The sequence below is a fragment of the Akkermansia massiliensis genome (genome assembly GCF_023516715.1).
GTDB lineage: Bacteria > Verrucomicrobiota > Verrucomicrobiia > Verrucomicrobiales > Akkermansiaceae > Akkermansia > Akkermansia massiliensis.
The window spans coordinates 855,230-1,085,915 of the sequence record NZ_JAMGSI010000001.1 but is presented as its reverse complement, the minus strand read 5'-3'; the positions used below and the strand labels follow the sequence as shown (position 1 = coordinate 1,085,915).

The following is a 230,686-nucleotide window of genomic DNA, read 5'->3' as shown; positions in this document are numbered from 1 at the left end:
GAGCCGCAAACAGCAGGAAACAGGCCAGGATGGCCCAGTCCCCGAACAGGGCGTACAGGGTCATTTCCGTACAGCCCACGGGCAGCGTGGCGTTCATTACCCCCCTGGTGAACGGGGAACCGGAGGAATCCCTCAAATCCGCGATAACCGCGCCGTTGGGAGCCAGCGCCACGCTGACGCCGGTGTTGGCGGCCCGGACCATGGAACGGCGCAGCTCAATGCACCGGAACGCCGCGTTGCGCCAATGCTGTTCATTGGCGCAGGAGCGGTTGAACCACCCGTCATTGGTGACGTTCACCATCAACTGGGGTTCCTGCCGCACGAAGCGGCGCACCCAGCTTCCCACTACGTCCTCAAAGCAAACCAGCGGAATGACTCCTACCGTGGCGGAGCTCCCCGGGCGCATGGGCACGGGCACGGGGCTGGAGGAGGCTCCCGGCGTGTAGTTCATCCCCATTGCCGTTCCGGCGGAGGCTTCAAAGGCCTTTTCCAGGAACGGGAAGGTTTCCCGCATGGGGATGTATTCGCCGAAGGGGACCAGCATGGCCTTGGCGTGCGGCCTGGCCGTGGAGTAGTCCCCTTCAAAGACGGTGAGGCAGTTGTAGGCCCGCGCCACGCGGCCTTCATCGGACAGGTAAATGTCATCCGTGCCCGTCAGCAGGATGAAATTGCATATCCCGTTCCGGAGGGCCTGGACGTAGTCCTCCTCCACGCTCAGGAAGTTGACGTTGTCCTGGTTCGGAAAGCGTTCCCCCGTGGAATCGCGGTAAAACGTGGAAATGGGGAAGGAACTCTCCGGCCAGATTACCCAGGCCGGCATGTTCAGGGAGGCTTCCGTCCCGTTTTTGGCGGCCTGTTCCAGGACGCTGTTCTGGAGGTCCAGCATCCCCTGCTCCGTCGTGTCCAGCAGAGCCCGGTAAATGGCGCCCCGGTTGGCCGCGTCCCATTTCTCCTTCTGGCTCAGGTTAAGCTGCACGGTCATGACGGGAACGGTGAATTTGCCGTTCCCCGTGGCTGCGGCGGATTGCGGGGAGTAGCGCGCCGTCCAGAGCACGCCGGTGACGAACATGATTAAGAGAACCGCCACCAGCGTGAAAAAGTCCCACGGAACGGTGCGCCTGCCTTCACGGACCACCATGGTTCCGGCCCGGCGGCAGACGCGCCAGAGCCAGACGGAAAAGACGGCAGGGAGGAAGGCCAGGGCCGTTACCCCCGCATATTCCGCCCACTGGGCCAGCGGATTTCCGTAAAGGGCCACGCCCAGGTTGTTCCAGCCGAAGCCCGGTATGAGCCAGCCCCTCACCCATTCCAGGCACACCCACAGGGCCGCCCCCCCCAGCGCGGCGGAAGCGCTGGGCAGCATGTCCCCCACAGCCCAGGATTTCCACGCCGCCCTGCGTTCCTTCACCGTCTGCCGCGCCCCGGGCAGCGGCCGGGCGTCCGGACGGAAAAACACGCCCATGACCAGCGCCCAGATGCCGGGAAACAGGCCGCCGTAAAATATCATCAGGGGAATATAGCCCAGCGTGCTGACTTCATTGACCCACCAGAAGGAGATGCCGTAAAACACCACGCCGAACATCCAGCCGTACAGGGCATACGCCAGGATTCCCTTTTTCCCCTCCCGGCGGCGGCCGTACCACAGCGCCGTCAGCAACGGCAGAAAACCTATCCAGACACAGCCTCCCCAGTCCACGGGAATGAAGGCGCAGGCCATCAGAACGCCGGAAAACGCAGCCAGCAGCAGGCCCGCCCAGACGGGCAGGAGACGGGGAGTGGGAGGGGAAACGGGATTCATCGTAAAAAGCCTTTTATTCCAGGAACGGGAATGGCGGCATTGTTCCTCATGCTGACTCATTCCTGCAACAAAAAAGATTGCAAAATTTGCTCAAATGCGGAAATAGTGGGCGCAGTTCATACAACCCATATACATAATGGCAGACATCGACGAAAAAACACCTCTAAACGTCCCCGGCAAGTTTTACGTGGACAGCTCCTGCATTGATTGCGACCTTTGCCGCGAAACGGCTCCGGAAAACTTTGGACGGGATGACGACGAAGGCGTCTCCTACGTCAAGAAGCAGCCGGACAACGAAACCGAACAGGAAGCCTGCGTGGAAGCCATGGAAGGCTGCCCCGTGGAAGCTATCGGCGACGACGGCGAATAATATATTCTCCATATTATTTTTTAACCGCCCGGGGCTGTTGACATCCAACACTCCGGGCTTTTATTTTCCACTCATGGCTTCTCCCTGGTCTCCCTACATGCCGGACAGGGACCGTCCGGACCCCAACGCCTCCCCGCCCCGGTATGAATACCTTTCCCGTGACGAACAGGAGGTGAGGCAGGCGCTGGCGGACTGGTTCCAGGTTCCTCCCTCCACCAATGAAACACGGAATCTCCATACGGCGGAGTCCCTGCTGGGAGACATCCTGTCCAAGCTCCCCCTGGATGGAGAAGGCATGGACCCCGAGCTGCTCCGGGAAGGCTGGCTGAAAGCCGCGGGGCCATTCCTGGGCCAGCAATCCAACCTGCTTTCCATCGTCAAGGGAGTTGCCACCATCCAGGTGCTTCAGCCGGCCATGCGCTACCACCTCCAGCAGTGGCAGGGCGCCCTGCTGGGAAAATTGAAGGACCAGTTCGGCAAGGATGCCGTTCATTCCATCCGCATCCGGATAGGGTAATTCCGCGTGAAGCAAGGCTTTCTCTTGCTGCCAATCACCTGATTTTCATCGCACTAACAGGTATTGGAATACGTTTCAGGGATTTGCAATCCGCTGTCAACCGGTTTTTTCCCTCGCTTGATTCATGGTCAGGACCTTCCCGGGCACCGCCTCTTGTTTTTCCAGCGGGGAAATAGCGGGAAACAAAATGTTAGATATATTTATCATTCATTTATTGTCAGAATATTGCCCGTTTTTTACTGTTGCTGTTTCTTTAGCGGATTGCAAATTCTGTAGTTTCATGGCGAATAAAGCGGAATTCGCGCCAGTGCGGAGCGGCCTTTCCGCTTTCCAACAGAAATTACATACAAATGAAAACGTCCTTTTTCCTGGCATTACCCGCAGCGGCAGTTCTATCGGCACACGGAGCGGAGGCGTGGAGTTCCCTTGACGGAATTATTCCGGAGCTGAAGATGGGGAAAACCTCCATCACCCGCATCGATTATTCCTCCGGAGGCGCCCTGATCACGAACGGAGGGCCTTCCGCAAGCGCCGTTCAATCCGTCCTTGGCTCTCTGGATGCGGGATGGTATTCCGGCAATAAGAATAGAGATACCGGTACGCTTGCCTCCGTGACGGCGGATGGCGCTACCAATCTGATTTCCGCCAACGGCGCAGGAGGCGGATTTACGGCCGTCAAATTTCATGAATTGTCCTCCAACGCCATATCCGGATATGAAGCGCTGAGGATTTCCTTTGATACAGGCGGCCTTTTCGAAACCAACAGGACGGGCCAGCCTCAAAATTTCAGCCTGTGGTACAGTCTGGGAGGAGAGGGAGATTCTCTTCTCCAGGTTGGGTCTACGATTTCCGGTTCGGCGGGAGACGTCAGCAACAAATCCTATAGCTGGACAATTTCCAAAGACGATTACAGCAATTTGTTTGACCAGGGAGCCACTTTTTATCTGGTGATGAATACCGACGTTCTCGACAACAGCTACGCTTACAACGAGCTTGCCGTAAAAAATTTCCGCATGGAGGGCCTCACGGTTCCGGAGCCTTCCTCGGCTGCTGCCGCATTGCTCGGGCTGGGAAGCCTGTGCCTGAGGAGAAAGAGGAGATAATGCGGCAGAAACCGGAACATCCCTAAGTCCGGAATTTTGCTTCATTTTAAGTTTGATGAAAGACAGTTCCTCGTTTAAGTGTAGTAATATTATGCGATTATCCCCTTCCCTCCTTTTGCTGGTATCAGGCTTAATGCTCTGTTCCCCCTCTTCCTATGGAGACTGGACTTCCCCGCATCCACTCCAGCAGGAAGAAGCCGCTCCGGCAGCCCTCATTCCCTTCCCGGCCCATGTTGACTGGAAGACGGGGACATGCCCCAAAAAGGCTCCTGTTTCCGTGAAAAAGAACGCGGCTCTGGCCAAGACGCTGGGCAAGGAAGGCTACGAGCTCCAGGTCCGCCCCGGCGGCATCCTGATCAGGGCCGCCACGGACGCAGGCGTTTTTTATGCCCGCAGGACGCTGGACCAGCTGGGAGCCGGGGGGGATTATCCATGCTGCGACATCAAAGACAGCCCGGCGTTCGCCATCCGCTGCTTCATGCATGACGTAGGCCGCAATTTCCGGTCCATTGAGACGCTCAAGGCGGACATTGATGAAATGGCCCGGCTGAAGCTGAATGCCTTCCACTGGCACCTGACGGATTACCCCGCATGGCGCATCCAGTGCAAGAAGTACCCTGTGCTGAATGACCCTTCCAAGAGGATCAAGGGCCGGGACGTCAACGACACCTACACTTACGACCAGATCAGGGACCTGTTCCGCTACGCCAGGAAGCGCCACATCCAGATCATCCCGGAAATCGACATGCCGGGGCACAGCACCTATTTCAAGAACTGCTTCGGCTTCCCGATGCACGATCCCAGGGGCATCAAGATTCTGGAGGAACTGCTGGAAGAGTTCTGCCGGGAAATTCCGGTGGAGATGTCCCCCTACCTGCACATCGGCGCGGATGAAATCCGCATCCCCAACGGGAAGCAGTTTGCGGACCGGATGGCGGCCAAGGTCAAATCTCTGGGCCGCCAGCCCATCCAGTGGGCGGGCAACAATGACCTGCCCGTTTCCGGAGACAGCTACGCCCAGTTGTGGAATGACGAGAATTCCGTAGGACTGCCGGACCCCGCCAAGCAGAAGAATCCCTATTTTGATTCCACGGCAGGCTACATCAATTCCTTTGACCCCGGCATTCTGGTGCGCAGGAATTTCTTCCGCCAGCCCTGTGGAACGGCAAAGAGCGACGACCACTCCCTGGGCGTCATCCAGTGCCTGTGGCCGGATACCCGGGTGGAGGACAAGAAGAACATCCCCATCCAGAGCCCCCAGTGGCCCGCCATGTTCGCCATGGCTGAACGCAGCTGGAAGGGCCTTCCGGAGGATGGCTCCCGCTTTGCCGGCAAACTGCCGGAGAAGGATACGGAGGCCTACCAGGCTTTCTCCCTGTTTGAGAAACGCATGGAAGCCCTGGCCGGAAACAAGCCCTTCCCCTACTGGCGTGATTCCTTTGTGGAATGGACCGTGTTCGGCCCCGTTCAGAAGGACAGGCAGGAGGAAGTGAGGAACGGCCTGCTGGCGGGGAAATCCCCTGCGGGGCTGGAGCCGGTCCAGGCGCGCGGCGGCAATCTGTACTTCCGCTCCCGTGCGGGAGCGGAAGGCCTGTTCTCCAAAGCAAAGCCCGGTAACACCGCCTGGGCGGAGACGACTTTTTACGCGCCCAGGGCGGGCACCATGTACGCCATGGTGGGGTTCGACGCTCCGGCCCGCTCCACGCGGCGCTGTTCCGGAGTCCCGGCAGCCGGGGAATGGTCCCAGTGCGGCACCAGAATATGGGTGAACGGAAAGGAAGTGAAAAATCCCCAGACCTACAAGCTGGCAGGACAGCGGCGTTATGAAAAGCACACCTGGAATTCCCCCGCCAATGAAATACCCTTTGACAATGAGGAATTCTGGTGGGCACGTCCCCCCGTTCCCTTCCAGGTGAAGGCCGGAGAAAACAAAATCCTGATTGAACAGCCGTATACGGGCAGCTTCCAGTCCTGGGGCATCAGCTTTATTCCGGTGAAAAAATCGGGAGAACGCTGGATTGCCGATCCAGGCTATTCCGTCAAGACCGGGCCTGCAAAGTAAGATTCCATTTTTTGCTGAAATGAAAGAAAAACGCCTGCTTCCCCTGCTGGCCGTCCTTCTGGCAATTCCTTTCACCGCAGCCGCCCAGCGGCCCAACGTCATCCTGATCCTGATGGACGACATGGGCTGGGGGGATCTGCCTTCCTACCAGGACCAGCGCATGAAGGAGGGATTGCCCGCCATGGACAATCCCGGACTGAGAACACTGGCCAGCGAAGGAATGACGCTGACGCGCCATTATTCCTCCGCCCCGCTTTGCGCCCCGGCCCGCAGCTCCCTGTTCACGGGGGTGCACCAGGGGCATGCCAAGGTGATCCGGGACAGGTCCTTTGACCTGCCCATCGAACAGGCCCCAACGCTCGGCACCGTCATGCAGTCCGCCGGGTACAGGACGGCCCTCATCGGCAAATGGGGGATAGGCGGAGGAACGGAACACGCGGGCACTCCGCAGGAATCCACGGCCTACCCCACCAAACGCGGCTTTGACTACTACTTCGGCTACCTGGACCACGTCAGCGGCCACCACCATTATCCCAAGGAAGACCCCAATCCCATTTCCCCCACCAAGAGAAGCGGCATCTGGGACGGGGACAAGTGCGTCACGGCGGATTGCGACAAGGCGTACTCCGTGGACCTGCTGACGGCCCGCGCCAAAAAATGGATTATAGATACGCACCGCCAGAATCCCCGCCAGCCCTTCTTCCTGGCGCTGACCCACGTAGCCCCCCACTCCCAGCTCCAGATCCCCACCGGCCCCTATCCGGAAGGCCGCGGCGTAAAGGGCGGCGTGCAATGGATCGGGAAGCCCCACAAGCTGGTGAATACCGCGGAGGGCAAGATCAACTCCTACATCTATCCGCGGTATGCGGACAAGAAATGGCCCATGGCGCAGAAGAAGTACGCCACCATGATCGCGCGGCTGAGCGATTCCTTTGAAGACCTCATCCAGACTCTCAAGGACCTGAACATTGACAGGAACACCGTCATCATTATGACGTCGGACAACGGCCCGCATGACGAAGGCGGCCAGAATCCGCAGTTCTTCCGCAATTACGGGCCTTTTGACGGCATCAAACAGGACGCATGGGAAGGCGGCTTCCGCGTTCCCACCATCGTCCGCTGGCCCGGCCGCGTTCCGACCGGTTCCGTCAGCGACCATCCATCCCAGTTCCACGACTGGATGGCTACGCTGGCCGCCATCGGCGGCGTCAGGGCTCCCTTCCGGAGTGACGGCGTTTCCCTGCTCCCCACCCTGCTGAACAAGGGAACCCAGCCGGACAGCCGCCTGTACATGGAATACAGCGCCAAGATGTCCCGGAACAAGACGACGACGCCCGGCTACCAGGATTTTCTCCCGTCCAGGAGGAACGCCGTCCGGGGCGACCAGCAGATGGTCTACCTCGGCAAATACAAGGGGGTGCGTACCAACATCCAGTCCCATGCGGATCCGTTTGAAATTTACGATACCGCGAAGGACCCGGCGGAACGCCATGACCTAAAGGACACGCCGGAAGGGAAAAAGATGCAACCCATCATGCACGACAAGGTGCTGAGAATGAGGCGCGTTTACGATTATACCCACCCGGTGCGCGGCACCTTTGCCCAGCGGCCCTATGATGCAGAACCTGTTCCGGCCCTCCGGAAGGAGGAAATGCCCGGCAACCTGGTTCCCCTGACGGCGCAGTCCTCCCAGGGCGTCCGCCGGAAGGACGGCAGCATGAAAAGAGAGCTTTATCTGAACGTTCCGGAAACCGGGAAATACGTCTTCTTCATGAAAACCCCGGCGAAAAAGGGAGCTAAAGCGTTCGTCAGGCTGCACGACGCGCATCTGCTGGATGCGGAATACGGCTACAAGCCCGGCGCGGAGGTATCCTCCTCCATGGGGGAAGGAACGACGGAAGGAGATGCAGGAAAAACTGGGCTGAAGCCCATCCCGCTGGAAAAGGGCTGGCATCCCCTGCTGGTGGAAACGGAAGGCTTCCCCGGGCTTCCCGAACTATTCTGGCAGAGGGAAGGCGGCAGGAAAGAGGCCATTCCGGTCCAGGCCTTCCGCATGGCAGCTCCCTGAACGGATGGGGCGGAGACATCCGCGCCGCCGCCCCTACGTTCATTTTCCCCCGGTCACCAGGACGAGGACACGCGGGAAATACCGTTTGAGGAACAGGTAAACGCCCCGTGCCAGCATGTACACGACAGGCACCAGACACCACCAAACCCAGGGTGCCCACGGGGACGGGAAGCACGTTTCCACCCCTGTCAGGGCAATCAGCACGAAGATGTGGGAACAGTACACGAAAAAGCTGCCGGACGACCACCGCGCCAGCCGTTCCGACAGCGCGGGGCTGACGGCCCTGGCCACTATTCCGAAGCTCAGGAAGGCCAGAACAATCAGTCCGGAAAAAGCGACGTCCGGAACCAGGAAGGTATCCGCACAGCTTGCCCAGACAAGGGCCGCAGAGGCCAGAATAATGGACGCGTGCACGGCCAGGGGCATCTTCCCCCAGCGGTCCAGGCAACCCGGTGCGGAAGACGCCAGCATGATGCCGAGCACGAAGTCCCCGAACATATAGGGACTGGGCCACGCCAGGGTGTCATCCCACCGGTGCAGGAACAGGCAGAACAGGCCGAGCGCGTAAAGCGCGGGACGCCAGCGGTGCAGCAGGAACGCCGCCAGGGTAAAAATCATCAGGTCCCGCAGGAACCACATCGGGGTCAGCAGGGGACACGTTCCCGCCCCGAACACGGAAGCCAGCGAACCAGGGGAAAGGGACATGCCCGCTACCAGCCAGTAGGCCGCACACCAGAAGAGGTACGGCCACAGCAGGGACAGCAGGCGCCCGCCCGTCCATTTTCCAGCCCCGCTCCCCTCCAGGCGGGAGGCGGAAAAATATCCCGCCAGCAGGAAAAACGTCGCCAGCGCCGGACCGATCAGCCATTCGTTGGGAAGAAAGGGGCCGGAAGGCACATGCTGCATGACGACGACCAGCGTTGCCAGCAGCCGCGCAGTCTCCACCCAGGGCAAACGGGGGCGGACTTCTGCGCCGGATAAGGGGGAGATGGTCATGACGGTGCCCATTCTGGATGATCGCTCTGAAAAAGCACTATTTTTATTATGTGAATAACCGGCCTGTCGTTCGCAAGGCTTTCAAATGCTTTCACAACAGGCACGCATGAAACAGGCGTTTTCCCATACCTGCTTTCTTATGCCGAAGGGGAAGCTGGCGGCGTGTCAATTCAATCTCATGTACAAGAGCGGGTAAGGGTTTCCCTGCTCGTCATGGGCCGTTCTTTTATGGACTTGAAAGCCCATGTATTCATAAAAACCTCTGGCGAGCGGATTTTGCTCGTTCACGGCCAATTCATTGATGGAATAAGCTTCGATTCCATATTCCACCAACTTCTTACCGAGGCCATTCCCCCGTTCTTCGCTTGCAATGAACAGCATTTCAAGTTTCTGGCCGCCAATCCCCATCAGGCCGACAGGAAATTCGTTTTCGTTCTCCGCAACGATCAGATGAGGTATCTCTCTTAATGCTTGCGGAATGTATTCCTTAATATTTTCTATTTCGCTGTCCGGCAAAAACAGGTGCGTCTCCCTGACAGATTTTTCCCACAGTTCCATGAGCTGCCGTATCAGCAACGTAGTTCCTTCCTGGATTTCAATGATTCTCATATTCCACTAAAAGCTGTCTTCATTAATACCGGCCATACCTTGGCGTGCTTGCGCATTGGCAGCACTCCTACCTGACCGGACCTTTACAAAATCCCGTACTGCTCCGCAACTAGGCCCCTTATTTCATCAAAGGTTTTCACTGCGGGAGGATTGTCCGGGTGGGCTCCCAGATGTTTTTCCATCCACACCATATGGTACCAGCGGCCGAACTTGTACCCGCACTGATGAAACTTTCCTGCGAATTGATATCCCAAACGTTCGTGGAACTGCACGCTGTCCCGCCCAAGCCAGGGGTCTTCCGCCTCCGGACAGGCAATGCAGGCGTTTAGATTCAGGATATTCTGCAAGGAAAGAATCTTTTCCAGCGCTGCGTACAATTCCCGCCCTATGCCCATTTTTTTCCGGTCTTCCCGGACGTAAACCGTCGTTTCCACGGCCCAGCGGTACGCGGCACGGTTCTTGAAAACGCCGGCATAGGCATAACCGGCAATTTCCCCTTCCCTTTCGCAAATCAGGAAGGGGTATTTTTCCAGCACATGGCCGATTCTTTCCTCAAATTCCTGTACCTCCGGTACTTCATATTCAAACGTGACGGCTGTTTTTTCCACATACGGAGCATAAATTTCAAGCAGCTTTGCCGCGTCCCGCCTTGTCGCAATCCTGATGGTATGATGATTTTTCATCCTGCTCCCCGTCTTTTCCGATTGATCTCCCTGGGCCCAATGCCGCCATTCTAATTATTTCACAGGCAACTGTCAATGTTGGCGCCTCCGGCAGGGAAAACACGGCCCGGCGACAAGAAAGCCGGATAATGTGCCTCGCCAGCTTCCAGCCGCCGGTTCTTCCGTTATTCCTTCCTTTTAACGGCAAAAAAGATGTCCATGGAAGGATGGCTGCGAATACTTTTTTCCGTATGGAGTTCGTACTCCATGTTCAGGGTCCCGTATGGGCTCTGCGGGAGCCATTTTTGGTAAAAGTACCTTTTGGCGGCCCCAATGGCCGCGCCCCATAAAAATCCCAGCCGGGGCCTGACCGTCATTCCGGCATATTCCCCGGGGGGAAGAAACGCCTGCTCCAGCCCGTCTTTTTCAAGTGTGCCGCCCACAAATAGTTCAAAGGAACCATTCCGGCCATCATAGTTTCTGGACAGAACAAAGAAGGGAAGCACGCTTCCCCGCGGCACGGAAGCCAGGGAATGATAAGCCGCTGAAAGGGCATGGATATCCGCGGAGATCGTTTGATCGCCGGATTGCCTCCCTATTCCCCAGATGGCCTGTTCCCCCAGGTTCACTATTTCCACTGCCGGTTTTGACATGCCGTTTTTTCTCCTAATAAAGTTCCGTTTTTCCCTGCCCGCTTGAACCAGTGCGCCCAGTAATGAACATGCTGCCCTGCATCCATTGCGGCAACAGTATAAACCGGGTTTTTCACGGCCCTTCCCCTACGTTTCCCCGGTAGAACGAACGCCCGCAAAAAGGCCGGATTCCCCGCGGAACCCGGCCATTGGAAAGGATACGGCATCGTGCCGCTCCCCGGCTCAGGAATAAAACCCGATGTCCGGCTCACGTTCCTGCCGCCTGCGCTTGAAATACGGGTTGCGGTAGCGGTGGATGCACTTGCTGGGGGCGCCGGGAGTATAGTGGAGCGGGTCCGCCTCCTTGGCGGCTTCCCGGCCCAGTATCTCCACAAAGTCCTTCAGAGATATTTCCAGGTCTGCATCGTGGCATGCCAGGGCGGCGGACAGGCGCACCTTCCCGTTGTCATAGTCCACGTACATGGCAAACAGCGTGGTCTGGTACAGATGCCACGGTTCGCTTTCCAATTCTCCGGACTGGTGCTGGCTGATGGCCTCCAGCAGCCACGTCAGCGCGTGTTCCAGTTCCAGATTGTCCAGAACATCCCGGATGAGGGACGTTTCATGGCCGAAGACGGCCACGCTTTCCTGTTGTCTTGCCCTGTTGATTTTCATGTCTTGGTTCTCCTTTCCGGTTTCCCTTGTTGAGCGGGGACGGCGGATGGCTCTGCCGCTCCAACTAGCTTGGACACTTTTTTTCAACAGGTTGTTCAATATGAATTCGGGAATTTGTCAGCCCATGTCCACTTTCCCGATGTAGGGCAATTCCCGGTAACGCTCATCCAGGTCCATGCCGAAGCCTACAAGAAATTCATCTCCCTGCGTAAAACCTACGTAGTCAGCTTCAAAAGGCACTTTCCGGCAGCAGTGCTTGTCCACGGCCACGGCGGTGAGAACCTGCCGCACCCCCTGCCTTTTCAATTCCCGGCAAACTTCAGCCAGAGTAGCGCCCGTATCCAGCACGTCATCCACCACCAGAACGGGCACGTCAGGCCGGAACGGCCCGCAGTCCCCATCCCATGCCACGGAGCCGGAATGTTCCATTCCGGCGTAGCTGGTGATCTTGACGGTTTTCACCACGGGCCGGGATTTCAAATGCCCTTTCAGCATCGTGGCGAAAGGGAGGGCGCCGTTCAGCAGCAACAGCAGAATATAGGGCCTGCCTGCCATGGCCGCGTCAATGGAGGCGGCCAGTTCCTTGACGCGCGCGCGGATGGCTTCCTCTCCAATCAGGGGTGTGATGGTGTAAGTCATGGAAACGGAAGCATGATAGCGTTCTCCCACAAGGAAATCAATCCTTGAAGGAGAACGGTTGACGGCGGAAAATGCTTCCGGTATGTTGCGGCTGAGATGATCGGCATCCCGAACTACCGCATGTTTTCAGGGTTTCTCCTGGTGATTCTTCCGCTGCTGTGGCTGGGCGCATGCGCTTTTACATGGGTTTTCCTTTCCATTCCTCCCCAGCCGGAAGTTATGGGAGAGAGCATGAGAGCCGTTTTCTCCCTTTTCGCCCCGTTTTTAAGCGTGGGAATCCTGGCGGTTCTGCTGGACATCTGGTTCGGCAAGAGGATTTATGAAGCCAGGAACGGCTGGGTGCATGCGGAAAAAAGGCTGTTCGGCCTGCGCCGGGATGCTTTTGACTATGATCCGGAGCTTTTGTCGGAATGCTCCGTGCTTCATGTGGACGAGCATACACCGTTGAGCGGGGAAGAACTGGAACGGCTGAGGCATGCAGGCGCCACTATCTGCCGCAGGGGAAGAAGGGGGCAGCAATATCCGGCTCCCTGCTGGGTCTGCCGCCTCGTTTACGACGGCCAGGTTCTCTTCCTGCTGGCGGCGCCTTCACGGGAACCTGCCGACCGTCTAGCGGAGTTCATGGCAGCCGTGATACGGACACGCCGGGAAAGAGGCGCGTGATTTGCTCACAGACCGCTTCCGCCCCGGGAAGCGCGGGCCAGCCTTGCGGCTCCGGTTTTCCGTTTGGCGGGAACCGGTAGCGGAATACCAGATCTTCCGGCCCGGCTCGATGGGCAACAAGGCGGATTTTCCGCAGTTCCGCCCCGTTCCACTGCCGGAACAGGACGCCGTTGCCGTCCGCGGACGGCCCCAGGGACAACAGGCGCATATTCGTCAGGGCGTGCAGGACGGCGTTGGCCCGGCGCGTTTCCAAAACCGCGTTGATCAAAAGCATGCCGAGGAGGGCAATACCAAAAAAACAGCATATTCCCATGACCGCCAGCGCGCACATGACCTCACCCGTCCAGACCGGAGCGGACGCCGCTATGCAACATCCCCAGCCCCATGCCGCGGCAAAGAAAACCGAAAACAGCATTCCCTTCCATTCCTTCGCGGCCCTTCTCCACCATCCGCAGCGGGATTTTCCCTGCCACAGAATTTTTTCTCCCGGCAGCAGGCGTTCGGCCAGTCTGTCACGTTCCTCCCGTGTCAACAATTCCTGCATGTTTATCCTCTCCGTTTCCGCCTCTATACCAGACGGAAAGGCGGCTTGCACTCCTTTTGTTCCGGGAAATGCCGATCAGCAACGGCGTAGTATTGAAATGAGCGTCGGCAAACTTTTTCCTGAAATCCGTTACGTCCCTGCGGACGCGTGCCGTTCAATGGCCTCCAGGGGCTTGCGGCGCTTCATCCGGCAGAGGGCGCGGAGGCGCATTTAACGGTAGCCTACCGCTGGGCCGCATGGTAAAGTAGGGCAGAAATGACTGATTCCCCTTCCAAGCGCCTTTTTATTCTGGATGGAATGGCTCTGGCCTATAGAGCCCATTTTGCCTTTTTCTCCAACCCCATCCGTAATTCCAAGGGCGTCAACACGTCCGCCGTGTACGGCTTCGCCAATACGCTGCTGGGCATTCTGGAGCATGAACACCCCACGCACATCGCGGCCTGCTTTGATACTTCCGCCCCCACGGCGCGCCATGAGCTTTACCCTGCCTATAAGGCCAACAGGGAGTCCATGCCGGAAGATTTGAGCTACCAGATGCCTCTGATTTTCAGGCTTCTGGAGGCCATGAACATTCCCATCCTGCGCTATGAGGGGTATGAGGCGGACGATACGATAGGCACGCTGGCCCGCATCGCGGACGGCACGAAGGAGTTCCAGACCTACATGGTTTCCCAGGACAAGGACCTGGGCCAGCTCATTTCCCCCACCTGCTATTTGTGGAAACCCGGCAAGCGGGGCAACGACCACGAGGTGGTTGACCTGGAAAAGCTCAAGGAACAATGGGGCATTGAACGCGCGGACCAGGTGATCGACATCCTGGCCCTCATGGGCGATAGCTCGGACAATATTCCGGGGCTTCCCGGCGTGGGTGAAAAGACGGCCAAACTGCTAATCGGGGAGTTCGGCACCGTGGAGAACCTGCTGGCGAATGCGGACAAGCTGAAGGGAAAGCGCAGGCAGATCGTGGAGGAAAACGGAGCCATGGCGACCCTTTCCAAACAACTGGCCACCATTGACCGGGACGTTCCCCTGACCGTGACCCTGCCTGAACTGGTCAAAAGAGACCCCAGTCCGGAAGAGCTGCTGGCCCTCCTTCAGGAGCTTGAGTTCCGTTCCATGCAGGCCAAGCTGTTCGGGAAAAAAGCGCCGGAAGCCAGGAAGCCCCCCCTCCCTGCGGACGATTTGTTTGCTCCGGCCCAGGCGGAACAGCCCCCGGCGGAGGCTCCCGCCGCCCCGGCGGCGGACGCGCGGCAGAACGGTTCCGGCCAAATGGATTTGTTTGAGGAACGCCATCTGAAAACGGTGGATGATTTCAAGCACGAGTATATCATTGCGGATACGGAGGAAGCCCGTTCCGCCATGGTTGCCGAGCTGGAAAAGCATGATTCCTGGTGCTTCGACACGGAGACGACAGGCCTGAATCCCCTCACGGACAAGCTGCTGGGCGTCGCCTTCTGCGCGGAACCGCACAAGGCATGGTACATGCCTGTCTCCGGTCCGGCGGACCTGGAAGCGGTCAGGCCGCTTTTGGAAGGCCCTGCGGAGAAGACCGGGCACCATCTGAAGTTTGATCTGGAAGTTTTGCGCGCCAACGGCATACGGGTTAAAGGCCCCTTTTTTGACACGCTGCTGGCGCACGCCCTGATCGCCCCCGGCATGAAGCACGGCATGGACCTTCTGGCGGAGAACCTGCTGCAATATTCCACCATCAAGCTGAAGGACATTGCCGCGCCGGGAGCCAGGAAGCGCGAGCTGGATACCAGCGGCATTCCCGTGGAGGTCATGGGCAAATATTCGGCGGAGGATGCGGATATTACCCTCCAGCTTTCCGCCATCCTGAAAAAGCAGGTGAAGGAGAGCGGCATGGAGGAGCTGTTCCGCACGGTGGAACTGCCTCTTCTCCCCGTGCTGGCGGACATGGAGTTCACCGGCATCCGCGTGCTTCCGGAATCCCTGGAAGAGGCTTCCGTCAAGGTGGGAGCCATTATTGACGGCCTGCGGGAGAAGATTGAAGAGGCCGCCGGCCATCCCCTGAACCTGAATTCCCCCAAGCAGCTCGGCGATTTCCTGTTCGGGGAGCTGGAGCTGGTGAAGAAGCCCAAGAAGACGAAGACGGGCCAGTTCGTGACGGATGAAGATACCCTCTCCGCCCTGGCTCCCCAGCATCCCATTGTGGCGGATATCCTGGCCTACCGGGAGAACATGAAGCTGAAGAGCACGTACCTGGACGCGCTGCCCAGGTACATCTGCCCGCGGGACGGCCGCATCCACACCCAGTTCCACCAGATGCTGACCGCTACCGGGCGGCTGGCTTCCCAGGACCCCAATCTCCAGAATATTCCGGTAAGAACGGAACAGGGGCGCCTGATCCGCACGGCCTTCGTCCCCGCCTCCGGGGAGTACACCATGCTTTCCGCGGATTATTCCCAGATTGAGCTGCGCATCATGGCGGCGCTTTCCGGAGACCCCGCCATGTGCGAGGCCTTCCGGGAAGGCCGGGACATCCATACGGAGACGGCGGCCAGGGTGTACGGCATTCCCCGCGACCAGGTGGACGCCGTCATGCGCCGTGCGGCCAAGACGGTGAACTTCGGCATCATTTACGGCATTTCCGCCTTCGGCCTTTCCCAGCGGCTGGGCTGCCCCCGCAGTGAGGCCGCCACGCTGATTGAAAATTACTTCATCCAGTTCCCCGTGGTCAAGTCCTTCATGGAGGACCTGGTGCACAAGGCGGAACAGGCCGGTTACGCGGAAACGCTGCTGGGCCGCAGGAGAATGATTCCGGAGATCAATTCCGCCAACAAGACCATCAAGTCCGCCGCGGAGCGCACCGCCATCAATACCCCCATCCAGGGCACCGCGGCGGATATGATCAAGATAGCCATGATCCATGTGGACAAGCTACTGGAAGGCACCAGGTCCCGCCTTATCCTGCAAATTCACGACGAGCTGCTGGTGGACCTCCACAAGGACGAGACGGAGCTCATTCCAAAGATTGAGGAAGCCATGATCGGCGCCCTTCCCCTTCCCAACGGCGTTCCCATTCTGGTAGAAGCCAGAACGGGGAATAACTGGCTGGAAGCCCACTAGGATTTTGCGGCGGACCAGGGGCGCGGACCGCCCCTCCCGTCCCCCGTATTTTTGAATTGACGGATGCCTCCCGATTGCGGATTCTTCCGGATTATGCACTCATCATCCCTGCCAGCAATTGCCCTGGCTGCCTGTTCCTGCGTTTGCTTTCAGACAGCCGCTGCGTCCGTAACCTATCCGGGAACAACACCGGGAGCCCCCGCCGCCCACCGGGAAGGGGATGTTTATACGTTAAGCAACAATATTCTGAGCGCCTCATGGAAGGTGGACGGCAGCAGGCTGATTCCCCTGGGAATCGTGAACAAGGAGCGGGGTGCCAAGGACGAAAAGGCCGCCACCGGCGCCCAGGCTCCGGAATTGTTCCGCCTTTCCACGGAGAAGGACGCCTACAATCTCCCCTCCTCCCGGTTTGTGATGGAAGGAGTTCCCGCCATCAGCGCATTGAAAGGGCATTCCGCCGGCCTCCGCCTGGGGGAACGGCTGGAAGGGGCCGTTATTTCCGCCGTTTTCCGGGACAAAAACAGCGGGCTGACGGTTCACTGGAAGGCGGAATTGAGGGAGGGTTCCTCCTACGTCAAGGAAACCTACCGGATTGAAGCGTCCAAGGAGGTGGATTTGAAGAAAGTCCAGTTGATTGATTTGCAGGATCCCACCCTGGCCGTGAAGGGCACCGTACCGGGCAGCCCACTGGTCAGCGAGCGGGAAGGCACGTTTGCCGGCATTGAACTTCCCGTAGCCAGGGCCCAGGCCGCCGGAGGAACGGGAACCGTCGGGTTTGACTGCAACCTTCCCATGGGCAGCGGTAACGCCCAGACGTTCACCACGGTGCTGGGCGTATGGCCGGAGAACCAGCTTCGCCGCGGGTTCCTTTATTATCTGGAACGGGAACGGGCTGCGCCCTACCGTCAGTTTCTGCATTACAACGGCTGGTATGACGACGGCCTGGACCCCACGGAAAAGACGCTCGTCAAGACAGCCGGGGAATACAGGAAGGAACTGGGTTCCCGCCACGTCAGGCTGGACGGCTTCGTGCTGGATGACGGCTGGGACGACGTTAATGAAGACCTCTGGCAGCCCTCCACCAAAAAATTCCCGCACGGGTTTGAACCTGTAGTCAAGGCGGTCGGGAAGATTCCTTCCGGCTTCGGCATCTGGATTTCTCCGCTGGGAGGGTATTTCGGCCCGGAAAAGAGGGTTCAGCATGCCAAGGACAAAGGCATTCTCCCGGCTGACGCCGCGGGATTCGACCTTTCCTGCCCCCAGTATTACAAGTGGTTCAAAAAACGCTGCTCCGACTTGATGCAGAAGGACAAGGTGACCTATTTCAAGTGGGACAAGGCCGGAGACGGCATCAGCCCCCATTTCATGGCCCTTCTTTCCATCGCCAACGACCTTCGCCGGGAGAATCCCCGCCTGTTCATCAACACGACGGTAGGCACCTGGCCCTCCCCCTTCTGGCTCAACCATGTGGATTCCACCTGGCGCAGCGGTACGGCGGACGTAGGCTGGACGGGCAAGGGAGACGACCGCGAACAGTGGATCACGTTCCGCGACGGGGCCTGCTATAACGTCATCGTCAAGCCCGGCCCGCTTTATCCCCTGAACTCCATCATGCACCACGGCATGGTGCTGGGCACCAAGTTCCAGGCCGCGCGCGTCAGCAAGGGAGAGGACGGGAAGCAGGACAACAGGGACCTGAAGAACGACGCCCGCATTTATTTCGGTTCCGGAGCCAATCTCCAGGAACTTTATCTCACGCCGTCCATGATGGACAAAAAGGCGTGGGACGACGTGGCGGCCGGGGCCCGCTGGGCCCGGCGCTTCCAGGACGTCCTGGCCGACGTGCACTGGGTGGGCGGCAACCCGAACCAGCTGGAACCGTACGGCTATGCGGCATGGAGCCCGCGGGGCTGCACGCTGGCCCTCCGCAATCCGGACGACCGGCCGCGGACGATTGATCTGGATGCGTCAACCGTCTTTGAACCCGTCAAGGGAGTGCCCGCCGTTTTCCCCATGAAGGCCTCCTACCCGGACCAGCGCGTCAAAACGCTGAATTTGGAACAGGGCAAGCCGGTGAGCCTGGAACTTCAACCTTTTGAGGTGCTGGTGTTCGACATGAGAACGAACGGACACTGACCCATGGGCCGCCGGCCATTGAGCGCAACGCCATGCCTCCCCCTTCCGGGCGGCATGGTTTTTTTATGGCCTCTCCGGAGCCTGATTTCCGGAGCGCCTTTTGAAAGGGACAAGCCCTCGGAAAAAATAGGGGAAGAAGAAATCCGGAATATCAAAGAGCCAAAGCGTCCCCGTCCCGTAATTCCGGAACGGTTACCAGGGCTTTCCCGTCTTTCAACGCCACCACGCGCACCTTGCGCTCCTGCATCCCTTCCGCGGTTTTTACCTGAATGGAGCTTCCATCCCGGACGGCAGAGGCGGGAATCCACGCGGAGGCAGGGACCTGCACGCTGATGTTCACCTGAAGGGCCATGTTGACGGGGGCCACCTGCCATTCGGAAACATGGGAGGCGTTCGGCTCCAGGGAGGCTATCAGCACGGCGGAATTGCGCTCGGTATCCAGTGCGGCGTCCACCGCCGTAACGCGGCCCAGCCATTGCAGCCGTTTTCCATTGTTCAGCACGCAGGAGGCGGTCAGCGCCGTGCTTACCCTGCCCTGTTCATCCCTGGGCAATGCGGAAAATTCTTCCAGCGGCACGGGAACCCGTATCATCCGCTCCTGGAGGGGAATCACCTTCCCCACCGGCTGCCCGGCAACCACGCGGGCCCCGGCTCCCACGGAGCATTCCACCACCTGGCAGGTATAGGGAGCTTCCAGCACCGTGTCCCGGAGGGCCTGTTCCGCTTCCGCCACATACGCCTCCGCGGCGTTCAGCCGCGCGTTCACGGCCCGTCGCTGCGGCACCCGGAGCACCAGTTCCGACTCTTTTCCGCTTTTGGAGACGGAGCTGTACGTCTTCTTGATGGCTTTCAGGGCTTCCGCCTGTTCCGTGGATACATCCAGGCGAGCCTGTTCCAGCCCAGCCTGCGCGTTCGCCAGGCGTGCACGGTATTCAAATTTTTCCAGCTCCAGCAGGGGCGTTCCCTTCAGGACGATTTCCCCCGCGCTGAAGAGGGGGTGCACCTTGTCCACCTTCCCGGAAACGCCGGGGGAAAGCATCGTCAGGTGGGAGGCCTTCACGATGCCGGGCGCGGAAATGGCAAGAGTGTTCGTCTGCAAATGCAGCGGCTCCACCGTTCCTGCGGCCGCCTTGTCCTTTTCTCCGGCAGAGCCCGAGACGGACGGGTCCGTTAAAATGGCCGTTCCTATCAAAAGCGCCGCGATCCCCAGGCCAATGCCTATGGACCAGGATGTTCCCTTTTTTTGAGGGGCCTCGCTCATGAACAGCTCCGGGGGGAACGCGGCCCGTTATTTGGGATATTCCGTCTCCATGATGTGGGAGTAGGCTTCCGCCGTTTCCACAGCCACGGTTTCAATGTTCTTCATCAACTGGGCAAACTGGGCTTCCGTGAGGTCCATGCCTTCCAGAACGAAGGACTGGCGGTAGTAGACGTATCCGCTGTTGGGGTCCAGCTGGAAGGCGCCGGCCGTCTGGTCCGCATTCAGCTCACTGAGGATGATGCTGACTTCCACACGGCGGTTTTCAGGCACCTTGGCGGCAAAAAGCACGTCAATCACCAGCGTCTCCGGACGATCAATCATCGTGTACAGGAGGCTCACGGGCGTGAACGTATCACAGGGGACGAACGCGATGCCCGTTCTGAGGTTGTGGTTGTCCGCGGAAGTAATCCATTCCGTTTCTTCCCCTCTCTTTCTGAGAACGGTGTACACACGGTCCAAAAGGCTGAGCTGCTGGTTTTCCATATTGAAAATTGTTTAACAGGAGGGTTGCTTGCGAAGGCGCATGCAACGTACGCGCCCGTTTACTGGATTCAAGCTTACTGGCATCCTTCTGATTCGTCAAGCTCTCCTGACGTAAAGAAATTGAAAAAGCATGTACGCATCCGGCATAAAAACGGACGCCGCCCGGATGGACGGCGTCTGGGAAGTCTGGGAATAAAGTGCGTACCGGAGGGTACGGCGCCCTTACAGGATGTCTCCGGGCTGGTAGCCCGCGCCGTTCGGGAACCTGTCCGTCAGCTCCTGCACCATGGAGCGGAACGCTTCCACCTGGGCGTCCGCCATGCCCGTGGCGGAGGAGTTGGAGTCAAAGATGGCCTGGAGGTCCGCCCGGTCAATACCCAGGCGACCGTCTTCCGCCAGGCGGTCCAGCAGGTTGTTTTCCATGATTTTTCCGGCCCTCAGGTCGTTGGAGACGGCCACGGCGTGTTCCTTGATCACCTCATGGGCGGTTTCCCGGCCAATGCCGCGCTTGACGGCTTCCATCAGGATGGTGGTAGTCATCAGGAAAGGCAGGTAGCGGCGCAGTTCCGCGGCCACCACGGCTTCATACACCCCCATCTGGTTCAGGACGGTCAGGAAGGTTTCAAACAGGCCGTCCGCGGCATAGAAGGAATCCGGCATGACTACGCGGCGCACCACGGAGCAGGATACGTCCCCTTCGTTCCACTGGTCCCCGGCCAGTCCGGAGATCATCATCAGGAAGCCCTTCAGGATGACGTGGAAGCCGTTGACACGTTCGCAGGAGCGGGCGTTCATCTTGTGCGGCATGGCGCTGGAGCCGGTCTGCCCCTTGGCGAAGCCTTCCGTAGCCAGTTCATGGCCGGCCATCAGGCGCAGGGTCTTGGCGAAGGAGGAACAGCCGGAGGTGAGCTCCACCAGGCCGGAAACCACGGAAAAGTCCAGGGAACGGGGATACACCTGCCCCACGTTCATCCACTTGGAGGGAATGCCCAGGTGGGCGCACACGCGGTCTTCCAGCTCCAGCACGCGGCCCGCGTCCTGCCCGAAGAGGGAGAGCTGGTCAAGCTGGGTGCCCACGGCGCCTTTCAGCCCGCGCACGCTGTAGCGGTCCATCAGGGAAATCCAGGAACCCAGGCCGTGCACGATGTCTTCCCCGAACATGGCGACGCGCTTGCCCATGGTGGTGGTCTGCGCGGCTACATTGTGCGTGCGGCCGGCGATGGTCACGTGCTTCCATTGTCCGGCAAGGGCGCTCATGCGGTTCAGCACGGCCACGGCCTTGTCCCGGATGATCTGCATGGACTTCCAGATCTGGAGCTGTTCCACGTTTTCCGTCAGGTCGCGGGAGGTCATGCCCTTGTGGATGTGCTCGCAGCCGGCCAGCTCGCAGAACTCTTCAATGCGCGCCTTCACGTCGTGGCGCGTGACGCGTTCGCGGGCGTCAATGGCGGGAAGGTTCACCTGGTCCTTCACCCGTTCGTAAGCTTCAATCACGCCGTCCGGAATATCCAGCCCCAAATCCTTCTGGGCCTTCATCACGGCGATCCAGAATTCGCGTTCCAGGACGATGCGGCCCTCTGCGGACCAGATGGATTTCATGGCGGCGGAGGCGTACCTTTCAGCCAGGACATTGGGAATCACGCTCATATCAAAATGTGTGTATGCGGGGGTTATCAAAAACGGTGAGCCGCCATGATCATGACGGGAGGGAAAAAAGCAAGCACTTTCCCGCAGCTTCACGGATTAGGAATCCCACGGGATTCCACGGTCCGGAAAAGAGGTCCTTTCCAATGTTCAGGGATGGCTGACAGGCCCCCAATAGACGCCCGATTAACATTCCCGCCATTCCCTTTTCACAGCCGCACACCACGCTGGGAGCCAGAGCCTCCCTGCCCTGGCGGCTCGCGATGGTTTCACCCACGAAAGGCAGGAGCCTGCCGCTCCCAGGAGACGGAGCCGCAAAGCCGCCCTCCATCGCCGTTCCGCTAGTTTCCGGCGGGAGGTTCCAAACCGTACCGGGCGTAGCCGGAAACGATTTCCTGGAGAATGGCGGAAATTTTTTCCAGGGAACGGACAGGAACGTATTCATACCTTCCGTGGAAGTTGTGGCCTCCGGCGCACAGGTTGGGACACGGCAGCCCCATGAAGGAAAGACGGGCTCCATCCGTACCGCCGCGCACCGGGATGATTTCCGGCTCCACGCCCACGGCCGCCATCGCCCTGCGGGCATGTTCCACCAGGTGCATGTGCGGGAGGATTTTTTCCTTCATGTTGTAATAGGAGTCCTTTACCTCCACCTGCACGGTTCCTTCCCCGTACTTCCGGTTCAGCAGGGCGGCGCACTCCTGCATGAATTCCTTCTTGCGCTCAAATTCCGCCGTGTCGTGGTCCCTGATGAGGTACTCCCCGACCGCCCGTTCCACATCCCCCCGGAACGAGTCCAAATGGTAGAAGCCTTCGTATCCTTCCGTAAAGGCGGGATTCTGGAACGCGGGAAGCATTCCCTGGAATTCCATGAGGACCAGGCACGCGTTCAGCATCCTGCCCTTCGCGCTGCCGGGGTGAATGCCGGTGCCGCGCACCGTCGCCACGGCAGAGGCCGCATTGAAATTTTCATATTCGATTTCCCCCAGGGCTCCTCCGTCCACAGTATAGGCGAAGTCCGCGCCGAAGCGCTCCACGTCAAAGGCATCCGCCCCACGGCCTATTTCCTCGTCCGGCGTGAAGGCGATGCGTATCTCGCCGTGGGGCCGTTCGGGATGCAGCAGGAAGGAGGCGGCCATATCCATGATTTCCGCCACTCCGGCCTTGTCGTCCGCGCCAAGCAGGGTGGTTCCGTCCGTCACGACCAGGTCCTGGCCCGCATAGTCCGCCAGTTCGGGGAAAACGGCGGGGGAAAGCACGATGCCCTGTTCCCGGTTCAGGACGATGTCTCCGCCGTCGTAGGAGCGCACGATGCGGGGCTTCACGCCGCTGCCGGAGACGCCCGGGGCCGTGTCCACATGAGCCACCCAGCCGATGACGGGAACCTCCCTCTCCACGTTGGACGGGATGGAGGCGTACACGATGCCGGAGGCTTCATCCAGCTCCGCCTGGGCTCCCAGCGCCTTCAGCTCCCCGGCCAGCAGCCGGGCCAGTTCCGTCTGACCGGGAGTGGACGGAACGCTGCGGGAATCCGCATCAGACTGGGAACCCACGGAAACATACTTTAAAAAACGGTCTAAAACGGAGATATTCATCAGAAAAATCAAGGATTGAGGAGAGTCTAGCACCGGGCCCCGCGAACACAAGCACAAGACACGGTTTATCCTTGCGATTCAAGATGGTTTACAGTATGTAAACAAAGCTTCTCCCCATGATGACTCCTCTACCTCTTGGCATTGCCGTTGCCTTATCCCTGACCTGCGGCGCCCTGCCCCTTCTGGCCCAGGGCACCTATGTGCCGGGTCCCATGCCCGTTTCCGCCGGGACAAGGCAGGACCCCACGGACATGTACCTGGAAGCGTTAAAGCTGGTAACCAGGTCTGCCGAACTGGTGGAAAAACGCGACTACATAGGAGCCATCCGCCTGACGCAACAGGCGGAAGAAAAGTTGGGACGCCTGGTGAAGGCCTATCCGCAATGGCGGCCCAACCTTCTTCAAACACGCCGCCAGCTCAACAGGGAGAAGCTGGACCAGTGGCAGAAGCTGGCGCAGCAGCAGGCCGCCGCCGTTTCATCAGACCCCGGCCTGGAATTGGAACGTCCGGCCGCCGTGCCCAAGCGACCCAGGCCCAAGCCCAACATCGTCCTTCCTCCGGGCTACAAGGGAGTGGAGTTTCCTTCCCGCCCCGGAGAATCCCTCGTCAACACCATCCCGTCCCCGTCCGTTTCCCCCGGAGCGGCCCCGGAAGTGGTGGAAAGCAATTACGAGCGCATCCGCAGGCTGCTGGACAAAACCACCATTGAAAACAAGGCCCTGATCCAGGCGCTCAAGCGCACCCGCAAGGAACAGGAGGACATTCTGGCAAAACTGGCCATAGCGTCCGCCGGAGAATCCGTTTACCGGGACGAACTGCTCAAGGTCAAGAAGCAGATGGAGGATGAGAGAAAGACCAGCAACAAGCTCCTCCAGACCCTCACCAAGCGGGTGGAGGAGCTGGAACAGAAAGTCACCACGCTGGAACAGGAAAAAGTCCAGTATCTGGCGCAGATTGCCGATCTCCAAATTCAGCTCAAGGAGCACCAGGACAAGCTGGCCAAGGTCACGGATGAGAAAAACGCCCTCCAGAAAGACCGCGACCAGTTGGCCGCCCTGGTGGAACTCAACAGCCCGGACAAAACCAAAAACCTGCTGGACCGCAACCTGACGCTGGCGGCCCAGCTCAAGGACGCTCAGGATAAAATCGCCGCCCTGGAAACGGCCAAGTCCGACTCCGAAGAACAGCGGAAGGCCAACCTGAAAGCCCTGGAAGAGGCGCGGGAGGAATCCGCGGACCTGAAGCAGAAACTGATTGCCATCCGGGATGAAAACATCGGCTACCGCAAGCGCATTACGGAGCTGAATACCAAGCTCATCAATGCGGATGTGGAGCTGTCCAAGCTGGAAGCCAATCCGGAAAAAAGCCCTCTCCTGCTGGAGGAAAACCAGTTGCTGCGCTCCACAATCGCCAAGCAGCTCCGCATCCTTTCCGTGCAGGACCAGAGCCGTTCCCTGCTCATCAGCACTTACAAGCGCCTGCTCCAGGAAAACGCGGACACTTCGGAAATCGCCTCCCTGATGGACAATGAAGAAGCCATCAAGCTCACCCCGGCGGAAAAGCAGATTGTCAACGTCATCGCCAGAGACAACAAGATAAACATCCCCCTGACGGACCAGCAGAAGGAAAAGATCAACAAGCTGGCCCAGGCCCTTTCCGCGGAACGCGACAAGGCCGCCCAGCTTGCCAGGGAACTGGAACTGGCGCGCAGCCAGACGAAGACAAAAGCGGCCAAATCCGCCAGGAATGACAAGAGCCATGCGGAAGCCCTGGCCCGGACCCAGAAGGCCCTGGAACAGAAAAACCTTCAAGTGGAGGAGCTAACCCGGCAGATGGATGAACTGAAAGCCCGTTCCGCCGAACAGGCGCGCCTGGCCGCCATTTCCGCCGGAGCCATTACGCCGGAGCAGGAAAAAGCTCTGAACAGGAGTATGGAAGCCACGGTGCGCCGGAAGCTGGAAGCGGAAGCCCTGGGACAGGGAGCCGCGGAGGCCTTCGCCAAAAAACGCTACGCCGCTGCGGAACAATTGTACCGCACCCTGCTGGACTTCCAGCCGGCCCACGTTCCGGCCCTGGTCAACCTGGGCACCATCCTGCTCCAGCGCAACAAGGCGGAGGAAGCCATCGAATACCTGAAAAAGGCCACGGAACTGGATGCAGCCTCCTCCCCCGCATGGTTCATGATGGGCGTGGCCCAGTACCGCGCCGGGCAGGACCAGCACGCCATCGCCTCCCTGACGGAAACGGTCCGGCTGGACCCGGCCAACGCTCCGGCCCTGCTTTACCTGGGCAACCTGGAAACCAGCGCAGGCAACTATGAAAAAGCGGTGGGCCACTTTGAAAACGCCTTGAAAATCCAGCCGGAATCACCGGACGCCCACTTCAACCTGGCCTGGACCTATTCCCGGCTGGGCCGTACGGCGCAGGCACGCAAGAGTTATGACGCCGCCATCCGCAGCGGCGGCCTGCCGGATTCCGACCTGGAACTCGCCATCACCGGGACCACCACCCTTCCCCGCAAAAAACAGGCTCCGGACAAAGCTCCCTCGCCTGCCGCGAACGAGGATGAAATGCGCCTGGCCGCAGCAGTAAGCGATCCATCCGCCATTCCCCACGATGCCTATGAGGTGCCCGCCCATGTGGCGGAGGACCCCAATGCCCTGGAAAGGCCCTCTGCCGGGCCCAAGCAGGTCGTGGTCAGCCACCGTCCGGAAGCCGGGCCCGTCTCCCTGGCGGACCAGATGAGGGAAACGGCCTCCGCGGCGCCTGCCGCACAGCCTCCTGCGGAAACCGCCACCGCCGCAGCGGAACCGCCCAAGCCGGAAAAACAGGAAGCACCCCGCAGGAGAAGCCGCTTCCGCATCGGTTCCTGACGGATCCGCCCCTTCCTTTTTCTCCTGAAAAACGCCATGTATCAAGTCTCCATTTTAGGACTGGGCCTCATCGGCTCACGGATTGCACGCCACATGACCGGACTGGGTGACAAGGTCACCGTCTGGAACCGGACGCCCCGGGAAGACTTTCCGGAAGCCGTTCCCTCCCCGGCGGACGCGGCCCGCGCCTCCAAAATCATCCAGCTCTATCTGAAAGACAGGAATGCCTGTCTGGAAGTATTTGAACAGATGAGGGGCGCGCTGACCCCGGAACATGTCATCCTGAACCACTCCACGATTGACCTGGCCACCGTCGGCAAGCTCTCCCTGATGTGCTCCGCCATCGGCTGCACGTATGTGGACTGTCCGTTCACCGGATCCCGCCTGCCGGCGGAAAAAGGGGAGCTGGTCTATTATGCGGGAACGGACTCCTCCACCCTGGACCGCGTGCGGCCAGTACTGGAACACAGTTCCCGTGACATCCTGCACCTGGGGGGGATAGGGGCCGGAACCGTCGTCAAACTGGTCACCAACATGGTCTCCGCCACCATGGTGCAGAGCCTGAGCGAAGCCCTGGCCATCACCCAGGCATACGGCATTTCCCCTCAACTGCTGGGGCAGGCCATTTCCCGGAACGTCATCGCCTCCCCCCTGGCGTCCTTCAAGCTGCCCCTGATGGCGGAACGCGACTTTTCCACCCACTTCTCCCTGGACAATATGCGGAAAGACAGCATCTACGCCCAGGAACTGGCCGCTGAAAAGGGAATCCACCCGCCCGCTGCCGCGCTGGTCTCCTCCATCATGGGGAAACTGTGCCGTGAAGGGCACGCGGAAGAAGACTTCGGCTGTCTGGCGGAACAATTCGACTAAGCTTTTCCCATTGATGAAATTCAGAGGAACATGCGCCCTTCTGCTGGCCCTTCTCCTGCCCCCCTGCGTTCGGGCGCAGGAACAGAAGGAGGCAGGGAACGCCCCTTCCGCGGAAGCGCAGGCCGCTTCCCCCGTTCCCGTTCCGGACACCGCCCTGATCGATGACGCTTCTGACCGTCCGGTATTGCAGGGCAGCTCCAACGTGAGCGCCGTACCCCCCGCTCCCCAGCATCCGGCCGCGGCCCCTGCCGGAACGGAAGGACAGTCCGTCAAACGGCAGCCGTTCACCAGCGTTTCCGCTTCCAAGCAATTTCACGTTACAGGGATGGATTCCCTGTTGGCCGGGGCCATTGCCACGCGGGCGGACTCCATACGCACGGCCCTGGTGAAAATCCTCAAGCAGCCTGACGAATGGAAAAACAACATCATCATCCGTCTGGTAGGGGAGCCGGGAAGCCCGGTTCCGGCCAACCCCATCCGCATGCAGACCGTGATTGTGGGGAATACCCTCTCCTACAACATCTTCATTCACCTGGGACGCGGCATCAACCAGGACAGGCTGCGCCACGCCATCGTCTCCACCCTGCTTTATGAGATGATGCTGCGCACGGTGGACCCGGAAGGACTGCCGGACGAAGTAACGCTGCCCCCCTGGCTGATTGCCGGGCTGGAGCAGGCCGTCCTGTGGCACACCAATGAAGCGGACCGGGCCATGTACTCCACCCTGTTCCAGCAATCCGGCATCATGACCCCGGAAGAAATCCTGAACTGCCCGGAACCGGAAAAGGAACTGGACGCCACCTCCTACGCCGCCTATCAAACCTCCTGCGGCGCGCTGGTGCTCAGCCTGCTGAACCAGGAAAACGGTCCGGAAGGGATGAAACAGCTTCTGGACCAGGCCATTCTGGGCAATGACGATCCCAGGAATCTCATCAAGCGCCATTTTCCGCAGCTCAACCTGACCCCCTCCTCCCTTCATAAATGGTGGACGCTCCAGCTTTCCCGCATGGCGACTCCTCCCCTGACGGAAACCCTCACGATCACGGAAACGGAACGTCACCTGCAGGAAGCCCTCACCCTGGTCAAATACGATCCGGACACCCGGACGACCGTCACCTTCCCCCTGGACAATCTGGACCAGGCCAATTCCCTGACGGACCTGAACAGGCAGCTTTCCAACATATCCGGCAGCCTGCTCAACCTCAGCCGGCGCTCCTTCCCCGCCTACCGGCCCGTCATTGTGGAATACGCCAAGCTTGTGGCCCTGATGCAGACCGGAAAAATCAACGGCCGGGAAGCCGCCCCGAAAATCAGGCAGCTTCGGGAAATCAGGGAGCTATCCATGAAAACCGCCCGGCGCGTCCGGGACTACATGGACTGGTATGAAATCAATACGCGGTCCGGAACCGGCAAGACATTCGCCTCCTACGCGGCAGCCGTCAAACTGCTCCGTGAACAGGAACAGCCTGCCAATACCCCCATTTCCCGGTATCTGGACGATATTGAAAAACTATACACCCTCCCGGCGAAGGCTCCCGTTCCTTCCCTGCATGGAAAGAATTGAAGGAAACCCGTTCCGCTGCCTGGAACGGCCATTTCTTTCCAGATGAATCTCCGCCCTCCAGGGGCAATAGGCATTCACGCATTTCTATTAAAAGACGGGAGATTTCGCGGTATTTTGATCTATACCTGATTCAACCATGATTGCTTTATTTTTCATAAGTTAATCATGCATAACAGAATAATTCCGCCGCGGATTTACAATCCGGAAGTCAACTTTTTTTTTTGAGTTCAAAAAAGTAACGGCAAATATTCCCACATATAAAGTAGGAATAATAAACAACGCCTAATACGGAAACCTTATTTATTTATAAGAAGTTATTGAATTTGAAGCGGTCTTCCGGATTGTAAATCCGATACTGGCTCCATTCAGTAATTTTTTTAATAATTTCATGAAATCCTCTCTGTATCTTACGATGTTCCTGCTTTGCTCAGGGTTGGGAGCCCAGGCCGCCACATTGAAATATTTTTATGATTTCAACAAGCTTGACGGAAACCTGTCATCTTTAAATGATAATAACTTGGCCGGCCCAAATGCGGGCAGCGCCACGTTCAGCGGATCAGGCTGGATGAATTATACCGATGGCTATGAAGGCCGGGGCTATGACAGCCGCACGAACGGCGGACAATTGACGCTGGGCTCCTCCAGTACGGGACTGGGGCTGAATGCTACGGAAGGTTTCAGCCTTTCCATTGCCGTCAAGGACTACTCCCCCGGCAATACATCGTCCTCGGCTATATGGAAAAGCATTCTGACCTTCACATCCGGCAACAGCCAGAACATGTACCTCCAGAAGGATTCCGGCGACGCCTCCACCGCCGGGGCATGGGCGGCCTATTGCGGCGGAAACGTGGGCAACTGGGCCAACCTGACGATTTCCAGGGATTCCTTTTCCAACATCATCATCACCTTCCAGAACGGGGAATTGAACATTTATCTGGACGGGCAGAAGAAAATCACGGCCTCCGGAGTCAATTTCACCGGAGACGTGCAGTCACTCAAGCTGGCGTCCACCGCCAATACGACCATGGATGACCTCCAATTATATGCCGGTGTCCTGAATGACGGGGAAATAGCCGCGCTGGCGGCCAACCCCGCCCTTCCCGTTCCGGAACCCGCCACGGCCACACTGAGCCTGCTGGGGCTGGTTTCCCTATCGTGCATGCGCCGCCGCCGGGGTTAAGTCCCCTGATTTTTTTTAAGGGAAAACAAGTTCGTTCTTGTTTTCCCTTTTTTATTCACTATCACTCTATCTGTTAGAACCTACATGAAAATTACCGCACTGTTCTTCGGCGTGTTCGCCGGCTGTCTCTCCTGCATCCCGGCCCATGCGGCGGACTACCTCTGGAATGGAGGAAACGGCTCCTGGACGGATTCCGGAGCGTGGCGGCTGGATGATTCCTCCGCCGACTGGAGCAATGGAAATACGGCCCAATTCCAGACGGATTCCTCCATCACAGTAGGAAGCGGAATCTCTGCGTCCGGAATGCTTTACAACGGTGCGGCCATCACGCTGAACGGAGGTTCCCTTACCCTGACGGGCGCGGCTGCCGGGAACAACGGAGGTTCCGCCACTCTTTCCAATACCGGGCTGATTCTGGACGCCCCCAATGCGGAAGACTCCTATGAAGTCCGGGATACCAGCCTCACCGGCTCCGCCACGCTCGCCAAGACAGGCGCCGGAACGGTTACCCTGGATGGAGCGCATACGGCCAGCGGCGTCTGGAACATCAACGCGGGCACCCTGGTTTTCACCGGGGAAAGAAACATCACCGCCAGTGACAACAACCGGATTAACGGAAAAATCAACATTGCCTCCGGAGCCGTGCTGGATGCCAGCAATGGCCGCTTGTTTCATAACGGCGTTTATACAGCCAATTTCCAGTCCCCCACCATTACGCTGAACGGAGGAACGCTCAAACTGAACCAGTTCGGGTATGACTCCGCCTCCCTGGGCAAGCTGCACAACAATTTTTACGCCCTTAAATTCGCTTCCGGAACCTCCAGCCGCATCGTCATTTCCCAGGGCTATGAATCCGGAGGCACGGCCAGCCGCGGCATTTACATCGCCGGCTGGGGCACGACGGCCACCATTGAACTGGGAGCCAACCAGACCCTTACATGGACTTCCTCCAATGCGCAGAACCAGGATGCCATTGTCTGCGAAACCGGAGCCGGCAGTGCGCTGGCGCTCGCCATCGGAGAAAATTCCGTACTCTACTTCAACCAGGTCTTTGCCAATAAAAACACGTCCGGCGAATACGGAGACCCCACCACCGCCAACTTCTCCGGCCTGAGCCTCATTAAATCCGGCGCCGGAGAGCTGGTCATCCAGAGGGCCAATACGATTTCCTCCGGCCGCACGGTCCGCGTGGATGCGGGCAAGCTGACGCTGGAGGTGGACAACGCCTTCGGCGCCGGCAGCAATCTGGGCAATGTAAGCATCGCTTCCGGAGCCCTGTTCTCCATGAACGGCCACACTCTTGCCAATGTCATTGACGTCCAGGACGGAGCCACTCTGGACATGGGCGGCAGCTCCTATGCCAGCATGGTCAACTGGCATGAAGGCGGCATCCTCCTGAACACGGAAAACAACAAGGGCACGCTCAACATCATGACCCGCGCCGCCCTGGAACTGGGCTCCAAGGCCTGGGCGGGAAGCGTGCTGACGGATACGGATACCGTTTTTACGCTCACGGCGGACCAGAATCTGGGAGCCCTGGGAGCAAACGTCAACTGCTGGACAGGCGGCCGCGGGTATAACAACACCCTCCAGAGCATCACCTTCACGGGCGGCCACGGAATCAACATTGACAACTACGGAGCCAAGTGGGCCGTCATTCTCTCGGAAAACGTCACCTTCCAGGACATCGGCAGCCTGACCTTCTCCAATAATGCCGCCGACATGTCCAATACAGAGGCCCTTTACGGCGCGGGGGCCATTGCCGCCAATGATACGGTCGCCTTCAGCAACACCGGAGCCCTTACGTTCAGCAACAACAGCGTGAGCGCGGATTCCGGCGCTTCCGGCGGAGCCATTTACGCCTCCGGAGGAGCCTCCTTCACCAGCACGGGCGCCATCAGCTTCTCCGGCAACTCCGCCATGACCCACGGGGGCGCCATCCATACGGGAGGCACCACGGGCAGCCTCACCTTCTCCGACATCGCGGAAAACATCTCCTTCACCGGAAATACGGCCGGAGAAAACGGCGGCGCCATCAATAACGATTATGAAACCGTGGAATGGTCCAGCGTGGGCCACGTGGCCTTCTCCGGCAACCTGGCGGAGGCGGGCGCGGGAGGCGCCATCTGGTCCGGCGGGGACGTAACGGCCAATACCGCCGCCTCCTTCAGCATGACGGGCAACGAGGCCCGGGACGGCGGCGGGGGCGCCATCTATTCGGATGGAAACGTCACCTTCTCCGGAGTGGGGGCCCTGACCTTCTCCGACAACCACGCATCCACCTACGGGGGCGCCATCGGAGCCTACGGGGACATCACCATCTCCGATTCCGGCGCCGCCTCCTTCTCCGGCAACACAGCTTATGAAGGGGGAGCCCTGGACGCCTACAACGTTGCCATTTCCGGCAACACCGGGACGGTGCTGTTTGAAAACAACAGTGCGGAAAACGCCGGAGGCGCCATCAACCTGCAGGGAGGAGGCTCCATTTCCCTGACGGCGGACCAGGCGGACATCATCTTCCGCGGAAACACAGTCCAGGACGGAAGCGTTTACAACGCTATCCATTTCAACGACGGCGCCATGGCTTCCTTCAATGCGGCGAACAACCGCCGGATCCTCTTTGAAGACGGCCTCAGCTCCCAGGACGAATCCGTCGTGGACATCAGCGTCAATGACGCCGCCGGGGCCGGAGGCACGGTCGCCATGTCCGGCGCAAACAGCCAGTCCGGCATCCGGGCCAATACGACCGTGTACGGAGGCACCTTTTCCGTCAGCAGCGGGGCAACCTACGGCTACCATTCCGCAGACTGGAGCACGGAAGAAGCGCGAACCTCCTTCACCGTAAGCGGAGGAAGCCTCCACATTGGCGAACAGGCCGCCCTGAATGCGGCGGACGTGAGGCTGGAGGACGGAACGGAGCTGTCCGTCATGGGAACCGGCAGCCTGAATGCAGACACGCTGACGCTGGGAAACAACGTCTCCATCCTCGGAACGGGCGAAGGCAGCTTCTCCATCACTGCCAATGCCATTGATATTTCCAACGGAATCACGATTGACCTCTCCCGCGGCTCCATGATCAGCCTGGAACTGCATGCGGACACCCTGACGCTGGGAGGGACGCTGGCCCTGGGCGACGACCAAGTGGACTACACCTCCTCCATCTGGCAGAGGGACCAGTCCTACCTGGTCATGGATGCATCCGGCGTCACGAACATGGACGGGACTTTCTCTGAAATCCTCTCCTCCCTCTCCGACTCCGCTACCATCACGGTGGGGAATCTGGGGCTGGAAGGCTATGACCCCTCTCTGGAACTGGGGCGCTGGGAACTGCGCTGGGACGAAGGAAACGCCCTCCATCTGGACTGGATTTCCAATGGCCTGGTAGTCCCGGAACCCGCTACCTCCCTTCTGCTTCTCCTGGCGGCAGGCGGCCTGCTCGCCGTCAGGAAGCGCACTATCTAACAACCGCCATCTCTTAATAAAACATGAACAGTACCTTTAAAACCTGCATGTGCGCCCTGGCCCTGGGCCTGTCCGGCGCTGCCCCCCTGTACGCGGCTTCCGCCACAGCAGCCTGTGAACAAACGCACTCCATCCTTTATGCGGGCGCGGACAGCCAGGCCATCATGAAGATCAAGGTGACCGTTACGGAAACCAGCCAGATCCTGAAGGGAATGACCTTCTCCATGGCCGGAACCACCTCCGTCTCCGACATCGCGAAGGCCCGGATTTTCTACTCCGGCGCCACTCCCTACTTCTCCCCGAACGCGGAGCAGGCCAACCGGAGGGCCATCCCCGTCCTCAACACCATCTCCAAGGGGGCCAAAACCTTCCAATTCGAGGGAAGCCACGCGCTCTCCGCAGGAGACAACTACTTCTGGCTGTGCGTGGACCTCAACCCCCGCGCGCGAGGGTTGAACAAGGTGGACGCCTCCTGCACGGGCGTGGCCCTGCTGGAGGACTCCAATGTAGCGGTCGCCAATCCTTCCCCGGAAGGCTGCGCGGAGGTGTATCCCTACCAATTCCGCGTGGTGCCCTACTACCGCAACACCAACCTGATGCAGTGGAACCCCAACCACCTGACCGCCCAGCACTTCAAATCATTCACGGACCTCATTTACTTCAACGTGGGATGTGACACGGAAGGAAACCTGACGGGGCAGAACAACGCCCAGTTCCTGAATGGCCTGGACAAGCTTAAAAACCTTCGCGGAACGGCGGGCAGCAAGATCATTCTGGGCGTGGCCCACTGTGACGGAGGGTTGACGGCTTTCACGGGAAATGCGGAAAAAAGGCGGCAGTTCGCGTACCAGCTCGTTTCCTTCGCCAGGGAAAAGGGATTTGACGGAATAGACATTGACTGGGAATACCCGGACAACGGCACGGAGTGGTACAACTTCTGCCTGCTGCTGGGAGAAGTGCGCTCCGCCATGGGAGCCAGCGGCATGTCCCTGAGCGCGGCGATCAATCCGTACTACCTGGCGCCCACCAGTGAAATGATGGACCTGCTGGACTTCGTCAACGTCATGAGCTATGACCGCGCCGGACAGCACTCCACCTATCCGGACATGCTCATCGACATCCAAACCATCCGCAGGAAAAACATTCCGGACTGCAAAATCGTCGTCGGCCTGCCGTTCTACACCAACGAGACGCGCTCCAACCGCAACTGGGACGCCCAGAAAGGCTATTCCAACGTCGTCCAGCTCTACCCCAACATCGCCCCCGGCACGGACCTCTGCGCCATCGACGGCCAGCAGCACTACTTTAACGGCATCACCACGATTAAGAAAAAATGCCAGTACGTAAAAACCCAGAAGCTGGGCGGCGTGATGATCTGGTGTTATGATGGAGATTTGCTGCTGACGCACGCGAAATCCCTGGCAAAAGCCATGTATTCCATCATCAAGCAACAGGCTGTCCGCTAATGTTTTGAAGCATCTCTTGCTCCGGCGCGCATTCTTTTTTGGAGAACGCGCGTTTTTTTATGTGGTCTTTTTTGATTCAAAAGGATTCAGGGGTTGTCTTTCCCAAGATGATTTGTAATCATTTCCCCGAATTATTTTCATATCACTACACAATATGAACACGTCATTGAAACTCCACGGCCTGGTGGCCGCCGTACACACTCCGTTCAAGGCGGACGGTTCCCTGAATCCTTCCAGCGTTGACGCCCAGGCCAGGCTGCTTGCCTCCCAGGGCATCAAGCTGGCTTTCATTACCGGAAGCACTGGTGAATCCTCCTCCATGCAGCTTGAAGAACGAAAGGAAATCTACTCCGCCTGGAAGGAAGCTTCCGCCAAGTACGGCGTGGACGTCATCGCCCATACCGGTTCCAACAGCGTCTGGGACGCCCGCGAACTGGCCGCCTTTGCCCAGGAATGCGGATTCGTGGCGACCAGCTCCCTTGCCCCCTCCTACTACAAGCCAGGCACTGTCCAGCGTCTGGTGGAATGCTGCGCCTTCGCCGCTTCCGGCGCTCCCGACCTGCCCTATTACTACTACGACATTCCCGTGCTGACGGGCGTGCGTTTCAATCCGGTAGACTTCATCAAGCTGGCCAAGGAACAGATCCCGAACTTTGCGGGCATCAAATTCACCAATCCGGACCTGGCCCTGTACCAGACCACGTTGAACTACGACGAAAACGTGGACATCCCCTGGGGCGTGGACGAATGGTTCACGGGAGCCCTCTCCGTAGGCGCCAAGGGCGCTGTGGGAAGCTCCTTCAACTTTGCCCCGGCCCTGTACCAGAAACTCATGAAATCCTTTGCAGAAGGCGACGTGGAAACGGCGCGCGACTGCCAGTGGAAATCCGTGCAGATGATCAACATCCTGGCCTCCAAGGGCTACATGGGCTGCGCCAAGGCCCTGATGGGCTGGCTGGGCGTTGACCTGGGTCCCGCCCGCCTGCCGCAGGGCAACCCCACCGCGGAACAGCTCAAGGAACTCCGCTCCGAGCTGGAAGCCATCGGCTTCTTCCAGTGGTCCATGAACTAAACCGCTTTCCCTCTTATGGCTGCAACACTTGACCTGACCACCCTGGGCGCATTCTACCGCCGCCAGCTTCTGGAAGACGTTCTGCCGTTCTGGTTCCCGCGCGCTTACGACGAAAAGAACGGGGGCCTCTACCACTGCTTTGACGCGGACGGCACCCTGGTGGACACGGACAAATCCGTGTGGGCCCAGGGCCGCATGGCCTGGATGCTGCTGACCATGTACAACAGCATTGAGAAAAACCCGGACTGGCTCAAATGGGCGGAAAGCGCCCTGAACTTCCTGACGGCGAAATGCGTGGACCCTGCCGACGGCCGCATGTACTTCCATGTGGAGGCGGACGGCACCCCCATCCGCAAGCGCCGCTATGCGTACAGCGAATCCTTTGCCGCCATCGCCTTTGCCGCCCATGCGAAAGCTGCAGGAAATGAAGAATCCGCAAAAGCCGCGCGCCACTGGTTCGACGTCTTTACGGACATCTGCTTCACCCCCGGCAAGATGGTTCCCAAATTCACCGGGAACCGTCCCACGACGGGACTGGGAACACGCATGATTACGCTGGCGACCGCCCAGGAACTGCGCAAGTACCTGGGTGACGAGGACGGCTTCTACACCGGATGGATCGACCGCTGCATCAACGACCTCCGCACCCTGTTCATGAAGCCGGAGCTCAAGGCCGTGATGGAAGTGGTGAGCCCTGACGGCGCCATCATCGACCACTTTGACGAACGCACGCTCAATCCCGGCCATACCATTGAGGGGGGCTGGTTCGTGCTGGAGGAAGCCCGCTTCCGCGGCAATGATCCGGAACTCATCAAGGTGGGCTGCGACATGATCGACTGGGCTTTCGCGCGCGGGTGGGACAAGGAAAACGGCGGCCTGCTCTACTTTACGGACGTGTACGGCAAGCCCGTCCAGGAATACTGGCACAACATGAAATTCTGGTGGCCGCACGACGAGGCGCTCATTGCCATGACGCTCGCCTACAAGCTCACTGGAGAGGAACGCTACGCCATCTGCCACGACATGGTGCACAACTGGGCCTTCTCCCACTTCCAGGACGTGCAGCACGGCGACTGGTTCGGCTACCTGAACAAGGACGGCTCCAGGGCAAACACCCTCAAGGGCAGCCTCTGGAAGTCCTTCTTCCACCATCCCCGCGCCATGTGGTTCTGCGCCCACTACTGCGGCGCCATTTAAGGAAAAACAAAACATATTACTCTTACTAAAAGCCGTTTGCCAAATATGACAAACGGCTTTTACTTTTTATCTATCTTTAAAATGAAGATAATAGGAAATCTCTGCTGAAAAGGCATTCCAAAAAAATCCAGTCTGTTTTTATTTTCAGAGGATCAAAAACAATTGCTCCTCCTTCTGCGGTGTTTTATGATGCCGCTAACATGCTGGGAAAAGATCTGCACATCTTTTTTCATGAAATCATATATTTCAAGCGTGAACCCAACTTCTAATATCCATGAAAAGCACTCCTCATGCTAAATAAGCTCAATAGTGGATGAAGCAATAAAAGAGAAATATCATGACCGGTGAAAAATTCACGTTGATGCAATATTCCGTCAGCGCCGTCTTGGGGCTGATAGAAGCGGAAGATTTCGTTATACCAGAAATTCAGCGCCCCTTTGTCTGGAAACGAAGCCAAGTACGGGATTTAATTGATTCCTTATATAACGGCTACCCTACGGGCTATATCATTACTTGGAAGAATCCTGACGTGAAAACCAAGGATGGAGGAAAAGCCAACGGAAAAAAAGTACTTATCGACGGACAGCAACGTGTAACCGCCCTGATGGCCGCTATCGCCGGCAAAGAAGTCCTGGATGAAGATTTTAATAAAGACCGCGTCAAAATCGCCTTCAATCCTCTTGCTGATGATCCGAGCAAGCGTTTTGCGGTTCAAGACGCTTCTCATTTAAAAGACAAACGATGGATACCGGATATTTCCATCGTATTTGATGCCGATTTCGATGCGTTCGAGTTCTCCGTTGAATATTGTACCATCAATGAAGGAATCAAACCCAACATAATCAATAAATCCATTGCCTCTCTAAAAGGAATCGCCAACAGGCAAATTGGCGTGATTGAGCTGGATGCTACATTGGATATTGATGAAGTAACTGAAATTTTCATTCGTATCAATTCCAAAGGAACGTCTCTCAGCCAATCAGACTTTGTCATGTCCAAGATGGCCGCGGACATGGAACATGAAGGCAGTATGATGCGTAAAACAGTGGACTATTTCTGCCATCTGGCCGTGAAACCTGATTTTTACTCCTTATTGGTACGTGATGAGGAATTCCAGAATTCCAAGTATGCGGATAAAATCAAGTGGCTGGCTCATGATTATGATGACATTTACGATCCCGATTACGGCGATATGCTACGGGTATCATTCATGCACCAGTTCCGCAGAGGAAAACTTGCTGATTTGGTCAGCTTATTGTCCGGGAGGGATTTCGAAACCAAGGAATACCGGGATGATATCGTAGCGGAATCCTACCGGAAACTGGATGCCGGCATTGTACAATTTATCAACCAGCACAATTTTACACAATTTGTAATGGCCCTTAAGGGTGCGGGCTTTGTCTCCAGCAAACAGTTGAATTCACAAATGACGTTGGATTTTGCTTACACTTTGTATCTGATGCTGCGGAGTGATCCAACCATTCCAAACGAACAAATCAAACGGCATGTTCAAAAATGGTTCGTCCTCTCCACCCTAACTTCAAGATACATCGGATCTCCGGAGACGCAGATGGACCGTGATATGCGCAATATCGAAGAAAAAGGCTTCCTGAATTTCAAAACAGAAGTGGAGGCCTCTGCCCTATCGGAAACATTTTGGACGGTTACGCTGCCTCAGAACCTGGAAACGTCTTCTGTAAACAGTCCCGCCTTCAATACCTTCCTTGCTGCTCAAATTAACCTGAACTGCAATTCCCTGCTGATGAAAGGGACTAAAGTCTCCGATCTCATTACCATTTCAGGAGACGTGCACCATATTTTTCCGCGCAATTATCTGAAAAAGAACGGCATTGATAATAAGACAAAATATAATCAGGTAGCCAATTATATCTATCTTGATACGCAGGTAAATAAAGCCATTGGAGACGATCCTCCCTCTGTCTATTTTGCCAAAGTACAAGAGCAATGCGGGACTAAAGCCATTACACTCGGAAATATTTCCGACGAAGAAATGCTTTACCGCAATCTGGAGGAAAACAGTATCCCTCAAAATATTGTCAGCATGGATATAAGTGATTACGAATCATTCCTTCAAGAACGCCGCAAACTGATGGCGAAGCTGATGCAACGGTATTATCAGGAATTGTAGATCATGCTCCTGTAATATATAAATTTATAAAACCGGTTAAGGATAGACGATATCCTCCGTCCGCACCACCACGTCGCCGGGGTCCAGCATGGCGTTAATCAGGGAACAGAAGCGGAATTTTTTTATATCCTCCGCTTTGATGGAAAGCTCTTCAATGGCTCCGCATGCCAGCAGGAATGCGCGCTTGGTGCCGGGAAGCAGAAAAGTTTCCGGAGTCACCCAGGAGGAGCCGTCCCCGAACACGACGTTGCTGTACCGCGTATCCGTCACCTGCCCGTGCCGGAGGATCAGCACTTCTTCATCCTCTCCCAACCCCAGCCCTGCCGCCTGAAGCTCCGTCCGGTCCTCCCACTTGCAGAAGTAATCCAGCCGTGGAATTTCCACGCATGCCAACCTTTTCACCAGCCGGGGACGGTAAGGTTCAAAGACGGGACGGCACGCCTTTCCCTGCGTATCATACGTGATATGGCATTTGTAAATGCCGCGGCCTTCCGGCCCCGGACAGGCCGCCAGCACGGAGGCCAGATCGGGAACGGCGGAGCCTTCCGCTCCGTGAAGGTTCATGGCGGCTTCCACCCTCCGCTGATGCCAGGGGAGCAGGCAGGGAGCGCCATCCTCCCATTTGACGGTTTCAAAAATCAAACGGCACATAAACTTTGGCAATAGCTTCCCGGTATTCATCTTCCATGCGGCTCATGACGGTGATGCCGCCTCCGCTTTTGTACACCATTCCCTTTTCATCCTCTTCCATGAAGCGGATGGCGACGGCGGAATCCAAATCCCGCCCGTTGAAGAAACCGAAAATCCCGGTGTAAAACCCCCGCTCCATGTCCTCCGCCTCCGCAATGGCCCGGCAGGTGGCCTCCTTGGGCGCTCCGGTCACACTCCCGGCGGGCAGCAGCTTCAGCAGGATTTCCCCCAGGCGGGAACGCCAGTCTTCCGGCAGGCGGCCTGAAATCTCGGAACTGCATTGCAGGATGGTTCTTCCGCGCGTTTTTACCGGGCTGATGTAGCGGTAGCGCCTGACTTGCACATCTGCCGCCACCATGGAGAGATCATTGCGCATCAGGTCCACAATGGTGGCGGATTCCCGGTTTTCCTTTTCATCCGTCTCCAGCCAGTCGCGGGCTTCCGGCGTGGCGGCAGGAGCCGTTCCCTTCATCGGAAACGTGGAAATGGACCGCCCGCGTACCGTGACAAACGGTTCCGGAGAGAAGCAGACGCAGCTGCGGCCATGCACGCCGGGAACACGGGCGTCCGGCCCCAGCAGCATCCGGTAGGGAGCCCGTGCGAACCGGAACAGATGGCGCAGCGTCAGGTTGGTTTCCACGGGGGTCGCCACGCATAAATTCAGCAGGTAGGAGTCCCCCCTCATCAGATGGTTCCGGACGGAGGCGAAGGACGCCGCATACCGGGCCATGGAACAGGGGGAAGGGATGAACCGCAGCCGTTCCGGAAGCGGCGGCCAGTTGCCCTGCTCCCCCATGCCTCCCAGCGGCAGGGAAAAAGCCGCCATACGTTCGTGCCCCGTTTCCGGAAGCTCAAACAGGAGGTTGTGCTCCAGATCATGGGAGATCACAAAGAAGAACGGACGTTCCGCACGGCCCAGGGCATTCATGCGGAGGATGGTTTCTTCCCGTGTGTACATTGGCGGGAATTATTCTATCATGTGCGCGCCATGAGTCAACCGAACGTCTGGATCATCGACCACCGGGATTCCTTTACCTGGAATCTCGCGGAACTCGTCAGAGTGACGGGAATGGCCGTTCCGCGCGTGGTCTCCAACCTTTCGCCGGAACTGGAACAGGCGGTTCAGGCGGCAGAAAAACTCATCCTGTCCCCCGGGCCCGGAACGGTGGAGGACGAATGCCACCAGGCAACCTTCCGCCTTCTGGACCGCCTGCCCCCCTGCACTCCGGTGCTGGGCGTATGCCTGGGGCACCAGATCCTGGGCATACGCTTCGGGGCCCGGCTGGAACATCTCTCCCAGCCGCTTCACGGGGTCCGTGAACCCATACGCCGGACGGAGAGCTGCCCCCTTCTGGAGGGGCTGCCGGAGGAATTCCCCGCAGGCCTGTACCATTCCTGGCGTCTTGCCGCCACTCCCTGGCCGGAGGAACTGGTCGTCACCGCAAGGGATTCCGGGGGAAACATCCAGGCCATTCGCCACAGGTCCCGCCCCCTTTACGGCATCCAGTTTCATCCGGAATCCATCCTGACGCCGGACGGGAAGTCCCTGCTCCGGAATTTCCTGTCTCTTCCGGCAAATGCGGTTGAGGGGAGTCCTGCCTCAAACGAATCAATGATCCACAGCCAGCATCAGGGATGAACGGGAGGAGGCCGGAAAGTGTCTCATACCTGTATCATCCCGGCCCATATCCGGGCCGCTTCAGATATAACGCCTTTTATTCTCATGAACGCACAGGACGAACTCAAGATCAGGGACATGGAAATTCTGTTCCAGCCTTTTCATTCACGCAAGCTCGACACTCCCACCCGCATCGTTCTCCCGGCCATGACCCGGGGATTTTCTCCCAGCGGGGTTCCTACGGACCAGGTGGCCGCCTATTACAAGAGCCGGGCAAAACATGAAGTAGGGCTCATCATCACGGAGGGCACCTTTATTGACGAACCCAGCGCCTCCCCTTCCTCCAATTACCCCAATTTCTTCGGCGGGGCCTCCCTGCGGGGATGGAAAAAGGTGTTGGAAGCCGTTCATACCACGGATTGCAAAATAGCCCCCCAGCTTTGGCACGTGGGCATGGCCCGGCCCTTCAAGGGAGAGAACCTGCCCAATCCGGAACTGCCTCCCATCGGACCATCCGGAATTGACGTGAACACGCTGGAACAAACGGCGGAGCCCATGAGCATCGCCAAGATTGAAGAAGTCATCGACGCTTTCGCGCGCGCCGCGGCGGATGCCAAACGGCTGGGCTTTGACGGTGTGGAACTGCATGGAGCGCACGGCTACCTGATCGACCAGTTTTTCTGGAAGGAGACCAACAGGCGCACGGACGAATACGGCGGAGACCTGGTGGGCCGCACCCGTTTTGCCAGCAGCATTGTCCATGCCGTACGCAAGGCGGTCGGCAGCCAGTTCCCCATCATCTTCCGCTTCTCCCAATGGAAAACCGGCCATTACGATGCCAAGCTGGCGCACACCCCCGTGGAACTGGAAGATTTTCTGACACCCCTGACGGAAGCGGGCGTGGACATTTTTGACTGTTCCACGCGCCGGTTCTGGGAACCGGAGTTTGAAGGTTCCCGCCTCAACCTGGCCGGCTGGACCAAGAAGCTTACTGGAAAGCCCTCCATCTCCGTCGGTTCCGTGGGACTCAAGGGGGATTTTACGAATGCCTTTGACGGCGGCCCGGAAGCGGAGGCCGCCAGTGTGGAACCACTGGTGGAACGGCTGAAAGCCGGGGAGTTCGACCTCATTGCCGTAGGGCGCGCCCTGCTGGCGGATGCGGAATGGGCGGAAAAGATACGCCATGCCCGTGAAAAGGACATCCACCTGTTCACGAAGGAAGACCTGAAAACGCTGAAATAGGAACCGATGGGGCTCCGGATATGGGAAACGCTGTGCCCACGCCCTGCCTACTTTTCCCTGATGCGGACAGTCAGGTACAGCAGCCGCAGAATGGCCAGGGCCGGAAGCTGAAGCGTCAGCAGATACCACGGAGCGGGGCCGAAATATTCCAGCACGGTCCCGGCCGGAGCATACCGGGTAAAACCGTAATTCGTTCCGAGCCACACGTTCACCGGAATAATCAGAAGCAGGTAGGCGTCGCACAAGCCCAGCGTTTTCACGTCATCCCACGGACGCGCGCGCCATCCCAAGACGACGGGAAGATAAAGGGCGGAAATCAATAAAAGCCCGTGCCCCACAAAGAAGGCGAAGAACGCGGCGGAGGGAAAGCCGTCGTAAAGCATGGGGGTAATCAGCCCCTGGACGCTCGCCGTCAGCACGCCGAAATACGCCACGGCGCACGCCCAGGGCTTGCGAAACCACAGGGCGATAAAGCACACCAGCGTCATCAGGCTGCAAAAGTGCAGCGGAAGCCTGTCCTGCCAGGGCTCCCAGTGTTCCCTAACAATGCGCCCGAACGTTTCAATCAGGAAAGTCAGCAGGAAGACGGCGCCCAGCGCCTTCCCGATCAGCACGCGTTTTTCCATCCTGAGCCTCCGGCAGCCCCACAGGAGCCCCCCCGCGGCCAGAGCCACGACGCCCAAGGCCGCCCAGTGCGGCAGGCTCCAGCGGATAAACAGGGGTGCGATTTCTCCAGACATACAAAATCCGTCAACAGGCAGGAGGAGGTTCCGGACACGCATGAAGCTTGCCGCTGATGGATTCCACCCTGAGACGCAGAACATATACGGCACAGACCATGCCGGGGGTAAAAGCCGCCTCTCGCCCCGTCTGGTGCAGCATGATGCGGCTCAAGGCATGGATTTTTTCCTCATCTTCCCGCAGGAACTCGACGACGCCCCGGCCCATGACGCAGCCGTAGGCATAACTGTACCGGCACGGGGTATCCCCCTCCATCAGCACATGGTCCCCGTCCATCTCAAAAGAGACCTCCGGGCGGGTTTGCAGGATATCCAGCTTCCTCCCTTCCCGGGCGCAGTGGAAAAACAGATTCAGGGAACCATCCCGTTCTTCATAACCGAAATTGAGGGGCACTACGTACACCTCCCTGCCGTCCCACAATCCCAGGCGGCACACCTTGAACCGGGCGACCATATCCAGCAAATCCGCGTGACGGATTACTTCCCTGTCTTTTCTTCTCATAAGCCGGCAGCCTCCATCCATTCATTCATGCAAAGCGCGGCGCGCCCGGCCAGCAGGGTTCCGTTACGTACGGAAGCCGCCCGGAGCCCGCAAATATCCGTCCCGGCGGCCATCAATTCACAGGCATGCCCGGTCAGCCACTCCTCCATCCGGGAAACGTCCGCCTCCACATGAAACTGGAGAGCCAGCGCATGCTTCCCTGCGCAAAAGGCCTGATGCGGGGTAATCTCCGTAGACGCCAGCAGACGCGCTCCGGAAGGCACGTCAAACGTATCCCCATGCCAATGCAGAACGGGTGTTCCCTCCAAATGGCGGAGAGGAGACAGGCGCCCGGCCTCCGTCAGGGATATGCGCCCCCACCCTATTTCCCTGGCCGTACCGGGATAAACCCGGGCGCCGAGGGCATGGGCCATCATTTGAGCGCCAAGGCAGACGCCCAGCAAAGGCAGTTGACGCTCCAGACGCATGCGGACCAAATCCAGCTCCGTCTTCAGATAGGGATACCGTTCCACATCCCCCACCCCCACGGGACCGCCCAGCACTACGCAACAATCAGCCCCCAGCCACTCCTGAACGGAAGGATACGGAGCGCCTGCCTGGACGTACCGGATTTGAAAACCCCTGCTCCTGAAAAGGGGCTCCAGCGTGCCAAGATCTTCAAAAGCCACATGGCAAAGGGCCAGGCAGGTACGGGAGTGGGAACGGCTACTCATGGCAACGGAGGAATGGACCGCAACAGGAATATAGAAAAAAATCCTCCGGGAAAAGCTTTTTACCGCGTTCCGTCCGCATTTCCGGGACAATGGAAATCACAACGAGGAGGGAATCTCCGCCACATCAGCAAAAGAGCCCTCCGCCGCACGGCATAAATCCACAGGGCTCAATTCAATCTGGCATCCCAGGCGTCCGCCGCTCACCACCATCTCCGGCAGAGCCTCCGCGCTGGAATCAATCACGGCGGGATACTTCCTCTTCATTCCCAGAGCGGTGCAGCCTCCGCGCACGTACCCCGTTACGGTGGTAATATCCTTCACAGGAAGCATGGAAAGAGCCTTGGCTCCCACGGCACGCGCCGCCTTCTTCAAGGAAAGCTCCGCGCCGATGGGAATCACGAACACGTAATACTGCCGCGGCGCGCCCTCCGTCACCAGCGTCTTGTACATCTTTTCCGCCGGCAGCCCCAGAGCCTGCGCCGTATGCCACGCGTCCACAAACTCGCGGCACCCATAGGAATAATGCCTGTAAGGGACATGCAGCATATCCAGCAGGCGCATGGCGTTCGTCTTCGCCTCCTTCTCCTTCTTTTTGGACATAAGCTTGAACCGGAATCCCCCTGCAGCATAGATAAAACGGCTCCCTTTTACAAGACCGGTTCTCTTTCCTTCCCTGCTGGAAAGTACGGCGCAGCCATGAGGCCGTTCATCAGGCTATACCCACCTGCTTATGGCGGGCAACCTCAGGAACGGCAAACAACGGAGGAGGGGGAAAAGGAAAAAACCGCCTCATTCTCCCTGAACCCTTGACTTGACGCTGACAGAAAAGCTAACATCCGGTATCATGGCAGATCATCACGTCCGGAGAAGCATTGGAGAACACATCCTGCGCTGCTTCGTCCTGATCGTGGCGCTCTTCATCATGTCCCTGGGCATCGCCCTGTCCGCCAAGGCTAACCTGGGCGTCTCCCCCATCTCCTGCACGCCGTATGTGCTCAGCCTGGCGCTCCCGCTGACGATGGGAACCGTCACCATCCTGATGCATCTGAGCTTTGTCGCCGTGCAGGCGGCCCTGCTGAAAAGGCAATTCCGTCCGGCGCATCTGCTCCAGATTCCCGTCGTCTTTATCTTCGGCGCCTTGACGGACTTCTCCATGTGGCTGATGGCTCCCCTGGAACCGTCCGGATACCTCTGGTCCGTAATCCTCTGCCTGTTCAGCTGCGCCGTCATTGGATTCGGCGTCTTTCTGCAAGTCAAGGCGGATGCCGTTCTGCTAGCGGCGGAAGGCATGAGCCTGGCCTTCGTCAAACTCTTCAAATGGGAATTCGGAGCCGTTAAAACCAGTGTGGACTGCACGCTCGTCTGCATCGGCCTAGCCTGCTCCTTCATGTTCCTGCCCGGATTGACGGGCATACGGGAAGGAACCATGGTGGCCGCCGTTCTGGTGGGCATGATCGTCCGTTTTTTCAACAGGCACGTCTTCTGGCCGGACAGGCTGCTGGAACGGCTGGCACGCCCCGGAGCCGCAGGAGAAGTCCTTCCGCTGGCGCAAACAGCCGCTTACGCGCCGGACGCCCCCCTGGTCATCTCCATTGACCGGGAATACGGCTCCGGCGGCCATGCCATCGGCAAAATGATTGCGGAGCGGCTGGGCCTTCAATTCTACGACTCGGAACTGGTCTACCTGACCGCCTCCCAAAGCGGCCTTACTCCGGACTACATCCGCAAGCACGAACAGCAGCTTTCCAGCCGCTTCCTGCATGAACTCTATGCGCAGAACTACGCTTACACGGCGGAGGAACTGCCACCGGAAGACGCCACCTTCCTGGCCCAGAGCAAAGTTATCCGGGACATCACGGCCCGGCAGGCCTGCGTCATTGTGGGGCGCTGCGCCAATTTCATCCTGAAAGGGAGGCCCAACCTGTTCAGCGTATTCCTTCATGCGGACCGGGCCACGCGCATGCAGCGCGTCACTGAAAACTACGGGGTGAAGCCTGGCGGAGCAGCCAAAGCCATGGACCTCATGGATTCCCGCCGCCGTACCCACTGCCTGCACTATACCGGGCAGGAGCTGGGCAACGCCCGCCTCTACGACTTGTGCGTCAACACGTCCGACTACGGCCTGGAACGCACGGTGGAACTGATTCTGGAAGCCATCAACACCAGAACGGAGCAATCCCCCGCCTCGGAAACGGCCCCCGTCCGGGAACCCGCGCTCCCGGAACCGGAGGCCGAGGACATCCAGGGAGAAATCTCCCTGGCCTGACAAGACCTGCAACAGGGATGTGAAGCCTTGGGCATGCCCTCTCCTGCCATATATTTCCCGGGCCTTCCGGCAAGCGTAAGGCAGAAAGACAGTTTCCGCCGCTCCTTTTCCAACAGTTTTCCACTCTCCGGGCGGTCTTCCTCCGGGGAAAACAGGATAACTTGAGCAATTCACGGCCATGGAGCATGATACCGTTTTTTACCGTTAACGGCGCGGAATGGAAAAAGAAGATAGAAAGGCGCAAACCGGGACGCTCTTGTTTACACAAAACAAGTTGAAAGCTCCGTTTCCATGAAAAAACTCCTTCTCTGTTTGTTGTTTCTCCTGATTCCGGCTGTATCGGAAGCAGCGGAGTCCCTGCCGCCCACCCTGAAACCGGAAGCCTAGCACCGGGACCATGCTTACACCTGGGAAACGCGCCATGAAGCCGTTAAGGAACGCCACCGGAACATCAAGCCGGAATACGTCTTCATCGGAGACTCCATCACGGACAACTACCGTAAGGACAACCTTCCCTGCCAGGACTTTCTGCCCATCTGGAAAAAATACTATGCTCCCTACAATGCCTTCAATGCAGGCTTCAACGGCAATACGACGGATGACGTCCTGGCAAGAATCGGGGGCAAGGGAATCCTGGACCATGTCTCCCCCAAAGTGGTCCAGATCATGATCGGCACCAATGACACGGGACGCGGCAATACGGAGGAAGAAACTTTCAACGGCATCTGCCGCGTGGTGAACAAAGTCCATTCCAAACTCCCCCATGCCTCCATTCTCCTGGTCGGCATTCTGCCCAGCGACATTTACAACTGGCACGTAGCCGCGGCAGCCTACCCGGATAAAAAATTCAAAAGGGATATGGCCGTCAATGACAGGCTGGCACGCCTCTATGCCAAAAATCCGTTTGTTACATTTCTGGACATTCGCGACGTCTTTCTGGATGGAAACGGCAAGGTGCGGGAGGAATTATTCTGTGACCCGTCAGTCGTCGTCATCAACGGGAAAAAAGCCGGCCCCCTGCACCCCAACACGGAAGGGCAGCGCCTCATGGCGGAAGCCATTCAGCCAACCCTGGCACGGCTGATGAAAAAGCATTCCAAACAGGAATCACGGAGCATTTTCCCGTTCTCCCTTCCGGAATGAGGCATGAGCCAGTGATGCAGCTTGTTTGCCATAAAGCGTTTGTCTGCCCGTGGAACAAAGAAAATTTATCCTCTGCCGTCCGGAAAAACCTTCATGGACACGGAACCATTGACAGCCCAGGGATGACAAAACGTCTCCCTTGACCATAACAAAGAACAGGCATTTTCAGGAAGTTCAGGGTTCCGCGCATTTCTCAATAGCCATTGCCTGCAACTAAAGAATTCTGGAAAAATCTCTTGAACTGAAACGGCGGCTTTCTCACAGAACAGCCTGAAATCCATACCCTCCTCTGCAGCCTTTCGTGTGCTGCACAGGGAGAATCAACGTTGTGTGACCTTTCACAGTCCAAAAAACCATGAGACTTTGGTCACTCCACCCTTCCTATCTGGATGCCATCGGCCTGATTGCCCTGTGGAGGGAAGGCTTGCTCGCCCGGAAAGTCCTGCTGGGACAAACAAAAGGCTACACCCGCCATCCCCAGCTCATCCGTTTCCGGGAAACGGGAAATCCCCTACAAACCATGGACCTCTACCTGAAAGCCGTCCATGAAGAATCCATTCGCAGAGGCTACAGCTTTGATTTAAGCAAAATTTCTCCTTGTGCGTGCCAGCCCTCTTCCCGCCTCCTTCTCCCGGATAAACAGCTCGAATACGAATTCCATCATCTACTGAACAAACTCCGGAAAAGGTCCCCTCAGCAATATTCCCTGCTACAACAAACCACATCCATTCTCCCCCATCCCCTTTTTCAAGTGGTTCCGGGCGATATTTGTACTTGGGAAAAGTACACTTAACCCCAACATCACGATTAAAATATATCTTGATAAAATGGTTGGCCCAACAAGCAAATGATGATGCATCATTGTCCATGTCGCCCCACCCTAGCGGCATTTTTGCAACGTCATCATGTACGAGAGAACTGTTTCTGCCTCTAAGAGTGATGGAATCGTTTATTTCCATGACGTTATTCTTGCGATGCATCCATCTTTTGAAAAGTTCGCCGTTATTTTAAAAAAAGGAGAATGCCGTTCGAAACGGGTAAACTTGGACGAGACCTGAACAAAGATAAAGTCGTGGTGTCGACAGACAACATGGCAGAATCCGAAAAGCCAACTAATAAAAGAGTAGGAACAACATTACCGGAATCTGTAGGCTGAGCGTTCCCATGGCAGAATCAACCGCCTCCCATTCCTGGTCAACACTAACCAATTATCATGAGCAATCTGGATACATTTAAAACATACCTCACTAATAATCAAAATGATGAAGCTATCAACTTTCTGAACAATACCTATTTTCAAGGGGACAAAACCTACCAACTCAAAGTGAAAGATTTTGGAGGAGACCACGCGCATGCCAAAACGGGAGGAACGGAAAGCTCTCCCTGCATCACGTTCAAACCTGCATATTTGCGTCGTATACTGACAAGCCCTACTAACGAGGAGGAAGTTTTTGCCAAGTGCATTTCCACCCTGCGTCATGAAAGGATGCATGTAACACAATTAATCAAAGGGGAATTCAGAACAAAGACCCCGGATGAACTGGAATTCACGGCTTATTCGGAAGAATTGCTTCCAGATTCCGCTCTGCCTGCGTTATCTGATGCTATGTGGGAAGCGGCTTGGAAAAAAGCAGACGATCATTATGGCAAGCTAACAATTCCTTCGCAGGCATACCAAGACCGAAAGGCACTGATTGACCAGCTCCGCGCCAATAAGTAAAGGACAACAAAACAGAATCAACGTTTCAAACCTGTTTTTTATTTTCTTAATATCATACGTTCATACAAGAAATGGAACAAGATTGTCTCCTCAAACAACAAATGTTGAAATGATATCTTTTGTTCCACTTCTCTTCCTTCCACCAAACACTGACCGCCAGACTTTCAATGCGGTTGATAAAACGGAAAAGGCCTTAAAGCGTTCATGCTTTAAGGCCTTTATTTGGTGGAGCATAGCGGGTTCGAACCGCTGACCTCCTCAATGCCATTGAGGCGCTCTACCAACTGAGCTAATACCCCCTTGACTTTCGTCTTGGTGCGTCCCGTTGAGGACGGGGAAAAAGTATCATGACAGCAGCAGACACGCAAGCTTTTTCTGCAAAAAAGATGACCATGGACGATTTTTTCCGGGAAATACCGGACCGGGAAGAAGTTCCAAGCCGCGCATGCCCGGAAACAGGAACAGCCGGAACAAATGTGTTTGAATAAGGTTCACTCCTATTTTACCTTTTCATAAACGATGAAACGCCTCCTTTTTCAGCATCGCATGCTTTCCGCCGCCGCTCTGGCGGCTTTTTTCCTGGCCGGTTCCCTGCATGCCCAGGAGCCTCCCGCAAACACGGGGCAACCGGCCCAAACGGAAGACAGCGGCATTTCCACTCCCCGGAGGGTCGCCGGACTGGGCGTTCTGGCATTCCTGATCGGCTGGATGATCTGGAGAAGCGGTTCCCGCCGCCAGAAGGACGGCAGCCAGGAGCAGGAGAGCCCCCATGACACCGAACCCCGGGAATGACGCCGTTTTTGAAAGGTTGCCCCTATCCTGTCCGTAGTCGTTGCAGAGAGTATCCCTCTGCCCCATTCATCCATGAACGTTTTTTTACCCATCCTGAGCCTTCTGTGCGGCGCCTTGCTGACGGAAGCCGCTTCCGGCCCGTCCGATGCCGGGGAGCCTTCCCCGGGCGTAGCGCAGGAGTTATGGTTCGGTATTCCGGGAAGCTCAGTAAGAGATTTAACGCACGGGAAGGTTTTTGAAACAGCGGCATCAGCCGTTCACAGGATAAGCAGCCTGGATGTAACTAATCTGGGCGACCAGTACGGAGCCCGTTATTCCGCCCTGCTCCGGGTACCCGTCAGCGGCAAGTACCGTCTTTATCTGTCTTCCGACGATTCCGCGGAGCTGTGGCTTGGCAAGGACGCCACCCAGAAGGATATGGCCTGCATTGCTACGGTGAAGGGGTATTCAGATCCCCATAATTGGAGCAACCAGCCCAACCAGGCTTCCGAACCCGTTCAACTGGAAGCGGGCAGATTTTATTTTCTGGTGGTGATTCACAAGGAGGACGGAGGTCCGGACCATATGTCCGTTGCCTGGTCCGGTCCGGACATTCCCTCTCCGGTCATCATTCCGTCCACGGCACTGTTCGTGCCTCCCGGCGTTTTGCCGGAAGACAAGCCCCAGCCTCCGGCAGCGGCTGATTGAGAAGCCTGTCCATTTCCTCCCCTTCCTGCTCCTCTATATTTTTTCAAGGCACATGACCAATTTATCATTAGGAAAAGGAGTGTTTCCCATGAATTTCCATTGCCGGAAAAGGAAATAACTTCCCCTGGCATGATAAAAAACCGGACCTCCCCACGTCAGGGAAGTCCGGTTTTTCTCGTCGTATATCATGTAGTTAATTGGAGCGGCCTGACACCAAAAATGCCAAAACACCCACTGAAACCAATTTAGCGGATTTCTAATCCGTGGTCAAGTTCCTACCTTGAAGGGAAAGGATTTGAGAAAAAATTCCCGATGGTTCAAAGACATCCATCTGGGAACGGAAGCCTACCGGTTTCGTATGAAACGTAAAATCCCAAGGGAGAGGGAAAGGAACATTTTCCTTCTGTTAGCGTACTTTTCAAGGGCCGGGAGGCCCTTATTCCCAGGACTTTCCTCTTCTTTATATCCTGGGGGGATGGTAGCGCTCCCCGGAGAAGAAAGGCTTCTCTGCCGAAAAACCTTACAGGGCTTATGTGACCACGGATTAGAAATCCGTCTTCATTCCGGTTACTTAAACGCCTGCTTGCCGTGCGGCAATTTCTTGTGCTGCTCAATAAGATATGTAACGAAAAGGAATAATGGGGCCTTAGTGCTCGGCACGGGTAATTTCTCCGGCATTGAACCGGAAACGGCACCAGGCTTTTCTGCAAGCCTGGTCAAGATTTATCCAATTCATTTATTTTATGATTATTCCATAACTTTTTTACAGATATTCCATTTCATTTATACACCTGTTATTCACATTCTATTTACATTTCTTTTTTTTCTTTTGTCCAGAACTTGAACTTCTTTTCCACGGCGGCAAATCGTGAAATACGGAAAGGCTATCCGGGAAAGGAACAGCAGATTCTCACTCAAGACCCTCCCTCAACAACAGAATGAGAAAGGCAGGAAAACTGTTTTCCATCATCCCTCATTTCCTCTCATGGCCTAAGAAGGGAGAAATGCCAGGAAGCGTTTGTTTCCGGCGCCAATTCCTCCACTCCTGCCGCCACAGGCTAAAATTACGGAGTAAGCTTCCGGTCAGCAATCCACCATTCAATCGGTTTCCCTTTTCATTCCTTGTAGCCTTTTCCGCAGTGATTTTTCATCTCTCTCCCTACTCCAAAAAAACCGTTTTCTAAAGCATTGCCGGTGCCAGCTACGACCACATGCCCGCCCAAAAGAATATACCGTAACTGCCCCATTATTTACGGGAAGCCAGGAAAAAAATCTTTTCCGGGCACCGGATATATGGAATTTCCCGTCACCTCCTCTTTAGCGGAAGAAGGAAGCCAGCTACTCCCTGCAGCGTTTGTTTATTTACCACAGGCATGTCATCGGCCATCAGCTTCCTGTTCCCTTGAATACGGTTTTCCATTCATTTCCACGGCACAGAATGAGGGCCAATAAGGGGGATTTTAAATGTACATTCCAGGGAAGGCTTCTTCAGAGGATGTGTGACGCCAATTGTCCTTGTTCCAAACACGGACGAACGTTAGATTTTCCGCGCCGTATGACCAGAGCATCCAGAATAGAACGCCTTGATTATCTGAAAGACCAGTTGCGCAAGAGGGTCGTCATCCTGGATGGCGCCATGGGCACCAATATCCAGAAGTTCAGGCTGGAGGAGGAGGATTACCGTGGAGAACGTTTTGCGGATGCGGCCCGCTACCCCAACGACCTGAAGAATAATAACGATCTGCTGGTGCTGACCAGGCCGGAAATCATTCTGGATATTCACCGCCGCTTTCTGGATACGGGTCGCGCGGATATTCTGGAAACCTGCACTTTCGGCGCTACCAGCATCGGCCAGCATGATTACTTCTGGCACCGTCCGGAAGAAGGACGGCGCAAGGACCAGGAGTATTTCCAGGAGGTGGTGGATGCCCCTGAATTGAAGGCCCTGGTCAGGGATTTGAACATGGCAGCTTCCGCACTGGCCCGTCAGGCATGTGACGAAGCGGAAGCGTCAGACGGCAGGCCGCGCTTTGTGGCCGGCTCCATCGGTCCCATGCCCGTTACCTGCTCCCTGTCCCCGGACGTGAACGATCCCGGCTTCCGGGCCGTGAATTTCCGCCAGCTGAGGCAAGCCTACCGCGACCAGGTTCTGGCCCTGCTGGAAGGAGGAGTGGACATGCTGCTGGTGGAGACGATTTTCGACACGCTGAACGCCAAGGCGGCCCTGTTCGCCATTGAAGAGATTTTTGAGGAACAGCCGGAGGCCGCCGTTCCGGTCATGGTGTCCGTCACGCTGACGGACAAGGCCGGACGCACGCTGTCCGGCCAGACGATTGAAGCGTTCTGGAATTCCATTCGTCACGTCCGCCCTTTTTCCGTGGGCATCAATTGCGCCCTGGGGCCGGACCTGATGCGCTCCTTTGCGGAGGAGCTTTCCGGCCTGGCGGATTGCTACGTGTCCATTTACGCGAATGCCGGGCTTCCCAACCCTCTCAGCCCCACCGGCTACGACCTTCTTCCGGAGGACATGGCCCGGTTCATGAAGGAGTACGCGTCCCTGGGCCTGCTGAATATCGTGGGCGGCTGCTGCGGCACCACGCCGGAACATATCGGCGCCATTGCCGCTGCCGTGGAAGGCCTGGCTCCCCGCGTTCCAACCGCGCAGGAGCCCGTGCTGCGCCTGTCCGGTTATGAGGCGTACAATCATACGCGGGAGAAGAATACCCTTTTTGTGGGGGAACGCTGCAATGTGGCGGGTTCCCCCAAATTTGCGCGCCTGATTCGTGAAGGGAATTATGAGGAAGCGGTATCCATTGCCCGCCAGCAGGTGGAGAATGGAGCCGTGGTGCTGGATTTCTGTTTTGACGACGGCCTGATCGACGGCTCCGAGGCCATGGTCCGCTTTCTTAATCTCGTTTCCGCGGAGCCGGATATCGCCCGCGTCCCTTTCATGGTGGATTCCTCCAAGTGGGAAGTGCTGGAAGCGGGCCTGCAATGCATGCAGGGCAAGGGAATCGTGAATTCCATTTCCCTGAAGGAGGGTGAAGAGGAGTTCCTGAAGAAGGCGGCCCTGATTAAGAGGTACGGCGCGGCGGCCGTGGTGATGGCTTTTGACGAGCAGGGGCAGGCTTCCAATTACGACGACCGCGTCCGCATCTGCAAACGGGCTTATGACCTGCTGGTGAACCGCGTGCAGTTCCCGCCGGAGGATATTATTTTTGACCCGAACGTGCTGACCGTCGGCACCGGGATTCCGGAGCACGCCAATTACGCCCTGGATTTCTTCAAGGCCGCGGGCTGGATTTCCCAAAACCTGCCGCACACCCACATTTCCGGCGGCATTTCCAATGTGTCCTTTGCCTTCCGCGGGAACAACCCGGTGCGGGAGGCCATGCATTCCGCTTTCCTGTACCACGCCACCCGGCAGGGGCTGGATATGTGCATCGTGAATGCCGGCATGCTGGAGGTGTACGATAATATTCCCAAGGACAGGCTGAAGCTGATTGAAGATGTGCTGCTGAACCGGGATCCGGACGCCACGGAACGACTGACGGATTACGCGGAAAAGCTGGCTGCGGAGAAGACGGAGGCCGGAACGGAGAAGAAGCCCGTGCTGGAATGGCGGGAACAGGACGTCGCCAAACGCTTGGAGTATTCCCTTATCAAGGGCATTACCGAGTTTGTGGACGCGGATACGGCGGAGGCGTTCCAGGAGCTGGGTTCCCCGCTGAGCGTGATTGAAGGCCCGCTGATGGACGGCATGAAGGCCGTGGGCCAATTGTTCGGGGACGGCAAGATGTTCCTGCCGCAGGTGGTGAAGAGCGCCCGCGTGATGAAGCAGGCCGTGGCGTGGCTCACCCCGTATATTGAAGAGGACAGCAAGGGCTCCTCCAAGACGGGGAAGGCCGTAATCGCCACCGTGAAGGGGGACGTGCACGACATCGGCAAGAATATCGTGGGCGTGGTGCTGGGGTGCAACGGTTTTGAGATGATTGACCTGGGCGTGATGGTCCATTGTGATACCATTCTGGACCGGGCGGAGGCGGAACAGGCGGACCTGGTGATGCTTTCCGGCCTGATCACCCCTTCCCTGGAGGAGATGTCCCACGTGGCCGCGGAGATGGAACGCCGGGGGATGACCATTCCCCTGATGGTGGGTGGCGCCACTACGTCCGCCCTGCATACGGCCCTGAAAATCGCCCCCCATTACAAGGGCGCCGTGGTGCACACGGTAGACGCCTCCCAGGTGGTGCCCGCGGCCGCCTCCCTGGTGAGCGAGAAGAAGGATTCCTACATCGCCGCCGTGAAGGCCCGGCAGGAGGAGTTGCGCAACAGGCATGAAAACAAGCCCGTCCGCGACCTCCTGCCCCTGGAGGAAGCCCGTGAATTGCGCTGGAAGGGGGCGGCGGACGGCTACGTTCCCCCCGTGCCCGCACGGCTGGGGACGGTTTCCATCGGCAGTCTGCACAGCTCCGTGAGCTGCGGCTGCTGCAGTGACAATCCGCGCTATTACGTGACCGTGGAGGAGCTGATTGAGCGCATTGACTGGACCCCCTTTTTCCACGCCTGGGAATTGCACGGCTCCTGGAACCGCGCCGCCCAGGAATTCCGGACGAAGGATCCTTCCAAGGCGGAGGCGGCCGCGGCCCTGTACCAGGACGCCCGCGACCTGCTGGAACAGGCCGTAAAGGAGAACCGCTACCAGGCCCGCGGCGTCATCGGCATTTTCCCGGCCAATTCCACGGCCAGCCATGACGACATCACCGTCTGGACGGATGAATCCAGAAACGTTCCGCAGGCCATCCTGCTGACCCAGCGCCAGCAGTTGAACAAGCAGGGAAAGACCAGGCTGGCGCTGGCGGATTTCATCGCTCCCGAGAGGGTGAAGGATTATGTGGGGGCCATGGCCGTCAGCATTCACGGGTCCAGGCGCTGGGCGAAGGAATGGGAAGCCAGGAATGATTCCTACCGCGCCCTGCTGGTCAGCTCCCTGGCGGACCGCCTGGTGGAGGCTTTCGCTTCCATCGCCCATGGCAAGCTGCGCCTTTTGTGGAATATTCCGGAAGAGTCAGGGGTGCGCCCCGCCTGCGGCTACCCCAGCCAGCCGGACCACCGGGAGAAGGAAACCGTGTTCGGCCTGCTTCATGCCCGGGAGGAAGCGGGCATGAACCTGACGGAGACCTGGATGATGCAGCCCGTTTCCTCCGTCTGCGCCCTCGTGTTCTCCCACCCGGAAAGCACCTATTTTTCCGTGGGCGTCACCGGGGAGGACCAGCAGAAGGATTACGCCGCCAGAAGACAGGCCGCCCATTCCTGACTTTCCCGTTTTTATTCCGCCTTTCCCCTTTATGCAGCATACCGACCAAATACAGGCCCTTTCAGAGTTCCTGCTGGAGTACGCCACCACGCTTATGGGCGCAGGGGTGCACACCAACCGCGCCGTGCGCAATATTTCCCGCATTGCCGCCGCGTACGGGTACAGTGCGGATATGACCATTTTCCAGCGCAATATCACCATGAGCCTGATCTGCAAGGATGACGAGACGCTGCGCCGCACCTCCGTCCGGAAGCTGAAGCCCCTGGCGTTCAACTTGAACCTGATCCAGCAACTCAGCGAATTGAGCTGGCTCCCGGTGGACAACAACGTCAGCATTGCGGAGATGGAGCAGGCGTTCCGCTCCATCGTGCGCACCAAGAGGTTTTCCCGCTGGACGGACCTGCTTCTGGTCAGCGTGGGCAACGCCGCCTTCTGCCGCCTGTTCAACGGGGACCTGTGGGCCATGCTGACCGTGTTCGCCGCCACCCTGCTGGGCTTCCTGGTAAAACAGCAGCTTTCCCGGTTGAAGTACAATCCGCTGGGCGTCATTATCCTTTCCGCCTTCGCCGCTTCCATGGCGGCCGCGTGCGCCGTCATCTTCCAGCTCGGCTCCACGCCTCAGATCGCCCTGGCCACCAGCGTCCTGTTCCTGGTTCCCGGCGTTCAGATGATCAATTCCATCATGGACCTGATGCACGGCCACATCCTGATGGGCATCTCACGCGGCGTCCATTCCATCATGATGATTTCCTGCATCACCATCGGCCTTTCCGCAACCATGCTCATCGTGGGGGTAAACAGCTTATGAGTCCGGATTTTCTTTCCTCCATCCTCCTGGACGGCCTGATGGCCGCCATTGCCGCCACGGGGTTTGCCGTCATCTCCAATCCGCCCAAGCGCGCCATTGCCGTTTCCGCCCTGCTGGCGGCCATCGGCCACGCCTTCCGGTTTTACATGCTGCATTCCTGGTCCATTGACATTTCCAGCGCTACCTTTATCGCCGCCTTCACCATAGGCATGCTGGGCGTCATGACGGCCAAGCTGGTGAAGTGCCCGGCGGAGATTTTCGCCTTCCCCTCCCTGCTGCCGATGATTCCGGGCGTGTACGCCTACAAGACCATCCTGGCCCTGATGCAGTTCATGCAGGAGAACCAGGACACGGCCACCATGAACCGGCTGATTGTAGAGATTTGCAAGAACGGCATCACGGCGTTCTTCATCATCTTCTCCCTGGTGATCGGAGTAGCCATTCCCATGCTGATGTTCAAACGGTTGAGCTATACCCGCATCATCAAGCCGGAACATTGACCGCCAAACGCCGGAACCGGGACATTTTTCTCTTGCCAGACTACGCCCCGTATGGTTTACTACGCCCCGCAACGGCAGGAATGCCAGTGCAAGACAGCCCCATAGTGTAATTGGTAACACACCTGATTTTGGTTCAGTATTTCTAGGTTCGAGTCCTGGTGGGGCTGCCAATCCAACCCTCTCTTCAAGGAGGGTTTTTTGCTGCCTTTTTCCGGCGCCGTTTCCCTGCCCGATTTCGCCAGCAGTGAGATTTCCCCCGGCCCCAGTGAATTGCCGGCCTGCGGCACGGCGGTTGTCCTGGCGGAACCTTCGTGAACCTGCAGCGCACCAGGGATGCCACCGGGCGTAAGGAAGCCGTCCTTCCCGCATGTTCATTCACGGCCGTGCGCCGGGAATAAGGGTTCCGGCCCCTTTAGACTCCGGACGGCACAAAGAAAGAGAGAAATTCCCCGCCGCTGTGCTGCGGAAAATGTTTTAAATACGCTAGCCAGGAAACCAGACAAGCCTGGTGGACAGAAAGGATAGCTTGAAGCGCTCAGGAGGAACTAATCAAGCTTCCATTCCCAGGCAACGGCAGAATGAACATGGCGTCCCCCCCCCCACTCCATTTATTTCTGGAGAATACAGAAGGATTTCCCCCTTACAAAATTTGGAACAGAAAACGGAACGGGCACTTCCGGAGATTATCCGGAGGAGCCAGGGGAACGGAGTAACGGCCACCCTTTCCACTTTCCCCCGTTTCCACGCCCTCCGGACGAGGGTCACGTGGCATTTCCAGACGGTAAAAGCTCTTGCGTTACAGGGATTTTTTTGCATAATCCCCCGGCAGGAATGACGGAAAAACCTATACAACTTGGGCTTGCCGGGCTGGGAACGGTCGGTTCCGGCGTTTATGAAACGCTGTGCCGCAACCACTCCCTTCTGGAAGCCCGGAGCAAGATTCCTTTCAGAATCAAGCGCATCGCCGTGCGCAATCTGGAAAAACCCAGGGAAACCGCCGTTCCCCAGGAGCTGCTGACGGACGACTGGCAGGACCTGGTGAATGACCCGGAAATAGACATCGTCATCGAACTGATCGGCGGCACGCGCCAGGCTTACGAGCTGGTGACGCTGGCCCTCCGCGCCGGGAAACCCGTCGTCACGGGAAACAAGGCTCTTCTGGCGGAGTACGGCGCGGAGATTTTCAAGCTTTCCGCGGAAATGGGCACGCCCATTTATTTTGAAGCTTCCGCCGGAGGCGGCATCCCCATCATCCAGAGCCTGCAGAATTCCCTGATCTGCAACCATATCAATTCCATTGTCGGCATCATCAACGGAACGTCCAATTACATCCTCTCCGCCATGGGGGAACACGGGGCCGATTACGCGGACGCCCTGGTCCAGGCCCAGAAGCTGGGCTTTGCGGAAGAAGATCCCTCCCTGGACGTCAACGGCTGGGACGCCGCCCACAAGGCCCTCATCCTGGCGATGCTGGCGTACGGAACCACTATTTCCCCTGACAAGATTTACGTCAGCGGCATTGAGAACATCACCAGCCGGGATTTCGAGTTCGCCAGGAAGCTGGGGTATACCATCAAGCTCCTCGTCGTCATCCGCTACCATGAAGGGCAGGAAGACGCCCTGGAACTGCGCGTCCAGCCCTGTTTTGTCCATGACTGGCATATCCTGGCCTCCGTGAACGGCGTATTCAACGCCATTTCCGTCAACGGAGACATTGTAGGGGAAACGCTGTTTTACGGCCGCGGAGCGGGCAAAAATCCCACAGCCTCCGCCGTCATCAGCGACGTGATCACCGCCATGCGTGAAAGCCGCTATCCTGAATACCATACGGGGTTCAATCCGTATGCCAAGTCCTGCGGAATCATGCACATCAATGATACGGTCACCCCGTATTACGTCCGCTTCCAGGTGGCGGACCAGCCCGGCGTCATTGCGGAGATAGCCCGCATTCTGGCCACCTTCGGCATCGGCATTTCCGCCACCTCCTCCGCTCCCAGCCATATCGCTGAAGACGGAGCCCAGTGGAACGACCTCGTTTTCATCCTCCATTCCTGCCCGTGGGGCCAGCTTCAGAAGGCCCTGGAGGAAATTGCCCGCATTTCCTGCGTGGCGGCGGAACCCCGCGTACTCCGCATCGAACACCTTCTTCCTCAATCCTAACCTATATCATCATCCTGTTACATGGCTCTTATCGTTCAAAAATTCGGGGGCAGCTCCGTCGGCACCATTGACCGCATCCGCAATGTGGCGCGCCGCATCCATGACACCGCCAAAGACGGCAACCAGGTGGTCGCCGTCGTTTCCGCCATGAGCGGGGTGACGGACAAGCTGATCGGCCTGGCCAAAGAGTTGTCCGAATCCCCTTGCGAACGCGAACTTGACGTGCTGATGGCCACCGGAGAGCAGCAGTCTATCGCCCTGCTCTGCATGGCCCTGCACGAGCTGGGGGAAAAAGCCATGTCCTTCACGGGGGCGCAGGCGGGCATCACGACCTTCGGTAGCCATACGCGTGGCCGCATCCACAGCATCAACCCCACGCTGATGAACAAGTACCTGCTGGAAGGCAACATCCTCATCTGCGCCGGCTTCCAGGGAGCCACGGAAGAAGGAATGGTCCAGACGCTGGGCCGCGGGGGGTCCGACCTTTCCGCCATCGCCATCGCGGCCGCGCTGAAAGCGGACGTGTGCCAGATTTTTACAGATGTGGACGGCGTGTACACCTGTGATCCCCGCGTGGTGAAAGACGCCAAGAAGATACAAACCCTTTCATATGACGAGATGCTGGAGATGGCCTCCAACGGTTCCAAGGTGATGCAGTCGCGCTCCGTGGAATTCGCCAAAAAATTCGGCGTCGTCTTTGAAGTTCGCAACTCCATGAACACCAACCCCGGTACAATCGTGCAAGAAGAAACTCCCTCCATGGAAGCCGTCGTCATCCGCGGCATTTCCATTGACCGCAACCAGGCCCGCGTTACCATTACCGGCATTCCGGACCAGATTGGCTACACGGCCCAGATACTGGGCGCCCTGGCAGAAGCGGAAATTAACCTGGACATGATTCTGGCCAATACCGCTCATGACGGCTACGTCCGCCAGTCTTTCACCATGCCCTCCAACGAACTGGGCCGCGCCCAGGCTGCCCTCAAGCCGGTCATGGCCGCCCTGGGTTCCACCGTGAAGGTGGAAACGGAAGCGGGTCTTGCCAAGCTTTCCCTGGTAGGCATCGGCATGCGCTCCCACTCCGGCGTGGGAGCTACCGCGTTCAAGGCCCTGGCGGACGCCAACATCAAGACCGGCATGATTTCCACCTCGGAGATCAAGATTGCCGTGATGGTGGACGAGTCAGACATTGAGGAAGCGGCCCGGGTGGTGCACAGGGCGTTCAACCTGGGCGTCTAACACTTCCCCCTTTTTTCAGGCCCGGTTCACGGAAACGTGAACCGGTTTTTTCATGTATTTCCCCCCCTGTCCGGGACAGGGAGGGGAATGCTGAAATACAAAAAAAGGCCTGCTTCCTGAAAGGAACCGGACGGGGAGATGAAACATGCCCGGGCAACAAGGAAGGGCCTGCCGGAAAGAGGGAAAGAAAAAAGAGTAAGGCGTTACTTGCCGGAAGAGGGCCGGAAGCGGGCGGCCTCCGATTCTGCGGTGATCCTGGCGGGTTCGATATGAAGGAGTTTCCTTATAGCTCGGCCCCGATCACTCTCCGTCATCGGGAAGTAAATGACGTCGTCTCCCAGATCATAGGAATCCAGGCCCGGGATACTGTCCGCCGGAGCAAAAGATTCCGGCGTGTCCGGCAGTTTTTTTACCTCCTTGGAGGAGGCAAGGGTATAATACATATAATTACCGGAATACAGTTCCGTTTTAGGGGAGCTGCCCGGTTCCGGTTTGGAGAAGCTGACCGCAGAGTGTTTATGGGCAGCCCAGCTCCACTGGATCAAAGCCTCCACAGGAATGTCTCCCCGGAGAGATTGGACGACGCGGGCGTAGTACGTTATCTCCTGGTCCGTTTCTACCGTCTTATAAATAATAACCGCCAGGAGAATGTCGCTTCTCCGCAGGTACATGGCCGGGCTGTAAAGAGAAGCATCCGCGGCCACTTCAGCCTGCGTGGGAAAGGGGGGGGAAGATGGCGCTGCGCTGGCCGATACGGGTATCAGTCCGGAAAACAAACAACAAAAGAGTGGTGTTTTATCCATAGAAATGGGTAGATTACTTTCTTTCCCATTATGTTCAAAAACGGAGCGAATGCTTTTAAAGCATTCGCTCCGTAAAAAAGAAGTTGATGAATTATTCAGCGTCTTTCAATGTCGCCCGGTTGATTAACCAAATGGGGCCAGTCAGGAAACTGCCAATGGAGATGTTGTCTCCCGGACACATTCCTGCGTGACCCTTTCCGGCAAACACAATAATGTCGCCCGGCTGCGGGCTGCAATAGCCTGTATCCTGGCCGTCGGCATAGTCCGGGTCGCCCAGGAGCTTTTGCACATAAGCGGCCATGTCCCTTGCACGGATGATCACGTGGGTTTTACCTCCCAATGCGCCGGCATTCGCCTTGTCTCCGATGAGCTCCGCCCCTGCTTCGTTCTTCAAGTCCTTTCCGAAGGAACTCAGCGCGATACTCATGCGCAGGGCGCAGCTGTTATAATAGCTGCGCAATTGCTCAGGTACATTGTCCTCAATTTCCTTCAGGTGGGCCTGATAGAGCCACCCCCCGATGTAGGACCAAACCTGTCCGGGATTGGGCATGGTGACATAATCCACCACATTGTAGCATTTCAGCAGTTTTTGGGCATCCTCCGTCTTCCAAAGATTGACGGGGGCATCAATTTCCCAAAGTTCCAGGTCAGCCCCATCCATTTGAGGAACGAATTCTTCCGCATTGGGATAGGGGGCAATGGCATCCGGAACCTTCAGGTTCTCATGATGGAGCTTGACGTAATGGTAACCTTGCTTGAGTTCCTTCTTGCCCTCCGCCTTCTTGGATGAGTTGCCGTCCTTGAGTTCCACCACTTTCTGGTTGTCTATTTCCAGGTAGCCGTTGTCGTCCATCTGAATGGTAAAGGCATATTCCTTGTCAAAGGGGATACGGATGTATCCTTCCCAGTCATGGACGCCGGTTTCTTCCGTCTTGTGCCAGACGATTTTGGGAGCGTCTTTTTTCTTCACCTTGTAACGAGGATTATTTTCAGCGTCGAGCGGGTGAAATGGTATAGTTGATATAGCCATAGTGTTTATGTTTTCAATTCATTTATTGTTGAATGAACTGGTCATTCAGTCCATGGTCACCTTGAAAGATTTCCTTCTCCCCATCAACACGTTCAACGCGTATTCGGCAGACAGGGAAAGGGCCGAAACGGCGCAGGAATCAGGTGAAAATAAAGGGCATCAAAAATACAAGCATTGATGGCCAATAATTAAACATTCCAATCTCTCCGTCCCGGGAGGAAATAAATGCGCCTTCCGCCTGCACATTCCGGAATTTTGCCAAACCGTCTCCAATACGAAATATAAGAGGCGCCTCCAGAAGGAATATACCTCTCCGGACTATTGACGAGTGTTCATCTACAGGGAATTGGTCATTTTTCCCTGTAACCATGCAGAGGCCGCAAAGGAAATTCCTTTACTGCACCCGTATGGTCTGTTCAATCAGTTCGTTCAGGCGGGGGGCGGAAACGCCGCCGACCATTTCCTTCAGCTTCATGCCTTCCAGATACAGGACCGTTAGCGGAACGGCTTCCAGCCCGTACTTGCGGGCCACGTCCGGATAAGCGTCTGCGTCAATCAGCACGGCGAACGCCTTGCCGTCCTGCGCCGCGGCGTAGGACTTGACCGCCTGCACGTAGTCCGTGGCCGGGCGGCTCCAAGGGGCATAAAAGACAATCAGCACCTTGCGGCCGGAGAGTTCCGTGAGCTGCCGCATGTCCTCCCCCTTGTAGTCCATCCACACGGGGGCCTTCTTTTTAGGCTCCGCGGGGGGGAGAACTTTTTTGGGAGGGTCAAACGTTCTTTCCAGGGGGCGCGGAGCGGGCTTCTTCTCCGCGTAGCGGGCGCGCCGTTCGCTGGAATCGTCGCATCCGGTCAGGCCGGCCATCAGCAGGCCGCTGACCAATATGAACAAGCCCTGTTTCATTCCGCAGGCAAGTATGCCCGGGGAAGGCGAATTTGCAAGACTGAAACCCGTCCCGCTTTTCGCGTTGCCCCCGCCCCCCCTTCTCTGTTATGGTAGCCGTTGCATGAACGGCGTCCCTCCACTGGAATTTGCAGGGGTTTCCCACTGGGCGGCTTTGGCCGTTCTTCTGGCGGCGGGAGTTTGCATCATGGAACTGGGGCAGTCCTACAAGAAAACCGTCAGGAACCGCACCACGTTCTGGCTGGGAGTCGCCTGCCTGTTCAGCCTGGTTCCGGACCTGGCCGCCATGCTGGCGGATGAACCGGAAAAGAGCTGGACGTGGATGCTTCCCCTGCATTTCTGCTCCGTCATGCAGGTGCTCTGCGCCCTGAGCCTGTGGATTCCCTCCCGCCTGCTGCGCTCCGTGGTGTACTACTGCGTGCTGTGCGCCACCTTGCAGGGGCTGCTCACCCCATCCGTGGCCCACGATTTCCCGTCGTGGACGTACTTCGCCTTTTTCCTGTCCCACGGCGTAACGGTCATCACGGCCCTTTACCTGCCGCTGGCCCTGGAATGGAAGCCGGCGCGGTGGGATTTCCTGTGGGCCCTTCTGCTGGCGAACGTATATCTGGCCGCCGTCCACCCCGTCAACATGCTTCTGGAAACCAATTACGGGTTCACTGTGGCTACGCCTGCGGGCGGCTCCGTGCTGGACCTGTTCGGGCCGTGGCCCTGGTACCTGCTGTGGATGCAGATTCCGGCGCTCGTGCTGATGTACCTGCTCACGCTTCCCTTCCGCCATTATCCCAGAGGACGCACGGGCAGTTCCCTGTTCCATCATTGAGAAAGGCCCCACCATCCGCGCCAGGCTGTTCATGCCGGAACTACTGCGAAAGAGGAAAGGCGCGGACTCCCGATTCCGGACAAGAAGGGCCGGAACGAGCCTTTTATTGGACAATAGGCTTGAGGATGCCGATGTAGGTGTCCGACGTTCCGGTTCCGCGATAGATGGAATCTATCCTGATCTTGATGGTGTGCACAGGCTGCCTGTAGTACGGCGGCACGACGATCTGGGGCGTCCAGTCATCCCGCAGCGTGGCGTCAAAGGTGTAATTACCGTTCAGCGTTACCTGGATGACTTTGGGGCGGCTGAACATGGAATAGGCTATGTTCGGATGCCGCCGCGCTTCCGTATCCCTTTCCGGATTGGTCACCGGGGAAATGCCGGTTTCCAGCATGATGCCCAGCAGCCGTCCCGGATTCTTGAGCTTGATTTCCAGGGTTTCCCCCTGCCCGTCTCCGGAAACGCCTTCCGCCCAATAGCCGGTGCCGTTCTTCAGGTTATCCGGGGAGCACAGTGCGCCGTAGGGGTCCTTCTCCAGAGTAGAGCTGGCCGTCACATCATACTGGTCCGTCAGGGTTCCCTTTTCACCGCGGATGGTGACCTGGCCGTCCTTGTCCAGCACCCAGCCGGGGCCGGGCGTCAGCACCACGGAGGAAGCATAGGGCCTGCCGTCCGCTCCCAGCAGGGACCAGGTATAAACGCCTTTGGGCGTAGTCACAATGGATTTGGCATCTGCGGACGGGTCCAGCTTGACGGATTGGTTGGTCATCTCCGAGCTGTATACATTCACGACCGCCCTGGGGGTGCCTCCCGTCCAGGTCATCACCGGAGAGGCGAGCAGCGTCAGACGGGGTTCCCCCATGTTGACCTTCGGTTCCGGCGTAATGGCAATATCCTGCGTATAAGGCACGGAAAACTGGAAGGTAAGCACATGAGTACCCGCCTTGTTGGGAACCTGGGCCACCAGCCAGTGGGTGATTCCGGCAACGGGGGACATGGTGGGAGCGTCCGCCTGAAGATGCCGTCCTTCCACCAGGGAGGAATCACATTTCAAATCGTCCACGGACGTCACGACGTCCTGCACCGCCTTCGTAAAAGGCAGGTTGCGTATGGGCTCCGGCTTTGCGGCATTGGCCTGTTCATCCGGCGGATCATACTGGAACGGCACGCCCACGGAGATGGTCTTGCCCTTGACGCCTTTGGGGATGTCCAGCGCGCAGGTGTAAATCAGAAAGGCCTGGTGCTGTTTCAGGGACACGGTAACGTCCAGGGCGTTCAGCCGGATTCCGTCCGCCTGCGTCAAATCCATGGGGACCGGCAAGCCGGGCGCCGGAGCAATGCATTGAAGGGAGACGTTCCGCGACCGGGGCTGCGGGGCCTTTTCTGCGGCGCTCTGTTCCTTATGCTGAGGGTCTGCGGCCAGAACCGGCATGCAGCACACGGCGCCGGTCAACCAGATCAGGGTAGCCAATCTCATGGCCGTTAAAATAACGCCTTGCAGCACGTTCATCAAGGCTCATTTGAGGCAGATGGAAAAGCCTTTTCCTCCTCCTGCTTCCCGCCTTAAAAAACAAGGGAGAAGCCATTTTTTAATCCGTAAAATCCGTAGCCGGCAGGCATTCGTTTCAAGCCCAGGAATGTTGTCCCATGTTTTTTAAAAGGGCTTGTTGAGACTTTTCCGGAACGACTTTTTGCCGGATGGGTGAAGAGCGGCGCCCTTATGAAGGGGAGCAGAAGGAGGCCGCTCCCAACCGGATAGAAAACCGGCATGGACATCAGATGCTTTACCATGTTATTAATCAATAAAATTCATTCACTGGTAATAATCAACAGGAATTTTCACATAACAGGAAATACACGCTGCAATACCCATCCATCCGGCCCCTTAACGCCTTCTTATTGCCGGGGGTTTCCCATGGAAAAGCCCCCTCCGCGAGAGGCGAATAACGTTCTGCAGGAAGGCGCCCGTCAAGCAAAAAAAATGGAGTGTCAGGCAGACAAAAAAAATTCACGCAAGACAGGAGCAAAAGTTCTCGGAAACCGGGATAAAACACAACATGTGGGATACAGAAAAAAAGACTGTACAATATTTCCTTTTCATCGCGATTATTTTTCAGTAGATAATGCAAACGCTACGCGCCGCCCCAACCCCGCGACGGAGCGCTGCCTCACGGGATTTCTCCCAAACGCTTTCTACTTCGCAAGCCATGACTATAGACAACTCGCAAACCATACTCAAACTGCGTACAGGACAGGAAATCATCCTCCCCCAGAGGAAGGACCTTCTAGGCGGTCTGAAATTCACCAGAAGATTTTCCCACAACGAAGTCCATCCCTATGATGAAGTGGACTGGACCCGCCGCGACGTCCGCATCATGGATTGGAAGACCGGCAAGACCATTTACGAGCGCCTGGGCCTGGAAGCGCCCGCGCACTGGGATGACAACGCCGTCAAGATCACGGCGGACAAGTACCTTTTCGGCAGTGAACCGGGGTCCCTGGAATATGAAGACAGCTTCCGCAATATTTACGACCGCATTTCCAACACCTACACCGTATGGGGCTGGGAGGAAGGCTACTTCGCCACGCTGGAGGACGCGGAGATTTTCAACGAGGAAATCAAGGCCATGCTGGTGCAGCAGATTTGGGCTCCCAACTCTCCCGTATGGTTCAACATCGGCCACTGGGAACAGTGGCGCTGGGGCCGCCCGGACCTGCGGGAAAGCTATACCGGCCACGGCAACAAGGCCTACCACACCAAGGGCACCAAGAACAACCTGAAGACCTTCACGGTCCAGTCCACGTATGAATATCCCCAGTGCTCCGCCTGCTTCCTGACGGAAGTGGGGGACAGCATGGAGGACATCCTGGATCACCTGACCACGGAAGGCCGCATTTTCGCGTCCGGTTCCGGCGTGGGCATCAACCTTTCCACCCTCCGTTCCTCCAAGGAACCCATCAGCGGCAAGGGACGCTCCTCCGGCCCCATTTCCTTTGACCGCGGCTGGGATCGCATGGCCGGGGCCATCAAGTCCGGCGGCAAGACGCGCCGCGCCGCGCGCATGGTGCTGATGTTCAGCGACCACCCGGACATTTTCGAGTTCATCAGCACGAAGAACCGCCAGGAAGACATCGCCAAGGTGATCCTGCGCGAGCATAACGTGCACGTGGAGCTGAAGCAGATTGCGGAAACCAAGCTGGTGGCGGGAACCCCGGCGGAAAAAGCCGCCGCGCGCCTCATTCTTTCCCTGCCCCTGGCTACCCGGAACAGCTTTGACCCGCACATGGACGCCCTGCTGTACGGGGAAACGCTTTCCCACCAGAACGCGAACCATTCCGTCTCCCTGAAAGGCGACTTCTGGCAGGCCCTCGCCAACAACGGCAATACCTACACGCGCTGGGTCACGAACCCGGCCCACATTGAACAGACTTTCCGGGCCCAGGAACTGCTGGAAGCCATGGCGAAGTCCATCTGGGACAACGGGGAGCCCGGCGTGCACAACAATGACGTGATCAACCTCTGGAACCCCGTCAAGTCCATCGGCTCCATCACTACCTCCAACCCCTGCTCCGAGTACGTCTTCCTGAACAATACGAGCTGCAACCTTTCCTCCTTCAACGCCTACCGCTTCCTGACGAAGGATGAGGACGGCAAGCCCGTCTTCGACGCGGACGCCCTGACCCATGCCGCGCGCCTGGCGATGGTCTGCGCGGACCTGAACGTGGAACGCGGCGGCTTCCCGATTGAAGAAATCGCGGAAGGCACCTACAAGTACCGCACCACGGGCATCGGCTTCGCCAACGTGGGCGGCTCCCTGATGGCGCTGGGCGTTCCGTACGATTCCGACGAAGGCCGCTGGATTGCCTCCCAGCTTTGCAGCGCCCTGACGGCGGCCTGCTGGACGGCGTCCGCGGAGATGGGCGCGGAGCTGGGTTCCTACGTGGAATACCCCGCCAGCAAGAAGGACCTGCTGGCCGTGCTGCGCCTGCATAACGCGGCCCAGAAGCTGGCGACCGCCCTGCCCGCCCAGAAGGATTCCAAGACTTTGGACGACCTGATTGAGAACATCATCGCCAACGCCGGCGGAGTGCTGCCGGAAGCGCAGGGGCTGACCGCCTCCTACGCCCTGCACGCCTATCTCAAGAGCTTCAAGGCTCCAACCCTGATGAACAAGGAGCGCATCGCCCCCGCCGCCAAGCTGGCGGAAGCCGCCTCCGGGATGTGGGCCAAGGTCGCCAAGGCTACGGCGCACCGCAACGCCTTCGTTTCCGTGATGGCCCCCACGGGCACCATCTCCGCCCCGCTGGGCTGTTATGATGAAGGCACCACCTCCATTGAACCGGATTACACGCTGGTGAAATGGAAGCAACTTGCGGGCGGAGGCTCCCTGAAAATGTTCAACCGCCTGGCCCTGGAAGGCCTGCGCTCCCTGGGCTATGCGGAAGACTTCGTCAATGAAGCCGCCCTGGAAGTGGCCGGCCTGGACGGCCTGATTTCCGCGTTCCAGGGGAATATGGACGCCGTCGTGAACCAGCTCATCGTGGACCCCTGCAACGACCAGGCCGGACCCGTGCGCCTCGCGTGGCGCCGCCTGCTCTCCGGCACGGAATCCCGCAGCGAGATTCAGGAAAAGGTGGCCTATATCAGCAACCCGGCCAACATGTCCGTGCTGACGGCGGATGAACTGACCGTCATCAATGGCTCCGCCCACATTGAGTCCATCCCGTGGCTGGACAAGAAGGACCTTCCGGTCTTTGACTGCGCCGCCACCAACGGCAACGGCATCCGCGCCATCTCCCCCGCCGGCCACGTGCTGATGCTGGGCGCCCTCCAGCCCTTCATTTCCGGGGCGTGCTCCAAGACGGTGAATATGCCCGTCTCCGCCACCGTGCAGGAAGTCTACGATTCCCTCATCATGTCCCATGACCTGGGCGTGAAGTGCATCGCCATCTTCCGCGCCGGCTCCAAGGCGAACGCCGTTTACGTGGTAGACACGCCAGAAACCCGCATGTTCAAGGCCAACCATGTATGGGAACAGCTGGTGAACGCCGGAACGGAAGCCATTGACGAAATTATTGCGGAAGCGTCCAAGCCGCGCCAGCGCAAGCTGCCCGGCCGCCGCCTGGGCCAGACCGTGAAGTTCTCCGTGGGCGGCCAGCTGACGGGCTATCTGACGGTGGGCGTGTATGCGGACGGTACCTGCGGGGAAGTCTTCGGCCGCCTGGGCCAGGTGGGCTCCTTCGCCTCCGGCATGTTTGAAGCCTATTGCAAATTGCTCTCCACGGCCCTCCAGTTCGGCGTGCCGCTCAAGGAAGTGGTCAAGGGCTTCCGCAATTACTCCTTTGAGCCCTCCGGCTTCTGCCGCGTGGGGGACGATACGGAGGCGGACACCTGCACGGAAATCCGCTCCTGCGCCTCCGTGGTGGACCTGATCGCCAAGATTCTGGCGTGGCTCTTCCCGGAAAGCAACGGCTACCGCCTGCGGGACGTGTTCTCCATCCCGAGCGTCAGCCTGCCCGGCCAGGCTCCGGACACCACGGTGAGCGTGCTGCCCCCCCGCATCATCACCACTCCGGTTCACACCCAGACCCCGGCTCTTCCGGAGATTACCGCCGGCAAGGCGCCGGAAGGCACCATGCTCAACGGCGCTTCCCTGTGCCCGCAGTGCCATTCCCTGGCCTACGTGCAGGACGGGAAGTGCAAGTCCTGCCGTTCCTGCGGCTACAAGGACGGCGGCTGCGGGGAATAAACGGTAAACGGATTATTCCCGTACCCCCCTATTTCAAGGCGGAACCCGGACAACTTCCGGGTTCCGCCTTGCTGATGCTTTCCCCAGCTCCAATTAATCGGAAGTAATCAAATGGCTATGTGGAACCCATGGCGCGGATGCCACCGGTACAGCGCCGGGTGCAAATTCTGTTATATCCATCAGGCCGACAGACGGCGGGGAATGGATACGGACGAGATCGTGAAAACGGACAATTTTCATGCCCCCGTGCTGAAGAATAAAAAGGGAGATTACAGAATGAAACCCGGCCAGACCGTGTATCTGGGCTTCTCTACGGATTTTCTCATCCGGGAGGCGGACCCGTGGCGCGGCGAATGCTGGGACATGATCCGGGAGCGCCGGGACCTGAACTTTATTTTCCTGACCAAAAGAATAGAGCGGTTCATGGAATGCCTCCCCGGTGACTGGGGGGACGGCTATGACAACGTCACCGTAGGCTGCACGGTGGAAAACCAGGACAGGGCGGATTTCAGGCTCCCCATCTTCAACAGTCTGCCCATCAAGCATAAAAATATCATCTGCCAGCCGCTTCTTGAGCAGGTGGACCTGGCCCCGTATTTACAGCAGATCGAACTGGTTGTCGCAGGCGGGGAATCCAACAGCTGCGCCAGGCCCCTGAACTACGAATGGGTCTTATCCATCCGGGAACAATGCATCCGGAACAAGGTCCATTTTGAATTCAGGCAATGCGGGACCAACTTCATCAAAGACGGGAAAATGTACCGTCTGCACGTCAGGCAGCTATGCAGCCAGGCTAAGAAAGCCGGGATCAACTGCTGACCTCCCGCCCGGCGTGCGGCTAAAAAACAGCGCCGTCTTCACGCGTTCCGGCCACCGGCAAAAAACACCCGGAAGAAGGAATGATAGGCGTTTGCCTTGAAATCCGGCGTAATTTCATTCATAGTACAGCGTGAACGCCTGAGCCCGTTCCTCTATCTTTCCATGAAACCCTACTACACCCTGGCCGATCTTCTGGATGAAGAACATCCGTTTGATGCCGGAGAATCCGTTCCCGCCAGACTGGCCGTGATCGGCTTCCCCATCGCCCATTCCAAATCTCCCGCCATGCAGCAAGCCGCTCTGGATGCCGCGGGCATCCGTGCGCGCTACATCCGCATCCAGGCTTCTCCGGAAGAGTTTGCGGACGTGGTGCGCCTGCTCCGGGAAAAAGGATTCCTGGGAGCCAACGTCACGGTGCCCCACAAGCAGGCCGCCTGCTCCCTGTGCCATGATACGGACGCCCTCTCCCGCGCTACGGGTTCCGTCAATACGCTCGTCTTTCAAAAGGACGGCTCCGTTTCCGGCTTCAATACGGACGGTCCGGGCTTTGGACGCGCCATCCGGGAAGAATTTTCCGTGGACCTGCGCGATTTGAAGGTAGTGCTTCTGGGCGCCTGCGGCGGGGCCGGGCTGGCCCTGGCCTACACCTGCGCCATGCAGCACTGCGAGCGGCTGACGCTGGCAGGCAGGTCAGAAGAAAAGCTCCAGGCCCTTAAGGACAAACTGAGTTCCTTTTTCATTGACGAACACAGGCTGGAAGGACCATCCGACCGTCTGGCGGCCCACCTGAACAACACGCCGCGGTTCAATTCCGCCGTGGCGGAAGCGGACCTGATCGTCAACGCCACGTCCCTGGGACTGAAACCTACGGACCCGTCCCCCGTGCCGTCCGCCCTGCTTTCCGCCCACCACCTGGTGTATGATTTACAGACGCATGACGACGCTTTCCAGATGGAAGCCCGCTTCCAGGGAGCCAGGGTCTCCAACGGCCTCTCCATGCTGATTCACCAGGGGGCCCTTTCCTTTGAACGCTGGTTCGGCATCAAGCCGGACATTTCCGTCATGCGCCAAGCCCTTGAACAAAAGCATGCCTGACACCAAACCCGATTTTGACATCCGGGCTTTCCGGAACGCGCTGGTGGAGTGGTTCCGGCGGGAGGGGAAGGATTACCCGTGGCGCCGGACCACGGACCCATGGCACATCCTGGTTTCCGAGCTGATGCTGCAGCAGACCACCATTCCCACCGTTCTGGGAAGGTATGAACGGTGGATGCGCCAGTTCCCCACTCCCGGGCACCTGGCCTCCGTGGACGAACAGACGGCCCTGCGCTCCTGGGAGGGGCTGGGGTATTACCGCCGCGTGCGTTCCCTCCAGGCCATCGCCAGGGAGATTGTCCACGAATTCGGCGGAGAGTTCCCGGACAACCCGGAAGGGCTGAAACGCCTGCCGGGCATCGGCCCGTATACGTCTGGGGCCCTGCTTTCCTTCGCCTTCAACAAGGCCGCCCCCATCGTAGACGCCAATGTGGCGCGCGTGCTGGCCCGCATTGACAATTATTCCGTGCCTGTGGATTCCACGGAAGGGTTGAAGTACCTGTGGACCCGCGCGGAAAATCTGGTGGATCCGGAACATGCCCGCGAATTCAATTCAGCCATCATGGAATTGGGGCAGACCTACTGCAGGATCAGCGCGCCGGACTGCCTGCTCTGCCCCGTCCGCTCCTTCTGCTCCGCGGAGCAGCCGGAAATGCTGCCTGTCAAGAATCCCAAGCCGGAAATTACCCGGGTGGAACACCACGACGTTCTCTACCTCCGCGGTAAATCCATCCTGCTGGCAAGATGCCCGGAAGGGAAGCGCCACGCCGGCATGTACCGTTTCCCCCAGCGGGAGGACGACCATACCCTTTCCCTGCCCCATGTGCTGAAACAGACCTACAGCGTCACCCGCTACAAGGTGACCCGCTACATCCACCATGTGACGGAATCCCCGGCTTTTCTGGAGGGGGAGGAACTGGTTCCTCTGGATAAGGTGCACGAGCTGCCCATGGCCTCCCCGGACCGCAAGGCCCTGAATTCCCCCGTCCTCGGCAAACTGCTGGACCATATCAGATGAATCCCAGACTGACACCGGAACTGGTTCTTTCCGCCTACTGCCAGGGGTGTTTTCCCATGGCGGACCCGGAAACGGGAGAAATTTCCTTTTACGAACCGGATCCCCGCGCCCTGATTCCGCTGGACGAACGCTTCCACATCCCTCACGGTCTCAAGCGCGTCCTGAATAAAAAACCTTTTGAACTCCGGATGGATACCGCTTTTCCGGATGTGGTCCATGCCTGCGCCCGGACGGACGAACCGGAGGAACAATGGATAGACGGGCAGATTGAGGAAGTGTACGGCAGGCTTCACGAGATGGGATTTGCCCACAGCGTGGAGTGCTGGGATGAGGAAGGATTGCAGGGGGGCCTTTACGGGGTCTCCCTGGGGAAGGCGTTCTTCGGGGAGAGCATGTTTCACCGGAAAACGGATGCCAGCAAGATTGCCCTGGTAGCCCTGGTTCAGTACCTGCGGGCCCACCAGTTCCTTTTTCTGGATACGCAGTGGACTACGCCGCATTTGCTGAAGTTCGGCACGTACGAGGTTCCGGCGGGGGAATACCGGAAGCTGCTGAAGAGGGCGCTGGAGGGGTGAGGAGAAAATTTGGAGTTTATTTATTTTAATGGACAAAATGGGAATAAATGAACAGGATGAACTCCATGGACGGAATGTCTCATGGATTTATTCCCAAGCATGGAGGATACCGGAATCTGGTGGTATACCGGGTTGCGGAGATCATTTATGATTTCACGTTCCGGTTCTGCAATAAATACGTGAAAAATCAAGGCCGGACTTATGACCAGATGGTTCAGGCAGCCCATTCCGGCATGCAGAATATCGCGGAAGGGAGCGTGGATTCAGGAGTCAGCAAAGCGTCTGAATTGAAACTGACGGGAATTGCCAAGGGAAGCCTTCAGGAACTAAAGGAAGACTACCTTTCCTATCTGCGCCAGCGGGGATTGGAACAGTGGGAAAACAACAGTCTTTACGCGCAAGAGCTGATCAGGGCCAGGTTTTCTTCTGCACAGGAAGTTATCCGGTGGGTGGGCAAGCACAGGAATTTCCGCTCGGACCATTTTGGAGCAAATACAGCCGTTATCCTCATTAACGTAGCCCTTGGCCTGCTTGCTAAATTGATTCAAGCCCAGGAAAAGGATTTCATGCAGAACGGCGGCATCCGTGAACGCATGACCCGCGCACGGCTGGAACAGCGCAAACACAGAGGCAAATAATCTTCTTATTTAATATTTTGGTCCACTCCGTCCATCAAGTCCCTTTAGTCCATCCCTCCCCCGTCTCCACAAAAAAGCCCGTGGTTCCGGAGAACCACGGGCTGTCTATTAACCCTTAACAAAAAAGGCTTACGCCTGTTCCAAAGCTGCCTGGGCGGCGGCCAGACGGGCGGTCGGGACGCGGTAGGGGGAGCAGCTCACGTAGGTCAGGCCCAGCGTGTTGCAGAACTTGACGGAAGCAGGGTCGCCGCCGTGTTCGCCGCAGATGCCCAGCTTGATGTCCGGACGGGTGGAGCGGCCGAGTTCCACGGCAATCTTCATCAGCTTGCCGACGCCTTCCTGGTCGATGGAGGCGAAGACGTTTTTCTTGATGATTTCCAGTTCCTGGTACTGCGGCAGGAAGGAGCCGGAGTCGTCGCGGCTCATGCCCAGGCCCGTCTGGGTCAGGTCATTGGTGCCGAAGGAGAAGAACTGGGCGGTTTCCGCGATTTCGTCAGCCGTGACGGCGGCGCGCGGGATTTCAATCATGGTGCCGACGAGGTAGTCCACCTTGGCGCCCTTTTCTTCAAATACCTGCTTGGCCACCTTGTCAATGATGGCTTTCTGGATGTCCAGCTCCTTCTTGAAAGCCACCAGGGGAACCATGATTTCAGGCACCACGGCGAAGCCTTCTTCCTGGGAGACTTCCACAGCGGCTTCAAAGATGGCGCGGGCCTGCATTTCCGTGATTTCCGGATAGGCAATGCCGAGGCGGCAGCCGCGGTGGCCGAGCATCGGGTTGAACTCGTGGAGTTCAGCCACGCGGCGCATGATGACTTCCACGGGCATGCAGATTTTCTGAGCCAGGTCAAGCTGCTGTTCCTTCGTCTGGGGAAGGAATTCGTGCAGGGGCGGGTCCAGCAGGCGAATGGTGCCCGGCAGGCCCTTGAGCGCCTTGAAGATGCCCTTGAAGTCGCCCTTCTGGTAGGGAAGGAGCTTGGAAACGGCGGCCACGCGGTCGCTCTTCTTGGTGGAAAGGATCATTTCACGGACGAAGTCGATCCGATCCCCTTCAAAGAACATGTGCTCCGTGCGGCAGAGGCCGATACCGGTAGCGCCGAAGGCGATGGCGGTTTCCGTCTGCTTGGGGGAGTCCGCATTGGTGCGCACTTTCATCTTCGTGCAGTCGTCGCACCACTGCATGAGCCTGGCGAAGTTCTGGTAGGTGCGGCTGTCTTCCGGCTTCATGGTCTTGGAGATCAGCACCTGGATGATTTCAGAGGGGGAGGTTTCCACCTTGCCGGCGTACACCAGGCCGCTCGTTCCGTCGATGGACATGTAGTCGCCTTCATTGAAGGTCATGCCTCCAACGGTGACGGTGCGGTTGTTGTAGTCCACGATGACTTCATCAGCGCCGCAGACGCAGACCTTGCCCATCTGGCGGGCAACGAGGGCCGCGTGGGAGGAAACGCCGCCGCGGGCGGTCAGGATGCCTTCAGCAGCAATCATGCCGCGCAGGTCTTCCGGAGAGGTTTCCAGACGGACCAGGAGCACTTTTTCACCGTTGTCCGCAGCTTCCACGCAGCGTTCCGCATTCAGGTAGATGCGGCCGGTGGCGGCGCCGGGGCCGGCGGGAAGGCCGCGGGTGAGCATCTTGGCCTGCTTGATGGCTTCACGGTCAAAGATGGGGGTCAGCAGCTGGTCCACCTGGTCCGCGGGGATGCGGCGCACGGCGGTTTTCCAGTCGATCAGGCCCTGCTCCACCATTTCACAGGCGATGCGGAAAGCGGCCACGCCGGTGCGCTTGCCGTTGCGGGTCTGGAGCATGTACACGGTGCGGTCCTGAATGGTGAATTCAAAGTCCTGCATGTCGTGGAAGTGGTTTTCCAGCACTTCGCGGATGCGCATCAGTTCATTGAAGGCGGCGGGCATCACGTCGTGAAGGGCCGCTACGGGAGCAGGCGTACGCACGCCGGCCACCACGTCTTCACCCTGGGCATTCATCAGGAATTCACCGTAAAATTCGTTTTCCCCGGAGGCGGGGTTGCGGGTGAACGCCACGCCGGAACCGGATTCTTCACCCGTGTTGCCGAACACCATGGCCTGCACGTTGACGGCGGTGCCCCATTCGGACGGGATGCCGTATTTCTGGCGGTAAACGATGGCGCGGTCATTGTTCCAGGAACCGAACACGGCGCCGATGGCGCCCTGAAGCTGTTCCCAGGGGCATTCCGGGAATTCATGGCCGGTGCGTTCCAGCACCAGCGCCTTGAAGCGGGAGACCAGTTCCTTCAGGTCATCCGCGGAGAGCTTGGTGTCTTCCACGTCCGCGTTGCCGTAGCGTTCTTCCTTGATGGCGGCGATGGCGGCTTCAAAGGGTTCGTGGTCTTCATCCGGGTTCTTCTGCACGCCCAGCACCACGTCGCCGTACATCTGGACAAAGCGGCGGTAGCAGTCCCATGCGAAGCGGGGGTTGCCGGTGGCCTTTACCATGGCTTCCACGGATTTTTCATTCAGGCCGAGGTTTAGAATCGTGTCCATCATGCCGGGCATGGATTCGCGGGCGCCGGAACGTACGGCTACCAGCATGGGCATGGCTTCCGTATCGCCGAACTTGCGTCCCAGGATCTGTTCCATCCTGGCAATGCCTTCCTTGATCTGCGCGTCAAGCTGGGCGGGATAGGTGCAGCCGTGATCGTAGTAGTAAGTGCAGACCTCCGTGGTGATGGTGAATCCGGGAGGAACAGGAAGGCCAATGCGGGCCATTTCCGCAAGGTTGGCGCCCTTGCCGCCCAGAAGATTTTTCATGCTGCCATTGCCGTCGGCGGACCCTCCGCCGAAGGAATAGACGAATTTGTCAGTAGATGCGCTGCATGCGCAGGAATTGGTGGACATATCGATTGTTGTAGTCGAATTAATGATTCTGCCCAAACATCAACCACAGGAGCCAACAAAAGACCCGATAGCGAGTTAGGGTCGAGTAAGGATGCCCGCCGCCCCTCGCTTTGTCAACTCGAAATTGTACGGAAAACGGAAATGTTTTTTATGTTTTTTAGGGAAAAATATCTTCCGCTTTTTCTCCCCGTCTCCGTGCTCCCGGCTGCATTTTTCAAAGCGATTCCCGGAAGGAGGAATCCGGCTCGTAATAAAGGATATCTACGGGACATTCCACATAAATGGTGCCGCCCGTCCAACGGAGTAATGGAAGAATGATCCCCGGGATTCTATAGTTCCGGGTGCGGGCTACCGTCATTTTACCCTTGATCCGCACATTGGGAGGTTCCGAAATATAACAGATATCCTGAATTTGCTTCCTTGTCACCCGGTCGATGTCCAGGATTGCGCGGCCCGTAAAATGGTAGGATACATCCGTGGAAAAAACCAGAATATTGGAACTGAAGTTGCTGTACCCGGCCTTGCGGCATGCTTCCTCCCCCGCCCTCTGCAATTCTTGCGAGGCTGTGGAGGACAAAACGTTGGAAAGGCCTTTTATGTTCACAGGGCTTTCCTGGGTAATGGAGCAGGAGGAAAGAACCAGCAAGGAGCTTCCCGCCAGAAGAATAGGTTTCATGATTTTGAGAGAGAATATTAAATTAATCCGAGTTTTTCGGAACGTATAAGTCTCCGACTGAAGTTGGGGTTCTTCAAGACAGCTTTAAGGATTCACGAGGACGCCGGCAGCGGTGGCAGGCTTCACAGGGGCGTTTCCTTGTAAATAAAAAGCGGACGCTTATCAACCAGATAAGCGTCCGCCGGAAGGAATATGTTTTTTATTTTTACGCCTTGCAGAAGGTGTCTTCATCCGCGCAGGCGGCCTGGACCCACTTGACGGAGGAATCACTGGAGGCGATATGCACCAGGCAGTGGTACACGGCTTCCTGGTCCGCATCCAGCCGGGCAGCTACCTGGGCGGCGGTTTCCGGGGTGGAGCCAAGGGCCGCCCTTACTTTCCCCAGCAGGGCCAGGAAGGTCCCCGCGGCCTTTTTGCCGGCCTCCACGCCGGGTTGGTGGTAGGCGTTGATGTTCACGAGGGAGGCATAGAAGGAGACGGCGCGCTCAAACAGGGCGATCAGCATGCCGAGCGTTTTGGCGTTCACTTCCGGAATGGAGATGGTGATGGAGGAACGGCCGGATTCCGCCAGCGCCTGGCGGGTGCCGCGCAGGAAGCCCTGGAGGAAGTCTCCGCAGGTGGCGCCCGCTTCCACTTCCACCGCGTCCGCGGAACATTCCCGCACTTCGATAAAGGTGGCGAAGAAGTTGTTCACGCCGTCGCGGAGCTGCTGCACATAGGCGTGCTGGTCCGTGGAGCCCTTGTTGCCGTATACGGAGATGCCCTGGCAGACTTCGTTGCCATCCAGGTCCAGCCGTTTGCCGAGGGATTCCATAATGAGCTGCTGAAGGTATTTGGAGAAGAGCACCAGGGCATCCTTGTAGGGGAGAACCACCATGTCCTTTTCCCCTTTGCCGTTGGTGGCCTTGTACCAGGCCAGCGCCAGCTTCATGGCGGCGTTGCATTTCACGCAGTCCTGGCGGGTCTTTTCATCCATCAGGCGCGCGCCTTCCAGCAGTTCATCCACGTCCACGCCCTGAAGCACGGCGGGAACCAGGCCGACCACGGACATGACGGACGTGCGGCCGCCCACCCAGTCTTCCATCGGGAAGCGCTTGAGCCAGCCTTCCGCTTCAGCCGTTTTGTCCAGTTTGGAGCCCACCCCCGTGACGGCAACCGCCTGGGGCGCGAATTCCACACCGTTCTTTTTAAAGAAGTCCTGGGCCACCAGCATGCCGTTGCGGGTTTCCGGCGTGCCGCCGGATTTGGAGATGACGACGACGAGCGTTTCTTCCAGCGGCAGGGATTCCAGCACCTTGTACATGCCGTCCGGGTCCGTGTTATCCAGGAAGAACATGTCCAGCCCAGCGGCAGGGATGGCGTCCGCCACCAGTTCCGGGCCAAGGGCGGAACCGCCGATGCCGATGACGAGGGCGGCGGAGTATTGTTCCGCGCGGGGAGGCGTGATTTTGCCGTCCAGAACATCCCGGCCGAAGGCCTTGACGTCCGCCAGAGGTCCATCAATGGCGGCTTTCAGTTCCGGCGTGGGAGCCAGTGCGGAGTTGCGCAGCCAGTAGTGGCCCACCATGCGTTTTTCATCCGGGTTGGCAATGGCGCCGGATTCCAGCGCCTTCATGTCGGCGAACGCCCTGTCTATCCGCCCCTGCATGGAGGACAGGAAGGCGTCGTCCAGAGGAAGTTTGGAAAAGTCAAGGGAGATGCCCAGTTCAGGGTAGCGAACGAGTTGTTGTGCGTATAGGCTCATGATAGTAATGGATTGGAAAAAGAGTTACTGGAGTTTTTTCAGGATGCTTTTGGCCTGCACGTCATCCTGGTCCGCCGCCTTCTGGAACCATTCACGGGCTTTGGCAGGGTCCTTGGGCATGCCAAAACCGGTGTGGTACATGATGCCCATGTTGTATTGTTCCGAGGCATAGCCTTCCGCAGCCGCCCGCTGGCGCATATGGAGCTGTTCCCTGGCTGCCGTGGCGGAGAGGCCCAGGGCCCGCGCGGCATCCGGCCACGTGGCGCCAAATTTGGAGGCGGAGGCGGCATAGCCCGCAGCAGCGGCCTTGCGGTTCATTTCATCCGCTTTTTTCTTGTCCCGCTTCACGCCGTATTTGCCCAGCTCAGACAGGAACGCCATGCCCCAGTAGCCGCGGGGACTGCCCAGTTCCGCCGCCTGCTGGAAGCATTCAAAGGCGTCTTCATATTTTTTGGTGCCCATGGCGCGCACGGCATCGGAGATGTGGAGTTCCGCCTCCTTCAATCCGGGGAATTCCGGGATGGCGGCCCATTCCCTCTTCAGTTCCTCCCGGTCCCTTTTGGATTTGGGGGGCATGCCGGACGGCCCGGAAAAGCGGAAGAGGGGGAAATACCCTTCCATGGCTCCCATGTTGCCCAGGCCGGACATCAGGAAGACGCCGGGGGATACCCTCCACATGTGCATGTACTGGATGCGGCCTTCCTGAAGGGATTCCTTGGCCACCCATTCCGGCATGTTCGCCGGTTCCCCGAATTTTTCCGTCAGGCCCACCAGAAGAGCCTTGTAGGCGGATTTCAATTTGGTTTCATACTCGGAACCGCGGCATTTGCTCCGGGAGTAGAAGACAACGGCCCTCAAGCCGCCGGAGGGGTCATAGTCAAAGTTCAGGGAAAAGGTCTGGCCGCCGATGGACTGTTTGGTCTTAAATACGCCGTTGAGGCCGGTGCGTGAAAGGAGGGCGTCCGTGGGCGGCCCTTCAAGCTGCTTGCTCTGCCTCAGGGTTTTCAGCACCTGGTCCTTGTCCATTCCCACCTCCAGGTTTTCATAGAGGGCGGCAAGCAGAGGGGCGCACGTAAGCGCGAAGAGTCCCGCAACATAGGCTAGTTTTTTCATAGAAAAAGTAATTGGGCGGTTTCCTACCAGACCGGGAGGGCTTTCAAAAGGATAAAATGCGTCAGCGGAGGTGAGGAAAATTTTTCATAAAATATTCATTTCCAATCTATCCACAATCTTTTCAGATAATCCTCTCCGGTGAAGTCCGGAGGCATGGGATCATGGGTCAGCCGGAAGCCGGGAAGAGCCTCCGCCACCATCCTGCGGAAGTCCTCATGGCTCAGCTTGCGGCAGTTGCTGGTGCACAGCATCCAGCCGCCGGGTTCCAGGCATTCGCGCGCCTGGGCCACCAGTTCCCCGTAGTGGGATTCCACCCGGAACACCCTTCCCCGGTCATCCCGGGAGAACGTGGGGGGGTCCAGAATAATGCCGTGGAAGGAGCGGCCCTGCCTGGCGAACCGTTCCAGCCAGCGGCGGACGTCCCCCTTGCAGAAGTACTGGGTGGAGGGATCAATGCCGTTCAGGCTGAAGTTTTCCCTGGCCCAGTCCAGGCAGGGCTGCGCCAGGTCCAGCGTGGTCGTCTGAGCCCCTCCCAGGGCGGCATATACGGAAAAGGCCCCGGTATAGGCGAAGGTGTTCAGCACCCTCATGCCGGGTCTGCTCCGTTCCCTCACCTGGCGGCGGTGGTCGCGCTGGTCCAGAAAGATTCCCTGGGAATAACCGGTGGACATGTCTATTTTGAAACGCACGCCCTGCTCCGTGACCGTAAATTGCAGGGGGAGTTCCGGTCCGGCTATTTGCACGGGCGCTTCTTTCTGGTTCTGTTCCAGCTTTTTGTGGAATACGGGCATGCCCAGTTCACGAAGTTCGCGTTCCAAATCCGTGGGGATGGGGCAGTCCCGCGTGGAGACCAGAACGCGGTCCCCCATTTGGTCCACAAATACGCCCAGGCGCCCGTCCCCTTCCCCGTCAATCACGCGGAAGATGTCGGTCTCGGCAGGAATCAATCCTTTTTTGCAGTCCAGGCAATGGCGGTAGGTGCGGCTCACGGCGGGACGAGACTACGGAATTTGACCGCAAGGGGCAATGCAAAAGCAAGAAAAGGGGGGTTTTGGACCAGAGGGTTCTGTGGAGGCAGTGTTGTTCCATTGCCGCGGAAATGGACTTCATGGACTTCATGGACTTCATGGACTTCATGGACTTCATGGACTTCATGGACTTCATGGACTTCATGGACTTCATGGACTTCATGGACTTCATGGACAAAGTAAAGATTAAGTCCACTCTGTTCATCAGGTCCATTCACTGCCATTCCGGATGAAAGCTCCCTATGGAGAGAGTCCGGGGAGCTCACAAAAAAGGGAGCCGGATCCCGTGATCCGGCTCCCTGATGATTGATGCTGTTTTTCCAACGAGGGCCTTAGTCGGCGTACTGCTCGTTGAGGGCTTCCATGATTTCCTTGGAGGCTTCCGGGATGTTGGTGCCCGGGCCGAAGATGGCCACCGCACCGTGTTCCCTCAGGAAGTCATAGTCCTGGGCGGGGATGACGCCGCCGCAGAAGACCAGGATGTCCGGACGGCCCTGCTTGGCGAGTTCCTCCACCAGGGCGGGCAGCAGCACCTTGTGGCCGGCGGCCAGGGAGCTCATGCCGATCATGTGCACGTCGTTTTCAATCGCCATTTTGGCGGTTTCTTCCGGCGTCTGGAAGAGCGGGCCTACGTCCACGTCAAAGCCGAGGTCGGCATAGGCGGAGGAGACCACCTTGGCGCCGCGGTCGTGGCCGTCCTGGCCCATCTTGGCGACGAGGATGCGGGGACGGCGCCCCGTGCGTTCGGCGAAGTCGTCCGTCATTTTGCGGACTTCCTCCACCAGCGGATCTTGACCATAGGTTTGAGCGTACACGCCGGTAATGAGTTTGATTGGTGCTTTGTGGCGCCCGAAGTGTTTTTCCAGGGCGGAGGAGATTTCACCCAGGGAGGCGCGGGCCTTGGCCGCCTTGATGGCAAGGTCAAGGAGGTTGCCTTCCCCCGTGCGGGCGCATTCGGACAGGGCTTCCAGCGCAGCTTCGCACGCGGCGGAGTCACGTTCCGCGCGCAGCTTCTGCAGGCGGGCGATCTGGGCGTCCCGGACGGTGGTGTTGTCCACTTCCAGAATGTCCATCTTGGCTTCCTGTTCCAGACGGTATTTGTTGACGCCGATGATGGGCTCCTTGCCGGAGTCAATGGCGGCCTGGCGGCGCGCCGCGGCTTCTTCAATGCGCATCTTGGGCAGCCCGGTTTCAATGGCCTTGGCCATGCCGCCGAGTTTTTCCACTTCCTGAAGGTGGGCCCAGCCCTTGCGGATGAGCTCATTGGTCAGGTATTCCACGTAGTAGGAGCCGCCCCACGGGTCGATCACCTTGCAGATGGTGGTTTCATCCTGAAGATGGAGCTGGGTGTTGCGGGCGATGCGGGCGGAGAAGTCCGTCGGCAGGGCGATCGCTTCGTCCAGGGAGTTCGTGTGCAGGGACTGCGTGTGGCCGCAGGCGGCGGCCAGGGCTTCAATGCAGGTGCGGGTCACGTTGTTGAACGGGTCCTGCTCCGTGAGGGACCAGCCGGAAGTCTGGGAGTGCGTGCGCAGGGCCAGGGATTTCGGGTTCTTGGGGTTGAACTGCTTGATGAGCTTGGCCCACAGCACGCGGGCGGCGCGCATTTTGGCCACTTCCATGAAGTAGTTCTTGCCCTGGGCCCAGAAGAAGGAGAGGCGCGGGGCAAAGGCGTCAATGTCAATGCCGGCCTTGATCCCGGTGCGCACGTATTCCAGGCCGTCCGCAAGCGTGTACGCCATTTCCAGGTCCGCCGTAGCGCCGGCTTCCTGCATGTGGTAGCCGGAGATGGAAATGGAGTTGAATTTGGGCATGTACTTGGAGGTGAACTCAAAGATGTCCGCAATGATCTTCATGGAGGGATCAGGCGGATAGATGTAGGTGTTGCGCACCATGTATTCCTTGAGAATGTCGTTCTGGATCGTGCCGGAGAGCTGGTCCAGCGTGCAGCCCTGTTCCTGGGCGGCCACGATGTAGAAGGCCAGCACGGGCAGCACGGCGCCGTTCATGGTCATGGAAACGGACATTTTGTCCAGCGGAATGCCCTTGAAGAGGATTTCCATGTCCAGGATGGAGTCCACGGCCACGCCGGCCTTGCCCACGTCACCCACCACGCGGGGGTGGTCGGAGTCATAGCCGCGGTGCGTCGCCAGGTCAAAGGCGATGGAGAGGCCCTTCTGGCCCGCCGCCAGGTTGCGGCGATAGAAGGCGTTGGATTCCTCCGCCGTGGAGAAGCCGGCATACTGGCGCACGGTCCAGGGACGAGCCACGTACATGGTGGCATACGGTCCGCGGAGGTTGGGGGCCACACCGGCCGTGAAGTCCAAGTGCAGGCAGTCGTCGTACACGCTTTCCGAGTAGGTGGGCGGCACGGGAATCTGTTCATTGGTCATCCAGGTTTCCGTTCCGGAAGCCGTGGCCGGGGCGCCGGCCTTGATTTCAGGATAGGAGGCGGATGCAAAATCAGGAATATTGCTCATTGAATGAAATAGGTTGGTGGTTGTTAGAGGCCGATCTTGTTCTGGATAGCTTCAACGGTGTTGTAGCAGTTGGCCTTGACGTGGATGAAGATATCCACGCCGGCTTCCTTGAACGCTTCCACATGGTCGGCCGGATAACCGGCGAGGGCCACCATCATGTCCGGCTTGATTTCCTTGAGCGCCTTGCAGAAGGCGGGAACGATTTCCGGATAGGTGTCGTCCGTGGAGCAGATCACACACACGGCGCAGCCGCTTTCCGCAGCCGCCCTGGCCGCGTCTTCCGGGGTCTGGAAGCCGGACGGGTAAACCACGTCCAGGCCGCCGGCGCGCAGGAAGTCGCGGGAGAAGTCCGCACGGGCCTTGTGCTGGCGCAGCGGGCCCATGTTCGCGAAGAATACCATCGGGCGGGAGCCTTTTTCCTCCACCCAGGCATCGGCCTTGGCAAGCAGGGATTCAAAGCGTTCCGCCAGGCGGCGCTTCGGCAGGGCTTCCATTTCCAGCGGTTCGCCGCACTTGCAGTCGGCGCCGGCCACGAGAGCCTTGTTGATAAGGCAGGTGGAGAAGCCTTCACTGGCGGCCTTGCAGGCGGAGTCCACGCTCATTTCCACTTCCGGGAGCTGCACGTCCGCATTTTTGCAGCAGCCGTGTCCCTTGGGAGCGGCGCAGGCGGCGCCTTCCGGCGTTTCCAGCTTTTTCTCCGCCAGGTTGACGTACTGGTTGACGCCCACGATGGATTGGCGGCGCTGGTCGGCCAGCTGATAGCGCTTGGCGGCGGTAGCGTTCACGCTCTTTTGAATGGAACCGGCCTTGAGGGCCTTGATGATGCCGCCTTCCTTTTCAATGCCCTGGAAGACGTCCCAGATTTTCCGGGAGGCTTCGTCCGTCAGGTTTTCCAGGTACCAGGAACCGCCGGCGGGGTCCACTACCTTGTCCAGGTTGCATTCGCCCAGCAGAATCAGCGGGCAGTTGCGGGCGATGCGGCGGGAGAATTCGTCCGGCATGCGCACGGCCGCGTCAAAGGGCAGCACATCAATGCTGTCCACGCCGCCCATGATGGCGGAGAAGGCCTGGGCGGAGCCGCGCAGAAGGTTGACCCACGGGTCCACCTTAGAAAGGGTCCAGAAGGAGGTGCGGGCATGAAGCTTGATTTTGGCAGCTTCCTCACTGCCGCCGCATTCCTTCACGATGATGGCCCAGAGTTCGCGCAGGGCGCGGATTTTGGCGATTTCCAGGAACAGGTTGGCTCCAATGGAGACCGTAAAGCGCATGTGCGCGGCAGCTTCATTCACGGAGATGCCGCGTTCCTCCATGGCGCGCAGGTAGGCCACAGCGGTAGAGAGCATGGAGCCCACTTCTTCAAAGGAGGAAGCGCCGGAGTCCGCATAAGGCAGTCCGCTGACGCCGATGGTCTGGAAGGCGGGAGCGTTGGCGACGGCCCATTTGGTCATCACCGCCATCTGGTCATAGTAGGCGCAGATGCCCTTCCCCCCGCAGAGGGAGCCCTTCATCACGGCCTTGCCCACCGGGTCGTACAGAACGCCGCCCTTGAGGTCCGCCGTGTTGAATCCGGCCGCCTTGTACGTGTTCAGGAACATGGAGAAAGTGCCCAGGCCGCAGGAGCCGGGCGTGATGTACACGGGCAGCTTGTCAAGCTGCACACCCTTGAGAGCGGTATCCCAGTCGGCCTGCTTGCGCAGCTTCAAGCCGCACTTGCAGTTGAGCTGGACGTTCACGGCAGTGAGGCCGCGGTCCAGATCGTGCAGAAGCTTGCCGTTGAAATCTTCCGGAGTGGAGGCGGGAATGCTCTGGGCAATTTCGCAGGGCTTTTCCATATAGCCCAGGGCGCGCGTTCCGCGGCGGTACGGGAATTGCCCGGCAGGCGCCACCGGAGCGTGTTCATCCCATTTGTTATAGATGGGATGCAGAGTGATTCCCTCCACAAGCTTGGTAAAAAGCTTCTTGTCAAAGTCAGCCCCTTTCAAGGCAGCGACGGCTGCCTCACGCCATTCGGCGTATGTGGCTGGTGCGAATTCTCCGAAGTCAACCTCCGGAGCCGTTGTTTTGTTTCCCTGTTGCATGGCGAAGTCAATGGGTAAGGCCTAATATGTTGGTTTTTAGTCATGCGCAAACCAGGCCAGATTTAAAGCGCAGCGTTATTTTAGGAAATCAAACTATAAAGTCCAGCGAGAAAAACACTCCAAGCCCAATGAACGCGAATTTACCACATCACGCGCGGCGAGCTTGCAAAAACGATGTAAATAGCGTAAATACCGGGATTAAGCATGCCCCCTTCAACTACCGTCAAACTTCCTGCCCAGCTGGTCAGGCAGCTTCACTCCTTCCGCCGCCGCCTCAGAACGGTTAAGATGCTGGAAGCCGTATGCCTTGCAGGCATTGCCGTGATCCTTTCCTACGTTCTTCTGTACCTCTCCGACAGATTGTGGGAAACGCCCTCCGCCGTGGGCTGGATTCTTTTTTTCACCGCCATGGCCGGCCTGGCGGTGTTTATCCCGTGGTGGAGCTTCCGGTGGGTGTGGCAGAGGCGCACGGAGGCCCAATTGGCGCGCCTGATTTCCCGGACGGATGCGGCGCTGGGGGACCGGCTCCTGGGCGTCATCGAACTGGATTCCGAAAAGTACGGGCGCCAGTACAGTTCTGAAAAATTGAAAGCGGCCGCCATGGAACAGGTGGCCCGCGAAGTGTCCGCGCGGGATCTGACGGTGAATATCCCCAGGCCCAGCCACAAGAAATTGTTCGTCCTGCTGGCCATCCTGGCCTTATGCACGGCAGGCGTATGCCTGGTGAGCCCGGAAGCGGCGGGGAACGCCCTGGAACGCTGGCTCCAACCGTTCGATCCTCCGGAACGCTATACGTTCACCCAGCTGGACCCTACGCCGGATTCCCTGGTCATTCCCCTGGGGGAAAGCTACCTGTATGAGCTCAAACTGGCGAACGCCACCAAGTCCCGCCCGCAGACGGCAGAGTATTTCTTCCGCAACAGGGTGCGCCAGCAGGCCCCCCTGACGGACGGCGTGTATAAAATCCACATTCCTCCCATGCAGCAGGCGGACAGGCTGGAGTTTTTCGCGGGGGACGTCGTGCGGCGGCTGAAAATCATTCCGAAGGCCCGCCCCTCCCTGCTGGGCGCTACGGCCACCGTGGCCTACCCCGCCTATATGGCGCGCCCCGACGGGCAGGAGGCCATGCGCGCAGGCGTCATTTCCGCCCCGGAAGGCTCCACGCTGACGTTGAAGGTGACTGCCTCCCAGAACCTGGCATCCGCGGCGGACGCGCAGGGTAAGCCGCTCCGCGTGGAAGGGAGCAGCGTTGTCATTCCGGATATCCGCCTGGAAAAAGACCCCAGGGAAATAGAACTCACCTGGACGGACAGCGACGGCCTTGCGACCTCCCAGCCTGTGCGGATACGCCTGGAACCCATTGAGGACAAGCAGCCTTCCATTTACCTGAGAGGAGGGGAGAATGACCGCTACGTGCTGGAAGACACCAGCATTGAATTGGAGGTGGAGGCGGCGGACGATTTCGGCCTCCGGGAAATGGGGGTGGAATGGCAGGGGGAAAAATCTTTTTATGACGATGAGGAAGAGAACACCGCCGCTCCGGACCCGGCCAAGGCAGGCAAGCCCGTTCCCGGCCTGCGCGGGGAAAAGGTTCTGGCGGACGGCCATCCCACCCAGGCCAGCCTGAAAGAGACGTACCTGTTCCAGGCCAGGGCGCTGAAATTGTCCCCCCAGCGCGTCGTCGTGCGCGGGTTCACGCAGGATTACAAGCCCGGGGGAAAACGCGTTTATTCGGAACCCATGATCATCTTCGTCCTTTCCAAATCAGAGCATGCCCAGATGATCCGCAATGAACTGGAACGCATCACCAGCGAGCTGGAGGGGATGATCCGCCGCATGGACGCCATGACGGACGAGGCGAAGCGCCTGAAAGGAATGGAAGGCAGTGAATTGAAAAAGGCGGAGTCCCAGGAACGCCTGCACGCCCTGGCGGATGAAGAACAGACCAACAGGCGCGAATTGAGCGACCTGCTCAACCGCTCGGAGGACCTGTTCAAGGAGGCTTCCCGCAACCCCCAGATAGACCCCTCCGGCATGAAGGAGTTCATGAAGGGCATCTCCATGCTCAAGCCCATTCCCAACGGCCCCATGAAGAAGGCGCAGAAGCAGTTCCGGGATTCCGCCTCCGAGAACCGCTCCGAACAGGAGAGCCGGAAGGACCTGGACGACGGGGAGAGCTCCCATTCGGACGCCACCCAGGCGCTTAAAGACGCCATGAACCAGCTTTCCAAGTCCGCGCAGGACATGGAGGCCAGCACCTTCGTGGCGCGGCTCAAGCAGGCCGCCGCCAAGGAGGATTCCATCGCGAACGCGCTTGCTGGCCAGATCAATATCATTGTGGGCATGACCATGGATGAACTTGACCCCTCCACCAAACGGGAGATGGAAACCATCGCCACCCTTCAAAACGCCTCCACGCAGGACATCGGCTGGATTCTGGAAGACCTCAGCTATTACAAGTCCCGCACCGGGGAACGCATTTACAGCGACCTGTACAACCAGATGAGCGCCTTCTCCCTCCGCGAAAAGCTGGACCTGGTGCACGGCAACATCCTAAACGCGATTACGGCCCGCTCCATTGACGAATCCCGCCTGTATGCCTCCACCCTGCGCCACTGGGCCAAGCTGATAGACGATTACAAGAAGAGCCGCGGCGGCGGTGGCGGAAGCGGCGGTGGCGACCAGGCCTCCATTTCCGACGCCGAGTTCGAGTTCATGCTGAAAATCATCCGCATGATCCAGCAGGAACAGGACATCCGCATGCGCACCCGCGCCGCCGAGCAGGAACACCGCAAAACCCTTACTGCGCCAGCCCCATGAATACCGTGAACCTTTCCGCCCTGATTCTGGCAGTTTCCCTGCCCTGCGCCGCCGCTCCGGAGCCCGCTCCGGAATATTCCGCCAAGCACAAGGAAACGGCCTCCAAGCTGGCCGGACAACAGGACGAACTCCAGGCGGACACCTCCGACCTGATCCTGGGAGAAACCAATGAGAATGTGGTGGACCTGCTGAAAAAGTGCCGCCATGCCATGAATGACGCCGTGGACCTGCTGGAGGTTTACAATACGGGCGGCCAGACGCTGGCCGCCCAGTCGGACGTGATTGAGCTGATCTACCAGGCCGCCAAGGCCAAGATGACCGGAGCCGGCGGACAACCCAAGCCCGGAGGACAGGCCCTGATGGACATGCTGCGCCAGCTACTGGGCATGGACAACGATTCCCAGTCTGCGGAACAGCAGGACGGGGAGGGAGAAGGCGAAGGAGAAGGACAGAACGGCTCCCAGAAAGGCAAGGGAAACAATCCCGGACACGGAGCGGACGGAAAATCCAACATGGCCTCCACCCAGGAGAAGGGCGTTTCCAATCCGGACATGGCTACGGAAACGCGCTCCGTTCCCAAATCCACCGGCATGTCCGCGGACGACATGCCCTCCGAATTCCGCAAGGCGCTGGACGCCTACAACAAAACCCTTCAGAAGTAAACATGCACGCCCGCCGGGCGGCTCCCGCCCGTGAATGAACAATAACTCCCTTTCCCCCATGAAAAAGGCCCTCATCCTCCTTACCGTTCTTCTCTGCTGCATGGCGGCCGCGCCGCAGAACGCCGCTGCCCAATCCTCCATGAGAACGTCTTCCCCCGTGCCGCCCCAGGTAGAGCTGATGTACGTGAAGGGACTCCGTTACCTCCAGAACGCCCAGAAGACGGACGGCACCTATGATGGCACCTACGGGCAGGAGCCCGGCATCATCGGCTTCTGCCTCATGTCCGTGCTGGCCCACGGGGACGACCCGAACACGGGGCCGTACGCCACCATGGTGCGCCGCTGCGTGAATTACATCCTTTCCAAGCAGAACAGGGGATCCGGCTACATTGGGGATTCCATGTACAACCACGGTTTCGCCACGCTGGCGCTGGCGGAGGCCTACGGCATGGTGAGGGACGACCGCATAGGCCCCGCCCTCCGGAAGGCCGTGGCCCTGACGCTGACCGCCCAGAAGAAGAACAAGACGGGAGGCTGGCGCTATTCCCCGGAGTCCACGGATGCGGACAGCACGGTGACCGGCTGCCAGATCGTCTCCCTGTTCGCGGCGCGCAACGCGGGCATTCCCGTGCCGGACGAGGCCTTTGAACGCGGCCTCAAGTATATGGCTTCCTGCCGTGACAAGAAGGGCGCCTACGGCTATACCGGCCCGGCGGGCCCCCGCGTCACCCTCACCGCCATCGGCTCCCTGACGCTGTCCCTGGCACGCCTTAAGACGGACCCGTCCTTCAAGGATTCCCTGGCCTACCTGAAAAAGAACCTGAATTACCGGGATTCCTCCTACCCTTTCTATTTTGAGTATTACATGTCCCAGGCCCTGTTCCATGCGGACCAGGAGGTATGGAAGGAATGGAATTACAAGAACATGCGCTACCTGGGCGCCTCCCAGGCACCCAACGGTTCCTGGCTCTCAGACCATTCCGCAGCGTATTCCACCTCCGCGGCCCTGCTTTCCCTGGCGCTCAATTACAGATTTTTACCCATCTATGAACAATAGAATCCGCCTTTCCCTTCTGCTGGCTCCGGCCTGCCTGCTGACCGCCTGGGCCAATTCCGTTGTGGACGTGGTCACGGACAGCAATTACCGCCTCCGCGGGGAAATCGTCTCCTACGGCAAACAGGGCATCGTCATCAAGCACCCGGCCATGCGCCAGAACGCGGTCATCCTCCCGTCGGAAATCCGCGCGCTTTATTTCACAGGCACCTCCTCCCCGGACCTGCGAGCCAGGGACAAGATTTTCATGGCTACGGGACATCGGGACATCATCCCGTGCAACATCATCTCCATCACGCAGGACAAGGTGCAGTACCGGGACATGCTGGGCAACGAGCGTTCCATCCCCCGCGACCAGGTGGCCGGCTTCCGGCTGGATACGCTCCAGGAAAAGGGCTTCTGGCAGGAACCCCTGATTTTCGACAACAGCTGGGTTTATTCCGGCAACCGGGAGGACGATTACCGCACCCAGTCCGGAAGAAAACTGATGAACGCCCTGAAACCGAAAATCCAGGGAGACAAGTACCAGTACCGGCTGGGCAACAGCGACTACCCCACCTGGATTCCCCTGTACAAGAACATCGGCCTGGATCCTTCCTCCTTCACCTTCCGCACCACCATGACGATGGACGGCAACAACGATCGCGCCGGCATTGTCTTCTGCTTCGGAGGGAACGAGAACATTCCCTTCCGGTCCAATTCCGGCAGCAGCCTGAACAGGCTCATGCTCAGCATCGCTCCCGGCAAATGCATCCTTCTCCGGGAACAGAAGTCCGGCATCATCGTGCTGGGGGAAGTGGACATCCCCACCCCTACCCTGACGGAAGGCGTGGATATCAGGCTGACGGCCTCCCGGCAGGGAGAGAACGAGCAGGTTTACGAGCTGCTGGTGGGAGACCTGCCGCCCAAGCTGATGACGGACCCCAGCCCCCCGGAACAACCGTTGCAGGGGGACGCCTTCGGCCTCCAGATGGAAGGGCACGTCTCCCTGACCATCAGCAGGCTGGCCCTTTCCTCCATTACCCTGAGCGCCAAATCCGTGACCAAGAATGGAAATGCCGCAACGGACCTTGTCCTGACGAAGGAGGAGGACGCCATTCCCGGTTCCATCAGCAGCTACAACAGCAGGAATAAGACGCTGACTCTTTCCACGGACAAGGAATATCCGGGCATTCCCCGGGAGCTTTCCATCCCCGCCAAGTATCTGGATACCGTCTTTTTCGCGGAGCAGAACAAGAAGGACGATTCCCGCTCTGCGGCATGCCACAGCATTCTGATGAAGGACGGCTCCCGCCTGCACGGCAACATCCTGAGCATGGATTCCCTGAGAATCATCCTGCGGCATCCGCAGCTCGGGCAGATTTCCCTGCCCCTGAAAAACATCACCCGCGTGGAGTTTCTGAATTCCGCACAGCCATCCCGCTCCACCCCCTGATATATCCGCCATGAAACAAGCAATAACGCTTTTCCTGGGCGCCTGCGCCCTGCTGGCCGCCGTCCTTCCGCCCGGCTCACGGGCGGAAGGGGTCATTACGCTTAAATCCGGGGAAAAACTGCCGGGCAGCCTGGACACGCTGGACAGCCCGTACCTGAAAGTCCGCTCCAGCATTCTTTCCAAACCCGTGGATGTCAACCTAGAGGAGCTGGACGAGCTGGTTTCTTCCCGTCCGCTGGAGATACCGGAGCAGTTTTCCGTCATCAGGCTCGCCAACGGGGACGAGTTTTACGGCACCCTGAAGGCGCTGGATACGGAGAGCCTTCAACTGCAAACCGCGTGGGGCGGCCTGCTTCCCGTCAACAGGAAGTACGTGCGGCACATCGGGTTCGACTCCCAGAAAGCCTACCTGCGCAACGCGACGGAATCCCTCCAGGGCTGGAAGTCCTCCGCCAACAGCATGCTCCCGGAATGCCGCAACGGGTACTGGATCATGCGCGGCTCCAACAATACGGAACTGCAAACCTCCTTCCCCATGCCGTCCCGCCTCCATGTACAGTTTTCCCTTTACCATACCAATACGTTCCGGATCAATCTCTCCCTCTGGCAGGACTCCAACTCCGGAAGCAGCATTGACCTGGGCCTCTCCCTGGAAAAGGCGGAGCTCTCCAAGAATAGTTCTGGCCAGTACCGGACGCTGGGGAGGGTCAAAAGGAACACGGAGCGGAACTGGTATGCCGACAAGAGCGTCAAGCGTTCCGACGTTCATTTTTACGCCGACCCGGAAAAAGGCAATTACTACCTATACGTCAACGGAGAACAGGTTGGCCGGTGGGAGGAGGTCAAGGACATGGACAATATCTTTGAGAATGAAAGCGGGGACGATGAGGAAGAAGACGGGGAAGCCTCCAAAAAGCATGAATTCAAACCGGGCAATACTCTTGCCGTGAGCGGTTACGACGGCTTGAACATGGCCGTGTTCAACCTGAACGTGTTTGACTGGAACGGCGCCCTCCCCTACCTGGCGGAGGAACAGGACATCATTTCCAAGTACGACACGGACGCCTCCAGGGACAAGGCCCTGCTGGTGAACGGAGACGTGCTCCGGGGAGCCATTTCCCTCCAGGAAAACGGCTCCATCCGCATCAAGTCGGACCACTATGACGTGACCATCCCCACCGCCAAGGTGCGCGCCTTGGACCAGAAAAGCCAGGAGGAGAAGAAACTGCCGGAGGACGGCGCGGACACCCGCGTTTTCCTGACGGACCAGAGCATCCTTTCACTGAACCTGGAGACCCTCAGGAACGGCTTCATGGAAGGGCGTTCCGCAGCGCTGGGAAAAGTCAGAATCCCGCTGAAATCCATCCGGAAAGTCCAGTTCAACCTGCAAAGCCCGGAGCTCCGGAAGCAGAGGGAAACGCCGTTCCGGAACAGGTAAAGGCGCGCCGCACGCGTTTTAGCCAATCCGGTTCCCGGGAGCGTTTAAGAGCGCATGCGTCAATGCTCCTCCATTTCCTCCGCCCGCCGCACGGCGCTTTTCACCGCCTGAATCCAGGCATTGCGGAATCCGCATTCGTCCAACGCGTTCAGGGCGGCAATCGTGGTGCCTCCGGGGGAAGTCACCTCATCCCGGAGCGCCATGGGATGCTTCCCGGTCTGTTCCAGCATGAGGGCGGAGCCCCGCATGGTTTCCACGGCCATTTCCAGGGCGGTTTTCCTGGGCAGTCCCATGGCTACGCCGGCGTCCGAAAGAGCGTCCAGCACCGTAAACATGTAGGCGGGCCCGCTGCCGGAAATGGCGGAAACAGCGTTCATCCTGGCTTCCTCCACCTTGTAGACGGAGCCGCAGCCGGAGAGCAGCCGCCGGGCCGCCTCCTCATCTTCATCCGTCACGGCGGCTCCCGTGCTGTAGGCGATGACCCCGGCCAGCACCATGCACGGGGTATTGGGCATGGCGCGCACGATGCGCGTTCCGTCGCTGGCGCAGGCTTCCATGTCATCCAGGGAGATGGCGGCAGCGATGGAGATCAACAGCGGCAGCTCCTCCCCCCGTTCGGAAAGGGAGGAAATGAGGGAAAGTACGCCGTGCGGCTTAACGGCCAGAATCAGGGCCTCCACAGCGTCCGCCGCATCCGCCTCCGTGGCCGCTTCATGCACGCCGGGGTATTCCTGCTGAAGGGCCTGCACGTTTTCATGGTGGTGGTCGTACACCCAGACTTCCTCCGGGGACACCGCTCCGGCTTTCAGCATGCCGCGCAGGAGGGCGCCGCCCATTTTTCCCAGTCCAATGATACCTGTTTTCATGGTTGATGATTTTCTTGCGGTCAAAAATATAAACGGTTTATAGAAAATAAAGATATTAATTACAACCTGTGAAAGTGAAAGATAAACTTTTGCACCTGTTTCCTCCAGCTTTCAGTGGCAAATTATTCGTAAAAATTGTAAACGGTTACGCTCCAGTCTATTCCGCCTGATTTACTTTGCAGAAGCAGCCTTCCACATGGTCGTTCACAAAGCCGGCCGCCTGGAAAAAAGCGTAGCACATCGTTGAACCGAAGAATTTGAAGCCTCTCTTTTTCATGTCTTTGCTCATGGCGTCAGATTCGGGAGATGTGGCGGGGATTTGGCTTAGGGTCTTGAAATTGTTAACAACAGGCTGACGGCCGGGGAAGAATGAAAGGGCATACTGGTAGAAACTGCCGAATTCTTTCTGAACAACCATAAACAGTTTCGCGTTATTGACTGTGCTATTGATTTTCAAACGGTTTTTGACGATTCCATCAAATTGCATCAACCGGTCGATGTCTTCCGGCGTCATTTGCGCTACTTTCTCCACATCAAAGCCATGGAAGGCTTCCCGGTATCCTTCGCGTTTCCGGAGGATAGTAATCCAGGCTAAGCCTGCCTGGGCGCTTTCAAGCACCAGAAATTCAAACAAGGTTTTGTCGTCGGTAACGGGTTTGCCCCATTCTTCGTCATGGTATTTTATATATAGTTCGTCTGTTCCGGCCCAACCGCAACGTGCATTGATGATGTCTTCCATACTTTTCCAGGTTAAAATTCCTTTTTCCTGAACAGCCATGCGGCCAGCGTCATGTGAAAGACGAAGTACCCCAGCGTAATCAGGGCCAGACTGCCGAACAGGGAAAGGGGAATGGTCTGCCCGTTCAGGGCGGAATCCGTTACGGAATAAATCTGGAAATTCGGAAAGATGAGGGCAAACAGCCTGCTGCCCGCCATTTCCCACCAGGAGATGCCTCCCGTTCCGGAGCCCACCCACAGGGAGAGCGCCTGCGTCTGGAACAGCCCCGCCAGATAGACCATGAACGTCAGCAGCGCGCTGATGATGGTTCCGTTCGTCATGCAGGACATCAGCAGCGTGAGGGAGGAGAGGACCACGAATTCGCACATCATGACGCCCAGGCCCGTCTGCACGTTCCAGGTAGCGCCCTGGAGGCGGATTCTGTCCAGGTACGGCTGCATTTCCTCCACCGTATAGCGGCCTTTCAGGGAGGCGATCTGCTCCGCCACCACCGTATCCGTCCGCAGCCACAGCACCAGCGTCATCACGGCGTCCATCAGCAGCACGGCGATCAGGGTGAGGGCCAGCACCCCCAGCACCTTCCCCATCAGGTAGTCGATGCGAGGAACCGGCTTGCACAGGATGGTGTACAGGATGCGGTCTTCCGCGTCCTTGGGGATAATCAGAGCCGTGGCCGCCACGCAGAAAAAGAGGCCGAACACCCGCATGGCGCCGTAAGCGGAGTTTTTCAGCAGAACGAGTTCATTGATTCCCCCGGTTTCCGGCCCCAGCACCGCGCTCAGGCGGAAGGAGCTCAGGGCCAGCAGAGCCACGGCAAAGAGGCCCAGAAAGAGAAACACCTTCATCCGCACGAGCTGCGTGAAGGTGGTACCGGCGATTACGGCCATGCGCCTGGGCGAAGGTATATAACCGGAGGTAATCCATGCCATGCGGACCATCTTGCCGTATTCCGGAACAAATAAAAGAGCTTTTTATTTCATGTGCTGAACTCCTTCCGCCTTGAAGAAGCTTCCCTCCCGTGTTCTCATGGGGCGCGTATGAGTCTACGATCCCAGTTGGAAGAATTGCTTCCGGAACTTTTGCCTTCCGACCCGGCCCAGGCCATCAAGGGGACCGAACTCATCCGCCTGGTGCGCCTGAGGCTGGGTGAGGAGTATTCAGACGCCTCCCTGCGCTACCATTTCTCCTTCATGGCCTCCGAGCCGGACTCGGAAATCGCCAAGGTGGAGCGCGGCCAGGGCTATTACAGGCGCGTTCGGGACCGGGACGGCAAACCGGCGGCCAGGGGGCTGCTGCCCCTGTTTCTGGGGGAAAACGAACCGGACGCGCTGAACTGCCGCGCCAAGGCGCTGGCCCTGGCCGTGCGCCAGTATGATACCACGGGCCGCGGGGTTTTCGTGTTCAGCACCAGTGAAACGGGAACCTCATGGGTGAAGCCGGACCTGGCCGTCGTGGAATGGCCGGATGGGGAATGGGAGGGGAACGCGCTGGTCTTCGACCAAAGCGCGCTCCAGCGCCGCCGCATGATCGGAGCGCCCATGATGGGCATCCGCAGCGTCTGCGTGGCCCGCATGCCCGGAGGAGAAGACGGCAGGAGGGAGTTTTTCAGGACCCTGGCCACGTCCCGCTGGGCGCAGTGCGGGGAACTGGTCATCGTGGGGGAACTTCCGGATGATTCCGAATGCGCCGCCCTGCGCGGACTGGCCGCCGAATTCGGCGTAGGCGTCGTGTGCCTGGAAATTGCAGACGAACGCCTGTGCGAACTGCCGGGGGCGGAAGAGATTTTCAAGGCAGGGGACGAGGAATGCGCCGCCCTGCTGGCGGAGCTGACGCCCGTGCGCCTGGCTTCCAGCCGCCTGAAGGCGCTGGAGGCCGATACCGGGGAAACCCTGGGCGGGGAATTCGGCGCCCTGTTCGACTGGCTGGCCGCCTGCCTGGAACGCGGCAGCGTGGAGGAATACGAATTCCGGGTTTCCTGTTATTGAATACGGCAGAGAGATTCTTGACAGAACTTGCGTATTGAATTAAAGATTTTCCCGGCCCCAACCCGCCCTCCCCCCTGACATGGAACAAGAAACCCTGGTTTACCCGCTTGCGAACAATACCGTTCTGCAAGACAAGTATACGATATTGAATGTGCTGAACGCCGGAGGCTTCGGCATTACGTACCTGGCGCTGGACAATCCCCATTCCCGGTACGTCGTCATCAAGGAATGCATGCCGGACGCCTACGCCTTCCGGGACATGGAAACCGGCTTCGTCCACCCGCGGGACGAACAGGCCGCCGTCAACTTCGCCCAGAGCATTTCCAACTCCCGGCAGGAGGCTTCCGTCCTGGCCCAGCTCAACCACCCCGGCATCGTGCAGGTGTTCGACATGTTTGATGCCAACGGCACCTGCTATTACGTTATGGAAAACATCCAGGGGCAGACCCTGTTCGACCTGATGACCACCATGCACGCCACCGGACAGAGCATGGAGCCGGCACGGGCCACGGACCTTCTGTTCCGCCTGCTGGACATCCTGCACTACCTTCACGCCATGGGAGTTTACCATTGCGACATCAAGCCGGGAAACATCTTCATCCAGCCGGACGGCACGCCCAAGCTGATCGACTTCGGCGCCGTGCGCACCAAGACCCTCCAGCACCAGGGCCTCGTCCAGATCACTCCCGGCTACACGCCGCCGGAATTCTACCCCGGACGCCGGAGCGAAATCGGCCCCTGGTGCGACATGTACGAGCTGGGCGCCACGTTCTACGAATTGCTTACGGGCCAGGTTCCCCACCCGGCGGACCAGCGTTCCGTGGTGGACCGCAACCCGAAGGTGACCAGTTACGCGGCCCTGCGGAAGACATACCCCATGAACTTCCTTTCCGGGATTGACAAGGCCCTGTCTCCGGATGAACGCAGCCGCTTCCATTCCGCCAAAGCATGGAACGATTACATCAACGCCATGGCGGCCGCAGGAACCCTGCAAGCCGGAGGAGTGGCGCGGAAAGCCCTGCCCAAGGCCAGAAAGAAATCTTCCGCAGGCACCGCCTTCGTCATCATCCTTCTCATCGCGGCGGCGGCCGTCTGGATATGCTGGAAGCAGGGCCTGCTTCAATTTTAAATCCTATCCTGACTTTTTATTGTCAAAAACAATAAAAATCGCCTCTGTTATTACAGAAAAAGGGTGATTCCTTCGCCGGGGCAAATGTTATACATTCACTATTGATGAAATTTTATATTGATCAATGCATCATTTTTTCTTAGCCTTTGCCTTCTCATAATGACTATGTTTTCTCGTCCAATATGTTACACCAATAGTAATCGAATTACTATACAATATGTCTGCAAGATTCTCATTCTATTTGTTCTATGGTCGACAGCTGGGGCAGAAGATGCTGAAAACGAAGAAATAGAAGGTCTTAAAATTGTATCGAAGACGGAACTTCATTCCGCAAAATTCAATATGGGAATCAGCAAGGATTCCAAAGAAGATGACCTAAAACGCCAAACCATTGGAGTAGGAGAAACAATCACCATTAGTTTGGAAGCGAAACCAGCCTTGATGGGAGACCCTAAAAAACTGGAATGGATCGTCACGGATGAAGAAGGTGTATTGATTCTTCCTGAAAAAATGAAAGGAATCACATCTTTTGATGCTCAAGCTAAACCAACAGCAGAAAAAAACGGACAGGTTACGGTTACAGTAAAAACAGAAGGGGGATTAGTATCCAAACCATATTCTCTTAAGATTGTCATCCCTGAGGGAGCAAAGGTACAAAAACTCAAGGAAGGCCAGGATACTCCTCCTCAAATTCAGGAACAAATGCCGGGAGTTCCCTTTGCTTCAGCCTGGATGATTATCCAATTAACCATTCATCCTCTTGACGTAAATTTCTCAAAAATGAAAATCAAGGAAATAGACGAAGGATATGTCAATCCCCAGCATAATAAAAACAATCGTCCACCACATAACCCCAATCCCAAGCCCGTGGAAATTCAGCAGACTAACCAGTTTAAGGACGAAATAGCTCTTGATTTGCCGATCACCAAAGATCAATTAAACATTCTGGATAAGGAAAACCCGATGACATGGGGACACAAATGCTGGTTCAGGTTAGTGTCGGCACAATCAAACGGTAATGATCCAGAGTTATGTGCGGGCGTCGCACGTGGTATTATGAATTGCAGTATTTCCAAAACAAATAAGGATATTACAATAGAAATTGATAAATTCCACTCTGAGAAAAATCCGGTTAAGGTACAAAAAACAACCCCTATTCCGAATAATTTAAATAACTGATCATGAAAAGTATTTTTTTCATTTTGCTTGCTCTGGGTATGACCGAACCGATAAACGCCAATCTCGTCAAGATCAAGACCGTTCATCCTGTTCCCGTTAATCCAGAGCCTGCCAAGCTCAATCCTGTCAAGCTTGATCCATTCCTGAAGCCACCGTCATCCTTAAAAAATCTTCCTCCGCGCCCTGAAGAATTCAAAGAATTTGAAAAATTACTCAGCCAGGGCGATATGAAGAGTTTCTATAATACGGCTGAGAAATTATACAGAAAAATCGGTTGTATAAATGAGACTTCCGCCAGTAAAGAAATGATTTCATATCAATTATGGCTCTTCTACTATTTGGGAGCAGCTCCTATTGGTTATCAAGACCTGAGCCATCCTTCTAAGGAAAATATTTCTCCTTTCATCGGTTCCAAAAACGATATTCTACTAAAGCATTGGGTATTTGATTCTATGCTTTTCCTAGATCATTCAAAGATCGCATCAAAACTTGATATTCGAGAAAGGGAGATAAATCTTCTTACTGCATCCTATGCTTCAGCTTATATTAAGCAGTTCCGTTCCGTAGCCAATAACGGATTCAGCGATACATTCCCAACGGAAGACGAGATATTCGGGAAAGAATATATCCGAGGACAGTTTGAAGCACGCAGACGTTACAGTGACATGTATGTCACTGCCCAAAACCGCCAGTTAAGTGCAAAATCTAATCTGGAACGCATGGAAAAACTCTGGATGACAATTCTTATAAAGCATTTTTCCAACAGCAAAGCGGATATTCTTAAATTCATCCGCATGGCAGGGTACCGGGACGGGGAAATGGTAGATCTGTTTGACAGGACGGTGGGCCGCGGCCCAAAGACAGACTTCATCTACAAGGGATTCCGTAAAAACGACTTGCGCTAACACTTCTTTTATCAAAAAACGGAAAATATTTTTTAAATTATTTTTCTTTAGAAAAACAAGGCCGGACGCGTGGATCCGGCCTTGTTTTTTATTCCAGTAGATCGTGAGATTTTTTTACAGGCTTTCCCCGAAGTCCTGGCGGTACTTCGCGGCCAGTTTTTCAGGCCAGTCGCTCTTGGCGCGGAGCTTGCCCATGAAGAAGCGCAGCACGGGCGGTTCCTCCACGAATTCCAGGCCGCCGATCAGGTCGCGGTTGTCGTAGAGCCATTTCATGCGGTCCGCCACGTATTTGACCTGGGACAGCGTGAAGACGCGGCGCGGGAAGGCCAGGCGGAGCAGTTCCACATCCGCCAGAATGTCGTCGCCGTTTTCGTCGCGGACGCTGGAGAGCGTGCCGCGTTCCATCCCGCGCACGCCGGAGGCGATGAAGAAGGCCGCCGCCAGGGCCCCGGCAGGATAGTCCTCCTGCGGAATATGGGGCAGGAAGCGCCCGGCGTCAATATGGGCGCCCAGGCCGCCCGCGGGGGTCACGCAGGGAATGCCCATGTCCACCATCTGGCCGATGAAGTATTCAATGAAGGAGGGGCTCTGGGAAATCACGGTCAGGTCCGTGGTTTCATACAGGCCCACGGCCATGGCTTCAATTTCACGCACGGAGATGCCGCCGTAGGTCAGGAAGCCTTCAAACAGGGGAACCAGGTGCTCCATTTTCTTGGCGATGGAGCGGTCGTTCGTGCAGATGCCGCCGCCGCGGGAGGAGGAAACCTTGCGGGCGGAGAAGTATACCAGGTCCGCCAGGCCGCACATGGTTTTCAGGATGTCAGCGCAGGAGGAGTCCTTGAACTCGTCTTCACGCATCTTGATGAAGTAGGCGTTTTCCCCGATCAGGGAGGCGTCCAGCACCAGCATGATGCCGAATTCGTCGCAAATGCCGCGGATTTCACGCATGTTGGCAATGGAGAAAGGCTGGCCGCCGATTAAATTGGTGGAGGCTTCCATGCGCACGAAGGGAATTTTGTCCGCCCCATGGCGGGCGATGCAGCCGCGCAGCTTGGCGGGGTCCAGGTTGCCCTTGAAGGGGTTGGTGCTGACCGGGTTGACGGCGTCATCCGCCACCAGTTCCTCAATCTTGCCGCCGTTCAGGTCAATGTGGGCGTGCGTGGTGGTGAAATGGTAGTTCATGGGAACCACGTCCCCGGGCTTCACGAAGGTGCGGGCGATGATGTTTTCACAGGCGCGGCCCTGGTGGGCGGGAAGCAGGTATTCCTTGCCGAAGACGTCCCATACGGCCTGCTTCAGGCGGTCAAAGCTCTGGGAACCGGCATAGGCGTCGTCCGCACGGAACATGGCGGCGATCTGGTTGTCGCTCATGGCGTTGACGCCGGAATCCGTCAGCATGTCCAGATAAACGTCGTTCGTGCTCAACTGGAACGTGTTGAACCCGGCTTCCTGCGCGGCTTCCAGACGGCGTTCCACGGGGACAAGATGCAGCTTCTGCACCACGCGGACTTTATGCAGTTCCAGGGGAATTTGTTCCCCATTGTAAAATTTGACAACGTTGGATGGTTCTGAATTCATAAAATAAAAGGTGAATAAAAGTGTAGCAGAATGAGTCCTTTCCGCAACATAAAAGACACCCCGCTTCTTTTTCTCCCCTTCCGGAAAGGCAGGAATGCCGCTGGCAGGAAAAATGTGGAACTTACGGGAGGAAACCCCTAGCGTGAACTCCTATGAAAGAACACTGGAAATTGATTCAACAGCATCTGGGACTGGATGCGGACGGCATCCCCGGCCCCCGGACGGCGCAGGCCCTGATGGAAAAACTGGACATCCGCCAGCCGGAACATTCCTGGCCCAGCCAGGAGGAGGTGCGCTCCGGAAAATCCATCTTCGGCCGGGCGGGGGATGAAAGCAACCTGACCAGCGTCAGGCTGCCCTACATCATGAGACTTGCGTGGGACAGGGACACGACCGTTTCCACCATGCGCTGCCACAAGCTGGTGGCGGAACCGCTCACCCGCATTTTCCAGGCCACCCTGGACCATTACGGCATGGAGAAGGTGCGGGAACTGGGGCTGGACCTGTACGGCGGCTGCTTCAACAACCGCTCCATCATCGGCGGCAAGGCCACGTCCATGCATGCCTGGGGCATCGCCGTGGACATGGACCCAGACAGGAACGGCCTGAACATCCCTGCACCGAAAGCGGTACTGTCCGGACCGGAGTACGCGGCCTTCTGGCAGTTCGTGGAGGCGGAGGGGGCCGTATCCCTGGGGCGCGCACGGGATTACGACTGGATGCACTTCCAGTTCGCCACCCTTTAACCGGTGCGGCTTATTCCGTGCGCCAGCCCTCCTCCCAGCGGCGGCGGAGGGCTGCCCAGTCCAGCCCTTCCCCGCCATGCCCCAGGAAGGAGCGTTTTTTCAGTTCACGGAAGTTTTCTCCGGGCAGATGGAGCAGCTCTCCCCGGTCATAGGCGTCCTGGTCGCACATGCCGTTAAAAACGGGAGTCCATTGCCAGCGGCGCACGCCCAGGTAATTCTTGAACGTATCCACCAGTTCCGTCGTGCAGTTGGCAGTGACGGTGTTGTAGTAACGCGGGCGTTCATGGAGGCTGTTGATTTTCTCCGCAAACCCCAGGAAGGCCTTTTTCAGGTTCTCCCTGTCTATGTTGATGCGGTATAGGTACATGTCCTCCTTCCGGTAGGTGGTGCGCAAGCCGAACAGGTCTTCCTCGTCCGCCAGAATGTAAATCACGTTGAACTGCTTGTAGAGGCCCGGGATGGTCCCCTGCTCCACCCCTTCCGGCAGGCGCGTCTCTACGGACAGGGCCAGATGCTTCCCATCCTCAAAGCCGAAGGAGAGCATGGTATGGGCCACAAATTCCATGCCGTCCCAGTGGCTCACGGCAAAGTCCAGCGTGGCCAGCTTGTCCAGGTCAAAGCGGCGCGTCACGTAGCGCACGTCAAAGTCCTGCTCCGTCCGGTAAACGAAGCTGCGCACGTCCTTCACCAGGATTTCATTTCCGTTGATTTCCACGGCGGGCAGGCGGCTCCATGACGGCTGCCATTTCTTGCCGTTCGTCGCCGGAATGCACAGGTAATACACAAGCAGCAGGGCCAGCACACCCCAGGAGGCGCGCCAGAATACGGGCCGCTTCCTGCGGAAAACAAAAGCGCAGGCCATGGCGGCTACGTAAAGCCATACCAGAACGGCGCCGCCCCATACATTGTAAAACACTACCCCGGCCGCCCACACGGACAGGCCGAACCACGCCGCAAACATCAGGACACGGGCAGCTATCAGGCCCGCATGGCGCAGGGTAGGCAGGTGCATGGAAGATAAAAAGGAGGCCGCGCGTTCCGGTTCATGAAACGCGCGGCCTGTTGGGGGGGTTATCTGAAGGAAAGGCCCTTTACCTTGTCTGCCAGGACTTTCAGCACGCGCTGGTGCGCGGCGTCCACTTCCGCAGCCGTGAGGGTCTTGGCCGGGTCCCTGTACAGGAAGGTGTAGGCAATGGATTTGCGGTCCGCCGGGAGCTTTTCACCGGAGGGGTCCGTGAATACGTCAAAGCAGGAGTAGCCGGCGAGCAGTTTTTCCCGTGCGGCTTCAATGGCCTTCACGATGTCCGCATTGGGCGTGGAGAGGGGCAGTTCCATGGCCGCGTCACGGGAGGAGCCGGGGAACTGGGGCAATTCCGCGGCCTTCACGGGCGCGGTGAGGACTTCCTGCATCTTGCGCAGGTCCAGTTCCGCCACGTAAACGGGCTGGTCCAGACCCAGCTCCCGGCAGCGCGCCAGGGACAGGCGGGCGAAGTAGCCGCAGGCCTTCCCGTCAAGCTGCACGTCCGCCCCCAGGGCGGCCTGTTCGCGCGGTTTGGCGGGAGTCAGCGTAAAGCGGTGGCCCGGAGCCAGCGCTTCCATCACGGCCAGCAGGTCTTCAAAGGAGGCCTGTTCCGGCCTGGGGTCCGCCCAGGAGCGCGCCGTGCGGTCCCCGGAAACCAGGATGCCCAGGGTATCCGTTTCAATGTCCCGGCCCTTGCCGCCGCCCGTATTGCGGAAAACGCGGCCAAGTTCAAAGAAGCGCAGGCCGGAGACGCCCTGGTTGCTGTTGCGCACGGCGGCGGCAATCAGGCCGGGTGTGTGCGCGGGGCGCAGCACGGAGTGGTCCTCGCTGAGCGGCAGGGACACGCGGATGAGGTCACCGTCCTGAAGGGGGCGCAGGGGCAGCGCGTCCTTCACCTGGGCAATCGTGCCGTCAGCGGCTTCAGAGGCGATGAGCTTGATGGTCTGGGTTTCATAGAACCCCAGGGCCGCCAGCTTGCGGCGCAGGCCCATCTGGAAATTGTGGGCCACGTCTACCGGGGATTCCGCGACGAAGGGGCCGGAGAAGCGGGACGGAATGCCGTCCAGCCCGAAGACGCGCACGATTTCCTCCAGCAGGTCGCACGGGCGCGTAAGGTCCAGGCGGTGGGGGGGGATCAGCCAGCATTCCGGGGCGTCCGGAACCTGCGTCAGGCCCAGCGCCGCCAGGATGCGCGCTCCTTCCTCATGGGAAATGGAACCGCCGGACATCTGGTCCAGAGCCTCCCAGGGAAGCTTCACGAAACCCAGTTCATTGGTCACTGCGGCGCCCTTCCCCTGCTTCAGGGAAGCGAACGCGGAAACGGGGCCGTCCGGCTCCCCGCAGGAAGGCATGCAGGCATGGGCCGGATTGGGAACGGGAGCCCCGGCTACATACGTTTGGGAGGCCGTGCCGCCCGCCAGTTGAAGAATCAGTTCCACGGCCCGCACGGAACCGCGCAGGACGTTCCAGGCGGATGTGCCGCGCTCAAAGCGGTAGGAGGAGTCGGAAGACAGGGTCAGCCTGCGGGACGTGGCGCGCACGGAGGAGGGCTTGAACCAGGCGGATTCCAGAATGACGTCCGTAGTGGCGTCCGTCACGCCGCTTTCCTCCCCGCCCATCACGCCGCCGATGGCGAGCGCCTTGCCGGACTGGTCCGCAACGACCAGGTCCGTGCAGTTGAGGGTGTATTCCTGCCCGTCCAGGGCCTTGAAGGTTTCCCCTTCGTAGGCGGTGCGGGTGACGATGCCGCCCTGCACCTTCGCCGCGTCAAACGCGTGGAGGGGCGTGCCCAGTTCATGCAGGACGTAGTTGGTGACGTCCACGATGTTGTTGATGGGGCGCAGACCGATGGCGACCAGGCGTTCCTTCAGCCATTCCGGGCTTTCCTGCACCTTCACGCCGCTGATTTTCACGGCGGTGTAGTACGGATTCAGGTCCGGCTGGTCCAGCCGCACGAAGTCCCCGGCGGGTTCCAGCTCCACCCCGGCGTCATCAATGGAAACGGGCCTGTACTCCCGGCCGGAGATGGCGGCCAGTTCATACGCCATGCCGTTGTGGGAAAGCAGGTCCGGACGGTTGGGCGTCACTTCCACTTCCACCATCGTATCCGCCTTGACGACCTGGGAGATCGGCGTGCCGATTTCCAGCTCCTGCGGAAGAATCCAGAGGCCGTGCTCCTTGTCGGGCAGCCCCAGTTCGGAAGCGGAGCAGAGCATGCCGCGGGATTCCACGCCGCGCAGCTTGCCCACCTTGATTTCAAAGTTGCCGGGCAGCACCGCTCCCGGCAGGGCGCAGGGAACCTTGTCCCCCACCTTGTAGTTCTGCGCGCCGCACACGATCTGGTGCAGCGTGCCGTCTCCCACGTCCACCTGGCAGACCTTCAGGCGGTCCGCCTGGGGATGCTGTTCCGCGGAGGCCACGCGGGCCACCACCACGTACGGGGAGTCCACGCCCTGCTGGCGGATGTCTTCCACTTCAATGCCGGCAAAGGTCAGCATGTCCGACATTTCATCCACGCTCAGGCCGGCCAGGTCAATATACTGGGAAAGCCAGTTAAGGGAAATTTTCATATCTGGGTAAGGTAAAAATTATTGGAATTGGGCAAGGAAGCGCATGTCGTTCTCAATCAGGGCGCGGATGTCCCGGATGCCCCAGCGGATCATGGCCAGGCGGTCCAGGCCGATGCCAAAGGCAAATCCGGTCAGCCCCGTATAGCGGGCCTGCACGCCGGGTTCCAGCCCCAGTTCGCGGTCCACGGCTTCAAAAACATTCGGGTCCACCATGCCGCAGCCGGCGATCTCCACCCAGCGCGGTTCCTGGCCGTCCACCTTCAGCTTCACGTCAATTTCAAAGCTGGGTTCCGTGAACGGGAAGAAATGGGGGCGGAAGCGCACTTCCGTATCGGAGCCGAAGAGGGCGCGCAGAAAATATTCCAGCGTCCCTTTCAGGTCGCCTACGGAAACGTCCGTATCCACATACAGGCCTTCCAGCTGGTTGAAGGCGGAAAGGTGCGTGGCGTCAATCTCGTCACGGCGGTAGGCGGAGCCGGGGGAAATCACGCGCACGGGGGGCGTCTGCTTCTCCATGGAACGGATTTGCACGGTGGAGGTGTGCGTACGCAGCAGCTTGCCGGAATCAAAGTAAAACGTATCCTTCTCATTGCGGGCCGGATGGTCCTCCGGCGTATTCAGCGCGTCAAAGCAGTGGAACTCGTCCTCAATCTCCGGGCCGTCCGCCAGGGCAAAGCCCATGTGGCGCAGAATGCGGATGGCTTCATCCCGCACGATCGTGAGGGGATGCAGGCCGCCCGGCTGCAGGGAGCGGGCCGGAAGCGTCAGGTCAACGCCGGCCACGGCGGCCTTGTCCGCCAGGGCCTGCACTTCCTCCAGCTTGGCGTCCAGAGCTTCCGTAATGGCCTTGCGGGCCTCGTTAAGCAACTGGCCGACGGCGGGCTTTTCCTCCCTGGGAACGTCCTTCATGCCCGTCTGGGCCATGGTCAGTTCCCCTTTCTTGCCGAGGATGGCTACGCGCGCGTCTTCCACGCCGCGCCTGTCAGACACCTGGGCGATGCGCGCCAGGGCGTCCCGTTGAATGCGTACAATCTCTTCCTTCATAAAATTTGACGGGCAAGAGCTTACCCCTCCCCCCCGCCAGCGTCAAGCCCTTCGGACGGCGGCCCTTCTCCAAAAAACAAAAGGCAGGAAGCGGAAAGAAGAAGGGGAAAACCACCGTTTCCCTCCATCTAACCGCTAATTCTTAACATCTAACATCTCCCTGAACATATCACACATACCCCGGCTGGGCGGACATGCGGCCGGAAATCATGCCGAGCACGCAGAAAAAGGTATAAACCAGGCAGAACGGCAGGAAGGAACCGCCCTGGTGGAGGAAGGAGGTGAACAGCAGGCTCAGGGCGGCGCCCATGGTGAAGCCGATGCCCTGGGACATGCCGGAAAGCCTGATCGCCTCCGACGGGGTTCTGGCCCGTTCCACCATCAGCGCCATTCCGCGGCTGAAAACGGTTCCCGTCGCCAGGCCGAACAGAATGGCCATCCAGACAGCCCAGTCCAGCGGAAGATACAGGATGCCCCAGCAGGAAAGAGCCGCCAGGGCCATGGCCATCACGATGAGAAGGCCCCGGCCCCCCGTGGCTTTTTCCAGAGCGTGCGCGGAGAGCGTGGCGGGAAGCTGGGCAAACATGGCTACGGAAAGGATGAAACCTGCGTCCACGTAGCTCATGCCGCGCTGCCTCAGGAAGATGGGAATCCAGGTGTAAAAGAAATAGGCTGCCCCCACCCGGCTCAAATAAAAGATGGTGACCTGCCATGCCTTGCTGCTGCGCAGCAGGTTGCGGCCGGAAGAATCCGGATCGCGCTGGAACACTCCTACCGGATGCTTGAGGAAGTACGCGCCCCACACCAGCATTCCCAGCAGGATGGGAATAATCCATATTCCCAGCCCAAAGCGCCAGCCGCCCAGCATGTTGGAGATGGGAACGGACAGGCCGGAGGCCACCGCGCTCCCCACGCCGATCATGGCGCTGTAAATGCCCATCATGGCGGAGGCGTGGTCCGGAAACTGGTGCTTGATCAGTCCGGGAATAGCCGCTCCGGCAATCCCCATGCCCAGCCCCATCAGGACCATGCCGCCGTACAGGCCCGCCACGCCGTCCCAGCTGCGCCAGAAAATACCGGCCACGGCCAGAAGCTGGAACCAGAAAATGATCTTCCACGGCGTCAGCCAGCGCGCCACGCGCGGAGAAATGGGCGCGGCCACGCCCAGCACAAACACGGGCAGCAGGGCAAACAGCCCTGAATTTTCAAGGGAAAGGCCCATATCCTTTTCAATCGTTCCCAACAGCGGGTCCGGAGAGTCAAATCCGGTCCGCAGATTGAAACAAATGATCAAAAAGGCCACAAGCAGCAGCATCTTTCCCTTCATGCTTCCGGAAGTTCCTGCCTTATCCATCCCATGTTATACAGCCGTTCCCCCGCCCCCGTTCAAAAGTAAAAAACTTTTCCGGCTGTACGCGGCAGGGGGCCCGGGAAACGGTTTGCGCGGCTGGACGGAATGCGAAGCATGAACCCCGCAGAATGAGGGAAGCCGAACGTGGAACAAATCACCCTTTTGACCCCGGCACCGCAGCCATCAGGAAAGGCAGAGGAAGACATGTTCCCGCAGCTTGAACGAAACAGGCCGCCTGGGAATGAAGGCCTCCCGGCCTTCGGGAATCCATCCTGGGAGCGCAGCAAGCCAAGCTCTGGAAAGGCAGCCATTTATATCTCTCCTTTTCCAGTTTTTCCACTCACATCTAAAAAAACACCATCATATTAAAAAAGAATGTCTTACGGCTTGTCTGCATTTTATATTCCTATAGGAATATTTGGAATTAAACTAAATTCCCTTGACGATGAATATTTTCAGTATTACAAGCGGATATGCCTACTACATGCCCGTCCCCTGAAAAATGCCTCCGATACGCCGAGACCGTCCAACGGTTCGGCATCAATTTTCTGAGAGTGGCCGTCTTCATCGTCTTTGCCTGGATTGGCGGCCTCAAGGCCTTCCAGTATGAAGCGGACGGCATTGTTCCCTTCGTAGCCAACAGCCCGATGATGAGTTTCTTCTACGACAAGAAGGCTCCCGAATACAAGCAGCACATGAATAAGGAGGGAGCCGTGGTGCCGGCCAATATCGCATGGCACAAGGAAAACAACACCTACGGCTTTGCCTACGGGCTGGGAATCCTGATCGTCTCCATCGGCACGCTCGTACTGCTGGGCCTCTTTTTCCCGAAGGTGGGCCTCATCGGCGACTGCCTGCTCATCATCATGACCGCCGGAACCTTGTCCTTCCTGATAACCACCCCGGAAACGTGGGTGCCCGACCTGGGCGGACCCAACCACGGCTTCCCCTATCTGTCCGGGGCGGGACGCCTCGTCATCAAGGATATCGCCATGATGGCCGGAGGCTTCATCCTGCTGGGCACGGATTTCAAGCGCATCCTGAAGGCGCGCCTCGGTTGCCCAAGGAGCGGGGAATCCTGCTGCAAGAACTGATTCTTTCCGTCACCGCCTCTGCCGAACGGCAGAGGCTTTTTTATGCGTTAATGTTCCATATGCAGCCGTCTGGAGCGGCTTAACCTCTTGCGTCAATTGAAAGAAAATCAAGCGTCAGCGAAGGAATAATAAAAAAGGGCGCAGTCCCTGGCCGCATTCCGTTCAGAAACCGCAGAGGCCTGCGGCGCCCCGGGAACCGTTCCTCCTGCATTCAGAGCGGGAGCACGGAACAGCCGCCTGTTCCGCTAAATTTCTCCCGGCAGGGAATGGAGGTACATGTACAGGGCGTCCGTGCTGTTTTCCAGCACGTCCATGGTGAGCTGCAAGGGTTCCGCGTAAATTTCAGAATAATCCGCTTCCCCTATTTCCGGCCTCACGCGGAACGCGAGCCGTTCCTTCTCCAAATCCATCTCCGCCCGGATGCCCTCTTTATTGCCCCTGGCGTCAAGTCTGATCCACCTGCCCGGATCTTGCAGAAAAACCGCATTCAGGGCATGGATGCAGTACCCGCTTCCCGGCGTATCTTCCAGCGTCAGCCGCTGGTAGCATATCCCCGCCGGGATGCCGCAGGCTCTGAGCAGGGCCGCAAGCAGATTCGCCTTAGCCCAGCAGATGCCCGTTTTCTCCCGCAGCACGTCTGACGCCGAAACCGTCACTCTTTTATCCTGCGCATCCCATGAATGGCTTATTTCATCCCTCACGAAGCGGTAGGCGCCTGCTATCCATTCCAGCTCTCCTTTACCTGCGGCGCGGAGCCGGGCGGCCCTGTCCAGCACCAGCTCATGCTTCCAGTCAATATAAGGACTGGTTTTCAAATATTCACTGAGGTCGTTGACGATGGCGGCCATGCTTGCTTCTTCACCTCTTACTGGAAAACCGGAAGGAAGTACAGGCGGAAAAGGCCACGCAGGTTCCGGGGGCAAGATGGAGCTTCACGATGAAGAAATCAGCCACGGTGTCCTGGGCATGCAGCAGGCCTGATAAGAGCGAAAGCATTCCGGTTTTCGTACCTGAACTTATCCCAAGCGCGGCAAAGGGAAATTTCTGCGTTTGCCGTTCATGGTTTTGCAAGGGGCGGGAGCCCTTGTTCCCGGGACGCGGCCATAAAAATACACCGGAGAAGACGTATGGGGCGATTATTCACCTGGCCGCTTTCCTGTGGCCGGAGGGCCGTCATGGAGCGAGAACACTCCCATGAAAAAGCGCCGCCGTTCCGGAGAACGGCGGCGCCCGAACACGCTAACCTCTTAAGCTTTTATTTGGCGGGACGCTTGCCGTACGCCAGCGTACGCTTGCCATCCCAGGAAACGGCTTCAATCCGGGTGGAGCCCTCCGGATAGGGAACCGTGGTGGAGGAGTTGTCCTTGGAATCCGTCCCCACCATGGTGATGCGGACCATTTCCTTATCCTTGTAGGTTTCAAAGACGGCGGCGTTTTTCCACACGTCATGGGAGATGATGCGCCGGTTGCCCTGTTCCGTGATGCCCTGGTTGCAGGCGCCCCGGACGGGCAGGCGGTTCTTGTACGCCTCCACGCTGTTGACGGAAAGGTAGTAAATGACGGGGCTTTCCGGCTTCTTGTACTTTCTGGCGTACGCAATCAGGTTTTTGCAATCGGACTCCGTGATGGTCATGCGGGCGCAGGTGTAGTCGTCCAGCTCCTGGTCAATGGGCTTGAGCATGCCGGTCTTCTGGAAAAAGTCCGTCAGGTCCTGTTTGGAGACGTCGCAGGCGTTCTTCATGAACGCGAGCTGAAGCTCGCCGTCCTTCTTCCCCTTGGTGTCCATCTTGATGGCCTTGTAGAAGATGTCCGGATAGAAGTCGGGATTGCCCTTCCCGGCCACCTTGAAATACAGCTCCAACTGCCACAGGGGAGCCAGCTTGACAAAGTGGTCGTGCACCATCGGGCGGTTGTCCCCGCCGGAACGCTTGTCCGGGCCAGCCTGGATGAGCCAGTTTTCCCCCTTCAGGATGCCGTTGTTCAGGTAGGCGTTAAAGCGGCCGCCGATCATGTTGCCGTCCCCGCCGTTGATGCGTTCATGCTCCAGGCGCATGCTGGAGGGATTCAGCATGTAATTCACGTAGGCGGAGTAAATGTTGTTGGTCACTTCCCCGGTGGATACCCATTTCATGGCGGGGCGCACCTGGTTGACATGGCCGAATTCATGGGCGATGCCCCAGGCGCTGCCGGGAATCTTGTCCGGATTGCCCACTTCCCCCATCGTGCCGTTGTGGAAGGCGGCGCCCGTGCCGTCCGCGTGCATGAAGCCATTCCAGATCACGCGGCCGAACATCCGGTTTTTAGGCAGCATCTTGTACTTGTACAGGCCCATGATCTGCTGCTCCATGCCGATGATCTTGTCATACAGGGCGATCAGTTCCTCCCCCTTGTCCGGGCAGAATTTCTTGAGTTCCTCCACCGGATACACCAGGTGCACGCGGCTGCCAACGATGTCCACCACCTCCGTGGGGGAATTTTCCAGCATCTTCTTCCAGTCGCTGTTCTTGCTCACGCCTCCCACGAACACGCCGTTCACCTTGCCGGACGGGATGGAGAGCCGTACCTTGGGAGCTTTCTTGTAGTTGGGCGTGAAGTATTCAATGTAGCCCAGCCCCTTGTTTTTCGCCTTGATGATGTTGATTCCCGCCTTGAGAGGGTAGGAGCTGCGGCCTCCGTCACGCCCGAAGTTGTGGATGACCAGGTTCAGTTTTTCCCCTTTGGGGTCTTCCATGACCAGCAGCACGTCCTCCCCTTCCTCAAAAAAGATGCCGGTGGGGTTTTCAAACTTGCTGTACTGGCTGGTGCGCAGGCGGTCCGCCAGGTCCTTGACCGGTTCGTACGGTTCCGCCGTGATGGCGCGCGCCTTGCGGTCATATTTTTTCTCCGCCATCTGGCGGGCGAGCCCGCGCACGAAGGGATCCTTGATTTTGGCGATGCGGTCACGCGTGACACTGGGTTTCAGCGCCAGCATGAAGTCATTGGTGAAGACGTTGGAATCCAGCGCCTTCAGGCCCGCTTCCGTAATCGGAACGGACCCGGTCTCCTGGGCGGAAAGCACGCCGCCGCCCAGCATGCCGCAGAGAGCGAGCAAAAGGGCTCCCTTTTTCAAGAATGGTAAGAGGATCATGTTTATAAAACTATACTGATCAGTTTCCTGAATTGTTTCAAGGAAAAATCCTCCAGTGGGAACATGGACGGAAAAAGGCCGTTTTTGTGACATGGGGCGTTCCTGCCACCGCTTAAAAACTGTCCATCCCCTTGACGAGGTCCCTATAATGGCACCCGTAACACATTTTTCCATATGAATACAGAAACGCATCAATTCCAGGCGGAAGTCCGGCAGCTGCTGGACATTGTCATCAACGCCCTTTACAGCGACCGGGAAATCTTTGTGCGGGAGCTCGTTTCCAACGCTTCCGACGCCCTGGAGAAGCTGCGCTTGAAACAACTGACGGATTCCAACATCTACCAGCCGGAAAAGCCTCTGGAAATCAGCATCACCACGGACAAGGAGAACAAGACCATCACCATCGCGGACACCGGCATAGGGATGACGGAAGCGGACCTGGTGGAAAACCTGGGGACCATCGCCCATTCCGGCACCAAGAAGTTCATGGAGGCCCTCAAGCAGAAGCAGGAAGGCGGCGCGGACCTGATCGGCCAGTTCGGCGTGGGCTTTTACAGCTCCTTCATGGTGGCGGACCAGGTGGAGGTCTTTACCCATTCCTGGGAGCCGGAGGCGGCCTCCCTGCGCTGGACTTCCAACGGACGGGAGGGCTACAGCATTGAAACCCTTGACGAACCGCTGGACCGCGGCACCCGCATCGTCATCCACCTGAAGGATGAGTATGAGGAGTTTTCCCAGGAATACCGCGTGAAGGAGCTCCTGCGCCGTTATTCCAACTTCGTGGGCTTCCCCATCAACTTCAACGGAGAGCACATCAACACCGTCCAGGCCATCTGGTCCAAGTCCAAATCAGACGTGAAGCCGGAGGAATACGACGAGTTTTACCAGTTTATCTCCCACACGGATGAAAAGCCCCTGTCCTACATGCATTTCAGCGCGGACGCCCCCATCATGCTGAATGCCCTGCTTTTCATCCCCAAGCGTAATCCGGAAATGTTCGGCTTCGGCCGCGTGGACGCCAACGTCTCCCTGTACTGCAAGCGCGTGCTGATTGACGCCAAGCCGGAAGGCCTGCTTCCGGAATGGCTGCGCTTCCTGAACGGCGTGGTGGACAGCGAGGACCTGCCCCTGAACATTTCCCGCGAAATGCTCCAGGACAATTCCCTGGTGCGCAAGATCAGCGACATTATCACCAAGCGCTTCATCAAGCACCTGGACAAACTTGCCAGGGACGAAAAAGAAACCTATAAGGAATTCTACGGACAGTTTTCCCGCTACCTGAAGGAAGGGGTGGTCACCTCCTGGCCGAACAAGGAATCCCTGGGCAAGCTGCTCCGTTTTGAGTCCACCGCCACGGATGCGGGGAAAACGACCTCTTTCGAGGAATACATCACCCGCATGAAGGAAGGGCAGACTGCCATTTACGCGCTCACCGGCCCCTCCCGCTCCCACCTGGAAAACAGCCCGTACCTGGAAGCCTTCAAGGCCCGCGGATACGAAGTCGCCTTCTTCACGGACCACGGGGACGAGTTCGTGCTGGACTCCCTGTCCAGCGTGGACGGCAAGCCCGTCACGATGATCGACCGCGCCGACGTGGAGCTTCCCGAGCTGGAAGAGGAACAGAAGGACGCCCTGCCCCAGGAGGAAGCCACCGCCCTGGAAGAATGGCTGAAAGAACTGTACCCGGACAAATTCTCCAAGGTCACCCTGGGCAAGCGCCTGGTCAGCGGAGCCGCCGTGGCCCTGCAAAGCGGCAATGACATGGGCCCGGAAATGAGGGCGTACATGAAAGCCATGGGGCAGGAAATCCCCGAAAGCCATCCCCAGCTGGAGCTGAACCCCTCCAACCCGCTGGTGAAGAAGCTCTCCGCGCTGAGGACGGAAAATCCGGAACTGGCCCAGATGGTGGCGGACCAGATCGCGAACACCGCCCTGCTCCGCGCCGGCATGCTGGACGATCCCGCCGTGCTGGCCCAGTCCTCCCAGGCCCTGATGGAGCAGCTCCTGCTTAAATAAAGCCTCCGGCGGAAACGGCCTCTTTCACAAGCCGCTCCCTGCCCCGGGGACGGCTTTTTCCTTTCATTCCCCGTCATGAACGCGTTCCACCACATGCCCCGGCACTTCCTGTTCCTGAAGCTGGCCTATCAAACGGGCATGTGCCTGCTGGCCCTGGTCGCCGTGACGCTGGCGGCCATTGACCTGACTTCCGAGGCGGCGGAATGGGAAGTGACGGCAGACCGGGTCATTTACTGGATTTTCGTGCTGGATTACGTGGTCCGCTTCTCCATCAGCAGGTCCAAATGGCTCTTCGTCAAGGACCATGTCTGGGACCTGCTGGCCATCATTCCCTTTGACGTGCTGTTCCGTCTGTTCAGGTTCGCCTCCCTCGGCGAGATTCTGCGGCTCGCCAGGTACCTGGACCTGTTCTCCTACGCCATGAGGTTCACCACGCGCATCAGGCGTTTCTTCAACACGAACGGATTCAAGTACATCTGCATTGCCGCCCTGGTCATCATCCTGCTGGGGGCCGTGGGCATCCATCTGGCGGAAGGCATGAGCCTTCCCAACGGCATCTGGTGGTCCTTTGTCACCGCCACTACAGTGGGCTACGGGGACACCTACCCGGTCACCACTCCCGGAAAATTCCTGGCCGTTTTCCTGATGCTCACGGGCATCGGCTTCGTGGGAACGCTGACCAGCACCATCACCTCCTTTTTCCTGCATCCCCATGCGGGAGAACCCATGCCGTACAGGGAGGAGGAAATTGAAGCCATCAAGAAGAAGCTGGACGGCCTCTCCTCCATGACGGACGAGGACATAGACACCATGGCGGCCCTGCTGAAAACCCTGCGGGACGCCCCGCACGCATCTTCCCATCCAGAGCAGGAAACACCTGCCTCCGGCCCCGGCACTTTACCGCAAAAGCCGGAATGACCCGAATGCCGGATGCGTCTCTGCCCCTGCCGTCCTCCCTTCTTTTTGCACCAAGACTGACAAAAATCCGTCTGGCATTGCACGGGCAAAGGCGGACAATCCCTCCGTACCGGGGCAGCGTGCCGCCCCTTTCCTTTTTCCAACCTCTCCGCCTTTCTCCATCATGCCAGTTACCAGCCCCCCCCGCGCCTGGGCCGAAATCGACCTCGGGGCCATCCGCCATAACCTGAACGTCGTCAAGCAGGCGGCCAAGGGTGAATATTACATGCCCGTGGTAAAGGCGGCAGCCTACGGTCACGGGCTGGAACAGGTCTGCCGCACCCTGGATTCGGAAGGCATCGCCTTCTTCGGAGTCGCCAACGTGGGGGAAGCGCGGCGCATCAGCCAGGCGGGATGCCGCACCCGGCCCTATATCCTGGGTCCCGCCTTTCCGGAGGAACGGGAGGAAATCGTGCTGAACGGCTGGCGGTCCTTCATCTCCACCATCGAGGAAGCCGTGCACTACAATTCCCTGGCGCGGCTGTACGGGAAGACGCTTCCCATCCATATCTCCGTGGATACGGGCATGGGCCGCGGCGGATTCCTGCCGGACCAGCTTGAAGAATTGCTCTCCCGCCTGGGGGAACTGGACAGCCTGTACATGGAAGGGCTGGGCGCGCACCTGCCCTGCGCGGACGAGGACCGGGAAATCACCCTCCGGCAAATTGCCCGCTTTGAACAGATGGCCGCCCGCATCCGGGAAAAACTGCCCCTGAAGTACTGCCATCTGGCCAACAGCGCCGCTTCCCTGGATTATGAGATTCCCTCCAACAACATGTGCCGCCCCGGGCTGGTGCTGTACGGCTTTTCCCCCATTCCCTCTCCCTGGGCCGCGCAGTTGAAGCCGGCCATGGCCCTTTTCTCCCGCCTGACGGTGGCGCGCACGCTGCCGGAGGGGCACGGCATTTCCTACGGAGGCACCTTTGTAACGGACCATCCCACCAGGGTGGCTACCGTGGGAATAGGCTATGCGGACGGCTACGTGCGCTCCCTGGCCCACAAGGGCGCCCGCGTGATGGTGGACGGAGTCTCCTGCCCGCTACTGGGGCGCGTGACGATGGACCAGATCATGGTGGACGTCAGCCGGGTGCCGCACCCGGAACCGGGCATGACCGTGGAGATCATGGGGCCGAACATTCCCGTGACGGAACTGGCGGAAAAGGCCGGTACCATTTCCTGGGAAATTTTTACCGGAATAGGCCCCCGGGTGCCGCGCCACTACATCCACTGAACCCTCTGCCGGAGAAGCGGTCCGCCCGTGTTCCCTTATTCCGCGCGGTGCCTTCATTCCCGATTGACGGGCAGCCTGAAATATCGTTTATTGATCCGGTATGATGAAGGTTTCCACCAGAGGACGCTATGCACTGCGCCTGATGATTGATCTTGCCCAGCACAATGACGACGGCTACATCTCCCTGAAGGAGATTTCAGCCAGGCAGGACATCACCGTACGGTATCTGGAACAAATTATCGCCATCCTGCTGAAAGCGGGCTTCGTTCAGAGTTTCCGGGGGAAGTCCGGCGGCTACCGCCTGTCCCGGCATCCCCGGGAATACACCACGGAAGACATCCTGAAACTGACGGAAGGCTCCCTGCTGCCCCTTTCCTGCACGGCCTCCCAGAACAGCCCGTGCCCGCGGGCGTCAAGCTGCGCCACGCTGCCTTTCTGGCGGGGGCTGCAAAAGGTCATTGAGGATTACCTGGGCCGCGTCACGCTGGAGGACCTGTCCGAGCAGCAGAAGGAAATCGGCTGCGACTACGGAGCAGGCATTTAACCGGAGCACCCGGCCTGAACATTTTTTCGCCCCTTTTTTGTTTTGGCCTTATGTCCCACTTTTTTTACCCGGCACTTGACATCCCGTCCCGCTTTAACTATCTATTCCCTACTTTCCCGATAGGAATATAAAAAAATATGAATAAGAACCATCGTTTTGAAACGCGCCAGATCCACGTGGGCCAGGAAAATCCGGACCCGGCCACGGATGCCCGCGCCGTGCCGATTTACGCCACCACTTCCTATGTCTTCAAGGACTCCGACCAGGCGGCCGCCCGTTTCGCCCTGGCGGAGCCGGGCAACATCTACAACCGCCTGATGAACCCCACGGCAGACGTTTTCGAAAAGCGCATCGCCGCCCTGGAAGGGGGAGCGGGCGCCCTGGCGGTAGCCACCGGAGCGGCGGCCATCGCCTATGCCGTCCAGAATATTGCGCGCGCCGGGGACCACATCGTTTCCGCCGCCAACGTGTACGGCGGCACTTACAACCTGTTTGCCCATACATTTGCCGAATCCGGCATTGAAACCACCTTCGTGGACGGCAGCAATCCGGACAATTTCGCCAAGGCCATCCGGGAAAATACGAAGGCCCTGTACGTGGAAAGCCTGGACAACCCGAACTGCAACGTTGCGGACATAGACGCGCTGGCGGAGGTGGCGCACGCCCACGGAATTCCGCTCATTGTGGACAATACCTTCGCCTCCCCCTTTCTGTTCCGCCCTCTGGAGCACGGCGCGGACGTGGTGGTGCATTCCGCCACCAAATTCATCGGCGGCCACGGAACGGCGATGGGCGGCGTGATTGTGGACGGCGGCAAGTTCGACTGGACGCAGAATGATAAATTCCCCGGCATCAGCCAGCCCAACCCGAACTGCCACGGCGCCGTGCTGGCGGAAATCTGCGGCCCTCTGGCCTACATCATGAAGATCCGGACCACCCTGCTGCGGGATACGGGAGCCACCATCAGCCCGTTCAATTCCTTCCTGCTGCTCCAGGGGCTGGAAACCCTTTCCCTGCGGGTGGAGCGCCATGTGCAGAACGCCCTGCGCGTGGTGGATTACCTGGCGGCTCATCCCCAGGTGCAGAAGGTGAACCATCCCTCCCTGCCGGACCATCCGGACCACGAACTTTACCGGAAATATTATCCGAACGGCGGCGGCTCCATCTTCACCTTTGAAATCAAGGGTGGCACGGAAAAAGCTCGCAAGTTCTGCGAAAGCCTGGAACTATTTTCCCTGCTCGCGAATGTGGCCGACGTCAAGTCCCTGGTGATTCATCCGGCCTCCACCACCCACTCCCAGATGACGGAGGAGGAACTGAAGGCGGCAGGCATCTCGCCCTCCACGGTGCGGCTTTCCATAGGCACGGAACATATCGACGACATTCTCGAAGACCTGGAACAGGGCTTCCGCGCCATTCTCTAACGATTTAACGGCTACAACGCTCTTTTCCTACAAGCCATGAGAATTTACAGAAACATTACAGAACTGATCGGCGGCACTCCTTTGCTGGAGCTGACCAATTACGAACGCAAAAACGACCTGAACGCCGCCATCCTGGCCAAGCTGGAATACCTCAACCCCGCCGGCAGCGTGAAGGACCGCATCGCCCGGGCCATGATTGACGCCGCGGAAGCCTCCGGAGAGCTGAAGCCGGATTCCGTCATCATTGAACCCACCAGCGGGAACACGGGCATCGGCCTGGCGGCGGTGGCCGCCTCCCGCGGGTACAGGATCATCCTGACCATGCCTGAAACGATGAGCGTGGAACGCCGCAACCTGCTGAAGGCCTACGGCGCGGAACTGGTGCTGACGGACGGCGCGCTGGGCATGAAGGGAGCCATTGCCAAGGCGGAGGAACTGGCCGCAGGACTCCCCAACAGCTTCATTCCCGGCCAGTTCGTCAACCCGGCCAACCCGGAAGTCCATTTCCGGACCACCGGACCGGAAATCTGGAACGACACGGACGGCAAGGTGGACATCTTCGTAGCAGGCATCGGCACCGGAGGCACGATTACGGGCGTAGGCAAGTACCTCAAATCACGCAATCCGGAAATACGGATCGTGGCCGTGGAGCCGTCCGCTTCCCCCGTGCTGACCCAGGGGACCGCCGGCCCCCACAAGATTCAGGGCATTGGCGCGGGTTTCGTGCCGGAAACGCTGGATACCTCCGTGTATGACGAAGTCATCACCGTCACCAATGAAGACGCCTTCGCCACCGGCAAGGAGCTGGCGCGCACGGACGGCGTGCTGACGGGCATTTCCTCCGGCGCAGCGCTCTGGGCCGCCACGCAGGTGGCACAGCGCCCGGAAAACGCAGGCAAGACCATCGTGGTCCTGCTGCCGGACACGGGGGACCGCTACCTCTCCACCCCCCTGTTCACGGACTAATCCTTCCCATCCTCCAGCCATGAAAGAATTCAGCCTCCATCTCTACCTGGTCACTGATGAAGCGGCCAAATGCCGCCACAGCCTTCTGGAAACCGTCCAGAGGGCGGTGGACGGCGGCGTCACCATCGTGCAGTACCGCTCCACCAATCCGGACGCGGGCACCTGCTACCGGGAAGCGCTGCCCATCCGGGACTTCCTGGCGTCCCGCGGCGTTCCCTTCATCGTCAACAACCGCATTGACCTGGCCCTGGCGCTGGACGCGGACGGCGTCCACATCGGCCAGCGTGACCTGCCGGTTCCTGCCGTCAGGGCCATGATCGGCCCGGACAGGATTCTGGGGCTTTCCGTCTCCAACGCGGACCAGCTCCGCGCCGTGGACGCCGCCCTGGTGGACTACCTGGGCATGGGGCCTGTCTTTCCCACCATCTCCAAGCTGAACGCTCCGCCCGTGCTGGGCGTGGAGGGCTTTACCGCTCTGGCATCCCAGTCCCCCCTGCCCGTCGTCGCCATCGGCGGGCTGGACTCGGAGCGCGCCCGGCTGGTGCGCGCCACGGGAGCGGCGGCCGGCATTGCCGTCGTCTCCGCCATTTGCGGAGCGGAAGACCCGGAAGCCGCCGCACGGGCGCTGGCCTGACCGTCCTCCCTCCGGAAACAACCGGACACTGAGTATTCCTTCAAACGCCATGCCTTCATCAACCGACCTCGTCCATGCCGTCTCCGCCGATCTGGAAAAAATCCGGGAGGCGGCCCCGCTGGTTCTCTCCCTGACCAACTCCGTCGTCCAGCCCTTGACGGCCAACCTGCTGCTGGCCGCAGGAGCCGTTCCCGCCATGCTTAACGATGCGGAGGAAGCGGTGGAAATGCTCCGCGGCGGAGCAGGCGCCCTGCTGGTCAACCTGGGCACCGTGACGCGCGAACAGGGAGCCGTCATGCAGACGGCGGTGCAGGAAGCCAACCGGCTTGGCATCCCCTGGGTTCTGGACCCGGTGGCCGTGGGAGCTCTTTCCCTGCGCACGCGGCTGGCGGAGCAGTTGAAGGAAAGGCGGCCCCGCATCATCCGCGGGAACGCCTCTGAAATCATGGCTCTGGCCGGGTACTCCTCCGTCACGAAGGGACCGGAAAGCACCAGCTCCAGCGCAGACGCCCTGCAGGCGGCCAGGGAACTGGCCCTGCATACGGGGGCGGCTGTCCTCGTCACGGGCCGCACGGACTATTCCACGGACGGCCGCCAAGTCATTGCCACGGAAAACGGCCATGCCATGATGTCCCGCGTCACGGGCGTGGGCTGTTCCATGGGCGCGCTGGCCGCCGCCTGCGCCGCCGTCTCCTCCTCCCCCTTGCAAGCGGCCGTCTCTACGGCCGTATTGATGGGCATCGCGGGGGAAATGGCCTTTGAACAGAGTCCCGCTCCGGGCTCTTTTGCCGTCTCCCTGCTGGACAGCCTGTACTCCCTTTCTCCGGAAGAAGTAGCGCGGAGAGCGCGCATTCTTCCTCTTTAAAGCATCCCGTATCCTTCCCGGAACCGCGGAAAAGCAGCGCGCCGCACTCCCTCCGGAATGCGGCGCGTTGAATTTACAGGCCTTTTTTATTCGTTCCCCGGAACGGAACGGCGCAGGAACACCGCTCCCAGGGCAGCCATCAGCAGCATGCAGGAGGACGGTTCAGGAACAGGAGCAGGCGCCGTAGCCGTAAACGCCGATGCCATGGCTGAAGAAGCTTCCGGAGCCGCATTCGGCGTCCACACCATGCTCACTTCCTTGGAATCCTCGTTCTTCTGGAGGCTCCACTGGCCGTACGCCGCGTAATCTCCGGCGGAAGACGCATCCAGCGTGAAATTACCCGTCAGGGTCGCGTTCGCTCCCCCCTCAATGAAGTTCAGGATGTGGGAGGTTCCCCAGAAGTCGGTGGAATAGTCGAGGCTCAACGCCGCCAGCTTCAGCTTGGCCCCCGCGTCAATCTGGAAGACGCCGGACTGGAGCATCAGGCTATTGTACGCCAGTTCATTCCCGGCGGAGCCGCCCATGGACAAGGTCAGTTCAAAGACGGAGCCGGACTGGAGCGTCGTATTCCCGGACAGGGTGGCGGAACCGGACAGAATGCCGCCATTCTTCACCAGGATGTCATTCCCTAGGGCAACGGAAGAAATATCCGTGCCAAGGCCGCCCAGCGCCAGATGCGCGCCGGAATTGACCGTCGCCATCCCCGTCCCGAGAGCCTGGTTGGAGGCCGCTGCCAGCGTTCCCCCATTGACGGACGTTCCGCCGGAATAGGTATTCTTTCCGGATAAAACCATGATCCCCTCTCCTGTCTTGGCAACGGAGCCCTTTGCTCCGGAGTAATTGACGATGTTGGCTGATACTTTTAAATCCGCCTCCGCCGTGCCGCGCTCCACCGCAAAGACAGCAGGACTGCTTCCCCTCAGCTTGACATTAACCGTCCTGATTTCCGAGGCCCTGTCCGCCGCCCTTACCTGGAAAACGGTATCCGTCCAGACCTCCATGCTTCCCTTCGCCACGCCGTCCAGCGTCCCTCCTGCCAGGGTGACGGTCATGTTCCGGAAGGTCTGGTTCCTGGTATCATTCTGGAACAGGGTTCCTCCGTTAATTTCCACATGGCTGACGCAGGCCTCATTTCCCGAATTGCCGAAACAGTCCACCCCGCGCAGGGAAACCGTTGCGCCCCGGTTGATAACCAGCCCTCCGCGGATAATACCTTCCTCACCTCCTGAAATAAGCATCAGCGTTCCTTCATTGACCGTAGTTCCTCCGGTATAAGCCTGGTGTTTCTGCACGGCGAGCATTCCGGAACCGTTTTTCACGAGGCGGCCCGTCCCGGATATTTGCAAATTAACGGAGCTGGCGTGGAGCGAATTGAAAGCGAGGGTTCCATTGTTGACAATCGTTCCCGTACCCAGGGAACCGTCTTTTTCCCCGTCACCCACGGCGAGCGTCCCCGCATCAATGACGGTACCGCCGGAATAGGAATTGGCCCCGGTCAGCACCAGCGTTCCTTCTCCGGTTTTCACAAGAGAGCCGGTTCCTGAAATAACGCCGGATTCCGTCGCGGAACCGGAGTCTACTTCCGCCCTCATGACGGCCCCGGAACCGGATAGAGCCACGTTCCCGCTGTGACTGCCGCCGGAAAGAATGGCATATGTCCCTCCGTCCGCCACGTTCACGGAAGAGCCAACTTCCGCATGGCCTCCCGCCGTGAACCGCGCACCGCTCTCCACATTCACCGTTCCGGTGGCAAAGAGGGCCGTCTCCCAGTCGTTCTCATCCACATAGCCGCCCGCGTGCAGGGCATGCACCCCGGCTACCTTCACCTCACCTCCCTGCACCGTCCACGTCCCGGTATTGAAAATATGCCCGGACAGGTTCCAGACGGAACCTTCTCCCGTGCCGGGCGCGTACACCACATGAAGCTGGCCGTCCTTCAAGGCCCCTCCGTCCATGAAGCCTCCAAGATAGTCCTGCGCCCCGTGCCCCGTAAACGTGAATGTCACGGCGGTATTCGCACGGAAATTGCCGAAGCAGGCTCCGGAATCCAGATGCGTGATGGCATTCAGCGTCAAATTATGCCCGTACATGTCCACCACGCCCCCGCGGTGGCCGAAGATGAACTCCCCGGACACTTGGTTTTCCCCGGCAAGGCGCACCATTACTCCGCCCCCGTTCAGCTTCACGTTACGGGCCGCGTAGCCGTCCCTGTCCAGAATCAGATTTCCGCCGCCACCCACGTTGATGTCCGCCGCATTGTTCCCGTGGCCGCTGACGATCAAATCGCCTTCCCCAATCTTCCTCCACTCGTCTCCGGAGGCTCCGGTCAGCAAGGTGGTGACCGGAGCTCCCTTGTTCACCACAAAGCCCGCCGTATTCAGGCGGCGGGAAGAATCGCCCCCGTCGCTCAGCACGTAATCGCGGTTGAAGGTGAGGGAGCCCGCTCCGGTATCCACGGACCCCTGGAGCACGATTGTGCCGCCGGAGCCGTCAAAAATCAGATTATTGCAGGCGTTCAACTGCTCATTTGTAGCTTGTGTACCTTTCGTGGAGGTGTCCCCGCGTAATCCGGCCGCCAATCCGGTGTAATCCGTAGTCACGCCTCCCTGCACAAAGGTCCCGTTGCCGTCCGTATCCGTCACGTTCCACAGTACGTCACCGCTCGCCGCAACGCTTATGGTACGGTTGAAGCTGTCCACGTAATCGCTGGCCCACTGGTTGCCGGAACGCATCTGGGTAAACTGTCCATACCCGCTTCCACTGGCAGACTGTGCCGCACCTACCCACTCCCACTTGCCGGAATTCTCATTGTACACATAGCACGGGCTTCCACTATCCCCTGACAATCCACCGGAAGGCAATGGATTGGACTCCGAAGGCTTCTTGAAATTGTACCAGAACCGGTAAGCCGGATAGGTCTTGGCATTTTCCGGGTCCGGCTCTCCTGTTCCCGGAGCGCTGGCCTGCCCCTCAAAAACAAGGGTTCCTCCGGTCAAATAGCCATAAGAGGCATCAATCTTTTCCTGTTTGCCGTTTCCTGTGGCGACAGCCTGAACTCCGGAACCAGCTCTCATGACCAGCCTCCCTTTCATGTTGTCCAGGTATTCCGGGTCAGTCAGGTAAGGTGCGTATTCCGCCTCCGTCACGATCTTGCTCAATCGCTGCACACGGTAGTCGTATGTCAAATCGGACTTATCACCCCATGCATCCTTTCTCGTAACGCTACGGTAGGAATCGTAAAAAGGAGTTCCTTGCTTGGCACCGAAACGAACCGTAAAGGAAACGAAATGGTTATAATAATCATGTGATACGGTGGCGATGAAGCCGGGACCGCCCACCAGCGCGGCCTCCCCGATATGGGCATCCGCCACGCCGTCAAAATTCATCATTTTGGGGATAGTCCCCACGTAATTGCCATTCTTGTCGTAGATGGCGACGTCTTTGGCATTCACATCAAAAATGCCCCGGTTTTCCGCGAAATCACGGTAGGTCTGAACATCAAACGAGTCAGACATCAACCCGCCATAGGCGGGAGTGAGGAGGCAGGCCGCCCCCAGCAGCCCGGAATAATGATGAACATTCATAAGAAATTGAAATTAAGTTATGATTAAACAAGGAACAGGCAAGTCTGCCGCACTTCCCATCTTCCAGTCCAGACCGTTTTCACGAACATCCGGCAGGGCTTCGGGAAGTGCGGCGGGGTTCTTCATCAGGCTCACCGCACACGGCGGCGGAAAATACACGTCCCCAGGCCTGCCAGCACCAGCAGCGCGGAGGAAGGTTCCGGAACCGGCGCAGGAGACGGAGCCGCGAGCAACGCCGCAGTTTCCGAATGGTCCAAAACGGCCTCGGCATTGGGAGTCCAGACCATGTTCACGGTTTTGGAATCCTCATCGCCCTGGAGGGACCAGGACCCATAGGAGCCATAATTTCCGGCTCCGGACAGGTCCAGCGTAAACGCCCCCTTCAAACTGGCGTTCGCGCCGCCTTCTATCAGGTTCAGGATATGGGAGGTCCCCCAGAAGTCGGAGGAATAATCCAGAGACACCGCCGCCAGCTTCAGCTTGGCTCCCGCGTCAATCTGGAAAACACCGGACTGGAGCATCAGGCTGTTGTACGCCAGTTCATTCCCGGCGGAACCGCCCATGGACAAGGTCAGTTCAAAGACGGAGCCGGACTGGAGCGTCGTATTCCCGGACAGGGTGGCGGAACCGGACAGAATGCCGCCATTCTTCACCAGGATGTCATTCCCTAGGGCAACGAAAGAAATATCCGTGCCAAGGCCGCCCAGCGCCAAACGCGCGCCGGAATTGACGGAGGCCGCTCCGGTTCCAAGAGCCTGGCTGGAGGCCGCCACCAGCGTCCCCCAGTTGACCGTAGTGCCACCGGAATAGGTATTCTTTCCGGAAAGCACCATGATCCCGGCGCCTTTCTTGATGAAGGACCCCTTAACTCCGGAAGAGTTCACGATGTTCGCGGATATTTTCAAATCCACGTCTGCGGTTCCACGGTCCACCATGAATACCGTAGGATTGGCATCCCTGAGCTGCACGTTGACGCGCTTGATTTCAGATGCCCTGTTTGCGGATTTCACATTAACGACGGCATTCGTCCAGATATCCATGCGACCGCCCGTTATGCCGTCCACAACGCCTCCGGTCAGGTTGAACACCGTATTCTGGAACGTCTGGTTCTTGTTGTCTCCAAAATACAGAGTTCCTCCATTGATGTTCACGTTCTTGACGGAGGCGTTCCCTCCGGAATAACCGAAGCTGTCACCGCCCTTCAATGTCACCTGCGCTCCCTCCCGGATGGCCAGGTTCCCGCGAATCATGCCGTTGGCGCCTCCGTAGCCCACCACAAGGACGCCCTTATTCACGGTGGTTCCTCCGGTATAGGAAAGCATCTTCTGGATGGTGAGCGTGCCGGAACCGTTCTTCACGAGCGAGCCTGTTCCGGACACATTCGTGTTCAGGGCAACCGAATCAGACCTGTTGAAGGCGAGCACGCCGTTGTTGACGACTGCACCGGCGCCCAGGGAACCGCTTGTACCGCCATTCCCTATGGTGAGCGTTCCCGCCGCAATGGTGGTGGTTCCGCTGTAGGAATTGTTCCCCGTCAGCGCCAGCTCACCACTCCCTTTCTGGATCAGGCTGCCCGTACCGGAAATGGCATTCGCCGCCGTCACGCTGTCCGTCCTGTTGAATGCCAGGGTTCCTTCATTGGCAACGGCTCCCGTTCCCAGGCTGCCGGAGGTTCCTCCGTTCCCTACCATCAGGGAGGCTCCGGAGAGGATGCGCGTTTCACCGGAATACGTATTGTCAGCCGCCAGAATAACTCCTCCGCCAGTGCCCATGCCCTGGGTATCCACCGTCAGGGAATAATTGCCGCCAAGCGAACTGGCTACGGTCAGCATCCCGTTTCCGCCGAACAAATATCCCTGCGTTCCGGCTGTCACGGCCCCGGACAAAACAGCCTGTCCGTCAGCCCCGATGCACACGGAATTCAGTCCCATGCCGCCCAGATTCAAATCCGCCGTACGGGTTCCCGACAGGAGCAGAACGCCTTCGGAAGCATTGGAAACATGCGCCAGGGCGGCATCCGCTTCCGACCCAAGGGCAAAGGATGTTCCGTACTTGACGAGCACATTCTTGTTCTGCACCCCGAGGGAGCGCACGTCCGCGTAGGTGAGGTTCACTCCCCCATTCAGTTCAATAACTCCGGAGAAAGCAGCTCCACCCTCCGAATCACTATTGTGCGCGTTGGCAAGCACTACGGTTCCGGTATTGGAACCGTTGCCGATAGACAGGGTGCCGGAGCCGCTGAGCTTCAAGTTCACCGTCAGCGTTCCGCCGCCTCCGCCCAGGGACCAGCCCCCATCCGCGGTCCAGCCGGAAAGCAGGCCGGTCGTTCCCCGTGTTCCCAAATTCACCTCTCCCAATGCGCCGACGGACAAGTTTCTGAAGCCGTTCAGGCCGGAAATCGCCGCCTGGTCTTCCAGCAGCACGAACGTTCCGGAAGACGCCTGGTCCAGCTTTCCGGCAATAGCGGAAAAACCAGCGCCTTCCACAGCCAGGGCTCCGGCGGCATCCAGCGACCAGACAGCCTGCCCGAGAGCCCCGGCGGAAGAGGCGCGCACCAGGCCTTCTTCAACCGTGGCAGTTCCGGAAAAACTGTTGTTCCCGTTTTTCAGAAGCAGGGTTCCTTCCCCGGTTTTCACGAGGGAACCGGCTCCGGAAATCACGCCGGACTCCGTCGCGGACCCGGAATCCACTTCCGCACGCAGCATCGACGCGGCACCGGACAACACAACGTTTCCGCTGTGGTCTCCCCCGGCCAGCACGCCATACGTGCCACCGTCATCCACCTGCACGGCGGAAACTACCAGGGAATGGCCGCCAGTGGTAAACCGGGCGCCGCTGTTCACCTGCACTGTTCCGGTGGAAAAGGAGGCCATCTGCCAGTCGTTCTCATCCACATAGCCGCCCGCGTGCAGGGTATACACTCCGGCCACCTTCACCTCTCCTCCCTGCACCGTCCACGTTCCGGTATTGAGAATATGGCCGGCCAGATTCCAGACGGACCCTTCCGCCGTGCCGGGTGCGTACACCACATTCATCAGTCCACGGGAAGCGGCCTCCCCGTCCCGCAAAGCCCCCAGGAACGTCTGTTCCCCGGAGCCCGTGAACGTAAGCGTTACGGTGGAATTGCCAAGGTAATTGGCAAAAACGGCTCCGGAATCCAGGTGAGTGATGGCGTTCAGCGTCAAATTGTGCCCATACATGTCCACCACACCCCCGCGGTGGCCGAAGATGAACTCCCCGGATACTTGGTTTTCCCCCGCCAGGCGCACCATTACTCCGCCGCCGTTCAGCTTCACGTTGTGCGCCGCGTAGCCGTCCCGGTCCAGAATCAGCATCCCGCTTCCTCCCACGTTGATGTCCGCCGCATTGTTCCCGTGGCCGCTGACGATCAAATCACCTTCCCCGATCTTCCGCCACTCGTCCCCGGAGGTTCCGGTCAGCAGCGTCGTCACGGTTGCCCCCTTGTTCACAACGAAACCCGCCGTATTCAGACGGTAGGAGGCATTTCCTCCGTCGCTCAATACGTAATCCCGGTTGAACGTGAGGGAACCCGCCCCCGTATCCACCGAGCCCTGGAGAACAATGGTGCCGCCGGAGCCGTCAAAAATAAGATTGCTGCACACGCCTATCTGCGTGTCCGAGGCCCGCGTTCCCTGTGTGGAGGTATCTCCTCGCAGGCCGGAGGCCAGCCCGGTGTAATCCGTACTGATATCTCCCTGAACGAAGGTTCCGTTTCCGTCGCCATCCGTCACATTCCACAGAAGATCCCCACCCCCTTCCGACACGCTGACGGTGCGGTTGAAACTGTCCACGTAATCGCTGGCCCACTGGTTGCCAGAGCGCATCTGGCTGAACTCGCCGTAGCCGCTACCGCCCTGGGATTGACCGGCCCCCACCCATTCCCATCTGCCGGACTTCTCATTAAATACATAGCTGGGACTTCCGCTGTCCCCTGCCAATATGCCGGAAGGCAGGGGATTGGATTCCGAAGGTTTCTTGAAATTGTACCAGAAACGGTAGGCCGGATAGGTCTTGGCATTCTCAGGGTCCGGCTCTCCTGTTCCCGGAACGCTGGCCTGTCCCTCAAAAACCAGGGTTCCCCCGGTCAAATAGGAATAACCTCCGCTGACCGTGTCCTGTTTACCGTTCCCCGTGGCAATAGCCTGGGTTCCGGACCCGGCACGCAGAACCAGCCGTCCCTTCATGTTGTCCAGGTATTCCGGATCCGTCAGGTAGGGGGCGTATTCCGCTTCCGTCACGATCTTGCTCAACCGCTGCACGCGGTAGTCATACGTGTAATTCGTCTGGTCGCCCCAGGCATTCTTGATTACCACGCTCCGGTAGGCGTCATAAAACGGCGTTCCTTCCGTGGCTCCAAAACGCTTGGTAAACGTAATGGTCTGGTTATTGTAATCATGGGACACGGTGGCGATGAAACCCGGGCCGCCTACCAAAGCGGCTTCCCCGGCATGGGCGTCCGCCAATCCGTCAAAATTCATCATTTTGGGGATGGAGCCCACGTAATTGCCTTCCTTGTCGTAAATGGCGACGTCTTTGGCATTGATTCCAAAGATGCCCCGGTTTTCCGCAAAATCACGGTAAGTCTGAACGTCGAAGGAATCAGACATCAATCCCCCATAAACGGGAGAGAGGAGACAGGCCGCCCCCAACAAGCCGGAATGATAGAAATAATGTAAATTCATGGCAGAACGAGCTTTAGGTTAAAATAATTCAAATCATAAAAAGTACTGCTATTCAAAATGTTTTTTAAAGGACGCTCCAGGAATCTGGAACTTTATTTCATTCCCAATAATTTTAATTATTCTTCATTTTGTTAGAGTTTGAAAACACCATTTGTTTTCAACAAACGACTTTACATTCCCCCCACAACAAGAACTGGCGCGAATACCAAGCTTTGCATGACACAAATTATTTCTTCTTTTTCCTTGCTTCAAATAAATTTACCTGAAAGTTCGCCTTTTCCGGCACTCCGCCTCATCTCTTCTCCATACCGCGCAAGAATGAAACCTGTTTAGTATTGTGAAATATCCCCGGCCTTTTATAATGAAGGGCAACCCATTTCAGCATGGCAAACCATACTACCACGCAAAAGCTCTGCAACTGGTTCATTCAGCAGGCGAATGCAAAAAACCTTCCTCTCACGCCCGTCAAACTGAACCACCTGGTCATTCTGGCGGACTGGTGGCACCTGCACCATCACGGCGATTTCCTGATCAACGAACGGGCGGAAGCATGGACCTGCGGGCCGGTGCTCCCCTCCATTCATCACGAATACAAGGACCAGCCGCCCTGCTCCATCATTGAACACCCCAGCCGCCGCCAGCCCCCCCTGGAAGAGGAAACGGACATCATCCCTTTTCTGGAACACATCTGGAACGTCTATGGCAAATACACGGCCCAGCAGCTTGGCCGCATCAACACAGCGCCGGCCTCCCCCTGGCAGCAGGCGCAGGGCAGGCACGGAGAAGCGGAATACCAGCAAATTGCCCGGGAACACGTGAAAGCCTACTTCCAAACCCTGGCTGAATGACCCCGGGAGAAAAGCTGGACCGCCCTTTTTTCTCCGCATTCATTTTTTCTATTCAAAACACACATTTGAGTGAAAAAAAACTTGCAAAGAACAACCGGTTCCGCTTTAATTCGCCCGCACCGCAAAGGTGCCCGTTACATAGCCCTATAGTGTAATCGGTAACACAGCGGATTCTGGTTCCGTATTTTGGGGTTCGAGTCCTCATAGGGCTACCAGATTTAACAAAAAGGCCGTCTCTTTGGAGGCGGTCTTTTTGTATTTATATCCCTTTAAATAAAGGTCTTGTGCGATTTCAGAAAGAAGGAGAACATCCTAAAACATGATGTTACAACTTGAAAAAAGAGCACACTATTGATACCACTAAATCCATGGCATCCATCTATAAAAAGCCGAACAGTCCGTACTGGTACGCACAATACCGTGTACGAACCGCCACAGGCTGGAAGCTGGTCAGGCTGTCAACCAAGATCGAACATACCCCTGCCACAGTAACAAGGGAAGTAAAAGAGGCCGCGGAGGCCGTAGGAAAGGCGCTGAACGTACTGACAAAGGAACAGGCTATGACTAAGGCGCAACGCTTGGCAGACGCCCTTGAATCAACTGCACGGGCAAACCTGCCAGCCTATCAACTGCGGCGATCCATCTCTGCCTTGTCTACGGAGTTAACCGGAGAGTCTATTGAGATGCCCTCTGTTAAATCCTGGCTTGATGATCACATGAAGCGCATTATACGCAATGGGCTCAAACCCGCATCCATAGCCAACTACAAACAAGCCTTTGACAAGTTCCGCGCCTCCATGGGGGAACGTATCAATCTACCCCTGGACCGCATCACTCCCTTAATGCTGGATGATTTCAAAAATCATCTCCTGTCCCGCGTCTCTCCGTCTACCGCCAATATTGCCCTTACTCTGGTTTCCGCGGCATTCCAGGCAGCAGTTGACTACAAGATCATCGAGACAAACCCCTTCACGGCGATTGCCAAGCCGCACAAGGGGAAGGTCATCAAACGCCGGAAATTTGAACTAGAAGAGCTTGAAAAGGTAATGGCCGCGTGCAATCTGGAATGGCGCTCCATGGTGAAAACGTGCCTCTACACGGGGGGTCAAAGATTGGGAGACGTGGCAACGCTCCGATGGTCCCAGGTTGACGGAAAACGCGGCGTTATCCGGATGACAACGCAAAAAAAGGGAAAGCCCCTGATGATTCCGATTTTCCCGGCACTGAAAAAGCATCTGCAGCAGCGGAGGAAAGAAGCCCCAGGGGAATTCCTGCATCCGGAATGCGCGGACATTTTTGAAAGCAAGGGCTCTGGCCGTCTGTCAAATATCTTTGGACGCATCCTGTATCAGTGCGGCCTTATCACCAAAGACCCTTTAGCCGCGGGGAAGAAATATAAAAAGCAGGAAGGGAACGGCACGGAAACCCGGCGCCACGTCAATGATCTGTCCTTTCACAGCCTCCGCTATACGGCAACAACCATGTTACATGATGCCGGTGTTCCCCCTGCCCTTGTGCAAGCTATTGTGGGGCACGACTCCCGGGAAGTCCATGAGGGGTATATCGACTTTGGAGCTAAGGAGTTTACACAGGCCCTTGAAAAGCTTCCGGACCTGTGAACCCTCACGCACCTGTGCTTGAGGGACATCAATTTCAGTTCTGACTGTTTCATGCTTCCCCTCCTAACCCTATTTCTTTCATCAAACCCCGGATTTCAGCCGCGGCGGTGTCGGTGTCCACGACGGGCCCTTCCGGCTGCTGCGGGGCTTGCTCCGGCTGTGGCTTCTTGCGAGCGGCTGCGGACTTCCAGCGCGTCTCTTTGGCCCAGCGGTCCGCGTGTGTCAAAACGTCCCCGAAACACTCCCAGAACTTGCGCCTGCTGTCTGGCCTCCAAAAAGCCTTCTTGTTCCGGTCCTCTGTCAGCCCGGAAGCGTAGTAGGCCCGCAGCATTTCCATATCCCGCGGAGTAACCCGGCCCTGTGCGGAACGGTACGCCTCAAGCGCGGCTGCCGTCTCAATGGCGGTTGGTATCGTCCGACCCCAGGACGGGTTGATTTCAAGGGTGGCAGCCATGAACCGTGCAGCTCCAGGGGAAGCCCCCAGGTCCGCGTGATTGTCGGCGCAGCGCATCCCCCGGACATCGTTCAATCGTTCCCGATCCGGGAAAGGGACGGCAGGCAGTACAGGAGCGGCGGGCGATTCTCCCCACGGTGTACTGTTCACCGTAGTAGTTTCTCCCCCTATATTCCTTTCTTCCTTTCTTTCTTTCTTCCGGTTTTGGACGTTGGCCCCTACATTGGTTCCTACGTTGGTTTCTGAATTAACCGACGTAGGTTTCTCTTCGGTTTCAATGTCGGTTCCTACGTTGGTTTTGGGCCTTCCACCAAGCTTTCCGTTTTCGCGTGCAATAACTCGCTTACGCTCAAGCAGCTTTTGCACGCCTCCCGGGTAGCCAAAAACAACAAGGTCGTCGCCGTCGAAGTGGTATAGTTCCCCACCGTCCATGACTTCCTTGTCCATCACACCGCAGGTTTGCATCCAGCGGCGCATGCCCCAGGTCCGGCAGCCCTCAATAACGCCGCCGTTTTCCTGGGTGCAGCACCAAGCCAGCAGGGCAATCCATGTGGCGCGCTGGATTGGTTCAGCCCCGATGAATTCAGGGCTGGAAAACAAGGCTGTTGGTACGTTCATGTATTCCATAATCAAAAAAGCGTCAGTTGGGGGTTGTAGTTAAGCCACAGGCATTCGATTTTCTTGCCGCCCTGCGTGTCGTGAGCAACTTTGCACTCCTTCCGCCAGCCGTCCAGATGCCGGTCATAAAGCTCGGAATCATAACCTGACAAGATAACCTTGCCTTTCAGCGTCTTGAGAAAGACAAGAAGCCGCTCATGGTCTTGCTGGTCGTACTCATGCACGTACCTCACACGGTTGCCGCGAGTGGACTGCACATAGGGCGGATCCACGTAGTGCAGCGTATCCGGTGTATCGTACCGGGACATAACCTGCAGAGCGTCCATGTTGTTGATCTCAATATTCCGGTTCCGGAGTTCGGCTGCGCACTCCCTCACAACGTCCGGATATTCCCGCCACGTTTTCGGGTAAGGCGTAGTTCTTAATATGCCGTCGCGCTTGAAACCTGGTTTATAGATTCCCCCGCCGTAGGACATCATGGAGTTGACGGCAAAGCGGAGAGCATCTTCGACTGGATCTTCCGCGATTTCAAAAGACCGGGCATAGGCCGTTTGAGCGTAGGGTGTCAATTCCAGCAGACTGGCCAGCCGGGCGGATTTTTCCGGGTCCCGCAAGACCTCAAAGAAATTAACCACTCGGTCATAAAGGTCGTTGTAGATCTCCATCCAGGCGGGCTGTTTATTAAGCAACACAGCCCCGGAACCTCCGAACGGTTCAACGTAGATTTTATGGGGAGGGAAAAAGCTGATAATCCAGGGGGCAATTCTGTTTTTCCCTCCGATATACCGGGCCAGAGCCCTTTTCCGTGGTGCTCTAGTGTTCATTTCCCCTCCTTTCTCGGCTCCCATAGACAGTGTCCCCAGCACTGCGAACAAGGCAGCTTGCAGCGACGGTTGCTACTGTAAAAACAGTTAGGGCAATCCCGTCCGTCCGGTGGATTCCACGCCTTGCACGCGGCCCGCTTCTGCCACGCGTCACGGATCAGTTTGACGTGCTTGTTTGTGATTTCTTTTTGACCGCAACACACATGGGCTTCCCTCCAAAAATGGCGCATTATTTGACTTTGAACACAGAATTGGTCCTGGTGATTCCTCCTGAATTCTTCCAGCCTCCCTAATGCTTTTCCGTACTCGCGAAACGCTTTCTGTTCAGGCGTTTTCTTCATCTTCGGCCTCCTCTTCTGGTTCAAAATCTTCACAAGCTTTTGTAGTTTCATCCACCTCTTCCGAATACAGGATGGATGTCGCTCCCCAGCAACATCCATCCTTTTGGTCCCTATAGATACAGTTAATACAGGTCTTCATGCGAGCCTCCTTTCCAGTATCGCCGCTTGCTCGTTCGTGATATACTGCCAGCTCTGCGGCGGCCGGGTCAGTCCAATATCAGACAGGGGCACGGCGGCGGGGAGCCTCACGGGGTCCTGGACTCCCCAGGCGTAGCAGGGGAGATAGGTCCGCAGGCGAGTTTTAGAGACGCAAGCATCTTTGATGAATAATCCAAGAGCTTTCCCGAATGGCATGTGGCGCATGTACACATAGGAAACCATCCGGCACTTGCCGATGATGGCCCGTTTTCCGTCTTTCCCGGACTCGTAGAGCCACAGCGTTACGGAGTCGCCTTTTTTTAAGCGCGGTACGTTTTTCCGCAACTCCCATCTCTTTTCCCCGGACAAAATTTTCTCGGAGAAAGGCCGCCTGACGGATAGGAGGATGTTAATCATTGCTCCGTCCCTCCCTCCTGTTCGAGTTCCCAAGGCCATCTAATGACATGAGTATCTGCAATCGTGAATACCGGTCTTCCTTCACCTCTCCTTACGTCCATCATTGCTAGATTTTTATTAACGTTTATCACTTCACAAATGCTTCCATCCTCTACTTGCAACTTGTCCCCCGGCCAGACCCTCATGATGGGAGGAAACAAAGAAACAAGCCTATCCATATCTTCAATGCACGCTTTCTTGGTTTTCCAAAAATGGGAACTCTGGAAGAAGCAGTTGTAGCAACCAGCAACCCAATCGGTTGTTATCCCATGGACATCATATCCTCGTATGGCTTTCAAAGGTGTGCCGCAAAGAGGGCATTTAGGCGTTTTCATCGGGGTCCTTCCTCAATCAAGGCTTTAAGTCCATCAGAACAACGGAGGCGTGAAGCATTGTTCACCGTGCAAATAAGGTGCTGCGCCCACCGGGCATGCCGTTTCGTGGGGCACTTTATGCGATAGCGGGCGATAATCCCTTTGTGGTGCACAATCGCGGCCTGAACTTCATATTTCCCATCGTCGGTTTTCTTCATGGGGCAAACCTGCTGAACGATGATGTGAGGGTTCCGTTTCATTGCTCTGATCCTTCTTGCACAGTGATTGTTATTTGTGGTTCTTCGCCCCACCATTTATCCACGGACGCGGAATACACCTGGGCGTCATCTTCCCAAAATCTCAACCGGGTCATGACATCCTGCAGGGTTTTGGCCAGGTTGTCCCAGTCCGGTTTGGTCGTTTTCGGAATGAGCCCGATCCGGTTTTTTTTCGGCTCGCTTTTGCGGTAGGGCCAGACGAAAGCCAGTTTCAGGGAGACCGGCCCCGTCAGGGGCCGGGCCGGTTGATAAGGTTTCAGCAGGGTCAGGTAATCGCTGATGACCAGTTTCAATTCTTTCGTGTCCGCCAGTTTGGCGTGTTTCCCGATGTTGACGATTTTTTTGTTCTGGTGCGTTTTCGTCGGGGGAACGATCGGCAGCATGATGGTTATCGGCTTGTTCATGACGCTTTCGAGTTCCTTTCTATTTCCCGGGCCTGGGATTCGGCGTCGAAGTCCAGTTTCAGCTGGCCGTCGTCCTCAAACCAGGCATTCGCCACAGCTGTTTTCTTGATAGAGCCTGATACTTTCACACAGACTTTCTGTTCCCCGTCAGGGATTTTGACGCTGATGGAGAGGCAGAAGTCGGATTCGTCTTCCGCCGCCTGGCGCCTGATGTCTTCGTAGTCGTCGAATTCATCAAAGGCCATGCGGACGGCTTCCAGGATGGTTTCTTTTTCGTGTTCCGTTCGTGCGCTCATGGCTGTTGATTAGAAGGGGATTTCGTCTTCTTCCGCCGGCGGTCCCGCCGTGGCGCTCATGTGGTTGTTGGCTGGCAGGTCCGCCGGGCGCGGAGGCAGGGACGCTCCGCCGCGCCCCGCCGCTGCCCTGTCCTGAGCCGCCATGATGGCCCGGGCTTCGTCCGGCCCCAGCACGTCTTCGCAGTTGCTGAATTCGGGATAAGTCCCGTCCGCCCTGGGCTTGTCTCCCTGTCTGACGCTGAGCCGGACGTAGCAGGGTTTGCCGAGGTATTCCGCCGGGTTGATGATGACCTGCTGGCCGGGTTGGTAGACGTTCCCGGTGACGTTTTTGACGAACAGGTCGATTTTCCAGGCCAGGTCTTTCGAGTTGGTCAGGTAGTAACGGACCGTCGCCGCCCCTTCAGGGCCGAAGGCTCTGATGTGGACGGCCAGCTGCGGGCATCCCCGCGTTTTGGCGCCCTGGGAGATTCCTTCTTCCATTTTGACGATTTTTCCTTCGTAGACGCCCGCGGGGAGAAATCCGTATTCGCTGGGCTCGCCTTCTGATATGTAACTGAACATAATGGTTATTTGGTGGTTGCGGTTTTGGAGACGGAGATTTTTTTAACGTAGGAGGAGCCGGCCCCCGTCCTGACCAGTTCTTCCGGGAATTGTTGTTCCGGCAATGCTTCCGCGAACAGGGCGCGGAAGACGTCCGCCTTGAGCGGGCCATAGGATTTCAGGAGTTTCGGCACGCCAATCCAGGTGGCGTATTTGGCGACGTCTTCCGGAGCGACGGTGTCCGCGCCTTTCCGGGAGACGCGCCTGAATCCGGGGACTTCCGTGCCGTTGTTGAGGTAGTCGAGGATTTTTTCTTTTCCCTTTTTGACGTAACTTTCCAGCACAGCCGCCTTGGTGACGAATTCCGCCAGCCTGGATGGGTTTTCCGCGATTTCGGCGAAGCTTTCTTCCAGAGTTCCGGCTTCCGCCAGGGTCAGCATTTCCTGCGCCGCCCGGTTCCGCAGCGGGCAGGTGTCCTGCGAGGCGCACCAGCCGCAGTAGTCGCAGAGGCGCGGCCCGCCGCCGCGGTCAACGGCGTCCACCACGCCGTTGACGATGGAGATGGCTTCCCGGTAGGTGAATTTCCGGGTGACGATTTGCTGCTGGTCGCAGTAGAGGAGGTGGCAGGTGATTTCATCCAGGAATTCCCGTTCCATGAAGGATTTCGCGTAAGAGGCCTGCTGTTCCCAGTAGTTGCGGATTTGGCCGCTTTTGAGGTCGAAGAGTTTGCCGAGCGCGGGGCAGAGGCAGTCCGCTTCCCCGCCTGTCACGCGGGGGTGCCATTGCGGGAAGGCGCAGCGGTTTTTGTCGGCAATGACTTCTTCCCCGGAGCAAAGCGTCCGGACCGTTTTCACCGCCCAGAGGATGGATTCTTTTTCATCGGCTTTCAGGTGTTCACACGCCCTGAATTCGTCCACGCCCATGAGCAGGGACCGGAAGGCGTCGTCCATGCGGGTTCCCCGCCGGGCCGCTTCCCCCGCGTCAGGGGAGGAGACATAGCAGGGGCATTGCGCCAGCTTGGGGAGCAGGGACGGCCTCAATAGTTCCGTGGCCGGGGCCGGACGGGGCCCGGCAATGTCAGCGAGGATTTTTTGCAGGTCGTCCAGGCTGACGGCGTATTCCGCTCCGTCCAGGGAGAGGACGGCATGCCCGGTTTCGCGGGCGACGTTGATGCAGGTGACGGGGTTCATCGGCACGCCCCTCCTTCCATGAATTCTTTTACGGAGTTATTGAACCGGGCGGGAGTTTTCAAAATCCGGGCGGCATATTCCGCCGGGACTTCTTCCAGCCCTTGTCCGGCAGTAATGATTCCGCGGCTGATCATGAAGGCGAGGGCGTCTTTTGCGTGGTCAATCACCGCGGCCAGGGCATCCGCCTGACGATCTCCCGCGGATGCGGCCGGAGGCGGCACCTGCTTTTCGCCGGCCAGAGCGTTCCCGGAAGGTCCGCAGCCCGCTCCAAACAGCAGGCGGGAGATTTCCCCGGCGTCCATCGCCATGACCGCGGGCATCCCGTGTCGGTTTTTGGCTTCCCAGGTGGCCCGGTGTTCCGTGTAGACGGCCCGGAGTTCCCCGCCTTTGGCCTTGCCTCCGTCCGTGAAGGTGGTCACGTAGTTGCAGAACAGGATAGCGTCCCCCCATTCCTTGAGTTTTTCCTTGGCGGTGATGGCCTGTTTGGCCGGAGCGTTGATTTTGATGGTGTACATGGTGTAGGCTTCCCCTTCCGGAGGGTTCACCGTTTCCACTCGGCAGTGGCAGATGACGGCGATGTGCAGCCCCGCGCTCCGGCAGTTGTCAAAGACGGAAAGCAGGTTGACGAACATTTCGCTGGCCTGGGCGTACCCTTTTCCATAGCCGATGCTTTCAATGGAGGAGATTTTTCCGTCTTTGGGGGAGGCGTTGTAGTCCCTGATGACCTGGCGGGCGCACATGTCCCACAGACGGTCTCCCGTGTCGATGACGAGCGTTTTGTAAGGGAGGTTTCCGTTCCGGGCTTCCTTGTAAATGTCCTGCAGGGCTTCCAGCATGGCGCCGTAGTGGTCTACCTGGATGCGGTCCACATTCATGTGCTGGGTTCCTTCTTCCGTGTCCAGAAAGAGGGGGGCGGGCAGCCCGGCCGCCAGCGTGGATTTTCCCACGCCTTCCGGCCCGTAGATGATGACACGCTGCGGCCGCTGCTGCACTCCGCGCTTGATGTTTTGTAATAGGCTCATATTATTTCCTTGTTTGATTGTATTCAGGTCGGGCGTCAGTTCCTGCTGGCCCCGGCCTTTTTGCTTTCTGGTAGTTGGAAGGGGGTGTTGGAAAAGATTTTTGCGGTATTCTCTTTCATGGTCTTGGAAATACGTTCCACGCACCAGAGGGTGGCGCCCCGCTTTTGATGCGGCAGACAGTCCTTTTTCATGATATCCGGTGACGTCTTCGCCAGTTCATAGAGCCATACGCGGCCCTTGCGATGCCGGAACTGGGGCAGTTTGAGAAGCTCTTCCGCACGCAGCCAGGTTTCACCGCTTGTTTCAGGGCAATATTTCCCCTCCATGATCGCAACCAGGCGGTCAATGCGGGCAAACAATCCTTCTATCAAACGTTGATCATTGGCGTCCATTATCCTAAGACGATTTTTGTTATTGTGTAAGAGGCGCAGACGATGAAGGCCGCCACAGCCACACAGGCAAAAGCGATTACCAGCCAAAAGAGCAGATGCGCCACGGCCTGGTTCCGGCGTGCCCGGGCTCTATTCTTGCGGGCTTGCAGGAGGCGAAGTTCCTTCCGGGGATCAAGGGACTGATAGGGGCTCTTCCCTGCCCTGCCCGGAATACCATTGATGTGTTCACGGGCACAGGAAGCGCACAGGCAACGGCAGCAATACGCATTCCCTTTGTGGTCTTCGATAATGGACCAGTAAGCGCCCCTGCCGGGTTCCCGCCCGCAAAAATAGCACAGGAACGGCATGTTGCAGTCCGTGTTGGTAATGGTTTCCTCCATCCCCATATAGGGCCCATGAAGGATTGGCCGCCGTAGCCGTTGCAATGTCACATATGGATTCATTGTCACAGAGCAGATTAAAGTTCGTGCCAACCGAGTCGGATAAATTCGTCAATCAGGGCTTCTTCCATTAGGCTGCGGGCTTCTTGGGGTTCTTTGGGCGAGGGAGATCGCGGGCTGTGGTTATTACAAACCCAAGCCTTTGAGCTTCTCGGATAAGAAGAGACTTCATCACTTCTTTGGGCCGGATGCCTTGCTCGGCATAGGCCAGCAGGCAATTCTTGATGCCGTCCTCCATTTCGCTGAATTTGATGATTGAGTACATGGCGTGTTACGTTTGATGATTTATAAATACACCGAATGGTTATCGTCCGCAAGAAATAAAATCACTATATGATGATTTTATTTCGTAAGCGATTATTGACAAATCATCAAAACGATGTATTATCAACGCATGACGCTGACCAAGGAAGACATTAAAAAATGGCTTAAGGCCTCTGGAAAATCCCGCGAATGGCTCGCAGAACAATGTGGGGTTGACAAAAGAACGCTAAACAACTGGCTAAGCGTATCACGAGAAGTCCCCTCAAAAGCCCTCCTCATCATTCAGCGTCTCATGACCGAGAAGATTTCCCCTATTCCACCCCAAGTGGAAATTGATTTCACGGACGAGGAATGGGAGGTGATAAGCGCAGCCATGACTGCCACCCAGCAAACATTTATGGAGTTTATCAACAGCGCCTTCCGTAACGCGCTCAAAGATTTTGCGGATATAGCTCTTCAAAACGCCGCCAAAGAAAAAGAAGCCGCTCGTAAGAAATTTACCCCTGTAGAAACGTTTACAGCCCCTCCCTTGGAGGCTCAGGGACGAATCATCGGCAACATTGCCGCCGGCAACCTGGCGGATGGAGACACCATCCCGCAGGACATCCGGCTATACCGTGAACTGGAAAAAGGAGAATACCTGCTGCGCGTGAACGGCCACTCTATGGAACCTTCCATTCCGGACGGCTCCGTAGTCATCATGAAAAAATACACCATCCCCCCCATCCCCAAACCCGGAACCATTGTTCAATACCATGATGAACGCGGCGTGACGCTCAAAAAACTGGTCCGCAGGAAAAACCCGGAAACCGGTAAAATGGAATATACCCTCCATCCCATCAACCCTGCCTTCGGAGACATCGAACCGATGGACGGCGGAAAAATCTCCGCTCTATACGTAGAAACCCTGGACAGGTGGGAGAAAGTATAATCAACGCGTCCATCACTATTTCTCCTTAATAGCTAATATTGACTAAAAGTAAGGTAACATCTAGCATGCAATCGCTATGAATGTGAAAAAAAAGAAAATCAACCTCACTCAAAAACAAAAAGTGCTCATACACTTATTGAACGCGTGGGGAGGGGATGCTTCTGAACTAACATTCCACAAACTTCTCTTCTTCTTATGCCGCCGTGAAATATTGTCCGGAAATTCCCCTTCCTTTGACTTCTTTCCTCACCGCAAAGGCGGCTATTCCTTCTCAGCTCACTTGGAAAAAGAAAAGCTCATTGAGCATGGGCTCCTGAAGGATGACCCTAAACGTTGGGCATTGGAGGACACTATAAGCTTTATACCGGAACTCAACAGAATTACTCTTTTGCACATTCAGCTCATTGTTCGTAAATACCATAACTTTACGGAGGAAGACATTGTTCGAGAGATGTACATAAACTACCCCATCTATGCCACCCGTAGCACCATCGCAGAAGAAATCCTTCCTGACAGACCGGACATCATCCAGCAAATAAACGACCTCACCCCCATTCCATCCTCTTCCCGACTTTATACAATCGGCTATGAAGGAATCAGTTTGGAAGAATACTTCATGCGCCTCTATGAAAACGGCATAACAATCCTCTGCGATGTGCGCAGAGTTCCATTCAGTCATAAAAAAGGCTTCTCTAAAAATAAACTCTCAGACCTCTGTCACGCCATCGGAATACAGTATCGACATTACCCTGAATTCGGTATTGCCTCATCCCGCAGAACAGAACTAAACACTCAAAATGATTACGACAACCTCTTTAACACGTATCAACGTTTTGATCTACCACAACAACAACCTTCCATAGATAAACTTGCATCACTCATAAAACAAGGAGAGCGCCTAGCTCTCACCTGCTTTGAAGCAAATCCCTACCAATGCCATCGCCGTCTTGTCGCGGAACGCATCGCACAAACGCTCAACTGCTCACTTAACCATCTCACCACACCATCTTCCCTCACATGTCAACAACTACTCGCATTCTAATTCTGGCTCAAACCGAACCATGTTTCTCAAAACAATATCTTGAAACGGTTTGTACTGCTGGCATCACGGAAGAGGGAAAGTGGATCAGGCTCTATCCGCTTAGAAAAAGAATGCTGTCTACCACAAAAGACTACCAAAAATATCAGTGGATAGAGTGCGCCATTGATCCCACATCTAATCCGCAGGACCACCGTCCGGAAAGTCATAAAATAGATCAAGACAGCATTATTCCAAAAGATCTTGTATCAGCAGATAATAAGTGGTCTGCCAGAAAACGTATTCTGTTAACTGACAAAATCCATGTTTACACCACACGTGAGGAAATCCTAAAAGGAGCCAGAGAGAACACCTTTTCTCTCTGCCTGTTTAAGCCCTCTTTTGTGACAAAATTCTTTGGAGAATTTGTGGGAGATGAATTTTCGGTAGAAGAAAAGCGCATTATTCAACAACATCGCTCCCAGGGCATTTTGTTCTCCTTTGATGATGAACTCACCCCTTGTGACCTTAACTTCTCTAAAGTGCCTTACTCATTCCATTGCAAGTTCAAAGACGCTAACGGCGCAGAAATGAAACTAAGCGTGTTAGACTGGGAAATGTCCACTCTTTACCGAAAATGCCGAAAAAACGCAGACCGAGAACAAGCAATGGAGAAGACGCTTAACAAGTATAATAGCTTCATTCCCTCAAAAGACCTTTATTTTATTTTAGGTACACGTAATCAGGATCACAATAAACTAATATGTAAACCTGAATTAAATATCAACCCTTGGTCTATCATCTCAGTAATCTACTTCCCCAAAGACATGCAACTTCAACTACCTCTCTAACATTGTGCCCCAACATGTCTTGCTGTAACGAAATAAGAGCTCATTGATATCAAGCTTGCCATCCGGCGCACATCCTGTCAGTCCCTGGCCTCCGGGCCAGGGTCTTTTTATTGCACTCATCCTTGGTTGGACATTCTAGAAGGCGACAAAGACTATTCCTTTGCTCGCAACCCATCACTTAAAGGCCAATCCATTTCCATCCTTTCTTACAAAACATGCCTCCAGAATGCACCAGGGGATAGTAAGAAAAAGACCAACTCCTGTAAGGGTAATAATAAATTGGAGCACTCCACTCAATACACGGTTCGCATAAAAATTATGAATCCCGAGAGTGCCTAAAAGAAGAGCTAAAACAACATATGTGCCTGTTGATTTTCTTTGTGCATTTAACGCTACTTTCGTTTGCTGGGCAGTAGCATGCAACACTTGATTTATCAAATTTTGTTGGTTCTGCTCTTGTTGTACTGACATGCTATTTCTCCAATTGGGATTAAACATATCATCATACGTCGCCCAATATTCCCCGCCAGAAGGTCGCACCAAGCAAGATCCGTCAATCACATTATTTGCACGCAGCAGCTTTACATACTCTGTGTTGAACGGTCCCTTACTCTCCCCATTTTCCAGCATGATGTAGTATTGCAGTTCCGCAACATTATTATCCATATCCAAAAACATAAAGGAATATCATGAGAAAACAAGTCAAATAATAATGGGACCTCAGATTGTTCACCATAGGAGCCAAAACAAAATGATGGAGGAGCACTAAAATAGAGGGCTCTATATTTATGGACTCTGTCCAAAAAATGTTAGAATCAGCCTTTTCCTTTTCCATTTGAAAAGAACGGAGAAATGAATATTATCCAGAAGTAGGCAACGTATGAATGTTCAGAAATAAATTTCCTACATCTCTAAGCACTTTCATAGATTCCTAGATAAAAAATTCTGATTTCCTTTTGTAAAGACCAAGCTTCCAAACCATTAAAATAATACAAAGAAAAAATGCCTGTAAGTATACCTCAAATTTTTATAAGTTGGAGTCACAACGAGGAAAGACAAATAGCCGAGCTACTCAAAAAATTATTGCTTGAGTGTTTTAACGTACAAGTATTTGTATCATCACAAGATATTCCTTATGATGAAGACTTTGGAAATGCAATACGAGAGAACTTAAAAGCGGCAGACTATGGGATTGTATGTTTAACAAAACGCACAAAAGTTGAACCTTGGATTATGTTTGAAGCCGGAGTTTTGATGGGAAGACATGATTTTTCCAAGGTGTCATTTATTTTGTTCGATATGAAGTTTGAAGACATGCCAGCTCCAATTAAAACGCGTCAAGCATTATTGTTTGAGCAGGAAGATATAAGAAAATTATTAACTACTGTTCGTGTTCGTCTTTCTTTACAAGAAAAAAATAGTATTCATAACATAATAGATGAACAATGGAATCAATTCGCAGATAATGTTTCCTCTCTTCTGAGCAAAATACCTCAACAAACAGAAAAAGAATCGGAAATAAAAAGACTATCTGAAGAAGTAGATAAATTGATAGAAGAGAATAAACGAATTTCCAATGAATTAGCTTTTACCAAAACAGGAAAACACCCTTTTCCTTCTGGCCCCATCGTAGGATTTCATGCGAATATGGAAGAAGATTTTATAAATCAAGATTCCGGAAAATTAGAATTTCATTTTAATTCATATGACGATCAAGATATTGTAAATTTAACATGGCGTCTCATTCCTCCAGGGTCTACAGATAGGGAAAAATATCGGAAAAATTTTCCAGGCATTCAAGATATTTTTATTTCAGAACGATTTTACAATAATGGTTATTCTATTCAATATATAATTTCTAAACACGCCTCACAAGGTTATATGACACATACAGATTCAAATGGAAACAAAAGAACTTCTTTTGGTCGTAAAATCTACCCTATTTCAATTTTGAAAATAGTAAACAGAGAAATAGATCCCTCTTGGAGAAGACCCTTTGATAAAAAAGATGAGGAAAAAGTAAAAAATATTTATGACACAGTTTCAAAAAAAGCACTTCGCCCATAGAAATTATTAATATCTTGATCTGTTTGTATTAATTGACTCTGTTTGAAATATGCCTCAAGACATTCAATCCTTTAAACGTGCGCGAGCAGCATCCAGGGATGAACAAGCAGTATGGATGCGATTCATCCGGATGTTTAAAAGGAATAAAACTCTGCGTTATATTTTTATTGTCATTTTATTCCTATTTATAATCTTTTATACATGGGCTACACTCTCTTTAAAAAAGCTTAATGAAATTGGTGATGCTTTCAACATCCTTAATACCTTTTTTACCGCTCTTGCGTTCATAGGTCTTATTTTAACTATTCTTTTGCAAAGAAAGGACTTAGCACTACAGCGTGAAGAACTGAAATTACAACGAGAGGAAATGCAGAGACAATGTGAAGAACAGAAACGCCAAGCCGATGAATTTGAAGAGCAAAATAGGCTAATGAAAATTCAACAGTTTGAAAGTTTCTTTTTCAATTATTTTGAACAAATTATAAAATTAAAAAAAGATATTTATCGCTATCTAAAAAAAGACTTGGAAGAATTAGAAGATAAAAACGTAATAGATTTCTTATATTCTTATTTAGGTTATTATATAAAAGGAAACTTTATTAACATAAAATTTTCAATAAATATTGAAATAGGTATTCATGAATCAATCAACTCCCTAGCTTCATTAATAGATTCTTTTTACATAATATGTCAATCTGTATTAGACAACAATTATTTACCTGAAGAAAAAAAGAAATTATATCTTAATATCATATTCAGCATTTTCAATAGATCTGAATTAGATATCATAGATTTTTATGGTCATTTTTTTGAGTACTACTCTCTGGTAGAAATACTTGAAAAAAATAAATTCTTAAGACCATTCCCTATTAAGGAAATTTTGGAAAAAGAAAATATGGAAACTTTGAAAAAAAGTTTCCATTATGAAAAGAAAAATATCTTAGCCGTCTAAACAAGAGTTGTGGCAACGCTGAAAGCGTTGTCACAGCGTCGAAGCCAGCCGCGCCCGAAGATAGGGAACTGCTTGCAGGAGCGGTAGAACGCCTGACGCTTCTCCTGTAACCCAACCAAAAACACCGCTTCACCCGTAGCGGCCAGCTGGTCCTGTAGTTCCTGCCGGGTCTTGGGGCCGACAATCCCGTCCACCGTGAGCCCAGCACCGTGAATATTCAGCGCACGTTGCAGGATCTTCCCGGTATTCCTGCTCCCGGAATTGAAATAATGGTCGCGCAGGATGAATTCAACGCCAGGAAAAGCGTCGGAACCCAGCCAGGAGCGCACGGCGGCGGTATTATCCAGGACATACTGGAGACAACCTTCCCAGGCCTCTTCACGTCTTCCGGCATCCAACAGGGCCTTCAATCTGTTAAACACGGCCGGTTCAATGCCGTCGCAAATGCCGCAAATCTCCCACTTGCCGCCCTTGTCGGCGGCAGGAAGGCGGGAAACGCGCAGGGAATCCGGCCCGGTAACGCGGCTGTCTTCAAACCGGAGGATAGCCGCGGCCATCTTTCTTTCTATAGTATTCATTCGTTCAGATTGTCGATAAGTTGCACAAGCCGCTTGCCTTCCACGGTGTAGCAATGGCACTTGGCATGCAAATGCCACTCATTAAATTGAGCCAGGAAAAAAGCGGCGTCTCTTTCGGTAAGAAAAATTTTCATCCATTGCTCCTTTCCGGGTTCGTCCACAATGAGTATGTACAGGGTAGGCATACGGAAACTATTGATTATTAACTAAAGGGAACTTGTAAGAAAAACTTTACAGTTGGTGTTATCGTCCGCACCGAAAAAAGTACAAGAGAATGGCCAGTGCAGTGAGCCATACCCCGATACCATATCCAGGTTCCCCTATACACATGAGGGTAAATCCCAAAACTGTTGCTGATAAAATGGCCATTAACGACAGAAAGAATTGTTCTTCATTCACTTTTCCAGCTTCCTTTCTATGTTTTCGATTCTGACGGCAAGTAGTTGGATCGCCTTGGCCGTCTCCACCTGGGCCTGCGTCTGCATGGTCATCAGATCACAAAGGCGGTCATTGTGGTGGCTGACCACCTCCCCGATGTACCAGCATGCCCCGCCGCATATCGTCAGCGACATCAGGACGCAGGCCCAGGCGGGGAAAGCCTTGGCGAAATCGAAGAAACGTGCCGGTACTTCGGAGAGTTTGCACATGGTCTTATTTCTTGGTGGCTTGAACTACGGGCGCAACCTCCGTCTTGGGCTGGGCCTGGGAATAGGAGATATGCCCCTGCTCAATGACGAGGCAGGAACCGTCCTTGCAGACCTCCGTGCGGCCTGGGGTCACGTCTACGGAGTGCCCACAGCCTCCCAGTAAAGCGGACGCCGCATAGGCCGCCCCCGCCAGGACCACCCACAAAAGGCGTTCCCACCATTTCAGGCCGGGTTTAGTTTTGCTTTTTTCGTAGGCATTCTTCATGCCCTGCTTCCCCGCCTCCAGGGCGGCCTTCTTTTGTTCGTCACTTAACTTACTCATGGTTTTGCTTTGTGAAGTATTTGAAAAATGCCACGGCGGCGGGGTCCGTGAGGACAAAAGCCGGGTAATTGATGGTGGTGAATATCCGTCTGCCTCCCTGGTCATTGACGGCCTCGACGGTCAGAGACACGGCCTCAATCATTTCATAGGTTCCGTCTTCCGTAAGGCTTAGAGCATCTTTCCCCAGCCGCGCCCACACCTGGGAGGCTTTCCACGGTTCCGCCAGTCCCACCAGCGCGGCAACTACAGCCTGCATGGCCGGGGCTTGGTCGGCGGGGATGTCGTCTTGCGTGTAGCGGTCCGTGTGGGCGTAGCCCTCCGCATCCCGGTAGATGGCCGTCAAGGCGAATTCTCCCCATTGTCCGGGCCGGGGGAATTGTATCTGTATCTCTTCGTTGTTCATCCTATTGGTACGTTAATATCTTCAAAATCAGTCGTTTCTTCGGTTTCAATGGCATTTTCGGCTATCGCGGCCAGGGCATAGTAAACCGGGTTGACATTGCCCGGTTGGTAGTTGGTGCGCTCCGCAGACCCGACAAGGAGCGCAACGCTACCGTCTGCAATCCCCGGCATGTCTGACACAATGCGATTAAACCCCGTCCCCGTTTCAAAAGTCGTAACCCCTCGTACCGTGGCAATCATCCACAATTGCTGAATGCTACCGCTTCCGGTCAGCAAAAACAATGCCCCGTAAGCGTCGCCATAATCCCCCGCAATGTAGGAGCGTGGCTCATATTGCTGGTAGATGATCTTGTTAACTATATAAGGTATTGGCTCGTTACCGGAAGCAGGGATAAAGCTGGTTGTGGTTTTAACCTTCCAGAGCTGCGTGGACTCGGTACAGTATATTTCACGGACGCGGATCACATAGCCATTGCGGGCCGTATCGCGCACATTATCAAACGTAATATCCAGTATCTCCCCGGTATTGTACGCCAGATTATTACCGGGAATGATGCTGTATGAGTCCAGGGATAAATCTTGCCGCGTCGTCTTGCTCCCGCGCCCAATATCTACGGTGATTTTGCCAGCCGCCGTTAATTGGTAGGGGATAGAAAATCCGGCGAAACTGGAATAATTCCATTGGCCGTGCGGCCCCGTGAAAGTATGTATAACAGTACTGTGCGTATTGGCCAGGACGTTTGTCTGCGCGTACTGGCCAGGTATCAGAATTTTAGTAGATGCCGTACCTGTCGCCGTAATAGCGCCCGTGTTCAGGTAGACATGCTGGGTATAAATGTCCGTCACTCCGGCCATTCCTGCGGCATACAGGCGGTTCACGGCTGCCGTGCCTGTTTGCGCTCCCACGGTAAGCGGAATATTGATGCCACCATTGGCGTTGATGGTGCCGTTCGCAGTCAGACCACCCTCCAGCATCATATTACCCACAGCATCTACCTGCGGGATGGCGGCAAGGGCCTTTTGTGCGGATGCGGCAGCATCGTTCGCCAATTTCAGAGCATTTTCCGCATCCTTCCGTGCGGTATCGGCATCAGTTCCGGCAGTTTCGGCTTTTTGAGCTGCGGCCTCCGCACGTTCTGCAGCATCCGCGGAAGGGTCAATGATTTTAACTTCTCCGTCTGCGGCGTCGGGGACTATGATTTTAATGTCGCCTATCGTTACCACGTCTTCATTTCCTGGTGGCGTGACACGGGGGGCGGCCTGGATTTCTCCCATAATCAAGGGCCGTTCTGCGCCGTCTGGCGCAGCCATGAACAGATCATAGGCATGAGCCCCAGCTTTTAGGGGGCTCCATGCAAGGCGCGCGCTTGTGGCGTCAATAGGCTCGCATTTAATAGCGGCGGCGCCGGGACCGCGGACAGCGCAGCGGAACGTGTTTCCGGATATGTCTTTTGCCGCGCCGTCACCGTCCACAAAACGCAGCATCACCGATTGAGCAATGCCGCTGGTAGTAGCAATATCAAATGTGGCGCCCTGACATAAAATCATCATACACTAGTGCGCGCCCGTTGCGCTTAAATGACCCGGTGAATCATGGCAAAAATTACCGCCATGCAGGAACAGTCCCACATGTGAGAGTTATTCCCGGAGGCAAGCCACTTGAGGGAGACCCGCCCAGTACGCTTGTCTATGGATTCCTGCTTGCTTTCGGCTTGCATCTGCTTAATGTATTCAGCAGAAACATTATGAGGAACCTTGAAATGCCCCGTTTTAATCCGCGCGGCAAGAACATCCTTCGCCCGTTGGGAGGAAAAATTGAAGTGAAGGCACTGCACCCCCTCAACAATATGCCGTTCGATGGGCGCATAAATCAGTTTAATTCCCCTCCCCTTGATTTTGTGCAGGTACTCTTCTTTAACAGTACCGTTCATTGAAAACCAATGATGAAGACCGCATATCTTTCGAACGGCATCCGTATCAAAGGCACAGTCCAGAGCCACGCAATGATCAGGCACATTGAATTGAGATTGTTTACATTCAATATCTTCCAACGTTTCAAGGCGCCCCTCCGAAAGCAAATGAAAGGAGCCGCCAGCGTCAACGGCATAAACCGTATGCCAAAAGTGCCCCTTCTGGACGTCCACGGTCAGGAAACGGGTCCGTTCGTCTTCCACGGTGTACCCTTCCATACTTTCCGCCGTGAGTGGGATTTTCAACACGTCGTCTTTTTCGCCCAAATCCACAATGTTTTGAGCAAGCCGTTTCTGGATAAACTTTTTAAGCGGCTCTATGTCCCCCTTCCGCTTTTTTTGATTGGCAAGAATCCACTCCACAGCCAGATCAGCCCATGACACCCAGTAACAAGCCAAAGCATTAAAATTGTAGCTCACTATCTCCGGCAACGCGCTTGTGTTGCCGGAAAACACGTACTTGCCGCCGCTGGCCAGTCGGCGCCGGTTGTTCACGGTATCTTCTATTTCATGAGAGCAGCGCGGGCACACCATTTTGACGGATTCCTTAAAACGCTCCCAATCAATATTTTCCTCTTTACTGTAGATGACATCCCGCCAGTCATAAGCGTTCCACCCCTGGCAGCCGGGGCATTGCCAATGGTAATGATGGATGCGGCCCTTGCCGTACTCGTCAACCCAGTCCGTCCCCTTGTCGCCCCCCTGGGAGACCATCAAGATTTTACGGTTGAACCGGTCATGGTGGCGGGCCAGGAACTCCCGCACCATCCCCTTTTCCCATGCCCACATTTCATCACCAATCAAATACCGGCAGGACTTTGACTGCAACTGGCCCTTGGTAGCGGATACCATCCACAAATTCATGTGCGGGAAAAGGATTTCCGTTTTCCTGGCCGCATGCCTTTTCTTTGGTAACAAATCCTTCAGGGCTTTGTTGTCGCGGAACGTGGGGAAAAGCCGCGTCTCCGCAAAATCAGATGTTTCCTGCTCATTCTGAAACGCGACAAGGGTATTTCCGGCATCATTGGCAATGAGGTAATTAAGCAGACCTACAAACAATGTTGATTTGCCGGAGCCGGTTGGCGCCATCAGGTTAATGTGCTTGACCGTACCGTCATTCAAGAATTTGTCAATGGGGTCCAGCAGGAACGGGCTCAATGTAAAATCAATGTGGGAAGACCTTGCCGATTGCTGGTCTACCACATTTTCACGTATCCATGTAACCGGCTCTACATCCATTCCCGCGGATACATTATCCGAGAAAAGATTCAGAAATCCGGCAGCCTTTTCAATGTCTTTCATTGTTCCGCCCGGCTGATCACTTTGATTTGTGCCTTGGCCTCTTCTGCAATGGAGTACAGGGCAGCCTTGATTTCCTCCCGCAGCACGGGAACCATTTCAGCAGCCGTCAACCCCTCCAATTTGCCCGGCAGCTTGTTTTCAAATGCCTGGATGACGCCCTTGGTTACGCTGGCAAGATGCACCACAAGTTCATTCACATCCTCCATGTCCACCAGATTTGCCTTGTCCTTTTCAAGCTTCACGCGGGCCTGTTCAGCTTGCAAATTCTTGTAGGTAATTTCTGCGGCAAGTTTCTTTTTCCGCAGTTCCGCCACTCCTTCCCCAACTTCCGGGGCGTTTTTTTCAATGCCTGAAGCAGCGGCTTCAACGGCTGGACTTTCCTTCCTTCTGGCCTCAATCAATTCCCGTATTTGAGCATGCGTCAGCCCGCGCTTCACATGGTATGTGATCGTGCTTTTATTGACGCCCAATTGCCGGGCAAGTTCCGCCTGTGAAATCCCTGCCATTATTCCCCTCTTTACATATTATTATATCATGATATATTGATATGTAAATACACCAAGCATGGAACCGCAACAGTCATACTACACAGCACATACGGATTTTGAGTATCCGGAAGAAGGGCAGGAGCAGGAAAACGAATTTCGGGAACGCGCCCTTGAAATGATCCGGATCATGTCCCTGGCCCTGTATCACGTCATTAACAGCCGCACTCCCAATGTCACCGCATTCGGCGTGGCATACGCTCTGGGGTTGACGTCTGTGCTCGGAAATGAACGCATGGCCCAGAGGGCGCGGAAACTGGGCGTGCATAAAGCGGCCATTTCCCGCGCTGCTTCCAAATTCCTTGCTGAGAGCGGACTCCCGCCCTCCCTGATGATGCAGCAGACGGAACATGCGGCCATGAAGCGCCGCCCTGTCAAAAAGCTGGAGGCACCGCGGAAAAAGACGCCGGAACAAATCATGAAAGCATACGGCACGGGAAAGAAACGTTTTGAGGAAAACCAGATGATTCTGGATCTGTTCAAAGCCTGAATCCTTCCGGTTCACCCGGGTGAAGGATTTCCCACATGATACGGGCGCAAGCTTCCCGGATGGTACAGCCTGATTGCTGGATGATCGGCTCATAAAAATCCTTCTGTCCGCAGTGGACGGCGGACACATGCCGGGCCAGCTTCGCCAGTTTTGATAACTGGTAGGAGTCGCACGTACGGATTCCGATCAGGTATTTCCCGCCCTGGAACTCAATCACGTCGGCGCCCTTGCGCCCGTACAGGTACAGGGCCAGCAAGGAAACGGTCACGTCCTCCGGGTAGGTTTGGTCATGGCGTACCGGGAATTCCAGCGTCACCAGGACATCAAGAGCATCATTGATGAATTTCCGCGTCACCCAGTAGCATACACCGGACCAGGCGAACGGCACGGCGCACTGGTAGCCTCCCGCAAGCTTCCTGCGCTCAAACAACGATTTCCGGATTTCGTTCAGGGACATCAACAGCGCATCAGCATCAATCTTGATCACGGGTTCCCGGCCCGGAATATCCTGCATGCAGGAAAGCATGCCGCGGACACATTCAAGGCCGTTCAGGTTCTTGTTGCGCTCAAAATAGGTCTTCTTGTAAATGATGTCCTTCCCCTTGGGGATGTCCTTTTTTGTGAGCGGGGCTTTCCCATCGTCAAACAGGTAAATCATGCAATCAGGGTCAACCTTGCGGATTTGCCCGACACATAATTCAAGACATTTATAGTCTTCCCGGTAGCAAAATATAGCGTAATTCATTTATCTTTAATTTATTGGTTCGTATTGATTTGAAGATTTATTCCATTCTCCTTGTTGGATATAGATTTTTTCATTATCGTTTCTCTTTAAACGCAATGCGTGATCACTATCACACGCAAGCACAGTCCATGAATCACTGATAAGACCGTCGGAGCCGTCGCTAGTCGTATCTGCATGGAGTTCAACGGAAAGCGCATCTCCCACCATTACAAAATGGGCCTTTACCCCGTTTGCGGGCTCGCTCCAATTCCGGTCGTAATCAAAAACGACATAGCCACTACTGGTTTTCCGCAATGGTTTTTCAAATTTTAAATTCTCGCCAACAGCCAAGGAATCCGCGTTCAAGCTTATATCAAGCTGTCCTCCCGTCTTGGTTAATTTGTACTTGATGCCGTTGGACGTTTCATGTTCCGTTTGGTCCAGCTTGAGAGATACGCTCCTGCCGGTGATTTCAATGGGGTCTTGCCCCGTATAGTCGGGGCGTTCATCCTTGATTCTCACGCCAAGCCTAACCGGCCCTTCCTCCGCGCCGCCCTGCCCTTTCCCCTTTTTCTGGACAAGCCACACTTTCAGATTGCTATCAGCATCAATGTTTTCTTCTTCGCTGGATGATTCAATGTTTAGTGTCAGTTCGTTTTCCTCTTCGACTTCCTTGAGTTCCAAGGCGCATAAGGGGTCCGTCTTAAGCTTGTATTTTTTGAATTCCCATTTGATTACATCCCAGTTGATGAAGGTAATGCCTTTGTGCTTGTAAATAATGGATTTATCACGTTCCTCAAACTCACCTACGACAATGTAAGCTTCCCCGTCTTCCGGCTCTGGAACCTCATTCCCCTTTTCCAGGATAGCGGTATATGCCTCCCAGGTGTCCGTGTCATACGTAACATGCACCCACACTTTTTCCCCTGCCTTAAAAGAGGCTTCATACTCGCTGATCTCTATATCTTCATTTTTCAGCAGTATCTTCTTTTCTTCCTCATTATCAGTATCTTGTTCCTCTTTATAGGCATTCAAAAGGAGCCCTCCAGAGACCTTGCCGGAAAGGGATGCCTCCGCGTCATCCGTGATTTCCACCAAATCAAAGGCCAGGGGGCGTGAACCGCGCTGATAAGGGGCAATGGAAACGTTCTGGCCGCCACCGCCGCGCATGGACGTTTTGCCATGCGTAGCAGCATTGAGGGCGTTTGTAAGGGCGTTGGCCCAATCCGCCTTGATAGGGTCTCCCTTAGTGATGTTATCCATTTTTGTATAGGTCCGTTGACCAGCCTCCGGGATTGGATTGCGTATATTCTTCCGTGATCTCGTATTCCCTGTTACCTACCTTGTGGATGGAGTACCGGGTAAAGAGATAATTGAGCTTATACCCTTGTACTTCCGTTGCGCCTCCAAACTCGCTGCCCTGGACAATCTTTCCCACGCGCTCCACCTTGGACGGATCCACGCGGCGCGCTGTATAGGTTTTCGTGATGACCGTATTGTTCTGCGAAATTTTTTTGTAACCGAGTGTGATATATGGGGTAATCGGGGTAACGGGGAGTTGAATATGCCCCGGCGTTTCGTCTTTCTCGCATTTAAGCCGGTACTGGCCGTTGCTGCACAAGACAAGCCCCCCGGACAGGTAAACGGCCAGAGTTCTCATATCATCCTCTGAATATTTATTGTTCCCGTTCGTGTCCCGCAACTTGTAATAGCTCAATATGGGCTCAAGCGTCATGTTCGAGCGGTCGCTGATCTTGACCTTGTACTTTTCCTTCGCGTCGTCGGGATTATCCGGGTTGTCTGGATTGATGGGGTTGCCGTCTTCATCCTCATTGGTATCTCCGGACGGGTAAGAGTACGTTACCGTCACCTTGTAATGCGTTGCGGAATGCAAGGCGATCTTGTAACCCGTCGCCATCATGCCGGGGGCATTGGGATTGGTCGCCATGGCCGCCCACTTGGGGCGCTGGAACCCTGCAATGGGTACAATTTGGGATTGTGAAACGGTGCGGTTGACTCTGTACGCTACAGCGCCCTGCTGGCTAGCAGCACTCGGCGCAACGTCCGCCCTGATTCGTAAATCGTTTGTCCAGGTCATCATTCAAATAATCAAAACGCCTTCTTCCAAAACCTGGGAAAAAGATTGCGTGGTTTCCGTCTTTCTCCCGTAGGGGTTGTTATCCTCTCCCATCTTCACAAAATTGCCACCGCCCGCGGAAATCAATGACTGAAGGGCGGCATCCGGGCCCTTCCCTTCCGTGGTCGTGATAGAATAGGAACAACACCTTTTATAGTAGTCAGTTATTCCTTTATTTATTACTTTGTTGAACAGGTCAGAAAGTTCCTTTGAGTACTTCACGCCCCCCAGGCCGAAATCATACGGGTCTTTCCTTTTCAGCTTGGAGTCAATTTTCAGGGATTCAATATCCACACGGCCCGACATGATCGCTTCATAGGCTTTCCGCAGGTCCGGATTGTTCTGAAACATGGGCTTGAAATCCGGGTGGTCAAAAATGCTCTTGCTCGTTACGCCAGCCGTAAATTCCCAAGTGGTTTTTGTATCCTTGGGGTCAAAATCAAAGGGGTCCGGGTCATCAGGGTCCGGGTCTGGATTATCCGGATCATCTTCTTGAGGGGCTTCTTTTTTGAAGGTACAGACCGTTTTCCACAAGTCAGCAATCTGCGAGTGCTCATAGTTGGATAAGATCAAATCCGTAAAACCGGGAACATGGCAATGCAGGGTGTAAGGAGGCGTGAATTTTTCCCCAGGGGGCGCCACGTAAGAAACACTTGCCGACCATGCCCCATCATCAGACATGGACGCATCAAAATCGCCTTGCCATCCGTACCCGCCTGTGTGTTTAATATCCTTGTTCATGTCAGCTAAAGAGGGCAACACCGCCTTTCTCGGCCTTTTCCGCAATCGTCCTGAGGTATCCGTTGGAAGTCTGCACTTCCTTTGTGAGGGAGTCCACGGCAGCGGAAAGGCCGGCATCCCCCTTTCCCACCAGGCTAAAGAGGGAACCGAAACCAGACCCCACACGGGATACGCTTGAAAGCGTCTGCTGTACTGCGTCAAACCGTGTTTTAAACGCATCGGATATTTCCTGCGCCCGCGCCCTGGAATCCTCTTTTTCCTTTTTCTCCCTTTCCCTTTTGTCCTCAATCTTGTATGTCAGAGAAACCTTCTGTTCCGCCAGCCCCAGGGCGTCATGCTCATTCATGCCGCTTTTCACGAGGGATTGCATTTCCTTCCGCACATCCCGCTGCTTTTCAAGCTCACGCAGCTTCTCCTTTTCCCCAGCGAGCTCGGCCTGCATGATGGCAATTTCTTCCTGCGCATCCTGTCTCAAATCATTAACGGCTCTGTTCTTTTTATTTAATTGAGCGTTAATTTCCCGGATGGAGTCAGCCACGGATAACAGCTTTTCATATCTCGTGGCTGCATTAAAATCTAAAGCTCCTGCTTGGAATTCTTTTTCAAGTAATTTCAATTCCTCTTCCAAATCATCCAAGGAAATATGTTGAACAGCGGCTAATTCGTCTTCAAGCTGTTTCTTTAGACCATCGACTGATAAATCATCTTGTTTCTTTTTTGGCTTCTGCTTATGTACTTTATCCCTTGCGGCATTAAGCTTATCTATTGCATCACTCAAATCTGCTGTAGCTTTTGCCTCCTTTCTGTTTTTTTCAATAATTTCATCAATGGCATCCTCCTCGTCGCCAAGTAAAATAACCCCTCTTCTGATTTGATAAAGTAAGTCATCTCTGAGGGTCAATTCTTCTTTCAATGCTTCTATTCTCTCTCCGACTTCTTGACCTCCATGCTTCCCTTTTCCTCCCGTAGCAGAAAGATAACGTTGAGCTGCTCCAATTTGATTCACAAGCTCTTTTCTTTCACTTTCCAACTGTTCTAAGACAGCATCAATATCTTCCCTGCTTTTTGCAGTAGTAACAGCGTCTAATGAAGCCTCAAAAGGTTGTGAAAATTCAGAAAGCTTTTTTAACCTCATCTCATACTCGTTCACATCTGCAATACTCTCCTTCCAATCCCGCCCGTCTCGGATAGCTCTAATAGAATGAATATACTGCTCAATTATATATTGAAATCCCCCTACTACCTTTTCCGAGGAAGAAAGATTTTTTTCATTTACAGAATAAAACCTGAAATTAGCTGCAGAAGCAGCTTCTATCTTTGCCGTTAAAACTTGAAAAGAATCTGCCAAGTTGAGTACTTTATCACTCATCAGATCCCCCATAGCATTTTCAAAAGTAGCCTTGAGCGTTTCCCATGAACCGATGGTCGTATTAGACAATGCGGAATTCTTCCCGGAAAATTCCGCGTCACGCATTCTCTTCATGGCGTTCACGTACTGATCAGCGGAAATTTCCCGCTTCTTGGCGAGCTCAACAACCTGTCTTTCCGCCACGCCCATTTCTTCCGCCAAAGCCTTGATAATGGGAATGCCCTGATTCTGCAGCTGGTTAATGGCCCGTGAGTCGGCAAATCCGTTTGCCATCACCTTCGCCCATGAATTGGAAAGCTGCTCTGCAGAAATCTTTCCGGACGCGGCAATATCTGCAAAAACTTCCGACCAGCTCATGATAGCCGTATTATTTGTCCGAAAATGCATGGCCAGGTTTTGAGCGGCTTTCCCTAAATCGTCCAGGCTAACAACGCCATTTGCCGCCAGATGATCAAGCTGGGACTGCAAATCCCTGGCCGACTCAATATTTTTTGTATAGGAAGATAACTGTACCGCCATGTATTCATCATCCATCGCGTCATTGATTCCTGTTTTGACAGCGCTCCATGCCGCCCCAAATCCTGCCGCGGCAGCGCCGGCAGCCGTAATTGCAGGCAATAACTTCTTGAAAGACGCCCCCAATCCCTCTACGTCAGCCTTACCGCCCTTAGCAACACGCATATTTGCCGCCTGCCCCGAGGTCTCGCGGATCTTTTCCTTAATGTTCTCCAGTTCTTTGAGCAATTCCGAAGAATCTCCGGAGAATTTAAACTTTACGGCACTCATTCTTCAACATCAACAGGCTTGTTAAACAGAGCGTCCAAACGCTCCAAATCAGCATGATCCACCTTCCGGGCATGGGTGTAATAACAGCTTACGCCATTTGCAACACATTCGCTCATTAGGAACTGCAGGATCATGCTGTAGGGAATATCATATTTAATGTAATTTAAGGGATAGCCCGTTTTCGACGCAATCGCCCAAACCACCTGGATAAAATAGTCCGGCCTGTCCCCTCCCGTTTTTTTTTGGAGTCCTCAACAGTAAAAGCGGCTTCATCAACCTGCTGCGCCTGCATACCTACCAGGGATGAAATACGCTGCATTTCATCAGGGCTTAATTCATATTTGAATCTTCGGACGGCTTCCTTAAACGCATCAAGGCTCATGGACTCAAGCGTTTCAATATCCTCCGTATGAATATAAATATATTCCACAATGCAGCCCAGATTCATGCTCCCGTCCATGAATCCACAGTTAAACCGCTGCATCAGCTCCATGCTCCCAATAGACAGGGGACGGAGCTTCAAGGCTTTTTCCTCATCTTTCATCATATTCCAACACTCAAGAGTTCAAACGCCCCATGATTTCCATTTTATCCTCTTCCGGACAATTCTCCGGAATTAAGGCGACCTTCTCCCCATCCCTGGAACGGATACAGGCTATTTTCCGGAATCGGGAAAGGCCAGACAGAATGCCGCGGCGGCAATCAAAGGCCGCCTTGACCAGGGCAAACGGATCTTCCGGATTGTTCTTCACAAAATCAGGATCCTTCCACTTCCTGATCATTTCCCGCGTCTCCAGGGTATCCGTAAAATAAAAAACCTTCCGTTCTCCCCGGTCTGTAATGATTATCTCCGCCCGCTTGGCGATAGGGGCTGTAGCAGCGAGCAAAGCGCTGGCGAGATTAATATCTTCAATATTGATTATATTATTCATGTTCTGTCTATTATATTATTTTTTGTTTGAGGGGAGGGGAGGCGTGAAGCTCACCTCCCCTTAAATTTGTCATTCGGAAGCAATATCCGGATTCAGAGCAACGATATTAGGACCATAAGTAGCTTTAACCGTGAAACTCCTATAATTCTGCGTCTCCATCTTCACATCCACGCTCTTGCAAATGGCCTTAGTCACCTTTGCCGGAATTTCTTCACCGGAATTCTTGATGCAGAGATTCAAGACATCAGCATGCACATCAACAATATCGCCAATGTGGGGCACTTCCGTGCCAGTCTTTCTCATATAGGCTTCCCAGGTAATTTCACAGCGGGAATCATAAAGCGTGTTCCCCTCCATCAATCCCTTGTCCCCAGTAAGTTCTACATCACCTTTGGCCGACCATGAATAACTAACGGAAGAAATGATTGCTCCGAATTCCTGTTCACCGGAATAATTGAGCCCGAAAATACCTTCTCCGTGCTGGATAAAATCAGATGCTTTTGCCATACAAATGGCCGTGCGTTGCGCTTCCGGCTGCTCCACCACCATTTCCCGCTTGACAAAATCGCAGAATGAGGCATATTGAAGGCGTATTAGTTCCGAACAATTCACATGTTCACCTCTAAATCAAACCCCCCGGAGTGGCTGCTCCGAGGGGTTTTTCCTTTAGTTGAACAGAACTATCAGAAGTTCAATCAACCGTTGTATTAGTTCCTGTTGTCTCACATATTACACCTCCTTTTTTAATCCGGGACCAACCCGGCACGTGCATAATACAGAAATCCGTATCTTTTTGCAATATATTTCTACGGATAAATTTTATATATTAGATTGATTATCAAAATAGTATAAAACTATCTTTCAATATAACGCAATGTCCAAGTAGTTACCCAGTCATCATCATCCAGCGTAGCCGAATAATCCGTAATATTGAAAAAATCACACTGTTCACCACAATCCAGCCGGAATAACGTCTCCACAAGGGTTCTTTCCATTTCCGAATCAGACCGGTTATTGATCAGAATCATGGAAAGCGTATATTCCCTGGCGGGCAAAGGCGCCCAAGGCTGAGTATACCCGGCCATGCCTATGACGACGCAGGGCTTCCGTTCTATGTCGCTGTTACTCCCGGCTTTGTAGACAGTAAACCCGGAATTCCTCAAATGACTGATGACACGATCCATAATCATACCCTGTTTCTCCTTTGCCACTCATGGTGCAATTTCAAGTTCGTGGCCTGCAATGCCTTGGTTTGGACAAACGGTACAAGCGCCTTAAGCATAGCCTCCGAGGCATAAGACAGATTATTTTCAATTTCGATACCTCCATCAGGCAACTTCTTGATTGTCCCGTTTTTCCCATGCCGCGCAATCCATTGAGGCGCACGAGCAGCCCATCCATAAGAAGTATTAATCAGCCACCCTGATTTTGCCTTCCCGATATGCTTGAATACCTTATTCTTATAGTTCTCCGTACTCTTTCTATTGAGCACGACATTCCCAGTAAAGGAGGACACACGACCATTCTTCCGGGCAGAAGTATGAAATTCCGGGCTGTAACTCTGATAAAAGCGCACAACCTGCCCAAAAACATCCGTCGCCACTTCGGCAGCCTTTTGAGGATCTGCCTTTAAAGAAAGCATGCCGGCAACCTGTCTTGCCCTTTTTATGTCTCTTTCCTTTAGTTGGTTGATAAACGATCCAACACCGCGCCCGGCGCGGGAAACGTCCCGGCTGACAGCCCCTTCCCCGGATTTTCTTCCGGAAACCTTTGATTTGCGATTTTTTCCCAGCGGAAGAGTGGCGTTAAAGCACATCCCGCTAGCGGTATTGTAGGCAAGCAACGTAGTATATAAATTTCCGAAACGCTCAATATTCGTTTTCGCCTTTTTCAAGGCGCTATCCATTCCTTTCACATCTATCCGGACTTCCATGCTACTCATATAAATCGGCTGATAAAGTTAATACCTTGTAAACACAATTACTTGTGACGGCGGTAATCTTGAATTTCATCCCTTCGCACCCCACACGCCCCCCAATCTGAAAAGCGTCCCCTGTCTGGATGTGAATGATGCGGTCCCGCTGGTTGCAATACCCTCCTTCCTGGCGTTCAATGGTTATGTCCCGGGAATTCATGTACCCCCGGTACGTCTGGCCATTGTAGACAATTTCTGTCTGTGGCAATACCCGGTTAATACTCCGGTGAGCAACGTTGGCAGCCTCTGTGAATCTCATACAAATGGCGGTGCGTTGCACAAAAAACCGCCCCGGACAAATCCGGGACGGTAAACACCAGCATGAATACAAAGAAAATCAGCCTTCATCTGACGCAACAGCAGCGGCAACGTATCCTTTCACCTTGTCAGCCTCGAGAATCTTTGCCCCGAACATCAGGCCCAGAGAAGCCCATTCCGCGCGAGTTTTCAAATCAAGCCAAGTGCAAAACAGGATAGAAAGACCAGCAAGACCTTCCACCTGAATGACCTCGGAATGGATATCATCCTTGAAAGCCTCGTCGATCTCCGGAAGGGCGGAACCAACAGCAACCGCACCTCCATCATAGGAAATACCGACTACGTTATCAGCAAAGACGGAGGTCTTGACCTTATGGATGGAATCAAATCCGTAAGCGCCTCCATCAAGCCGGAATTCCGTCGTATTTTCCGGAAGAATAGCTCGGTAATAATCAGGCGCCAGCAAAAGGCGAGGTTCGTCGGATTCTACGTCTCCGCTGAGGTTGATGCACTTACGCTTTGTGAAAGCGTCAGCCGTACCGATAACCTTGGCTCCATCCGCTGTAACAAGGGAAAGTATGCGCTTGTTCAAGTTATTGGCAAACGCCGTAGCGTTCGTTTTTGCCAAATCCGCCAATTTCCACCCATTCCGCTTTTCGGCGGGCGTAATGCGCCAGGGTTGATGGAGTTCAGTAAGTGACAGGGGGATTAAATCCCCTTCATTTTCTTTATCCATCTGGTAATCAGAAGGGTTTTCAGTAATATTTCCGGCGGCTTTTACATTCTTGAATTTAATCTCGGAAGCATACTCCATTCGGAAATCCTTCTTAAAGTATTCCAGCGGAGCCAGAGCCTTACGCAAAGAAGAAATGACTTCACTGTGAATAACTATCTTGTGAGCATCTGAAAGAGCCATAATTCTAAAAAATGGTTTTAATCGTTAATATTGTTATTGATTACTTGCAAAGTTTTACCAACTCATCCTTATGAGCAGCATAAAACTTCCTCTGTTCCTCTCCGGAAAGAGCTGAGTACTGCTCCAGGATAGAGGAGTTTTCTTCACCGTCTTCCGGCTTATCCACTACGGCTTTATGTCCCATACCAGCCACCATTTCAGCGGCCTTCTGGCTCGCCTTCGTATCGGCTTCTTCCTCAAGCTGGTTTTTCTTGAGGGCAACGGATGCGTGGAGCTTGACATTCTCCTTTTCCAGGGCTTCGACACGCTCACAAAGAGCTTTAATAGAGGATTGGATTTCTTTAATCCCATCCTTTATTTCTGCCCCAAAAGAGGCAAGCTCTTGTTTGAGCGCATCAACGATATTTTGATCAGACTTGAATAGTGCCATACTTATGGCAAAACCGTTGCGTTTTCATACCACTCCAGGAAAATCGACCCAGGGTATTACATCATCAATCAGGCCTAGGGAAACAGCATCTTCCGCCACAAAAACCTTGCCGGAAAACGCATCCGCAGATAAACCGGGACGTCCTGAAGCCACAAATTCCTGAAACCGCCCGGCGATCTTGTTGCACAAATCCCTGTAATAGGCGATTGCCTCCGTATTCATCGGGGTTTCCGGATGCTTGAAAACAGCATCATCATTCGTGATGGTCAATATTTCCTCACTCTTGGCATTCCACAGGCTGATGACCGTCCCGATACTGCCAACCAGCGCCGTTTCCGTCACGACCACTTGATCACAAGCGGAAGCCAAATAATAGGCGGCAGAGCAGCACATGCCTTTGACATAAGCCACTGTTTCCACTGGCAGAGATTTAATCAATTCTGCTGTTTCATGACAGCCTTGCACGTCACCTCCCGGAGAGTCAAAAATGAAAACAACTTCATCAATGTTCCCGGCAGCACCCTTTATTTCCTTCACGATGGACTGATAATTCGTGCCGCCCAGGACTTCATTCAACGGCACGCCGTCACCGTATAGAGGCCCAATCACGTCAATCACCAAGGATGACCCAATTACCCGCGCTTTTTGGCGTGTCTGGATGAAAAATGAGAAGTCAAAATCCGGATTCCCTGCGGCTTTCGGTTCCAGGCTCTTCCGCTGGCGAATCTTCGTCAGCCATGCAGTTTCTTCACAATATAACGGTTTCATCACATTAAAACTTCCTGATATAATCCGGAGAGATTTCTACTCCAAATTCTGCTTCAGCTTCACGGCGCAACTTCTCCGCAATGGCGGCTTCCCTGGCACGTATTCTCAAATGGTCCTCAACCTGCGTTCCGTTTTCCTCACAGATTTCTGTGAGGTTTTTAATACCGGCATTGTACTCTTTCAATTGGCTGTTGGAGTCGCGGCCCATGTCTACGCTTGGACGCTTGGCGCGGCTGAACATCATGTTCCACCAGCCTTCCGCGTGCGGGATGTCCTCCCGCTGGATACCTACGGCCAAGATATACTGTACAAGCAGTCTGGCAGCATCTTCAAGCAGCGTGGCCCGATCTCGCGTGGTATTGTCAAATTTGGACAGAGACATTCTGTTCCCAACGCCGCTTGAATCCGGATTGACCACGATATCATAGGGCACACCCACCCCGGATAAAACGCCCTTCAGAAGCCGTTCTGAAAAACTCATGTAGTTCGGAGAGGGGCGCTCAATCTTCAGGGAGTCAAGGGAATCTTCAGACTTCAAAAATACAATTTGCTTATCACCAGTATTCCGGATGAGCACCTCCCCATTATTGGACGGTTTGGCATAAGCCTGCGTTATGTCAACTTCTCCCGTTTCGTTCTTTTTTACCAGGGCAATTTGTGACGCAATCTTCATGGCCCCAAGTTCGGCTGTATTGATATCATCAATGTATCGGAATTCCTTGAGGCCATGAGAGAAGAGAGGCTCGCCCCGGCAGGAGGAAAGAAAGTCGTCATCCACGATATGAAGTATTGAGGATGCCGGGATGATTTCACCTCCCCCTGGTTCGTCGCCGTCCAGCCAATAAGCGATTTCACGTCCCATGCGATTGGTTATGACGCCGTGCAGCACGTTCAATCCCTTATATTTTCCAGAGTCAATAAGGCCATTTTTAGGAGAGCAAACACGGTTTGCCCGGATAAATTGCAGTTGAGGAAACCCCGTCTTGCTTTCCGTCAACATTACAAAGCAATCCCCATCAATGTCGATGGCGGTGGAGATCAGATACAGGAGCGAGTGAAAATTCTTTCCGTTCACGCATGCAACTTTGTAAAACGCCTTGATGTACTCGTCATACTTCGCCGCAACTTCCGGATTCTTGCACAGAGATTTGAACAGAAACGCTTTCCCGATAGAGTATTCAGCCTTCATGTTCACGGCACCTTTTACAACGCCGTTGTTCTTGTACAACAGACGGGACGCGGAAATAAGGTTCTTCCGGGTAAGACTCCCGGAAAGCTGTTCCGGTTCTTTGAGATAATTCGGAAGCCGCTGCAGCCCGTCATCATAACTGCCGCTCTTGTAAATGGGGCGGCTTGAAAACGGCCGGCCGAACTGATCCAAAATCTGGACATTTCCTGCTTTCATCGAAACACTATCCTTGCAACGTTATTCCCTCCTTCAAACCGGCCATGCTCAAGAGAACGAATAGCCATCCCCAAAGCTTCCACCCATAAATCAATAGTCATGGAACCTGGCGCGAACTGGAATGAACTGTCCCCCACGTTCCCTTGAGTGATTTCCTTTCCCTGGTTTTCAATGATATCTTCAACAGCCTTATCCAAAGCTTCTTTCAAACGGGGTATGCGTTCATCAATGTCCACCGCTCCCCAGGCATAAAGAGCTTTTGCAATCCGTAACATACAAATGCGGCCCCGTTGCGTTTCCTCTACGGAAGACACGCAGGCTTTCACCTGAACCTATACTTTTCCCGTTGCATTGTTGGAATAGTTGCATGAAATTTTTCAACTCCATGCATGCAAAAACACAGATGACCCATGACCCAGTTCGGGGCTCCAAGCTCAAGGAGACTCCCTTTTTCGGTCTATTTCCAGCTCATTCCGGCCCATTATGCACCGCTTTAATGACATTCCCCCATATCCCCCACCAATGGACTACATTGCAGTTCTCCCGCTCTCTGCGTGTCCAGTATATCACGCAATCGTTATCCCCTCTCATGTGCTCAACATTATCACAATTATGAACACACTAAAAAATATATCATTGTATATAAATGCTATAAGTCCTCATAGGGCTACCACCTTTAAGAAAAAGGCCGTCTCTCCGGAGGCGGTCTTTTTTACTTTTAACGTTCCTCTGGACCAGGAAAAAGTCCGGAACTTTCCAGCAACTGCGGAGCCCTTCAAAGCGTGGACGGCACCTTTCCAAATAATCCTTCTGTTGATCTGAGGACACGGACAGTAAGAACGCAAATGCACATTTTCTCCATCCTCAACCGTAAGGGAATATTCCCGGACCTGGAAAAACGGTCAAATAGCCGCTAACAGCGCCAGACGGACCATGGGAAAAAGACAAAAGGCCTTCCCTCTTTCCGGCCCTTCCTCTTTCCCTGAAAGGAACTTGTGTCCGGACCGCCGGGATGCCAGCCCCGGTAATTCCTGAGAAACATTTTGTCAAAGGGTCCACCATATCCTTTCAGCGGGCATGAAGCATATTCCGCCGCGTGCTCATGAAGGAGCAAATTTTTGAAAGATTCTCTCCCGGCACGGCTTATACTGAAAACATGACAAGGCTTTTTCCACTCCTGGCCGGATTGCTGCTGTTCCCGGTATTTCAAACTGAAGCAGCAGAAAAATACAGCATTATTCCGGAGCCGGAGAAAACGGAGCTGAAGCGGAACGCCACCAGGACCTTGAAGCTCCTCTCCGACAAAACCTCTCCTGCCCTGGGCAAGGACGCCTACCGCCTCGCCGTCACCCCGCAGGGCGTCCACCTTGCCTCCGGCGGCAGGGAGGGCAGGATGTACGGCCTGGTCACCCTCCAGCAGCTCCAGGACCAGCTGGCGGCACAGCCGGAGGGCATCCCCTGCGGCGTCATCACGGACAAGCCGCGCTACCCGTGGCGCGGCATGATGGTGGACCCCGCCCGCCACTTCATCCCCATCAAGGACCTGAAGAAATTCGTGGACCTGATGGCCTACTACAAATTCAACAAGCTCCATGTGCACCTGACGGACAACCAGGGCTGGCGCCTGCCCGTGCCGGGCTATCCCAGACTGAAAAGCGTCGCCTCCAAGCGGGAGGAAAGCTTCGGAGACGGCATTCCCCATGAAGGAATGTACACCAGACAGGAGCTGAAAGACCTGGTGGCCTACTGTGCGGCGCGCGGCATTGAAGTCATCCCGGAGATAGACGTGCCGGGCCACAACCAGGCGTTGGCCGCCGCCTACCCCGAATTCTTCTGCTTCCCCAAACCGGACATGAAGGTACGGACAGTGGCCGGCAACAGCAAGGAACTGGTATGTCCCCAGAAGCCGGAGGTCTGGAAATTCTACGCCGCCGTCTTCAAGGAACTCAAGGACATCTTCCCGTCCAATACCGTTCACCTGGGCGGCGACGAAGCCCCCACGGAACTCTGGAAAAAATGCCCCCTGTGCCGGGAAGCCCGGACCAAGGCAGGCATGAAAGACGAACAGGAACAAATGAGGGCTTTCTTCGCCAAAATGACAGCCCTGCTCGACAAAAACGGGCAAACGCCGCAATTCTGGTATGAAGGGAACGCCGACATCTACCACCCGGGCGAAACAGTTTACGCGTGGCGGCAGGACCAGGCGCGCCAAGCCATTGAGAAAACAAAAAAGGCCGGGCTGAACCTGATTATGGCATCCAATGAATATTGTTATCTGGATTTCCCTCAATTCCCGGGACAATACAACTGGGGATGGATGCAAACCACGACCTTGCAGAAATGTTATGAACTGGATCCGGCCTTCGGCAAATCCACCGCGGAAGCAGGCCACATCCGGGGCGTGCACGCTCCCGTGTGGGCGGAACACCTTCCGGACCTGAACCACCTGCTTTACCGCGTCTATCCCCGCGCCATGGCCCTGGCGGAAGCGGGATGGTCTCCCATGGAGGTGCGTTCCTGGGAAAACTTCCAGAGGAAAGTGGCCGACCACCGCCCCTTTGTCCTCAAGCGCTTTAATTACGACTTGAAACGCACGAAGGACAATGAGCCACCCTTCCGGTGGGAAAACAAAAAGTAATTCCGCCGTTTTTCCTTATCACTCCTGATTCTCCATGATAGAATCTCTTCTGAAAAAGCCCTCCGTCATGTTTAAACTGATCTACCTCCTGGCCTGCACAGCCTTCTCTGCATCCATGGCGTGTGCCGCACCAGCAGAAAAATACAGTATTATTCCGGAGCCGGAGAAAACGGAGCTGAAGCGGAACGCCACCAGGACCTTGAAGCTTCTTTCCGACAAAACCTCTCCTGCCCTGGGCAAGGACGCCTATCAGCTCACCGTCACCCCGCAGGGAGTGCACCTCTCTTCCGGCGGGAAAGAGGGCCGTATCTACGGACTGGTCACTCTCCAGCAGCTCCAGGACCAGCTGGCGGCGCATCCGGAAGGCATTCCCTGCGGAGTCATCAAGGACAAGCCGCGCTACCCGTGGCGCGGCATGATGGTGGACCCTGCGCGCCACTTCATCCCCATCAAGGACCTGAAGAAATTCGTGGACCTGATGGCCTACTATAAATTCAACAAGCTCCAGCTCCACCTGACGGACGACCAGGGCTGGCGCCTGCCTGTGCCGGGCTATCCCAAACTGAAAAGCATCTCTTCCAAACGGGCGGAAAGCTTCGGCAACGGCACTCCCCACGAAGGAATGTACACCAGGCAGGAACTGAAAGACCTGGTGGCGTACTGCGCCGCGCGCGGCATTGAGGTCATCCCGGAAATAGACATGCCGGGCCACAACCAGGCGTTGGCCGCCGCCTATCCGGAATTCTTCTGCTTTCCAGACCACAACACGAAAGTCAGCACGACCGGCGGTGTGGGCTTGTACCTGGTATGCCCCCACAAGCCGGAAATATGGAAATTCTATGCCGCCGTCTTTGACGAGCTCAGGGACATCTTTCCGTCCACCATGGTTCACCTGGGCGGCGACGAAGCCCCGCTGGAAAAAACCTGGGAAAAATGCCCTCTCAGCGTCAAATACCGCCAGCAGAAGGGAATGAAGGACGTCCACGAGGAACTGAAGGAATTTGAAGCGAAAATGGCCTCCATGCTCGCCGCGCGCGGCAAAAAGCCCATCTTCTGGTATGAAAAGCCGTGGGCCCAGGCCAGCGTTTACCGCAAGGGAGACACCGTCTTCACCTGGCGCATGGGCTTGACGCCCTCCACCATCACGGAAACGAAAAAGCAGGGCCTTCCCCTCATCATCGCCGCCGGGGAACACTGCTATCTGGACTACCCCCAGATTCCCGGCCAGGACAACCGGGGCTGGATGCCCACCACTACGCTGGAGCAAAGCTACAAGCTGAACCCCGCCTACGGCAGGCCGGAGCAGGAAACAGACCATATCATCGGCGTTCAGGCTACCATGTGGGCGGAACAGCTCCCCACCCTGAACCACCTGCTTTACCGCACCTACCCCCGCGCCTGCGCCATTGCGGAAGCGGGCTGGTCACCAATGAACGTGCGTTCCTGGGAAAACTTCCAGCGCAAGCTGGCCGATCAGCGCCAATTTGTCCTCAAACGTTTCAACTACGATATGGAGCGCACCAAGGAAAACGAACCCCCTTTCAAATAATCCGCATTCTCTATCCATGAGCAGCACTAAATTTGCACGTCCGCACCGCCCCTCCGTAGAAGAACTGGCCCAGGGAGTCCTGGCCGGGAACCGCGCCCTGCTGGGGAGGGCCATCACCCTGGTAGAAAGCAACGCCGCTAAAGACCAGGAAGCCTCACGGGCGCTCATCTCCAAGCTCCTGCCCCATTCGGGCAATGCCGTCCGCATCGGCATCACGGGCGTTCCCGGCGCGGGCAAATCCTCCTTCATTGAAGCCTTCGGCACCTACCTGTGCAAAAAAGGCTTCAAGGTGGCCGTGCTGGCCATTGACCCGTCCTCTTCCGTTTCCCGCGGTTCCATCATGGGGGACAAAACCCGCATGGAAGAACTCTCCGGGGAGGAAAACGCCTTCATCCGCCCTTCCCCCTCCGGCGGCTCCCTGGGCGGCGTAGCCAGAAAAACGCGTGAAACCATGATCGCGTGCGAAGCCGCGGGCTTTGACATTATCCTCATTGAAACCGTCGGCGTCGGCCAGTCGGAAACCACCGTCCGTTCCATGGTGGACATCTTCATGCTCCTGCTCATCACCGGAGCCGGAGACGACCTCCAGGGCATCAAGCGCGGCATCATGGAGCTGGCGGACATCCTGGTAGTCACCAAGGACGACGGCGACAACCGCCAGCGGGCGGCGGCCCACTGCCAGGAACTGAAAATGGTGCTCCACTACCTGCAAAGCCCCACCCCCGGCTGGACGCCCTCCGTCCTCACCTGTTCCTCCCTGGAAGGGCGCGGACTGGACACTATTGAAGAAACGCTCTTCCGCTTCCGGGACAGCATGAAGGAATCCGGCTTCTGGTACAACCGCCGCCGGAACCAGTCCCTCTCATGGGTTCAGGCCCTGGTGCATGAAGCCCTGCTCACCGCCTTTGAACAGCATCCCGCCGTGGCGTCCCGCATGCCCGTTCTGGAAAACATGGTGGCCGGGGACAAGATGGACCCCGTCTCCGCCGCGCACGACCTGCTGAGCCACTTCACTTATCCCGTGCCCGGACATTGAAGAAATCCGCCAGCACCCTGGCGTACACCTCCTTCTTGAACTCCGGCAGCCACTCCAGCCTGAACCGGGCCGGGGCTATCCACCTGTAGGCGCAGAACTCCCGGTGGTCCAGGCTGGGCTCCGGAGCGTCCGCACGCAGCCGGCACAGGAAATACTCCTGCTCCTGCCCCACAAAAGGCTGCTGCCGCTTTTCGCGGACATACTCCAGCACCTCCGGCGGATAATCGTAACGATAGCCGCCCCGGGATTCCACAACATCATACTGGGACGGCAGGAACCCCACTTCCTCCCGGACTTCCCGCTTCACTGCCTCCGTGGCAGTTTCTCCCGGATCAATCCCCCCCTGAGGGAACTGCCAGGCCCCTTTCTGCCTGGAACGTTCGCAAACCAGCAGCTTTCCGTCCTCCCGGACCAACAGCCCCGCCACATTGGGACGATACAATCTTTCCATGCCTTCTTACCTAGCACAACATTCCCTGCATTTCCAGCCATGTTCTTCCACAAATTTGCTACAGGCATGTAAAAATGACTCGGATACAGACACTTTATTCTCCCCGCCAAACAACTCCGGATATAAATCACAACCCATCAGCAGGATAAGTAATATAAAAAAACAAAAGACACCCTCCCTGGTTGTGGAATTTCCTGTTAAATATCCAGAAAACTCTGGTAGTCAAACATTAACATACTGCCATTTTCCGAACATTGTTCTTTAACGGCAAGTCTATTTTCCTGCAAGGTGAAAACTGGCTGACTGGCCGCTCTTTTACTTTTCACGTCCCGTTAATAAAAACTGATCATGAAAATAAAAATCAATTATTTCGCTGCCATGTTGCTGGCAATGTTCGCAGGGGGAGGCATAGGCGCCCAGGGCGCAGAGCAGCCTAAAAAGGCGACAAGCCATACTATTGAATACAACCAAAAATTTCTCGGTGCTCATGGCCTGGACGAGAACGACAAGCAAGACTTTCAGGATGCTGAAAAGGGATTCATGGCAACCCTCAAGGACCCGAACATTAAAAACAAGGAGGGGAGGACGGTCTTTGACATCTCTGCCTTTGACTTTACCAAGGACAAACCGGCCCCTGATACGGTGAACCCGAGTTTATGGCGCGTTTCCCAGCTCAATGCCAAAAGCGGGCTGTTCAAGGTCATGGACGGCATCTACCAGATTCGCGGGTTTGATCTTTCTAACATGACCATCATCGAAGGAAAGGAAGGCCTCATCATCATTGACCCCCTCATCTCGGAAGAAACCGCAAAAGCGGGGCTTGACCTCTACTATCGGGAAGTGGAACAGCCGGAGACTGGGAAACGTCCGGTCAAGGCAGTTGTATACACGCACTCCCATGTCGACCACTTTGGCGGAGTCAAGGGAGTAACATCGGAGCAAGACGTCAAATCCGGTAAAACGCAGATACTGGCGCCGGAGGGATTCCTGAAAGAAGCCGTTTCCGAAAACGTCTATGCCGGCAATGCCATGGGGAGGCGCTCCACGTACATGTATGCGGCGCCCTTTAACAAGGGGCCGGAGGGTACCGTAGGCTCCGGCCTGGGCACCGCCAGCTCCAGCGGAACCATTACAGTCATTCCGCCTACCGATACAATCACCAAAACGGGTGAAACAAGAACGATAGACGGAGTGGAGATGGAATTCATGATGGCCCCTGGAACAGAAGCCCCTTCTGAAATGCTGATGTATCTCCCTCAATTCAAGGCGCTTTGCAGTGCGGAGGACGCGACCCACACCATGCATAACCTTTATACCCTGAGAGGAGCCAAGGTTCGGGACGCAAGCAACTGGTGGAAGGCTCTTGATGAAGCCATCCAGCGTTATGGAGACAAAACGGAAGTCTTATTCGCACAGCACCACTGGCCGAGATGGGGGAAAGAACGCATCAGCCAGTTCCTGGCCAAGGAACGCAACGGCTACAAATACATGCACGACCGGACGTTGAACCTGATTAACAAGGGATATACGCCTGTAGAAATTGCGGAAATGATCAAGCTGCCGCCGGAAATCGACAAGGAATGGTACTTCCGGGGTTATTACGGCACGCTGAACCACAACGCCAAAGCCATTTATCAACGGTACATGGGCTGGTATGACGGCAACCCGGCAAACCTGTATGCCCTGCCGCCCGTGGAAGCGGCCAAGCGCTATGTTGAACTGGCAGGAGGGGCCGACAAGATGATAGACAACGCCCAAAAAGCCTTTGACAAAGGAGACTACCGCTGGACCGCCGAAGTATTAAAGCACGTGGTTTTTGCCGATCCGCAAAACAGCAAGGCAAGAAATCTGGCGGCGGACGCGCTTGAACAGCTCGGCTACCAGGCGGAATCCGGCCCCTGGCGCAATGAATTTCTCGTCGGTGCCTACGAACTGAGAAACGGCCTGCTTCAGAACCCTCTGGATCTTGTATCCAAGGATATTCTGTCCAACCTCACGCCGGAAATGCTGTTTGACTACATGGGCATCAGTCTCAATGCCGAGAAATCCAAAGGGAAAAAGCTCGCTTTCAACTGGATAGACCAAAACGGAAAACCATACGGCTTCTGGGTTGAGGACGAAGTACTGATGTACCGAGAAGGAAAACCGGTCGATCATCCTGATGCAGTAATTACCGGAGACAAGCTCAACTTCACCCTTATTGCCATGCAGGCCATGCCCTTGAAGGAAGCCCTGGACAAAGGCATGATCAAGATCGAAGGCAATGCAGACAAGTTCCAGGAGCTGATCGGATGCATGGACAAGTTCAATGGAAACTTCAACATCATAGAACCCTGACCTTTCATTGTTATTTTTAACGAAACCGCTTTTCCCGGCACTTGGGGAAAGCGGTTTTTTCATATGTTCCCACGCAGAGTGAGGCTCTCCCCCTCTATGTTAGCATCATTTCGCCATAGCCTGCAATTTTAGTGAATATACCAAAATCCTTATCTCTTTGTATCGTTATTATTAAAATTTAGTATATCAATCGACCCATTACCGTATCCTTATCCAAATAATTCATCAAGAGTTACTATCTTTTTTCAACTGCGACATTAAGAAACGGTACCATATCTTTGTATACATTTTCTTCCTAGGTTTCGGCATGAACTCGTTCAAAGTTCTCCATAATAAATCTTCCTGTCGTCCAGCCCACCAAGCCATTTCTCTCGTATTAATTTCTTTCTACGAAAACACTAATATTATTTCTTTCTAAAAATTTGAAAATCAACAATTTTTGTTAGATGATATCATCTCTACATATCTTTTTCTATAAAGCAACTTCCTAGAAATCACCATCAATGTTTCATATTAAATAATAAAAATCATTTTATTTTTTAACAAATTTTTAAAATGGCATAATAATATCTTAATAATTTATTAAAAATAAAAAATATAATTATAAATATAAATTTATAATAAATTTCCCTTATACAAAAGACATCCATAAAAATCATTCAAATTATGATTGACAATCGACTAAGAAAACTGTAAGGAAAATCTAGTCGGGGCAGAAAAATAACTAATAAAAATAGGATCATAGTTTTTCCTATAAAAATAAAAATAATATAAAAATAGATTTTATAATGATAAAAAACAAATTAGTTACCCCGTTTGTAAAGTGGGTTGGCGGCAAGAGGCAACTTATAAATTCTATAATAGAATTCATACCGAAAAATATAAAAAATCATACTTATGTAGAACCATTTATTGGAGGAGGAGCTGTATTTTTTCATCTCCAACCTAAAAAAGCAATTATTAATGACTTCAACTCTGAATTAATAAATGTCTATAATGTAATTAAAAATAATTTAAATGAACTTATTATAGATTTAAAAACTCATAAAAACGAATCCAAATATTTTTATGAAATACGAAGTCTAGATCGATCATCTGATTTTAAAAAAATAGGAGAGGTACGGCGAGCTTCCAGGCTGATATATTTAAATAAGACTTGTTATAATGGATTATATCGTGTAAACAATTCTGGAGAATTTAATTCTCCATTTGGCAAATATAAAAATCCAAATATCGTCAACGAACCAGTTTTAAGAGCAGTTTCTCTATATCTAAATTCCAACAATATAAAAATTTATAATAGAGATTATAATGATATTTTGAAAAATTTGGAAAAGAACTCATTTGTATATCTGGATCCTCCCTATCATCCTATTTCAGATAGTTCTAATTTCACTGGTTACGTTCAGGGTGGATGGAATATTCTTGATCAAATAAAATTGCGTGAGGCTTGTGACGACTTGACAAAAAGAGGCATAAAATTTTTATTATCTAATTCCTCGTCTAATTTCATTAAAGAACAGTATAAGGAATATCACATTAGCACTGTCAGGGCGATCCGTTCAATTAACGCGAATGCGGAAAAACGGGGAGAAGTAGATGAAGTTTTAATACGCAATTATGAATAGATATAAAAACGATATAGCGTGGGAACAAATTTTTGAAAAACACCGTATCTTAGATGCAATAAAATCGAAAGGACGGGTAACAATATCCTCCACAGATATTAATGAGTTCAGAGAAGCACGCTTGATGACAAAATTTGATCATCGTTCCCAGCTCCCCCATTTATTCTCTGAAAATAACTTATCAATTCTACCTACATCCAGAGGCACTTATGAAATCAGTACTTTTGAAACTTTTTGTACTTTTAAAAAAGAAGAAATAGATATAACATTCATTGATTTTCCTACTTTTCTAGAAAGTATGGATTATAAAGATATAACAAGCGAAGCAACTTCAATTAATTGTATTTTTGTTTCAAAAATATTGCATGACTTTACAGGTGAAGACAATTTGTTTCCGACAATAAGCGGACGAATGAGTTCCTCTTTATTTGATTTCAAAATTAATTCTTCCGAAGACCAAAAACAATTTGAAGTAAAAGTAAATAATTCTCAAATAGAAATAGATGGAGGTTATGAAGGAAATGATTCATTAATATTGATAGAAGCCAAAAATTATATTTCTGATGACTTTTTAATCCGTCAGCTATATTATCCTTACCGTTTATGGAAAGAGAAGGTGAATAAACAAATACGTCCGATATTTTTAACATATTCAAATGGTATTTTTCATATTCGTGAATATGAATTTACAGATGCTAAATTTTATAACTCTATTCGTTTGATTAAGCATAAAAAATATGCAATTCAAGAAGGATCTATTAATATTGAAGCTATACAAAATATTTTAGAAAACACAAAAACTGTATCAGAACCATCGATTCCCTTTCCTCAAGCTGACAGCTTTGAACGCATAATCAATCTGTGTGAATTATTAAAACAAAAATTATTCCTTAGCAAGGAAGAAATTACGCAGAATTATGATTTTGATGCCCGACAAACAGAATATTATTTTAATGCTGCAAAATATTTAGGTTTGGTCGATAAAAAATATGATAATAATAATATAAAATATGTTCTCACTGAAACAGGCTTGGGCATGTTTAATAAATCTATTACAGACAGACAACTTGAATTTGTAAAGCTCATATTATCGCATAAAATTTTTAAAGAATCATTAAAATTATATTTAAAAAAAGGGAATACTCCATCAAAAAACGAAATTGTCGAAATCATGAAAAAATCTAATTTATATAATATTAGTTCAAATGAAACTTACAAACGCAGAGCATCCACTATTATTTCATGGTCAAATTGGATACTTGGTTTAATTGAAGAATAATTTAGATACTATTAATTTTATGACTTGTAAAAAAGAACATCGTTACGATCTTCAATTTAACAATTTACCAGACGATCAAGGAGGAGCTGGGAGGCACCGTTGCGCTGGATGTGCTTATGACAGAGGCTACAAAGATGGATTACGCCGTAAAGAAAAATTAAATATAGATTTGAATTCGTTACCTGAAAGCCAAGCAGGTGCAGTAAGGCATAAAAGTCCTCATGCTGCCTATGCACTTGGTTATCAAAAAGGAGTGGAGGATTCTTACCATTAATTTTATTTCTCCTGTTTGATTGCAGTACTTAATAATAAGTGTTTTTAATAATTTCTCTTCATCTCACCTAAATGCGAATGTTTGTATAAGAATATGAAAAATCTCTTCTTTTTTACTTTAGCGGTTTGTATTTTCACAGCTGTACCCCTTTCCGCCCAGTCCAAAACGGGGGCTCCTACCCAGTCTACGGATGATTACAACCAGAGCCAGTTCTGGATCGGCAATTTTCCGGAGGGGCAGTATGTGGTGCATCTCAGCCGGATTGTAGCTGTGGCGCAGCACAAGTATATTCTGGACAACGCGTGCATGGTGTATGAAGTGACGTTGGTCACCATGGGGAATACGCCCACCAAGTTTTATTATCTGGAGACGCTGGGGCAGAATTCCGGCATCAATGCCATCAAGAATGTGACCGACCGGGCGAAGGAACTCGGTTCCGGCGCCGTCAACCGGGCGACGGGAGGAAGCATTGATCCGGATACCACCGTCGCCAAGGCTTACCCGAATACAAATACCGTCGAGTTCCGCGTAGCCACTCTGGAACAGCTCAACAAGATGTACGCCTCCCTGCTCAAGGCGTGGCAGGACGGGAAAGGAAGGACCTTCAAGCCTTGAAGGTAGTGATGAGAGTTTAGAGAGTAGTGATTAGATTTTAAATTCGCGGACTGCAAGTCCGGATTTTTTACACTAAACTCTCATCTCTAAACTCTCATCACTGTTAAATGTATTTCCTCTCCATCATGTGGGCCTTCAAGGGGTCCGCGGAGAAGAGGTGCGTGAGGCCGATCGCCAGGGCGTCCGCGGCATCGGATTCCGGCGTTTCCCGGAGTTCCAGCAGGGCGCGCACCATGAAGGCGACCTGCGCTTTTTGAGCGGCCCCCCGCCCTACAACGGAGAGTTTCACGCTTTTGGGAGAGTATTCCATGATCCGCAGTCCGGCTTCCGCCGCGGCAATGACCACGGCCGCCTTGGCCGCGCCCATCGTGATGGCCGTCTGATGGGACTGGACGTAGATGATGCGTTCCACCGCCATTTCATCCGGTTCCCATTTGTCAATGAGGTTGCCCAGGTGCTGCTTGATGGCAAGCAGGCAGCCGGACTGGGACACACTCCGGGGAATGGAGAGCGTTCCGTAGTCCAGCGCGCACGCCCGGCGATGGTCGCCCTCCACCACGGCATAGCCCGTGTTGCGGATGGCCGGGTCTATGGCAAGGATGCGCATGGGATGATATTCATTCCCGCAGAGAGAACCTTGTCAGCTCCCCCTTAGCGTCTGCGGCGCTTGGGTCCGGCGGGTTTGGACTTGCGGACGGATTTAACGGGCTTGTCTTCCAGCAGGGCGGTGTACGTGTAGTCAAAGCCGTCCAGCTTTTTGCGTTCAATGGGCTTTCCGATGAAGTTTTCCACAGCCGTGGCAAAGTCCACTTCATCCGCCGTCATGATCGTGAAGGCGTCTCCGGAGGCTTCGGCACGGCCGGTACGGCCGATGCGGTGCACGTAGTCTTCCGCATTTTCCGGCACCCGGTAGTTGATGACGTGGGTCACGCCGCTGATGTCAATGCCGCGCGCCGCCACGTCCGTAGCCACCAGAATATCATATTTGCCGCTTTTGAAGCCCTTGAGCGCTTCCATGCGTTCCTTCTGGGGAATGTCGGAGTGCATGACGGCCACTTCCCCGCGGTAGCCATGCTGCTTGAGCATGCCGCACACGGCGTCCGCCTCCTTGCGGGTACGGGTGAAGATCATGACGGAATGGAAGTCCGTCCCCTTGAGCAAGGCCAGCAGCAGTTCGTCCCGCTGGTCCAGCGCCACCGGGTAAAAGGCATGGCTGATGGTGGCGGCCACTTCGCGCCGGGCGATGGTGACTTCCGCCGGGTCCGTCAGGCACCATTTGGCAAATCCGGCGATGACCGGGGGCATGGTGGCGGAGAAGAAGAGGGTCTGCCTGCCTTCCCACGGGCAGAGGTTGACGATTTTACGGACGATGGGGAGAAAGCCCATGTCCAGCATGCGGTCCACCTCATCCAGCACCAGGGCCTTGACTTCTCCGAAGCGCATGGTGCCGCGGTAGAAGTGGTCCACCAGGCGGCCGGGCGTTGCCACCACGATGTCCGCTCCGTTTTTCAGGTCTTCCGTCTGCTTCCCGTAGCCCACGCCGCCGTACAGCAGGGCCACTTTCAGCCCGGTGAATTCGCCGTATTCGGCAAAGGCTTCCGCCACCTGGTCCGCCAGTTCGCGGGTGGGTTCCAGCACCAGTATCTGGGGCTTGCCGATGGGCTGAAGCTTTGTCAGCAGGGGGAGGGCAAAAGCGGCGGTTTTTCCCGTTCCCGTCTGGGAGGCCCCAATGAGGTCCCGGCCCTCCAGAATGATGGGAATGGCCTGCTCCTGAATGGGGGTGGGATGTTCATAACCGCATTTTTCCACCGCCTTCAAGACGGGTTCCGATAAACCTAATTCTGAAAATAACATTGATCTTGTATGCTTGCTAAAGAGTGGAGCACGTCCCCGCGCAGCGGCGCGGGAAGCGTGGTCAGGAGATGAACGGATTGGTCAGCAGTTCATTCTTCACGGTGGTGTACGGTCCGTGTCCCGGGAAAATCATGGTCGTGGCGGGCTGGTTGAGCACTTTCTTTTCTATGCCCTGTTTCAGCAGGCGCAGGTTCCCTCCCGGAAGGTCCGTCCGTCCGATGGAACCGGCAAAGATAACGTCTCCCGTGAACATGATTCCCTCGTCCGGCAGGTCGTAAACGATGCTGTCCGGAGAGTGTCCCGGCACCTGGTGCAGATGCCACAGCAGGCCGCCCCAGTTTGCCGTGTGGATGTCCGGCGTGAGTATTTCATCCACCACAAACGGCTGTACGTTGAGGGGAAGCCCCCAGGCGTCGCGCGCCATTTTTTCCAGCGTCAAGTCTTCAGTGTAAGGCTGTCCGGCGTGAATGCGGCAGCCGAAGATCTGGCGCATGCGGCAGGCGTCCTCCACGTGGTCAAAGTGCTGGTGCGTGATGAGAAGGTCCGTGATGATGATATCGGGCTTTTTGGAGTATATCCAGTCCGCGAAGCCGGACGGAGCGTCCACCGCCACGTAAGAGTTATCCTTCGTCTTGAAGAGATAACCATTACAGGAAGCTACTCCACCCGTATAAACGCGAATCCGATCCATGAGCAGGGATTGTAGTGAGATCGTCCGGAATATCCAGTATAAAGACGGTTTCCTTCAATTGCTTTCTGTCATCTTCCCGCGGGGGTGGCCGTCACACCAAGCTCCAGGGAATGACGCTTCCGGCCTCCATCGGCACCACTTTCTGTCCATGCCCCTCGTAGGCGTCCGGCACCAGCATTTTCCGCCGCTGCAGGCGCACCGTCCTGGCAGGAGGCTTCAGTCCGTACAGGGAACAGGCATGGCCGGAAACGAAGCCCTGCAACCGGTCCAGGGCGCCGTGTCCGTCAAACAGGGCCGCCAGGCGCGGCAGGGCGATGGGAGCGGTGAACACGCCGGCGGCGCAGCCGCACGCTTCCTTGGCGTGGACGGGATGGGGGGCGGAGTCACTGCCGAACATGAGGCGCGGATGTCCGGATAAGGCAGCTTTCAACAGCGCTTCCCGGTCTTCCGGCCTTTTGGCGATCGGCTTGCAGAAGAGGTGGGGGCGCAGCATGCCCCCGGCCACGTCGTCCAGCGTGATAAGAAGGTGCTGGAGGGTTACGGTAGCCGCGAGGTTTTCAAATTCATCCAGCAGCCGCACGGCGGAGGCCGTGGTGATGTGTTCCATGCAGATGGTCAGCCGGGGGAAGCGGGTGGCCAGATCACGGTAAACGTCCAGGAATTCGGCTTCCCGGTCCATCACGAATCCGTGGCTTTCACCGTGAACCAGCAGCGGAATGCCCATTTCCTGCATGAGGGACATGGTGCCCTCCGCATCCTTCATGGCCCTTACGCCTCCTTCGCTGTTCGTGGTTGCTCCCGCCGGGTACAGCTTGATGCCGAATACCAGTTCCTTGAGCGTAGCCAGTTCCTTTTCGGAATAGGAGCGGAAGAACGCCGTCATGTACGGCTGGAAGACGTCTCCCCCGCAAGCGTCCAGCACCCGCTGCCGGTAGGCCTGCACCGCATCCGCATCCGCCACAGGGGGCACCAGGTTGGGCATGATGACCGCCCCGGCAAAGGAGGCGGAGCTCAGGGGTGCGACCAGTTTCAGCATGTCGCCGTCCCTCAGGTGAAGATGCATGTCCAGCGGGGAGTGCAGTTCCAGAATCATGCGGGTATCATGGGGGAAGATTGTGGCGAAATCAAGCATGGTCCCCTGCTCCGCGGAAAGGAGGGGTTTGGCGGAGAGAAGGAGAAGGGGGAATAAGAGCCTCCGCTCCCGGTTGGATGCCTTTCATTCAAACCGTGGGGATTTATGCAAAGGCTCCACTCCCTGCCGGGATGCGTCTTGGGAAAAAACAGGCAAACGAACAGGTGCCGGAGAACCGGACAATCCCAGGGCACAAAAAAGCCGCCCGGAGGCGGCCGTTTCTTCTTTGAAACAAGGTGGCGAAGCGGACGGGGCTCGAACCCGCGACCTCCAGCGTGACAGGCTGGCGCTCTAACCGAACTGAGCTACCGCTCCATGACCTTGAATGTTGTTCCTGCCTTGCGGCGAGGACGTGGAGGCTTATACACGCCTTTATACCCCAGTGACAAGAAAAAAAGACTTTTTTTGAAACTTCCGCAACCTCCGGCGGTTTGTATGGTGAAGGAGCCGTGATTTTTCATTTTTCCGATTTATTTCGACACGGCAACAAATTCTCAACTTTATTTGTTTTAGTTTGACAACAATTAACCGGTTTTGACATAACAGCCCCATGCTTCAACCTGCCGTGGATATCACTACCTCCGTTCACAAGTTCGAGACCATTCTTTACCAGTTTAAAAGAGATAACTTGAATGAAGTGGACCAGAGCCACTATCAGAAGATCATGGGGCTCTCCGTCCGGCAGATGAATGCCCTGGGCGCCCTGAACCGGTTGATGACCAACCGCCATGAAGGCATTCCCCTGAAGACGCTCGCCCACCATCTCCGCATGAGCATTCCCTCCACGTCCCTGCTGGTGGACAGCATGGTGAAGAAGGGCCTGTTTGACCGCAAGGAGAACCCGCGCGACAGGCGTTCCCTGTGCATCCGCCTTTCCGAGGAAGGGGAGTCCAGGTTCCAGCTGCTTTACAACGGCATGAAGCAACGGCTGGACACCCTGTTCAGCACCCTGGCGGAGGAGGACAAGGAGAATTTCTGCCGCATTGTGGATACCCTTTACAACCACGTTTACAGTAAATAATACCATATGAAAAAACATACGCACCAACGGAAGGTTCCCCTCCGCCTGCTGGCCGGATCCGGCCTGCTTTTCTCTCTGCTTGTTCCGGGTTATTCCCAGGGAGCGCCGGGAGGGGCCGCCAAGCCCAGTACCGTACTCGTCGAGAAAGCGACCGCCATCGACAGCGCGGTGAACAAGAAATACATCGGCCAGGTGGAAGCCATTGACCGGGTAACCGTACAGCCCCGCGTTTCCGGCAACATCGTGGCCACCCGCTTCCGGGAAGGCAAGGTGGTGAAGAAGGGAGACCTCCTTTTCGAGATAGAAGACACGCGCTACAAGGCGGCCGTGGAGGAAGCGGTGGCCAAGAAGGCCCAGCTTGAAGCCAAGCTGCTTTACGCCAAGAACAGCTTTGAACGCTATAACAGGCTGCTGGCCTCCAAGTCCGTCTCCATGGATACGGTGGAAAACGCCAAGAGCACCATGCACGCCCTGGAAGCGGAGATCCAGTCCGCAGACGCCGCCATCACGGTAGCGAAGGATGACCTCAATTACACCAAACTGACGGCCCCCATCACGGGACGCACGGGACGCGTCACTTTTTCCACGGGCAATTACATCACGCCCACCTCCGGTTCCCTGGTGACCATCACGGGCATTGACGAGGTGTACGTGAAGTTCCCCATCAGCGAACGCGATTTTCTTTCCCTGTTCGGCACCCAGGAGAAGATGAAGAAGGACGCCCTCGTGTCCGTCAACCTCGCCAACGGCAAGGCGTATGACCAGCCGGGCAAGATTTTCATGACGGACAATACCGTCCAGCCGACTACGGACACCCTGAACGTCTGGGCCAGGTTCCCCAATCCGGAAGACGTACTGACGCCCGGCGGCGTGGTCACGGTGAATCTTTCCAAGAAGAACGTGGACCGCTTCCCGGCGGCCAATATTTCCTCCGTGATGCACGACGCCTACAAGAGCTACGTTTACGTGGTGAACGACCAGGGCGTGGTGGAGCGCCGCGACGTCACGCTGGGCAACACGGTCAATAATGAACAGTGCTTCAGCTCCGGCGTGAAGGAAGGGGAAGTCATCATCATCGACGGCATGCACAAAGTGCGCCCCGGCGCCAAGGTGAATCCCGTGTATTCCGCTCAAAACTGATCCTCCCATGATTGCGGACCTGTTTATCAAACGCCCCAAATTCGCCATCGTCATCGCCATCCTGATGATTCTGGCGGGCGGCATCTGCCTGAAGCAGCTGCCCATTGCGGAGTATCCGGAAATCGCGCCCACCAGCATCAACGTGCAGGCCACTTACACGGGCGCGAGCGCCCAGGTGGTGATGGAGACGCTGGCCTCCCCCATTGAGGAGGAACTCAACGGGCTGGAAAACCTGCTTTATTTCTCCTCCAAGTCGGACAACACCGGCGGTTATTCTCTTTCCCTGACGTTCAAGAGCGGCACGGACTCGGACATCAACATGGTGAACGTCCAGAACGCCTTGAAGCGCGTGGAGTACAAGCTGCCCAAGGAAGTGACGGACCAGGGCATCAAGATACGGAAGCGCTCCTCGGACATCCTGGGGTTCTTCGCCTTCCGGTCCACCAGCATGAGTTCCCTGGAGCTGAACAACTTCGTCAAGTCCAGGGTGAAGGATGAGATCGCCCGCGTGCCGGGCATCTCCGCCGTCAACCTGATGCCGGAAAAGAATTACAGCATGCGCATCTGGCTGGACGCCCTGCGCATGTCCGCCCTGAACATCACGCCGGATGACGTTTCCAACGCCATCAAGGCGCAGAACGTGCAGGCCGCCGCCGGTTCCATCGGCTCGGAAGGGGAAAACAATTTCATCCAGTACAAGGTGAACGTCACCGGGCGGCTTCAAACGGTGGAGGAGTTCAGCAAGATTATCGTCCGCACCGGACAGGACGGCCACGTCACCCGGCTGGACGACATCGCCCGCATTGAGCTGGGCGCGGAGACCTACACGGGCAGCAGCCGCAACAACGGGGAGGATTCCGTGAACATGGCCGTGTACCGCCTGGATGACGCCAATGCCCTGGAAGCCATGAACGGCGTGAAGGATACGTTGGTCAAATTGCAGGAACGCTTTCCGGACGGCGTAAGCTATGTCGTCAGTTACGACCCCACGCAATATATTTCCGCCACCATGGCGGAAATCGTGGAAACGCTGATTATCGCCCTGATTCTGGTGGTGGGCATCACGTACGTGTTCCTTCAGGACTGGCGCGCCACCCTCATTCCGGCGCTCGCCATTCCCGTTTCCCTGATTGGCACCTTCGCCATCCTGCTGCCGCTGGGCTTTTCCATCAACGTGCTGACCATGTTCGGCCTGATTCTGGTGATCGGCTCCCTGGTGGACGACGGCATCATCGTGGTGGAGAATACCATGCGCATTCTGGAAACGGAAGACCTGACCCCGGAAGAAGCCACCAAGAAGAGCATGCACCAGATTACGGGGGCCATCATCGCCACCACGCTGGTGACGGTGGCCATTTACGTGCCCATCGCCTTTTTCGGCGGCATGGTGGGGAACATTTACATGCAGTTCTCCGTGACCATGTGCGTGGCCCTCTGCCTTTCCGCCATCAATTCCTTGACGCTCAGCCCCGCCCTGTGCGTGCTGCTGCTGAAGAAGAAGAAAAGGAAGCAGAGCAGGTTCAGCCCCTTCCGCCCCTTCAACGCCACGCTGGAATGGGCGCGCAAGAGCTATATCAAGTGCGCCGGCATCATGGTGCGCCGCGCCTGGCTCACGCTGATTCTGCTGGCCGCCGTGCTGCTCGGCAACTGGAAGCTGTTTGAAACCGTTCCCAAGTCCTTCCTTCCCCCGGAAGACAAGGGCACCGTCTTCTGCGACATCCAGCTGGCTCCGGGCGCTACGCTGGGCCGTACGGAACAGGCCATGCGCAGCGCGGAGCAGAAGCTCATGAGCATTCCCGGCGTGCGCCAGGTTTCCTCCACCTCCGGGTTCAGCTTCATGGGCGGCAACGGGGAAAACCTGGGCATGTGCATCGCCCAGCTTGACTCCTGGGACAAGCGCAAGACTCCGGAGCTTTCCCTGGATTCCATCATGCAGAAGGCTTCCATCCTGTGCGACGAGATTCCGGCGGCCAAGGCCACCGTGTTCAGCCCACCCGCCATCATGGGCCTGGGCCTGACGGGCGGCGTCTCCTTCATGCTCCAGGCCAGTGGCGAGGAAACTCCCAAGGACCTGGAACGCGTGACGAACGAACTGCTGGACAAGATCAACAAGCTGCCGGGGGCCATGTACGCCCGCAGCGCGTATGAGGCGAACACGCCCCAGCTTTTCCTGAACATCGACCGTGAAAAGGCGCAGAGCATGCACGTGCCCGTAAACCGCATTTTCACGACGCTCCAGAGCAAGCTGGCCTCCATGTACATCAATGATTTCAACCTGATCGGCTACACGTTCAAGGTGAAGATGCAGTCCGCGGCGGAAGACCGCACCAGCATCAACGACATCATGAACACCTACATCCAGAACGACCAGGGCCAGATGGTGCCGCTCAGCTCCGTAGCCACTCTGTCCTACATGGTCGGACCGCGGCAGATATCCCGCTTCAACCAGCTCATGTCCGCGGAAGTGACCGCCCAGGCCAAGCCAGGCGTCAGTAGCGGAGAGCTGATGAACCAGATTGAGGCCCTGCCGCTGCCGGAAAATTATTCCATCACCTGGACGGACATGAGCTACCAGGAACGGCAGAATGACGGCAAGATCGTGCTGCTGATGGGCATGGCCCTGCTCTTCGGCTACCTGTTCCTGGTGGCGCAGTATGAGAGCTGGACGGTCCCCATTTCCGTCATCGTCTCCGTCTCCGTGGCCCTGCTGGGCGCCCTGCTGGGCCTGATCATCTGCAACACTCCCCTGAGCATTTACGCCCAGCTCGGGCTGGTGATGCTGGTGGGCCTGGCCGGGAAGAACGCCATCCTGATGGTGGAGTTCTCCAAGATGGAGCGGGAACGCGGCGTGCCTATCCAGGAGGCGGCTCTGGAAGGAGCCCGGCAGCGTTTCCGCGCCGTGATGATGACGGCCATTTCCTTCATCATCGGGGTGTTCCCCATGGTGATCGCCTCCGGCGCGGGCGCGGCAAGCCGCAAGGCCATCGGCATCTCCACCTTCTACGGCATGATTCTTGCCACCGTGGTGGGCATCCTGTTCATTCCGGCGCTGTACGCCATGTTCCAGCGCTACCGTGAATGGGTGAAGGCCCTGTTCACCGGAAAGGCGCAATAACGGGAGAAAAAATCCCTATTTGGAAGACGGGGCGGCTTTGCCGCTCCGTCTTTTTTGCGCTTCATCCCATATCCGGGGAGAATGCGGAAAAGAAGCCGTCCCTTCCCCTACTCGTACAAGTACAGGTCAAAGCCTTCAAACCGTTCCTTCAGGGAGGCATGGCCAAGCTTGTCCTCAAACGGAGGGAGGAACGTATCCGCCGGATATTCCCCCTTCACTTTGGAGACCCACATGCGGGACATGAACGGCATCATCAGGGAAAAGATTTCCGCCCCGCCGATGACCATGACCTCCGGGTCCATCAGTTCCAGACGTTCCAGTTCCTCCACGGAATGGATCACCTGCACCCCTTCCGCCGTCCAGGCGGGGTCACGGGTGAGCACAATGTTCTGCCTGTTGGGGAGCGGCTTCCCGATGCTCTCATAAGTCTTGCGGCCCATCAGCACGGGATGTCCCGTCGTGATGCGCTTGAAAGTCTTGAGGTCGTCCGGCAGGCGCCAGGGCAAGGCTCCCCGGTAGCCGATGCCGCGGCCGGAGGCCATGGCGACTACTCCTGTATAAGTAACGGGCTGTGACATGATGGATCAAGGGGTGGAATTCTAAACGGAAACGGGCGCCTTGATGTGCGGCAGGGGATCGTACCCCACGAGTTCAAAGTCTTCATACCGGAACCCGTCAATGGTTTTCACCTCCGGGTTGAGCTTCATGACCGGCAGAGGGCGCGGCGTGCGGGAGAGCTGTTCCCTCGCCTGGTCCAGATGGTTCCGGTACAGGTGCAGGTCTCCGAAGGTATGGATGAATTCCCGCGCCTCATACCCGCATACCTGCGCCACCATGAGCAAAAGCAAAGCGTAGGAGGCTATGTTGAAGGGAACTCCCAGGAACAGGTCCGCGCTGCGCTGGTAAAGCTGGAGGGAAAGCCCGTGCTTCCCTTCCCCCGGCTGGGCGGGAATCACGCAGAACTGGAACAGGGAATGACACGGAGGGAGCGCCATGTCATCCACCAGGGCCACGTTCCATGCGCTGACGATGTGCCGGCGGGACCACGGATTGTTCTTAAGGCCGTCAATCAGCCTGGCAATCTGGTCAATGGGCTTGCCGTCGTTCCCCGGCCAGCAGCGCCACTGCGCGCCGTACACGGGGCCAAGCTCCCCGTTTTCATCAGCCCATTCATCCCAGATGGTAACGCCGTTGTCTTTCAGGAACTTGACATTAGTCTCCCCTTTCAGGAACCAGAGCAGTTCGTAAATAATGGAGCGCAGATGGAGCTTCTTGGTGGTCAGGCACGGAAAACCGTCGCGCAGGTCATACCTGCTCTGCCGCCCGAACACGCCGATGGTGCCCGTTCCGGTACGGTCTTCCCTCCCCACCCCGTTGGTCAGGACATCCTCCAAAAGTGCCAAATACTGTTTCATTCCCTTAATTTACGCTTTTCTAATCCCTGGACCCGTGATAATATGAGCATGCGCCACTTTAGTACCATCTCCAGCCTCAAAAGCCAGCCTTTTCACCGCTTCCCGCCGTTTTCCCCCTCAGCATCTTTTCCGGTTTCCGTTCCATGATCATCCCTGAAGAGCCATATTTGGGATTTGCCGCCCTCTGCCACATAGCAGGCGCCTTCTGCCTCATTCCGGCCCTGCTCCACACGCGGACGCCGCAGGGAACCATCGCGTGGCTCATCTCCCTGCTGGCCTTTCCGTACATTGCGGTGCCTTTTTACCTGATTCTGGGGCGGCGCAGGTTCAGCGGATATGTGGAAACGCGCCGCCGCCAGACGGATCCGGAATCCTCCTGGGGGGAACTGACGGATAAAATCACGAACTGCATGGCCCCGTATGCCGTCCAGTCCTCCGATACGGTGGGAAAGATCATGCACACGCTTTCCAACATCGTGCGCCTGCCCGTCTGCCGCGGCAATTCCTGCCGCCTGCTCATTGACGCGGACCACGCCTTCCCGCGCATTTACGACGCCATCAAGAACGCGGAGCACTATATTCTGATCGAATTCTTCATCATTAAGAACGATTCCGTGGGGCAGAACCTGAAAGACCTGCTGATTGAACGCGCCAGGGCCGGCATCCGCATCTACATGCTGTATGATGAAATCGGCTCCCACAAGCTTCCCCCCGGCTACATCTCCGCCCTGCGGAAGGAGGGCGTGAACATTGAGCCTTTCAACGGAAAACGCCACTTCCTGAGCAACATCCTGCGGCTGAACTTCCGCAACCACCGGAAACTGGTGGTTGTGGACGGGGCCACTGCCTTCATCGGCGGCATGAACATCGGACGGGAGTATCTGGGCAAGGGAGCCCTGGGCTACTGGCGGGACACGTTTGTGCAGCTGGAAGGCCCCTCCGTCCAGCAGACGCAAATCAGCTTCCTGGAAGACTGGAACTGGGCCATGCTGAAATCCGGTCCCTCCTCCCTGCCCTGCCTGTGCTGGGAAATTACGCCCCAGCGGGAGGATGAAACCGTGCTGATGCTTCCTTCAGGCCCGGCGGACGTCATCCCCGCCTGGAAAACCGCGATCATTGCCCTGGCGAACAGAGCCCGGGAAAGGCTCTGGATAGCCACCCCCTACTTCGTCCCGGACGAAGGGGTAATGGCCGCCCTCCAGGCCGCGGCCCTGCGGAACGTGGATGTGCGCATCCTGCGTCCGGAACGGGCGGACCACATTCTGGTGAAGCTGTCCTCCTTCACCTTCCTCCGTGACCTGGACACGTACGGCATCCAGGTCTGGGCCTATCAGAAAGGGTTCCTGCACCAGAAGGTGATCCTGATGGACGACGACATCGCCACTGTGGGCACCGCCAACCTGGACAACCGCTCCCTGGCCCTGAATTTTGAAATCACCGCCGTCATCCACTCCCCCGCCGTCTGCGCGGAGGTGAAGGAGATGCTGGAGAAGGATTTTGCCTCCTCCAAAAAGGAATCCCTGGAGGATTACAACAACAAATCCCTGGGCTTCAAGATGCTCTGCAACCTGGCGCGGCTGATGGCTCCCGTGCAGTAGTTCTTACGGTGAATCCGTTGTTGTACGCTTGACCTGAAAGAGAGGCTGTGAGAAAATCATCCTCAAGAAGCCACCTCTTCAATTTTTAACAATAGTTAACTAAATAATGAATCCTGTTACATTCAATTGTACCGTTTTGCGCGACGGGCACCAGTCCCTGGCAGCTACCCGCATGAAGACGGAAGACATGCTGCCCATCGCCCCCATTCTGGACTCCATGGGCTTCAGCGCCCTGGAAACCTGGGGCGGCGCCACCATCGACGCCGGACTGCGCTTTTTGAAGGAGTGGCCCTTTGACCGCCTGGACGCCCTGAAGAAGGCCGCCCCCAAGACGCCGCACATGATGCTCCTGCGCGGCCAGAACATCGTGGGCTACACCAACTACGCGGACGACGTGGTGGAAGCCTTCGTCGCCATGAGCGCCAAGCACGGCATGAACATTTTCCGCATTTTCGACTGCGTGAACGATCCGCGCAACATGGAGACCTCCATTCGCGCCGCCAAGAAGGCCGGAGCCCAGGCCCACGGCACCATCTGCTACACCACTTCCCCCGTGCACACCACGCAGAGCTTCGTGGACATGGGCCGAGAGCTGGCGGACATGGGGGCGGACGCCATCGTCATCAAGGACATGGCCGGCCTCATCCCCCCTTATGTGACCCATGAACTGGTTAGTGCCCTGAAGAAGGACCTGAATATCCCCGTCTGGATCCACACGCATGACACCTCGGGCCTCGGCGCCTCCACCTACCTCAGCGCCATTGACGCCGGGGTGGACGCGTGCGACGTCTCCATCTCCCCCTTCGCCAACGGCACGGGCCAGCCGGACTGCCTGCGCATGCTCGCCCTGCTGAACGGCAATCCCCGCAAGCCGGATTACGATGCGGACAAGCTCATTGAGGTGTCCGAAATGCTCAAGCCCGTTTATGAAAGCCTGGGCAAATTCGCCTCCCACCGCAACGAAGTGGTGGACTCCGACACGCTCCGTTACCAGGTGCCCGGCGGCATGCTTTCCAACTTCCGCACCCAGCTCAAGGAACAGGGCATGGAAGACAAATTTGAGGAAGTATTCGCGGAAATCCCGGTAGTCCGCAAGGCCCTGGGCTGGATTCCGCTGGTGACCCCCACCTCCCAGATCGTAGGCGTGCAGGCGATGCTGAACGTCAAGTTCGGCCGTTGGAAGAACATCACCCCCCAGGCGGCGGACATTGCCCTGGGCTACTACGGCCGCACCTCGGCTCCCGTGGACCCGGAAGTGCAGAAACTCTGCGCGGAAAAGATGGGCAAGGAACCAATCACCTGCCGTCCGGCGGACCTGATCAAGCCCGGCATGGAAGACCTGCGCAGGAAGCTTGCGGAAAAGGGGCTCCCCACGGACGACGAACACTGCGTCATCTACGCCATGTTCCCGCAGCAGGTGGAAGACTTCTACAAAAAGCCGGAACCTAAGGAAGAAGCCCCCGTGCAGGTGAACACCGCTCCCGCCGCGGCTCCGGCGGCCGCGCCGTCCATGACCGTCATTGACAACGGCATCACCGCCCGGGTGAGCGGCCCCTCCGGTTCCCGTGACCTGACCATCATCATCAACGGCCAGTCCCACTCCGTGAAAGTGGAACGCATCGGCTAAAATCTCCGAAGCATCTGCTCAAACCGTTTGCGGGCAGTTCCCTTCATGGAGGGGACCGCCCGCTTTGCATGAACGTCCCTGCTTCTTATTCAACCTCTCTGTTTTCCCGAGAAGAAGGGCTTACGCCGCCAGCCAGAAGGCGCGGGCATCCTGCCTTCTGATTTCATCCATATTCAGATATCTGGTTTTCAATAAATGGGCGTTTTGGTGCCCCATCTCCCATTGCAATCCGGCATAATCCCGGAATTCCAGCGCGTGGTAACTGGCAAACGTGTGTCTTAATATATCCTGCACCCATGGCCGGCAGTTATTCCAGCCGGCGCGGGCACGCACCAGCCGCCACTTGCGTTCCCATCCTGCCGGGCACAATGGTTCTTCCCCGGAATGATTCCGGAAAGCCCGCAAATACTGCAACGCTACCGGCCGAAGGGTCACCCGCCGCGCCCCTCCCGTCTTGGAATGCCGTGCCGGAATGAGCGCCGCTTTTTCTTCCAGCCTGATATGCCGGAATTGGAGTCTTCTGACCTCCTGCGGACGCACTCCGGCATACAGCATCAGCGCAGCTGCTGGCAGACACTCGCCACCGCACACCTCCTGTGCTGCCGTCATCAGCCTCCGGCACTCCTCCGGCGTCAGCACAGGCACTCTTCTTTCCTTCACATGCGGACACGGCGTCTCCGCTGCCGGGTTCTTCCCCGCCCATCCCCTGCGGCAGGCAAAAGCACATATTCCGTGTAGGATGATGCGAGCCTTACGCCGTCCGCTGGCCGTCGGGAATATATTCAGGATGCGCTGGCAATCTTCCCGCCTCAGGCTCCGCATCATCTTATGTCTCAGGTCCGGCCACGCCTTCACCATCCGCGCCGTAACGTACCGGATTTCTTCCAGCGTGCGTCGCCGCCGATGCGCCCGGGCTTTCAGGGACTCCGCCACGCAAACGGAAAAACTGACCGTCTTTTTCATCGCTTTCCATTCCTTAATCCCCAGCTCCACGCATTGCAGCCGCCCGGACATCCCGGTTGAAACACCCCGGAGCAACCGCGCCATGACCATTATTTCCGCAGCCTGCACGCGTTTTTTACGCATCCAGCAAATGAGCAGGGCTTCTTCTTCCATCAATTCCTGTTGAGTCATGAAGAAAAGATAGGAAAACGGATAGGCTATCCGCATCAAGTATAAAACGGTCAGAGCAATAAAAAAAGATAAGGAAACAAAAACGTAACGGCAATACTCATTCATTGACTAAGTACACAAATACTTGCGCCTTTGCTCTTTCTCCAAAGAAAATCAATCTATACAAATCTTGCGGATAGCCTATCCGTGCGAAAAGAGAGGCGTCATGTCGCCCAATCCTCAAACTCCTTCTCAGATTAAATCCCGTAAACGGGTAATGGATCACGGAGAAGTATTCACCCCTGACTGGCTGGTGAATGACATGCTCAATCTGGTGGCGCATGAAGCGGAACGCATTGACAGCCGCTTTCTGGAACCGGCATGCGGAGAAGGCGCCTTTCTGGCCCCTATCCTGTTGAGGAAGCTGGCAACCGTCCGCCGGCAATACGGCAGTTCCCCGGCGGATTATGAGTTCCGCGCCGTGCTGGCTCTCATGTCTATCTATGGGGTGGAACTGCTGGCGGATAACGTCCGCGCCTGCCGGGAACGTCTGCAGACCCTGTGGCTGGCGGAATATGAACGGCGTTTAAAACGTCCGCCCTCCGCGGAATGCCAGAAAACCGTCCACTTTGTCCTGGAACGCAACATTCTTAACGGCAACGCCCTGAGCATGAAAAAAGTAGATGCTTCCGCCCATGATACTCAGGAGCCTATCCTCTTTTCCGAATGGTCCGCCGTGGGCGGCGCCCTCATCAAACGCCGGGACTTCCGGCAAGATGAACTCCTGCGTGATCAAAACGCCCGGACTTCCCTGGAACAGGCGGAAGGGGAACTTCCTCTGGAATACGTACCCAAATACCCGGTACGTGAGTTCCCCCCCATGGATTACCGCAAACTGCCGGAAGCGGAATCATGAACAATAACATCCATAACCCTGACGTATTGAGCTGCCTGGCCAATCTTTCCAGTGACGAGGTGTTCACGCCGCCGGAGATTGCCAACGCCATGCTGGATTTGCTCCCGCAGGAGCTTTTTTCCGACCCTTCCGTTACCTTTCTGGACCCCTGCTGCAAGAGCGGCGTCTTTCTGAGGGAGATTGCCAAAAGGCTCAACAAGGGGCTGGAAGCTCACCTCCCAAACCGGGAGGAGCGCCTGGAACACATTTTCAGAAATCAGCTCTTCGGCATCGCCATTACGGAGCTGACATCCCTTCTCGCCCGCCGCGGAGTGTATTGTTCCAAATACCCCAATGGGCCTTACTCCGTCGTTCGTTTTGACAATGCTGACGGCAACATCCGCTACAAACACATCACACACACCTGGAGGGGCGGCAAATGCGTCTTTTGCGGTGCCTCTCAAGCCGCCTATGGAGAGCAGGCACGAAAAGAGGGGCTGGAAAGCCACGCTTACGAATTCATCCACGCCAACAATCCGAATAACCTGTTTCCTATGAACTTTGATGTCATCATCGGCAATCCCCCTTATCAACTTGATGATGGAGGCAACGGAGCAAGTGCCAAGCCATTATATCATTTATTTGTTGAGCAAACGATGAAACTTAAACCGAAATATTTGTCTATGGTCATCCCTGCAAGATGGTATGCTGGAGGAAAGGGTTTGGATGACTTCCGAGCAACTATGCTCGGTCAAAAACATATAAGAAAACTTGTAGATGTTACCAATAGTGCAGACTGCTTCCCTGGTGTAAATATTGCAGGAGGAATCTGCTATTTTCTTTGGGATAACACTTATTCGGGAGACTGTGCCGTTGTTAACATAAAGGAGGGAGAATGCACTTCAGAGAATATTCGCTCCTTGGATGAGTTTGATTACTTTGTTCGTAGCAACCTTGCATTAACGATCATTAGAAAGGTTCTAGCAAGTAAAGATAAACTTATGAACAAAGTCGTTTACTCTCGTAATTATTTCAATCTACCAACTACTGTTAGTGGTTCTAATGAATTCGGGATTAATACTATTAAAATTCTTACCTCCAAAGGGTTCATCTATCTGCACAAAAATACTGTGACAGATAAGGAAAGTATCCTTGATAAATATAAAGTCATTATCACCTATGCCATGTCTGGTGGTAATAAGCCTACATCCGAAGGGAATTATCAAATATTATCTTCATTACGCATTCTCAACCCAAAAGAAGCCTGTACTGAAACATACCTTATTTTGGATGTGTTTGAGAAAAAGCAGGAAGCAGAAAACCTTGTTTCTTTCATGTCCAGTAAATTTGCTCGTTTCCTGCTGTTACAGGCTCTTTCGTCCATTCATATAACAAAAGATAAATTCTGTTTTGTCCCTTATGTCGGTTTTGAAAAACCTTGGACAGATGAAATGCTATATTCGAAGTATTCTCTAAAAAGCGAAGAAATAGACTATATTGAGAAATTGATTAAACCTATGGAGATTGGAGGGTAACCCACGTGGCAATTGAGTTTTTTACACAAAGAACTATGGAAAACAGCGATCGTTTCTTTAAACAAAGAACGAATGCGCGGCCAATGATTTATGCCTATGAGGACGCCAGCTATCCCGGTTGTCTGAAAGTGGGGTACACGGCGGTGGATGTGGAAAAACGCGTAGCGCAGCAGTACCCTACCTTGAGGCCGGAAGGGAAGAAACCCTACCGGGTTATCTTCGCGGAACCGGCTCTGTATGAAGACGGAAGCAGCTTTACGGACCATGCCGTACACCGGATGCTGGAGAAAAAAGGCGTGGAGGGAGTGGGCGGGGAATGGTTCCGCTGTACGGAGAAAGAAATCAGGGCGGCATGGCTGGCGGTGCGCACCCGGACGGCCAACATGGAAAACCGCACCAGGGATTTTACCATGCGCCCGGAACAGGCGGAAGCCGTGGAGCGGACGCTGAACTACTTTAAAGCGGAACGCGCGGATGGACGCACGCCGCGTTTTCTGTGGAACGCCAAAATGCGCTTTGGCAAAACCTTTGCCGCTTACCAGCTGGCACGGCGGTTGAACGCGCGCCGGGCGCTCATCCTGACCTTCAAGCCGGCGGTGCAGACGGCGTGGAAGGAAGACCTGGAAACGCACCTGGACTTTGAAGGCTGGCAATTCATCTGCCGGGAACAAGGGCCGGACGCCCAGCCCATTGACGAGCAATACCGGCAGGCGGACGCCGGACAGCCTATTGTGTGCTTCGGCTCTTTTCAGGACTTTCTGGGGGTGAATAAGGAAACGGGCGGCATCAAGCCCCAGCATGAATGGGTGCGGGAAATCAACTGGGATCTGGTTATCTTTGACGAATACCACTTTGGGGCGTGGAAGGAAAACGCCAAAGCTCTGTTCCTGATGGAGGATGAGGAAGAAGAATACAACACCGCGCCCCCGGAAACCAACACCGGCAATGTCTGCGATGAACAGGATCTGCCCATCACTGCGGACCACTACCTGTACCTTTCCGGAACGCCGTTCCGCGCCCTGAACTCCGGCGAGTTTATTGAAGAACAAATTTACAGCTGGACGTATTCCGATGAACAGCGCGCCAAGGCTGCCTGGCAGGGGGAAAATAACCCGTATGCCGCCCTGCCGCGCATGGTGCTGCTTACCTACCGCGTGCCGGAGGACATCCGGCAAATCGCTCTGGGGGGAGAGTTCAACGAATTTGACCTGAACGTCTTCTTCCAGGCGGAAGGGAAAGGGAATAAAGCCCGTTTTATTCATGAAGAATACGTCCAGAAATGGCTGGATCTGATCCGCGGCTCCCATCATGCCGCGGCGACGGATGAGCTGAAGCTGGGCGGCAAAAAGCCCCCCATGCCTTACTCGGATACCCGGCTGATGAGTTTGCTCAACCATACCCTGTGGTTTCTGCCGGATGTGGCTTCCTGCCACGCCATGAACAACCTGCTGCAACAACGTCAGAATACCTTTTACCACGACTATCAGGTCATCGTCTGCGCCGGACCGGAAGCCGGCACGGGGGCGAACGCCCTGCCGCCCGTGTTGAAGGCCATGGGCGGCAATCCGCTGGAAAGTAAAACCATTACGCTCTCCTGCGGCAAATTGACCACGGGCGTTACCGTCAAGCCCTGGGCCGGCATCTTCATGCTGCGCAATCTCTCCAGCCCGGAAACTTACTTCCAGGCAGCCTTCCGGGTGCAAAGCCCGTGGACGGTGGACAGTGATCAGCCGGGGAAAAAAGAAATCGTCAAACCCAACTGCTACGTCTTTGACTTTGCCCTGGACCGCGCCCTTAAGCAAATAGCTGACTACAGCTGCCGCCTGAACGCCAACCCGGGCAATCCGGAAACCAAGGTGAAGGAGTTCATCAGCTTTCTTCCCGTGCTGGCCTACGACGGCAGCGCCATGAAACAGGTGGAAGCTGCGGAAATACTGGATATGGCCATGGCGGGAACCAGCGCCACCCTGCTGGCCAGACGCTGGGAAAGCGCCCTGCTGGTCAATGTGGATAACGTCACCCTGCAGCGCCTGCTTGCCAGCCGGGAAGCCATGGATGCCCTGATGAGCATTGAAGGCTTCCGCAATCTGAACAGTGATCTTGAGACCATTATCAACAAATCAGATGCCGTCAAAGGAATGCGCAAAGGAAAAGACGATCTGACCCCTAAGGAAAAAAAAGACCTCTCACAGGAAGAAAAGGAAATCAAATCCCTGCGCAGGCAGATACAGCAGAAACTGATCAAATTTGCCGCCAGAATCCCCATCTTCATGTATCTGTCAGACTTCCGGGAATACTGCCTGAAAGATGTGATCACCCAACTGGAGCCGCATCTGTTCCGGAAAGTAACCGGGCTGACGGAAAAAGATTTTGAACTGCTCGTCAGCCTGAACGTCTTTAATGAAGCTCTGATGAATGATGCCGTGTACAAGTTCAAACGGTATGAAGACGCCAGTCTTGTTTATACGGGTATCAATCGCCACGCGGAGGAAAACGTGGGGCTGTACGCTACCGTCCTGAGCCGGGAAGACTATGAAATGATGGCCGGGGCCCAGCAGGATTCCATGGCCGGCGCTGTAGAGGAAAAAGCCCTTCCCTCCCCAACGGCGGATGACCGCATCGCCTGCCGTCCGGAAGAGGAAGAAGAGGAACCTCCGCCTGCTCCGAACGTGCGTATTCGTAAAGGGACGTTCCTTACCCACCGGGAATACGGCACGGGCATTGTAGTAAAGTTGGACGAATCCTCCGGCCGAATGACCGTAAAATTTGGCGAAGAGAAAAAACTCTTCCCCTACCCGCGAAGCCTGGAACAAGGGAAACTCATTCCTGCTGAGAAGGCAATCCCGGAAAAAGAGGGGAATTAACCTCTCCATAAAAACAGGAGGGAGCGTCCCTTACTGTTCATGGAACCGCATCATCTTAAACTCCCGTTTAACGGTACGGACGACGCGCCAGAGCAACAGCACCGCCGCTACGGACAGGCCGATGATGAATCCCGTCCAGATGCCGCGCGCTCCCATGGCCGGGACAATCCAGTCCGTACGGGCGAGGATGTAGCACGCCGGAAATCCTACCATCCAATAAGAGAAAAACGTAATGAAGGTAATGGACGCCGTGTCCCGGAATCCTCTCAGAACCCCGACGGAAAGCACCTGCAAACAGTCCGGAAGCTGGTAGGCCGCCGCCAGAACCAGCAGGACGGAAGCCGTGCTGACAATCAGCTCCGAGTCATTGTACAGGTGCACAATCTGCTCGCGGAACAGGGTGATGCCTCCAAAGGTGCACAGACAGATGGTGAGCACCAGCACATAGGAAGACAGAATGGCGGATCTGGTGCCTGCCAGGTCATTCCTGCCGTGATGGTACGCCACGCGGATGGAAGCCGCCAGCCCTACGGAGAGCGGGAGCATGAACACCAGGCCTCCCACGTTCCCGGCAATCTGGTGGCTCGCCACCTGCGTCTCTCCCAGCGGAGCCAGCACCAGAGCCGCCGCGCAGAAGAGCATCACCTCGCACAGCTGGGAAACGCCTATCGGCACGCCCAGACGCACCAGGTGCGTGATGACGGAAGGCGTAGGCCGCCGCCAGGAAATGATTTGCCTGCGGTACGGCCTGTGCTTGGGATTGAAGTAAACCAGCAGGAACATTAGCAGGAATTCAATGTAGAAAATGACTGCCGTGGCCGCGCCGCACCCCGCTCCGCCCATGCGGGGAAAACCGTACATGCCGAAGACGAACATGTAGTTCAGGGGAATGTTGAGCAGCAGGCCGCACAATCCCACGTACATGGCGGGACGCGTCATGTTGGAGCCTTCGTTCAGGCTCTTCAGGGCCACGAATCCCAGGTTGGCGGGAAGGCCCCACATAATGGCGAACATGTAGGCGGAAGCCATCCGGCACATGGCGGCGTCATCGGAAATCCAGCCGAATACATTTCTCAACACATAAATGACCGGCATGGAAACCAGGCTGAGCATCAACGCCAGCCACAGGCCGTGGTTGGTCATGTAGCCCACGCGGCTTTCATGGCTTTTCCCCCGCATGTTGGCAATCACGGGGCCGATGATCATCAGCACGCCGCAGGCGAAGAGAGCCACGGGCAGGTACACGGAAGACCCCAGGGCCACGGCGGCCATGTCCGTCACGCCGGCGCGCCCGGCCACAATAGCGTCCACCGCCCCCATGCCCACAATGGAGAGGTTGACCACCAGCACCGGAAGGGCCAGCGGTATCAACTTTTTCATTTCCTTCAAATTCCACGTCTTATTCATTTTTTATTTCCTTCCATGCATTCCTCATTCAAAGGAGCCGGAACATGCCGGCAAACAAGCCGGACCGGAGCGGCAGGCTCCAATCCGGCTTCAAATTTAAGGGTTACCAACCGTACCGGGCCTTCCGCCCCGTCCGGGACATTCAGCGGTCAAGCACCACGCGGGCACATTGTTCAGCCACCTGGCGGAACGCGGCGGAAACCGGATTTTGCCCGGGATCTTCCAGGGCCACGGGGCGGCCTTCGTCCCCGCCGGAGCGGGTGGAAATATCCAGCGGAATCTTGCCGAGCAGGGGCACTCCCAGTTTGGCCGCTTCCCGTTCGCCGCCTCCTTCGCCAAAGATATGGTAAATCTTGCCGTCGGAGGGGCACTGGAAATAACTCATGTTTTCAATTATGCCCAGAATGGGGGTTTCCACCCGTTCAAAGAGGCCGATCGCCTTGCGGGCGTCAATCAGCGCCACTTCCTGCGGGGTGGTCACCACCACCACGCCGTCCAGTTCGGCCGTCTGGACAATGGTCAGCTGAATGTCTCCGGTGCCGGGAGGCAGGTCCAGAATCAGAAAATCCACATCCCCCCATGCCACGTTGCGCAGGAACTGCTGGACGTAGCGTGTCGCCAGAGGACCGCGCACCGCTACAGGATCGGATTCATTAATCAGCAGCCCCATGGAAAGAAGTTTCACGCCATGGGCCGTTACCGGGATAAATTCGTCATTCTCATTGGCTCCGGGGCGTTCCTTGGTGCCGAACATCAGGGACATGGAAGGGCCGTAAATATCCAGGTCCACCAGACCGACGGAATACCCCAGCTTGCTCAGGGCCACCGCCAGGTTCGCGGAAACGGTGGATTTGCCCACCCCGCCCTTGCCGGAAGCCACGGCAATGACGTGCTTGGCGCCGGGAACGGAGGATTTCCAGGTAGAGGGATCGTCATTGATTCCTTTTTTGGCTTCCGGAGCCTTATGCTCGATATTGACGTCGCAGTGCTTCACGCCGGGCAAATGCTTCATCACGCCGTGAACGCCTTCAAAAATGTAACGGGGAATATCCGCATTTTTGCTCTCAATCACCAAATCAATCGTGACGTTGTTTTCAGCGTCAATGTCAATCTTTTTCACCAGCCCGAAAGATACGATGTCGCGGCTGAACCCCGGAAATTTTACCGTGGTCAGCGCAGCCCGTATCAATTCCGGAGTCAATTCCTGTTGTGTCGTCATATCTCTGAAATATTCATGGTTGCATCAACATTCCGGCCCCGCGCCTCCGGAATGCAGAATGCTCCGGAATATGAAAAAAGGGGACGGCAAAACCGGGAAGTAAAAATACTCCCTTTTTTATTTTTGACAACGCCTAATTCAGACAAAACGGCTTTTTGCCCGCCGGATTTGCAATGCCCCGGATACTAAGAAATGGCGGGACGGCCGCAGCCCCGCTATTGGTGAAATAAAGAACAGGAGGGAGGGGGAAAATTTATTCCCCCTGCTGCTTCAGGGTCTCCCGGATATCCTGGAGAGCGGCGATGAAATCATCCAAAATTTCCGCAGGCACCATAATCCGGTCCCGGTTGGAGCTCACCTTTTCCGTAATACGCACCACTTTGCCGCGCGCATTCTGTTTGAGATCAAGAAAGAACGTCTTGCGTTCCGCAATGATTTTTTCTGTACAAATAATATCGTCCTCCACGGCTGTAATCTTCCTCCGGTTGAATGAGGCTTTCAGGATAGAGTTTCCCTCTCGGCGGGTCAATGTTTTATTTGCCATGGAATCCCCGGGTTCTCTCTTTCAACAAATTTTTATATCCCTCTTTCATTCGCCATGTTTCCTCATTTATACCTCTTTTCAGATATCCAAATTTCGATCGAAAGTGATTGAAAAGGAGTCAAATTTTCCCTCATAAACTTTAATATTTAGAGGTAACGTTCCCGACGTGTTTACGTTGTTAGTTTTTGATTCATGGTAGTCGCAACCATTGAACAAACATCATTTCATTACCATGAACAACACTTTCAACATCGGTGCCATGGACACCGTCTATCCCTTCATTCCCATGTACCCCAACGGACAGCCCCAGGGCGACTTCCAGGTCAACGGCCTCTCCGCTCCCGTCCTTATCCCCAAACGAACTGCTTCCAACAACACCCGGCACGAATGGTTCGGATACCTCAAGGTCATGGCTCCCTCCACCTGTTTTCTCCATCTCCACGCCCACTCTTCCATCTCCCTTTCCATTCCCGCCAAGGATCTGGAACTCTCCACGGAGCCGGGTCCTTCCACCCCTCTCCGCCGCCAGATCCAGTTCGACCAGGGATATTACTGGTGCCACATCGTCCATCAACACCAGCCCGACCAGGGGTCGGAAGCCGAGTTCTGCATTGCCTTAATGTGCGACAAGGAAGGCGAGCCCGACCTGGATTATTACCTGCTGGCGGAAAACACGCCTCCCAGCAGGCAAGGAGAAACCGTGCTAACCCTGGTCAACCTGTACCAGGAAGAGGAGGAAGGGAACTCGTCGAGCAGTTCCTCGGCAGGGGGAGGAGATTCCTTTGAGTTTGACCCCAAGTCAAGCAGCAGCTCCAGTTCCTCTTCCAGCAGTTCGAGTTCTTCCTCGTCCAACAGCTCGTCTTCCAGCTCCCAGCAGAGTTCTTCGGCTCCCGAGCTTCCGGATTCTTCTTCCAGTTCGTCTCTATCCAGCAGCTCCAGTTCTTCCTCGTCCAGTTCCTCGAGCAGCTGGTCGTCTTCCAGTTTCCACAGCAGTTCCTTGGTGCCCCAGGAGCCGGATTCCTCCAGCAGCGCTCCGTCTTCCAGCTCTTCCTCGAGCAGTTCCAGCAGTTCCAGCAGTTCCAGCAGTTCCAGCAGTTCCAGCAGTTCTTCTTCCAGTTCGTCGTCCTCCAGCAGTTCGAGTTCTTCGTCTTCAAGTTCCTTGAGTAGCTCCAGCTCTTCCTCGTCAAGCAGTTCTTCATGGTCCTCGTCAAGTTCATCGAGTTCTTCCAGCTCCAGCTCTTCTTCCAGCAGCAGTTCAAGTTCCCTCTCTTCTTCCTCCAGCGAGCCGGAGGAAGGAGGTTGTCCATGTCCCTGTTCCTGTGATTGTGACGAAGACGTCGAACAGTCCGATTGCAGCAAGAACACCTCCCATTTCTTCGGCGGCAACCCGGATGGAGCCGACGACTGCGAAGGATTGCTTGAAGTGGGCGAGGGCGATTCCGGAGGCGGAAGTGAAGGAGGTAATCCCACGCTTCTCCGCACCCTTGCCGAACCTTCCGCCCTCTCTTCCATCACCCTGCGCTACAAGCATCCCCTCGAATGGAGCGCCTCCTGCAATCCCGAAACCGGACAGATCTCCGTCAAACGACCCACGGGCAGTTCCATCTCCTTCCAGAGTTCTGACGGCCATGCCGGAGCCTCCGTCTCAGGAAGTTCGCGCAAGTTGAACTACAAGGTTCGGAAGCTGAATGCCGACAAGTCTCCCTGCACCGGCGGCTCTCCCGCCTATCTGGACATGGTCCAGAGCAATGGGCGCACCCTGCGCTTCTCGGCAGCCACCGGAAAGGTCGTCTCCATGGTTTCCGCCTCCGGCGTGGAAACCACGGCGGAAGCTTATTCCCGGCAGATGAAGGTGAACCGCCATCCTTCCACGGGAGCCATCCAAAGCATCTGGTCCAAGTCCCGGGGACTGCTCCAGGCGGTTCCGGAAGGCAACAGGCTCACTCTGGAATGGTACGCTCCCGGCCAGGTGAGCAAGAATGCGCGCGGCTTTGCCGGCACCGGAACTCCCTACAAGACGGTCAGCTATGAACTGAGTGACGACCAGGGCGTGCAGGTGATGGATATCGCCGAACAGAGGGAGGGGATGCCTGTCTTCCGGACGCAGCGAAGGACGGAAGGCAACAAGGTGACGACCATTCAGGGAGAGGGGGATGAGCGCACCGTGCGAACGGTGGAGAAAAACGTGCTGCCCGGTTCCAAGTGGGAGCGCATTGAAACTATTCAGGGCATCAACGAGGAAACACCTTCTTCCTGCACGCGTACAGTCAAGAAGTACACCGAGGGAGGCTGGCTGACCATCAGCAGCACCCAGGGCTACAACACCCCTCTGGCCCAGACTACGCTTTACACCTACAACGACCAGTTCCGGGTGTCCCTGGAGATCAAGCCCGATGGAGGGTACACGCGCTACGAGTACGATGACCAGGGCAGAACCGTGCTTTCCGCTGCTCCCTGGGCCGGAGGCGGCGAAAAGGGGACACGCACGACTTACGCCGACTTGCGCTTCAACGACTTCAGGCCCGCCACGGAAACCGAAGTAATTATTGCCGAGAATGGAGAAGAAACGGCGCTTCTCAAACGCACTTATACCTATGAAGACAGTCCGCAGGCCAGCCGCACGACCGTGACGGAAACCGCGCTGGGAAGCGACCAGGTTCATACCCGCGTGGAAGAGACTTATGGGGAGGCAGCGGAGTATCCCTACGCCCGGGGCAGGCGGAAGATGAGCCAGAGTATTGACGGGGTGCAAACCGTTTATACTTACGAAGCCACCGCGGAATACGGGGCCGTCCACAAGGTGACGGAGACCGTGCAGGCCAACGGAAGCATCGTTCCGGGACAAAGTACACGAAACGTGCAATACATCGCTGAAAACGGCACCACTACCAGGAAAGAACAATACGTTCACACCGGAGAAGGCTGGTCGCTGATTGCCTCGGAGGACTATGAATATGATGACGAACAGAGGCTCGTCAAGACGACGAAGGGCAACGGCAGAGTCAGTACGACTGAGTGGATGTGCTGCGGCCCGTTGAGGGAAACCGACGAAGACGGCATCACCACCAGCTACGGCTACAACACGGCCAAGCAGCTGGTGGAAACCATCCGCTCGGCGACAGAAACCACCCCTGAAATGATTACCTCCTACAGCTATGATGCGGCGGGAAGGACGATCGCCGTGCGGCGCGACGTGGGTCCGATGACGACGACGGAAAGGACGGAGTACGACGATCAGGGACGGGTCGTTTCCTCCATAGACCTACTGGGACGCACCACCCGAACCGAGTACGGCGAAGACGGACTCACCACCACCGTCACCACTCCTGCAGGGGCTACCCTGGTCACTCGAACCTACTACGACGGCACAACCACCTTACAAGGAGGAACAGGGCAAAGAGAGATGGAGACCCAGCTGGAACTAACCGAAGAAGGCATCCTGACCACGACCTTGTCCAAGGGAGTTGTGCTGTCGAGGTCTCTGGAAAACGGCTTTGGACAGACCGTCCGGCAGGAACAGCCCAATACGAAGGGAGGGTTCATCGTCACCAGTAATACATACAATGACAAGGGACAATTGATCCGATCTCAAACGGAGAACCTTGCTCCTACTATCACAGAATACAACCAACTGGGGCAGGCCATGAAGAAAACCGTCCTGCTGGACGAGTTACATCCTGATAACCCTGCTAAAAACAGAATCACTGAGCACTCCTCCTGTTACCGGTTCCGGGAAGACGGCGTCTGCCAGGTGCAGACTTCCACCACCTACAATGCCGACGGTCTCCCCCTTACTCAAATCACGGAGAATATGGTTTCCCTGCTCGATCCCCTCCTGGAAAGCAAGACCATTTCCACGGACGTCTACGGACAGCAGAGCGTCGAGTGGACGGAGTACACCGCTCCTACCAGGCGCACCCGGTTCAGCCGCATTCCCACTTCAAACATGGTAGCCGAGTCTCTTGTCGTGGACGGCTTTACCGTAAGCCAGACCGACCACTCCGGAATCCGTTCCTCACAAACCCGCTCCTACGCCTCCACGGGCATGGTTCTCAAGCAGACGGACTCCAGAGGCAATGCCGCGACGACTGAAACCGACCTTGCGGGACGTCCTGTCAAAACTACCGATTCTGCAGGAAACGTGACTACCACTAGCTACTCGCCCTGCTGTGACAATCCCGCCTGCATCATCGACGCCCTGGGGGGAACAGTTTGCTATTCTTATGACATACGCGGCAGAAAGACGGCCAAGTACGGCACCGCCACCCAGCCGGCCTGCTTCGCCTACGACGAAGCCGATCACATGGTCTCCCTGACTACCTTCCGGGCAGATGAGGGAGACATCACTTCCGATCCTTGCGGCCGTACTGACGGAGACACCACCGCGTGGCTCCATGACGAGGCTACGGGGCTTGAACTCAAGAAGACCTATGCAGACGGGTCCTGTGTCTCGAAAACCTACGACACTCTCAACCGTCTGGAGACATTGACCAAGGCCAGAGGAATCACCACCACCTACGCCTATGCTCCTCTCACCGGGGAACTCGTCTCCGTCTCCCACAGTGACGGTACGCCAGGATGGGAGTTCTCCTGCAACCACCTCGGACAAATGACCTACGTCCGGGACGCCTCCGGCATCAGGGAATGCTCCTACGATGTTTACGGCAACATGATTCAGGACACTTCCTTTGGAACCGTGGAAAGCTCTCTTCAGGAAGAATACGATCCCTTTGGCCGTTCGGCCGGCTGCCGCCTGATGGTCGGCACACGCACGGTGCAGCACTCTCATCTTGACTACGATTCCAAAGGTGCCATCATCGGGATGAATCTGGAAGGACTGGAGTATCCCTTTACCTGGCAGTACGATCCAACCAGCGGCTTCCTCAACTATCTCACCTACCCCAACGGCATGGCCCGCTGCAATACCTACCATCCCAGGCTCAACCTCGTAACCGCCATCGGTTACAGGAAGGGAGCGGACGGCGAATTGGCAGCCGGCCACGAATACGACTACGACGCCCTGGGGCGTCCCATTCAGCGACGTGATTCCTGGGATGTCGCCACTCCTGCCGCGCTAAGAGATTTTACCTACAATGGCCGCAGCGAGCTGGTGGAAGACCGGATCAGCCGGGGAGGATGCTTCAGCTACCGATACGACAACATCGGCAACCGCAAAACCGCTCGGGAACTGGAAGAGGAAGTATCCTACGATGCCAACTGTCTTAACCAGTACGCGGAGATTGCCGGGAGAGAAGAACATTTTACCCCCGTCTACGACGCCGACGGCAACCAGACCCGCATCAGGACCTCGACAGGTATCTGGGAAATCAGTTACGACGCCAACGACCGCCCCATCGTCTTCACCAGCCAGGATGGCAGAACAACCATCACCTGCGGCTACGACTACCGAGGAAGGCGCTTCGAGAAGAAGGTCTCCGTCAATGGGGCAGTATCCAGCCATTGCCGGTTCCTGTACCGGGACTACCTGCAGGTAGCTGAACTGGATTTGACGCATCCCGAACCTTTGCTGGTAAAGAGCTACCTGTGGGACCCGACGGAACCCATGGCCACACGCCTTTTGGCAGTGAACTATTGGAAGAACAGCGGTAAGGAAATTGATAAACATTTTTACTTCATATACGATGCCATTAAAAATGTTACTTCCATCTTCGACGGACAGCAGACGAGAAGGGCTCTCTATGAATATGCATCCTTTGGTGATCTGCTGGCTACTGAAGGAGACATGGCTCAGGAAAACAAGTTTCGTTTTTCCTGTGAATATGTAGACGACGAACTGGGACTTGTGTATTATAATTACCGTTATCTCAATCCCACAGACGGAAGATGGATTAGCAGGGATCCTATCTCGGAACAGGGTGGGCGGAATTTGTATGGGTTTGTAAGAAATAATTCTATTATTGATTTTGATTTATTAGGAAAAATAACCTACCAAGAATGCACTAAAGAAGTTCAATATTTATTGAATAATCCTTCCGGATATCTAAAAGCTTCAATTAAAGCTATAAAAAGTAATAAAAAATGTGCATTGCCTTCAACGATATGTATGTGCAATCTGAATAAAAAGTCTACATTTTTAGGTGTTTATTATGCAATAAAAAATATCATAAATATTTATTACAATAAAATTAAAAACAAAACAACATTAGAGCAAATTTTAACACATGAATATATTCATGCATATCAGGAATGCGAAAGGCCTGGCAAGACAGGATGTAGAGAAATGGTAAAGAGAGAAATAGTAGCATATAAATATGATGGTAGATGTAAGGTTTTGCATAATACAATTCCTAATTTTGACGAATGTGTTAAAAAAGGTGCAACAAGGTCTGCAGCTCCTTCCTGTGGTGGAGAAACATCTGCAAGAAAAGTAGTAGATGAGATTTATCCTCAAATAAAAATATAGTTTATGAAAAAATATTCTATAGTATTATCTATATTATTTTTAATTACCTCGATTTCTCATGGGGAAGATAAAGATATAATTGAAATGCAAAAAAACACCTTCAAAGAAATAGTAAAAATATCTAAATGTTGTAGCAGCATTAAGTTATATTATTCCGACGACGAAGGAAAAAGAGAACTGGAGTTAAAAAATAACGATAAAGAACGTATAGCTAATCTACTGACAACTGTTTCTTATAAAAAACCATTAATAAATAAAGGTGTCCATGTATATCCTTCCTATTCTTTATCATTAAATATTATTAGCAAAAAGGAAGGAGAATACTCCATTGATATTACTCCAATGGGCGATATTCCGGAATATATGCCAATTGATCTTTCTGAGGATAGGAAAAAAACAATAAAAGAAATCATCAAACCATACATTAAACTTATTCTTTCGAAATAGAAAAATATAGGATTCTTTTTTATTGTAGACACAAATGCAATCATAAAATATTAATGGAATATATTCCATTAATTATTACTTAATTTCGATTCTCTTCTTCCTATCCCTGGTTCGCGTTTAATGAGATTCCATCTGATTTACAAAAAGTTATTTACTATTTCATGGATCTTGGCAAAAACAGAGGGATGACAGAACAGGTACAGGATGAGGAAACGGAAGAAATCAGAATCCTATTGGAAAATAAAAAGTCGAACTTTTAGTCAATTCCCGTTTTTTTAATCCTTGAAAACGGTAATAAAAAAATTCTCGTGAAACAAGATTTCAACAAAGATTGATGCAATCCAGAAAAAGAAAAATATAACCATTTCAAAGAAAGAGTTTCTCTACATAAAATACATTATCAAGTGGAAGATTTTTAAATTCAATTGCAATAATGAACGGACATATTTATTGATTTACATTATAATAAGATTTTCCAAGAAGGAAAAATGAAAAGGATATTTGTTAATTGTTTCGTTGTGTTCATTTGTTGCATTTTTTTGGGTTGATACTAGCCCAACCGATCCATGCCGACGCCAATTTGCTCTCTATGCCGTCTTCAAACAACAAGATGGTATTGGTGGAAATTAACCGGGAGGAGGTCAGCCACATTTACAGCTATCGGCGGCTGGTGGAATGGTGTGAAATGGAACGAAGCTTTAACTTGACCTCCCAGCTTTGGGAATTGAGTTTTGTACGCAGCTGCGGCGAGGAATTTGTAGAGGCCTACAACCGCAATACGATGCCTCCCCATCTATTATGGATGATGTTAAACCAGCCTCTTTGCCTTAATTATTTATGGACGGTCATGAGAAATCAACTGCCGGTCATACAGCGGGAATGGAGGTATTTATCTGCATTCCCGGAATGGCCCGGTTCCAAAGGATAGCTTCCAGTGCTGATCATTCCATTCAGTCAGGAACTCATTTTCCGCAATGGACGGCAACAATCCGCAAACCTGGGAAGCTACCCTTATTTATGCGTGGTTGTCCAGGGAATCGCCCTGCTGGGCGAATACACCAGAAGGGATCAGCATGGAACGAATAAACGGTACGGCATTTTTTCCGCCGTTAACTGGACATTGATGTATGATGTAGAACATCATCGTTATGCAACTGAATTCCCAAGTAATGCCCAGGTATTTCATTTTAAACCTGAAAGCCGTCCCCTGACCATGAAGCAGGAGCCCGGTATACTTGATTACAACTGTCCTGTAGTCCTTCCTTTTGACCTGCCGGAAGATATGCCAACACCGGAGGAAGTAAAATTCAAATGAATTTTATCCGGAGCGCGCCTTCTCTCCCTGCCGGAAGCCGCCGTGCGCTTCAGAGAGAATATAAGATCGTCAGGCAGTCAGCTTCCAGGGAGCCTGTCCATCAGCATTCCGCGCGCCATCTGGCCTGCTCCGTCTTGTAGAGCTTGTACGTGACGGCGTCCGCCAGGGCTTCCAGGCTGGCCTCAATGATGTTGTAGGAGACGCCCACTGTGGTCCAGGTGGCGACGCCGTCCGAGGATTCAATGAGCACGCGCACATTGGAGCCGGTGCCATTTTCCTCCGCCGCGTCCGGAATGTTCGTCCGGGTGGGGGAGAGCACGCGCACCTTGTAGTCAATCAGGTGCATTTGTTCCAGTTCCGGGTACCAGCGCGTCAGGGCGCGGCGCAGGGCGCGGTCCAGCGCATGCACGGGGCCGAAGCCTCCGGCGGCGGTGTGCTCCACGTTGCCGTGGACGTCCAGCTTGAGGGAGGCTTCCACCATCATGTCCGGATCCATTTCATGGCGGGAGGTAAGCACCACGGTGCGCAGGATGTTGAAGTACGGCTTCAGCGCGCTGTCCGGCATGTGCCGCAGGAAGAGCAGTTCCGCGCTGGCCGGGGCGGCCACGTAGTCATACCCCAGCGCAGCGTTTTTTTTCACGGCGGCGGAGAGCACGTCCAGAAGCGGGTCCCCTTTCTCCAGTTCAAAGCCCAAGGTACGGGACAGGGAAAGGATGTTGCTTTTGCCTCCCTGCTCCGTCATCAGCACGCGCTGGGCGTTCCCCACCAGGGAGGGGTCAATGTGCTCGTACAGGGCGGAGTCCTTCATGATGGCGCTCACATGCACGCCCCCCTTGTGGGCGAAGGCGGCGTTCCCCACAAAGGGCTGCCGCCGGAAGGGGGCCAGGTTGGACACTTCCGAAACGAAGGCGGCGGTGGATTTGAGGCGCGTCAGGGAGGCGTCACTGAGGCAGGAAAAGCCCTCCATCTTCAACTGAAGGTTGGGAATGACGGAGCACAAGTTGGCGTTTCCGCAGCGTTCCCCGATGCCGTTCACGGTGCCCTGCACCTGGACGGCCCCGCTGTTCACGGCGGCCAGGCTGTTGGCGACGGCCAGCTCGCAGTCATTGTGGGCGTGGATGCCCAGGGCGGCATGCGGAAGGCGTTCCCTGACCGTCCGGATGATGGAACCGATTTCCTCCGGCATGGTGCCTCCGTTGGTATCGCACAGGACCAGGCAGTCCGCGCCGTGCTCATGGGCGGCGCGGAGCACGGCCAGGGCGTATTCCGGGTCCCGCTTGAAGCCGTCAAAAAAGTGTTCCGCGTCAAAAAAAGCTTCTTCCAAATTCTTTTTAAGGAAGGAGATGGAGTTGCCGATGATTTCCAGATTGCGTTCCCGGGAGATGGCCAGCGCCACTTCCACATGGCGGGGGCAGGATTTCCCGAAGATGGCGGCCACCCGCGCGCCGCTGGAAACCAGGGCGTTCAGCGTGGGGTCCGTCTCCGGCGTACTGGACGGATGGTGCGTGCTGCCGAAGGCGGCCAGCTTCGCATTCCTGAGCTCCACGTCCTTCATGGCCTTGAAAAATTCCGTCTCCACCGGGTTGGCGCCGGGCCAGCCGCCCTCAATGTAGTCCATGCCCAGATAATCCAGCTGCCGGGCGATGCGGACCTTGTCCGTCGCACTCAAGTTGACGTCTTCACTCTGCGCTCCATCGCGCAGCGTGGTATCATAGAGGAAAATTTTGGTGGACATCGCCTTTGTTCATACATGCAAACGCGGTTCCGTTCAAGACCGGGGCCCGGTTTTTCCCCGGATGCAGACACGAAAAGCACAAGGCTTGAAGGGGGAGAGGGCTTCCGGTAGGATAGCCGCCATGCGGTTACCCAGGCAGTTTTTCCATCTCCTTCTCCTTTTTCTTTCCGCGGCCCTTCCCTCTCCGGCGGATTCTTCCACCCACCCTTTTCTGGACAAGAGCCGCCCCATTTGCTGGAACCGCCTGACCCCGGACAGGCTGGAACCGGACATCCGGGAAGCGATGCGCCTCACCCGGTCCGCCGTGGAAGAGATCAGCCGTCTCCAACCGGAGGAAATGACGTATGAAAACACGTTCGGCGCCCTGGAATGCAGCAATGACCTCCTCATGGAAGGCATGCGCAAGGCCTATGTCCTGAAAAGCCTGTGCGACAGCGCGGAACTGCGCAAGGCCATGGATTCGGTTGCGCCCCGCGTGTCCGCCTTCCTTTCCTCCGTCACGAAGGACCAGGCCCTGTGGAACGTCCTGAAAATCGCTGAGGAACGCCTGCGGCAGACCAATCCGGGCCCGGAACAGAAACGGTACATGGAGCTGACCATGCAGAGCTTCCGGGACAACGGGGCGGACCTGCCGCCGGACAAGCGCGCGCGGCTTGAGGTAATTGACAGGGAATTGACTCTCGCCTCACAGCGTTTCAACAATCTGTACATGGACGCGCGGAAGTCCTGGACCTGGACGGTGCGGGACGCCGCCTTTCTGGAAGGGATAGACAACAACGCTCTTCAACAGGCGCGGGAGGAGTTCCAGTCACGCAGCCCAGGCCATTCCGGCCCGGGCTGGACGTTTACGCTGGATTCCGCGGCTTCCGCCCGGGTGATGGAGAAGGCGCACCGCGAAGAATGCCGGAAGGATTTATGGGAACATCTCCAGACCGTCGCCACGGGAGCATGCGATACGGAACCCGTCATCCGGGAGATTCTTTCCCTGCGCCGTGAAAAGGCGCATTTGTGCGGGTATGGAACGTATCCGGATTACGCCCTGCGGGAGAGCATGGCGGGAAACGGGGAAAACGCCATGAAGTTCGTGAATGAGCTGCTGGACAAGGTAAAAGCCCCCTTTTTCCGTGAAATGGAAGCGCTGCGCCGACTCAAGGCCCGTCTCACGAGACAGGAAAACGCCCGTCTGAATCCCTGGGACGTGGCGTATTACACCAGCCTCCAGGCAAAGGAACAGTTCCGGCTGGACCAGGAGGAACTGCGCCGTTACTTCCCCCTTCCCCGCGTGCTGGACGGCCTGTTTTCCCTGGCGGAGCAGTTATACGGCATCCGCGTGGCGGAGGTTCCGGCAGGGGAAGGCGCAGGAGCCGTGGGGACCTGGCATCCGGACGTGCGCTTTTTCACCATTGAGGACGTCAGGGGCAACCGCCTGGGATCCTTTTACCTGGACCTCTTTTCCCGCAAAAGCAAAAGGGCCGGAGCATGGATGAACGCGCTGGACACGGGGAGCCCGGCCACGCGGGAAAACCCGGGCAAGCCCCGCCTGGGCATGGTCTGCCTGAACCTTCATCCCTCCGCAGAAGGAGCCGCGGTGCTTCTTTCACATCAGGAGACCAGGATTCTGTTCCATGAATTCGGCCATTTGCTGCACCTGATGTTCACCCGGGTTTCCACCCCCTCCCTGGCGGGGACCAGCGTGCCGCGGGATTTTGTGGAGGTTCCCTCCCAGTTCATGGAGAACTGGTGCTGGCATCCGGACGTGCTGAAAAGCTTCGCGCGCCATGAAAAAACGGGGCTCCCCATTCCGGAGGAAATGCTGCGCTCCCTGGACGCTTCCCGCGGCAATACGCCCGCCCTCGCCCTGGCCGGGCAGCTCCTGTACGCAAAAATGGACCTGGCCGTGCACACGGACCCGGAACGCTTCGCCGCCGGCCCCCTGGACGAGGTGGACGCCGCCGTAGCCGGAGACATGGATTATTTCAAGGATTTCAAACGAACCGGCAAGCTGCGCACGGCGCGCCATTTGTTTTCCTCCCCGGCGGGTTATGCCTCCTTTTACTTCGCCTACCGCTGGGCGGAAGTTCTGGACAAGGACATTTTCGAAGCTTTTGAACGGGCCGGAGGACCGGACAGGGAAACCGCCCGGAAATTCCGTAAGGCCATTCTGGAAAAGGGATATACGGTCCCGCCCATGCAGCAGTTCATGGATTTCATGGGCAGAAAACCACGCATGGACGCCATGCTCCGCAAGAGGCGGCTGGCCTCCTGAACGAAGGCGCGGAGAGGAGCGCCGTTCCGCCTCCGCAGAGGAGCATGGAGGAGTCAACATATTATACATTTGTTTAATTAAATTATCCCTTCAATATGCAAAGGTTACGGATATTTCACAAGAATCAGAACACATCTTTGCGTTGACTTTATGAGAAAAAGAAGCAAAATTTGCTCGCTCTGCCGCATCTTCCGGCACCAGCTTGCAACCAACCGCATCCATTTATGTACAACAAGCCTTTGACGATTGCCGCCACAACTCTGCTCCTGTGCTCTCCGGTGATGATTTTAACTTCCTGTGAAGGGAAAAAGGATTCAGCAGGCCAGATGCCGGCGCTCGTTCCCGAAGTGCAGGTGACCAAGCTGGTAACCAGGGACGTTCCCATCAGGCAGGAGTGGGTGGGCACCCTGCGCGGTACGGAAGATGCTGAAATCCGCTCCCAGGTGACGGGATACCTTCTTTCCAAGGATTACAAGGACGGCGCCTATGTGAAGAAAGGCCAAGTGCTTTTCCAGATTGATCCCCGCCCGTTCCAGGCAACGCTGGACCAGGCCCAGGGGCGCCTGGAACAGTATGAAGCCACGCTGAAGAAATACAAGCTGGACGTGGAACGCTACACGCCGCTGGTAAAGACCGGCTCCGTCAGCCGCAAGCAGCTGGATGACGCCCTGCAGCAGGTCCAGGAAACGGAGGCTGCCATCGCCACGGCAAAGGCCCAGGTGGACGAAGCGAAAATCAATCTTAAATTCACCACCATCACGGCCCCCATTTCCGGTCTGGCGGGCCTGGCAACTCCTTCCATCGGCAACCTGCTGACGCCCTCCAGCCCCAATCCGCTGACCACCATTTCCGCCATTGACCCCATCCGCGTGGACTTCTCCGTGAGTGAACAGGACTTCCTGAACTCCATGGACAGCAACCTGGCCAAGGAGAAGCACCTCAAGTTTGACGTCATTCTGGCCAACGGCACGGAATTCCCCATGCAGGGCGAACCCGTAGCCATTGACAGAAACGTGGACGCCCAGACCGGCACGATCAACATCGTGGGCCATATTCCCAATCCGAACCTGACGCTCCGTCCCGGCATGTTCGTCCGCGTCCGCGCCACGGTGAAGACTTTGGAAAACGCCACGCTGGTTCCCCCGCGCGCCATCCTCTCCGCCCAGAGCGCCAAATTCATCATTTATCTGGATGACAAGAACGTTCCCCACATGCAGGTGGTGAACCTCGGGCCCGTGGTGGACGGCATGCAGGTGATCAACATCGTTCCCATGCCGCACTCCTCCTTCACGAAGGACAGCCCCATCGTAGTGGAAGGAATCATGCAGGCGGCCAAGCTCCAGGGACAGTCCCCCGTGAAGCCCCTGCCCTACAAGCCTGTCGTTTCCCAGCCCGTCATGCCTTCCGTAGGAGCGCAGTCCTTTGAAAAGGCCAAGACGCCCGAAGGCATGAAGCACGACGAAGCCCAGCCCGCCGCCAAATAATCCCCCCCTCTCCTGGGAGCCCTCCCCTCCCCGCCTTTCCCGCGCACTCTCATGATTTAATACCATGTCCAGCTTCTTCATCAAACACCCGACCATCGCCATCGTCATCTCGATCGTGATGATCCTGCTCGGCGGACTGTCCCTGATGGGGCTCCCCATTGAGCAGTACCCGAACATCGTCCCGCCCACCATCAAGATGCAGGCGACCTATCCGGGCGCCAATGCGGAGACGGTGGCCAACTCCGTGGCCTCCCCCATTGAGCAATCCATTTCCGGCGTCGTGGGGATGGACTACATGACTTCCACCAACGCCAACAACGGCATCTGCTCCCTGAGCATCGTCTTTGAAGTGGGCACGGACCCCAACATGGACCAGACGCTGGCCTACATGCGCTACGGGCAGGCCACCGCCCAGATCCCTGCGGAAGTCTCCCAGATGGGCATCACCATCACCCAGTCCACGGGCAGCCCGCTGGCCGTAATCAACCTGTATTCCCCGGATGACAGCCTGAACGCCATCTTCCTGAGCAACTATGCGTACGTGAGCCTGGTGGACCCCGTGAAGCGCGTTCCCGGCGTGGGCGACGTGCAGGTGTTCGGCGCAGGACGCTACGCCATGCGCATCTGGCTGGACACCACCAAGATGGCCGCCCAGAACATCTCCGTGGGAGAAGTCCAGTCCGCCATCCGGGCGCAGAACACCGTGATTCCCGGCGGCCAGATCGGCGCGGAACCGGCCCCTCCCGGAACGGAATTCACGTACAGCATCCAGACCAAGGGCCGCCTCCAGACTGCGGAGGAATTCGGCAACATCATCATCCGTGCGGACGGGAACAAGCTCCTTTACCTGAAAGACATCGCCAAGGTGGAACTGGGTTCCCAGACCTACAACGTATCCAGTAAATACAACGGCAGGGATTCAGGCGCCATCGCCGTGTATGCCGCCCCCGGCTCCAACGCCATCAATACGGTGGACGCCCTGGTGAAGCTTTTTGAAGACCGCGCCCGCAGCTTCCCCGCCGGGATGGAGTACAACGTGACGCTGGACACCACGCTGGCCGTGCGCGCCTCCATTGAGGAAATCGAGCACACGCTGGTGGAAGCCCTCCTGCTGGTGGTGCTGGTGGTGTTCGTCTTCCTCCAGGGCTGGCGCGCCACGCTGATTCCGGCCATTGCCGTGCCGGTCTCCATCATCGCCACCTTCGCGCTGTTCCCGCTCCTGGGCTTCACCCTGAATACCATCTGTTTGATGGGCATGGTGCTGGCCATCGGCCTGGTGGTGGATGACGCCATCGTGGTGGTGGAAGCCGTTGAATCCCACATGGAACGCGGGCTGACTCCGCGCCAGGCGGCCTTCGCCGCCATGGAGGAAGTGTCCGGCCCCGTCATCGCCATCGCCCTGGTGCTGGCGGCGGTGTTCCTTCCCTCCCTGCTGCTGCCGGGCATTACGGGCACGCTGTTCCAGCAGTTTGCCGTGACCATCGCCATTTCCATGCTGATTTCCGCGTTCAACGCGCTAACGCTGTCCCCGGCCCTCTCCGCCATCCTGCTCAAGCCCAAGGACCCGAACAAGGGCGGCCCGCTGAAATTCTTCTACCGCATTTTCAACCGCGGTTATGACGCTACGGCCAGCGGCTACACCAAGGTGTGCCACTTCCTGACCCGCAAGCTCATCATCTCCATTCCCCTGCTGGCCCTGATCGCGTACGCCATCCTGCCCGTAGCCAAGCAGATTCCCAACGGCTTCCTGCCGGACGAAGACCAGGGTTACCTGTTCTCCGCCCTGATCATGCCGGAAGCCCGCTCCCTCCAGCTGACAACGGCCGCCGCGGACAAGGTTTCAGACCTCATCCGCCAGAACCCGAACGTGAAGGACGTGATCGCCATTTCCGGCTTCAGCCTGCTGACCGGGGTGCAGAGCACGAACAACGCCTTCTTCTTCGTCATGCTGAAGCCCTGGGAGGAACGCCCCAATCCGGACCAGAGCGCCAAGGCGGTCACCGCCCAGCTCAACGCCCTGCTGAGCACCAAGGTTCCGGAAGGCATCCCCATGTGCTTCCAGCCCCCGGCCATTGCAGGGGTGGGCTCCGCCAACGGCGTCACCTTCATGCTGGAAGACCGCGACGGCAAGGGCACGGAATACCTGGCGGAACAAACGGACATCTTTGTCAAGGAAGCAAGCAAGCTCCCGATATTCGACCCGCAGAAGAACGGCGGCGTGCGCAGCGTGATGTCCTTTGCCGTGGAGCAGAAGGACGTGCGGCTGGATGAAGAAAAGTGCGCCACGCTGGGCGTCAGCATCAGTGAGGCCAACAGCCTGCTCCAGGCCTACATGGGCTCCCTGTTCATCAACTACATCACCCTGTACGGCCAGCAATGGCAGGTGTACATCCAGGCGCAGGGCAGCGACCGCACCGGAACGGACATGCTCAAGAACTTCTATGTGAAGAATGACTCGGGCAGTTCCGTCCCCCTCTCCACCCTCGTGAAGATCACGGACATCAAGGGTCCGGAATTCCTGCTGCGCCAGAACCTGTACAACTCCTCCAAGCTCATGGTCACCCCGGCCCAGGGCTACTCCAACTCCCAGGCCATGGAAGCGCTGGAACAGACCTTTGAGGCCAGCATGCCCACGGACATGGGCTACAGCTACGCAGACATGAGCTATCAGGAACAAAAGATCCAGAACGGCATCGGCATCGTGCAGATCTTCCTGCTCTCCTCCGTCTTCGTCTTCCTGATCCTGGCGGCCCTGTATGAACGGTGGTCCCTGCCGCTCAGCATCTTCATGACGGTGCCCATCGCGGCCCTGGGCGCTTTCCTGGGCCTGTACTGGTTCGGGTATGAACTGAACCTGTACGCGCAGATCGGCCTGGTGATGCTCATCGGCCTGGCGGCCAAGAACGCCATCCTGATCGTGGAATTCGCCGTCATTGAAATGGAACGCGGCAAGACGCTGATGGAAGCCACGCTCTCCGCGGCCAGAATCCGTCTGCGCCCCATCCTGATGACCTCCTTCGCCTTCATCCTGGGCTGCGTTCCGCTGGCCCTGGCCTCCGGTTCCGGCGCCTACTCCCGCAACATCATCGGTATTGTGGTGATTGCCGGGATGACGATGGCGACGGTAGTGGGCGTCTTCCTGATCCCGTGCTCCTTCTACTTCATCATGAAGCTTTTCCGTGTCCGCATCGCCCGGAAGACGGTGGAAACGGAGGATCCGGATGAAATCATCGCCCGGAAGCACCTCTTCCATGAAGCCCATGAATCACTGAAAGGGTAAAAACCGCCCTTGAAACCATTTAAAAACAGACAAAACGCCATTATGCGACCGAACCAATACATCACACGCGCCATCCTGCTGGGCACGGCCATCACGGCTTCCTCCTGCATGATGGGTCCCGACTTCAAGCCGGTGGACATGCCCATGCCCACGGCGTTCAGAGGAGCCTCCGCGGCCACGGAGTCCATTGCGGACCTGCCCTGGTGGAAAGTTTTCAAGAACAAGGATCTCCAGGACCTCCTGACGGATACCTACCAAAACAACCGTGACCTGAAGGCCACCATGGCGCGCGTGGAAAAGGCCCGCCAGTACATCACCATCACGGAAGCCCCGCTCTTCCCGTGGGCGGATTATTCCGGCTCCCTCAGCAAGGGCTCCAACTACACCAGCGGCAACGTGGTCCAAACCTCCGCCGTTGGCAATACCTTGACGCCCGGATCCATTGACGCCGGCATCTCCTGGGAGCTGGACATCTGGGGCAAGACGCGCCGGATGACGGAAGCGGCCCGCGCAGACTACCTCGCTTCCGAAGAAGGCCAGCGCGCGCTCATGCTCTCCCTGCTCCGCCAGGTGGCTGACTCCTACCTCCAGCTCCTCCAGCTGGACGAACAGCTTGCCATTGTGCAGAAATCCGTGGAATCCTATTCCGAAAGCCTCCGCCTGTTCGACGAACAGCTTGAAGGCCAGGTGGGCGACAGGCTCCAGGTAGCCTCCGCCAAGGCCGCCCTGGCTTCCTCCCAGGCACAGATTCCCGCCATCCAGGTGCAGATCGCCAATCTGGAAAACGCGGTCTCCGTCCTGGCCGGACGCGCTCCCGGCCGCATCCGCCGTTCCGGCAGCACCCGTGACATCGCCTACAACGTGAAGGTTCCCGCCGGCATTCCGGCCTACATCCTTTCCAGAAGGCCCGACGTCCGCCAGAGCGAATACCAGTTGCGCGCGGCCAACGCGGAAGTGGGCGTAGCCATTGCCAACTATTTCCCAACCATTTCCCTGACGGCGGCCGGCGGCCTGGCCTCCGCAGACCTGCGCCACGTGCAGGGGCGCCGCGGCGGCTGGGGCTTTGGAACCAACCTGACCGGCCCCCTCTTCCAGGCGGGCAAACTGACGGCTTCCGAAAAGGCTGCCAAGGCCGAATTCCTGGCAGCCAGCAACGACTATGAACAGACGGTGCTGAACGCCCTGGCGGAAGTCTCCAGCACGCTCATCCAGCGGGCCAAGCTGCGCAATATCACCTCCATCCAGTCAGAGGCCGTGGAAGCCTACCAAACAGCGGTGAAGCTCTCCTTTGAGCGCTACCGCACGGGCCTTTCCAACTACATTGAAGTGCTGTACGCCCAGCAGAACCTGTACCCTGCGCAGATTCAGCTTTCCCAGTACTACTATCAGCACGCCAGCACGCTGGTTTCCCTGTACACGGCCCTGGGCGGCGGCTGGAACATGAGCCACAAGGCTATCATGGATGGCCCGCCCAAGCGATAAAAAACGCTCCTCCCTTAAAATCGGGAGTTTCCTTGACTGTTTTTTTCATTCCCCGGCAAGTACAAGCTTGCCGGGGAATTTGCTCTCCGGCGGAGCGGAAAACAGACGCGCCGCCTTCCCAGTCCCTGGCAGGCCGGGCATCCGCGGTCTTCCCGCTTCCGGCAGAAGGGATTGATGAGTCCGGAGCGGGACGATCAATGGATTATCCACTGTTTTCGCCGCTTCACGGATTGCCGGGCATCGCATCTCCTGCCCACCTCCTTTTTTTCCCTTTCCCCGGCTCGGGTTCCGCGGGGACGGAAGCAGTTTTGGAATTGATTTGGAACCAATTCATTTACAATCAAGATGGCGTAAAAGAATTGCATCGTCTTTTTCAGGAATTAATTATCCACGATTTTTCTATTCCATAATTACGGGCAACTCCATACTGCTCCTGCTCTTACAGCTGATTTCAAGCGCCTGGGCGGATTCCTAATCCGTCAACAATTAAAAATATTAACGGTAAATGTATTGTTTGTCATAAAATATTGATATTCATCATAATTTAAAAGATCTGGTCTTTTCAGGACAATTCCTTTTCCCATGATTCTCTAGCCTTTATCCATGCTTGCATTGGATGGGTCCACAAGCGGATTAGGAATCCGATAAAAAACGGACGTTCTCTTGCGCGGGAACATTTCTCCAATCCGTACAGCAATCAATATGAAGACCACATACCTGACCCTCCTGGCCGCCGTTCTGGGAGGTAGTCTATCCTTCGCCGCTTCCATCAATGGAATGGATTCCTCTTATTCAAAGGGTTACACCATTTATGACGGAAACAACGGAGACACCCTGAATGTTTCCTCTCCCTCCGTACCCGTGCATACCGGCTCCGGAGCCACTCCATGGACCATGGCCCTGACCATTTCCGACCTGGGCACCACCTCGGGGACGGATGTAGGCCTGCTGTTTACCTATAATACCACATCCAATTATAAGAACCTGGAGGGGATGGGCTACCGGCTGACGGAGTCGGGAGATCTCACTCTGTGCGCAGGCGGCTTTAACTACAACGGAGGCACGGCAGGCACCTCCCCCTGGAAAACGCAAACGCTTTCCGGCTATTCCGCAGGACAGGCTCTCACCCTGTTTTACACATACAATGACGGGAATGTCACTATTTCCGCCATGCTGGGGGACGATACGTCCACCCTGACCACTCTGGCCTCCCTGAACGGCTCCGGGGTCAAATTCGGCAGCGTCACCATGAACCAGCTCAATTTTTCCGCCAAGGACGGTTCCGGAAACACCTGGACTCCTCCGGACGGCGTCACCGGGGAATATACCCTGAACAATTTTGACCTGTACCTGGGAGCACTGACAGAAGACCAGATGAAGGAATACGCCTTGAGCGCCGTTCCGGAGCCGGCCGCGGCCTCCCTCGGCCTGCTGGGCCTGGGCATCCTGCTGGTACGCCGCCGGAGAGCCTAGTCTCTTCCAGCCACGGCCATCCCTGTCCATTCAGGGATGGCCGTTTTATTCACTTTTTTCAAACATCCGTTTCATTCCCCTGCTCCCCTTGATGAAAACCAGGCTCCCTCTCTCCCTCCTGGCCGCCCTGCTGGCGGCTTTCCCCTCCGCCATCGCCGCCCCTGCGGGCACGGACCTGGGCAACGTCATGTACGTAGGCGATTCCATCACCCACGGCATGAACAGCGGCACTTACCGCTGGGCCCTCCATAAAATATTTGCGGACAACGGCATTTCCTACCATGCGGAAGGCGTGAATTCCGGAGGCGTCACCGCGGGAACCTCCTACGGCGGCCAGGTTTTCAACAACGAACATTCCTCCCAGGCAAGCGCAAGGGCCTGGGAAATATCCGGCAGGAAAACCGGAAGCAGGTTTGACGGCTCCAACATCTCCAACTGGCTGGGGCTTTCCGATGCCAAAGCAAACGGAGCAGCCTACCAGGGCCCGACCTTCACGGGAACGGACACGCCGGATACCTTTTTCGTGATGATCGGCACCAACGACCTTCTCTCCGACGGCGACAATTCCACCCTGGACAGCCGTCTTGATTCAGTCACCCGGGATCTTCTGGCAGACATGGACGCCATCGTAGACACCATGCACGCCGCCAACGGCAGCGCGAACGTCATCGTTCTAACCATTCCCTGCTGGACCCAGCATTCCAATGGCAATTCGGACGCCACCCACCAGGCGGTGGAAACCTATAACGCCTCCCTGAATTCCTGGGGGCAGTCCAGGCAGGGCGTCACGGTCATCGACGTCAACAGAGGGATCATCGACGTGGCTTCCTCCAAGCCGTTTTACGGGGTGCGGTCCATGTTCAATAATCCCGCGGCGGACGGACTCCACCCCAACGCCCAGGGAGACCTGCTCATGGCTGGCAACATCGCCAAAGCCATGGGCTATGCGGGCCGCTCTGCCGGACAACTGCGCCGGGACGCCGGGGAAATGGCCGTCAACTTCCACCAGGGCGCAGGAGCGCCCGCATGGAACGGAGTGCAGAACCTGGCGGATGCGGGCTTTTCCGTATCCAACATTGGCGTGAACGCGGAAGGCATCAGCCTGGGACAGGCGGGGACAAGTTCCATTTCCCGGACATGGACGGAGGGAACGGCCCTGAAAAACGGCTTTACCTTTGATTTTAACCTGGTCCTGGGAGACGGGGCGGCAAACGGCTGGAATCTCTCGGACCAGTTCAGCGTCAGCCTGGGGAACGGCTCTTTTTACGGCACGCTCAACATTAACGAGGCCTATATCAAATGGGGGGATACCATCCTGTATTCCCTGGACATGTCCGCCAATACGGAAAACCTGCGCATGGCGTACGTCACGGGCAATGAGCAGGAAGGCCTGAAAGGCGGCTATTACGTCTGGCTGGGGGACATGCTGATCGGGGAAGCGCTTTCCGTCACCTCCGGTTCCGGCAGCAACGGCGTCATCATCCAGTATGACGGCAGCGGAAACGCCATCCTGAAAGACCTGTCCATGGATGGTACAGGATCGTATGCCCCACCCACTTCCGGGCTGGTCAATGAAGAGAACGCCTTTATTTCCGCCGGAGCGGACTCCGGGGGCTCGTCAGGCACTCCGGAGGGCAACATCGCGTGGCCGGAAACTGGCTTCACGCATTCCGCCGCCAACCAGAATTGCTCCGGCGTCTTCGATGCCCGCGCCCAGGCGGACGCCTCCTCCGGGAGGCTGGGAAACTCCGTGAACGTCACCATCACTTCCGGAAACGCCACGCATGTGTATGCCAGCACCGGCAATTATACGGGGGACGTCTGGCTGACCATCGCCAAGGAAGGGCAGGCCTCCGCCTGGTACGGGGCCCATGGAAATTCCGGAACGCTGAACGGGAATGCCGCCCTGCGCTTTACGGACGCCGCCACGGGCGGAAGCACCGTCTTCGGCGCCGTGAACGCCTCCGGCGTGACCGGAAACGTTTATCTGGAATTCTCCGCGGAAAACGCCTCCTTCGGCACCTTCACCAGCAATAGCGCCTCCTCCGTGGTCGGATCCTATGCTACGGATATCAAGGGGAACGTGGACATCGTGATTAACTCCGGCTCTTTTTCCAGCCAAATCATGGGCGGCATTTACGCGAATGCCAACAACGGCACGACCAGCATCGGGGGAGCCACGCACGTTTACGTCAACGGAGGCTCCATTAACGGAGACGTGATGGGGGGAGGCCTGGCAGGCTCCATTTCCGGCGGTTCCAACGCCACCGTCACGGGCGGAGTCATCGCCGGCTCCGTTTACGGCGCAGGCAAGGGAGGCTCCATCCGGGAGGGAAGCGCGGTACGCGTTACAGGGGGCACCATCAAGGGAGATGTGTATGCGGGAGGCTCCGGCGGCACCGTTCAGGGAAATACGTCCGTCACCGTGGCCGGAAACTCCGCCACGCTTCACAACGGGAAGTCCTGGAGCAGTATCTCCGGGGGCGGTTCCGGCGGCGCCGTCAACGGCAGCTCCATCGTGCGCATCCAGGATCTTTCCTCCGGGACGGCGGCCTACGGTTTTGACAAGTATGCCGGAACCATCAGCGGCGGCACGAATGTGAGCGGCGGCAGAAGCCTGGTGCTGGACCATGTGACCGTGGAGCATTTCCAGGCTTCCCTGAGCGATTTCACCCATGTTTCCGCCGTCAACCAGACCCGCACCACGCTGGATTCCCTGGGAGGAGCGCTCACCGTAACCATTGAAGCCGGAAGCGGACTCGTCCTGAACGGAGTTTCAGACATGACCACGCTCATTCTTGGGGAACACGCCTCCCTGACTCTTCAGGGACTTACCGCGGACAAAGTCATCGTGGACATTACGGGCACCAGCCACTACACGCTTTCCCTGACGGAGATTCCCGCCAATCTGGACAACATCAAATTCCTGAACGGCGGCATTCTGTATGATGCGGCCATGTCCACGGACCTCCAGGCCAATTCCGCCATGGTCTTCGCCCAGGCGCCGGAGCCGGGGAGCGCTTCCCTGGGTCTGGCCGGACTGGCCGCCCTGCTGTGGCGCAGGCGCAGAAAAATCTTCCATTAACGGCCCTTTGTTTTCTTCAGGCCCTGATGGACGAAAGAAGCCCCCGCAGGCGTATGCCGCGGGGGCTTCCCATGGAAGGAAACGAAAGAGGAGGCGTATTGCTACGCCCGCCGGGCGCTTCATGGAAGCGCAAGGCTTCAGGCTCCCCTGTTTTTAAACAGCTCCAGCGCAAGCTGGGACCAGGTTTCCAGCTTCTCAAACATCTCCCCGGACAGTTCCTCCGGGGCCACGAAACGGAGATTGGCCAGCGCGGCTTCATTCGCGCGCACCCGGTCCGTATCCAGCTCAAACAGATGGACGATGCCCAGATGCACGGCTCCCACGTCATTGGAATCGTCATTGATCACGCCTAGCACCCGCTGGGTGCAGCTCCCGTCAATAACCAGTTCCTCGCGGATTTCACGCTCCACCCCGGCCAGATAGGTGGAAACATCGTCATGGCCGGACTGGCGGTCCACCGGATTGATATGGCCGCCGATGCCGATGGAGCCCTTGTCATGCAGCCGGGCCTCACCGCCGGAGCCGCCGCGCGTGTAATGCAGGATGCGGCCCTGGTGGCAGAAAATGGCATAGGCGATGATCTGCTTGTGGGAGGGGTCGTTTTCCGCCGCCTCCCGGTCCATGAAGGAGGAGACCCCCGGCTTCATGAACGCATTCAGATAATGATCCCCGCCTTCCCGGTGTCCCTGGAAATAACCCGCTTCTTCAAACGTGGCGCGGGGAACCACCAGAACCTGTTCTCCATTGTAACGTGACATGGAGACACCCTACCCGTTTTGACCCCGCGCTCAACAAAAAAGGCGCGGAAACGGCAAATTTGAGCCCCTTCCGGAACGGCCCCGAACGGCTTTCCGCCTCAGGAAATATCCCGGACTTCCACGCCGTGGTTCCGGAACCGGCGCATGATGCTTTCCAATTGATCCGTGCTCATGAGCTTGAGCGGCAACCACAGCACCAGCTTCTTGCCGAACAGGAACAGCAGGGCGTGGCGCGTCTTGCACAGGGTAGTGAAGCGGTCGTAGGGGATATTCATGGGCTCGACGTCCTTGCTGGAGAAAGTCATGTAATCCTCATGGAAGACGTAATCCTTTTCCTGATGGTACATGGGCACCTTCTTGTTCGCGGCCAGGGCGGCCTTCGCCAGAAAGGGAACATAGAACCAGGACAGGATGATCGCCATCAGCGCCCCGGCCAGGGACAGCCACGCGAATATGGGCAGCGGGCGCAGGGAGAAGGAGTACAGCGTCATCAGCACAAAAAAGGCGGTGATGGCCAGATCCAGCGGTTTCTTCCACTTGGGGCGCACCGTATTGTACCACATCACCAGCACCTGGGTCGCCAGGCGGTCGGAAGGCACGGGCTTGACGAGTTTGATGACCTCTGAATCCTGCATCATGGCGGCAGGGTAGCTTCATTCCCGCGGAAGAGAAAGCCTAAAAACAGGCCGTTCCGCCGCGTTTGTGTCAAAAAAGCCGCGCCGGAAAGGCGCGGGGGTCCTTTTTGTCCGCCCCAATTCACAGGGAAAGCCTCCTTCCCCGTACGCAGGCCAGAATTTCCTTGATAATCATGGTTCCCTTCATAGAATTAAAAGCCAAAAGCCTTTAGCAGACCCGGTGGCAGACAATCTTCAAATTCACGTACGCACGTTCCAGCCCGCAACCACTCAGGAACAGGCTCTGGAAACCTTGACGGATTCCATGGCGGAAGTCCTTGACGAACGTCAGCTAAGGCACATCAAGAATGCGGTCCTTCTGCGCGAGGAAACGCAAACCACCTATCTGGACCACGGCCTGGCCGTCCCCCACGGGCGCACCAGCGCGCTGGACTCCATGCAAGTCACCGTAGGCATCAGTCCGGAAGGCGTCCTCTGGCCGGATGACGCACGCAATGCCCACCTCATCGTGATGCTGGGCGTTCCCACCGCCATGGTGACCGGCTACCTGACCACCATGCAGAAGCTGCTGCGGTGGCATAAAAACGCTCCCCTGGGCCCCAACGGGGAATGGACGGGAGACGAAGCCAGCCTGCTGGCGTCCCTTCAACACGCCCTGCAATGACGGACAAGAAGAACCAGCCTGCGGCGAAGACGCACATTTCCTGGTCATGGCTGCGCATGGCGCTGAGCCTGCGTGAAAAGGTCAAGCTGGGTGACAAGCAAGTCATCTTCATCTGGGCAGTCGTCGTCGGCGCGCTGGGCGCCCTGACGGCCCTTGTTTTTGAAATGGGGGTGGAACTGGTGCAGGACGTCCTGACGGGACGCACCAGCTACAAGCAAATCCAGGTCTTTCAGGAAATGGCCAGCCAGGACTGGGCCTGGTGCATCTTCGTTCCGGCGGCGGGCGGCCTGCTGGCCGGCCTCACCCTTCTCTTCACCCATCGCTTTGTCCCGGCCAAGGCCACGGAATACATGGAAGCCGTGGCGCTGGGCAACGGCTATGTGCCGCCCAAGCCCAGCCTGCTGCGCTCCCTGTCCGCCGTTTTCTCCGTAGGTTCCGGCGCCTCCATCGGCCGTGAAGGCCCGCTGGTGCAGGCCGCCGCCGTGGTGGGGTCCGCCCTGGGCCGCTTCTTCCATCTCTCCGCCCCGCGCCTGCGCCTGGTGGTTGCCTGCGCCGCCGCCTCCGGCATGTCCTCCGCCTTCCATACGCCCCTGGCCGGCGGCCTGTTCGTGAGTGAAATCGTGCTGGGCGCGCTGACCATTGACTTTCTCGCCCCCCTGCTGGTGGCGAGCTGCGCCGGATACTTCACCATGGGCCTGTTCCATGAACCGGCCCCCATCTACCAGCTCCAGCAGGAAGTGTCCCTGACGGGCAACCAGCATGTGCTCTGGTGCGTTCTGCTGGGCGCGCTGGCCTCCCTGGTCGCCAGCTTCTGGCTCCTGATCCTCAAAAAATCGCGCCAGTACCTGAACGGGAAGCGCCAGTGGCTTCCCGTGCGCCTGATGGCCGCAGGGATGCTGGTGGGCGTCATCGCCATCTTTTACCCGGAAATCGTGGGGAACGGCAAAAACATCATCACCTCCCTCATTCATTATGAATTTGACGCCACGAGGGCCGGCATCCTGCTATTCCTGAAAATCTTCACCGTCGCCATCGTCTTCGGCGTGGGTACGGTGGGGGGCGCCCTGACGCCCAGCCTGACCATCGGGAGCGTCTGCGGCTTCCTGTTCAGCGCGGCGCTCACCCAGCTCGGAGTTCCGGGGGACCATGCCATCGCCTATTCCCTGGTGGGCATGGCCGCCTTCTTCACCACGGCGGCCAACGCCCCCATCACCTCCCTGGTGCTGGTAGTGGAATTCACCATGGCCGGGCACATGATGTTCCCCCTGATCATCGGCGTTCTGGTCTCCTACGGCATGGCGAGGCTCACCAAGGCCCAGTCCATGTACCATGATTCCCTGGCCTTCGGACCCAGAAGCACCTTTGACAAGCCCCTGGCCCAGGTGCAGCTCCAGGACGTGGCGCGCAAGGACCCGCCCGTGGTCCACCCGCTGGATAAATTCGGCACGATTGCCTCCATGCTCATCAAGAACCCGGCGCAGCCCATCTTCGTCACCTCCCCGGCGGGCAAATACCTGGGCAGCGTGGTAGCGGAAGATGTGGCGGCCTTCGCCCGCAACAAGGAACTGGCCCAGGCCGTCCTGGCCATGGACGTGCTGCGCAGCGACATGCCCACGCTTCCCGCGGACATGCACCTTCCGGAAGCTCTGGGCATCTTCTCGCGCCCCCACTGCTCGGAATCCCTGGCGCTGGTGAACCCGAACAACGATCTGCTGCTGGGAGTGGTCAACAAGACGGACCTTTACCTGGTTCTCTCCGAAATCATGCGGCGGGAAAAGCTGCAATAGGAGAGGCGTTTTCCGGGCCGCGCCCTGGTTCCGGGAAGACCCGCGGGAAGCGCACCAGGCCCCAGGGGCTCTTAAAAAATACACGGACAAAGGCAACCCTCTCCGTTAATTCAAAGGAAGCCTTCTCTTTTCTCTTCGTCCGCTGGCTCCCTTTTTCTTTTCCGTCGCCGCATTGGCATGCGGCGCTCCCGACGGAATTCAGGGAATAAAACACCGCGGCCTTCTCCGGCGCCTCATTCCTCCGCAAACCTTTCATGAAAAAAGACGGGGAAACGCCGGCATGGCTGCGCCGCTGCCATCCGGGCAAAGGGCTTCCCGGTCTTTCCCGGCAGCATCCTGTCCGGCGTTCACCGGAGGCGGGCTCCCCCTTTCCGGAAACACGGACCCGCTTAAAAACGCATTTTTTCCACCCTCTTTTTTCGCAATAGGGGTCAGGTTAAAAATAACAACAAACTTGCATTTTTGACCTCATCCGGTATGCTTCCGGCATGAGCCGTACCCTGAGAATAGAATACCCTGGAGCGGTCTATCACGTGCAGAGCGAGGGCAACCGCGGAGACGCCATTTACCTGGATGACGAAGACAGGGAGACCTTTCTGCGCACTTTCCAGGAGGCGGCCCGCAGAAGCGGCTGGACCGTGTACGCCTATGCCCTGATGGCCAACCACTACCACATTCTCTTCCAGACCGCGCGCGCGAACCTGGTGGACGGCATGAAATGGCTCCAGACTGCCTACACCCAGCGTTTCAACGCGCGCCACCGCATGCGGGGCCACCTGTTTGCGGGCAGGTACCACGCCATGGTGGTGGAAGCGGAAAACGCCCACTATTTTTCCACCATCATCGACTATATCCATCTGAATCCGGCGCGGTCCGGCCTGGCACGCCGCCACACGTTCCTTTCCGGCTGCAAATGGACCAGCCTGCCCGCATGGCTGGACGCGCCCGCCAAAAGGCCCAAGTGGATTCATCCGGAGCGCGGCCTCGTCTGCTTTGGCTGCGACGACACGGACGACGGCCGCCAGAAATACCTCAACCACCTGATGGGCCGCTTTGAAGCGGAACGCATGGACGAACGCTCCCTGCTCCCCGCCGGCCATGTGGGCCCCGGCACCGTCCAGCGGGGCTGGTGCTACGGCTCCAGCGCCTTTCGCGCCAGGCTGGTGGGCGAACTTCCCCGGCTGGCGCGCAGAAAGCCCGTCACGACGGGCATGCGCGCCTCGGAAATAGGGGAATACCAGGCGGAGATCATTGTGAAAAACGGCCTGAAGGCGTTCGGGCTCTCGGAGGAGGACTTGCTCGTCACGCCCTACAGCCATCCGTCCAAGCTCATCATTGCCCTGGCCGTCCGGCAAAGCACGCTGGTTCCGTACGCCTGGATCAGCAACCGCCTGCACATGGGCATTCCCAAATCCATGGGCACCCTGCTCCACCGGGCCAAGAAGATGGCGGAAACAGACTTGAAGACGCGGGCATGGATCGAACGCCTGACCGCCTGATTTTTCCCTGCGGGAGCGTCCAAAAGAAGCTTCTCCCGGCCCGTCACATGGAAAAATCCGGAGGGAGGGAACCATGCCGTCCCTCCGGACATCACCCCGTGACAGGATAAAGAACGCCGGAGCGAACGATGTTATGCCCTGCGCCGGCGCACCAGCATAGCGGCCAGGCCAAGCAATCCCATGGATGCCGAAGCCGGTTCCGGAACAACTGAAAACGCCATGGCCGCAACCCCGGCTTTCTGCCCTCCGATACGGAAATCAAGAGTATCCGCCGTCGCCTCCCCTGTCCATTTGACCAGGGTCAGCTTGCCGTTGGCGAAGGAAGGCGTGGACGAAAAACCGGTCCCGTCCGTTGCCGCGTATTCAAAGGTGCCGGTTCCCCCGGTCACGGTAGTGGCCCCCGGAGCGGCCACGATACTGGAAATGAACATGTAAAATGTCACCGTGTCTCCCACCGTCAGCCCCCCCAATTGAATGGAGGATGTGGTGGAGCCTCCGGCGCCGGGAGCCATGTAGGAGGACAGCGCACCGTAATCAAAAGAACCGAGGGTATTGACCAGATCCGTCATCGCCGCCTTGTTCTGGTAATAGGCGTAATAGGCAGGGTCACCCTCCCCGGAAGTTACGGCGGAAAGCTCCGTGTTAAAGAAATTCCCGGCGCTTTTAACGATTTTAAGCGTGTAGGGAGTATCGCTTCCGGAAGCGTCCGCCAAGGGGAGAACAGCCGCAGCATTGGAAGTGTACTGGTTCATGCCGTCTCTGCCTGGGCCATCCCTGTACACGTCCACAAAAACGGAAGCCGCCTGGGCGATGGAAAAAGCCCCTCCGGAAATAAGCAGGAATAATGTTTTCTTCATGGTTTTTGACTATTCTGACAATGGAGGCCAGTTTAAGGATTTTGAATCCGGACAATCACGCAAGACGCAGAAAACCGCCTGTTTATAAAAAATGTCCCGTCCATTCATCACAGGCGAATTCCGCCTATGGCACAGCGGCGTTTCCTGATAACTTTTTCTTTTTCATTCATTCCTTATTGACACCGGATTCAAAATCCGCCTCCGGGGAAAAAGAAGCCGGATTACCAGGTATGTCCTCCGGTTTCCACCCCCCGGAATATGCCGTATGAACGAATATCCATCGTCCATAGGGGTCAGTTTACAAATTACAACATAAAAAGATATTTTCTATTTTCCTGCTGACCCTTTACACTTTCCGGGGAAAAAAATGATTGCCAGTCCGCGCCGCGGAATGATAAACGAAAAGCGCGTGCGAAAAACCGCGCATGAAGCGTCAACCCAAATACAACAACAGAGAAGATGGCACAGACATATTCCCAGCGCGTGCTCGACTTGGTGAAAACCAGGAACAGCCACGAAAAAGAATTCATCCAGGCCGTTCAGGAAGTGCTCAACACGATTGAGCCGGTTCTGGCCGCGAATTCCAAGTATGAAGCCCACGCGATTCTGGAACGGATCGTGGAACCGGAAAGAACCATCCTGTTCCGCGTGCCGTGGATCGACGACCGGGGGAAGGTTCAGGTGAACCGCGGGTACCGTGTGGAATTCAACAGCGCCATCGGGCCGTACAAGGGCGGCCTCCGCTTCCACCCCAGCGTGAACCTCGGCATTCTGAAGTTCCTGGGCTTTGAACAGGTTTTCAAAAACTCCCTCACCACCCTGCCCATGGGCGGCGGCAAGGGAGGCTCCGACTTCGACCCCAAGGGCAAGAGCGATAATGAAGTGATGCGCTTCTGCCAGAGCTTCATGACGGAACTCCAGCGCCACATCGGCGC

General features: G+C 56.2%; 192 protein-coding genes and 4 tRNA genes (2 of these 196 cut by a window edge). 100 read left to right on the top strand and 96 right to left on the bottom strand.

All coding sequences use genetic code 11. From position 1 onward, the window contains the following. Window positions 1-1,858, bottom strand: the 5' portion of a protein-coding gene (gene lnt, locus M8N44_RS04655) for an apolipoprotein N-acyltransferase (RefSeq protein WP_102728214.1). It extends 86 nt beyond the left edge of the window; 1,858 of the gene's 1,944 nt are visible here — the first part of the coding sequence; the start codon lies at window positions 1,856-1,858; the stop codon falls past the left edge of the window. A 76-nt stretch (window positions 1,859-1,934) separates the two neighbouring features. On the opposite strand from lnt, the gene M8N44_RS04650 reads away from it, so the two are divergent. The 5 genes from M8N44_RS04650 to M8N44_RS04630 all read left to right on the top strand — a co-directional run bounded on the left by M8N44_RS04650 (window position 1,935) and on the right by M8N44_RS04630 (window position 7,918). Continuing rightward, window positions 1,935-2,168, top strand: coding sequence for a ferredoxin (locus M8N44_RS04650; RefSeq protein ID WP_022398284.1), 234 nt, complete (start codon window positions 1,935-1,937; stop codon window positions 2,166-2,168). A 73-nt stretch (window positions 2,169-2,241) separates the two neighbouring features. Further along, on the top strand, window positions 2,242-2,685 hold the full coding sequence (locus M8N44_RS04645) for a DciA family protein (protein WP_102728215.1): 444 nt from the start codon (window positions 2,242-2,244) through the stop codon (window positions 2,683-2,685). A 350-nt stretch (window positions 2,686-3,035) separates the two neighbouring features. Next, entirely contained in the window at window positions 3,036-3,788 is a 753-nt protein-coding gene (locus M8N44_RS04640) for a PEP-CTERM sorting domain-containing protein (RefSeq protein WP_102726304.1), read from the top strand. 133 nt (window positions 3,789-3,921) lie between these two features. Next, complete coding sequence (locus M8N44_RS04635; RefSeq protein WP_215709535.1) at window positions 3,922-5,850, top strand: family 20 glycosylhydrolase; 1,929 nt, start codon at window positions 3,922-3,924, stop codon at window positions 5,848-5,850. 19 nt (window positions 5,851-5,869) lie between these two features. Next, window positions 5,870-7,918 carry a sulfatase-like hydrolase/transferase gene (locus M8N44_RS04630; RefSeq protein ID WP_102728217.1) on the top strand — a complete coding sequence of 683 codons (2,049 nt, stop codon included), beginning with the start codon at window positions 5,870-5,872 and terminating at the stop codon, window positions 7,916-7,918. Window positions 7,919-7,957: 39 nt separating this feature from the next. On the opposite strand, the gene M8N44_RS04625 is transcribed toward M8N44_RS04630, so the two are convergent. The 6 genes from M8N44_RS04625 to M8N44_RS04600 all read right to left on the bottom strand — a co-directional run bounded on the left by M8N44_RS04625 (window position 7,958) and on the right by M8N44_RS04600 (window position 12,131). Continuing rightward, window positions 7,958-8,914, bottom strand: coding sequence for an acyltransferase family protein (locus M8N44_RS04625; protein ID WP_180975160.1), 957 nt, complete (start codon window positions 8,912-8,914; stop codon window positions 7,958-7,960). A gap of 165 nt (window positions 8,915-9,079) precedes the next feature. Beyond that, window positions 9,080-9,523, bottom strand: a complete 444-nt coding sequence (locus M8N44_RS04620) for a GNAT family N-acetyltransferase (protein WP_102728219.1) — start codon at window positions 9,521-9,523, stop codon at window positions 9,080-9,082. Between the two features lie 83 nt (window positions 9,524-9,606). Further along, the gene (locus M8N44_RS04615) at window positions 9,607-10,206 is read right to left on the bottom strand and encodes a GNAT family N-acetyltransferase (protein ID WP_102728220.1); all 600 of its coding nucleotides are present in this window, start codon (window positions 10,204-10,206) and stop codon (window positions 9,607-9,609) included. Window positions 10,207-10,370: 164 nt separating this feature from the next. After that, window positions 10,371-10,838, bottom strand: coding sequence for a GyrI-like domain-containing protein (locus M8N44_RS04610; protein ID WP_102728221.1), 468 nt, complete (start codon window positions 10,836-10,838; stop codon window positions 10,371-10,373). A gap of 222 nt (window positions 10,839-11,060) precedes the next feature. Next, window positions 11,061-11,492 carry a hypothetical protein gene (locus M8N44_RS04605; protein WP_022398274.1) on the bottom strand — a complete coding sequence of 144 codons (432 nt, stop codon included), beginning with the start codon at window positions 11,490-11,492 and terminating at the stop codon, window positions 11,061-11,063. 117 nt (window positions 11,493-11,609) lie between these two features. Beyond that, entirely contained in the window at window positions 11,610-12,131 is a 522-nt protein-coding gene (locus M8N44_RS04600) for a phosphoribosyltransferase (protein ID WP_146018197.1), read from the bottom strand. Between the two features lie 96 nt (window positions 12,132-12,227). On the opposite strand from M8N44_RS04600, the gene M8N44_RS04595 reads away from it, so the two are divergent. Continuing rightward, complete coding sequence (locus M8N44_RS04595) at window positions 12,228-12,794, top strand: hypothetical protein (protein WP_102728222.1); 567 nt, start codon at window positions 12,228-12,230, stop codon at window positions 12,792-12,794. On the opposite strand, the gene M8N44_RS04590 is transcribed toward M8N44_RS04595, so the two are convergent. After that, on the bottom strand, window positions 12,751-13,338 hold the full coding sequence (locus M8N44_RS04590) for a hypothetical protein (RefSeq protein ID WP_102728223.1): 588 nt from the start codon (window positions 13,336-13,338) through the stop codon (window positions 12,751-12,753). The genes M8N44_RS04595 and M8N44_RS04590 overlap by 44 nt on opposite strands. Before the next feature lie 255 nt (window positions 13,339-13,593). Between M8N44_RS04590 and polA the strand changes: the two genes are divergently transcribed. Together polA and M8N44_RS04580 are read left to right on the top strand one after the other, a co-directional pair. Further along, a complete protein-coding gene (gene polA, locus M8N44_RS04585) occupies window positions 13,594-16,428 on the top strand; it encodes a DNA polymerase I (RefSeq protein ID WP_102728224.1) in 2,835 nt (944 codons plus the stop codon). A 93-nt stretch (window positions 16,429-16,521) separates the two neighbouring features. After that, window positions 16,522-18,564 (top strand): alpha-galactosidase, encoded by a 2,043-nt coding sequence (locus tag M8N44_RS04580; protein ID WP_180975161.1) that lies wholly within the window; start codon window positions 16,522-16,524, stop codon window positions 18,562-18,564. Between the two features lie 151 nt (window positions 18,565-18,715). Here the strand turns inward: M8N44_RS04580 and M8N44_RS04575 are convergent, their stop codons facing one another. The 4 genes from M8N44_RS04575 to pepT form a co-directional block, all read right to left on the bottom strand. After that, window positions 18,716-19,825 (bottom strand): efflux RND transporter periplasmic adaptor subunit, encoded by a 1,110-nt coding sequence (locus M8N44_RS04575; protein WP_102728226.1) that lies wholly within the window; start codon window positions 19,823-19,825, stop codon window positions 18,716-18,718. Window positions 19,826-19,852: 27 nt separating this feature from the next. Then, window positions 19,853-20,308 carry a YbjN domain-containing protein gene (locus M8N44_RS04570; RefSeq protein ID WP_022398267.1) on the bottom strand — a complete coding sequence of 152 codons (456 nt, stop codon included), beginning with the start codon at window positions 20,306-20,308 and terminating at the stop codon, window positions 19,853-19,855. Window positions 20,309-20,530: 222 nt separating this feature from the next. Continuing rightward, window positions 20,531-21,955, bottom strand: coding sequence for an adenylosuccinate lyase (purB, locus tag M8N44_RS04565; protein ID WP_102728227.1), 1,425 nt, complete (start codon window positions 21,953-21,955; stop codon window positions 20,531-20,533). Window positions 21,956-22,293: 338 nt separating this feature from the next. Then, window positions 22,294-23,547: a peptidase T gene (gene pepT, locus M8N44_RS04560; protein WP_102722094.1), complete on the bottom strand. Its 1,254-nt coding sequence runs from the start codon at window positions 23,545-23,547 to the stop codon at window positions 22,294-22,296. A gap of 116 nt (window positions 23,548-23,663) precedes the next feature. Between pepT and M8N44_RS04555 the strand changes: the two genes are divergently transcribed. The 9 genes from M8N44_RS04555 (at window position 23,664) to M8N44_RS04515 (ending at window position 39,380) form a co-directional block, all read left to right on the top strand. Further along, entirely contained in the window at window positions 23,664-26,420 is a 2,757-nt protein-coding gene (locus M8N44_RS04555; protein WP_102728229.1) for a tetratricopeptide repeat protein, read from the top strand. A gap of 36 nt (window positions 26,421-26,456) precedes the next feature. Further along, complete coding sequence (locus M8N44_RS04550) at window positions 26,457-27,290, top strand: NAD(P)-dependent oxidoreductase (RefSeq protein ID WP_102728230.1); 834 nt, start codon at window positions 26,457-26,459, stop codon at window positions 27,288-27,290. Between the two features lie 13 nt (window positions 27,291-27,303). Next, a complete protein-coding gene (locus tag M8N44_RS04545) occupies window positions 27,304-28,854 on the top strand; it encodes a hypothetical protein (RefSeq protein ID WP_102728231.1) in 1,551 nt (516 codons plus the stop codon). A 565-nt stretch (window positions 28,855-29,419) separates the two neighbouring features. Continuing rightward, window positions 29,420-30,034, top strand: a complete 615-nt coding sequence (locus M8N44_RS04540; protein ID WP_146019589.1) for a PEP-CTERM sorting domain-containing protein — start codon at window positions 29,420-29,422, stop codon at window positions 30,032-30,034. Between the two features lie 84 nt (window positions 30,035-30,118). Next, a complete protein-coding gene (locus M8N44_RS04535) occupies window positions 30,119-33,496 on the top strand; it encodes a beta strand repeat-containing protein (protein ID WP_102728828.1) in 3,378 nt (1,125 codons plus the stop codon). Between the two features lie 23 nt (window positions 33,497-33,519). Further along, entirely contained in the window at window positions 33,520-34,962 is a 1,443-nt protein-coding gene (locus M8N44_RS04530; protein ID WP_102722277.1) for a glycosyl hydrolase family 18 protein, read from the top strand. Window positions 34,963-35,116: 154 nt separating this feature from the next. Beyond that, window positions 35,117-36,034: a dihydrodipicolinate synthase family protein gene (locus M8N44_RS04525; protein WP_022398258.1), complete on the top strand. Its 918-nt coding sequence runs from the start codon at window positions 35,117-35,119 to the stop codon at window positions 36,032-36,034. Between the two features lie 15 nt (window positions 36,035-36,049). Continuing rightward, window positions 36,050-37,231 (top strand): AGE family epimerase/isomerase, encoded by a 1,182-nt coding sequence (locus M8N44_RS04520; protein ID WP_022398257.1) that lies wholly within the window; start codon window positions 36,050-36,052, stop codon window positions 37,229-37,231. 337 nt (window positions 37,232-37,568) lie between these two features. Then, window positions 37,569-39,380 carry a GmrSD restriction endonuclease domain-containing protein gene (locus M8N44_RS04515; protein ID WP_022398256.1) on the top strand — a complete coding sequence of 604 codons (1,812 nt, stop codon included), beginning with the start codon at window positions 37,569-37,571 and terminating at the stop codon, window positions 39,378-39,380. A 36-nt stretch (window positions 39,381-39,416) separates the two neighbouring features. Here the strand turns inward: M8N44_RS04515 and M8N44_RS04510 are convergent, their stop codons facing one another. Together M8N44_RS04510 and M8N44_RS04505 are read right to left on the bottom strand one after the other, a co-directional pair. Beyond that, window positions 39,417-40,031 carry an aminotransferase class IV gene (locus M8N44_RS04510; RefSeq protein ID WP_180975236.1) on the bottom strand — a complete coding sequence of 205 codons (615 nt, stop codon included), beginning with the start codon at window positions 40,029-40,031 and terminating at the stop codon, window positions 39,417-39,419. Continuing rightward, window positions 40,012-41,028 carry an aminodeoxychorismate synthase component I gene (locus M8N44_RS04505; protein WP_102728830.1) on the bottom strand — a complete coding sequence of 339 codons (1,017 nt, stop codon included), beginning with the start codon at window positions 41,026-41,028 and terminating at the stop codon, window positions 40,012-40,014. The genes M8N44_RS04510 and M8N44_RS04505 overlap by 20 nt, the downstream gene beginning before the upstream one ends. A gap of 30 nt (window positions 41,029-41,058) precedes the next feature. Between M8N44_RS04505 and M8N44_RS04500 the strand changes: the two genes are divergently transcribed. Further along, window positions 41,059-41,709, top strand: coding sequence for an anthranilate synthase component II (locus M8N44_RS04500; protein WP_022398253.1), 651 nt, complete (start codon window positions 41,059-41,061; stop codon window positions 41,707-41,709). 84 nt (window positions 41,710-41,793) lie between these two features. After that, window positions 41,794-42,930: an NADH:flavin oxidoreductase gene (locus tag M8N44_RS04495; protein ID WP_022398252.1), complete on the top strand. Its 1,137-nt coding sequence runs from the start codon at window positions 41,794-41,796 to the stop codon at window positions 42,928-42,930. Window positions 42,931-42,977: 47 nt separating this feature from the next. Here the strand turns inward: M8N44_RS04495 and M8N44_RS04490 are convergent, their stop codons facing one another. The 4 genes from M8N44_RS04490 to M8N44_RS04475 form a co-directional block, all read right to left on the bottom strand. Beyond that, the gene (locus M8N44_RS04490) at window positions 42,978-43,670 is read right to left on the bottom strand and encodes a YwaF family protein (protein WP_180975237.1); all 693 of its coding nucleotides are present in this window, start codon (window positions 43,668-43,670) and stop codon (window positions 42,978-42,980) included. Window positions 43,671-43,680: 10 nt separating this feature from the next. Then, complete coding sequence (locus M8N44_RS04485) at window positions 43,681-44,172, bottom strand: pyridoxamine 5'-phosphate oxidase family protein (protein ID WP_180975238.1); 492 nt, start codon at window positions 44,170-44,172, stop codon at window positions 43,681-43,683. Further along, entirely contained in the window at window positions 44,169-44,885 is a 717-nt protein-coding gene (locus tag M8N44_RS04480) for a glutamine amidotransferase (RefSeq protein ID WP_102728847.1), read from the bottom strand. The genes M8N44_RS04485 and M8N44_RS04480 overlap by 4 nt, the downstream gene beginning before the upstream one ends. Window positions 44,886-44,981: 96 nt before the next feature. Further along, window positions 44,982-45,485: an aminoacyl-tRNA deacylase gene (locus M8N44_RS04475; RefSeq protein ID WP_102728833.1), complete on the bottom strand. Its 504-nt coding sequence runs from the start codon at window positions 45,483-45,485 to the stop codon at window positions 44,982-44,984. 244 nt (window positions 45,486-45,729) lie between these two features. Between M8N44_RS04475 and M8N44_RS04470 the strand changes: the two genes are divergently transcribed. The 4 genes from M8N44_RS04470 (at window position 45,730) to M8N44_RS04455 (ending at window position 50,014) form a co-directional block, all read left to right on the top strand. After that, window positions 45,730-47,151 carry a cytidylate kinase family protein gene (locus M8N44_RS04470; RefSeq protein WP_102728848.1) on the top strand — a complete coding sequence of 474 codons (1,422 nt, stop codon included), beginning with the start codon at window positions 45,730-45,732 and terminating at the stop codon, window positions 47,149-47,151. 450 nt (window positions 47,152-47,601) lie between these two features. Further along, entirely contained in the window at window positions 47,602-48,294 is a 693-nt protein-coding gene (locus tag M8N44_RS04465) for a GDSL-type esterase/lipase family protein (RefSeq protein WP_102728834.1), read from the top strand. 355 nt (window positions 48,295-48,649) lie between these two features. Then, window positions 48,650-49,087 (top strand): pyrimidine dimer DNA glycosylase/endonuclease V, encoded by a 438-nt coding sequence (locus M8N44_RS04460; RefSeq protein ID WP_102728835.1) that lies wholly within the window; start codon window positions 48,650-48,652, stop codon window positions 49,085-49,087. Between the two features lie 420 nt (window positions 49,088-49,507). After that, on the top strand, window positions 49,508-50,014 hold the full coding sequence (locus M8N44_RS04455; RefSeq protein WP_102728836.1) for a hypothetical protein: 507 nt from the start codon (window positions 49,508-49,510) through the stop codon (window positions 50,012-50,014). Between the two features lie 223 nt (window positions 50,015-50,237). Here the strand turns inward: M8N44_RS04455 and M8N44_RS04450 are convergent. Further along, window positions 50,238-50,313: transfer RNA gene (locus M8N44_RS04450), tRNA-Ala, on the bottom strand. A 247-nt stretch (window positions 50,314-50,560) separates the two neighbouring features. On the opposite strand from M8N44_RS04450, the gene M8N44_RS04445 reads away from it, so the two are divergent. The 8 genes from M8N44_RS04445 (at window position 50,561) to M8N44_RS04410 (ending at window position 61,517) form a co-directional block, all read left to right on the top strand. After that, window positions 50,561-50,806, top strand: coding sequence for a hypothetical protein (locus tag M8N44_RS04445; RefSeq protein WP_146020019.1), 246 nt, complete (start codon window positions 50,561-50,563; stop codon window positions 50,804-50,806). A 72-nt stretch (window positions 50,807-50,878) separates the two neighbouring features. Beyond that, complete coding sequence (locus M8N44_RS04440) at window positions 50,879-51,493, top strand: PA14 domain-containing protein (RefSeq protein WP_102728838.1); 615 nt, start codon at window positions 50,879-50,881, stop codon at window positions 51,491-51,493. A gap of 1,555 nt (window positions 51,494-53,048) precedes the next feature. Next, window positions 53,049-56,810: a methionine synthase gene (gene metH, locus M8N44_RS04435; protein ID WP_102728826.1), complete on the top strand. Its 3,762-nt coding sequence runs from the start codon at window positions 53,049-53,051 to the stop codon at window positions 56,808-56,810. A 31-nt stretch (window positions 56,811-56,841) separates the two neighbouring features. Continuing rightward, complete coding sequence (locus tag M8N44_RS04430; RefSeq protein WP_022398239.1) at window positions 56,842-57,618, top strand: threonine/serine exporter family protein; 777 nt, start codon at window positions 56,842-56,844, stop codon at window positions 57,616-57,618. Continuing rightward, the gene (locus tag M8N44_RS04425) at window positions 57,615-58,118 is read left to right on the top strand and encodes a threonine/serine exporter family protein (protein ID WP_022398238.1); all 504 of its coding nucleotides are present in this window, start codon (window positions 57,615-57,617) and stop codon (window positions 58,116-58,118) included. The genes M8N44_RS04430 and M8N44_RS04425 overlap by 4 nt, the downstream gene beginning before the upstream one ends. Before the next feature lie 95 nt (window positions 58,119-58,213). Then, window positions 58,214-58,288 (top strand) — tRNA-Gln (locus tag M8N44_RS04420). 661 nt (window positions 58,289-58,949) lie between these two features. Continuing rightward, complete coding sequence (locus tag M8N44_RS04415; RefSeq protein WP_022398237.1) at window positions 58,950-60,278, top strand: homoserine dehydrogenase; 1,329 nt, start codon at window positions 58,950-58,952, stop codon at window positions 60,276-60,278. A 21-nt stretch (window positions 60,279-60,299) separates the two neighbouring features. After that, window positions 60,300-61,517, top strand: coding sequence for an aspartate kinase (locus M8N44_RS04410; protein WP_022398236.1), 1,218 nt, complete (start codon window positions 60,300-60,302; stop codon window positions 61,515-61,517). Window positions 61,518-61,720: 203 nt separating this feature from the next. Here the strand turns inward: M8N44_RS04410 and M8N44_RS04405 are convergent, their stop codons facing one another. Together M8N44_RS04405 and M8N44_RS04400 are read right to left on the bottom strand one after the other, a co-directional pair. Then, window positions 61,721-62,188 (bottom strand): hypothetical protein, encoded by a 468-nt coding sequence (locus tag M8N44_RS04405; RefSeq protein WP_249853036.1) that lies wholly within the window; start codon window positions 62,186-62,188, stop codon window positions 61,721-61,723. A gap of 223 nt (window positions 62,189-62,411) precedes the next feature. Beyond that, entirely contained in the window at window positions 62,412-63,290 is an 879-nt protein-coding gene (locus M8N44_RS04400) for a T6SS effector amidase Tae4 family protein (protein WP_249853035.1), read from the bottom strand. 88 nt (window positions 63,291-63,378) lie between these two features. On the opposite strand from M8N44_RS04400, the gene M8N44_RS04395 reads away from it, so the two are divergent. Next, entirely contained in the window at window positions 63,379-63,528 is a 150-nt protein-coding gene (locus M8N44_RS04395) for a hypothetical protein (protein WP_215833329.1), read from the top strand. A 216-nt stretch (window positions 63,529-63,744) separates the two neighbouring features. On the opposite strand, the gene M8N44_RS04390 is transcribed toward M8N44_RS04395, so the two are convergent. Continuing rightward, entirely contained in the window at window positions 63,745-64,254 is a 510-nt protein-coding gene (locus tag M8N44_RS04390; protein WP_022398232.1) for a thioredoxin family protein, read from the bottom strand. Between the two features lie 103 nt (window positions 64,255-64,357). Between M8N44_RS04390 and M8N44_RS04385 the strand changes: the two genes are divergently transcribed. Further along, window positions 64,358-65,077, top strand: coding sequence for a YwaF family protein (locus M8N44_RS04385; RefSeq protein ID WP_022398231.1), 720 nt, complete (start codon window positions 64,358-64,360; stop codon window positions 65,075-65,077). A gap of 103 nt (window positions 65,078-65,180) precedes the next feature. On the opposite strand, the gene M8N44_RS04380 is transcribed toward M8N44_RS04385, so the two are convergent. Both M8N44_RS04380 and M8N44_RS04375 read right to left on the bottom strand, forming a co-directional pair. After that, entirely contained in the window at window positions 65,181-66,554 is a 1,374-nt protein-coding gene (locus M8N44_RS04380) for an NADase-type glycan-binding domain-containing protein (protein ID WP_146021169.1), read from the bottom strand. 86 nt (window positions 66,555-66,640) lie between these two features. Beyond that, window positions 66,641-66,868, bottom strand: a complete 228-nt coding sequence (locus M8N44_RS04375) for a hypothetical protein (RefSeq protein WP_146021168.1) — start codon at window positions 66,866-66,868, stop codon at window positions 66,641-66,643. A 416-nt stretch (window positions 66,869-67,284) separates the two neighbouring features. Between M8N44_RS04375 and M8N44_RS04370 the strand changes: the two genes are divergently transcribed. From M8N44_RS04370 to M8N44_RS04345, 6 genes are all read left to right on the top strand, one after another. After that, window positions 67,285-70,827: an adenosylcobalamin-dependent ribonucleoside-diphosphate reductase gene (locus tag M8N44_RS04370; protein ID WP_102728822.1), complete on the top strand. Its 3,543-nt coding sequence runs from the start codon at window positions 67,285-67,287 to the stop codon at window positions 70,825-70,827. Window positions 70,828-70,938: 111 nt separating this feature from the next. Continuing rightward, window positions 70,939-71,646, top strand: coding sequence for a DUF5131 family protein (locus M8N44_RS04365; RefSeq protein WP_102728821.1), 708 nt, complete (start codon window positions 70,939-70,941; stop codon window positions 71,644-71,646). Window positions 71,647-71,808: 162 nt separating this feature from the next. Beyond that, entirely contained in the window at window positions 71,809-72,741 is a 933-nt protein-coding gene (locus M8N44_RS04360) for a shikimate dehydrogenase family protein (protein ID WP_102728820.1), read from the top strand. Next, window positions 72,734-73,759, top strand: a complete 1,026-nt coding sequence (locus tag M8N44_RS04355; RefSeq protein ID WP_102728819.1) for an A/G-specific adenine glycosylase — start codon at window positions 72,734-72,736, stop codon at window positions 73,757-73,759. The genes M8N44_RS04360 and M8N44_RS04355 overlap by 8 nt, the downstream gene beginning before the upstream one ends. Beyond that, window positions 73,756-74,334: a leucyl/phenylalanyl-tRNA--protein transferase gene (gene aat / locus M8N44_RS04350; protein WP_022398223.1), complete on the top strand. Its 579-nt coding sequence runs from the start codon at window positions 73,756-73,758 to the stop codon at window positions 74,332-74,334. Before M8N44_RS04355 ends, aat begins: the two co-directional genes overlap by 4 nt. Before the next feature lie 47 nt (window positions 74,335-74,381). After that, on the top strand, window positions 74,382-74,972 hold the full coding sequence (locus M8N44_RS04345) for a four helix bundle suffix domain-containing protein (protein WP_343207011.1): 591 nt from the start codon (window positions 74,382-74,384) through the stop codon (window positions 74,970-74,972). Window positions 74,973-75,101: 129 nt separating this feature from the next. Here the strand turns inward: M8N44_RS04345 and ppdK are convergent, their stop codons facing one another. From ppdK to M8N44_RS04320, 5 genes are all read right to left on the bottom strand, one after another. Continuing rightward, window positions 75,102-77,846, bottom strand: a complete 2,745-nt coding sequence (gene ppdK / locus M8N44_RS04340; protein WP_102722298.1) for a pyruvate, phosphate dikinase — start codon at window positions 77,844-77,846, stop codon at window positions 75,102-75,104. Between the two features lie 214 nt (window positions 77,847-78,060). Beyond that, on the bottom strand, window positions 78,061-78,522 hold the full coding sequence (locus M8N44_RS04335; RefSeq protein WP_102722299.1) for a hypothetical protein: 462 nt from the start codon (window positions 78,520-78,522) through the stop codon (window positions 78,061-78,063). Window positions 78,523-78,727: 205 nt separating this feature from the next. Further along, window positions 78,728-80,266 carry a glucose-6-phosphate isomerase gene (locus tag M8N44_RS04330; RefSeq protein WP_102728818.1) on the bottom strand — a complete coding sequence of 513 codons (1,539 nt, stop codon included), beginning with the start codon at window positions 80,264-80,266 and terminating at the stop codon, window positions 78,728-78,730. Between the two features lie 24 nt (window positions 80,267-80,290). Continuing rightward, the gene (locus M8N44_RS04325; RefSeq protein ID WP_102728817.1) at window positions 80,291-81,379 is read right to left on the bottom strand and encodes a tetratricopeptide repeat protein; all 1,089 of its coding nucleotides are present in this window, start codon (window positions 81,377-81,379) and stop codon (window positions 80,291-80,293) included. A gap of 95 nt (window positions 81,380-81,474) precedes the next feature. Then, window positions 81,475-82,368 carry a class I SAM-dependent rRNA methyltransferase gene (locus M8N44_RS04320; RefSeq protein ID WP_102728816.1) on the bottom strand — a complete coding sequence of 298 codons (894 nt, stop codon included), beginning with the start codon at window positions 82,366-82,368 and terminating at the stop codon, window positions 81,475-81,477. Window positions 82,369-82,478: 110 nt separating this feature from the next. On the opposite strand from M8N44_RS04320, the gene M8N44_RS04315 reads away from it, so the two are divergent. Beyond that, window positions 82,479-82,640 (top strand): hypothetical protein, encoded by a 162-nt coding sequence (locus tag M8N44_RS04315; protein WP_249853034.1) that lies wholly within the window; start codon window positions 82,479-82,481, stop codon window positions 82,638-82,640. A 99-nt stretch (window positions 82,641-82,739) separates the two neighbouring features. Here the strand turns inward: M8N44_RS04315 and scpA are convergent, their stop codons facing one another. Both scpA and M8N44_RS04305 read right to left on the bottom strand, forming a co-directional pair. After that, window positions 82,740-84,884, bottom strand: coding sequence for a methylmalonyl-CoA mutase (scpA, locus tag M8N44_RS04310; RefSeq protein WP_022396076.1), 2,145 nt, complete (start codon window positions 84,882-84,884; stop codon window positions 82,740-82,742). Window positions 84,885-84,907: 23 nt separating this feature from the next. Further along, the gene (locus tag M8N44_RS04305) at window positions 84,908-86,962 is read right to left on the bottom strand and encodes a methylmalonyl-CoA mutase family protein (protein WP_102728814.1); all 2,055 of its coding nucleotides are present in this window, start codon (window positions 86,960-86,962) and stop codon (window positions 84,908-84,910) included. Between the two features lie 204 nt (window positions 86,963-87,166). Between M8N44_RS04305 and M8N44_RS04300 the strand changes: the two genes are divergently transcribed. The 5 genes from M8N44_RS04300 to M8N44_RS04280 are packed head-to-tail and all read left to right on the top strand — an operon-like array spanning window position 87,167 to window position 94,371. Next, complete coding sequence (locus M8N44_RS04300) at window positions 87,167-89,782, top strand: MFS transporter (RefSeq protein WP_102728813.1); 2,616 nt, start codon at window positions 87,167-87,169, stop codon at window positions 89,780-89,782. Next, entirely contained in the window at window positions 89,779-90,444 is a 666-nt protein-coding gene (locus M8N44_RS04295) for a hypothetical protein (protein ID WP_022396073.1), read from the top strand. The genes M8N44_RS04300 and M8N44_RS04295 overlap by 4 nt, the downstream gene beginning before the upstream one ends. 34 nt (window positions 90,445-90,478) lie before the next feature. Then, window positions 90,479-91,501 (top strand): prenyltransferase/squalene oxidase repeat-containing protein, encoded by a 1,023-nt coding sequence (locus tag M8N44_RS04290; protein ID WP_240454316.1) that lies wholly within the window; start codon window positions 90,479-90,481, stop codon window positions 91,499-91,501. After that, window positions 91,491-92,933, top strand: coding sequence for a hypothetical protein (locus M8N44_RS04285; protein WP_102728812.1), 1,443 nt, complete (start codon window positions 91,491-91,493; stop codon window positions 92,931-92,933). Before M8N44_RS04290 ends, M8N44_RS04285 begins: the two co-directional genes overlap by 11 nt. A gap of 10 nt (window positions 92,934-92,943) precedes the next feature. Then, the gene (locus tag M8N44_RS04280; protein ID WP_102728811.1) at window positions 92,944-94,371 is read left to right on the top strand and encodes a hypothetical protein; all 1,428 of its coding nucleotides are present in this window, start codon (window positions 92,944-92,946) and stop codon (window positions 94,369-94,371) included. Window positions 94,372-94,430: 59 nt separating this feature from the next. Here M8N44_RS04280 and proC read toward each other — a convergent pair whose 3' ends face one another. The 3 genes from proC to M8N44_RS04265 form a co-directional block, all read right to left on the bottom strand. Beyond that, complete coding sequence (gene proC, locus M8N44_RS04275; protein ID WP_102722308.1) at window positions 94,431-95,237, bottom strand: pyrroline-5-carboxylate reductase; 807 nt, start codon at window positions 95,235-95,237, stop codon at window positions 94,431-94,433. A 157-nt stretch (window positions 95,238-95,394) separates the two neighbouring features. Continuing rightward, the gene (locus M8N44_RS04270) at window positions 95,395-95,976 is read right to left on the bottom strand and encodes a DNA-3-methyladenine glycosylase I (protein ID WP_102728810.1); all 582 of its coding nucleotides are present in this window, start codon (window positions 95,974-95,976) and stop codon (window positions 95,395-95,397) included. 11 nt (window positions 95,977-95,987) lie between these two features. Beyond that, window positions 95,988-96,863: an ABC transporter permease gene (locus tag M8N44_RS04265; protein WP_146017775.1), complete on the bottom strand. Its 876-nt coding sequence runs from the start codon at window positions 96,861-96,863 to the stop codon at window positions 95,988-95,990. 150 nt (window positions 96,864-97,013) lie between these two features. Between M8N44_RS04265 and M8N44_RS04260 the strand changes: the two genes are divergently transcribed. From M8N44_RS04260 to M8N44_RS04245, 4 genes are all read left to right on the top strand, one after another. Beyond that, entirely contained in the window at window positions 97,014-97,961 is a 948-nt protein-coding gene (locus M8N44_RS04260) for a hypothetical protein (RefSeq protein WP_022396066.1), read from the top strand. Between the two features lie 79 nt (window positions 97,962-98,040). Then, entirely contained in the window at window positions 98,041-99,090 is a 1,050-nt protein-coding gene (locus M8N44_RS04255; protein WP_102728808.1) for a serine/threonine protein kinase, read from the top strand. A 159-nt stretch (window positions 99,091-99,249) separates the two neighbouring features. Further along, window positions 99,250-100,269, top strand: coding sequence for a hypothetical protein (locus M8N44_RS04250; RefSeq protein ID WP_102733160.1), 1,020 nt, complete (start codon window positions 99,250-99,252; stop codon window positions 100,267-100,269). A 2-nt stretch (window positions 100,270-100,271) separates the two neighbouring features. Then, on the top strand, window positions 100,272-101,174 hold the full coding sequence (locus M8N44_RS04245; RefSeq protein WP_102728806.1) for a hypothetical protein: 903 nt from the start codon (window positions 100,272-100,274) through the stop codon (window positions 101,172-101,174). 114 nt (window positions 101,175-101,288) lie between these two features. Here the strand turns inward: M8N44_RS04245 and M8N44_RS04240 are convergent, their stop codons facing one another. Continuing rightward, a complete protein-coding gene (locus M8N44_RS04240) occupies window positions 101,289-102,752 on the bottom strand; it encodes a tryptophanase (RefSeq protein WP_102728805.1) in 1,464 nt (487 codons plus the stop codon). 152 nt (window positions 102,753-102,904) lie between these two features. On the opposite strand from M8N44_RS04240, the gene M8N44_RS04235 reads away from it, so the two are divergent. Further along, window positions 102,905-103,498 carry a M15 family metallopeptidase gene (locus M8N44_RS04235; RefSeq protein WP_102728804.1) on the top strand — a complete coding sequence of 198 codons (594 nt, stop codon included), beginning with the start codon at window positions 102,905-102,907 and terminating at the stop codon, window positions 103,496-103,498. A gap of 10 nt (window positions 103,499-103,508) precedes the next feature. Here M8N44_RS04235 and M8N44_RS04230 read toward each other — a convergent pair whose 3' ends face one another. The 4 genes from M8N44_RS04230 to M8N44_RS04215 form a co-directional block, all read right to left on the bottom strand. Beyond that, entirely contained in the window at window positions 103,509-104,510 is a 1,002-nt protein-coding gene (locus M8N44_RS04230) for a lipoprotein N-acyltransferase Lnb domain-containing protein (RefSeq protein WP_102728803.1), read from the bottom strand. A 59-nt stretch (window positions 104,511-104,569) separates the two neighbouring features. After that, window positions 104,570-107,089 carry a phenylalanine--tRNA ligase subunit beta gene (pheT, locus tag M8N44_RS04225; RefSeq protein WP_102728802.1) on the bottom strand — a complete coding sequence of 840 codons (2,520 nt, stop codon included), beginning with the start codon at window positions 107,087-107,089 and terminating at the stop codon, window positions 104,570-104,572. A gap of 18 nt (window positions 107,090-107,107) precedes the next feature. Then, complete coding sequence (gene pheS, locus M8N44_RS04220) at window positions 107,108-108,133, bottom strand: phenylalanine--tRNA ligase subunit alpha (protein WP_102728801.1); 1,026 nt, start codon at window positions 108,131-108,133, stop codon at window positions 107,108-107,110. A gap of 169 nt (window positions 108,134-108,302) precedes the next feature. Next, a complete protein-coding gene (locus M8N44_RS04215) occupies window positions 108,303-109,460 on the bottom strand; it encodes an MFS transporter (RefSeq protein WP_022396058.1) in 1,158 nt (385 codons plus the stop codon). 497 nt (window positions 109,461-109,957) lie between these two features. On the opposite strand from M8N44_RS04215, the gene M8N44_RS04210 reads away from it, so the two are divergent. Beyond that, complete coding sequence (locus tag M8N44_RS04210) at window positions 109,958-110,578, top strand: DUF417 family protein (RefSeq protein WP_022396057.1); 621 nt, start codon at window positions 109,958-109,960, stop codon at window positions 110,576-110,578. 245 nt (window positions 110,579-110,823) lie between these two features. Here the strand turns inward: M8N44_RS04210 and M8N44_RS04205 are convergent, their stop codons facing one another. Together M8N44_RS04205 and M8N44_RS04200 are read right to left on the bottom strand one after the other, a co-directional pair. Next, window positions 110,824-111,426 (bottom strand): transglutaminase domain-containing protein, encoded by a 603-nt coding sequence (locus M8N44_RS04205; RefSeq protein ID WP_102726247.1) that lies wholly within the window; start codon window positions 111,424-111,426, stop codon window positions 110,824-110,826. Window positions 111,427-111,833: 407 nt separating this feature from the next. Further along, on the bottom strand, window positions 111,834-113,705 hold the full coding sequence (locus M8N44_RS04200; RefSeq protein ID WP_180972822.1) for a M60 family metallopeptidase: 1,872 nt from the start codon (window positions 113,703-113,705) through the stop codon (window positions 111,834-111,836). Window positions 113,706-113,879: 174 nt separating this feature from the next. On the opposite strand from M8N44_RS04200, the gene htpG reads away from it, so the two are divergent. The 8 genes from htpG to thiM all read left to right on the top strand — a co-directional run bounded on the left by htpG (window position 113,880) and on the right by thiM (window position 122,342). Next, window positions 113,880-115,721, top strand: coding sequence for a molecular chaperone HtpG (gene htpG / locus M8N44_RS04195; RefSeq protein WP_102728800.1), 1,842 nt, complete (start codon window positions 113,880-113,882; stop codon window positions 115,719-115,721). A 75-nt stretch (window positions 115,722-115,796) separates the two neighbouring features. Continuing rightward, window positions 115,797-116,639 (top strand): potassium channel family protein, encoded by an 843-nt coding sequence (locus tag M8N44_RS04190; protein ID WP_102726244.1) that lies wholly within the window; start codon window positions 115,797-115,799, stop codon window positions 116,637-116,639. A gap of 163 nt (window positions 116,640-116,802) precedes the next feature. Then, on the top strand, window positions 116,803-117,909 hold the full coding sequence (gene alr, locus M8N44_RS04185) for an alanine racemase (RefSeq protein ID WP_102728799.1): 1,107 nt from the start codon (window positions 116,803-116,805) through the stop codon (window positions 117,907-117,909). A 103-nt stretch (window positions 117,910-118,012) separates the two neighbouring features. After that, window positions 118,013-118,453: an RrF2 family transcriptional regulator gene (locus M8N44_RS04180; protein ID WP_102722359.1), complete on the top strand. Its 441-nt coding sequence runs from the start codon at window positions 118,013-118,015 to the stop codon at window positions 118,451-118,453. A 137-nt stretch (window positions 118,454-118,590) separates the two neighbouring features. After that, window positions 118,591-119,877 carry an O-acetylhomoserine aminocarboxypropyltransferase/cysteine synthase family protein gene (locus tag M8N44_RS04175; protein ID WP_102728798.1) on the top strand — a complete coding sequence of 429 codons (1,287 nt, stop codon included), beginning with the start codon at window positions 118,591-118,593 and terminating at the stop codon, window positions 119,875-119,877. A gap of 36 nt (window positions 119,878-119,913) precedes the next feature. Beyond that, window positions 119,914-120,843, top strand: coding sequence for a cysteine synthase A (gene cysK / locus M8N44_RS04170; protein ID WP_102728797.1), 930 nt, complete (start codon window positions 119,914-119,916; stop codon window positions 120,841-120,843). Window positions 120,844-120,862: 19 nt separating this feature from the next. Next, entirely contained in the window at window positions 120,863-121,477 is a 615-nt protein-coding gene (gene thiE, locus M8N44_RS04165) for a thiamine phosphate synthase (protein ID WP_102728796.1), read from the top strand. A 49-nt stretch (window positions 121,478-121,526) separates the two neighbouring features. Further along, a complete protein-coding gene (gene thiM / locus M8N44_RS04160) occupies window positions 121,527-122,342 on the top strand; it encodes a hydroxyethylthiazole kinase (RefSeq protein WP_102728795.1) in 816 nt (271 codons plus the stop codon). 86 nt (window positions 122,343-122,428) lie between these two features. Here the strand turns inward: thiM and M8N44_RS04155 are convergent, their stop codons facing one another. After that, complete coding sequence (locus M8N44_RS04155; RefSeq protein WP_102728794.1) at window positions 122,429-125,926, bottom strand: S6 family peptidase; 3,498 nt, start codon at window positions 125,924-125,926, stop codon at window positions 122,429-122,431. 131 nt (window positions 125,927-126,057) lie between these two features. Continuing rightward, window positions 126,058-130,554: a S6 family peptidase gene (locus M8N44_RS04150; RefSeq protein WP_215709538.1), complete on the bottom strand. Its 4,497-nt coding sequence runs from the start codon at window positions 130,552-130,554 to the stop codon at window positions 126,058-126,060. A 458-nt stretch (window positions 130,555-131,012) separates the two neighbouring features. Between M8N44_RS04150 and M8N44_RS04145 the strand changes: the two genes are divergently transcribed. The 3 genes from M8N44_RS04145 (at window position 131,013) to M8N44_RS04135 (ending at window position 133,096) form a co-directional block, all read left to right on the top strand. Continuing rightward, window positions 131,013-131,477 (top strand): Panacea domain-containing protein, encoded by a 465-nt coding sequence (locus M8N44_RS04145; protein ID WP_102722329.1) that lies wholly within the window; start codon window positions 131,013-131,015, stop codon window positions 131,475-131,477. A 140-nt stretch (window positions 131,478-131,617) separates the two neighbouring features. Further along, window positions 131,618-131,692, top strand: a tRNA-Gln gene (locus tag M8N44_RS04140). A gap of 117 nt (window positions 131,693-131,809) precedes the next feature. Then, on the top strand, window positions 131,810-133,096 hold the full coding sequence (locus M8N44_RS04135; RefSeq protein ID WP_249853032.1) for a tyrosine-type recombinase/integrase: 1,287 nt from the start codon (window positions 131,810-131,812) through the stop codon (window positions 133,094-133,096). Window positions 133,097-133,145: 49 nt separating this feature from the next. Here the strand turns inward: M8N44_RS04135 and M8N44_RS04130 are convergent, their stop codons facing one another. The 11 genes from M8N44_RS04130 to M8N44_RS04080 all read right to left on the bottom strand — a co-directional run bounded on the left by M8N44_RS04130 (window position 133,146) and on the right by M8N44_RS04080 (window position 141,068). Then, on the bottom strand, window positions 133,146-134,168 hold the full coding sequence (locus M8N44_RS04130) for a hypothetical protein (protein WP_146024320.1): 1,023 nt from the start codon (window positions 134,166-134,168) through the stop codon (window positions 133,146-133,148). Window positions 134,169-134,179: 11 nt separating this feature from the next. Next, the gene (locus tag M8N44_RS04125) at window positions 134,180-134,992 is read right to left on the bottom strand and encodes a DNA adenine methylase (protein ID WP_249853086.1); all 813 of its coding nucleotides are present in this window, start codon (window positions 134,990-134,992) and stop codon (window positions 134,180-134,182) included. Window positions 134,993-135,468: 476 nt separating this feature from the next. Next, on the bottom strand, window positions 135,469-135,888 hold the full coding sequence (locus M8N44_RS04120) for an ASCH domain-containing protein (protein WP_249853031.1): 420 nt from the start codon (window positions 135,886-135,888) through the stop codon (window positions 135,469-135,471). 609 nt (window positions 135,889-136,497) lie between these two features. Further along, complete coding sequence (locus M8N44_RS04115; protein ID WP_128220201.1) at window positions 136,498-136,923, bottom strand: RusA family crossover junction endodeoxyribonuclease; 426 nt, start codon at window positions 136,921-136,923, stop codon at window positions 136,498-136,500. Further along, window positions 136,920-137,219 carry a hypothetical protein gene (locus M8N44_RS04110; RefSeq protein WP_249853030.1) on the bottom strand — a complete coding sequence of 100 codons (300 nt, stop codon included), beginning with the start codon at window positions 137,217-137,219 and terminating at the stop codon, window positions 136,920-136,922. The genes M8N44_RS04115 and M8N44_RS04110 overlap by 4 nt, the downstream gene beginning before the upstream one ends. 9 nt (window positions 137,220-137,228) lie before the next feature. Further along, window positions 137,229-137,780, bottom strand: a complete 552-nt coding sequence (locus tag M8N44_RS04105) for a hypothetical protein (RefSeq protein ID WP_102737441.1) — start codon at window positions 137,778-137,780, stop codon at window positions 137,229-137,231. Window positions 137,781-137,785: 5 nt separating this feature from the next. Beyond that, a complete protein-coding gene (locus M8N44_RS04100) occupies window positions 137,786-138,955 on the bottom strand; it encodes a hypothetical protein (protein ID WP_343207010.1) in 1,170 nt (389 codons plus the stop codon). Further along, window positions 138,946-139,971, bottom strand: coding sequence for an ATP-binding protein (locus M8N44_RS04095; protein WP_249853029.1), 1,026 nt, complete (start codon window positions 139,969-139,971; stop codon window positions 138,946-138,948). Before M8N44_RS04095 ends, M8N44_RS04100 begins: the two co-directional genes overlap by 10 nt. Window positions 139,972-140,006: 35 nt before the next feature. Then, window positions 140,007-140,363, bottom strand: coding sequence for a hypothetical protein (locus M8N44_RS04090; RefSeq protein WP_249853028.1), 357 nt, complete (start codon window positions 140,361-140,363; stop codon window positions 140,007-140,009). Continuing rightward, window positions 140,363-140,743 (bottom strand): hypothetical protein, encoded by a 381-nt coding sequence (locus tag M8N44_RS04085; RefSeq protein ID WP_249853027.1) that lies wholly within the window; start codon window positions 140,741-140,743, stop codon window positions 140,363-140,365. Before M8N44_RS04085 ends, M8N44_RS04090 begins: the two co-directional genes overlap by 1 nt. Window positions 140,744-140,873: 130 nt before the next feature. Next, a complete protein-coding gene (locus M8N44_RS04080; protein ID WP_087393088.1) occupies window positions 140,874-141,068 on the bottom strand; it encodes a hypothetical protein in 195 nt (64 codons plus the stop codon). A 291-nt stretch (window positions 141,069-141,359) separates the two neighbouring features. Between M8N44_RS04080 and M8N44_RS04075 the strand changes: the two genes are divergently transcribed. The 3 genes from M8N44_RS04075 to M8N44_RS04065 all read left to right on the top strand — a co-directional run bounded on the left by M8N44_RS04075 (window position 141,360) and on the right by M8N44_RS04065 (window position 143,867). After that, entirely contained in the window at window positions 141,360-141,998 is a 639-nt protein-coding gene (locus tag M8N44_RS04075) for a LexA family protein (protein ID WP_249853026.1), read from the top strand. Between the two features lie 76 nt (window positions 141,999-142,074). Continuing rightward, a complete protein-coding gene (locus M8N44_RS04070) occupies window positions 142,075-143,040 on the top strand; it encodes a DUF488 domain-containing protein (RefSeq protein ID WP_249853025.1) in 966 nt (321 codons plus the stop codon). Continuing rightward, the gene (locus M8N44_RS04065) at window positions 143,016-143,867 is read left to right on the top strand and encodes a hypothetical protein (RefSeq protein WP_249853024.1); all 852 of its coding nucleotides are present in this window, start codon (window positions 143,016-143,018) and stop codon (window positions 143,865-143,867) included. The genes M8N44_RS04070 and M8N44_RS04065 overlap by 25 nt, the downstream gene beginning before the upstream one ends. A 174-nt stretch (window positions 143,868-144,041) precedes the next feature. On the opposite strand, the gene M8N44_RS04060 is transcribed toward M8N44_RS04065, so the two are convergent. Continuing rightward, entirely contained in the window at window positions 144,042-144,533 is a 492-nt protein-coding gene (locus tag M8N44_RS04060) for a TM2 domain-containing protein (protein WP_249853023.1), read from the bottom strand. A gap of 336 nt (window positions 144,534-144,869) precedes the next feature. Here M8N44_RS04060 and M8N44_RS04055 point away from each other — a divergent pair, with 336 nt between their 5' ends. Then, entirely contained in the window at window positions 144,870-145,934 is a 1,065-nt protein-coding gene (locus M8N44_RS04055; protein WP_249853022.1) for a TIR domain-containing protein, read from the top strand. 49 nt (window positions 145,935-145,983) lie between these two features. Beyond that, window positions 145,984-146,886: an MFS transporter gene (locus M8N44_RS04050; RefSeq protein ID WP_249853021.1), complete on the top strand. Its 903-nt coding sequence runs from the start codon at window positions 145,984-145,986 to the stop codon at window positions 146,884-146,886. Here the strand turns inward: M8N44_RS04050 and M8N44_RS04045 are convergent. The 8 genes from M8N44_RS04045 to M8N44_RS04010 all read right to left on the bottom strand — a co-directional run bounded on the left by M8N44_RS04045 (window position 146,883) and on the right by M8N44_RS04010 (window position 152,613). Continuing rightward, on the bottom strand, window positions 146,883-147,464 hold the full coding sequence (locus tag M8N44_RS04045; protein ID WP_249853020.1) for a putative peptidoglycan-binding domain-containing protein: 582 nt from the start codon (window positions 147,462-147,464) through the stop codon (window positions 146,883-146,885). The two genes, M8N44_RS04050 and M8N44_RS04045, sit on opposite strands and share 4 nt — an antisense overlap. Next, window positions 147,461-147,649, bottom strand: a complete 189-nt coding sequence (locus tag M8N44_RS04040) for a hypothetical protein (protein WP_022196876.1) — start codon at window positions 147,647-147,649, stop codon at window positions 147,461-147,463. Before M8N44_RS04040 ends, M8N44_RS04045 begins: the two co-directional genes overlap by 4 nt. 210 nt (window positions 147,650-147,859) lie before the next feature. Beyond that, window positions 147,860-148,111 carry a hypothetical protein gene (locus M8N44_RS04035; protein WP_249853019.1) on the bottom strand — a complete coding sequence of 84 codons (252 nt, stop codon included), beginning with the start codon at window positions 148,109-148,111 and terminating at the stop codon, window positions 147,860-147,862. Window positions 148,112-148,115: 4 nt separating this feature from the next. Continuing rightward, window positions 148,116-148,433 carry a hypothetical protein gene (locus tag M8N44_RS04030; RefSeq protein WP_102721646.1) on the bottom strand — a complete coding sequence of 106 codons (318 nt, stop codon included), beginning with the start codon at window positions 148,431-148,433 and terminating at the stop codon, window positions 148,116-148,118. Next, a complete protein-coding gene (locus M8N44_RS04025; RefSeq protein WP_102728785.1) occupies window positions 148,426-148,836 on the bottom strand; it encodes a hypothetical protein in 411 nt (136 codons plus the stop codon). Before M8N44_RS04025 ends, M8N44_RS04030 begins: the two co-directional genes overlap by 8 nt. Further along, a complete protein-coding gene (locus M8N44_RS04020) occupies window positions 148,833-150,386 on the bottom strand; it encodes a hypothetical protein (RefSeq protein ID WP_102728784.1) in 1,554 nt (517 codons plus the stop codon). The genes M8N44_RS04025 and M8N44_RS04020 overlap by 4 nt, the downstream gene beginning before the upstream one ends. Before the next feature lie 23 nt (window positions 150,387-150,409). After that, window positions 150,410-152,107, bottom strand: a complete 1,698-nt coding sequence (locus M8N44_RS04015) for a terminase gpA endonuclease subunit (RefSeq protein WP_022397939.1) — start codon at window positions 152,105-152,107, stop codon at window positions 150,410-150,412. Beyond that, a complete protein-coding gene (locus tag M8N44_RS04010; RefSeq protein ID WP_249853018.1) occupies window positions 152,104-152,613 on the bottom strand; it encodes a winged helix-turn-helix domain-containing protein in 510 nt (169 codons plus the stop codon). The genes M8N44_RS04015 and M8N44_RS04010 overlap by 4 nt, the downstream gene beginning before the upstream one ends. A gap of 58 nt (window positions 152,614-152,671) precedes the next feature. Here M8N44_RS04010 and M8N44_RS04005 point away from each other — a divergent pair, with 58 nt between their 5' ends. After that, on the top strand, window positions 152,672-153,142 hold the full coding sequence (locus M8N44_RS04005) for a hypothetical protein (protein WP_012420392.1): 471 nt from the start codon (window positions 152,672-152,674) through the stop codon (window positions 153,140-153,142). Here the strand turns inward: M8N44_RS04005 and M8N44_RS04000 are convergent. The 15 genes from M8N44_RS04000 to M8N44_RS03930 form a co-directional block, all read right to left on the bottom strand. Continuing rightward, on the bottom strand, window positions 153,132-153,800 hold the full coding sequence (locus tag M8N44_RS04000; RefSeq protein WP_249853017.1) for a hypothetical protein: 669 nt from the start codon (window positions 153,798-153,800) through the stop codon (window positions 153,132-153,134). The genes M8N44_RS04005 and M8N44_RS04000 overlap by 11 nt on opposite strands. A 93-nt stretch (window positions 153,801-153,893) precedes the next feature. Further along, window positions 153,894-155,129, bottom strand: coding sequence for a hypothetical protein (locus M8N44_RS03995; protein WP_249853016.1), 1,236 nt, complete (start codon window positions 155,127-155,129; stop codon window positions 153,894-153,896). Further along, window positions 155,122-155,967, bottom strand: a complete 846-nt coding sequence (locus tag M8N44_RS03990; RefSeq protein ID WP_102728781.1) for a hypothetical protein — start codon at window positions 155,965-155,967, stop codon at window positions 155,122-155,124. Before M8N44_RS03990 ends, M8N44_RS03995 begins: the two co-directional genes overlap by 8 nt. Beyond that, window positions 155,968-156,744: a hypothetical protein gene (locus tag M8N44_RS03985; protein ID WP_249853015.1), complete on the bottom strand. Its 777-nt coding sequence runs from the start codon at window positions 156,742-156,744 to the stop codon at window positions 155,968-155,970. Between the two features lies 1 nt (window position 156,745). Continuing rightward, window positions 156,746-158,899 carry a tape measure protein gene (locus M8N44_RS03980; protein WP_249853014.1) on the bottom strand — a complete coding sequence of 718 codons (2,154 nt, stop codon included), beginning with the start codon at window positions 158,897-158,899 and terminating at the stop codon, window positions 156,746-156,748. Between the two features lie 163 nt (window positions 158,900-159,062). Continuing rightward, window positions 159,063-159,446 carry a hypothetical protein gene (locus tag M8N44_RS03975; protein WP_249853013.1) on the bottom strand — a complete coding sequence of 128 codons (384 nt, stop codon included), beginning with the start codon at window positions 159,444-159,446 and terminating at the stop codon, window positions 159,063-159,065. 10 nt (window positions 159,447-159,456) lie between these two features. Then, entirely contained in the window at window positions 159,457-159,831 is a 375-nt protein-coding gene (locus M8N44_RS03970) for a hypothetical protein (protein ID WP_012420384.1), read from the bottom strand. A gap of 69 nt (window positions 159,832-159,900) precedes the next feature. Continuing rightward, window positions 159,901-160,443, bottom strand: coding sequence for a hypothetical protein (locus M8N44_RS03965; RefSeq protein WP_249853012.1), 543 nt, complete (start codon window positions 160,441-160,443; stop codon window positions 159,901-159,903). 242 nt (window positions 160,444-160,685) lie between these two features. Next, window positions 160,686-161,021 carry a hypothetical protein gene (locus M8N44_RS03960; RefSeq protein WP_249853011.1) on the bottom strand — a complete coding sequence of 112 codons (336 nt, stop codon included), beginning with the start codon at window positions 161,019-161,021 and terminating at the stop codon, window positions 160,686-160,688. Beyond that, entirely contained in the window at window positions 161,018-161,773 is a 756-nt protein-coding gene (locus M8N44_RS03955) for a hypothetical protein (RefSeq protein WP_249853010.1), read from the bottom strand. The genes M8N44_RS03960 and M8N44_RS03955 overlap by 4 nt, the downstream gene beginning before the upstream one ends. A gap of 370 nt (window positions 161,774-162,143) precedes the next feature. Beyond that, entirely contained in the window at window positions 162,144-162,980 is an 837-nt protein-coding gene (locus tag M8N44_RS03950; RefSeq protein WP_249853009.1) for a hypothetical protein, read from the bottom strand. A gap of 40 nt (window positions 162,981-163,020) precedes the next feature. Further along, window positions 163,021-163,410 (bottom strand): hypothetical protein, encoded by a 390-nt coding sequence (locus tag M8N44_RS03945; protein WP_249853008.1) that lies wholly within the window; start codon window positions 163,408-163,410, stop codon window positions 163,021-163,023. A gap of 24 nt (window positions 163,411-163,434) precedes the next feature. Beyond that, window positions 163,435-164,178 (bottom strand): S49 family peptidase, encoded by a 744-nt coding sequence (locus tag M8N44_RS03940; protein WP_249853007.1) that lies wholly within the window; start codon window positions 164,176-164,178, stop codon window positions 163,435-163,437. Window positions 164,179-164,182: 4 nt separating this feature from the next. Continuing rightward, window positions 164,183-165,583, bottom strand: coding sequence for a phage portal protein (locus M8N44_RS03935; RefSeq protein WP_022198864.1), 1,401 nt, complete (start codon window positions 165,581-165,583; stop codon window positions 164,183-164,185). Continuing rightward, window positions 165,580-165,897: a hypothetical protein gene (locus M8N44_RS03930; protein WP_249853006.1), complete on the bottom strand. Its 318-nt coding sequence runs from the start codon at window positions 165,895-165,897 to the stop codon at window positions 165,580-165,582. The genes M8N44_RS03935 and M8N44_RS03930 overlap by 4 nt, the downstream gene beginning before the upstream one ends. Before the next feature lie 842 nt (window positions 165,898-166,739). Here M8N44_RS03930 and M8N44_RS03925 point away from each other — a divergent pair. From M8N44_RS03925 to meaB, 3 genes are read left to right on the top strand one after another with little or no spacing between them, the layout of a single operon-like run. Beyond that, complete coding sequence (locus M8N44_RS03925) at window positions 166,740-168,221, top strand: beta-N-acetylhexosaminidase (RefSeq protein ID WP_102722361.1); 1,482 nt, start codon at window positions 166,740-166,742, stop codon at window positions 168,219-168,221. A 34-nt stretch (window positions 168,222-168,255) separates the two neighbouring features. Next, window positions 168,256-169,770 carry a beta-N-acetylhexosaminidase gene (locus tag M8N44_RS03920; protein ID WP_102728776.1) on the top strand — a complete coding sequence of 505 codons (1,515 nt, stop codon included), beginning with the start codon at window positions 168,256-168,258 and terminating at the stop codon, window positions 169,768-169,770. 16 nt (window positions 169,771-169,786) lie between these two features. Next, window positions 169,787-170,806 (top strand): methylmalonyl Co-A mutase-associated GTPase MeaB, encoded by a 1,020-nt coding sequence (gene meaB, locus M8N44_RS03915; protein ID WP_022397960.1) that lies wholly within the window; start codon window positions 169,787-169,789, stop codon window positions 170,804-170,806. On the opposite strand, the gene M8N44_RS03910 is transcribed toward meaB, so the two are convergent. Beyond that, window positions 170,781-171,257, bottom strand: coding sequence for an NUDIX domain-containing protein (locus tag M8N44_RS03910; protein ID WP_102728775.1), 477 nt, complete (start codon window positions 171,255-171,257; stop codon window positions 170,781-170,783). The genes meaB and M8N44_RS03910 overlap by 26 nt on opposite strands. A gap of 348 nt (window positions 171,258-171,605) precedes the next feature. On the opposite strand from M8N44_RS03910, the gene M8N44_RS03905 reads away from it, so the two are divergent. The 5 genes from M8N44_RS03905 (at window position 171,606) to M8N44_RS03885 (ending at window position 177,390) form a co-directional block, all read left to right on the top strand. After that, entirely contained in the window at window positions 171,606-173,594 is a 1,989-nt protein-coding gene (locus M8N44_RS03905; protein ID WP_102722332.1) for an alkyl/aryl-sulfatase, read from the top strand. 788 nt (window positions 173,595-174,382) lie between these two features. Further along, the gene (locus M8N44_RS03900; RefSeq protein WP_102722333.1) at window positions 174,383-175,222 is read left to right on the top strand and encodes a DNA adenine methylase; all 840 of its coding nucleotides are present in this window, start codon (window positions 174,383-174,385) and stop codon (window positions 175,220-175,222) included. After that, window positions 175,215-176,501 carry a type II restriction enzyme gene (locus M8N44_RS03895; RefSeq protein WP_102722334.1) on the top strand — a complete coding sequence of 429 codons (1,287 nt, stop codon included), beginning with the start codon at window positions 175,215-175,217 and terminating at the stop codon, window positions 176,499-176,501. The genes M8N44_RS03900 and M8N44_RS03895 overlap by 8 nt, the downstream gene beginning before the upstream one ends. Window positions 176,502-176,520: 19 nt before the next feature. Next, window positions 176,521-176,775, top strand: a complete 255-nt coding sequence (locus M8N44_RS03890) for a hypothetical protein (protein WP_102722335.1) — start codon at window positions 176,521-176,523, stop codon at window positions 176,773-176,775. Window positions 176,776-176,868: 93 nt separating this feature from the next. Next, a complete protein-coding gene (locus M8N44_RS03885; RefSeq protein ID WP_102728774.1) occupies window positions 176,869-177,390 on the top strand; it encodes a hypothetical protein in 522 nt (173 codons plus the stop codon). A 103-nt stretch (window positions 177,391-177,493) separates the two neighbouring features. Here the strand turns inward: M8N44_RS03885 and ruvC are convergent, their stop codons facing one another. From ruvC to M8N44_RS03860, 5 genes are all read right to left on the bottom strand, one after another. Beyond that, the gene (gene ruvC, locus M8N44_RS03880; protein ID WP_102722337.1) at window positions 177,494-177,997 is read right to left on the bottom strand and encodes a crossover junction endodeoxyribonuclease RuvC; all 504 of its coding nucleotides are present in this window, start codon (window positions 177,995-177,997) and stop codon (window positions 177,494-177,496) included. A gap of 44 nt (window positions 177,998-178,041) precedes the next feature. Then, window positions 178,042-179,244, bottom strand: coding sequence for a DEAD/DEAH box helicase (locus tag M8N44_RS03875; protein WP_102728773.1), 1,203 nt, complete (start codon window positions 179,242-179,244; stop codon window positions 178,042-178,044). Window positions 179,245-179,305: 61 nt separating this feature from the next. Further along, window positions 179,306-179,935: an MBL fold metallo-hydrolase gene (locus tag M8N44_RS03870; RefSeq protein WP_022397968.1), complete on the bottom strand. Its 630-nt coding sequence runs from the start codon at window positions 179,933-179,935 to the stop codon at window positions 179,306-179,308. Window positions 179,936-180,026: 91 nt separating this feature from the next. Then, window positions 180,027-181,028, bottom strand: a complete 1,002-nt coding sequence (pyrC, locus tag M8N44_RS03865) for a dihydroorotase (RefSeq protein WP_102728843.1) — start codon at window positions 181,026-181,028, stop codon at window positions 180,027-180,029. Window positions 181,029-181,304: 276 nt separating this feature from the next. Further along, window positions 181,305-181,382, bottom strand: a tRNA-Asp gene (locus M8N44_RS03860). Between the two features lie 235 nt (window positions 181,383-181,617). Here M8N44_RS03860 and M8N44_RS03855 point away from each other — a divergent pair. Genes M8N44_RS03855 through M8N44_RS03845 form a run of 3 tightly spaced genes read left to right on the top strand, consistent with a single transcriptional unit; the run spans window position 181,618 to window position 186,343 of the window. Further along, a complete protein-coding gene (locus M8N44_RS03855; RefSeq protein WP_022397970.1) occupies window positions 181,618-182,088 on the top strand; it encodes a MarR family winged helix-turn-helix transcriptional regulator in 471 nt (156 codons plus the stop codon). A gap of 6 nt (window positions 182,089-182,094) precedes the next feature. Continuing rightward, window positions 182,095-183,228: an efflux RND transporter periplasmic adaptor subunit gene (locus tag M8N44_RS03850; RefSeq protein ID WP_022397971.1), complete on the top strand. Its 1,134-nt coding sequence runs from the start codon at window positions 182,095-182,097 to the stop codon at window positions 183,226-183,228. A gap of 7 nt (window positions 183,229-183,235) precedes the next feature. Then, entirely contained in the window at window positions 183,236-186,343 is a 3,108-nt protein-coding gene (locus M8N44_RS03845) for an efflux RND transporter permease subunit (RefSeq protein WP_102722339.1), read from the top strand. A 107-nt stretch (window positions 186,344-186,450) separates the two neighbouring features. Here M8N44_RS03845 and M8N44_RS03840 read toward each other — a convergent pair whose 3' ends face one another. Both M8N44_RS03840 and M8N44_RS03835 read right to left on the bottom strand, forming a co-directional pair. After that, window positions 186,451-186,921 (bottom strand): dihydrofolate reductase, encoded by a 471-nt coding sequence (locus tag M8N44_RS03840; protein ID WP_102722340.1) that lies wholly within the window; start codon window positions 186,919-186,921, stop codon window positions 186,451-186,453. Window positions 186,922-186,942: 21 nt separating this feature from the next. Further along, window positions 186,943-187,758 (bottom strand): thymidylate synthase, encoded by an 816-nt coding sequence (locus M8N44_RS03835; protein ID WP_102722341.1) that lies wholly within the window; start codon window positions 187,756-187,758, stop codon window positions 186,943-186,945. Window positions 187,759-187,901: 143 nt separating this feature from the next. Between M8N44_RS03835 and cls the strand changes: the two genes are divergently transcribed. Both cls and M8N44_RS03825 read left to right on the top strand, forming a co-directional pair. After that, a complete protein-coding gene (gene cls, locus M8N44_RS03830) occupies window positions 187,902-189,356 on the top strand; it encodes a cardiolipin synthase (protein WP_102722342.1) in 1,455 nt (484 codons plus the stop codon). A gap of 106 nt (window positions 189,357-189,462) precedes the next feature. Beyond that, window positions 189,463-190,983: a pyruvate carboxylase subunit B gene (locus M8N44_RS03825; RefSeq protein ID WP_102728771.1), complete on the top strand. Its 1,521-nt coding sequence runs from the start codon at window positions 189,463-189,465 to the stop codon at window positions 190,981-190,983. A 120-nt stretch (window positions 190,984-191,103) separates the two neighbouring features. On the opposite strand, the gene M8N44_RS03820 is transcribed toward M8N44_RS03825, so the two are convergent. Continuing rightward, a complete protein-coding gene (locus M8N44_RS03820) occupies window positions 191,104-192,117 on the bottom strand; it encodes a tyrosine-type recombinase/integrase (RefSeq protein WP_128155306.1) in 1,014 nt (337 codons plus the stop codon). 256 nt (window positions 192,118-192,373) lie between these two features. On the opposite strand from M8N44_RS03820, the gene M8N44_RS03815 reads away from it, so the two are divergent. From M8N44_RS03815 to M8N44_RS03805, 3 genes are read left to right on the top strand one after another with little or no spacing between them, the layout of a single operon-like run. Beyond that, complete coding sequence (locus M8N44_RS03815; protein WP_205597327.1) at window positions 192,374-193,012, top strand: DNA methyltransferase family protein; 639 nt, start codon at window positions 192,374-192,376, stop codon at window positions 193,010-193,012. Continuing rightward, window positions 193,009-194,526, top strand: a complete 1,518-nt coding sequence (locus M8N44_RS03810) for an Eco57I restriction-modification methylase domain-containing protein (protein WP_102728768.1) — start codon at window positions 193,009-193,011, stop codon at window positions 194,524-194,526. The genes M8N44_RS03815 and M8N44_RS03810 overlap by 4 nt, the downstream gene beginning before the upstream one ends. A 35-nt stretch (window positions 194,527-194,561) precedes the next feature. After that, window positions 194,562-197,390: a DEAD/DEAH box helicase gene (locus M8N44_RS03805; RefSeq protein WP_102728767.1), complete on the top strand. Its 2,829-nt coding sequence runs from the start codon at window positions 194,562-194,564 to the stop codon at window positions 197,388-197,390. Between the two features lie 30 nt (window positions 197,391-197,420). Here the strand turns inward: M8N44_RS03805 and M8N44_RS03800 are convergent, their stop codons facing one another. The 5 genes from M8N44_RS03800 to M8N44_RS03780 form a co-directional block, all read right to left on the bottom strand. Continuing rightward, entirely contained in the window at window positions 197,421-198,770 is a 1,350-nt protein-coding gene (locus M8N44_RS03800) for an MATE family efflux transporter (protein ID WP_205575947.1), read from the bottom strand. A 169-nt stretch (window positions 198,771-198,939) separates the two neighbouring features. After that, entirely contained in the window at window positions 198,940-200,016 is a 1,077-nt protein-coding gene (locus M8N44_RS03795) for an Mrp/NBP35 family ATP-binding protein (RefSeq protein ID WP_022197331.1), read from the bottom strand. A gap of 253 nt (window positions 200,017-200,269) precedes the next feature. Continuing rightward, on the bottom strand, window positions 200,270-200,482 hold the full coding sequence (locus M8N44_RS03790; RefSeq protein WP_012421062.1) for a DNA/RNA-binding protein: 213 nt from the start codon (window positions 200,480-200,482) through the stop codon (window positions 200,270-200,272). A 268-nt stretch (window positions 200,483-200,750) separates the two neighbouring features. After that, window positions 200,751-201,131: a hypothetical protein gene (locus tag M8N44_RS03785; RefSeq protein ID WP_102728764.1), complete on the bottom strand. Its 381-nt coding sequence runs from the start codon at window positions 201,129-201,131 to the stop codon at window positions 200,751-200,753. An 83-nt stretch (window positions 201,132-201,214) separates the two neighbouring features. Then, window positions 201,215-201,925, bottom strand: coding sequence for a hypothetical protein (locus M8N44_RS03780; protein ID WP_215709540.1), 711 nt, complete (start codon window positions 201,923-201,925; stop codon window positions 201,215-201,217). Between the two features lie 58 nt (window positions 201,926-201,983). Between M8N44_RS03780 and M8N44_RS14040 the strand changes: the two genes are divergently transcribed. The 4 genes from M8N44_RS14040 (at window position 201,984) to M8N44_RS03760 (ending at window position 208,746) form a co-directional block, all read left to right on the top strand. Next, entirely contained in the window at window positions 201,984-206,984 is a 5,001-nt protein-coding gene (locus tag M8N44_RS14040) for an RHS repeat-associated core domain-containing protein (protein ID WP_249853005.1), read from the top strand. 3 nt (window positions 206,985-206,987) lie between these two features. Further along, a complete protein-coding gene (locus M8N44_RS03770; RefSeq protein ID WP_146021126.1) occupies window positions 206,988-207,431 on the top strand; it encodes a hypothetical protein in 444 nt (147 codons plus the stop codon). 610 nt (window positions 207,432-208,041) lie between these two features. Continuing rightward, window positions 208,042-208,359, top strand: coding sequence for a hypothetical protein (locus M8N44_RS03765; protein ID WP_146021125.1), 318 nt, complete (start codon window positions 208,042-208,044; stop codon window positions 208,357-208,359). 6 nt (window positions 208,360-208,365) lie between these two features. Continuing rightward, window positions 208,366-208,746, top strand: a complete 381-nt coding sequence (locus M8N44_RS03760) for a hypothetical protein (RefSeq protein WP_146021124.1) — start codon at window positions 208,366-208,368, stop codon at window positions 208,744-208,746. A gap of 100 nt (window positions 208,747-208,846) precedes the next feature. Here M8N44_RS03760 and cimA read toward each other — a convergent pair whose 3' ends face one another. Further along, complete coding sequence (cimA, locus tag M8N44_RS03755; protein ID WP_102722259.1) at window positions 208,847-210,481, bottom strand: citramalate synthase; 1,635 nt, start codon at window positions 210,479-210,481, stop codon at window positions 208,847-208,849. 121 nt (window positions 210,482-210,602) lie between these two features. Here cimA and M8N44_RS03750 point away from each other — a divergent pair, with 121 nt between their 5' ends. The 7 genes from M8N44_RS03750 (at window position 210,603) to M8N44_RS03720 (ending at window position 223,551) form a co-directional block, all read left to right on the top strand. Then, window positions 210,603-212,747, top strand: a complete 2,145-nt coding sequence (locus tag M8N44_RS03750; protein WP_180975186.1) for a M3 family metallopeptidase — start codon at window positions 210,603-210,605, stop codon at window positions 212,745-212,747. Between the two features lie 224 nt (window positions 212,748-212,971). Next, entirely contained in the window at window positions 212,972-214,231 is a 1,260-nt protein-coding gene (locus M8N44_RS03745; protein ID WP_102722257.1) for an efflux RND transporter periplasmic adaptor subunit, read from the top strand. Between the two features lie 64 nt (window positions 214,232-214,295). Then, complete coding sequence (locus M8N44_RS03740) at window positions 214,296-217,511, top strand: efflux RND transporter permease subunit (RefSeq protein WP_022397992.1); 3,216 nt, start codon at window positions 214,296-214,298, stop codon at window positions 217,509-217,511. Window positions 217,512-217,553: 42 nt separating this feature from the next. Further along, the gene (locus M8N44_RS03735; RefSeq protein WP_102722256.1) at window positions 217,554-218,993 is read left to right on the top strand and encodes an efflux transporter outer membrane subunit; all 1,440 of its coding nucleotides are present in this window, start codon (window positions 217,554-217,556) and stop codon (window positions 218,991-218,993) included. Between the two features lie 32 nt (window positions 218,994-219,025). After that, window positions 219,026-219,403 (top strand): hypothetical protein, encoded by a 378-nt coding sequence (locus tag M8N44_RS03730; RefSeq protein ID WP_146021123.1) that lies wholly within the window; start codon window positions 219,026-219,028, stop codon window positions 219,401-219,403. 292 nt (window positions 219,404-219,695) lie between these two features. Next, window positions 219,696-220,466 (top strand): PEP-CTERM sorting domain-containing protein, encoded by a 771-nt coding sequence (locus M8N44_RS03725; RefSeq protein ID WP_102728426.1) that lies wholly within the window; start codon window positions 219,696-219,698, stop codon window positions 220,464-220,466. A 91-nt stretch (window positions 220,467-220,557) separates the two neighbouring features. Next, the gene (locus tag M8N44_RS03720) at window positions 220,558-223,551 is read left to right on the top strand and encodes a GDSL-type esterase/lipase family protein (RefSeq protein ID WP_102728425.1); all 2,994 of its coding nucleotides are present in this window, start codon (window positions 220,558-220,560) and stop codon (window positions 223,549-223,551) included. Between the two features lie 137 nt (window positions 223,552-223,688). Here the strand turns inward: M8N44_RS03720 and M8N44_RS03715 are convergent, their stop codons facing one another. Then, window positions 223,689-224,309, bottom strand: coding sequence for a hypothetical protein (locus M8N44_RS03715; RefSeq protein ID WP_022397996.1), 621 nt, complete (start codon window positions 224,307-224,309; stop codon window positions 223,689-223,691). A 98-nt stretch (window positions 224,310-224,407) separates the two neighbouring features. Beyond that, a complete protein-coding gene (locus M8N44_RS03710; protein ID WP_022397997.1) occupies window positions 224,408-224,947 on the bottom strand; it encodes a YcxB family protein in 540 nt (179 codons plus the stop codon). Between the two features lie 217 nt (window positions 224,948-225,164). On the opposite strand from M8N44_RS03710, the gene M8N44_RS03705 reads away from it, so the two are divergent. The 3 genes from M8N44_RS03705 to M8N44_RS03695 all read left to right on the top strand — a co-directional run bounded on the left by M8N44_RS03705 (window position 225,165) and on the right by M8N44_RS03695 (window position 228,894). After that, a complete protein-coding gene (locus M8N44_RS03705) occupies window positions 225,165-225,608 on the top strand; it encodes a PTS sugar transporter subunit IIA (RefSeq protein WP_180971054.1) in 444 nt (147 codons plus the stop codon). Next, window positions 225,605-227,395, top strand: coding sequence for a chloride channel protein (locus tag M8N44_RS03700; protein ID WP_180975185.1), 1,791 nt, complete (start codon window positions 225,605-225,607; stop codon window positions 227,393-227,395). The genes M8N44_RS03705 and M8N44_RS03700 overlap by 4 nt, the downstream gene beginning before the upstream one ends. Window positions 227,396-227,883: 488 nt before the next feature. Continuing rightward, window positions 227,884-228,894 carry a transposase gene (locus M8N44_RS03695; protein ID WP_102722250.1) on the top strand — a complete coding sequence of 337 codons (1,011 nt, stop codon included), beginning with the start codon at window positions 227,884-227,886 and terminating at the stop codon, window positions 228,892-228,894. 131 nt (window positions 228,895-229,025) lie between these two features. On the opposite strand, the gene M8N44_RS03690 is transcribed toward M8N44_RS03695, so the two are convergent. Then, the gene (locus M8N44_RS03690) at window positions 229,026-229,751 is read right to left on the bottom strand and encodes a PEP-CTERM sorting domain-containing protein (protein ID WP_102728423.1); all 726 of its coding nucleotides are present in this window, start codon (window positions 229,749-229,751) and stop codon (window positions 229,026-229,028) included. Between the two features lie 5 nt (window positions 229,752-229,756). On the opposite strand from M8N44_RS03690, the gene M8N44_RS03685 reads away from it, so the two are divergent. Together M8N44_RS03685 and gdhA are read left to right on the top strand one after the other, a co-directional pair. Further along, window positions 229,757-230,020, top strand: a complete 264-nt coding sequence (locus M8N44_RS03685; RefSeq protein WP_146023781.1) for a hypothetical protein — start codon at window positions 229,757-229,759, stop codon at window positions 230,018-230,020. Between the two features lie 190 nt (window positions 230,021-230,210). Continuing rightward, window positions 230,211-230,686, top strand: the start of a protein-coding gene (gdhA, locus tag M8N44_RS03680) for an NADP-specific glutamate dehydrogenase (protein ID WP_102727528.1). 880 nt of this gene lie beyond the right edge of the window; 476 of the gene's 1,356 nt are visible here — the first part of the coding sequence; it begins with the start codon at window positions 230,211-230,213; the stop codon falls past the right edge of the window.

Excerpts from the sequence above, each read along its gene's own strand:
- M8N44_RS04510 (WP_180975236.1), bottom strand. The coding sequence starts at position 40,031 with ATGTGCCGTTTGATTTTTGAAACCGTCAAATGGGAGGATGGCGCTCCC.
- M8N44_RS04075 (WP_249853026.1), top strand. The coding sequence starts at position 141,360 with ATGACCGAGAAGATTTCCCCTATTCCACCCCAAGTGGAAATTGATTTC.
- M8N44_RS04485 (WP_180975238.1), bottom strand. The coding sequence starts at position 44,172 with ATGAGAAGAAAAGACAGGGAAGTAATCCGTCACGCGGATTTGCTGGAT.
- M8N44_RS04500 (WP_022398253.1), top strand. The coding sequence starts at position 41,059 with ATGAGTCAACCGAACGTCTGGATCATCGACCACCGGGATTCCTTTACC.
- M8N44_RS04215 (WP_022396058.1), bottom strand. The coding sequence starts at position 109,460 with ATGAAGGGAAAGATGCTGCTGCTTGTGGCCTTTTTGATCATTTGTTTC.
- M8N44_RS04230 (WP_102728803.1), bottom strand. The coding sequence starts at position 104,510 with ATGCACCTGCCTACCCTGCGCCATGCGGGCCTGATAGCTGCCCGTGTC.
- M8N44_RS04270 (WP_102728810.1), bottom strand. The coding sequence starts at position 95,976 with ATGGAAGACATCATCAATGCACGTTGCGGTTGGGCCGGAACAGACGAA.
- M8N44_RS04505 (WP_102728830.1), bottom strand. The coding sequence starts at position 41,028 with ATGTACACACGGGAAGAAACCATCCTCCGCATGAATGCCCTGGGCCGT.
- M8N44_RS03750 (WP_180975186.1), top strand. The coding sequence starts at position 210,603 with ATGCGGTTACCCAGGCAGTTTTTCCATCTCCTTCTCCTTTTTCTTTCC.
- M8N44_RS04045 (WP_249853020.1), bottom strand. The coding sequence starts at position 147,464 with ATGAATACTATAGAAAGAAAGATGGCCGCGGCTATCCTCCGGTTTGAA.
- M8N44_RS04325 (WP_102728817.1), bottom strand. The coding sequence starts at position 81,379 with ATGAAAAAACTAGCCTATGTTGCGGGACTCTTCGCGCTTACGTGCGCC.
- M8N44_RS04080 (WP_087393088.1), bottom strand. The coding sequence starts at position 141,068 with ATGTACTCAATCATCAAATTCAGCGAAATGGAGGACGGCATCAAGAAT.
- M8N44_RS03945 (WP_249853008.1), bottom strand. The coding sequence starts at position 163,410 with ATGGCACTATTCAAGTCTGATCAAAATATCGTTGATGCGCTCAAACAA.
- M8N44_RS04005 (WP_012420392.1), top strand. The coding sequence starts at position 152,672 with ATGGAACCGCAACAGTCATACTACACAGCACATACGGATTTTGAGTAT.
- M8N44_RS03855 (WP_022397970.1), top strand. The coding sequence starts at position 181,618 with ATGCTTCAACCTGCCGTGGATATCACTACCTCCGTTCACAAGTTCGAG.
- M8N44_RS04020 (WP_102728784.1), bottom strand. The coding sequence starts at position 150,386 with ATGATGATTTTATGTCAGGGCGCCACATTTGATATTGCTACTACCAGC.
- scpA (WP_022396076.1), bottom strand. The coding sequence starts at position 84,884 with ATGAGCAATATTCCTGATTTTGCATCCGCCTCCTATCCTGAAATCAAG.
- M8N44_RS04205 (WP_102726247.1), bottom strand. The coding sequence starts at position 111,426 with ATGGCCGCCATCGTCAACGACCTCAGTGAATATTTGAAAACCAGTCCT.
- M8N44_RS04590 (WP_102728223.1), bottom strand. The coding sequence starts at position 13,338 with ATGCAGGAATTGTTGACACGGGAGGAACGTGACAGACTGGCCGAACGC.
- M8N44_RS03885 (WP_102728774.1), top strand. The coding sequence starts at position 176,869 with ATGAAAAATCTCTTCTTTTTTACTTTAGCGGTTTGTATTTTCACAGCT.
- M8N44_RS03840 (WP_102722340.1), bottom strand. The coding sequence starts at position 186,921 with ATGTCACAGCCCGTTACTTATACAGGAGTAGTCGCCATGGCCTCCGGC.
- M8N44_RS04425 (WP_022398238.1), top strand. The coding sequence starts at position 57,615 with ATGAGTCCGGATTTTCTTTCCTCCATCCTCCTGGACGGCCTGATGGCC.
- M8N44_RS04235 (WP_102728804.1), top strand. The coding sequence starts at position 102,905 with ATGAAAGAACACTGGAAATTGATTCAACAGCATCTGGGACTGGATGCG.
- cysK (WP_102728797.1), top strand. The coding sequence starts at position 119,914 with ATGAGAATTTACAGAAACATTACAGAACTGATCGGCGGCACTCCTTTG.
- M8N44_RS04635 (WP_215709535.1), top strand. The coding sequence starts at position 3,922 with ATGCTCTGTTCCCCCTCTTCCTATGGAGACTGGACTTCCCCGCATCCA.
- M8N44_RS03925 (WP_102722361.1), top strand. The coding sequence starts at position 166,740 with ATGACAAGGCTTTTTCCACTCCTGGCCGGATTGCTGCTGTTCCCGGTA.
- M8N44_RS03890 (WP_102722335.1), top strand. The coding sequence starts at position 176,521 with ATGACTTGTAAAAAAGAACATCGTTACGATCTTCAATTTAACAATTTA.
- M8N44_RS04625 (WP_180975160.1), bottom strand. The coding sequence starts at position 8,914 with ATGACCATCTCCCCCTTATCCGGCGCAGAAGTCCGCCCCCGTTTGCCC.
- M8N44_RS03950 (WP_249853009.1), bottom strand. The coding sequence starts at position 162,980 with ATGGCTCTTTCAGATGCTCACAAGATAGTTATTCACAGTGAAGTCATT.
- M8N44_RS04255 (WP_102728808.1), top strand. The coding sequence starts at position 98,041 with ATGGAACAAGAAACCCTGGTTTACCCGCTTGCGAACAATACCGTTCTG.
- M8N44_RS03995 (WP_249853016.1), bottom strand. The coding sequence starts at position 155,129 with ATGGATAACATCACTAAGGGAGACCCTATCAAGGCGGATTGGGCCAAC.
- M8N44_RS04415 (WP_022398237.1), top strand. The coding sequence starts at position 58,950 with ATGACGGAAAAACCTATACAACTTGGGCTTGCCGGGCTGGGAACGGTC.
- M8N44_RS03975 (WP_249853013.1), bottom strand. The coding sequence starts at position 159,446 with ATGATGAAAGATGAGGAAAAAGCCTTGAAGCTCCGTCCCCTGTCTATT.
- M8N44_RS04330 (WP_102728818.1), bottom strand. The coding sequence starts at position 80,266 with ATGAGCCTATACGCACAACAACTCGTTCGCTACCCTGAACTGGGCATC.
- M8N44_RS04520 (WP_022398257.1), top strand. The coding sequence starts at position 36,050 with ATGGCTGCAACACTTGACCTGACCACCCTGGGCGCATTCTACCGCCGC.
- M8N44_RS04540 (WP_146019589.1), top strand. The coding sequence starts at position 29,420 with ATGAATTATACCGATGGCTATGAAGGCCGGGGCTATGACAGCCGCACG.
- M8N44_RS04115 (WP_128220201.1), bottom strand. The coding sequence starts at position 136,923 with ATGAACAAGCCGATAACCATCATGCTGCCGATCGTTCCCCCGACGAAA.
- M8N44_RS04385 (WP_022398231.1), top strand. The coding sequence starts at position 64,358 with ATGAACGGCGTCCCTCCACTGGAATTTGCAGGGGTTTCCCACTGGGCG.
- M8N44_RS04430 (WP_022398239.1), top strand. The coding sequence starts at position 56,842 with ATGCAGCATACCGACCAAATACAGGCCCTTTCAGAGTTCCTGCTGGAG.
- M8N44_RS04090 (WP_249853028.1), bottom strand. The coding sequence starts at position 140,363 with ATGGACGCCAATGATCAACGTTTGATAGAAGGATTGTTTGCCCGCATT.
- M8N44_RS04285 (WP_102728812.1), top strand. The coding sequence starts at position 91,491 with ATGAACAATAGAATCCGCCTTTCCCTTCTGCTGGCTCCGGCCTGCCTG.
- M8N44_RS03875 (WP_102728773.1), bottom strand. The coding sequence starts at position 179,244 with ATGTTATTTTCAGAATTAGGTTTATCGGAACCCGTCTTGAAGGCGGTG.
- metH (WP_102728826.1), top strand. The coding sequence starts at position 53,049 with ATGACCAGAGCATCCAGAATAGAACGCCTTGATTATCTGAAAGACCAG.
- M8N44_RS04545 (WP_102728231.1), top strand. The coding sequence starts at position 27,304 with ATGAAATTCAGAGGAACATGCGCCCTTCTGCTGGCCCTTCTCCTGCCC.
- M8N44_RS04210 (WP_022396057.1), top strand. The coding sequence starts at position 109,958 with ATGCCTACTACATGCCCGTCCCCTGAAAAATGCCTCCGATACGCCGAG.
- M8N44_RS04030 (WP_102721646.1), bottom strand. The coding sequence starts at position 148,433 with ATGAGTAAGTTAAGTGACGAACAAAAGAAGGCCGCCCTGGAGGCGGGG.
- M8N44_RS04175 (WP_102728798.1), top strand. The coding sequence starts at position 118,591 with ATGAATAAGAACCATCGTTTTGAAACGCGCCAGATCCACGTGGGCCAG.
- M8N44_RS04200 (WP_180972822.1), bottom strand. The coding sequence starts at position 113,705 with ATGATCCTCTTACCATTCTTGAAAAAGGGAGCCCTTTTGCTCGCTCTC.
- M8N44_RS03745 (WP_102722257.1), top strand. The coding sequence starts at position 212,972 with ATGTACAACAAGCCTTTGACGATTGCCGCCACAACTCTGCTCCTGTGC.
- pheT (WP_102728802.1), bottom strand. The coding sequence starts at position 107,089 with ATGAAAATTTCCCTTAACTGGCTTTCCCAGTATATTGACCTGGCCGGC.
- M8N44_RS04155 (WP_102728794.1), bottom strand. The coding sequence starts at position 125,926 with ATGAATGTTCATCATTATTCCGGGCTGCTGGGGGCGGCCTGCCTCCTC.
- M8N44_RS04440 (WP_102728838.1), top strand. The coding sequence starts at position 50,879 with ATGAACGTTTTTTTACCCATCCTGAGCCTTCTGTGCGGCGCCTTGCTG.
- M8N44_RS03690 (WP_102728423.1), bottom strand. The coding sequence starts at position 229,751 with ATGAAGAAAACATTATTCCTGCTTATTTCCGGAGGGGCTTTTTCCATC.
- M8N44_RS04580 (WP_180975161.1), top strand. The coding sequence starts at position 16,522 with ATGCACTCATCATCCCTGCCAGCAATTGCCCTGGCTGCCTGTTCCTGC.
- M8N44_RS04405 (WP_249853036.1), bottom strand. The coding sequence starts at position 62,188 with ATGTACCTGCGGAGAAGCGACATTCTCCTGGCGGTTATTATTTATAAG.
- M8N44_RS03980 (WP_249853014.1), bottom strand. The coding sequence starts at position 158,899 with ATGAGTGCCGTAAAGTTTAAATTCTCCGGAGATTCTTCGGAATTGCTC.
- M8N44_RS04490 (WP_180975237.1), bottom strand. The coding sequence starts at position 43,670 with ATGTCTGGAGAAATCGCACCCCTGTTTATCCGCTGGAGCCTGCCGCAC.
- M8N44_RS04495 (WP_022398252.1), top strand. The coding sequence starts at position 41,794 with ATGAACGCACAGGACGAACTCAAGATCAGGGACATGGAAATTCTGTTC.
- M8N44_RS03895 (WP_102722334.1), top strand. The coding sequence starts at position 175,215 with ATGAATAGATATAAAAACGATATAGCGTGGGAACAAATTTTTGAAAAA.
- M8N44_RS03715 (WP_022397996.1), bottom strand. The coding sequence starts at position 224,309 with ATGTCACGTTACAATGGAGAACAGGTTCTGGTGGTTCCCCGCGCCACG.
- M8N44_RS03740 (WP_022397992.1), top strand. The coding sequence starts at position 214,296 with ATGTCCAGCTTCTTCATCAAACACCCGACCATCGCCATCGTCATCTCG.
- M8N44_RS04610 (WP_102728221.1), bottom strand. The coding sequence starts at position 10,838 with ATGTCAAAACCGGCAGTGGAAATAGTGAACCTGGGGGAACAGGCCATC.
- M8N44_RS04120 (WP_249853031.1), bottom strand. The coding sequence starts at position 135,888 with ATGATTAACATCCTCCTATCCGTCAGGCGGCCTTTCTCCGAGAAAATT.
- M8N44_RS04355 (WP_102728819.1), top strand. The coding sequence starts at position 72,734 with ATGCCTGACACCAAACCCGATTTTGACATCCGGGCTTTCCGGAACGCG.
- M8N44_RS04650 (WP_022398284.1), top strand. The coding sequence starts at position 1,935 with ATGGCAGACATCGACGAAAAAACACCTCTAAACGTCCCCGGCAAGTTT.
- M8N44_RS04190 (WP_102726244.1), top strand. The coding sequence starts at position 115,797 with ATGAACGCGTTCCACCACATGCCCCGGCACTTCCTGTTCCTGAAGCTG.
- M8N44_RS04085 (WP_249853027.1), bottom strand. The coding sequence starts at position 140,743 with ATGGAGGAAACCATTACCAACACGGACTGCAACATGCCGTTCCTGTGC.
- pepT (WP_102722094.1), bottom strand. The coding sequence starts at position 23,547 with ATGAATATCTCCGTTTTAGACCGTTTTTTAAAGTATGTTTCCGTGGGT.
- M8N44_RS04575 (WP_102728226.1), bottom strand. The coding sequence starts at position 19,825 with ATGAGCGAGGCCCCTCAAAAAAAGGGAACATCCTGGTCCATAGGCATT.
- M8N44_RS04480 (WP_102728847.1), bottom strand. The coding sequence starts at position 44,885 with ATGAGTAGCCGTTCCCACTCCCGTACCTGCCTGGCCCTTTGCCATGTG.
- M8N44_RS04390 (WP_022398232.1), bottom strand. The coding sequence starts at position 64,254 with ATGAAACAGGGCTTGTTCATATTGGTCAGCGGCCTGCTGATGGCCGGC.
- cls (WP_102722342.1), top strand. The coding sequence starts at position 187,902 with ATGATCATCCCTGAAGAGCCATATTTGGGATTTGCCGCCCTCTGCCAC.
- M8N44_RS03990 (WP_102728781.1), bottom strand. The coding sequence starts at position 155,967 with ATGATGACCTGGACAAACGATTTACGAATCAGGGCGGACGTTGCGCCG.
- M8N44_RS03710 (WP_022397997.1), bottom strand. The coding sequence starts at position 224,947 with ATGATGCAGGATTCAGAGGTCATCAAACTCGTCAAGCCCGTGCCTTCC.
- M8N44_RS03970 (WP_012420384.1), bottom strand. The coding sequence starts at position 159,831 with ATGAATAATATAATCAATATTGAAGATATTAATCTCGCCAGCGCTTTG.
- alr (WP_102728799.1), top strand. The coding sequence starts at position 116,803 with ATGCCAGTTACCAGCCCCCCCCGCGCCTGGGCCGAAATCGACCTCGGG.
- M8N44_RS03765 (WP_146021125.1), top strand. The coding sequence starts at position 208,042 with ATGGTATTGGTGGAAATTAACCGGGAGGAGGTCAGCCACATTTACAGC.
- M8N44_RS03845 (WP_102722339.1), top strand. The coding sequence starts at position 183,236 with ATGATTGCGGACCTGTTTATCAAACGCCCCAAATTCGCCATCGTCATC.
- M8N44_RS03785 (WP_102728764.1), bottom strand. The coding sequence starts at position 201,131 with ATGGACGATGTGGCACCAGTAATATCCCTGGTCGAACTGGATCTGGCG.
- M8N44_RS03770 (WP_146021126.1), top strand. The coding sequence starts at position 206,988 with ATGAAAAAATATTCTATAGTATTATCTATATTATTTTTAATTACCTCG.
- M8N44_RS04000 (WP_249853017.1), bottom strand. The coding sequence starts at position 153,800 with ATGATTTACCTGTTTGACGATGGGAAAGCCCCGCTCACAAAAAAGGAC.
- thiE (WP_102728796.1), top strand. The coding sequence starts at position 120,863 with ATGAAAGAATTCAGCCTCCATCTCTACCTGGTCACTGATGAAGCGGCC.
- M8N44_RS04515 (WP_022398256.1), top strand. The coding sequence starts at position 37,569 with ATGACCGGTGAAAAATTCACGTTGATGCAATATTCCGTCAGCGCCGTC.
- M8N44_RS04550 (WP_102728230.1), top strand. The coding sequence starts at position 26,457 with ATGTATCAAGTCTCCATTTTAGGACTGGGCCTCATCGGCTCACGGATT.
- thiM (WP_102728795.1), top strand. The coding sequence starts at position 121,527 with ATGCCTTCATCAACCGACCTCGTCCATGCCGTCTCCGCCGATCTGGAA.
- M8N44_RS04010 (WP_249853018.1), bottom strand. The coding sequence starts at position 152,613 with ATGGCAGGGATTTCACAGGCGGAACTTGCCCGGCAATTGGGCGTCAAT.
- M8N44_RS04570 (WP_022398267.1), bottom strand. The coding sequence starts at position 20,308 with ATGGAAAACCAGCAGCTCAGCCTTTTGGACCGTGTGTACACCGTTCTC.
- M8N44_RS04525 (WP_022398258.1), top strand. The coding sequence starts at position 35,117 with ATGAACACGTCATTGAAACTCCACGGCCTGGTGGCCGCCGTACACACT.
- M8N44_RS03870 (WP_022397968.1), bottom strand. The coding sequence starts at position 179,935 with ATGGATCGGATTCGCGTTTATACGGGTGGAGTAGCTTCCTGTAATGGT.
- M8N44_RS03920 (WP_102728776.1), top strand. The coding sequence starts at position 168,256 with ATGATAGAATCTCTTCTGAAAAAGCCCTCCGTCATGTTTAAACTGATC.
- M8N44_RS04015 (WP_022397939.1), bottom strand. The coding sequence starts at position 152,107 with ATGAAAGACATTGAAAAGGCTGCCGGATTTCTGAATCTTTTCTCGGAT.
- M8N44_RS04145 (WP_102722329.1), top strand. The coding sequence starts at position 131,013 with ATGGCAAACCATACTACCACGCAAAAGCTCTGCAACTGGTTCATTCAG.
- M8N44_RS04055 (WP_249853022.1), top strand. The coding sequence starts at position 144,870 with ATGCCTGTAAGTATACCTCAAATTTTTATAAGTTGGAGTCACAACGAG.
- M8N44_RS04630 (WP_102728217.1), top strand. The coding sequence starts at position 5,870 with ATGAAAGAAAAACGCCTGCTTCCCCTGCTGGCCGTCCTTCTGGCAATT.
- M8N44_RS03850 (WP_022397971.1), top strand. The coding sequence starts at position 182,095 with ATGAAAAAACATACGCACCAACGGAAGGTTCCCCTCCGCCTGCTGGCC.
- M8N44_RS03985 (WP_249853015.1), bottom strand. The coding sequence starts at position 156,744 with ATGAACAAGGATATTAAACACACAGGCGGGTACGGATGGCAAGGCGAT.
- pheS (WP_102728801.1), bottom strand. The coding sequence starts at position 108,133 with ATGAAGGAAGAGATTGTACGCATTCAACGGGACGCCCTGGCGCGCATC.
- M8N44_RS04245 (WP_102728806.1), top strand. The coding sequence starts at position 100,272 with ATGAAAAGTATTTTTTTCATTTTGCTTGCTCTGGGTATGACCGAACCG.
- M8N44_RS04050 (WP_249853021.1), top strand. The coding sequence starts at position 145,984 with ATGCCTCAAGACATTCAATCCTTTAAACGTGCGCGAGCAGCATCCAGG.
- ppdK (WP_102722298.1), bottom strand. The coding sequence starts at position 77,846 with ATGTCCACCAATTCCTGCGCATGCAGCGCATCTACTGACAAATTCGTC.
- M8N44_RS04180 (WP_102722359.1), top strand. The coding sequence starts at position 118,013 with ATGAAGGTTTCCACCAGAGGACGCTATGCACTGCGCCTGATGATTGAT.
- M8N44_RS03900 (WP_102722333.1), top strand. The coding sequence starts at position 174,383 with ATGATAAAAAACAAATTAGTTACCCCGTTTGTAAAGTGGGTTGGCGGC.
- M8N44_RS04410 (WP_022398236.1), top strand. The coding sequence starts at position 60,300 with ATGGCTCTTATCGTTCAAAAATTCGGGGGCAGCTCCGTCGGCACCATT.
- M8N44_RS04530 (WP_102722277.1), top strand. The coding sequence starts at position 33,520 with ATGAACAGTACCTTTAAAACCTGCATGTGCGCCCTGGCCCTGGGCCTG.
- M8N44_RS04335 (WP_102722299.1), bottom strand. The coding sequence starts at position 78,522 with ATGAAACCTATTCTTCTGGCGGGAAGCTCCTTGCTGGTTCTTTCCTCC.
- M8N44_RS03720 (WP_102728425.1), top strand. The coding sequence starts at position 220,558 with ATGAAAACCAGGCTCCCTCTCTCCCTCCTGGCCGCCCTGCTGGCGGCT.
- M8N44_RS04295 (WP_022396073.1), top strand. The coding sequence starts at position 89,779 with ATGAATACCGTGAACCTTTCCGCCCTGATTCTGGCAGTTTCCCTGCCC.
- M8N44_RS04475 (WP_102728833.1), bottom strand. The coding sequence starts at position 45,485 with ATGTCCAAAAAGAAGGAGAAGGAGGCGAAGACGAACGCCATGCGCCTG.
- M8N44_RS04250 (WP_102733160.1), top strand. The coding sequence starts at position 99,250 with ATGACTATGTTTTCTCGTCCAATATGTTACACCAATAGTAATCGAATT.
- M8N44_RS04555 (WP_102728229.1), top strand. The coding sequence starts at position 23,664 with ATGATGACTCCTCTACCTCTTGGCATTGCCGTTGCCTTATCCCTGACC.
- M8N44_RS04290 (WP_240454316.1), top strand. The coding sequence starts at position 90,479 with ATGAACAATAACTCCCTTTCCCCCATGAAAAAGGCCCTCATCCTCCTT.
- aat (WP_022398223.1), top strand. The coding sequence starts at position 73,756 with ATGAATCCCAGACTGACACCGGAACTGGTTCTTTCCGCCTACTGCCAG.
- M8N44_RS04370 (WP_102728822.1), top strand. The coding sequence starts at position 67,285 with ATGACTATAGACAACTCGCAAACCATACTCAAACTGCGTACAGGACAG.
- M8N44_RS04375 (WP_146021168.1), bottom strand. The coding sequence starts at position 66,868 with ATGGTAAAGCATCTGATGTCCATGCCGGTTTTCTATCCGGTTGGGAGC.
- M8N44_RS04595 (WP_102728222.1), top strand. The coding sequence starts at position 12,228 with ATGATCGGCATCCCGAACTACCGCATGTTTTCAGGGTTTCTCCTGGTG.
- cimA (WP_102722259.1), bottom strand. The coding sequence starts at position 210,481 with ATGTCCACCAAAATTTTCCTCTATGATACCACGCTGCGCGATGGAGCG.
- M8N44_RS03910 (WP_102728775.1), bottom strand. The coding sequence starts at position 171,257 with ATGGAAAGATTGTATCGTCCCAATGTGGCGGGGCTGTTGGTCCGGGAG.
- M8N44_RS04315 (WP_249853034.1), top strand. The coding sequence starts at position 82,479 with ATGGACTTCATGGACTTCATGGACTTCATGGACTTCATGGACTTCATG.
- M8N44_RS03825 (WP_102728771.1), top strand. The coding sequence starts at position 189,463 with ATGAATCCTGTTACATTCAATTGTACCGTTTTGCGCGACGGGCACCAG.
- M8N44_RS04035 (WP_249853019.1), bottom strand. The coding sequence starts at position 148,111 with ATGTGCAAACTCTCCGAAGTACCGGCACGTTTCTTCGATTTCGCCAAG.
- M8N44_RS03795 (WP_022197331.1), bottom strand. The coding sequence starts at position 200,016 with ATGACGACACAACAGGAATTGACTCCGGAATTGATACGGGCTGCGCTG.
- M8N44_RS04615 (WP_102728220.1), bottom strand. The coding sequence starts at position 10,206 with ATGAAAAATCATCATACCATCAGGATTGCGACAAGGCGGGACGCGGCA.
- M8N44_RS04460 (WP_102728835.1), top strand. The coding sequence starts at position 48,650 with ATGAGACTTTGGTCACTCCACCCTTCCTATCTGGATGCCATCGGCCTG.
- M8N44_RS04070 (WP_249853025.1), top strand. The coding sequence starts at position 142,075 with ATGAATGTGAAAAAAAAGAAAATCAACCTCACTCAAAAACAAAAAGTG.
- M8N44_RS04105 (WP_102737441.1), bottom strand. The coding sequence starts at position 137,780 with ATGTTCAGTTACATATCAGAAGGCGAGCCCAGCGAATACGGATTTCTC.
- M8N44_RS04095 (WP_249853029.1), bottom strand. The coding sequence starts at position 139,971 with ATGAGCCTATTACAAAACATCAAGCGCGGAGTGCAGCAGCGGCCGCAG.
- M8N44_RS04240 (WP_102728805.1), bottom strand. The coding sequence starts at position 102,752 with ATGAATTCAGAACCATCCAACGTTGTCAAATTTTACAATGGGGAACAA.
- M8N44_RS04040 (WP_022196876.1), bottom strand. The coding sequence starts at position 147,649 with ATGCCTACCCTGTACATACTCATTGTGGACGAACCCGGAAAGGAGCAA.
- M8N44_RS04125 (WP_249853086.1), bottom strand. The coding sequence starts at position 134,992 with ATGAACACTAGAGCACCACGGAAAAGGGCTCTGGCCCGGTATATCGGA.
- polA (WP_102728224.1), top strand. The coding sequence starts at position 13,594 with ATGACTGATTCCCCTTCCAAGCGCCTTTTTATTCTGGATGGAATGGCT.
- M8N44_RS04060 (WP_249853023.1), bottom strand. The coding sequence starts at position 144,533 with ATGGATAATAATGTTGCGGAACTGCAATACTACATCATGCTGGAAAAT.
- M8N44_RS03935 (WP_022198864.1), bottom strand. The coding sequence starts at position 165,583 with ATGAAAGCAGGAAATGTCCAGATTTTGGATCAGTTCGGCCGGCCGTTT.
- M8N44_RS04605 (WP_022398274.1), bottom strand. The coding sequence starts at position 11,492 with ATGAAAATCAACAGGGCAAGACAACAGGAAAGCGTGGCCGTCTTCGGC.
- M8N44_RS03940 (WP_249853007.1), bottom strand. The coding sequence starts at position 164,178 with ATGAAACCGTTATATTGTGAAGAAACTGCATGGCTGACGAAGATTCGC.
- M8N44_RS04110 (WP_249853030.1), bottom strand. The coding sequence starts at position 137,219 with ATGAGCGCACGAACGGAACACGAAAAAGAAACCATCCTGGAAGCCGTC.
- ruvC (WP_102722337.1), bottom strand. The coding sequence starts at position 177,997 with ATGCGCATCCTTGCCATAGACCCGGCCATCCGCAACACGGGCTATGCC.
- M8N44_RS03905 (WP_102722332.1), top strand. The coding sequence starts at position 171,606 with ATGAAAATAAAAATCAATTATTTCGCTGCCATGTTGCTGGCAATGTTC.
- M8N44_RS03725 (WP_102728426.1), top strand. The coding sequence starts at position 219,696 with ATGAAGACCACATACCTGACCCTCCTGGCCGCCGTTCTGGGAGGTAGT.
- M8N44_RS04025 (WP_102728785.1), bottom strand. The coding sequence starts at position 148,836 with ATGAACAACGAAGAGATACAGATACAATTCCCCCGGCCCGGACAATGG.
- meaB (WP_022397960.1), top strand. The coding sequence starts at position 169,787 with ATGAGCAGCACTAAATTTGCACGTCCGCACCGCCCCTCCGTAGAAGAA.
- M8N44_RS03805 (WP_102728767.1), top strand. The coding sequence starts at position 194,562 with ATGGAAAACAGCGATCGTTTCTTTAAACAAAGAACGAATGCGCGGCCA.
- M8N44_RS04130 (WP_146024320.1), bottom strand. The coding sequence starts at position 134,168 with ATGAACGTACCAACAGCCTTGTTTTCCAGCCCTGAATTCATCGGGGCT.
- M8N44_RS04300 (WP_102728813.1), top strand. The coding sequence starts at position 87,167 with ATGCCCCCTTCAACTACCGTCAAACTTCCTGCCCAGCTGGTCAGGCAG.
- M8N44_RS04445 (WP_146020019.1), top strand. The coding sequence starts at position 50,561 with ATGCTTTCCGCCGCCGCTCTGGCGGCTTTTTTCCTGGCCGGTTCCCTG.
- M8N44_RS04365 (WP_102728821.1), top strand. The coding sequence starts at position 70,939 with ATGGCTATGTGGAACCCATGGCGCGGATGCCACCGGTACAGCGCCGGG.
- M8N44_RS03695 (WP_102722250.1), top strand. The coding sequence starts at position 227,884 with ATGAGCCGTACCCTGAGAATAGAATACCCTGGAGCGGTCTATCACGTG.
- M8N44_RS04470 (WP_102728848.1), top strand. The coding sequence starts at position 45,730 with ATGGCAGATCATCACGTCCGGAGAAGCATTGGAGAACACATCCTGCGC.
- M8N44_RS04620 (WP_102728219.1), bottom strand. The coding sequence starts at position 9,523 with ATGAGAATCATTGAAATCCAGGAAGGAACTACGTTGCTGATACGGCAG.
- M8N44_RS04380 (WP_146021169.1), bottom strand. The coding sequence starts at position 66,554 with ATGAGATTGGCTACCCTGATCTGGTTGACCGGCGCCGTGTGCTGCATG.
- M8N44_RS04640 (WP_102726304.1), top strand. The coding sequence starts at position 3,036 with ATGAAAACGTCCTTTTTCCTGGCATTACCCGCAGCGGCAGTTCTATCG.
- M8N44_RS04600 (WP_146018197.1), bottom strand. The coding sequence starts at position 12,131 with ATGACTTACACCATCACACCCCTGATTGGAGAGGAAGCCATCCGCGCG.
- M8N44_RS03960 (WP_249853011.1), bottom strand. The coding sequence starts at position 161,021 with ATGATTATGGATCGTGTCATCAGTCATTTGAGGAATTCCGGGTTTACT.
- M8N44_RS04150 (WP_215709538.1), bottom strand. The coding sequence starts at position 130,554 with ATGTCTGATTCCTTCGACGTTCAGACTTACCGTGATTTTGCGGAAAAC.
- M8N44_RS04645 (WP_102728215.1), top strand. The coding sequence starts at position 2,242 with ATGGCTTCTCCCTGGTCTCCCTACATGCCGGACAGGGACCGTCCGGAC.
- M8N44_RS04280 (WP_102728811.1), top strand. The coding sequence starts at position 92,944 with ATGAAACAAGCAATAACGCTTTTCCTGGGCGCCTGCGCCCTGCTGGCC.
- M8N44_RS03835 (WP_102722341.1), bottom strand. The coding sequence starts at position 187,758 with ATGAAACAGTATTTGGCACTTTTGGAGGATGTCCTGACCAACGGGGTG.
- proC (WP_102722308.1), bottom strand. The coding sequence starts at position 95,237 with ATGAAAACAGGTATCATTGGACTGGGAAAAATGGGCGGCGCCCTCCTG.
- M8N44_RS03955 (WP_249853010.1), bottom strand. The coding sequence starts at position 161,773 with ATGAGTAGCATGGAAGTCCGGATAGATGTGAAAGGAATGGATAGCGCC.
- M8N44_RS04065 (WP_249853024.1), top strand. The coding sequence starts at position 143,016 with ATGTCAACAACTACTCGCATTCTAATTCTGGCTCAAACCGAACCATGT.
- M8N44_RS04260 (WP_022396066.1), top strand. The coding sequence starts at position 97,014 with ATGAGTCTACGATCCCAGTTGGAAGAATTGCTTCCGGAACTTTTGCCT.
- M8N44_RS03810 (WP_102728768.1), top strand. The coding sequence starts at position 193,009 with ATGAACAATAACATCCATAACCCTGACGTATTGAGCTGCCTGGCCAAT.
- M8N44_RS03735 (WP_102722256.1), top strand. The coding sequence starts at position 217,554 with ATGCGACCGAACCAATACATCACACGCGCCATCCTGCTGGGCACGGCC.
- M8N44_RS04265 (WP_146017775.1), bottom strand. The coding sequence starts at position 96,863 with ATGGCCGTAATCGCCGGTACCACCTTCACGCAGCTCGTGCGGATGAAG.
- M8N44_RS03800 (WP_205575947.1), bottom strand. The coding sequence starts at position 198,770 with ATGAAAAAGTTGATACCGCTGGCCCTTCCGGTGCTGGTGGTCAACCTC.
- M8N44_RS03820 (WP_128155306.1), bottom strand. The coding sequence starts at position 192,117 with ATGACTCAACAGGAATTGATGGAAGAAGAAGCCCTGCTCATTTGCTGG.
- htpG (WP_102728800.1), top strand. The coding sequence starts at position 113,880 with ATGAATACAGAAACGCATCAATTCCAGGCGGAAGTCCGGCAGCTGCTG.
- M8N44_RS04535 (WP_102728828.1), top strand. The coding sequence starts at position 30,119 with ATGAAAATTACCGCACTGTTCTTCGGCGTGTTCGCCGGCTGTCTCTCC.
- M8N44_RS04305 (WP_102728814.1), bottom strand. The coding sequence starts at position 86,962 with ATGCAACAGGGAAACAAAACAACGGCTCCGGAGGTTGACTTCGGAGAA.
- purB (WP_102728227.1), bottom strand. The coding sequence starts at position 21,955 with ATGAGCGTGATTCCCAATGTCCTGGCTGAAAGGTACGCCTCCGCCGCC.
- M8N44_RS03815 (WP_205597327.1), top strand. The coding sequence starts at position 192,374 with ATGGATCACGGAGAAGTATTCACCCCTGACTGGCTGGTGAATGACATG.
- M8N44_RS03700 (WP_180975185.1), top strand. The coding sequence starts at position 225,605 with ATGACGGACAAGAAGAACCAGCCTGCGGCGAAGACGCACATTTCCTGG.
- M8N44_RS04360 (WP_102728820.1), top strand. The coding sequence starts at position 71,809 with ATGAAACCCTACTACACCCTGGCCGATCTTCTGGATGAAGAACATCCG.
- M8N44_RS04455 (WP_102728836.1), top strand. The coding sequence starts at position 49,508 with ATGAGCAATCTGGATACATTTAAAACATACCTCACTAATAATCAAAAT.
- pyrC (WP_102728843.1), bottom strand. The coding sequence starts at position 181,028 with ATGATTCTGGAACTGCACTCCCCGCTGGACATGCATCTTCACCTGAGG.
- M8N44_RS04345 (WP_343207011.1), top strand. The coding sequence starts at position 74,382 with ATGAACAGGATGAACTCCATGGACGGAATGTCTCATGGATTTATTCCC.